The organism is Latilactobacillus sakei subsp. sakei DSM 20017 = JCM 1157 (genome assembly GCF_002370355.1).
GTDB classification, from domain to species: Bacteria; Bacillota; Bacilli; order Lactobacillales; family Lactobacillaceae; genus Latilactobacillus; species Latilactobacillus sakei.
This window is the reverse complement of the sequence record NZ_AP017929.1, coordinates 1,153,428-1,384,113: the sequence shown is the minus strand read 5'-3', so window position 1 is coordinate 1,384,113 and position 230,686 is coordinate 1,153,428. Positions and strand designations below refer to the sequence as shown.

Genomic DNA, 230,686 nt, shown 5'->3' with positions numbered 1-230,686 from the left:
AAGCGATGGTCGGTGCGGGCGCCTTAGAAACACTGCTCCAATTTCAATTTAACCAAGCGATTTTAGGAACTAACGGTGTTGACCAATATTCAGGTTTAACAACGCCCGATCCTGAAGAAGCAACGCTCAAGCGATTTGCGATTCAACAGGCTAACCAAACGATGGTCCTAGCTGATCATACAAAATTTGATGCCGTTTCATTTAGTAAATTTGCCGAACTTGCGCAAGTTCAACTGATTACCGATCAACTCTCCCCTGCACTACGTCAAACTTATCAAACACATACAGATTTACAGGAGGTTTTATAGTGATTTATACGATTACGGCGAATCCATCAATCGATTACGTCATTCAACTTGAAAAACTAAATACAGGTAACGTCAACCGCGTTCAATCTGACGTGAAGCTACCCGGTGGTAAAGGGATTAATGTTTCAAGAATCCTTGCCGAATTAGCACTCCCTAGTGTTGCGCTAGGTTTTGTCGGCGGCTTCACCGGTCAATTCATCCAAAACAAACTCAATAATGCGTCTATTGACTGTCGCTTCACAGAAGTTGAAGAAGATACACGGATTAACGTCAAGTTAAAAGATAGCGTTGAAGAAACTGAAATCAACGGCCAAGGCCCTCACGTTTCAGCTGGTGCTGTTGATAACTTGAAGCAACAATTGGCTAAATTAGAAGCAGGCGATATCGTCTTTATGTCAGGCAGTTTGCCACCTAACTTACCTGCTAGCTTCTATAAAGACTTGATTCCAATGATTCAAGCGCACAATGCTGAATTCGTAATTGATACAACTGGTCAAGCCTTATTAGATACTTTAGCTGAAAAGCCATTGGTGATTAAACCCAACCACCATGAACTAGCCGAATTATTCGACACGCAATTTGCTAACCAAGGTGAAATCATCGCTGCCGGACGCAAATTATTAGACAAAGGTGCACAACACGTATTGGTCTCAATGGCCGGTGATGGCGCCCTCTTAATTACACCAGACCACGCTTATCTCGGTGGCACCCCTAAAGGGACTGTGATTAATTCCGTTGGTGCTGGTGATTCAATGATTGCCGGCTTTGTCGGGACATTCGCGCAACATCACGATGCACTAGCTGCTTTCAAAACAAGTCTTGCTTGTGGCAGTGCCACAGCCTTTTCAGAAGATTTAGCGACTAGCGCTAAGATTAACGAACTCTTACCACAAATTGAAATCACACAAGTTGATTAATTTTAAACACAAAGGAGATTTATTATGAACATCCAAGATTTACTCTTAAAAGATGCGATGATCATGGATTTACAAGCAACGACTAAAGAAGCCGCTGTTGATGAAATGGTTGCCCGCTACAAAGATATCGGTGTTATCACAGATGATGCCCTCTATCGTAAAGATATTTTGGCTCGTGAAGCCCAATCATCAACTGGGATTGGCGAAGGCATTGCGATGCCCCATGCCAAAGATAGTGCTGTTCAACGCGCAACTGTTTTATTCGCTAAGAGTCAAAATGGTGTTGAATATGACGCATTAGACGGCCAACCCGTTTACTTGTTCTTCATGATTGCTGCTCCAGAAGGCGCTAACGATACGCATTTACAAGCCCTAGCTGGTCTTTCATCACTTTTAATCAACCCACAATTAGTGGCTGATTTGAAACTAGCCCAAACACCTGAAGATGTTCAAGAACTCTTTGCTAAGGCCCAAGCAGCCAAAGATGCTGAAGACGCTAAGGAAGAAGCAGAAGAAGCTGCTAAAGCACAAGCCGCTGCTGCAACACCTGCTGATGAACAAAAACCATTTATCGTTGCTGTTACAGCTTGCCCAACTGGGATTGCTCACACTTACATGGCCGAAGCTGCTTTGAAAGAAACAGCTGCTAAAATGGGCATCGATATCAAAGTTGAAACAAATGGTTCTGAAGGGGTTAAACACCAATTAACAGCCGATGATATCAGCCGTGCAACAGGTGTCATCATCGCTGCTGATAAGAAAGTCGATATGCCTCGTTTCAACGGCAAACATCTCTTGAACCGCCCTGTTATCGACGGTATCAAAAAACCTGCCGAATTGATCCAAAAAACATTGGATGAAGAAGGTTCAATCTTCCATGCAACAGAATCACAAGCAAGCGAAGAAGCTTCAGCTGATAAGAAAACACTTTGGAGCCGTATCTACCAAGATTTAATGAATGGTGTTTCAAATATGTTACCATTCGTTGTCGGTGGTGGGATTTTAATGGCCATCTCATTCCTATTGGAACAAACAGTTGGCGCTCATTCAACAACCTTTATTTTCTTAAACTCATTAGGTAATAATGCTTTTAACTTCTTAATTCCAGTTCTTGCTGCTTACATCGCGATTTCAATCGGTGACCGCCCCGCTTTAATGCCTGGGTTTGTCGGCGGGTATATGGCCAGTCAAGCAACAGCTAGTGTGATTTCTTCTGATAGTCCTGCCGGTTTCCTTGGTGGTTTAGCTGCTGGGTTCATCGCTGGTTGGGTCATCGTTGGTTTGAAGAAAGCCTTCAAGAACTTACCACAAACATTAGATGGTTTAAAACCAATCCTGATTTTCCCTGTTCTTGGTCTATTGATTGTTGGCTTTATCATGTTCTTTATGGTCAACCCAGTCTTCGCTCAAATTAATCTCTGGTTAAGCACATTCTTAACGCACTTAGGGGCTGGCAATGCCTTATTGCTTGGTGCGATTTTAGGCGGTATGATGTCCGTTGATATGGGTGGTCCTTTCAATAAGGCTGCTTATACCTTCGCAATCGGTGTTTTCACAACCACTAAAGATGGCTCATTAATGGCCGCTGTTATGGCTGGTGGGATGGTACCACCATTGGCAATCGCCGTTGCTGCAACAATCTTCAAAAATAAATTTACAGGTAGTGAACGGAAACAAGCCTTTGCTAACTACGTCTTAGGGATTTCATTCATTACTGAAGGTGCTATTCCATTTGCTGCAACAGATCCATTGCACGTTATCGTTTCAAGTGTCATCGGCTCAGCAATCGGTGGTGGTTTAACCCAATTATGGCAAATCACTGTTCCGGCACCACATGGTGGGATTTTCGTAGCCCCACTTGCTAACCACGGTTTACTCTTTGTCCTTGCTGTATTAATCGGGACATTCGTCAGTGCCTTAATCTTAGGCCTCTGGCGTCCAGTTGCTAAAGAAGCTTAATTTAAAAAAGTCGCAGTCAAATGACTGCGACTTTTTATTTGCCATTAAAACTAGCGCTTTTAATGGCTATTTAGTTGAAACTTTTTAAAATGCGCCCGAAGATAACTTAACGTTAAGCTTTCAGTCTGTGAAGCGACCAATTCAGATGGCGTCCCACTAGCCATCACTTGACCACCTTGGCTACCGCCTTTTGGGCCTAAATCAATTAAATAATCAGCATTCGTCATCAAATCAAGGTCGTGGGTAATCATAATCACCGTTGCGCCTTTGGCTTTTAATTGATTAATAACGCCCATCAAGGTTTCCACATCCCGTGGATGCAAGCCAACAGATGGTTCATCGAAGACGAATAACGTCCCGGCTCGTTTTTTATTCAAATGCGTCACTAGCTTTAGCCGTTGCGCTTCGCCACCTGAAAGACTCGGTGTACTTTCACCAAGGTGCAAATACCCTAAGCCGATCTCTTTGAGAATCTTAAGTTCTTTCAAGATATTGGGCACATCCGCAAAAACGGGTATTGCTTCTTCTACTGATAAGGCCAATAAATCCACGATACTGTAACTATGCCACTTAATTACCTCAATTGCCGGCTTATATCGTTTGCCCTGACATTCCGGACAAACTTCTTCCATATCTGGTAAGTATTGAATATCCAAAATAATACTGCCCAGACCGCCACAATTGGGGCAGGCGCCTTCTTTATTGTTATACGAAAAATGGGCAATCCCATAATTGTGGGCTTGTGATTCCGGTAGCCCAGCAAATAATTTCCGAAGATTCGTCATGATGTTAGTATAAGTGGCTAAAGTCGAACGCGTGTTTTTACCAACTGGTTTGGCATCAATGCTAACTACCGCTGTTAAATCCGTCGTTAACTGTGTCACCTGTTTGGGAAGTTGCTCACGCTTATGGTGGGCTTCAATCGCCGGTACCAAACTATCCAAGATTAAACTTGTCTTACCAGCCCCCGAGAAGCCAGAAACTGCCGTAATTTGATTATCTGGTATTTCAATCGTCACATCACGCAGATTAAAATACTGGCCAACCGCCATTGTCGTTCGAACACCTGAAGCTTGCGTTGCTACTTTGGGATACAAAATATTGGCCCGACCGGCGATGTATGGTCCAATTAATGATTGTGGGTCTTGCACTAAATCGGCCGGCTTGCCTTGTGCAATCACCTGACCGCCATTGCGACCCGCTGCCGGGCCAATTTCAATCACCCAGTCGGCTTGGCTAATGATGTTGACTTCATGATCAACGACCACTAATGAATTGCCTTGCGCCACTAACTGTCTGAAAATATGAATTAAACCTTCAACATTATCCGGATGCAACCCAATTGATGGTTCATCCAAGACATACAAAACACCGGTTGTTGCCGTTCTTAAGGTCCGCGCTAATTGTATTCGTTGGAGTTCGCCAGTCGATAATGTATTGCCATTCCGCGACAACGTTAAATAGTCGAGTCCTAATGACAATAATGGCTGCAACGTTTCTAATAAGTTCTTAAACAAAATGGTTGCCATTTGTTGCATCTCGTCTGGTAAATCGGCTTTAGTAGCCGTTACCCAAGTGTCTAATGCCCCTAGCGTCATATCAGAAACTGCCGCAATATTTTGCCCGCCAACGGTTTGCGTTAGTAGTTCGGGATTGAGCCGTGTCCCGTGACATGTTGGACAAGTTGAAAAATGAAAAAAAGAATTGACCTTGGCCATCGCACGATCACTTTTGACCGATTTCAAAGATTCATAAACGGCGTCGTAGGCATTTTCATAGAGTGTATTTTCCGTACTAAAGACGCGACCGGTTGATGTGTGAAAATCGACCGCGTATTTATTCCGCTTACCATGCAAGACGATTTCTTTTTCCTTGGCCGTCAAATCTTTATAAGGGACATCAATTCGAACCCCGATATGTGCCGCGACCGTTGGCATAAAGTTCCGACCTGGTAAACGCCAAGAAGCGATTGCTCCGTCTTCAATACTAAGATTTTCATCCGCAATGATTTTGCGATCATCTAGCGTTTGAACTTGTCCAGTCCCATGACATTCTGGACAGGCACCTGCTGAATTAAAAGCGAAATCCTCAGCCGATTTAGCCATAAATTGCACCTGGCATGTTGGACAGGTAATAACGCCCATTTTATCGCCAGCTAAATCCATCGCTTGCGCAATCTTTAAACTAGGTTGAATCTCATGCCCGTTTGGACAACGCGTCGTGCCTAAGCGTGAAAAAATTAACCGCACACCATTAAAAATTTCACTCATCGACCCCACTGTCGACCGTTCTGATGGGACACTGGGGCGTTGTCGTAATGCAATTGCCGATGGAATATGCCGGACTTCTTGCACTTGCGAGCGTTTATTCTGCGTGATACGCCGCCGTGTGTAAGTCGAGAGCGCTTCTAAGTAACGCCGTGAGCCTTCCGCGTATAAAATGCCCATCGCCAATGAACTTTTACCCGATCCTGAGGGCCCCGAAATCGCGACAAATTGGTTCAAAGGAATATCGACATTAATATTTTTTAAGTTATTGACGTTACCGCCCCGCACTTCAATCTGCGTTGGTTGTTTAACTGCCATGATTAACCTTCTTCTTTTTTAGATTGACGGTTAAAAGTCGCCGCTTCTGCTTCTAAATTTGCTAAAATCCGTTCCAAATAACCATCAACGGCTGTTACTTCCGCATCGGAAAAGCCTTTATAAAAAACGGCACTCAATCGTTGACTAACATCATCCCCGACACTTTGTTGCGCCGCACCAAGCGGTGTTAAATCAAAAACACGCTTACGCTTGTCAACTGGCGATTGTTCGCTAATCAATAATTGCTGTTTTTCAAGCCGATGAAGCATTAGCGACAAACTACTATTAGCCAAACCAGTAACTTGTGCCAATTCCGTCGCCGTTTGCGGATGGCGGTCCCACAACGCCGACAATATTTTACCTTGTTCCGCATTATAGCGCGCCCGCTGATCCGCCAATAGATAGCGATTAAATAGCCGCGTATTCAACAACCGAATCTTCAAGGTTAAATAACCGCCTCTTTTAGTTTTCATCCTAATAACCCCTTATTTGTTTTGATATCAACATTATTTATATATTACTATATAAAACTAATTTTAGCGACTAAAAAACATCATGGGTACCCACGATGCTTCTATAGTAACTGTTTTAATTGTTCCGCTTGCACACTACGGACTTCTTCTACAACCACCAACGCTTTGACATCGATTTGTGAGACAACCGGTACCAAAGTGGCGAGTTGTTTCGCCGTACAAATGGCATATAACATCGGCCGCTCATTTTGGCTGTAATAACCTTGAGCCTTGATAATTGTAATGCCTTGTTGAAACTGCGTCGACAACGTTTCAGCAATCGTTTCGTATTGATCTGAAATAATTGTTACCGCACGTTTAGCCCCAAATTTAGCCAATAGTTTATTCAAAACCACTGCTGATAAATAGAGTTCAATAATCGTTAAGAGCATATTTTGAAAACCGATAATCAAGCCCGACGGAATGGCGACAATTAAATCGAAAAAGAGCATCGCAGAGCCATTCGGGATTCCTAAATAGCGGTTAACGATCTTCGCCAGAATCGTGCTACCGGCAATTGTCCCTTGGCAATGAATAATAATTGCCATTGCAATCCCCATCAAGACGCCACCAATCACCGTTGGAATTAAGGTTTGCGTTGTATGATAGCCGATAAAATGCGGTAGCTTTAAAAAGAGCGAAATCCAGATTACCGCCCAAACAGAATACCAAATCGTTTGACGCTCAAGGTATCTAAAGCCAATCACCACTAATATGCCGTTTAAGATTAGATTCGTAAAGGCCGGCGGAATCGCAAGTGCATAATACCCAATCGCGGTGAGTCCGGTCACGCCGCCCTCACCGATTTGATGGGGAATCAAGAAATCGTTAATGGCGATGGCATAAATAAAGGCCCCAATGATAATGCCCAGTCCGTTTTTTAAAATTGTTTTTTTCTGCATTTGTGTCACTTCCCGTTCCAAATTAACATAAGCGTATCATACATCGGGGGCTGGATAAAAGGGGCATTTTAGATTAACTTGAAACCGCCAAAAAACGCCACAGGGATTGCCCAGTGACGTTCACCAATCTTTATTTAATAATACCTAAATCGATCATCGATTGACCGGTTGCAATAATCGAATCTGCTGCCGATCTTGGTTGCCAACCTAAAAGCTTTTTAGCTTTTTCATTACTTGTATCGGCGTATTTACCCACTAAAGTCGCTAACATTCGTAAATCCGGTTTGAAAGTCGCTGCTAGCTTAATAACACTATTGGGAATTGTCTTTTGCGGTAATCGACTTGCATATTGTGGGAAAGCACCGCGTAAGACATCGGCCACTTCTAACATAGATAATGTTTCACCAGTGGTTGCTAAGAAGCGTTCGCCATCTGCTTGTGGCGCAGTCATCGCTAATAGGTGTAAACTCGCAACATCACGGACATCGACGTACCCTGATTTTACTTGTGGCACAGCCTTAACTTGGCCATTTAACAGTTGTTCAACTTGCACGTTTGAATGCGAATAAACGGATGATAAAACAGGGCCCATCACACCAACTGGGTTGACAGCTGCTAGTGATAAGCCTTGCCCTTCAGTTTTAATGAAGTTCCAGGCCGCCTGTTCAGCTAACGTTTTCGATTTTTGATAAGGATGAATATTTTTAGCACTTAAATCTGACCAGTCGGCTTCAGTGTAAGGCGTTTGTTGATTAGGATGCCCCGCACAGATTGCCCCGTAAGCAGAGGTTAACACGACGCGCTTAACATTCGCATCGCGAGCGGCTTTTAAAACCATTAAGACACCATTCACTGCCGGATTAATCATTTCAGATTCATCCTTGAAATTTAATTTAGGCGTTGGTGAGGCCACATGCATGACGTAACTGACCCCAACCATCGCAGCCGGCCATTGCTCTGGATGTTGCAAGTCGGCTTCCACGAACGATAAATCTTCAATATTGGTAATCCCGTTTGCTTGCATGCTAGTGACAATCCGTTGACTCTTAGCCATTGAACGCACCGTTGTCCGAACGGCGTAGCCCTGTTCTAATAATTGTAAAATAATATGTGATGCAATAAAACCACTACCACCAGTTACTAATACTAATTCTTTCATCTTCAATTCCTCGCTTTCGTTACACTTGTAACATCTATGGCTTTATATTAAAATAAAAGACGTTCACAAACAAGCGATTCATCAGCATCTGTGACAGAAAGGCGGAATTGTTATGGCAGCAACTAACCATGCCCAAGCAATCAAACAAGATTCCCAAGAATACCTCACTACCGCATTATTACAACTCCTAGAGGCCCATCAATTTGAAGATATTACGGTCACCCAAGTCGTGAAACGTGCCGGTGTCAGTCGAATGGCTTTTTACCGCAACTTTGATTCACTCGAACAGGTCTTAATCGATTATTTTACACCCATTATCGAAACACACTTCAAGGCCGTCTTACAGCAACAATCCGCGGAACTTAAGTTAGCGGCCCTCTCGACATTTTTTATCGAATTAGAAGCGACTCTGAAACTGGCGGCCAAACGCGGTTTCGAACCGATCGTCCGCGACGTCTTCACGGACAATATTCAGCAATTTTATCAAACAATTGACCCCTGGCGGTCACTGGATGCGATTCGGCAAAAATATTACGTGCAATTCATGGCGGTTGGTGTCTACCAAATTTGGCGTGATTGGTTACTGGGCGGACAAAAAGAATCCTTATCATTTATTCATCAACTATTAGCAAATTTACAACATCATATGGACCTGGCTGTTAGCCAACCATTAGCGGATTAAAAAACGTTAGGCTAGACAATAATTTGTCTAGCCTAACGTTTTTTTATAGTGACAATTTAATGGTTTGCGCAACTGTCTTCGAGATTCCGAGTGCTTCAAGTTCTTCAACAGACGCATCTTTAATATGCTTCATCGAGCCAAAATTCTTCAAGAGTTTCGTCCGCGTTTTCGGACCAACCCCCTTGATATCATCTAACTTAGAACTCAACGAATTCTTACCACGCAACTGACGATGAAAACTAATCGCAAAGCGATGGACTTCATCTTGAATTCGCGTCAATAAGTAAAAGCCCTGACTCTTAGGATCAAGCTGAATCGTTTGATCGGCTTCACCAAATAATAACGAAGCTGTTTTATGGTGATTATCCTTAACCATCCCCGCAACTGGAATTGTGAGCCCTAATTCGTTTTCTAAGACGTCTTTGGCGGCATTGAGTTCAACTACCCCACCATCCATTAAAATTAAGTCAGGCAGCGCTTTGCCCTCTTTTAACAAGCGTGAATAACGGCGATAGATCACCTCGCGCGTATTGGCATCTTCGTTGGCGCCGGCGCGCTCTGCCGTCTGGGTTAATTTATACTTCCGATAAAGCTTCTTCTCAGCGCGGCCATCAACAAATGTGACCATCGCCGACACCGGATCGGTCCCTTGAATATGCGAATGATCGAATGCTTCGATAACATGACCATGGGGTAAGCCGAGTGCATCCATAATTTCATCTTGCGCACCAACCGTCTTGCGATTATCGAGTTCCAATAAGCGGAACTTTTCTTCTAATACCAGACGGCTATTTTTTTGCGCCATTTCCATCAAGGCTTTTTTCTCTCCCCGTTGTGGCGTTCGAATCGGTACTTGCAAAATATCGGATAAGACTTGTTTTTCGATGCCATCTGGCACGAGAATTTCTCGTGGTAACACATTATTCTTACGGTTATACCATTGGAGAATAAAGGTCGCCAATTCTTCTTCCGGCGTATTCACACATGGAAAGAGGCGTTTTTCCCGCCGAATTAAACGTGCTTGGCGAATAAAGAAGATTTGAATCGACAACCAGCCTTTATCCATGTAAAAGGCAAATAAATCACGCGGTGTATGATCGTTAGAAATAATCTTTTGTTTTTCAACGGTTGCTTCAATATAGCGTAATTGATCACGCAACTCAGCGGCCCGCTCAAATTGCATCTCCTGGGCGGCCGTCGCCATTTTCTCTGTTAAATCCTTCTTAACATTGTCAACTTGCCCGTTTAAAAAGCGTTTAATTTTCTTAATCTGTTCGGTATAGGCTGCTTCTGGTACTTCCTGGAAACAAGCACCCAAGCACTGCCCCATATGATAGTACAAACAAGGGCGGCCTTGATGGCCCTGACAGCGCCGTAAGGGGTAAACACGTTGCAAGAAGCGTAAAGTCTCCTGAGCCGCATAAACGTCCGGATACGGGCCAAAATAATAGCCACCATCTTTTTTGACATCGCCAGTAATCAATAAGCGCGGATCACGTTCATTGGTGATCTTGATGTACGGATAGCCCGTCCCCCGTTTTAACTTGATATTAAAGTAGGGTTGGTGCTTTTGGATTAACGTAATTTCCAACAAAAAGGCCTCTTTATTTGTCGATGTAATGATTGTTTCAAAATCGACAATTTCAGAGACCAATTTGGCCGTCTTACCTTCGTGGCTACTCTTAAAATATGAGCGGACCCGGTTCTTAAGATTCTTGGCCTTCCCCACGTAGATAATCTGTGCGTTAATATCTTTCATCAAATAACAGCCTGGTAAGGCTGGTAATAAGGCTAATTTATGTTCGATATGTTCACTTGCCAAAAACACCACTCCTTTAATCCAAAACAAGTGTTCGTTCCTATATTTTACGTGTTTTTGGCTAAAATGCAACTATCGACAATTATTGCGCTAAAATTTTGGCTAGGAATTGTTGGGTCCGTTCTTCTTGCGGATGTTCGAAAAGTTGCGTTGGTGTCCCTTTTTCAACGATTTGGCTATCTGCCATGAACCAAACTTCATCAGCTACTTCCCGTGCAAAGCCCATTTCATGGGTAACAACCACCATTGTCATGCCTTCTTGTGCCAAATCTTGCATCACCTTCAACACTTCACCCACCATTTCTGGATCGAGCGCTGAGGTTGGTTCATCAAATAATAAGACATCTGGTGACATCGCAAGTGCTCTAGCAATAGCAATCCGTTGCTTTTGACCACCTGACAGTTGGTCACTATAAGCATCGGCCTTATCGGCTAATCCAACCCGTTCTAACAACTGTTGTGCTTTTTTTGTTGCTTCTTCTTTTGATTGACGTTTGACCTTTTGTGGTGCGAGTCTTAGGTTATCTAAAACCGTTAAGTTGGGGAACAGATTGAAGTTTTGGAAAACCATCCCCATCTTAGTCCGCATTTGGTCCAATTGTTTTTCAGAGAGACTCATCAAGTCGGTCCCTTCAAAAAGAATTTGACCACTCGTTGGTTCTTCTAACCGGTTCAAACACCGTAATAAGGTACTCTTCCCACCACCTGAAGGGCCGATGACAACGATCACTTGACCCGCTTCAACATCACCACTAACCCCGTTCAAAACAAGGTTATCGTCATATTTTTTAACTAATTGATTAATTTTAAGCATGTTGCATCTTCCTTTCAATATGGTTGAGTAGTTTCGAAAGACTAAAGGTTAAGATAAAGTAGATGACCATTGCGACAAAGATTGGTGCAACCCCTTTGTAGGTTGCTGATTGAACCACTTTTAATTGGTAAATCAAATCCGTCACACCGATAATTGAAACGATTGAACTTTCCTTGATTAATGAGATAAATTCGTTGCCTAAGGCTGGCCAGATGTTCTTCAAAGCTTGTGGTAAGATGATATACCGCATTGTATCGTGTTGTGAGAGCCCCAAACTTCTTGAAGCTTCCGTTTGACCAGCGTCAATCGCGTTGATCCCTGAACGAATAATTTCTGCGACGTACGCAGCACTGTTAAGCGAAACGGCAATCACGCCAGCGAATAAAGCTGGAATATTAACCCATAACCCAATCCCGAAGTAGACAAACATGATTTGAATCATCAATGGTGTGCCCCGGACGAATTCGATATACATCACGGCTAGGCTGTGGAATAGTTTATTCTTAGAAAGTCTTGCAAAGGCGAGTACAACCCCAATGAAGATCCCGATAATGATTGAAATAATTGTAATGAATAAGGTATAACCAATCCCTTTAGCGAAATAAGACCAGTAGTGCCACATACTTGTATTGTGCGTGTTCGTTTTCATCAAACTACCCGCACTCTTTAAATATTGCGGAATTAATTTTTGTTGCTTAATTTGAGCGATACTCTTATTAGCGGCAGCGACTAAAGTTGGTGAGTTCTTTGGAAATGCAATCGCTGAACCTTGCATATCTGCCCCTAAGTTAAATTTACCGTCGATTTGAACTAATTCAGGATCATTGCTGGCATAAGCAGTTGCCACTGGTTCTTCGGCCACAATCCCGTCAATTTTATGACTCTTAAGTGCTAATACTAAATCGGGTACTTTTGTTAAACCTGTAATCTGTGCATTTTTAATTTGTTTTTTAGCTAATGTTTGTTGGAGACTCCCAGTTTGGACCCCAACCTTCTTACCGATAAAACTATTTTTTGATTTATAAATCTTGGCGTCGGCCTTATTGACGAGGATCGATTGACCACCTAAGTAATAGACATCCGAGAAATCGACACTCTTAGTCCGTTCATCAGTTGGTGACATCGCTGAAATTACCATATCGACCTTGCCAGTTTCTAGACCAACTAACAACGCGTCAAAATCCATTGACTTGATCACTAACTTAACGTGTAAATCGTCAGCAACCTTTTGTGCAACGTCAATATCCATCCCAACGGTTTTATTTTTGCCGTTTTTATTCACTAAAAATTCATACGGTGCATAATCTGGGCTTGTCCCCAACACTAATGTCTTCTTAGCTTGAACGCGACTAACCGTCTGCCCCGCGGCTGATACAGCTTGGTTATTCCCCACTAATAGCGCTACCAGCAAGGCTAATGGTAGTAAAATGAATGCTAAACTTTTTTTGATAGTCATTTGATCCCCTCCTATGATGTTTTTCATAATACACTACTATAAATATTTATGCAATATTTATTTATAAATTAAGAATAATTGGCGAACTGATTTTTATCTGGTATGATAGACTCACATCAGAAAAGAGGGATATTATGGGCTTAAAAGTAACACGTCAAACAGATTTAACTAGTTTATTCGACAAATTTGCATCAATTCCCGGCGATCGGGAAAAAATGGCAGCTGAAGTTGAAGAAACGGCTGAAAAATTAAAAGAAACGGAATCAAAGACAACTAAAAAAGAATAATCAAAAAGAGGTGCGGACAAAATTACTTTGTCCGCACCTCTTTTTTAATACCTGACTCATAGCCCACGCTTTAATTATTCTGCGTGTCGTTCTGGATAACGTTCTTTAAGCTTTTCAATATTTTCTTGTGCTACTTTTTCAAAGTCGACGTTATTCCATTCAGCAATCTGTGATAGATACCAGAGTACATCACCAATCTTCTTGGTAAGTACCTGTTCATCTAGTTGGTGGCCTTGGAATGTATATTTTTTGACAATATCCACGACTTCGCCACTTTCGCTAGCTAAACCTAATGCCAAGTTCGTTAAAACTTGTTCATTACCATATAGCGTTCTGTTCGCTAATTTTTGGTATTCATTAAATTCCATTAACGACGACCTCCAATATCACATTGTTGTTCGATCCATTCCCAGACAGTATCCTTACCAGCACCAGTCAACGCACTGAAGCAGACAAACTTATCAACTGGGTTAAAATCAAGTGCCTCTTTAATGATCTTTTCTTGGCGATTCCATTTCCCAGTTGAGATTTTATCCATCTTAGTAGCAACCACTAAAACTGGAATATCGTAATACTTAGCGAAGACATACATTGCGATATCGTCATCAGTTGGTTCATGACGACCATCGATCAATGAAATTAAGCCGCGTAAATTATCCCGATTAGTGAGATAAGCCTCGATAATTTGCCCGAATTTTTCCCGTTGTTTCTTAGAAACCTTCGCATAGCCATAACCAGGCACATCGACGAAATAAAGTTCATTTTCAACACGGTAGAAATTTAGGGTTTGCGTCTTCCCTGGCTTACTAGATGTCCGTGCGTAACTCTTACGATTAATTAACTTATTAATCAAAGAAGATTTACCGACATTTGAGCGGCCAGATAACGCGATTTCAGGTAATTGGTCAGTGGGGTACTGCGAAGCAGCTACCGCACTCATCACCATTTCAACTTCATGTACTTCCATAATAACCTCCGATTATTTCCTTCGAATGCTAGTTTAGCATAAATAAATAATTATTGCGCCGTTGACTTATTTTCAAATCCATGTTTACGGCACCCTTATGTAAAAAAAGTTGCCGGGTCGATTACGCCCCGACAACTTCATAGTCATTATGACGCTTCTTGACCATCAGCTAAGAAAAGTTGTGGTTTAGCAGTGCCATCAACGGCTTCTTTTGTCACTAAGACTTTGACAACGTCTTCGCGACTTGGTACATCAAACATCATATCCATCATGACTTCTTCGATGATTGAACGGAGGCCACGCGCACCGGTATTACGTTCAATTGCAAGGTGAGCAATCGCATGTAATGCTTCTGGCGTGAATTCTAGTTCAACATCGTCTAAAGCCATCAATTTACTATATTGTTTAACTAAGGCGTTCTTAGGTTCCGTTAAGATCCGAACTAAGTCGTCTTCAGTTAATTTTTCAAGTGCAGCCGTGATTGGAATCCGACCAATGAATTCAGGGATAATCCCAAATTGCATTAAATCTTCCGTCACGATTTGTTGCATCAAGCTTTGATTTTCATCAACCGCTTGGCCAGCTTTGCTACCAAAACCAATCGTCTTTTCACCTAATCGGTTTTTAACGATTGTTTCGATGCCATCGAAGGCCCCACCAATAATGAATAAAATATTAGTTGTGTCGATTTGAATCAATTCTTGTTGTGGGTGCTTACGTCCGCCCTGAGGTGGCACGCTAGCAATTGTCCCTTCAAGAATCTTCAAGAGTGCTTGTTGCACCCCTTCACCAGAAACATCACGGGTAATTGAGACGTTTTCGCTCTTCTTGGCAATCTTATCAATTTCATCGATATAAATAATACCCCGTTCAGCGCGATCAACATCAAAATCAGCGTTTTGCAAGAGCTTCAAGAGAATATTCTCAACATCTTCACCAACATAACCGGCTTCCGTCAACGTCGTGGCATCCGCAATCGCAAATGGGACGTTAAGGATCCGTGCTAAGGTTTGGGCTAAGAATGTCTTACCTGAGCCAGTAGGCCCGATTAAAGCGATATTACTCTTTTGAAGTTCAGTATCACCTTTTTCGGCAACTGTCATTTGGTTAACACGTTTGTAATGGTTATAAACGGCAACTGAGAGCGCCTTTTTAGCTTCTGTTTGACCAATGACATAATCATTTAAAATTGCAAGAATTTCGCGTGGTTTTGGTACTTCTAATAAGTCATTAACAGCTTCATCTTTAAATTCTTCATCGATAATTTCTTTACAGAGATCGATACATTCATTACAGATATAAACACCAGGGCCGGCCACAATCTTCTTTACTTGATCTTGTGATTTACCACAAAACGAACAAGTAACAGGGCCATTCGTTGTTTCTGTATCATCTAACATACTGGGATTCTCCCCTTCCTATACATCTATCATAGCAGATTTCTAATATTAGTCATCTCAGACCGCTTAGAAATGTAATTAAGACTATATCACATCACTGCGCTAGATGAAAGCAATCCGTTTTTGACGCCATATAACGCAAAAGCGGGTTCAAAGTAGTCACCTTGAACCCGCTTTTAGAACCGATTAAAGCTCATCTAACTATCTAATTATTTAGCGTCTTTAACTTCAACAGCTGAATCAGCAATCACTTCGATAGCTTTCTTAACACCGATATCATGTTTTAACATGTCATCTGATAAGACGCTGCGAACAGCTGATTCTTCCATGTTGTATTGTTCTGCTAAACTCTTAAGTTCTGCAGCAACTTCTTCGTCAGTTGCTTCGATCTTTTCAGCTTCAACAACAGCTTCTAAGACAAGGCTTGTCTTAACGCGTTTGTCAGCATCACCGGCGAATTGTTTCTTCAAATCATCTTCTGTTGTACCAGTGATTTGATAGTACATTTCTGGGTTGATACCTTGTTGTTGCATGTTACCTAAGTATTGTTGTAATTGACTGTTGATTTCTTCGTCAATCATTGCTTGAGGTAATTCAGGAATTGTTGCATTTTCTGTTGCTTTAGCAACGGCTGTATCTTGGATAGCAGCGTCAGCAGCATCATTCTTTTGTTGTTTTAATTCTTCACGAATTTTTTCTTTTAATTCGTCTAATGAATCAACGTCTTCGTCGATATCCTTAGCAAATTCGTCGTCAAGTTCTGGTAATTCCTTACCCTTAACTTCGTGAATCTTAACCTTAAAGATTGCTTCTTTACCAGCTAATTCTTCTGCTTGGTAATCTTTAGGGAATGTTACTGTAACGTCAACATCTTCTTCAGCTTTGTGACCAACTAATTGATCTTCAAAACCAGGAATGAATGAGTTTGAACCTAATTCTAATGAGTAGTTATCTGCTTGGCCACCATCAAAAGGTACACCATCAACAGAACCAGCATAATCAATAACGACTGTGTCGCCATTTTCTGCTGCTGCATCTTCTTTAAGTACTAATTCAGCTTGACGTTCGCGACGTGTTTCAAGTTCTTGTTCTACGTCTTTAATTGTAATACGACGGCTTTGTTTTGGTACTTCTAAGCCTTTGTAATCGCCTAATTTAACTTCTGGTTTAACAGTGACCTGAGCAGTAAGGACCCAAGCTTCACCTTTTTCCATTTTTTCAACATTAATTTGTGGTTGATCAACTGGATCAATCCCTGCTTCTGCAACAGCTGCTTCATATGCTTCTGGTAATACAGCATTTAAGGCATCTTCGTAAAGTGCTTCTTCACCGTACATCTTGTTAAAGATTTGGCGAGGCATCTTTCCTTTACGGAAACCAGGTGTGTTGATGTTTTTACGTACACGTTTGAACGCTACGTCTAAACCTTCACTAATTTTATCTAAATCAATTTCAAAGGTAAGTTCACCATCATTGGCGCCCTTTTTTTCCCATTTTGCTGACATAATTTCCCTCCGACAGTTATATTCACAATCTATCAATTGCATACTTAATCAGCATAAACTATTTGACCTAAATTGTAAATATTTATTGGCCTAAAAAACCGATAAAATCCGTTTTTTTAGCGATTAAAGCGCATTATTGATTGAATGCTATGTATAAAAAAACTCGCAGTTTTTACACTACGAGTTTTTTCAATTCAACTAAGTTGAATATTAGTCAATAATTTCACTTACGACACCGGCACCAACAGTACGGCCACCTTCACGAACAGTAAACTTAAGACCCTTTTCAATAGCAACTGGTGAGATTAATTCAACAGTAAATGTTACGTTATCACCAGGCATAACCATTTCTACACCTTCTGGTAATTCGATAACACCTGTAACATCAGTTGTATGGAAGAAGAATTGTGGACGATAGTTTGAGAAGAATGGTGTATGACGACCACCTTCATCCTTGCTCAAGATATAAACTTCACCCTTGAAGTTTTTGTGAGTTTGGATTGAACCAGGTTTAGCTAAAACTTGGCCACGTTCGATGCTTTCGCGATCGATACCACGTAATAAAGCACCAATGTTATCGCCAGCTTGACCTTGATCCAATGTCTTACGGAACATTTCCAAACCAGTAACAGTTGTCTTAGCAATTTCTTCCTTAAGACCAACGATTTCAACTTCGTCACCGACAGTAACTTGGCCACGATCGATACGACCTGAAGCAACAGTACCACGACCAGTGATCGTAAATACGTCTTCAACAGGCATCAAGAATGGTTTGTCTGTGTCACGTTCTGGAGTTGGAACATATTCGTCAACAGTAGCCATTAATTCTTCAACAGCTTTAACGTCGTCAGGGTTGCCGTTCAATGCACCAAGTGCTGAACCGCGGATAACTGGAATATCGTCACCAGGGAAATCGTATTCTGATAATAATTCACGAACTTCCATTTCAACCAAGTCCGTTAATTCATCATCATCAACTAAATCTGTTTTGTTCAAGAAGACGATGATGTAATCAACACCGACTTGGTGAGCAAGCAAGATATGTTCACGAGTTTGTGGCATAGGACCATCAGTTGCAGCAACAACTAAGATGGCACCGTCCATTTGAGCAGCACCAGTGATCATGTTTTTAACGTAATCAGCATGTCCTGGAGCGTCAATATGTGCATAATGACGGTTTTCTGTTTCGTATTCAACGTGGGCTGTATTGATAGTGATACCACGTTCTCTTTCTTCTGGAGCAGCATCGATGTTTGCATAGTCTTGAGCTTCAGCCAAGCCTTTGTCTGCCAACATCTTTGTGATTGCTGCTGTTAAAGTTGTTTTACCATGATCAACATGTCCGATAGTACCGATGTTAACATGGGGTTTTGTTCTTTCGTAATGTGCTTTTTCTGCCATTAAACGAACCTCCTGTATTTTCGCAAGAAAAAATCAGCGTATAGCATTTCACTAATACTGATAATCCTTTACGTAATATTATAATACTTCAAGCGTTAAAATCAAAGTGTTTTTTTACGCTTAAAGAATTCAAAAATGATTATATCTGCTATGAGCGCGTTTGTAAACACTTAAACCTTAAAAAAAGTATTATTTTGAGCATAAAATCATTGTTTTCTAGCCCTAAAAGACTAGTTCTTCTGTTAATTCTTGCAATTTTTTTAGCCACTGAATCGTCTTTTCTGAAATTGGAACTGTTGGTTCAAAAATAAAGACCCCTAACTGTTGAATCAGCGCCTGGCCCCATTCTTCAGGATTATCAATCACCGTTTCCTCAAATGGATAAAGATAGGCAAACGTCATTTGACACTCTGCTAAGGCCGCTTCTAAAATAATTGGATCTTGTTGCCCCAAGATATTTTGAATTGTTTTTTGAATTAATTTTAAAACAGGCCGATTAGTCATCAATTCTAACTCAGAAGGTGTCACTTGTTGGACCTGATCAAACCAATTAATCGTCACTGATTCTGAATATCGCAAACGAACGAGCGTTTCTAAAATCGTTGTTTTCACAAATGGATGGCAATACGGGTTCACCAAAATTGGTGACACCCCCTGTAAATAATCAGCTAGTGGTAATAATTCTGCTGCATCCAGTCGGCGTTGTTGGTCTTGAAAATCACCCGTTGTAATATTGTAGAGTTGTTCTTGGCGTTTCTTGATTGCCTGCTGCTCAGTCGCTTGGTAGGCTTTTTCAGCCGTTTTTAATAGCGCTTGTCCCTTTTGCTTAGTTCGCTGTTCAAAGGCGTCAGTCGCCTCCACAGCAGACCACAGCTCATTGGCCGCGATAAAGTGCTGATTTTTAATGAGTAGCCCATTATACAGCAACCTTAAATCGGTCTCATTGGTATAGAAGTCCTTTTTTTCAAAGGCCAATTGCAGCGCGCGCTGATTGTCACCAGCAGCCACTAATACACTGACCAATAAAAGGTTTAATGCCGTTGTTTGTTGCAAGTCATAAGCAGCCTCCAAATGGGCTATTGCTTCTGGCCATTGGCGCTGGTTGAGCGCTACTTTGCCCAGACGGACCAAATTTTCAAATTGATTCGGCAAGGCCGTCAATTCTCCCATCACTAACACTCCTCTTCAAAAACACTAAATTAAAAGGGCCCCGATAAATAATCCTTTATCCGGCCCTTTTTTAAGTGTCATCACTTAATTAATCTTGTTTTTTCTCAACTGCTGGTTTGGTGTCTTTCTTTTGACGACGGTGATTTTGGTTAATTTCCATAATCACAGGTAAAATAACTGGACGCCGTTTTGTTTGTTCGTATAAATAATGACTTAAGTTTTCGCGAACGTCTTGTTTCAAGTGACTCCAGTCAAACTCTTTGTTATCAAGGTTATTTTGAACAGCTTGCTTGATGATTTCTGAACTTTCTGCCATGAGGTCCTTACTTGTCTTAACGTAGACAAAACCTCTTGCCGTTACTTTCGGTTCAGCAATAATCTTCTTATTCTTCCGGTCAATTGTCACGACCGCGATAAAAATCCCGTCTTCAGACAATAATTTACGATCGCGCAAGACGATGTTGCCGATATCACCAATCCCACTGCCATCAATCATGACATCAGTCGCATCAACTTGACCACCAACATGCATCTTATCGTTGTCGTAAGCGACAATATCACCCTTACCCACGATGAAGATGTTCTTATAATCCATTCCTGTTTCATGCGCAATATCCGCATGAGCAGCCATTTGGCGGTATTCGCCTTGAACAGGCATTAAGAATTGTGGGTGTAATAAGTTCAACATTAACTGCAAGTCATTTTTATTAGCGTGACCTGAAGCATGTAGATCATCGCCGACAGCTTTGACTTCGCCGCCTGCGCGATAAATCATATCCTTAGTTTTCGCTAAAATAGTTTCCATTGCATGTGAAGGTGACGTTGTTAAATAAACAAGATCACCTTGTTCAATATGGATTAAACGGTGATGGCTTGTTGCCATCTTTTGGAGGGCTTTGATTGGTTCACCCATGCGACCTGTTTCAAGGATCACTGTTTCTTCAGGTGCCAATGTACTTAACGCTTTAGGTTGTACTAAGATATCTTCATCCGGCAAGGTTAACATTTCTAACCGCATTGCTGTCCGCACAATTTTTTCCAAATCACGGCCTGTTAAAACGACCTTCCGGTTTGTTTTATAAGCGGCATCGATAACTTGTTGAATACGGAGGATATTTGAGGCCACTGAAGCCACGATAATCCGCCCGTTTTGATATTTAAATGTTTCTAAAATTGATTCGGCAATATCGCGTTCATTAGCCGTTTCAAAAGGTGATTCCGCATTAGCAGAGTCACTCAATAGGGCTAAGACGCCTTGTTGACCGATTTCAGTTAAACGGGCATAATCCGTTTGATACATTGGTAATGCTGATTGATCAAACTTGAAGTCCCCGGTGTAAACAATTTGGCCTTCATCTGTTTTCACAACAATCCCTAACGAACCTGGAATGGTATGCGTTGTTTTGAAGAATGAAACTGTCGCTTGTTCAAAATCAATTGCTGTATTGGCATTAATCACGTGGAAATTATTGAAATGCCGTAATTTAGGTTCGCTGCTGACCGTAATCTTAGCGAGCGCAATTGTTAATTCAGAACCAAAGACAGGCACATCATGGCCTTTCAAGAAGTATGGCAAGGCGCCAATTGCATCAGCGTGACCGTGCGTTAGGAAAATCCCAGCGACACGTTCTGCATTTTCTTCCAAATAAGTCATATCTGGGATTACAATATCAATCCCTAATAATTCAGTTTCTGGGTATTTTAACCCACAATCTAAGATATAAATTTCGTCGTTAACTTCCACAACGTTTAAATTCTTACCGTTCTCGCGTACACCACCAAGTGGCATAATCTTAATATTACTCATTCTTTCACCTCTAAAATTGAAAGGGTTACTTTCAAACTATTATTTGTTTTTTTGAGTGTTACTTTCGTTTAAAACTCATCCGCTTTAAAGTCTAATACATATTTTATCACAATTTAAACAAACTAACAGCTTTTGATTACTAAAGGCCTTACATTTTCAAGTTCATATTAAAAAAGCGCACAAAAAAAGCAAACAGCCAAAAAGACTGTTTGCTTTTAAAGGTTGAATTAACGACGTAAGCCAAGGCTCTTGATTAATTCACGGTAACGTTGGATATCGTTGTCACGTAAGTAACGTAAAAGGTTACGACGGTGACCGATTTTCTTCATTTGACCAACATATGAATGGTGATCTTTCTTATGAACAGATAAATGTTCGTTTAATGAGTTGATTTCTGCAGTTAAGACAGCGATTTGTACTTCTGCTGAACCTGTATCGCCTTCGTGACGTGCATATTCATTGATGATTTCGTTTTTTCTTGCTTGTGAAATAGCCATTGCTAATTTCCACCCTTCAGTTATATTACCCGAAACAACGAATAGCGTCGGGTGAACGTCGCTAAACAGAGTAACGGGTTTGTGCTTTTAAAGCACTGTCTTAGTTTACTAAAAAATTATGCTGAAAGCAAGGCTAAGTTCAAATTCATTAAGCAGTCAAGTTTAAATACTTTACAAGTTTTTATTGCAATCCCCCACACTATTTTGGTATAATAACGTCTGTTGAAATTAAAAATCTTTTTTATAAAGATAGTGAAACCCATCGGAGGTGAACAACCATGCCACAAATTAAATCTGCTATGAAACGTGTGAAAACAATTGAAAAAGCAAACAACAGAAACGCTTCTCAATTAAGCACAATGCGTTCAGCAATCAAAAAGTTCAAAGCTGCTCAAGCTGCTGGTAACGAAGAAGCTGCAGACCTATTAAAAGCTGCTACACGCGCTATTGATATGGCCTCAACAAAAGGCTTAATCCATGCTAACAAAGCTGGCCGTGACAAGTCACGTTTAAACAAAATGATGGCTAAGTAATTCTAACCAATATTTTAATAGGCCCAACTAAGACGTTTTCGTTTTAGTCGGGCCTATTTTTTGTGTTCTATGCCACTTTTTTAGCGGCAAATTGGAGCATGAACAGTTCAAATAACAATTCAGGTTGTCCCTGTCCGGTTTTAATTTTAACTTCGATTTCTTCTAAACCTAAGTAAGCTTGCGCTAAAGTTTGCTTTGAAAAATGTTTAATCTGTTGCATCGCCAATTTAATTCGGTACGGATGAATTTTTAAAACACTGGCTAAATTGCCCTGACTATACCCTTTTTCAAATAGAATTTTAACTTGCAATAGTAAGCGAAATTGACCGATCAGAATCGCGTTAATCTTGAGTGGTTCTTCTTTTTGGAGTAGTAATTCGTGATACATCGTCAAAACGGGGCCCACTTTTTTCTGCAAAACAAGCGGTACTAATGAAAAGACGTTATCTTCAATACTGCTGCTGACTAATTCAGCGACCGCCCCTGTCGTAATTTGTTTAGTTTGTTGTGCGTACAGCATTAATTTCGGTAATTCTGCCATGATTTGGCTATAGTCACTATTGGTTTTACTAATCAATAAGGCTAACGCTTCACTATCAATCTGCATCCCCTGTTGTTTCAACTCAGCGGTTACCAATTGTTGCACTTGGCGCTCATTCACTTTTTCAACAGAAACTAATGAAGCAACCTTTTTTAATTGCTTCACGATTTTTTTACGTTCATCTAACTTAGGGTACGGCGCAAATAGCACCACACTAGTTGTTGGTTGTGGCTTTTCAAGATAGGCTTGGAAACGAACTAAATCCTGATCGAGCTTGTTTTTAACCTTTTCACCCGTTAAAAAATAGGGATTTTGCATAAAGACAATTCGCCGCTCACCAAAAAAAGGTGCCGATTCGGCATCATCCAAAGCATTCGCCACATCGGTCGTTGCTAAATCGTAGCTGGCAAAATTCATTGTTCGTTCTTCTTCTGGTAGATAGTGTTTAAAGAGTTGACGCGCTTTTTCAATCAACGCTGACTCTTGCCCTAAAACCAGGTAAATCGTTGCTAATTGATTTTGTTGAAGCTCTTTTTGTAATTGTTCAATTGTCATTTTTCACTATCCTTTATTGTTGTTTGCAGTTTTTCGCTTTGACCGGGGCCATACGACCAGGTCAACATCCCCTGCTGGGCCGTTAGCCAATAAGGCACTTTGGCCGCTTGCAAAGTCGTCAAAGTTTCCTGGTGCGGATGACCATAACGATTCTCTCTGCCGGCTGAGATTAATGCCCCTTTTAAGTGTAATTTTTTAATCACGGTGGGGTCACTAGCCGTTTCACTACCGTGATGGCCAACTTTTAAATAATCGACGGTTAACTGTGGATACCGCTCGATAATCGCTCGTTCGCCTTCTTGCTCTAAATCCCCTGTAAACAGCCAGCTAGCCCCACCAATTTGTGCCTGTAAGACTAACGAATCACTATTTTCGCCTTTTCCCGGCTTAGTCGGCGCTAAGACGTTAAACTTTTGCGGCCCCACTTTAAAAGCGGTCCCGGCTAAATAGGGTTCAATTTGAACCGTTGCTAAAAATGGTCGAATTTGTCTTTGAAATTGCCGATTTTGCGGTAACCCGGCAGCACAAATGATTCGATCAACACGAATTTGTTTCAAAATCTGATTCAAATCACCAATATGATCGGCATCCTGATGAGAAAGTGCCACCGCATCAATGTGATCTACTCCTTGGCTATAGAGATAATTAACCGTTACTTTTTCCGCTCGTGAAACCTGCGCCCGCCGTTGCCAAGCTGCTTGCGGTAGCGCTAGGCGGCCACCAGTATCGATTAAAAGCTGATGCCGGTTAAACGGCGTTTGAATCAACAAACTATCACCCTGACCAATATCAAACATGACTACCTGGCCAGTCGGATTAAAATGAATCGCCAAAAAACTAGCCAAATACAAACTTGCCAATGTGCGTTTCAGCCGTTTACGCCACTGATTGCTAATGGCCTGGCCATCGATTAACAAGAGGCTGACCGTCACAATCAATAGTAATGGTAACAAGGGGATTTTACCAAACGTAATCATCGCATGGGGGATTTGAGCGACTAATCCTAAGCCTTTGTAAATCAACTGTAACAGCCACTCACATCCGTTAACTACTAGATTGCTAACAGGTAACATCACACTCGCTACAATCACCAAACCTAGCACAACTGGTAGATAGATAGGCGTTACTAAGGCATTCATCATTATCGTCAGCACGTGCCAGCGATAATTAAAGCGTAAGCAAACCGGCAAACTCAATAAACTTAGCCAGTAAGCAACTTTAAACGTGCTACCCTCACCAATATAAATGAGCGCAAAGGCCATCAAATAACTTAAAATCCCGCCCATACTATGTAGCAAATAAGGCTGCCAGAATAAATTGACCAGTAATACTAAACTCCAACTATCTAATCTTGATTGCCGAATGCCCAACTGTTCGCAAAGTAACCGGCATAAAATAAGCGCAATCGCGCGACTAATGCTTGTCGTACCACCAACCAGTAAGGCATATACCGGCAATAGCCCAAATAACATACAGTTTAACCACTCACGCGGTATACGGCAATAAGTCGCACACCACCGAATGACTTGCACTAAATAAAACACGTGCAACCCTGATAGACTTAATAGATGAATAATCCCTAAGCGGCCCAAAACAACCTGGTAATGGTCAACTTGCGCTTCCCGCAAACCTAATAGTAACGTCTGCGCATGAAACCGTAGTGCTGTTGGTAACTTACGTAAATACAGCGCACACGTTTGGCGCCAATAATGTAGCCAATCCAAACCGCTACTAGGACGTCTCAGCGCAAAAGTTGTTTCTTTGGCTAACGTCAGTTGGTAAAAGCAGCGCTTCTGTTGCGCTAAAAAACGGGCATAATCAAACTCATTTTGATTGGTAGCTCCTTGTATACGTTCAAAATCTTTTGCGCCATAGAACAAAACGGGGTGTCGTACTTGTTGCCACTGCCTCTTCTCGGCGAACGTTTGGCAGCGATAATAAGCCTTAATAGTCTGACCATCTTGTTGGCCGATTGCCGTTAATTGAACACTGTCGCCCGCGACTTGAATCGCATCGGGTTGCACTTTAAAATACTGTGCTACCGGTTGTTGTGGTTGTGTCATACTATGATAGCTTATCCAAAAACGGCCCCCATAAACAAGGCATAAGCCGATCGTCATAATCGTTATCTGAGTTTGTCTGAGACTTATTAATTTGACAAAAGCCAATAATAATAAGCTCCAGGTTAACCAAGATTGGCCCCCAAGCATTAAGCTATTTAAACTGATTAAACAAATAACTGGATAAATCCAGTTGTTTTTCATTCAGTTGCTTGTTCGTTCTCCAAGAAATTAACGAGTGTGTGCGCATCATCAACTGATAAATTAACTTGATCAAGTTCAATCCCTGATTTTTCAATTAATTTTAGCGCGTAAGGATCATTATGATAATCTTTTTGGTAATGAATCTTACTGATACCCGCTTGAATAATTAGTTTTGTACATTGTAAACAAGGAAAATGCGTTACATAAATTTCGGCGCCTTCAGTTTGAACGCCAAATTTGGCACATTGCGTTAGAGCATTCATCTCAGCGTGAATGGTTCTGAGACAATGACCATCCCGCATTAAACAGCCAACGTCAATACAATGATCTTCGTGAGCCACCGAGCCGTTATAACCCCCGGCAATAATCCGCCGATTACGAATGACGAGCGCCCCCACAAATAGACGTGGACAGGTACTGCGCATCGATAATAAAACCGACTGTAACATAAAATACTGATTCCAAGGCATTCTCTTATTGGCCATCATCATGCTCCCTTTAATTGTTTCTTTCTAGTATAGCAAAAATACTACTTGATAAAACTAATTCACACAAATTTGTGATTGCAATTGTTCAAACGTCTTCGGACCAATCCCGCCGACTTTTTGTAGATCTTCAATCTGTTTAAATTTTCCTTGTTCATCACGATAAGCAATTATTTGTTCAGCTTTCTTGGGGCCAATGCCATTGAGGGTCTGAAGCTGCGTACTATCAGCCTGATTCAAATCGATTTTAGCAGTGTCACTCGCGCTCGATGCATTCGCACTTGTCCCAGTTGATGCTTGTTCTGGCGTACGCTCACTGGTCGTTGCAATTTGTTGTGGCGCTTGAATGAGTTCTTGATCAGTAACCACCTCTCCTTTTTTCGGAATATAAATAATCAGTTGATCGGTTAATTTTTGGGCTAAATTAAGCCGCTTGGTATCAGCCGCATCAGTCGGACCACCTGCATTTTTGAGCACCTCAAATAAGCGCGTTTCAGAGACTGTGATCGGATAAATTCCCGGATAAGCCACAGCACCTTTTATATCGACAAAACCGCCTTTTTTCTTGGTTGCCGCTTGGTGTGTTTTCTTAGTAGCAGGTTTTATTTTAGACGCACTGGTTGCTAGCAGTTGCTCATTATGCGTTACTTTTTGTTTTTGTTGCGTTTGATGCCAATAAAAGCCACCCGTGATGATCCCCAATAGCACTAAGCAAGGCACCCACCAAAAACGCCGATATCGCTGCCAATAATCTTGCCACATCATCGTCACCTCCTTACTCTTATATACCCCTAAACGCACAAAAAAGTTTGCCGTATTTTTATCTTCGGCAAACTTTTTTTAATGATTTTTCAAATAAGTTAACGCATCATCTAAGGTTTTGACCGGTACGATCTTCATCTTAGTATGAATTTTTTTAGCGGCATTTTTAGCGATTGTATAATTATTTTGATAATCAGGATCAACCTTTAAAATTGCCTTTGTTACAGGATCATTAGGTGCAAAAAAGACGGTTGCGCCTTCTTGACTAGCGACCAGTACCTTTTTATCAATCCCACCAATAGCACCTACAGTGCCATCAGCAGCCATTGTGCCGGTCCCCGCAATTTTACGACCCTTTTGGAGATTTTGCTTCGTTAATTGATTATAAACTTGCAACGTAAACATCAAGCCTGCAGATGGGCCCCCAATATCACCGGCATCAATTTTAACCGGAATATCAGTCTCAATCTTAGAGTGATCGGTTAACGTAATCCCAAGACCTGGATGATGCGTGCCTGGTAACTTAATCAAACGATGCGTTGCCGTTTGATGTTTTTGACCATGATCGTAACTAACCGTGACCTTTTGACCAACTTTCAAACCTTGGACATACTTTACAAAAGCATTGGCATTTTTAAATTGATGATGATCAATCGCGGTAATCGTATCACCGACTGCTAAATCATCTTTAAAAGTGGAGTTGTCTAACATCGACATCACATAAACGCCCAGATACTTCGTATGGTAGGCCTTATCAGCTTTTTTATAGGCGGCTTCAACGGCAGCGTTAATTGAACTATCCATATAGTACTTTTGAATCTGTTCGTAAGCTTCGGTATCTTCATTGCCCATCAATTCGTCACGACTTTCAATTTCCGTAAAAGGTTGCGTCTTGGACAATAATAATTGCAATGGTGTTACTGGGCCTCTGACACCAACTGTTGTCAGCATAAAATGGCCTTTTTGATGATCATGTTTACCGTCGACCTTAACATATTGGCTGGTATTTTCTGCGGTCCCGGCACCTTCAATATAATAGCCAGTGGGCATTAAACAAACAACTGCAACAATGATTAAAACCACAATTACAATTAATCGTTTTGTCAGTTTCTTATTTTTGGGCATACTAATCTCTTCCGTGTTTTAATTTTTCTTGAAGTGCAACTGCGACTGCTGGTGGCACTAATTGATCAACTTGACCACCAAAAGCAGCGATTTCCTTAACCATACTAGATGAAATAAACGAAAATTCTTGTTTTGCTAATAACAACACGGTTTCTAATTGTGCATCTTGCGTTTGATTGAGCGCTGCAATATCCCGTTCGTATTCGAAATCATTAGCATTCCGAATGCCCCGAATGAGGTAGCGGGCCCCAACTTCTTGCGCGAAATTAGCGGTCAACGTTTTAGGTTGCGCAACAACGCTCACATTGTCCAAATCAGCAATGACGGTTTCAATCAATGCGACTTTCGTGGGACCATCAAATAATGGCTTCTTCGCGGCATTAGTCATGACCGCAATAATCACCCGATCAAATAACCGACTTGCCCGTTCAACTGTATCTAGATGTCCTTTGGTAAAAGGATCAAAACTCCCTGGAAATAATGCGATTCTTTCAGTCATTCGACCACTTCCTTAACCGATAAATTCGAAAATTGCCACTTCAGTAATCCCGTAGTTCTGTTGGCGTTTCAATGTATAATGTGGGATTTCTTCTGGATACGTTAAACTCGTGTCCGTTTCACAAAGAATAATAGCCCCTGGTTTTAAGAGGTCCATCTTCACAAATTGTTGTAACTCTAATAACATTTGTTGTTGCTTATAGGGTGGATCTAACAAAATTAAGTCAAATTGTTCTTTGGCATCCGCTAATTTTAACAATGCTTTTTCAGCTGGCATCTTCCAAATTGTAAAACATTCTGGCATTTTCGTGACAGCTACGTTATCTTGAATCGTTTGAATCGCCGCGTATTGGCGATCAATTAAGTAGGCATGATCCATACCGCGCGAAACAGCCTCAATCGCGAGACCACCACTACCGGCATATAAATCAAGCGCCTGGCCACCATCAAAAAATTGGCCTAACATACTGAACATGGCTTCTTTCACTTTATCCGTTGTAGGTCTAGTCTTCATTCCGGGGACCGCTTTTAAGCGGCGGCCACCAAATTCTCCTGCAATAATCCGCATCTCTTTACTCCTTTAATGCCGCTTTAGTAGCGGTCTCTTGATTCGCTAATTCGGCTAATGCGCCAAATTCCATGTCGAGCATTGGCCGCTGTGAACGCGTCACCCGCTTAACATAATGTAATTTCTTTAATCGTTCGATAACAGCCGGTGCTTGGGCCGCATCAACGTATAAATAAACATATTTCATCCGTTTAGACGTGTAATACACAAGTCCGTAACGTCGCAATTGTTTGACTTGCCGTAATGAATACAGCCAGACAACAATGCCTTGTCGTTGCGTGATTTCTAATGCCATTTTATCAGTCCTTATCTTGTAGTTTATTCACCAATCACAACCAGTGTGTGACCCTCTGTACAGATAATTTGAATCCGTCGATGGACCTGGTTATGGATTGCTTGGTAAAATGCTGGATTGGTCTGCCGTTCAAAAATGAGCTGCTGCACACTGACTGGCTGCTCAAAATAAAAGAACTGTTGGTTAGTCAGTTGATAATCTTCTAAAGCCTTGGTGGTAAAATCCGCTTCAGTTAATTTTTGCGGTAAAGCCATTTGGCGTTGTTGCTTGGCACGCTTCAATCGCTGCTCCCCAGCATCAGTTAGCAACGTCTTAGGCGCACCTTTCAGCGTCGCCAAAAATAATTGATCCGCTTCAAGTAATACGTCGCTACGCAACTCAGGTAACTTGGCATTGAGTCGCAATGTCTGACAATACTGTAGCAATGCCAATTGCCGTTCATCATCGATTTGCTGGGACTGTCCCGTTACCACTTCTGGTACTGGGACTGGCGTCATTGAGGTCACCGGATATAAATTCGATTGTAACAAGCGATTAGCATTCAAATAAACCGCCGTTGCCAATTCACCTTTTTGCATTACCAAAATCGCATAGGTTTTATTCTTAAATGCGATCAGTGGTCGTTGCCGCTGTTGCGTTTCGTTCAACTCAATTTGAAACTTTTGCTCATGTAAACTTAATTCATAATTAGCCGGAATCGTTGTTTCCTGTGTGATTGCTTTTAGCGATTGGCCAAATTTAAACGGCTTGATCGCATTATCCTGACCAATCACCACTAATTGTTGTGTTGTCCCTGTCTGATCATCAATTGTCGCTTCAATATAATGCCGACTATTCAATTGAAATAACCAACGACTCTGCAGGCCATCTTCTGCCGATTGCTTAACAGGTTGCCCATATTGCGCTATCAATTTTGCGGCAGGTTGATTGATAAACTTCGCCGGCCCTTGCGTTTTTAATAATGGATTTTGCGGATGCGTTAATTTCATATGACGTTTAGTTTGGCCCTGCGTTGAATCCACAGTTGGTTGAACATGATGCATAATGGGCCACGCATACAACAATACTAACCACGCGCCTAACGCTACCACAAAGCGCATCAAATTTTTCATCTGTGAGCCCTCACGATTGCTTCATTTTGAGTGCCTTTTTTTCCTGAGCACTGACGTTCAAGACCAAACCAAGACCCGTTGCTAACACCAACATACTTGACCCACCATAACTAATGAAGGGTAAGGTCACCCCGGTAATTGGCAGCAAGCCTAATAGACCACCGATATTAAATAAGCTTTGAACAAAAATAATCGTGCCAATCCCATAACAAATCAAGGCATTATAGGTTTGGCGAGCTCTGATTCCGATTGTAAAAATTCTAAAAATTAGTAAAAAGAGTAATCCTAAAATGAAAAGGGCCCCCACGACACCGAGTTCTTCAGTCGTAATCGATAAAATGAAATCAGTGTAAGGTTCAGGTAAATAGCCTCGTTTTTGAATACTATTACCGAGGCCCATACCAAACCAACCACCATTATTGATCGCATAATACGAGTTAACCAGTTGGCTCCCACCCATATTTTCGAGTTTAAACGGTTCTAGAAAGGCTAAAATTCGGTTAAACCGATAATTGACACCGGTTGTTAAATTCAAACGACTCAATCCAGCAATGGCCGCAATGATCACCGCTAAGGTTGCGCTGATGATTGAAATTCCCCACCAGAAGGAAATCCCACTGGCAAATAATAATACCAATAGAATAATCCCTAGAATAGCCGCCCCACCAGTATCGGGTTGTACCAATACAAAGGCGATAATGACGGCCACCAAAATGACGGGTGCGGAAAATAGCCGCACATTATCACGCCAATGCTCTGACAAATTCTTTTCACGTTTGGATAACATATTAGCCAAGTATAAAACAATCAATAACTTAGCAAATTCCGCTGGTTGAATACTAAAAGGTCCCAAATTAATCCAAGCGGTCGCCCCATTAATAGCGGCGTCCGGTCTAATTCGGCTTAATACCAACAAGTAAAAGAGCGCTAATAAAATAACCGCCGTGACACCAATCAAAAACTTAGGTTTCCTTAATAGATTTAACTTCAAAAAGAAGGAGAATAATAATAAGACGAATCCCAGCCCGATATAAATTAATTGCTTAGTAAAATAAGCATCTGGCTTAGCACCGTGAATCGACATCAAATCCGAACTCGCCGAATAGACCATCAAGGCCCCTATCGCACATAAAATAACGTACGGGATTAATAACCAATAATCTAAATACTGCGCTTTATCTCGAAGCTTATGCCACACACTTACACCTAATTTCTATGAACTTCATTCTGAGCTTGCGTTTGATAAATCTCTAAATAAAGTTGATTAATACGCGTTTCAAGTTCGTTCACTAATTTCGATCCTTCTTGATCACTAATTAAACGAATTCTTTTAGCAAAATCAACCTCTTTTGTAAAACCAAACAGTTGTGTATCAATAATTTCTTCAATGATGGGACATTGACTTAAACAAAGCGCATCAAATTGCTTCGTCAATAACGCTTCAATTTTAGCTGCGTCTGATTTCAAAGTCACATACCCGATTGTTTCTTGTTTAATCATCATTTAACGCCCACTTAAACTGTTATAGTAATGCACACTCTGCAGGTTATTATACCATATCTGACACTAAAAAAAGGTAGCCTAAAGTGTCTTAGGCTACCTTTTAATATAGTTTTAAGCTTATTATCCGCGTTTACGCTTCTTGTCAGCTTTAGTACGCATACTTGTGTCAAGAATCTTCTTACGTAAACGAACAGAAGTAGGTGTTACTTCACAGTATTCGTCATCATTTAAGAATTCAATTGATTCTTCAAGTGACATTTCTTTAGGTGTCTTGATAGCAGCTGAGTGATCTTTACCAGAAGCACGAGTATTCGTTAAGTTTTTACCCTTAGTAACGTTTACGGCGATATCTGTATCACGGCTATTTTGACCAACGATCATACCTTCATAAACATCAACGCCAGCGCCGATGAATAATTGGCCACGATCTTCAACTGATTGTAAACTATAAGTTGTTGATGAACCGGCATTGATTGAAACTAATGCACCGTTACGACGGCCTGGTTCCCAGTTTTTGATAACTGGCATGTATTTTTCGAAGGTGTGGTTCATAATACCGTATCCACCAGTCATCGTTAAGAATTCTGTTGAATAACCGATTAAACCACGTGAAGGTGCTAAGAAAGTCATACGTGTTTGGTTATTAGCATCACTTTCCATGTTTTGCATTTCACCCTTACGTTGGGCCATTGAATCGATTACTGAACCTGTGTATTGATCAGGTGTATCGATTTGAACCATTTCAAAAGGTTCGCAAGTTACGCCATCAACGTCGCGGTAGATAACTTCTGGACGTGATAATTGTAATTCGAAGCCTTCCCGACGCATTTCTTCAACCAAGATTGAAAGATGCAATTCACCACGACCTGAAACAATCCAAGCGCCGGCTTTGTCTGTATCTTCAACACGAAGTGAAACGTCAGTGTGTAATTGGTGACGTAAACGTTCTTCAATCTTACGACCAGTAACGAAATCACCTTCACGGCCAACAAATGGTGAATCATTGGCAGCAAATGTCATTTGTAAAGTTGGTTCGTCGATACGAAGAATTGGTAATGCTTCTTGATGGTCAACTGGTGTGACAGTTTCCCCAACGTAGATATCTTCCATACCTGAAACAGCGATTAAATCGCCGGCTTTAGCTTCTTGGATTTCAACACGGTCTAAACCGATGAAACCAAAGATCTTAGTAACCCGGAAGTTCTTAGCAGAACCGTCAAGTTTAAGAACAGAAACTTGATCACCGATCTTGATTGTCCCACGAGAAACGCGGCCAATACCGATACGACCAACATAGTCGTTATAATCTAACATAGCCACTTGGAATTGAAGTGGTTCGTCACTATTATCAACTGGTGCTGGGATTGTATCTAAGATTGTGTCAAAGATAGGAACCATTGTGTGAGCTTGTGTGTCTAAGTCTGATTCAAGACTTGATGTCCCGTTGATAGCACTTGCGTACACAACTGGGAATTCAAGTTGATCTTCGTCAGCACCAAGTTCGATGAATAATTCAAGCACTTCATCAACCACTTCTTCAGGACGTGAGCCTGGGCGGTCAATTTTGTTGATAACAACGATTGGTGTTAAATGTTGGTCTAAAGCTTTTTTCAAAACAAAACGTGTTTGTGGCATTGTACCTTCAAAAGCATCAACGACTAATAATACACCGTCAACCATCTTCATGATACGTTCAACTTCACCACCGAAATCGGCATGTCCTGGTGTATCCAAGATGTTGATTTGTTTGCCATTATATTTAACAGCAGTATTCTTTGAAAGAATTGTGATCCCACGTTCTTTTTCGATATCATTTGTATCCATTGCACGGTCAGAAATTTCTGCATGGCCATCCAATGTATCTGATTGTTTTAACATTTCGTTAACTAAGGTTGTTTTACCATGATCAACGTGGGCGATAATTGCGATATTGCGAATGTCTTCTCTTTTTTTCAAGTGTTTCAGCTTCCTCTCGCTAGTGACTTAACTAGTGTTGTTTGTCTCATGTATACAAGCTATTATTTTACCATAATAAATAGGGCTATGCTTCTTATATTAGCGATTTTTTGAAAATACGCAAGACTTTTTCATGAAAATCTAATTATTCGGCCGTTTTTGAATGGGCCATAATGGCGATAATTTCTTGCATCGCTTGCTTTGGTGCAATAATCATCCCTTCTTTGGCAACCATTGAAATTGGTTGACCATCGAAATTTAAAATCTGAAAACCAAGTGTCTCGGCTAAAACGCGTCCCGCAGCAATATCCCATGGTGCTAACTTTGAAATATAAGCTTGCGCATTCCCTCTTAACAATTGCGCAAAGGTAATGCCGGCACTGCCATAGATACGCACACCTGAGCTTTGAACGAAGACCTGTTGTAATTGTCGTTCATTCGTCACCAACATGCGTGTATTAACGCAGATTAAGCCTTCCGATAGCGGTTGGTCCGCTGCCTGTTCTAAGGCTTGTTCATTGCGGAAAATTCCTAATTGCGGACCACCCCAGAAAAGTTGATCAGCCATCACATCGTAAATAATCCCGAATAAGGCTTGTCCATCTTCGTAGACCCCGATCATAATCGCAAAATTTTCCTGTTGCTTAACAAAATTCATTGTGCCATCAATTGGGTCGACGAAAAAAGTTAGACCATTATGCCAATCACCAGCACCGACATTGGCCCCTTCTTCTCCGACTAATTGCGCCATTGGGTATTCCACTTTGATTTGTTCTGCGAAAAAGGCTTGGTTAGCGCAGTCGACGTTGGTCACTAAATCATTACGACTTGATTTAGTCATAATTTCTAAAGGCTGTGTCATCTTTTTGCGTGTTTCAGCGGCTGCTTCAAGTACCCACTTTTGTAATGAACGACTTAATTGATATAGCGCCTCTTGTTCCATCTGTTTTCATCTACTTTCAATTATTAGTCGTCATCTTAATTTGTGCCCGGCCACTCTTTTGAGCAGTTTGCATACAACGATAGATTGAATAACCAGAAGCTTCCGTAAAAGCCTTATCAAGTTGTTTTTCAATCATCTTGCTTCGAACGACTTGTTTAAAATCACGGTAGGCCACGTTTAAATCTTCAACTTTAGCGCCAAATTCATAAGCTTGTTCAACAAGATTATATAAATGCATGACTTGAACCACTTCTTCTGGTGTCCAATCTGATTCTAAAGGATAGCTATAGTTAGTTTGCATAAGTACTCCTAAATTTAAGTCAATTTAAGCAAAATTGACGTTTTTAATATCAATCATTATAGCGCATTTTTTTAGGAACTGTCGAATCGTTTTAGCAAGTGTATACAAAAAGGGCCGTCACAATTCATGACGAACCCTCCAGTGTTAGATGTGAATTGGTAAGCCTAGTGCTAATTCAGCGTCATCCATAATTGCTTCACTCAATGTTGGATGTGGGTGAATTGTTAAGGCTAAATCTTCCGCATTCATCCCTGATTCAATTGCTAAGGTTAATTCTGAGATCAAGTCGCTAGCACCAACGCCTGCTACTTGTGCACCAAGCAACGTATTATCGTCAACATTCGTTACTAAGCGTACAAAACCTTCAGTATCCGCTAATGATAAAGCACGACCGTTAGCAGCAAATGGGAACTTAAAGCCTTTGGCGTTATAGCCTTTTTCTTTTGCTTCAGCAACCGTTAAACCAGTGGTTGCCAATTCTGGATCGGTATAACAAACTGCTGGCATTGCTTTGTAGTCCACAATCACTTTTTTACCAGCGATTGCTTCTGCAGCAATTTTAGCTTCATAGCTCGCTTTATGAGCCAACGCAGCACCGGCAACAATATCACCAATAGCGTAGATGCCTTTGATATTGGTTTGACCTTGTTGATCAACTTCGATTAAACCACGATCAGCCATCTTGATACCAGCTTGTTCCAAGCCCATATCATCAGTATTAGGACGACGACCAACAGTTACCATGACATAATCGGCAACCAATTGTTCTTCCTTGCCGCCAACTTCGTATTTAACAGTCACGTTTTGATCTGTTTCGATTGATTCTTTAGCCATAGCACCGGTAATCACATCGACACCCTTAGTCTTGAAGTTCTTCGTTACAAGTTGCACCATGTCTTTTTCGAAGTTTGGCAAAATTGAATCCGTTCCTTCAAGAATGGTGACGTGGGCGCCCAAGTTAGCGTAAGCACCTGCTAATTCAGAACCGATGTAACCCCCGCCAATCACAACTAATTCCTTAGGCACTTCTGTTAAGTTTAAACCACCGGTTGAATCAATCACGCGTTTGTTGAACTTGAAGCCCTTAATTTCAATTGGGCGACTACCAGTTGCGATGATTAAGTTCTTGAAACTATAAGTTTGTGCACTTTCTTCTTTAATGACCCGTAAGCTATGTTCATCAACTAAAAAGGCAGAACCGTCTAAGACATCAATTTTGTGTTTTTTGAACAACATTGAAATGCCGCCCGTTAATTTTTCGACAACTTGGTGTTGTTTCCAGTCTTGCGTCTTTGCAAAATTAAGCGTTGCACCCGTTGTTGAAACTCCGAAAACTTCGGAATTCTTAGCTTCTTGCAAACGATGACCTGCAGAGATTAACGCTTTAGAAGGGATACAGCCGACGTTCAAACAAATCCCACCGATATTTTCACGTTCAATAACCGTTACTTTTTGACCCATTTCAGCTGCTCGAATGGCAGCAACGTAGCCCCCAGGTCCAGAACCAATAACGACAGTTTCTAATTCAATTGCAAAATCACCTACAACCATTTTTAAATCATCCTTCCATCAATAGTAGCTCTGGATCAGCTAATAATTCTTTTAATTCGTTCATTGCACGTTGCGCAGTCCCACCATCAATTAAACGGTGATCAAATGATAATGATAATTTCAAGACTTTACCAACTGCAAGTTCGCCATCTTCGTTAACAATTGGTTCTGTGCCGATACGGCCAACCCCTAGGATAGCCACTTCAGGGTAGTTAACAACTGGTGTAAACCAACCACCACCGATTGACCCGATGTTACTAATCGTCATTGAACCGCCACTCATTTCAGCAGGTTTTAACTTATTATCTAAAGCTTTTTGAGTGTTTTCGCCAATTTCCTTAGCGATGGCAAAGATACTCTTGCTGTCGGCATCTTTAATGTTTGGTACATAAAGGCCGTGATCAGTATCGGTTGCGATGCCGACATTAATGTAGTGTTTATAAACAATTTCGCTTGTTGTGTCGTCAATTGAGGCGTTCAACGTTGGGAAATCACGTAAAACAGTTACTAAAGCCTTAACAATGTATGGTAAGAAGGTTAACTTAATATCTTTCTTAGCAGCAACATCCTTAAATTTCTTACGATGGGTCATTAATTTAGAAACTTCAACCTCATCAAATAATGTTACGTGTGGTGCAGTATGTTTGCTTGTCACCATTGCTTTAGCAATTGCTTTTCGTGTTGGTGACATCTTTTCACGTGTTTCAAGTTCTGGTGTTGCGGATTCATAAGGTTTAACGGCTACTGCTGGTTCAGGTGTCGCTGTTGTTGCAGGGGCACTCTTAGTATCAGTTGTTGTCGTTGAAGCAATTGGTGCAGCGCCATTTTGCATGAAGTTTTGGATATCCGCTTTTGTTGTGCGCCCGTGTTTACCAGTTGCTGGCACTTGGCTAATATCCACGTTATTTTCACGTGCAAATTGACGAACAGATGGCATTGCCAATACTTTCCGATTTGGATCACTAATGGCAACAACACTTGCGTCACTGCTATTATTAGTTGCTACTGGTGTTTCTGTTGCCTTAGGTGCTGGCGTTTCTGCTACGGGTGCTGAAGCTGTTGCAGTATTGTGGCCTGGCGCATCAATTTCAACGAGCACTTGACCGACTGTTGCGACTTCACCTTCGCCCACTAAGATTTTAACAATCTTACCGCTAACAGGTGATGGAATTTCTTCGACGGATTTATCATTTTGAACTTCTAATAAGGTATCGTCTTCTGCAATTGAATCGCCTTCTGCAACTGCCCATTTTTGGATTTCACCTTCCGCAATTCCTTCACCAATATCTGGTAATTTAAATTGATAAACGCCTTCACTAGCTGTTGGCGCTGAGGTTGCGGGTTCTTCTGTCGCTGGGGTAGTTGTTGTTGATGTTGGTGCATCGTTACCTTCAACCCCTGGCGCATCGATTTCAACGAGCACTTGACCGACTGTTGCGACTTCGCCTTCGCCCACTAAAATCTTAAGGATCTTACCACTCACTGGTGATGGGATTTCTTCAACTGATTTATCATTTTGGACTTCTAGTAATGTATCATCTTCAGCAATTGTATCGCCTTCTGCGACTGCCCATTTTTGGATTTCGCCTTCTGCGATACCTTCGCCGATATCTGGTAATTTAAATTGATATGCCATGCTTATGTCGTCCCTTCCTTCGTTATCGACTAAAAGTTAATAACTTCCTTAACTTTATTTTCAATATCAGTTGCGTTTGGTAACCATGTTGATTCGGCTTGGCCAAATGGGAATGGTGTATCTGGTGCTGAAACGCGCCCAATTGGTGCTTCTAGTGAAAGGACAGCGCGTTCTGAAATTTCAGAAGCCACTTGTGCCCCAACGCCCGCTTGTTTTTGCGCTTCTTGCACAATCACAACGTGACCTGTTTTTTCGACTGATGCAATAATTGTTTTAATATCTAATGGGGCAATTGTCCGTAAGTCGATAATTTCAACTGAGATATTGTCTTTAGCCAAGTTTTCAGCAGCTTTCTTAGCTTCGCGAACCATTGCGCCATAAGTGATGATTGAAACGTCCGAACCTTCCAATGTTACTGCGGCTTTATCGAGCGGCACTGTGTATGATTCATCTGGCACTTCCTCACGGAATGAGCGATAAAGTTTCATATGTTCCAAATATAAAACAGGATCATTTGAACGAATCGCAGAAATCAATAAACCTTTGGCATCGTATGGATTACTTGGGACAACTACTCGAATCCCAGGAATTTGGGTAATCATACCTTCAAAGTTATCTGAATGCATTTCAGGGGTATGCACACCACCACCAAATGGTGCCCGAATTGTAATCGGCATATTGCGTGTGCCACCCATCCGGTAACGTGTCCGTGACATTTGACCGGCGATTGAATCTAGCGTTTCAAAAATAAAACCGAAGAATTGAATTTCAGGAACAGGTCTAAATCCTTCTAGCGCTAACCCGATTGATAAACCACCAATCCCAGATTCAGCTAAAGGTGTATCGAAAACGCGGTCTTCACCATGTTTAACTTGTAAGCCTTCAGTCGCACGGAAAACACCACCGTTTTTACCGACATCTTCCCCGAAAATTAAGACATTTTCATCACTTGCTAATTCTAAATCCAGCGCATTTGTAATTGCTTGAATCATTGTTTTTTGTGCCATCTTAATTCGACTCCTTTGCACTGTATTCTGCGATTTGTTCTTGAATGTTTTGTGGTTGTTCTTCAAACGTTACTTTTAAGAAGTCAGTTACCTTTTGTTTAGGAATAGCATCTGCTTCGTTGATTGCTTCTTTAATAGATGCTTTAACTTGATCAATCAATTCATTTTCTTGTTCTTCTGACCAGAGACCCTTATCCGTTAAGAAACGACGCATTCTAACTAATGGATCACGTTTTAACCAAATATCATCTGTTTCTTTTGTCCGGTAACGTGTAGGGTCATCCCCGGAAAGTGTATGTGGCCCATAACGGTAAGTTAAGGTTTCAATTAAAACAGGCCCATTACCAGCGGTTGTGAAATCTCTAGCTTCTTTCATTACTTCATAAACAGCTAGTGGATCCATCCCATCAACTTGGATGGCAGGAATCCCAGCAGCAACACCCTTTTGGGCTAATGTTACTGCGGCTGTTTGTTTTTCACGAGGAACTGAAATGGCAAAACCGTTATTTTGAACAACGAAGATTGCAGGGGCTTTAAAAGCACCAGCAAAGTTAATGCCTTCATAGAAATCACCCTGTGAAGTACCGCCATCACCCGTATAAACATAAACGGCATTCTTGGATTGACGTTTCTTCATCCCGACAGCGACACCCATTGCTTGAATGTATTGTGCCCCGATAATAATTTGTGGTGGCATTGCTTTGAGTGATTCTGGATACTTGTTACCTTCAATATGACCACGTGACCATAAGAAAGCTTGTGATAGAGGTAAGCCATGTTGCACCAATTGTGGTACATCACGATAACCAGGGAATAAGAAATCATCCTTGTTCATCGCAAAATTGCTTGCTAATTGACTCGCTTCTTGTCCGGCAGTTGGTGCGTAAAAACCTAAACGGCCTTGACGATTTAAGGCAGTTGCACGTTGATCTAGCACACGTGACCAAACCATCTGTTTCATCAATTCAACAAGTTGTTCATCACTTAGATCTGGCATGATATCAGGATTTACAACTTGGCCAGTTTCATCTAGAATCTGAACTGTTTTAAAATCTTGGCTTTCATCGCCGAGTAGTTTATCAAAATTAACTGCAGCTTTATTATTGGCCATAATATTCATTCTCCTCTTCACTAAACTGTTTTAATGTTTGCTTATATCTGTATCAATTAAGCTTCTTCACAAATATAATTTAGCATTTTACAGCACTAAATGCAAGCGTTTTACATAACTAATCATCAAACACCTTGCGCTTATCGTTTTATGTATATGTGAATTTAGTCACCAACTGATTAGTATCTGCTAAAATCTTTCTCTGTTATATAATATATTTAAATTCTGTTATATAATAACAACCGGATCAATGCACAAAAAAAGCGCTAGTACAAACCATTGTCTGTACTAAACGCTTGTTAATTGTATTTTGTTGGGGTACCTCATGCCAAGACCGGTTGAGGGATCTCAGCGTTCCCAGCATGTACTAGGAAGCGTTGAACATCCGTCCAAACTGGCTCAACTCTTAGATGAGTCATGAGGCGATGAAGATTAACTAATAGGCGCATCCGTAATTGACCGATACTTACGAAAACAAGTAGGTTCTTGAATTGCCCTGATTTTGTAACGCGCATCATCATAACGGCAGTACAAACTGCTAAGCCGATTGTCACACCAGCAAAAGCAAATTCATTAACTGCAAGGACCGCAAGGAATGACACAAGTGCTGCCACTGCCATAAGGAAAGCATTCCCTAGGCGAACCTTAACGACATCATCCTTAGGTGATAGTGTTTCGTTCAACACGACACCTCTCGTACCTGTTTTAACAACTGTACCGGCTTTGATGACCGCCATTTCTTTATCGATTGTTGCTACGGCAACTGGTGTTTTTTCTGCAGCATCTAATACTAAAATATCGCCTGCTACAATTTGATCAACACCAATTTCGCGTAGGAAACCGTCGCGTACAACACTTGCCATCCGATTTGAATCGGCAACTAGTGATGCCCGCTTTGCAGCTTCAATCGTTGTTAACCCGCTTGGACGAGTTGCCAACAAACGCATTAACATCCCGCTGCTTGTGATTGCGTTTAACGTTGTTTCTTGCTTTAAATTCTTGTGCATCGCGTTCGACACTCCTTCCCTTTTGAGGAAGTCGTCGTAACACTGCTAGCCTAAAGCTGCTGGCAGTAAAAAGACAGACCACCTCGGATGATCACTATCGCTACTACTTAACGGACCTTCAGCTGTTTGCAACATTTTACTCACCAGACTTTCTAATTAGTTTTAGAGGTCGCACTTAGTTGTACAAAAAAAGGCGCACAACAATTGAGCGTCATCCACAACATCATGGCGTTCCCAATCGTTCAGTTTTAGCACTATATGACGTAGAAACCATGTTCAGCTACGTTAGAAAAAGCCTTCATTGGCAGTTTCTGTTGACTCAATTGGCATCTCTCGATGTTTCTGAGTAGCAGCGTATGTTCATATAGGAGCCTCACCTAACGGAAAAGCGATATCTCTATATACTCATTCTACTGGTTATCGATAAGTGGGTCAACCCATTTGTTCCGTTTTTTTAATTCTGTGCTAGAATAATCTATGATGAATTAATCGGAGGTCTTAACTGTGATATTAATGAAAGATATTATCCGCGAGGGTAATCCTACACTTAGAGAAATTGCACAACCTGTTTCATTCCCACTATCTGACGAAGATCGGCAACTTGCCGCTGACATGATGACATTCTTGGAAAATAGCCAAGATCCAGAAATTGCTGCGAAATATCAATTACGCGCTGGTGTTGGCTTAGCCGCACCTCAAGTAGATGTTTCAAAACAGATGTCAGCTGTTTTAGTCCCTGGCCCTGAAGGCGAAGCACCAATCTTAAAAGACGTGATTATTAATCCTAAGATTATTAGCCACTCTGTTCAAGACGCTGCTTTAGCTGAAGGCGAAGGTTGCCTATCAGTCGATCGCGAAGTCCCCGGTTATGTGCCCCGGCACGACAGAATTACATTACGTTATCAAGACGTTGAAGGTGTTAGTCATAAGATTCGTCTTAAAAACTACCCCGCAATTGTTTGCCAACACGAAATCGATCATTTAAACGGTATTCTTTTCTTTGACCACATCAACAAAGAAAATCCATTTGCCGCACCAGACGATATGATTATTCTTGAATAATGAACGAACGAAAAAGGGTTAAGCCAAATTTTGGCTTAACCCTTTTTATTATGCATTTAATTTTGTTTCTGCAAATTGACTGTTATAAAGCTTAGCGTAAACACCATTAGCAGCTAATAAGTCGTCATGTGTTCCCTTTTCAACAATTTGACCGTGATCCATTACTAAAATTAAGTTAGCATCCCGAATTGTTGATAAGCGATGGGCAATCACAAAACTGGTTCGACCCTGCATCACTTTTTCCATCGCCTTTTGCAATAAGCTTTCTAAGCGCGTATCGACCGAACTGGTTGCTTCATCTAAAATCAAAATTTTAGGGTTAGCAATGACCGCCCGGGCAATTGTTAGGAGTTGCTTTTGCCCTAACGACACGTTATCCGCTTCTTCATCAATTGCCATCTGATAACCATTTGGCAACGTATGGATGAAGTGATCAACATTGGCCGTTTTGGCAGCATCCACGACTTCATATTCGGTAGCATCTAGCTTCCCAAAGCGAATATTTTCCGTAATCGTTGTGTGATACAACCAAGCATCCTGAAGAACCATCCCAAAGAGTGAGCGAACTGTTTGTTTACTCAACTGGCGTGTATCGACGCCATCAATTAGGATTTGACCAGAACTAACATCGTAAAAACGCATCAATAAATTAATCATGGTCGTCTTCCCAGCACCGGTTGGCCCAACAATCGCAATTTTATCACCCGGATTGGCGGTGAAACTTAGATCCCGAATCAATGGTTTGGCTGGATCATAGCTAAAGCTGACATCTTTAAATTCAACTTTTCCCTGAACGTCAGCCGGTAATTCAGCTGTTTCTTGATCAGTGGGTTCAATAGGTTCATCCAAGATTTCAAAAACCCGTTGTGTCGCAGCGGCAGCCGCTTGCATGACACCAGATAACTGCGTAATTTGCGAAATTGGTTGATTAATCTGCCAAATATATTGAATAAAGGCCTGTAAATTACCAACCGTAATGACCCCGTGCAAGACATAGTAACCACCCAAGGTTGCCATCCCAGCATAGGTTAGATTAGTGGTTAGACCCACTAACGGCATCATGATTCCTGAAATAAAGGCCGCTTTGAAGCCAAATTCAGTCAATCGATCGGTAATCGCTGCAAATTCATCAACCGCTCTGTCTTCTTGACCATACAACTTCAAGACACTGAAGCCACCGTAGTTTTCCTGAACATAACCATTCATTTCACCCAAGGTATTTTGTTGCCCCTGGAAGTAAACCTGTGACTTTTTGATGATTGCTTTGGAAATCAAAAGTGAGGCCGGAATCATAATTAAAGATAGTAAAGCCATCCATAAATTAATCGTCAACATCATGATAACCGCCATAATGATTCCCAAAATTGAGGTCACAACTTGAATTAAACTCTGTTGCAAGGCATTCGTGATTGCATCGACATCATTGGTAACTCGCGACAAGATATTACCTTGTTGTTGTGAATCAAAGAAACGGACTGGCAAAGCGTTCATCTGTAGATTGATATCCCGCCGTAAATCACGCATTGCGTGTTGCACTGCACGCGTCATTAAAAACGATCCCAAAAACATCATTGTTTGATAAAGTAACGCAAAGCTGAGAATCATCGCGATGACTTTAGTAATGTAACTAAAGTTAACGGCGACGTGTTGCGCTAAGTTTTGACTAATTTCAGTCACTGCTAGTCCCATGATAAATGGCCACAACGCATTCGCTAAAACGGAAATCACCGTTGCGGTAATTGCTGACCAGAACGTTATTTTATAAGGCCCAATATAGCGCATCAGGCGTTTGAGCACCTTAATATTCTTCATTGAGCTCCTCCTTTGACAACTGTGAGGCGGCAATGGCCCGGTAAACCTCATTTGTTTTAAGTAATTCTTTGTGGGTACCGATGCCCACAACTTGTCCTTCATTTAAGACGACAATCCGATCTGCATTCATAATCGTCCCCACACGTTGGGCGACAATTAAGACGGTTGCCTCTTTCGTAATCGATTTTAAAGCGCCTCGTAATGCTGCGTCTGTTTGGTAATCCAAGGCTGAAAAGCTATCGTCAAAGACGTAGATGTCTGGGCGACGAACAATTGCTCTGGCAATCGCTAGTCGTTGCTTTTGACCACCTGATAAGTTGTTACCACCTTCAGCCAAATAAGTTTGGAGACCGTCTGGTTTTTCCGCCACGAATGTTTTGGATTGAGCAATCGTTAAAGCATCCCATAACTCAGCATCCGTCGCTTCCGGATTACCATAGCGCAAGTTATCCGCAATCGTGCCGGTAAAGAGGACCGCCTTTTGGGGAATAAAACCAATTTTTTGGCGTAATGCTTTCAATTGGTAATCACGAACATCGTAACCATCAATCATCACTTGCCCCCGCGTCACATCGAAAAAGCGTGGAATCAACTGAATTAAGGTTGATTTACCACTCCCTGTACTACCGATGAAGGCGACAGTTTCACCAGGATGGGCTTTAAAACTGACATCCCGAATGACCGGACTTTCTGTCGGACCAGGATAAGCAAACGACACATTTTCAAAAGCCAATTCGCCTTGGGTAGTCGTAGTTTGAATCCCCTGATCATCATCCGTAATATCTACGGGTGAATTAAGGACTTTTTCAATCCGTTCAGCTGAAACAGCCGCTCTAGGGTACATCATGAAGACACTCGCAAAGAGCATGAATGAAAATAGTACATGGAAAATGTATTCAATAAAGGCGATTAACGTCCCCACTGCTAAGTGACCGGTATTAATTTGAACCGCCCCTTGCCAAATGATTAACACGAACACAATATTGAAGATAAATGAAAAGCCAGGTTGTGCGAGGGCTACTAATGTAAAGAGTTTGATTGAACTCTGACTGTAGGCTTCATTAACTTTTCTAAAACGCATACTCTGGAATTTTTCACGCACAAATGCGCGAATAACCCGAATCCCAGTTAAATTTTCACGTAAGTTTAAATTGATTGCATCTAAGTTTTTTTGTTGTTCTGCAGACATTGGTTCGGATAACCAACCAATGATAACCACCCCAACTAATAAAATCGGAATGGCTGCAAAAACAATCCATGATAATGACAGACTCGTCCGCACAATCATGAACGCACTGGCAACGATCATCATCGGGGTCATAAAACCCGTTCGTAACACTTGCACCATGAATTGCGTCACTTGAAACGCATCGTTGGTCGTCCGAGTAATTAAGGAAGACACGCCAAACTCACCATATTCATGATGTGAAAATTGCATCGTTTTTTTAAAGATATCGTTCCGGATATCACGCGTTAAATTAGTGGTTAAGCGACTCCCCGTGTAGGCTAAGCCGATCAAACCCACTAGGCCAATCAGGGAAATGACGACCATTAAAGTCCCATATTGCCAAACCGGCCCGACCGTATGGCGGTTGATACCTTTATCGATAATTTGTCCTAATAATGTTGGTAATCCCAGTTCAATTAAAATAAACCCAAATACGCAGATAAAATTCCAAAATAACAGTTTTTTATAGCGAATGGTATAGCGCCACATTAATTTCATAGGTGCTAACTCCTTCTTGTTTCAAATTTAGTCCATTACTCGTGCCATATCCTTGACGTATTCAATCGTTTCTCGATTGACAATAAATGCCACGTCAAAATGGTAATCCTGATCCAATAACCAAGCGTCTGTAATGACTAACGCTGGGTATTTAGGATTAACGGAGGCAATTCGTCGTTCGTCGGCAACCTCATTTAAGGTCTGTTCTAACGTTTCCGTAATTGGCTTCAACGACATATCCGTTCGTAAAACGTTTACGCGATACTCAAACAACATCACATTCCCACCCCAAACTTCTGTCGGTGAATTAGCAATTAACGTTGCTTGTTGTGTATAAAATTGCGGTTGTGCAGTCAATAGCCTTTGATAAGCAATATTGACAATCTCGTCTACCGTTTCTTGACTACTACTTTGTAAAATCCGCATGGCTCTTTGCCGACGAATCCGGTGAATAAACCAAGCCAGACCGCCCGCCAATCCAATTAAGACTAGTAGTAATAACCAAATTAACATGGCAACCCCCTCTTTCTAATTGTAACGGTTGTCATAATTATAGCCGAATTAGACTAAACTCGCTATTACGAGGCCGTTGCCCAATGTATACTTTAATTAAAAGATATGCTAAAATATTCTTAAATGTTGAGTAATCAACCTCTGGACGGTTAAACTTTCGTTTAAAAATAAGATGAATATCAAAGGAGTTTTACAATTGATTTATAAAGTACTTTTCCAAGCAGACAAAACACAAAGTCCTCTACGCGAGGCAACTAAATCACTCTATCTTGAAGCTAACAGTGCCGTTGAAGCACGTCAACTTGTTGAAGACAATACACCCTACAATATTGAATTTGTACAAGAACTTACTGGTGAACATTTAGCTTACGAACAAGAATCAGAAGACTTCAAATTAACGGAGTTCTAAGTAAATGAAACTCAATATAAAAAACAATGAAACAGCCGTTTTTGCCGTAGGGGGTCTTGGCGAAATTGGTAAGAACATGTACGGTGTTCAATTCCAAGATGAAATTATCGTTATTGACGCCGGCATCAAGTTTCCAGAAGATGAATTATTAGGCATTGACTATGTCATTTCCGATTATCAATATCTTCAAAAGAATCAACAAAAAATCAAAGCCCTTGTCATCACCCATGGTCATGAAGATCATATTGGTGGGTTGCCTTTCTTCTTACAACAAGTGCCAAACGTCCCTGTTTATGCAGGTCCTTTAGCCCTTGCTTTAATTCGTGGCAAGTTGGAAGAACACGGTCTTTTGCGGTCTACTGAACTACATGAAATAAACGAAGATACCGTCCTTAAATTCCGCAAAACAAGTGTTGATTTCTTCCGAACAACCCATTCAATTCCTGATACATTAGGGGTTGCGATTCATACACCTCAAGGGGTTGTTGTTGAAACTGGTGATTTTAAGTTTGACTTAACACCTGTTGGTAATCAACCTTCTCCTAATCTTCAAAAGATGGCACGTCTCGGCGAAGAAGGCGTCCTCTGCCTAATGTCTGATAGTACCAACGCTGAAGTACCTAACTTCACGAAATCAGAACGTTTTGTTGGCAATTCAATCCGCCACATTGTAGAACGGATTGAAGGCCGGATTATCTTCGCAACTTTCGCTTCTAATATTTCACGGGTCTCACAAGCAACAGATGCAGCGATTGCTAATGGTCGTAAGATTGCGGTCTTCGGTCATAGTATGGAAGCTGCCGTTGTTAATGGTCGTGAATTAGGTTATTTAAATATTCCTGATGAAGCACTTGTTGATGCAAGTCAACTTAACTCATTACCTGCTGATAAAGTGATGATTATCTGTACCGGTTCTCAAGGTGAACCAATGGCTGCTTTAAGCCGGATTGCTAATGGTACTCACCGTCAGATTTCAATCCAACCTGGCGATACAGTTGTTTTCTCAAGTAATCCAATTCCTGGGAATACAACGAGTGTTAACCACGTTATCAATAAGCTTTCTGAAGCAGGCGCTGAAGTTATCCATGGTAAAGTCAACAACATTCATACTTCTGGTCATGGTGGCCAAGAAGAACAAAAATTGATGTTACGTTTGATGAAACCTAAGTTCTTCATGCCTTGTCATGGTGAATACCGGATGCAAAAGATTCATACCGAACTCGCCCAACAATGTGGCGTTGAACCGGACAATTGTTTCATCCTTGAAAATGGTGATGTCTTAGCCTTAACTGCTGACTCAGCACATGTTGCTGGCCATTTCAGTGCCGACGACGTTTATGTTGATGGTAACGGGATTGGTGATATCGGTAATGTTGTCCTTCGCGATCGTAAAATGCTTTCTGAAGAAGGCTTGGTCGTGGTTGTCGCAACCATTAACTTCGGTGAGAAAAATATTCTTGCCGGTCCTGATATTCTTTCACGGGGCTTTGTCTATATGCGTGAATCTGGTGAATTGATCAGCGAAGCCCAACGACGGGTTTTCAGAATGATCGTCAACACGTTCAATGCTAACGACAAGGTCACTGAAAGCCAAGTCCGAGAAGCAATTATTGATGGCCTTCAAGATTTCCTATTTGAAAAGACGGAACGCCATCCAATGATTTTACCAATGATCATTCAAAGTAACGAATAAAACCTTTAAGGGCGGGACAAACTAACGTTTGTCCCGCCCTTTTTTAGATTCTTATCAAAAATTTAGGTAGTAAAACTTGTCATTTCCCGCTATAATATACACCGAATATCTTTTCTGAAAGGGGGAATCCGAATGGCTGATACGCCTCATTTTTATATTATTTTAAACCAAGTTGCTGGTACTGGCCGAGCTCAGAAGATTTGGCCGCAGATTGAAACCGTCCTCAAGCAACGCGGCATTTCATACGAACTACAAATTTCTAGCTATCCCGGCCATACCACTCGGATTGCCTACCAATTTGCTCGCTTTAAACGAACCAATCAAGTTTTACTAATTATCGGTGGTGATGGTACTTTAAACCAAGCAATTAACGGTGTTCAGAACGCCGGCAAAACCGACATTCCCATCGCTTATTTACCTTGTGGTTCCGGCAATGACTTCGCCCGCGGAATTGGCTTAAATAGTGATCCACTACAAGCCCTTGAACAGATTCTTGCAACTAGCGCCCCCGTCAATATCGATTTGGGTGTTTATCATGATGCCCTTAAGGACGAGACCGGTTATTTCGTCAACAATGTCGGTATTGGTTTTGACGCTTCCGTCGTCAGCATCACCAATAACTCTAAAAGCAAACGTTTTTTAAATAAGTTTCATATTGGCTCCCTGTCTTACGTCTTCTCACTAATCCAAGCCTTTACGTCACAAGATGCTTTCCAAGTTACCGTCAAGGCTAATGGCACTGTTAAAAATTTCAGCCGAGGTTTTCTAGTCACAACGACGAATCATCCTTACTTTGGCGGTGGTGTTCCCATTATGCCTTCTGCACGCGTCGATGATCAAAAACTGGACCTTGTGGTGATAGAGAAGTTGAACGTTTTCTTTTTCTGCTACCTATTTATTATGATGTTAATGGGTAAGCACACTCGCTACAAAGCTGTTCATCATTTTAGAGCCGACGATCTTGTTGTTCGAACCCAAACGTTAGAATTCGGCCAGGTCGATGGCGAAGAAATGGGTAGTCGCGCATTTGACATGCACTTTAACGTCACTTCTCAACCCTTCTGGCTAACAACAGACCAAACTGAACAATTCAAATAAACCGCTACAATCTAAAAAAGAGCAACGCATTTAGCGTTGCTCTTTTTTATTATTTGTAAAAATCAGCTTGAACTCGTTTAAAAATCGTTGTTTCCTTTAATTTAAACAAGAATAACCAAGCGATTAGGCTGCCCGAAATGGCACCGCCAAAAAAGCGTGGTGTGTAAACGAACCAAAATAAACCGTTAGCACTACCCGTAAACCAAATCATGATTGGATAAGAAAGTAATGAGCCAATTAAACCCGTTCCTAGAATTTCACCCGCAATTGCCCAACCAATATGACCACCATACCGATAACCAAGACCAGCTAATAAAGCACCAAAAAGAGCCCCCGTTAAGGCTAAAGGCGGAATCCCCAGTAACATCATTCTTAAAATAGCAGTCACCAACGCCATTACGATTGCATAAACCGGGCCCATTAACACCGCCGCAGTAACGTTCAGAACACTCGACATCGGCGCCATCCCCTCAATACGAAATAATGGCGACAAGATGACATCTAGTGCAATCATCATCGCAAGGATGGTTAATCGCTTCGTTCGGCTATTGTTCATCGTATTCGTCCCCACGCAACCATTGTTCCTTGCGATAAGCCATCTCCCAGAAGTGGTATTCCAATTGGCTGCTACGAACAAACGCCTGCACCATTTTAACCTGATCATCAGCTGAACTCGATGCATACAAGCGATTTAAAACAATACCCGTCATTTGAATTTCATCCTGCAGTTCAGCCTTCGTATAGGTTTCAATCCAGCGTTGATAGTATGGATTGGGTGAAGCTGGCTGTTGACTTAAAGCCATTCCGATATCACTGTATAACCAAGCACAAGGGTATAGGCCAGCCGCCGCGATTGCGGGATTATCCGCAAATAATTGTCGATACATATGAGCAATATAGTGATCAGTTGTCGGCGCAACGGGTGTTTCTTGAACCTCATCAGCCGTTATTTTTAAGGCTTCAAAAAATTGTTCCCGAACGATCATTTCACCATCTTTCAAACCAGTTGCACTTAGTGTCATCAACGCTTTTAATTCTTGATCTTGACATCGATCGGAGACGATTTGATGTAATTTTCTGAAATAACGAAGATAATAATGATCTTGAATCAAATAATACCGGAATATTTCTTCTGGCAACGTCCCCGCTTGCAGTTGAACGATAAACGGATGACGTAAACTACCTTCCCAATATGGTGCGACTTTCTCTTGAACAATACTTGTAAATGACATGTTGCCCCTCCTATTAATTCACCTCTGGGGCCGCTTTACAAGCACTCAAAATACCCGCCAATTAAGAATTGACGGGTAGCACGTTTAATAAACAAACGACACGACATTTCCCTGCGCTAGTACTAACTATATCAGGTTCAATGGGTATAATCTCAGCTCTTAGGCACCCCAGATGCGTTATTCAATTGTGGCTTTATTATAGCATGGATGTAAGCGGTTGTTCATTAGAATTATCATAGAAAACTAAAAACTATTGATTACCTATTTTTCTCCATAACGAAGTTGGTCAATAAAACACCTTGCCGTGCTACTTGTTGTTCTCGAATCACTTGATAGCCCCGACTTTCAAAGAACGGTCTGGCCGTAATCGAAGCATGTGTGACAACTCGGCATGCAACAGCTTGCTCGAGCTGATGACAGATAGCAGTCGCAACGCCTCTTCTTTGATAATCGGCATGGACAAATAACCGATCGAGATAGCCAGCTTGATCAATATCTCCAAAACCAATCAGGTTATCATTTTCAAGTGCGACAACACTGAAATGTGATTGCAGCGATTGATCCCACTGCTTTAAATCAGGCTCACCAGTGGCCCATACAGCCAACTGCGCTTTCGTATAATCGCCAGCATTCACTGTATGCACTGTCTTATAAAACAGTTCTGCCACTGCTTGACAATCCGCCTGCTGATAGCGTCTAATCTCCAATTATTCAGCCCCTCTTTAATCTTTTTCTTCTTCATGTCTAATTGTAATCGCCATTTGTTTCTCCTAGTAATAATTCCTTTAATTTTTAAAAAATATCTGGCTTATCGGTAAAGATAAGCCCTCACCTTATTAAAGTTTAAAATAGGGTTGGAATTCCGCCGGTGCTTTATCTTGTGAAAACCAATGATTGGGTAGCTCGGCTGGTGCGCTTACCTGCTCTTTTGCAGTGATTAAGTAACGGCAATCAATGTGCATATGGGCTGCTTGCTTTTTCAATGGATTGTCCGGGATCTTGATCAAATTGGCATCCACCAATTGTGCTTGCTCCCCGACTAGCCCAGTTTCCTCCAATAACTCGCGTAGTGCCGTTTGAACTGGCATTTCAGACGGTTCAACATGGCCCGCCGGTAACAACCATTGATGCAGGTATGGATGCCGAACCATCAATAGCTGATTATTTTTAAATACGAGGGCACTAGCGGATAAATGATATTGATCGTTGACCGCCCGATAAAGGGGCCGTTTTTGTTGGGCCATCAATTCACTAATCATCTGATATTTTTGTCGGTCATTAAACGCTGCTGATTGCTCAGCTAGCCGCTGAATTTGCGTTAACAAATCGTTCATGAGCGGACCGCCATTAATAGATCTGCTTGCTGATAACCTTTGAATAAATTGATCATTTTATGCGTTGCCAAAACATCGTGCACGCGCAGAATACGGGCCCCCTGCTCAACCATCAATTGTTCCAATAACAGCGTTGAGGTTAAGCGTTCTGCCATCGGATAATCAAATTTGCTTTCCATAAAGCTTTTCCGAGAAATCCCCGCCATAATTGGCGCACGATACTTCATTGTTGGTTGAACGCTATTGAGTTTAAACAGATCCAGAGACGCTGTATTTTTAGCGTGTGAAAAACCAACCCCAGGATCCAAAGCGATTTGTTGGCGCGTTAAACCGGCCGCTTCCAAACTTGCTAACGTCTCTTGGTAAAATTGATCGAGCGTTTCAAAAACGTCATTTTGATAATGGCGGCCATTATACATCGTGACCACTGCGGGTCGATGGTTGGCGACGACCTCGAGCTTAGCCGCGTTATCGAAACCATCGATATCATTCAGAATTGGCACGCCGCTTGCGACTGCCCGTTGCATAACATCCGCATTATTGGTATCAACTGCCAACACCGCGCTGGGCCATTCCTGTTGCACTGCCGCAATCACGGGTGCAATCCGTTGCCATTCTTCATCAGGCGTAATTTCTTGATAACCTGGGCGCGTCGATTTGCCACCGACTTCAATCACCACTGCACCATTGGCCAAATCAGCTTCGATTTTCGTCATAATCTGACCCAGCGCTTGACTCGGTTGACCATCATAAAAAGAATCTGGTGTACAGTTAATAATCGCGTAGACAATCGGATCAACCGTTAAATCGAACTTGAAACCAGGGCCGGTCCATAAAATTTGCTTGGCGTGCCAAATTTGTGTTAACTGCGCATTTGGCTGACCAAAATATTGCGACCAATTTTGCTGTAACGCCGCTAGTTGAAAAAGACTAAACTGACCAAGCCATTGTTGGTCCAATTGTTGAATTAAACAATGATTGGCTAAACAAAGTCGCTGTAATTTTTCGATTTCAACTGCATCCCCACTAAATTTCAAAAGGATGGCGTTCAATTGACTGGGTTGTGCTTCGCTAATTTGCATATGATCCTCCCTAGCTCAAAAAGTGTTGCCGAACTGTCTTTAATAAATAAAATGACCCTACAACTAAGATGACTTGCGGTTTATTCCCCGTTGCAGGTTGACTAGCCGCCTTTAAAGCCGCTTCAATTGCTGGATATTCAGGTGCTGTTTGGCCTGTTATCTGCGTGTATAGCGCCCCTAATTCAGCAACTGGTAATTGTCGGTCATCTTGATTGATGGGGGTCGTTAAAATAAACCGCGCTGGTAGTTGCGTTAAAAGCTGCAAGCATTCAGCAACCGCCTTATCTTTTAAAAAGCCAGTTACAATCGTTAAATCGTAACCACCATAGCGTTCTTGGACACTCCGGACAAACTGCCGAATGCCATCCGGATTATGGGCACCATCAATCACGACTAGCGGTTCCGTTGCCAGGCGCTCAAAGCGGCCTGGTAAGCGGACCTGCCCCAAAGCACGTTGTAAGACGATTTCGTCTACCGCGTGCCCTTGATCACGACAAAACTGCCGATACCACGTCAATACCGTTAGCAGGTTCTCTAATTGATAGGTCCCCGCCAATGCCAAAGAAACCGTTAATGGTTCACGCTCTGGTAATTTAACCGTCACTTCTTGGCCAGCACTGGTTGGATGACTTGTCACGAACCAATCACGAGGGGCAATCTGAAGCAGTGCTGATTGCCGCTTAGCTTCAGCCTCTAAAACGTGCAAAGCCGTTTTCGTTTGTTCGGGAGCCACAATAACCGGTGTCTGTGGCCGGATAATTTTGGATTTAGTCGTAGCGATTGCTTCAATCGTATCGCCCAATAGCGCCATATGATCGAGACTGATCTTCGTAAATAGCGTGTAGGCCAATCGATCAACCGCATTGGTTGCATCTAACTCGCCACCCAAGCCACATTCCCACAGGACATAATCGACTTGTTGCTGCTTAAAATAGACCAACGCCACCAATACTAATGTTTCAAAGTACGATAAGTCCGTCGTCGGATCAAAGCCAAGTTTTTTTAAAACGGTTTGGACCGTCGCCAATAATCGCTCAAACTGCGCTTTTGAAATCAACTGCCGGTTAATCTGAATACTTTCCTCGACTGCCATGATGTGCGGACTCGTAAATAACCCCACGGAGTAGCCGGATGCTTGCAGAATTGCCGCAATCATCGCACTCGTTGAGCCCTTGCCATTCGTTCCGCACACATGAATAATCGAAAAAGCATGATCTGGCTGCCCCATCGCTTTTAAAATCTGGCGCAAGAGCGTCACCCGCTCGTCTTCACCATATAACATCCCTGGTAATTGTGTGACCATTTCCTCATCTTGCATACTAAAATCCCCTATTTCAATAGTTGTAGAAATTCGCTGCGTAATTGGCGGTCGGTTTTAAAATTGCCGCTGTAAAAAGTCGTATGGGTCTGACTATTGGCCTTCTTAATGCCGCGCATCTCAACACACATATGGCGCGCCGTCACTTGAACCGCAACCCCGTGTGGCTTTAATATTTGATTTAAAATTTGTCCGATATCACGCGTTAAATTCTCCTGAACACTCAATCTTTTTGAAACGAAATCCACTAACCGGGGAATTTTACTCAAGCCGATAATCTGCCCATTGGCTGGCAAATAGGCCACACTGACCTGACCAAAAAAGGGCAACATGTGGTGCTCACACATTGAATAAAACGGAATGTCCTGCATCATCACCATCTGATCATCGTCGGTCTCTTCAGTTTCGAACAACTTATAGTCTTTAAAGATGGTTTCTCCTTGATACGCCAAAACTTCTCCGTACATTTTAGCGACTCGTTGTGGGGTTTCTAACACGCCAGCACGCTCAGGATCATCGCCAACTTGCTTTAAAATATCACGCACATCTTTTTCAATTTGCTGATTTGCTTGTTCTATCATCGTTTACCTCTTCTAATCGTTTAATCGTCTGGGTTTGATCCTGCTTCAAGACATCAATCTGGATTTCAATCGCAGCTTTTTGATAAAAGTCGGCCCCACAGATTTCTAGGATTGGCACTAGCACAAATAGTCGCTTGAAAGCTTCTGGATGGGGAATCACTAACGTATCACTTTGTAAGACCAGCTCATTAAAGAAAATAATATCTAGGTCCAACGTCCGCGGTCCCCAGTGAATTGTTCGTTCACGCCGACACGCCCGCTCAATTTGATGTAAGACAACCAACAACTGATCCGGCGTATAATCGGTACTGATTTTTAAAGCGCCGTTGATAAAATCGGCCTGTTCAACTGGACCCACCGGCGCGGTTTGGTAAAAGGCTGACCGGCGTTCAATTTGAATTTTCGAATCGACTGTCAAAAGGGCTAGCGCCTGGTTAATATTCGCCTTTAAATCACCCATATTACTGCCGTAACTAATATAAACTTGATTGCTCAAACTCAACCCTCCATCTCGATTTCGACATGGTCAAAAATACCTTCAATTGGCACCGCAATCTTGCGCACCTTAACCGCAACTAAGCCAATCCGATCAGGATCAAGGGCGTGAATTGCCTGGATAATCTCATGAGCGATTGTTTCGACCAAATTAGCGCGTGATTTGGCGATTAATTGGGCAATCACTTCATAAAAATCAGCATAACTGACCGTATCCGTTAATTCGTCTCCTTGATAAGGCGTCATAATTGCCACCTTTAAATCAATTTCAATACGCTGACCTAGATCCTTCTCAGCTTGAAAAACACCAATATGCGAATGAAACTGCATATTATTAATTTTAATATGATACATCAGACCGCCTCCTAATAACCGTTCATTTGCTAATATTTTATCACAAATATACGTAATTCGTTCGGATATCGACGCTAAATATTTAAATTATCTAAATTCAGTTCACAATTTTCATCATTTTATCACAATTCGTAAAGTTGATATTATTAAATAAAACCGCATAAAATGATGTCGATCTCTCATCATTATATATCAGCGCATTTCCCCAATAAAAAAATACTGCCTAACCGAAAGGGTTAAACAGCATTCATATCTTTAAAAATGACTAAAAAGGACATTATTAATCACTTAATTGACTTCGAGAACCATTTAATTTAATCTATTAATAAACTGAAAGTAGGTCATAAAATGTTATCGAATCAATTAGCAACCACCTCAGACTATGCGCTAGTCCTCGATATTTGGGAACAGTCCGTTTTAGCGACGCATAATTTCTTACAACCTGAAGACGTAACCTTTTATAAAACACAAATCCCCCAATTCCTGGATCAAACGGTTCTCAGAATCTGGTCACTAGATAACCAACCTATTGGTTTTAGTGGTACCAACGGTCAAGAATTAGAGATGCTATTTCTCGACCCTCATTACATTGGTGGCGGGTATGGCCATCAAATCTTAGACTGGCTAATCAATAATCAACGGATTAATAAAATTGATGTAAACGAACAAAATCAACGTGCCAAAGCGTTCTACTTAAAGCACGGTTTTACAGTTGTATCACGGAGTCAGCGAGATGGCTTTGATAAACCATATCCGATTTTACATTTGACAAGATAAATAGCTTTCTACAAAAGAAGCCACACTATCCATTAGATAGCGTGGCTTCTTTTAATTAGACCGTTCTACATTGCAGTGCCACGTTCTGACCACCAACCATTAAACAGCCGCAACCGACCATTTCTGCCAGCTGGGCGTCCAATTGAACCATCACATCATGAATTGTTCTTAGATCCGCACGTGGTTCGTGACGACAAATAAACAACGGTAAATCGTTACGCGTGTAATAATAACTCATCTGTCCCACAATACCAACGCCTACTTTAGACAACATGACGTTCCCAGTCTCATTTAACGTTAAAGAATACTGATCATTAATCCGTGCTGGTTCAAATTGTTTCATTCAACTCGCTCCTGACATTTGCTCCTATGTCAATAAATGGCACATCTTTTTCTAAACACTCGTTCTAATTCTGTCGGAATTAAACCAACTGATGTAATTTGAGGTTCGGATTACCAAGTCCTCAAAATTGGAAAAAGTTGTTTGAAAGGCAAACTCTCTCTTCAACAATGAGTGAAAAGCTTCAATTGGCCCATTATCATAAGGATAACCTTGTTTTGAGTATGAGTGGCTAATCTGATGCCGTTCAAGTAAAGTTTCAACTTCGTTGCTGGTGTACTGTGAACCCATGTCAGAGTGAAAATATTGTGGCTTTTGATGATATTCAAGCGCCTGATTAATCGTTTCTACAACTAACGTCGCCTCCATCTGACGACCAATCTTGAAAGCAAGAACTTGATGAACCTTTGGTTCGTAAATAGAACTGAGATAAACCCAGGTTCCTGGACGTAATTCCAAATAAGTAATGTCAGCACGCCATATCCTTGCATTGGGCTGGTGCTTGATTAAATTGGGGCGTTGTGAATGATCCACATGAGTGCCAGGTTTTTTAAATCGCCGATTCATTAAAGAGTGAATCTCCATTTCCCTCATTAATCGTAAAATTCGTTTTGACCCAACACAGATGCCTGACTTGCGAAGCACCATCGTTATTCGTGGATAACCATAGGCACGATAATTATTTTCCCAAATCAATTTAATTTTTTCTTTGAGTTGATTATCAACACGTTCGTGTTGACTAGGTTGATATCTTTTCCAATGGTAATAGGTGCTGCGCGGTAATTTCAGTGCCGAAAGAATAATTGATAAGCGGTGTCGCAATAACTGATCTTCTATGAAGACAAGGCAATTAATTCGTCCTAATGCTTTCCCAGTAACACCGCCGCAGCTTTTAAAATTTCGAGTTCCTCCTTTAATCGCTGATTTTCCTTTTGAAGTTGTTTGAATTCTTTGGACGTTACTTCAGTACCGTCTTCTAGCTCAACTGATTTAGCGCCTTTAACCCAGTTATGAATTGCGGCTGGAGAAACACCGTATTCCTCGGAAAGCGAGCGAATAGATCTTTTCTCTTCACGATGCATCTTCACAATGCTGGCTTTAAAATCATCTTGATATCGTTTCATTGGAATGCTCCTATCTTGTTTTATTAATTATGGCACAACTGTTCAGAAATTTATGTACCAAATACTAGGGTAGGAGCAATTAGCTGTTAATAAGAAAAAGAATCAGATTAAGTTTATTTATCTAATTAAGGATGATGCATTTACTTCAAAAGATAGAACTAAGTTATTTGATTTTATAATTCCAATAATTCCAGTTATAGATTCGTCAAACTCTTTTGAACAATTCATACAGACTTTTAAAGATGCTGGAATATCTAACGATTTTGATATTAAGGTTTTAAGAAAACTGTCTCTTTATATCGATGATATGAGACTACTAAAAAATATCAGTAATGAATATTTAATTTATAAGGATAGGCTTTCAGAAATTACTTTGGATAATAATAAATTACTCGCTACAATTATTTATAAAAATTTATTTCCAAAAGACTTTTCTAAATTTCAATTAGGGATTGGGTTTATTAATGAAATATTTTCAAAAAAGAGTAGTTTAATTCAAGATATAATAGAAAAGATAGAAAAGCAAATTAGTAACCTAGAAAAGCAATTAGAAGATTCTGAGATTGAGACATTAAATTCGGTCAATGAGTTAGATGCTTTATTTTTAAAGAATCCTACAGACGGATTCTATACAGTTAATGAAAAAAAAGAATCAGACTTTGAAAATCGGTCAGATTTCATTGCAGCAATTAAGAATAATAGTTTTGACGTTAAACAAGCAACATATACATCCGGATACTACTCGTCAGAGCTCAAAACTACACTATCGGCTAAGAATATTTCAGGGATATTTGAAGAATTAAAAGATAAAAAGGAATATCTTGTTAAGTTAAATAATCTGAATAATAAGGAAAGCACCAAAAGAACAAATCTAATTAATAAAAAAGAAGAACTAAAATTAAGAATGGAGAAAGTATATAGTGAATCCATGTCTGATGTATTGCTTTCTTCAGAGATTGATCTTAACGACTTTATCAATAAACTTGAATGCGATGAAAATCTTATTAAAAGTCCATATTTTGATTTGATTATATTTATCGTTAGAGAAGGGTTAATTGATGAAAATTATACAGATTATTTAACGTATTTTTATGAAAATAACTTAAATATTGAGGACAAAGAATTTTTAAGAGGAATCTATGATAGAAGACCGAAGGAATGGACTTATAGTCTAACTAATTTTGACAGAATAACGACTGAATTATCAGTTGAAGAATTAATTAGATTTAAAGTATTGAATTTAGACTTATCTATATTTTATATTGAAAATATGGATAAATATGACTCCGAGGTTACAGCGATATTTAATGTTATTAGAAATAGTGAATCTAGTGTATATATACTAGATATCTATGAACGATTTAAAGAGGAAAAGAAACTTTTGAACTTCTTCGGAATATTGGAGTCTAAGTGGAATTTAGTTCTTAAAGATTTAATTTCATTAAATTTAGAAAAAAGATTAAAAATAGAGGAATTTATTTATATTGCTATATTCTATTTTTCTGATTCGAGTGTTAAGGATAATGATTCAACAATTAAGATTAAAGATTTTATTGAGCAATCTAGTGATTTTGAAGAATATTTAAAAGTAAGTGATATACCTTCAGAGGACTATTTAAAAAGGTTAAGTAAATTAAATATAAAATTCATGGAAATAAATGCAACAAAAATTCAAACGAAAAAAATAGTAGAACTAAATATGTTTCACCTTTCAGAAAATAATCTGAAAAATGCTTTTATGGTTTATGAACTGGATATTAACAAAAGATTTTATTCTGATAATATATCTCTATTATTATCAGAAGAAATTCTTAAGGTAAACATATATGAAAATCAATTAAATGAATACATTAATCTATATTTAAGTTTATCTAACGAATTATTACGTGAAACTCCAGAAATAATAGTGGAATTAATGAATAATCCTAGTTTATCTAGTGAAAATAGCAGTGGTGTTATTGATCGATTAGAATTACCTAAAAAAATAAATGAGATTAACTCTGTAAAAGATTTGTCACAGAGAAAAATGCTATTTGACTCAGGAAATATCTTAGTTAGCGAAGAGAATATTATTGAATATTTTCTTCTTAGTGAAAATCAAGTGAATGATAGTCTTGTTGATAAAATAAATACGAATAATATTGAATTAAATTTTCAAACGATTAAAGGTAGATATGCCGAAGAAATATTATCAAGTCTCTACGATAACCTGGTTATTAAGAATAGTATAGATACGCATAAATATATATCGATTTTGAAATCTTTTGAATTAGTATATAAGGATGGATTTAATAAAGAAGGTATCCAGATAGAGAAAATAAAAGAACTAATTCTAGCCGGAATAATAGAAGTTACTATGCCAAATATTGTAGCTATTATGAAAAAATATGAGGAGGTCGTATACGCGTTTGTAAAACGTGATATGAATACTTTTATAGATGTTTTTGGTCAAGAGGATTGTTACAATCAATCGGTATTAATTAAATTAATAGCAAATGAAAACCTAACTGAAAAAGAAAAGAAAGGGTTAATTGATACTTCAAAGGAAAATATATCAATTTTAAATAGTAGCTATCCTAAGGATATTAAGGCTTATATAGTTCAGCATAAGTTCAAAGAAAGTGATTTACCTGAGTTAATAAGTTCATACGCTAACGTAAATACGAAATTACAACAGGCTATATATGATAGAGCTTTAGAGAATATAAATATAATCATTGAAAATGAGTATGTAGTAGATAAGGCATTATTGGTACGACTATTATTAGATGAGCAAACTGAAAATAAGAAGTTGTTATTTGCTGTCAATGTTGAAATGATGACTTTTAATGAACTGTTAGTTTTCATTAAAAAGTTAGACTTTCCTATTGAGTTTATTAATGTACTCAAGGGGAAAAGACCTAAATTTGAAGTTAATAAAATAAACAAACTAATTTTAGATACGTATTTAGATAGAAATTATATTAATAGAATCCATGAAGAAGATGGAGAATATAGAGTTTATGGGAAGAGAATTTTATAGTTGCTTAGTAAAGTAAATTTATATAAATAATATGTGAAGATTCTTTTTAACTATTACAATAGTGAATGGATATTTCTATATAGTTTTATTTTTCTTCTGAATATAAAATTTTCTTAAAATATCCTTTTCATTTTATGATACAAGTGTAAAGCTAAAATTATAAGTTAAGTGAACACTTTGACGCATTTTTTTGTTCGTTTAGTCAATTTTGTTAATCTATCGTCTATTTATTCTTAGATTTAATTAAATGACTTTCAAAATAAGTTGAATGCAAAGAATAGAAATCGATTTTCTTGTATTACACCAGCACATCATTGGCTACCGAGAATGCAATATGTGTCGATGAGGTTTCAAATTGCATTGTTTCGTTAATGAGGTCTTCTAGAACAGTCATATTTTTGGCGACGACCTCAACGGGTAACTGTATTGGCCGTCAATGCGATAACATTTTAAGACCATCTTTTGTTCTGTGCAGAATTCGCAGAATGATTTACGGCTACTCATCTGCAAGTACGATCTTAATTTAAGTAATTTAAAAAGCCTAAATATAATAGAATGAACCTCACGCGTTAGTTTTTTTCTTATTTACTTTACCTAAGGCTAGTGACCTAAAACTTTTAAAATATAGCCATCAAAAAAAGCCCTCAAATGAGGGCTTTTTTCATGTTATTAACGTGCCATGTTATTGATATTAGCAAATAATTTAATACAGTAGAGCGCACTTAGTCCAACTAGGACATAAACAATTCGTGAAATAATAGCTGCTTGGCCGCCAAATAGCATAGCCACAAGGTCGAATTTAAATAAACCAACAAGTAGCCAGTTTAAACCGCCTACGATTAATAAGGCAAGAGCGATATTGTCTAAAGTCTTCATATTCAACACCTCCTTCTTTAACTTAAAAATAACATCTTCAAGAAGTCGGGACAATGTAATTGCTCACAATGTTTATTGGAGCGATTTTAGAAATCTAGTGTGATTAAGATGCATGTCAAGAATGTTATTTAATTTTTTTCTGTTGTAAGATATTAGCAGTAATAAAATTGCTCCTACCCTAGTATTTGGTACATAAATTTCTGAACAGTTGTGCCATAATTAATAAAACAAGATAGGAGCATTCCAATGAAACGATATCAAGATGATTTTAAAGCCAGCATTGTGAAGATGCATCGTGAAGAGAAAAGATCTATTCGCTCGCTTTCCGAGGAATACGGTGTTTCTCCAGCCGCAATTCATAACTGGGTTAAAGGCGCTAAATCAGTTGAGCTAGAAGACGGTACTGAAGTAACGTCCAAAGAATTCAAACAACTTCAAAAGGAAAATCAGCGATTAAAGGAGGAACTCGAAATTTTAAAAGCTGCGGCGGTGTTACTGGGAAAGCATTAGGACGAATTAATTGCCTTGTCTTCATAGAAGATCAGTTATTGCGACACCGCTTATCAATTATTCTTTCGGCACTGAAATTACCGCGCAGCACCTATTACCATTGGAAAAGATATCAACCTAGTCAACACGAACGTGTTGATAATCAACTCAAAGAAAAAATTAAATTGATTTGGGAAAATAATTATCGTGCCTATGGTTATCCACGAATAACGATGGTGCTTCGCAAGTCAGGCATCTGTGTTGGGTCAAAACGAATTTTACGATTAATGAGGGAAATGGAGATTCACTCTTTAATGAATCGGCGATTTAAAAAACCTGGCACTCATGTGGATCATTCACAACGCCCCAATTTAATCAAGCACCAGCCCAATGCAAGGATATGGCGTGCTGACATTACTTATTTGGAATTACGTCCAGGAACCTGGGTTTATCTCAGTTCTATTTACGAACCAAAGGTTCATCAAGTTCTTGCTTTCAAGATTGGTCGTCAGATGGAGGCGACGTTAGTTGTAGAAACGATTAATCAGGCGCTTGAATATCATCAAAAGCCACAATATTTTCACTCTGACATGGGTTCACAGTACACCAGCAACGAAGTTGAAACTTTACTTGAACGGCATCAGATTAGCCACTCATACTCAAAACAAGGTTATCCTTATGATAATGGGCCAATTGAAGCTTTTCACTCATTGTTGAAGAGAGAGTTTGCCTTTCAAACAACTTTTTCCAATTTTGAGGACTTGGTAATCCGAACCTCAAATTACATCAGTTGGTTTAATTCCGACAGAATTAGAACGAGTGTTTAGAAAAAGATGTGCCATTTATTGACATAGGAGCAAATCTCTTATTAACTAATAAATTAATTTCATAAAGGCGTTCATAAATCGTTGGATTATTAAATCTATCTAAATCTTCAAAAATGACTACGTTCTTTCCAGAACTCGTAAAAAGGTATATTACATCATTCATAAATTTATCAAAATATGATTCATTTTGATCTTGAAATATTTCAATTTCATTTCCTTTTATCGTTATTTTTTTAAAAATTGCTTGTTTATTTGGAATTTAATAATACTATACATAAAAAATACGATACTCCCAGTAAATATACACAATACTATTAAATTAAACTGCTCACTAGATAAAAATTTCACTAGGTTCATAACTAACTTACCAGAATTTTTATTAGTAAACGAACCATTTAGATATCTTGTCCAGTTTTTAAATTTGACAACCAACAGTGCACTGCATATAAATACTAATATTAGTATCGTATATTTCCATAATGTCGATTTTTTAGTATTATTCTTTATTTTAAATATGGTTTGAGGAATTTTGTTATAATCAATTTGATGTAACAACTGATTTATTATCTTACCTTCTAAAATATTTGTCCCAGTTACTTCATTCCCTTCAAAATGCGTTAAGGAAATATTCATAAAGCCCTTTTCCGGATGTTTCATTTTGTAAGATTCAATAACAGAGCTTTTACCTGCACCATATGGACCTGTCAACGCAATATTCGTAATTGTCTTTTCGGCTAGGGCAAAACTTAAAGCCTCCTCATATGTTGATATATCAATATCATTTTTCGGTGTTAACGATTCAAAATTCTTCTCCAAAAAATACTCCCCCCACAATTAATTTTAATATACATTTACCTTACTCGATAAAACCTAACATTCCCTACACTTAATTATTTTTAATAATGATTAACTTACCAATATACATTAGTTAATGCATAGTATATTATATGCATTAAATTTTCTTTAAATTATCACCTAGTCGATGTACCATACATCTTTAATCGATACTGACACAGTACCGATTAAGTAGTAACAAGTTTCTATTAGTTAGACAGCCTTTATAATATCTTTTTTGTATAGATTCCCAACTGCATCCATATAAACTAAACAAATCTCTCTATCTTTAGACCAATTATTATTAATATATTCTAAAGGTATAGAAATTTCACTAGAAACGCAATGCGGTTCTATTAACTCAAATTTTCTTTCTTCTAATCCTATAACCACTTCAAGAACGGGATCAATAATATAGTTATCTATATTTTTACTTTTTAAGTTATCATGTTCGGAATTGATTATTTCTAAATATTGTTTCTTAGTGCATATCCCGATAAATTTAAATGATCCTGCTGTATTTCCATCGTTTGTTCCCCAGAACAACAATTCTTCTTTACTAGTAGTTATCTCTATTCCATTTTCATCAGTGTTCTTTATTTTCCTTATACCTGAAGCAATAAGTAAATTCGATTGTTTATCCAAGCGATACTGCTTATCAGATTGTTTTATCTGTTGATATACAGCCACAATCGCAAAAATAGATCCTACACCGCTTACCCAATCAGCAACACTCCCAAAATCCCCTTTATTAAACGAAAGTCCCATTAAAGTTAAAGATATGCCGACAAAAAAAGCTATCATTGCCACTATTACCGTTCTAAAATTCATTTAATCACCCCAATAATTCATTATATGAAAATTGCCTTTATACATATCATATCAATTTTTTGAGTTTGGCGGCTACTCATTATAGATATTTCACTTCTATTTTCAAATACAAATAATTTTATACTATATCTCCATCTGGCAAAAATAAAAATAAATCTATAATAAAAAGACTGTACCCCTGATAGATAAGGAGTTACAGCCTTTTTTCTAGCCCACGGACCCTTCCATTTCATAGCTAATCAATCTATTCAATTCCACCGCGTATTCCATTGGGAGTTCCTTGGTGAATGGTTCGACGAAGCCCATGATGATCATTTCGGTTGCTTTGGCTTCCGAGATGCCACGGCTCATCAAGTAATAGAGTTGTTCTTCTGAAATTTTGGAGACTTTGGCTTCATGTTCCATTGAGACGTTCCCGTTTAAGATTGTATTATACGGAATCGTGTCGGAACTGGATTTATCATCCATAATAATCGTATCACATTCGACGTGGGCAAAAGAACCGTCACTGTCTCGTTCAAAACGAACAGTCCCTCGGTAATCAACTGCGCCCCCGTCTTTGGCAATCGATTTTGAAACGATTGATGAAGACGTATTTGGTGCGGCGTGAATCATCCGGGCACCACTGTCTTGGTCAACGCCTTCGCCGGCAACAGCGATTGACAGCATTGTCCCCCGTGCGCCTTCACCATCGAGGTAGACACTTGGGTATTTCATGGTCATTTTAGAACCGAGATTCCCATCAACCCATTCCATTGTCGCGTTTTCCATGGCTTGGGCCCGTTTGGTTTCCAAACTATAAACATTCTTCGACCAGTTTTGAATCGTTGTGTATCGACAGTAAGCATCCCGTTTAACGAAGACTTCAACGACCGCAGCGTGCAAGCTATCACTTGAATAACTTGGTGCGGTACAGCCTTCGACATAGTTAACACTGGCGCCTTCATCAACAACGATCAATGTCCGTTCGAATTGGCCTGAATTTTCAGCATTAATCCGGAAGTATGATTGGATTGGAATATCCGTCCGCACGCCTTTTGGTACGTAGATGAAAGTCCCACCAGACCAGACAGCCGAGTTGAGCGCTGAGAATTTATTGTCGGTTGGTTTAACCAAAGTACTGAAGTATTCCTTCACAATATCGGGATATTCGCGCAAGGCAGTATCCATATCGGTAAAGATAATCCCCAGCTTTTCAAATTCATCGCGCATATTGTGGTAAACCACTTCTGATTCATATTGCGCACTTGAACCAGCTAAGTATTTCCGTTCAGCCTCTGGAACCCCTAAGCGGTCAAAAGTATCCTTGATTTTATCAGGGACATCTTCCCAATCGCGGTATTGTTTATCAGTTGCCTTTTGGTAATACAACATATGCTCTAAATCAAGACCGGATAAATCTGGGCCAAAATCGGGCATTGGCATTTTTTCGTAAGCATGGAATGATTTTAAACGGAAGTCTAACATCCATTGGGGTTCTTTTTTCTCGTGCGAAATTGCGCGCACAACATCTTCAGTTAAGCCCCGGCCGGTTGAAAAGACGGGTTCAACATCATCGCTAAAGCCGTAATCATAGTTCTCAAATTGGGGCATCGTCGTCTCTTCTGTCATTAATCTGTTCCCTCCGTTTCTGCATGGTTCACAATTTGACCCGTTGTCGCTGTGTTGGTATCGCTATTGAGCGCTTTGTGGAGCGCCTTCCAAGCAAGCGTGGCACATTTAATCCGCGCTGGAAATTGTTGAACGCCCTGCAAGATGGCCGCATCTTCTAGAATTGTCCAATCTTCATCGCGATCACCAATCACCATGTCCGAAAAGCGTTCGATCATTACTTCAGCTTCAGTAGGTGTCTTATGCAAGACCGCATCGGTCATCATGCTGGCAGAGGCTTGGCTGATTGTGCAGCCTTCCCCTGAAAAAGCAATCTGGCTAATCCGGTTATCTTCAAGCGCAATCTCCAACTGCAACACATCGCCACAAGTTGGGTTACGTAATTCAATTTCATGATCGACAGTGTCTAAATGACCATGATGGTGCGGATGTTGCGAATGGTCTAAGATGACCTGTCGATATAAGTTATCTAATTTAGAGAGTGCCATTTTGGAAAAACTCCTTTGCTGCTTGAATCGCGGCCACTAAGGCTTGTACGTCTTCTGACGTATTGTAGAGGTAGAAACTCGCGCGAGCCGTTGCCGCAACGTTTAGCCACTGCATCAGTGGTTGTGCGCAATGATGCCCCGCGCGAACAGCGACCCCTTCCATATCGAGGGCTGTTGCTAAATCGTGCGGATGGAGATTGTCGAGGTTAAAAGCAATCACACCGGTTCGCTGACTAGCTTCTTGCGGGCCATAAATCGTCAACCCGTCAATCGCTTGTAAGGCCGGTAATGCCTCGGCGACTAAAGCCTGCTCATGTGCCTGGATGTTGGTCATCCCAATCTGATTCAGATAATCAATCGCAGCTCCTAATCCAATCGCGCCAGCAATATTGGGGGTTCCACCTTCTAAGCGCCAAGGCAGTTCTTTGAAGGTCGATTCTTGTAAGCCAACAAAATCGATCATCTCACCACCATATTCAACGGGTGATAACTGCTCAAGCAAAGCCTGCTTACCATACAAGACACCAATTCCTGTTGGCCCCAACATTTTATGCCCTGAAAAAGCATAAAAATCTGCATCGAGCGCCTGCACATTAACTGGCATATGCGGGACAGCTTGTGCGCCATCAACCACCATATAACCACCTTGTGCGTGGACTAGTGCCGCAATCGTCTTCACCGGATTGACAACACCTAAAACGTTAGAAGCATGCGCTAAACTGACGATTTTAGTCCGTGGACCAATAACCTGCTTGGCGACGTCTAAATCTAACTGACCATCTGGTAATAGATCGATGTAGCGTAGTTTGGCGCCCGTCTTTTTAGCAAGTTGTTGCCAAGGGACTAGGTTGCTGTGGTGTTCCATATAGCTGATGACGATTTCATCGCCAGCTTGGACAACTGTTGGTCCAAAACTGCCGGCGATCCAGTTTAAACTCTGCGTGGTCCCTTTTGTGAAGACAACTTCCGCTGAAGAAGCGGCATTGATAAATTGTTGGACTTTAACTCTAGCAGCTTCGTATTGAGCAGTCGCCCGTTCCGCCAACGTATGCACGCCCCGGTGAACATTGGCATTATCATGTTGATAGTAATTCACTATTTGGTCAATCACCGCTTGTGGCTTTTGCGTTGTCGCTGCGTTATCCAAATAAACCAAGGATTCGTCATTAACCAATTGTTCTAAAATAGGAAAATCTTGCCGACTAGTGTTCAGACTTTTGCCCATCGATTAACTTCCTCTCGATTGTGTCCGTTAATTGTTGACGAACATTTTTGTCCGGAATTTCAGTCAGGACGGCGCCTAAGAACCCACGAATAACTAAGCGTTGTGCGACTTCTTTAGACAAGCCCCGACTCATGAGATAGTACATTTGTTGTTCATTAACACGGCCAACACTGGCAGCATGACCGGCTTGAACGTCATTTTCATCGATTAATAATAGCGGATTGGCATCCCCACGGGCCGTCCGTGATAACATCAAGACCCGGTTTTCTTGTTGTGCATCGGCACCTTTAGCACCTTTGATGATGTGCCCAATCCCGTTAAAAGTTAGGGTCGCATCTTCTAAAATAACGCCATGTTGCAAGATATGGCCGATTGAACGAGGGCCAATATTCGTCACCCGCGTATCGATTCCTTGAATTTGTTTCCCAGTTGAAATGGCGACCACTTTCGTTTCAGCATGCGAACCATCGCCGACCAAATCAGAATCAAAGTCGCCAATGATATTGCCGTCATTCATGAAGCCCAATGCCCAATCAATCCGGGCATCACGCATTAAGTGCCCCCGACGATTCAGATAAGTCGTGACAGACTTACCAAACGCATCAACAGCTGAGAAATGCACGTGACTATTATCCTTGGCAATCACTTCAACCACCATATTAGCTAGGTTCTTGTGATCACCCATTGTTTGTAGGTTTTCTAGATAGCTAAACTCACTATTTTGTTCCGCCACAATTAAAACGTGATGGATAAAATCAGTGGCTTGCGTGCTATCTTGTACATAATAAGCCGTAATCGGTTGTTTAATCACCACATTTTTCGGTACGTACAAGAACATCCCACTGTTCATCAAGGCTGTGTGAAAGGCTGTCAAACGATCCTCGTCCGGTTTAACCGTCACTTGCATATAGTATTCATGAACTAATTCAGGATAGTCTTGTAAAGCAGTGAAGATATCGGTAAAGATGACCCCTTGTTCTGCCAATTCACTAGGCAGATTTAATTTAGCAATCGTTTGCCCAACTTGAATCACATAAGGTTGATCCGCCGTTAAATCAGCGACCATTTCTGGTAATGTATCAGTCACAGAAGTTGTCAAAGTTGGCGCATTCGCAGCCATAATTGGCCAATGTTTGTAATTAATCTTTTCGAAAATAGGTAAGTCGAGCTTTTCAATTTGGCCTAAGGCTGTTTGGCGTAAGGCTGCAAACCAATCTGGTTCTTGATGGACAATTGAAAAAGCCGCAACTTGTTCAGGTGTGATGGCTAATTTCTTTTTCATCAAAGCCGCCCCCTATTTACTTTCATCGTCAGTTAATTTAATGTCTAACCCTAATTCATCACGAATACCGGCGTAACCTTCGTCTTCTAGACGTTTGGCCAATGATGCATCACCAGTCGTCACGATTTTACCGCCCATCATGATGTGCACGAAATCAGGCACAATGTAGTTCAATAAACGTTGATAATGCGTGATAATCAATGAACCGAAGTTATCGCCGCGCATTTCATTGACCCCTTTAGAAACAACTTGAAGGGCATCGATATCTAAACCAGAATCAATTTCATCTAAAATAGCAAATTTAGGTTCAATCATCATTAATTGTAGAATTTCATTCCGTTTCTTTTCACCACCAGAAAAGCCTTCGTTTAAGTAACGTTCAGACATTTCTTCTGTCATATCTAAGACAGCCATGCGTTGATCTAATTTTTTCAAGAAGGCCATGATCGAGATTTGATCATCTTCAGCCCGGCGCGCATTGATAGCAGCTCGCATAAATTCAGCGTTCGTAACACCTTGAATTTCAGATGGATATTGCATCGCTAAGAATAAGCCAGCGCGTGCTCGTTCATCAACTGGCATTTCAAGAATATTTTGACCGTCTAATTTAATTTCACCTTGAAGCACTTCATATTTAGGATTACCCATGATGGTTTCTGAAAGGGTTGATTTCCCGGTCCCATTTGGTCCCATGATGGCGTGAATCTCACCCGTATTCATTTCTAAGTTAACACCTTTTAAAATTTCTTTACCGTCAATTCCGACGTGTAAATCGATAATTTCTAATTTAGACATTACTGACCCTCCAAAAATCGCATTATAGCACGTTGTTGCTGACTTAATTCTAAGCTAAATGAGAACGCTTTTCAATAGAAGAATGATTGTAAAAAAGAATCAATTCTTATCTATCTCCCAAAAATATGTTAATAAAAAAGCCCTATCCTTCGATAAGACTTTTCCTTCATTATTTAACGGGTAATACCGCCCCGTGCCATTGCTTTTTAATCCAGGCTTGGGTTGATTTTGATTTGAGTGCTTTGATTAACTTCTTGATTGCGGGTTTGTTTTCGTCGCCTTTATTAACAGCGACGACGTTCACGTATGGTGATGAGAGGCTTTCGATTGCCACTGCATCTTTTTCCGGTGTGAAGCCGGCTTGAACCGCATAGTTTGAATTGATGGCAACCAGTGTACCTTCATCATTTTTCAACAATTCAGGCATCAATTTCGGTTCAAATGTGTACTTAAATTTGAGCTTCTTCGGATTTTTGGCGATATCATTAAAGGTTGCATTTTCAACTTTGACCCCTGGTTTCAAGGTGATCAAGCCGCCTGCTTTTAGAATCGAGAGGACCCGGCCCCAGTCAGTTTGACTATTTGAAACTAGAACGGTAGCGCCGGTTTTGACGGCACTCAATTTTTTAACTCGCTTACTATAAAGACCTAGTGGTTCCAGATGAATCCCACCGGCACTCACTAAGTGATAACCATTATCGTGGTTAGCCTTTTTCATAAACGGAATGTGTTGGTAATAGTTGGCGGTCAATTCACCGCTTGCTAAAGCCTTATTAGGTAATACATAATCACTGAACGCTTTGACATCCAATGTGATGCCTTCTTTTTTTAATTCGGGTTTAATGTGTCTTAAAATGGCGGCATGCGGAATGGTTGATGCGCCAATCACAATCGTATTGGGATCTGCTTTTTTAGCGCGACAGCCAGTTAACAGTAAGCCAACAATTAAAAGCCCAGCGAGTACGCTTAAATATCTTTTTTGCATCTACTTTTCTCCCTCTGTTTTAACGATGATCAATTTTAGCGATGATAATGTCACCGGCTTTTTGACAAATGAACACGATGATTAAAATAATGATTGTCGCCACTAACGTAATTGTATTTTGGTTTGCTTGAAAGCCTTCAGTGTAGGCTAAGTTCCCCAAGCCACCGGCCCCAATCACACCAGCCATTGCCGTGTAACCAAGTAATGAAATCGCAGTGACGGTTAATCCGGAAACCAGTGCGGGCATGCTTTCTGGTAAAAGAACTTGCCAGATAATTTGCCATTTTGAAGCGCCTAGTGCGCGGGTCGCTTCAATCACCCCGCTATCAACTTCACGAAAGGCTAATTCTACTAACCGCGCATAAAATGGTGCTGCCGAAACGATTAATGCTGGAATTGCAGCTTTGGGACCAATCATGGTACCCATCAATTCCTTAGTCATGGGAATCAAAAGCACGATTAAGATGATGAACGGCACTGAACGGAAAACGTTGACGAATAAAGCGACAATCCCATTTAACAACCGACTCATAAAATCCGTTTTACCATTCGTTTGATATAAGACTAATCCCAATAAGAAACCGAGAATCGCCACTAGCAAGACACTAACCGCCGTTAGCCAAACCGTTTCGCCTGTCGCTTCCCACATCGTTGGCCAGTCGATTTGTTTAAATTGAAAATAAGATTGAAACCCGTTGATATTAGCCATGTCTTAACACCTCTACTTCGATAGTTTGTTGACTTAAGTCGGATAATGCTTGTTTTAAATCGTCTGGACTAGCTTGAATCTGAATGTATAAATACCCCAGGGCGCCATTAATCGTTTGTTGTAAACTCCCACTAATCACGCTGACTTCAACACTTGGGTAGCGGCGCATTAATTGGCCAATAACTGGCTGACTCGATTGTTCTTCGTTAAACCGGAGCTTGACGATCGTGCCCTCTGGTACCCGCGTCAACAACTGTTCGATTGAAGCGGCTGTTTCGCTAGGCGTAATCACCAATGATTCTGAAACAAAGGCTTTCGTCACTTCTGCCTGTGGCGTTTCGAAAATCGCTTGTGTCGTCCCTTCTTCAATCACCCGACCGGCTGCCATCACTGCGATTCGTTGGCAGATCCGGCGTACCGCATCCATTTCGTGGGTTACCAGCACAATCGTGATGCCCATTTCCTGATTAATCTTAGCTAAAAGACTTAAAATTGAATTCGTTGTTTTAGGATCCAAAGCACTGGTTGCTTCATCACATAACAAGATGGCCGGTTCGCTGATTAATGCACGGGCAATCGCGACCCGTTGCTTTTGGCCCCCTGAAAGTTCGCTAGGATAAGCGGCGCCCAAGTCTGTTAGCTCAACTAATGCCAACATCTCTTTGGCCTTAGCTAAGCGTTCCTTCTTGCCAACCCCCGCTAATTTAAGCGGTAAGGCGATATTTTCAAGAATTGTTTTTGACCAGAGTAGATTGAAGTGTTGAAAAATCATGCCAATCTTTTGCCGAATTGGTCGCATTGCTTGTTCGCTCAAACCAACGATTGATTGACCGTTGACCAAGACATCCCCGCTAGTTGGTTTTTCCAAACCGTTTAATAATCGAATTAACGTACTCTTACCAGCGCCTGAATAACCGATAATGCCATAAATTTCACCCGCTTCAATTTTCAATGAAATATCGCTGAGTGCTGTAAATGTCTGTTGTTCTCGTTGGTAAACCTTACCAACTTGCTTTAGTTCTAACATTGCATTCTCTCCCTTTGACTAAAAATGTACAAAAAAAGTCCTCCCTCTCAAATAAATAAATGAGAGAAAGGACGCCAATTTGCGTGTTACCACCTTAATTTCACGACTACTTCACAATAATCGCCTTACAAAGTACCAGGATCGATACTCGTTCGCTATATCGGGCAACCCCCGCATTCGGCTCAGTTAAACCTTACCAAATGAATTTGCTCAAAGACCATATTCGAAAATCGTTCGCATTATCCGCTTGCACCTGACCGGACTCTCTTAAAATGCTACTAAATCATCTACTCATCTTTTCATCGCTTGTATTAAGTAATTCTTATCTTAATTAATCAGACGCCAGATGTCAAGTCTAATTATCAGAAATTCGAATATCGGCAATCCACGCATCTTTTTCATTATCCGCATTTAATAATTCGGGATTATCGGCTAAATCAGTATTGACATTGACTAATTCACCCGCTAAAGGACTATCCAACTCTTGAACCATTTTTTCAGCTTCAATCGCAACAAGTGGCATATCAAGTGCCATCTTTTGCCCTTCAACTGGGACATCTACAAATTTAATTAACCCAAATTCATTTTGCGCACCCTTAGTCAAACCAATTCGTCTGATTGAAGCTGCGATTTCTTCTGTCCAAAAATAATCATTGTTACTCATTGTCAATTGTTTTCACTCCTAGAAAGTATCTTCAGATTCGCTGAACATATAACTCTTATAATGGTACCGCATCGACATGATAAAGCCAATCCCCATCATGTTCCCCAATAGCGATGAACCACCTTGTGAAATAAATGGTAATGGAATACCGGTCAATGGTAATAGACCAACACTCATCCCAATATTTTCAAAAACATGGAAAAGAATCATCATGATAACACCCGTTGAAACATAGGCATAAAACTCATTTTTGGTATCAAATGTGACCCGAATCATTTGGTAGATCAACAAGAAATACAACAAAATGACTAAACAAGAACCGATGAAGCCGAAGTTTTCACCAATTACGGAGAAAATCATATCAGATTCACGAACCGGTACATTAACCTGAATTTGATTGAAGCCTTTACCAAATAATTGACCAGACCCGATGGCCTTTAAACTTTGAGATAATTGCAAACTTGTGCTGGCCGTATTATCAAACGGATGTAACCAGGCATCAATTCGGTTAAATTGATAGGTTTTAAAGCCTAAGTGGGTTAAAATCGCCCGCCCTGGGGTTGTTGCAGCCAAGGTCAAAGCCGTCCCACCAATGGCCGCCATTATAGCCATTGCAGGTGCTAAAATCTTCCAAGTAATCCCAGATACTAAGATAATGCCACCCAAAATTGCGACGAACACCAATAATGTCCCAAAATCATTTTGTAATTTCAAAAGTACCATAACTGGTAATGTCCAAATTAATAATCGGCCTAACAATAACCAATCCGTATTAATCGTGTGTTCTGGATACTCGGTATTGTGCTTAGTGACAACCCGACTCATCATTAAGATATAAGCCGGCTTCATCACTTCGGAAGGCTGGAACGAAATCGGCCCTAGCGCGAACCAACTCTTAGCACCAGTTTGAATCGCAACCGATTTATTATAAAAGAATAAAACGGCAACTAAGAGGAAAATCCCAATGCCATAAGCAATCGGCGCAACTCGCCAGAGCTGTTCCGAATCAAACTGCATGATGGCCACAATTGCGATCCCACCAATGACGTACCAAGCCGCCTGCATCAGCACAGCTCGCGTTGAGCTGGCACTACTTGTATCATGCGTTACCGCGACATAAATCGACATTAAACCCACTAACGCTAACATGAAGACGGAAAAAACAATCCCGTAATCTACACGCGAAGTATCGTCGACTTTTTCTAATTCCTTTGGCATGTTAAGTCTCCTTCAACTAAAAACTGTCTTAATTATAAAATAACCCGGCCAAAAATCTGCCGGGTTACTCTAAAGCTAATTAATTCTTAAGAATTAACCTTGGTGTAAGTGATACTCCCGTAGTAATTCGTTAACAGCATCGTCGTGTGTTTTAGTAATGATGCTTTGGCCAGTACCTTCGACAGTTGCTTCGAACCGTTTTTTAGCACTATCTTCGATAATAACACCGACTTCGTTTTTGCCAACTTTGACACTCGTCATTGCCTGGCCGTTACGGTTAATATCATCAATTGTGACTTCTACGCGTTGTTCTTTTTTAGACATATTTTTTGAAACTCCTTATTTTGTAACATTAGTCATTAACAGACTTATTCCGAAACACTGTGAAGTGGTCCGGAACGGGATCATAACCACCCTTTACAAACGGATGACACCGCAAAATACGGCCGATTCCCATAATCAGTCCCTTAATAGCGCCATGTTTTTGAATGGCTTGAATCATATAACTAGAGCAAGTCGGATAATACCGACAGCTCGGTGGTAAGAATGGCGAAATACCAGTTTGGTAAAACCGCACAAGTGCAATTAATATCTTTTGCATGCAATCACCACTTATCCTGACCTACTGCAAGAAATTAATAATGTGACTCCAGGTACTTGGTAAAAAGACGGCAAATGGGTTTTGACCACCCATTGCAAAACCAATCATTTGACCAATTAACCCAGCGAAAATCATTAAAACAATGACTAGTAAGATCTTTTTAAGAACTGGTTTGACGTGCTCTTCAAAATTTGATCGATACACAATATTCACAATCCCTTACTTCTGATTTAGTGTGCTCGTTTTTGGGCAATATTTTCTAATAAAACACCCGTACCTAAGGCAACTGCGTCCAATGGCTTTTCAGCTAAGACAACTGGGACCTTAAGGTGTTCAGAAAAGAGGTTGGCAATATTGCGTAATAGCGCGCCACCACCGGTTAACATAATCCCGCGATCAATAATATCACCGGCTAATTCTGGTGGTGTCACTTCAAGCACTTCTTTAGCAGCGGCAACAATGGCCATCATTGTTTCGTGCAAGGCAAGCTCAACTTCATCCGCACCAATCGTGATTGACACTGGTAAACCACCGACAATATCACGGCCACGGACTTCTAGTTGTTCACTTGCATCAGCATGCCAAACACTACCAATCTTCAACTTGATTGTTTCGGCAGTATGTTCACCGATTAATAAGTTATGTTTACGTTTAACGTATGCTGCGATTTCAGCATTCATGCGATCACCAGCAAGCCGTAATGAACGACTTGTCACAACTTCACCCATTGATAGTACGGCGATATCACTCGTCCCACCACCAATATCGATCACCATGTTACCGCGTGGTTGGAAAATATCCATCCCAGCACCCACGGCCGCAACCTTAGGTTCAAATTCTAAGAAAACTTTACCGCCGCCAGATTTTTCTGCAGCTTCTACAATTGCTTTTTGTTCAATCGATGTAATATTTGTTGGACAACAAATTAAGATGTTTGGTTTTGATAGAAAACCTTTGACGTTTAATTTATTAATGAAATAAGCAAGCATTGCTTCGGTCATATCAAAATCAGCAATCACACCATCTTTAAGTGGGCGCACTGCCAAAATATTGCCGGGTGTCCGACCGACCATGCTGTATGCTTCAGAACCAACTGCTAATACTTTTTTTGTTTTAGTATCGATCGCAACGACTGAAGGTTCATTAAGAACAATGCCTTTGTCCATAACGTTAATTAAGACGTTGGCTGTCCCTAAATCAATTCCGATATCTTTAGCCATTTAGTGTTGCTCCTTCCAGAAACCATATTCAATAGTCAATTATACCACAAGCCTAATATCAATAAAATATAAGTTTCGTTTACGAAATTAACACTAAAAAAGAATGACGTCCGTCTAAAAACGAATATCATTCTTTAATAACTGCTAATTAAGCTAATTTTTGAGTTGTTTTACGATGACCGGCTTCATCAAAATCAGCACGACTGATATGTGCGCCTAAGGCACGTAATTTTTGATGGAAGTGATAATAACCACGATCCATGTATTGTAGGTTTGTGACAAGTGTCTCACCATTGGCCACTAAACCAGCAATCACTAATGCTGCTGCTGCTCGTAAATCAGAAGCGGCCACTTCAGCACCCGTTAATTCAGTAGGACCGTATAAGATGACAGATTGGCCTTCGATTTGGTAATCGGCATTCATACGTCGTAATTCTTCTAAGTGCATGAAACGATTCTCGAAGACTGTTTCAGTCATGACACTCGTCCCATGAGCCATCAATTGTAAAGCGGTCATTTGTGCTTGCATATCCGTTGGGAAACCAGGATATGGCAAGGTTTTGATATTACTTGGTTTCAATTCATCAGGGCCGATAATCCGGATGCCATTTTCTTTCCTCGATGACTTGTGCGCCCATTTCAGCTAGTTTAGACAATAAAGGTTTATTATGTTCAGAAATAGCTTCTTCAACTAAAACATTACCCTTAGTAGCTGCTGCGGCAATCATGAAGGTCCCTGCTTCAATTCGATCTTGCACAATACTGTGTTCGGTCCCCTTTAATTCAGTAACCCCTTCAATCCGAATTTCTTCAGTCCCAGCACCGAAAACTTTGGCGCCCATCTTATTCAAGACGTTAGCTAAATCAACGATTTCTGGTTCGCGGGCAACGTTTTCGATGACTGTTGTGCCCTTAGCTAAGGTTGCTGCCATCATGATATTTTGCGTTGCACCAACACTTGGAAAGTCTAAATAGATGTTTGCACCAACTAATTGGTCGGCCTTGGCTTCTATGTAACCATGACTTTGTGTAATCGTTGCGCCGAGTGCTTCAAAACCCTTGAGGTGTAAGTCAACTGGTCTTGAACCAATTGCACAGCCACCTGGCATGGCAACTCGGGCATGACCCAATCTTGCTAATAATGGTCCCATGACAACAATTGAGGCCCGCATCTTTGAAACATATTCGAATGCCGCTTCAAAGTTTAGTGGTTGATTGGCATCAATCATTAGATAGTTACGTTGTTCATCAAATTTAACACGTGCATCCAGACTCTTCAAAACATCTTGCATCATAAAAACATCTGATAAGATTGGCACGTTCGTTAATTCAACTGGTCCTTTAGAGGCTAAAAGTGCCGCTGCCATGATTGGTAAGACTGCATTTTTAGCACCTTCGATGTGGACATCACCAACTAATGGTTGTCCGCCTTGTATGATCAATTTTTCCAAGAGTTTCCCTCCGATATGACTGCTAATTTATTGGACTAAAAAAATGATATTGCGCGCTTGCGCGATAATTTCTAAAAAGAATTGACTCACTAAATAACCCATTACGATGGCTGTAAACATGAGAACAATCTGAATCTGTCGAATATGATTCGGTTTAAAAAGCTGTTCAAGTCGTAAAGACTGTAGACCGTAAAAACTAAGAACGATAAAGCCGATATGACTAATAATGGTAACAACTGCTTGTGATCCAATTGATTGCACTTCAATAACGCCCCTCTATGAATGGATATAGGGACATTGTAACACACAGAAAAGTCCCTTGTCTGTATTTAGCTGTTTTCTTAATAAAAGAAGATTGGATTGTATTATAACACAACAAAAAAAGCCCCCACGACTTTTGCCGTGAGGGCTTCTTGCAATAACTATTGTAAATGATTTTTGACGTCAATCCGGTTCATCGCGCGTTGAAGTGCGATTTGAGCCCGACGTAATTCGTCTGAATCATGTTTTTCTGAAGCCGTCTTAATAGCGTCTTCAGCACGTTGTTTAGCACGTTGGGCACGTGATAAGTTAATATCGCGCGCACGTTCGGCACCATCAGCAACGATTGAAGCGATGTTATGACTAACTTCCATAAAGCCGCCAGTAATTGCAATGGCGTCTTCATGCCCTGGGTTATCCGTCCGCTTAACACGAATTTCACCAATTTCTAGAGGGGTAATAATTGGCTCATGATTAGCCATAATACCGAGTTGTCCTGCCATTGCTGGTACAACCAACATTGAAGCATGGTGATCATAAACGACACCATCAGGAGTTACGATATTAACGGTTAATACCTTTTGCTCTTCTGCCATCATTAACGCCCCTTTCTAGTCTTGATCGACAGCCTTTTCAGACTGTGTATAGCCCATTTCTTTTGCCTTTGCTAATGCAGCGTCAATGTTCCCAACAAGACGGAATGCTTCTTCTGGGACATCATCGTAGTCACCCGCAAGGATGGCTTTGAAACCAGAAACAGTATCCTTAACTGGCACGTATGAACCGGCTTGGCCTGTGAAGGCTTCGGCAACGTGGAAGTTTTGTGATAGGAAGAATTGAATCCGACGAGCACGTGCAACGATAATCTTTTCATCATCAGATAATTCATCCATACCTAAGATAGAGATGATATCTTGTAATTCACGATAACGTTGTAAGACGTGTTGTACTTCAGAAGCAACTTCATAATGTTCTTGGCCAACAATTTCAGGATCAAGCGCACTAGAAGATGATTCTAGTGGGTTAACAGCAGGGTAAATACCTTGTTGTGTTAACTTACGATCCAAGTTAGTTGTGGCATCCAAATGCGCGAAAGTTGTCGCAGGCGCAGGATCAGTATAATCATCGGCAGGCACATAAATGGCTTGGATAGATGTAACTGAACCTTTTTTAGTTGATGTGATTCGTTCTTGTAATTGACCCATTTCTGTTGCCAATGTTGGTTGGTACCCAACGGCTGAAGGCATCCGTCCTAATAGGGCAGAAACTTCTGAACCAGCTTGCGTGAAACGGAAGATATTATCAATGAACAATAGCACATCTTGGCCTTCAACATCACGGAAGTATTCAGCAATTGTTAAACCAGTCAAGGCAACACGCATACGTGCACCAGGTGATTCATTCATTTGACCGAAAACCATGGCTGTCTTTTCCAAAACGCCTGATTCTTTCATTTCAAAGTATAAGTCATTACCTTCACGTGTTCGTTCACCAACACCAGTAAAGACAGAAATACCACCATGTTCTTCAGCGATATTATGGATTAATTCTTGGATTAAGACGGTTTTACCAACACCGGCACCACCGAACAAACCGATTTTACCACCACGCACATAAGGGGCAAGTAAATCGATAACCTTAATCCCTGTTTCTAGAATTTCTGAACTTGTATTTAATTCCTCAAATTTAGGCGCAGAACGGTGAATACTGTCGCGTCTAAAATCTGCAGGAAATTCTTCGCCGCCATCGATTGTTTCGCCTAAGACGTTGAAAACACGTCCTAGAGTTTCTTTACCGACTGGTACGTTAATTGCACGTCCAGCATCTTCAACAGGCATGCCACGACGTAAACCGTCAGTAGATTCCATTGAAATTGTACGCATTACCCCGTCGCCTAATTCTAGAGCAACCTCTAAAACGACAGTTTCATCATTACCTTTATCGACTGTTAAGGCATTATTGATATCTGGTAAATCCGTATCTAAAGAAAATTCGACATCGACAACGGGACCAATAACTTGGACAACTTTTCCCATACTCATAGTTGTTTCTTCCTCCCGCATTTTTATTCTAATGCTGCCGCACCACCGACGATTTCGGTGATTTCAGTTGTAATTTGAGCTTGACGTGCACGGTTATATTTAATTGATAATTCTGAAATTAAATTATTCGCGTTATCGGTCGCACTCTTCATTGCTGCCATTGAAGCAGCATGTTCTGCTGTTTTAGAATCTAACATTGCGCCATAAATTAAGCTTTCGGCGTATTGCGGTAGAATTGCGTCTAAGGCATCATCCACGGAAGGTTCCGTAATGTATTCTAGATTTTGATCAGCAACTTCTGAAACATCTAAGTCGGTAATTGGTAACATTTTTTCAGCTCTAAAGCCAGATGTTAATGAGTTAACATGGTGGTTGTAACAAACGTACAACTCATCGTAAACACCATTATCATACATCGCAACGGCCGTTTTAATAATTTGTTTAACTTCTTCAAAAGAAGGGACATCACTGACACCACGATATTCGTAAGTTAAGTTCATGCCACGTGCTTTAAAGAAATCAGCACCAGTCCCGCCGACCGCAAGAATTGCGTATTCGTCAGGTGATTGATGCGTTTCTGAAATCATTTGGACCATTGCTTTTAGGATTGAGCTGTTATATGCACCAACTAAGCCTCGATCACTTGTAATAACTAAGTAACCAGTTTTCTTAATTGGTCTTTCCACTAACAAATTACTCAACGTTACTTCGTGCTTGATCGCCTTTTTAATAGTTGAATCAGCAGGTTCTGCTTGTAAACTACTCTTTTGACGAGCAATGTCAATTAATTGACTTGCAGCTAGATGCGTCACGATTTCTCGAATCTTATCAGTATAAACTTGGTAAGCAACTGAGTTCTTTTCGATTTGAGAAAGCTTAGCACCAGAAACCATTTGCATAGCACTTGTAATTTGCCCAGTTTTTTTAGTAGAGGCGATTCTTCGTTTGATATCCATTAAAGATTCAGCCAATTAATTCACCCCTTACTTATCTGAGTCTTTGTCATCGACAGCTTGTTCTGGTACAAAACCTTCTGTGAAGGCTTTAATAGCAGCATCAAGTTTGTCTGTGTCTGGCAATTTAGTTGTTTGACGGATTTCATCCATCAAGTCTTTAGCGTTACTTTCTAGATAATCATTTAAACCACTTTCATAACGCATGATGTCATCAACAGGTACATCATCGATGAAACCGTGTGTTAAGGCATATAGGATTACCGTTTGTTGTTCAAATGGTAATGGTTTATGCAATGGTTGTTTCAAGACTTCAACAGTCCGTTTACCACGATTTAGTTTGGCTTGTGTTGCGGCATCTAAATCAGAACCGAATTGCGTAAAGGCTTCTAGTTCACGGTATGATGAAAGGTCAAGACGTAATGTCCCAGAAACTTTCTTCATAGCCTTGGTTTGAGCTGCCCCACCAACACGAGAAACAGATGAACCAGCATCGATAGCTGGACGTGTTCCTGAATAGAATAAATCACTTTCCAAGAAGATTTGACCATCTGTGATCGAGATAACGTTAGTTGGGATATAAGCTGAAATATCACCAGCTTGTGTTTCGATGATAGGTAAAGCAGTCATTGAACCGCCACCTAATTCATCACTTAACTTAGCAGCACGTTCTAGTAAACGTGAATGTAAGTAGAAGATATCACCAGGGTAAGCTTCACGGCCTGGAGGTCTTCTTAAAAGTAATGAGATTTCACGATAAGCAGCAGCTTGTTTACTTAAATCATCATAGACGATTAAAACGTGCTTGCCGTTATACATGAATTCTTCACCCATTGCTGCACCAGCATAAGGGGCAATGTACAAGAGTGGTGCGGGTTGGCTAGGGCCAGCTTCGACAACAATTGTATAATCCATTGCACCATAACGCCGTAAGGTTTCAACTTGTGTTCTAACAGTTGATTCCTTTTGACCAATGGCAACGTAGATACAAATCATATCTTGACCTTTTTGGTTAATAATCGTATCGATCGCAACAGATGTTTTACCAGTCTTACGATCCCCGATGATTAATTCACGTTGGCCACGACCAATTGGCACCAAGGCATCAATCGCTTTTAAACCTGTTTGTAAAGGTTCTGAAACAGATTGACGAGCCATAACGCCAGGTGCTTTCTTTTCGATAGGACGTGTTTTGTCTGTTTTAATTTCGCCGCGTCCATCCACTGGTTGACCCAAAGGATTAACAACACGACCGATTAAAGCATCGCCAACAGGTACTTCCATGATCCGACCTGTCCGTTTAACTTGGTCCCCTTCACGAATATTTTCGTATTCGCCGAGGATGATGATACCAACATCATTTGTTTCCAAGTTTTGTGCCACACCGTATGAACCGTTAGAGAATTCTAACAATTCACTTGAGAGGGCATTTTCTAAACCGTGAGCACGTGCGATCCCATCACCAACATAAGTGACAGTACCGACTTCTTCAACGGCTAATTCTTCATTATAATTTGCTAGTTGTTGTTTAATTAATGCACTGATTTCCTCAGTTTTAATGCTCATCAGGTTCACCTCTTTATCAACGATTGACTATTTCAATAATAACGACTTAATTTGGTCTAAGCCGTGTTTGACACTTCCATCGATTACCTTATGGTTCGATTCAAGCACGATACCACCAATAATATCTGGATCAACGACACTTTCGATTAACACTTCGTTTAAACCTTCGCGTTTAGCGAAAGATTGACTGATCTTAGCTAATTGATCATCGTCTAAAGCAACTGCTGAAGTCACCTTAGCGTGTGCAATCCCCTTATGTTGATCGTAAAGATCTTCATAAGCTGCGATAATATAAGGCATTTCAGCCATTCTTTGATAGTCAAAAACTAAGCTCAAAAAGTGTTGCATTAAAGTACTAAAATCATTACTCAACGATTCTAATAAGTTACGCTGTTTCAACCCAGATAAGGTTGTATCTGTTAAAACTGTGCCTAATTTTGGATTGTCATTGAAAATGGTCTCGAGTGCTTGTATCTCATCATGGATACTTTCAAATTGTTGCTCTTGTTCTGCAAGGGAAAATAAGGCCTTTGCATAGCGTTGTCCGACTGCATACTTATCTAGTTTCATTTTGCTTGTCCAACCCTTCAATATAGGAATTGATCAATGACTTTTGATCAGTGACTGACAATTCTTTCTTAATGAGTTTAGAAGCAATTTCAATAGATAATTGAGCAACATCATCTCTCGCACTGTTTAACGCATCTAAACGAGATTGTTCGATGTCTTTTTTAGCATTTTGTTTTAAAGTTTGGACTTCTTCTTGAGCGAGGGTAACCATACCTTCGCGTTGTTTTTCACCGTTTTGTTTAGCTGTGTTAACAATCTCAACGGCTTCTGATTTAGAGCTCTTCAACTCTGTTGCACGTTGTGCGGCCAATTTGGCAGCATCTTCGCGTGATTGAGCGGCGCTATCTAAATCATTTGTGATTTTATTTGAACGTTCCTGCATCATTTTTGAAACAGGTCCGAAAGCAAATTTACCCACTAAAGCGACTAAGATGATGAAGACAACAAGTACAAATAGTGAATCTCCAAGGTAAGATGCAGAAGCACCAACGATTAAATTACTAAACATCTATTGACACTCCTTCCTTGACTTACTGTCTAATTTTTAAAGTGAAACGTTGTTCACTCGGATTAACTAAATAAGATCAAGAAAGAAACGACGATTGATAAAATTGGAACAGCTTCAATTAAACCAACACCGATAAACATTGTTGATCTTAATTGTGCTGACAATTCTGGTTGGCGTGCCATACTTTCGATTGTCTTAGAAATTACCTTACCATTACCGTATGATGCTGCGAATGCTGCAAGTCCTGCTGCGATAGCTGCTGCTAAAAAGTTCATATTTTTTTCCTCCTGATTTTAGTCTTCCATTTCGACTTTCTCTGAAATGTAGACCATTGATAATGTTACAAATACAAAGGCTTGAATTGATCCGATAAAGACGGAGAAGCCTTGCCATACCATTTGAATTGGTGCTGTGACAAGCATTGTGGCTGGGCCATGCGAGAAAGCCATCTTAACTAAAAGATTCAATAAAACTTCCCCGGCAAAAATGTTCCCATACAAACGCAATGACAGCGTCAAGAAATTGGTAAATTGTTCGATGATATTAATCGGTAAGAAAAATCCTACTGGTTTAATATAACTCTTCAAATAATTACCAAATCCTAGTCGTTCAATACTGAAATAATGCGAAAGGACTAATACAATCATCGCTAAGGACATTGTAATAATCGGATCCGCAGTTGGACTCTTCAGCCAAACCACTTCGTCCACCTTCATCTGGAAAATCAAACCGAACTGATTACTAATGAATACGAAAAGAAACATAACAAAGGCAAATAGGTAGAATTGCTTCCCTTCTTCGCCCGGCATAGCACTCTTAACGATACCATTAGTAAAATCGATCATCCATTCCAGGACGTTCTGCCGCTTGGTTGGTTTCAACGCAATCTTTCTTGATAAGAAGAAGACGAGCGCGAAAACAATTGCTGCACTTAATAATACCGAAAGGCAGTTCGCTAAATTAAAACGAATTCCCAAAATGCTAATAATGGGATATTTATCACCCACAAGATTCCCTCCTTCCCTAGGCTTATTTAATAGTTAACGCGAGTTTTCCGATTAACAACTACGTACAACCAATTAACCTAAAAAACAGTAACATTTATGTAAAGAGACGCATAAATTATTACCGCAACACAATTAAGATAATACCACCATTAATTTGAAAGTACAAAGTAATTAGTGATTAATTTGTAATTATTTTTTGTTGAGTCGGTTAAGCGTTAAATAAAGCGTTAGCATGTTCAAAATGTAACGTTGGGTATCAAAAAAGCGTCCGCCAAATCGCCGAACGCCTCCTATTATATGTGCATTAATTATTTAGTCCCGAATAAGCGATCACCGGCATCGCCCAAACCAGGATAAATGTAGCCTTCTTCATTCAATCCATCATCTAAACCAGCTGCATAAATATCAACATCTGGATGTGCTTCTTGCACAGCTTTAACGCCTTCAGGTGCTGCTACTAAAACAACTAAACGCATTGATGTTGCGCCACGTTTTTTAAGGGCATCAATTGCCATAATAGCAGAACCACCAGTTGCCAACATTGGATCAACGATGAATAATTGACGTTGGTCAATATCTGTTGGTAATTTAACGAAATATTCGTGTGGTTGAAGCGTCTTTTCATCACGATACATTCCGATATGACCGACCTTAGCAGCTGGAATCAATTCTAAAACGCCGTCGACCATGCCTAAACCGGCACGTAAAATTGGGACAACTGCTAATTTTTTACCGCTCAGTTGCTTTTCAATAGCTGGGCCCATTGGTGTTTCAACTTCAACGTCTTCCATTGCTAGATCGCGCGTAATTTCGTAAACCATTAATTCGGCAATTTCATTCGCCACTTCACGGAACACTTTAGTCCCCGTATTCTTGTTACGAATAATTGTTAATTTGTGTTGAATTAACGGATGATTTAAAACTGTGAACTTTGCCATTACCTTTTGCCCCTATTCTATTCAATTTGATGGAAAGAATTTCAACAAAAAAGAGTGACTCCAAAGAAAACATCCTCTGAGCCACTCTCCTTTCCGCTTAAAATTCTGTTTACTATTGTAGCGTATATCACAGTAAAAAACTAGCGGTATTCCTAAATTAATCTAAAAACTTTGCTTGTGTGATTGGGAATTGGTCGGTTAATTTCAAGACCGCTTCACTAATTGCTGTCATCGCTTCTAGTTGATCATGTTTTTCGATCACTTCTAGAATTAAATTGGCAATTTGTTCACAATCCGTTTCTTTAAAGCCACGCGATGTAATGGCCGGTGTGCCAATTCGAATCCCGCTTGTCTTAAACGGACTTAATTTTTCAAACGGAATTGTATTTTTATTAACCGTAATATGCACGCTATCCAATAGATTTTGCAGTTCTTTTCCATTTAGGCCACTATTGGTCAAGTCCAATAGCATCAAATGGTTGTCCGTCCCCCCCGAAACGACCCGGACTAAATCTGATTGGTCAAAGACAGCTGCCATTGCTTGCGCATTTGCAACAATTTGTTTTGTATAAGCTGTAAATTCTGGTTGGAGCGCTTCACCAAATGCAACTGCTTTAGCAGCAATCACGTGTTCTAGTGGTCCACCTTGAATCCCTGGGAAAATGGCAGAGTCAATTGCCTTAGCATATTCTGCTTTGCAAAGAATCATCCCACCACGCGGGCCCCGCAATGTCTTATGAGTGGTCGTTGTGACAACATCGGCATATGGCACTGGACTCGGATGAACACCCGTTGCGACTAAACCGGCAATATGGGCCATGTCAATCATCAAATAGGCACCAACCTGATCGGCAATTTCACGTAACCGCGGAAAATCAATTGTGCGACTATAAGCTGAAGCACCAGCAACAATCATCTTAGGATGCACTTCTTGCGCCTTAGCAGCTAAGCTAGCATAATCCAATTGTTCGTTGGTATCAGCAACGCCATAGCTATAAAAGTCATAGAGTTGGCCACTAAAGTTGAACGGTGACCCATGCGTTAAATGGCCGCCATCAGTTAGATTCATCCCTAGAATCTTATCGCCAGATTCTAATAGCGCTTGATAAACCGCCATGTTAGCTTGTGAACCAGAGTGAGGTTGGACGTTGACGTGATCGGCACCAAATAATTCTTTAGCCCGTTCAATTGCAAGTGTTTCGATTTGATCGATATACTCGCAACCACCGTAAAACCGCTTGTTGGGATAACCTTCCGCATATTTATTCGTTAGCACACTGCCCTGTGCCTCTTGAACAGCACCCGAAACAATATTTTCAGACGCAATTAATTCAATATTATGACGTTGCCGATTTTCTTCTTGCTTAATTAAATCATTAATCACTGGATCTGTCTTAGCTAACATGCACAACACTCCTTAGGGGGATTATTGGGTCAAAAGTGCTCACTTGCAATTCACGATCACTGGTCATTAGGCAATTACTTAACCATTAATCGGCTTGTTGCTTGCTAAAATACTTTTGCCCTGCTGATTTTTCGAGACGGTTCATATACGCTAAACCAACACCTTCCTTGGCAAAGCCTTGGACAAGGATTAGTTTAACTTCCGGATTCAAATCAAAATACCGTAGTCCTTCAAATAAATGCTGGCTCGCTGTGACAACCGATTCACCTAATGAGAATTGGTCCTTGAAGCGGACTTTTGCTTGCTTTTCCAAAATCGTATCGACGGCCATCACACCAAATGGGACAGCTTGTTGGCTAGCCCAGTCAATCGCAGCATCAAAGTCATCCGGATTAGCGACAATATAAACCTGTGCGTTAGGCGCATAATGCTTATACTTCATCCCGGGTGCTTTCGGTGTTTCTGCTGCTCCGACTTTGTGCTTATTGGTCATAATTGGACCAATGACGCGTTCAATAGCTTCTTGTGTTACCACGCCTGGTCGTAAAATAACTGGGGTTGCGACACTTAAGTCAATAACCGTTGATTCCAAGCCAACACCGGTAGGCCCGTCATCAATGACGCCGGCAATCTTCCCTGTCAAATCATGTAATACATGATCAGCAAGCGTTGGACTTGGTTTCCCAGAAGTATTAGCTGATGGACCAACGATTGGTACCCCAGCGGCTTTAATCAATGACAATGTCACTTGATTGTCTGGCATTCTAAAAGCAGCGGTTTTCAAACCACCCGTCACAACGGCATCAAATGCCCCATGCTTCAAGGGCAAGATAATCGTTAATGAACCAGGCCAAAAAGCTTTGACTAATTGCCCAAAAGCCGGGTTTGACGTCACTGCGTAATGTTCAACCGTTTCAACCGAAGCAACATGGACAATCAATGGATTATCGCTAGGACGTCCTTTGGCAGCGTAGACCTTCTTAACGGCTGCTGGATTAGTCGCATCTGCCCCTAAGCCATAAACCGTTTCGGTTGGAAAAGAAACTAATTCGCCCGCATTTAAAGCAGCGGCTGCTTGTTCAATTTGGTTGACTGTGTATCGTTTTGTTTCCATTGTATGCCTTCCTTAATCAACATCTTATTCTATAATAACAAATTCCGATTAAAATCGTAACTCACACGCATCATTCTAGACCAATTTGCCATATCCTTTTGTACTTCTAAGCTAAACAGAGGATCTTTTTGTTCAAAAATCCGAACAATCGCTTCTTTTTGTTGATAACCGAACTCTAAAAAGAGTGCGCCATCTGGTTCTAAAAATGCGGGGACTTCCTGCGCAAAGCGTTCATAAAAGGCTAACCCATTATTAGGCGCGAATAACGCTAAATCCGGTTCGTGCTTAAGTACCGAAGCATCCATGACAGAGCGTTCGTCTTCTGCAATATATGGCGGGTTCGAAACAATCACGTCAAATTGTTGCCCCATAACAGGCGTCAAGAAATCACCTTCGATGAAGTCAACCTTTGCACCTAATGTTTGGGCATTTTGTTGAGCCACGGCAATTGCTGCCGGTGAAATATCAACCGCAGCCACTTGCCAATCAGGGCGTTCACAGGCCAAGGTAATCGCAATGGCACCAGAACCGGTCCCGACATCTAGCACTTTTAGTGGTCTATCCTTAACAGGGGCTACTGACAATACCCATTCTACCAATTCCTCGGTCTCAAGTCGCGGAATAAGCGTTGCGGGCGTCACCTTAAAATCACGTCCGTAAAAATTGGCATAACCTAAAATATATTGTGCCGGTTGGTCCTCCGCAAATGCCGCCAAATCGGCTTGATATTGTTCATACTCGTTTGCGGGCATTTCATCTCTGTAATGCAATACTAATTGAGTGGTCGTCCAATGATGACGTCCTAATAATAGGAAACGCGCTGCTTCACGTTCCTTATTGCGTTCTTCTAAAAATAAAAAAGCCCAATTCAGGGCTTTAAGATAAGTGAGCTGTGCCATCTTGTAATTGCTCCAATTTCTCTGTTTGATCGAAGAGGATTAAGGCATCGATTACGTCGCCTAATTCACCATTCATAATGCGATCTAACTTATTGAGCGTCAAACCAATTCGATGATCAGTCACACGGTTTTGTGGATAATTATACGTTCTGATTCGTTCTGAACGGTCCCCAGAACCAACGGCTGATTTACGACTTGAGTCATATTCACTCTGGTTTTGTGATTCATAATAATCATAAACACGTGCTTGTAAAATCTTCATTGCTTTAACACGGTTTTGTTGTTGTGAACGTTGATCTTGCATTGCAACGACAATCCCAGTTGGAATATGGGTCATCCGAACAGCTGAAGAGGTCTTATTAATATGTTGACCACCAGCACCAGAAGCACGGTAAACATCAACCCGAATATCTTTTGCTTCTAATTCGACATCAACACCATCGTATTCAGGCATAACAGCAACGGTTGCTGTTGACGTATGAACACGGCCTTGTGATTCCGTCTTTGGGATCCGTTGAACACGGTGTGCACCATTTTCATATTTTAGTTTAGAATAAACATTCTTACCGGTAATCATCATCGCAACTTCTTTGAAGCCGCCGACTTCAGTAGCCGTTTCATCGATGATTTCTGTTTGCCAGTTTTGTGATTCAGCGTAACGTTGGTACATGTTGAGGAGGTCACCCGCAAAGAGACTTGCTTCGTCCCCACCAGCAGCGCCCCGAATTTCCATGATGATATTTTTTTCATCGTTAGGGTCAGTTGGTAACATTAAAATCTTAATTTCTTGTTCTAATTGGGCTTTTTCAGTTTGGAGTTCTTCTAAATCAGCCTTAACTAATTCTGTCATTTCAGAATCGGTTGTTTCTCGCAAAAGTTCTTCATTTTCAGTCACTTCGCTTAAAACTTCCTTCAAACGCGTATACTTGCCCACAATTTCGCGCAAGCCCGCTTCTTCCTTAGAAAGTTCCATGTAGCGACTGGTTTCATTAATCACTTCTGGATCAGACATTAATTCCTGTAATTCTGCATAGCGGTCTAATAAACCATCGAGTTGTTCAAACATTTTATCCATGAATGATTAGCCTTCCTTTTCAATCTCTTCTTGTATTGGTGGGTTAAAATAGTGCTTCCGGCATACTGGATAGTAAGCTTCATTGCCACCGATTTGAATCTGTTCACCTGTATAAACAGGCAAGCCGTTATTCATTCGCAAGTTCATAATCGCCTTTTTGCGGCAGAACCAACAAATGGTCTTCATTTCTTCTATCTTATTGGCAAACAATAAGAGGTATTTCGAGCCTTCAAATAATTCATTCTTAAAATCATTTTTAAGACCAAACGCCATCACCGGGATATTCAAATCATCAACGACTTTGGCAGCTTCGATAACATGGTGCCGTTCTAAAAATTGTGATTCATCAATTAAAACACAAGCGGCATCTGGATTAGTTGCTTCAACCAATTCGTAAATATTCGTGTCCGAAAAAATTGGTGTTGCTTCGCGTTTCAAACCAATTCGACTTGAAACGATTCCCACGCCGTCACGATTATCAATCCCACTGGTTAAGATAATCACTGATTTATTCTGTTCTTCATAATTATGAGCAACTTTTAGAATTTCAATTGATTTACCACTGTTCATTGCACCATATCGAAAAAATAATTGCGCCATTTCCAAACACCCCTATATCAAAGCACATTTTAATCTAGTATACCTGAAAATAGGAATCGCAACAATATCGGCCCCGATAAAAACTAAAGTTTCTATAAATTTTGCCCCTTCATGACTTCCCTATCGTCGTTTTCCAGAAAATATGCTATTATTATGAACATTGAAAGGGTGGCTTGCATGACAATTAAAAGTTCATTTGCAACAACAACGGGACGTTTTTCATACTGGTTCTTACATACCTTTATGAAAGGCGGCAGCTCTTTACCTGGTCAGATTGCAACAAATCTAGACCCCGCTGTTTTGAAAAACTTAACTAAAAACTACGACGTGATTATCATCACTGGGACTAATGGTAAAACGTTGACGACGGCTTTGACGGTTCAAACGCTCAAGCAAAAATACGACAACATCATGACCAATTCAACAGGATCAAACATGATGCAAGGAATTACGACGGCCTTTTTGGCCCATCATCCTAAAAAAGGTCAAAAACAACTTGCAATTCTTGAAGTTGACGAAGCCAACGTCGAACCACTTTGCCGCTACGTTGAACCTAAGGCAATTGTGATGACTAACATCTTTAGAGATCAAATGGATCGTTTTGGTGAAATTTATACCACTTATAATAAGATTTTGGCTGGCGTTAAGCTCGTGCCTAATACAACCTTAATTATGAATGGTGATGTGCCACTTTTCTCATCGGTTGAATTACCTAATCCTAAAATTTACTACGGTTTTAATCATCAACCAGATGGCGAAATGCTCGCACCAAGCAATACAGACGGCGTTTTGTGTCCTGTTTGCCAACATATCATTCACTACAAGTTCATCAGTTATAGTAGCCAAGGCAAATTCTACTGCCCAAATTGCGGCTTCAAACGCCCTGAACTAACGGATCAAGTGACGGCCATCAACGAAATGCGCCCAACAAGTTCTCAATTTGAAATTAACCAAGCACCTTTTGAAATCTCAATCGGTGGTATGTACAACATCTATAATGCTCTCGCAGCTTACAGCGTTGGCCGCTTCTTGGATGTCCCTGTTTCGGATATTCAAAAAGCCTTCACGCAAAATAAAAAAGTTTTCGGTCGCCAAGAAGTGATTCAATTGAAGGACAAGGCGGTCACATTGGTGCTTGTTAAAAACCCAGTTGGCTTAAACCAAGTCCTCCAAATGATTAGCTCTGATCCAGAAGATTTCTCATTGGCAATGTTACTGAACGCTAACTACGCTGATGGTATTGATACAAGTTGGATTTGGGACGGTGAATTCGAAGACCTCTTGAAACACCACATTCCAACGGTTATCACTGGTGGCGAACGTCGCGATGATATCACTTTCCGCTTGAAAGTAGCTGGCGTTACTGACGAACAACTACACGAAACAGCCGACTTAGATGCGACATTAGCAGCGATTGAAGCAGCCCCTACGAAACATGTTTACGTACTTGCTACCTACACGGCAGTCTTACAATTACGTAAAAAAATGGCAGAGGCCAACTACATTAAGAAAGGACTATCAGTATGACCCAAACTTTAAAAATTTGTCATCTTTATGGCAACTTAATGAATACTTATGGGGATCTCGGCAATATTTTAGTCCTCGATTATTACGCTAAAAAGATTGGTTTAAAAACTGAAACAGAAGTCATTAGTATCGGCCAAGATTTCGATGCTAGCCGCTATGACATCGTCCTCTTCGGTGGTGGCCAAGATTTCGAACAAAAAATCATTTCAGAAGATCTTAACAGTAAAAAAGCTGCACTCACAGCATACATCGAAAATGGCGGCGTAATGCTTGCCATTTGTGGTGGTTACCAATTATTGGGCCACTACTACATCGGTGCGAACGGTGATAAAATTCCTGGGATTGGTGCCCTTGATCACTATACACTCAGCCAAGATAACAGCCGTTTTATTGGCGATATCGTGATTGAAAATCGTGAATTTAACGAAACTTACCTCGGCTTTGAAAATCATAACGGTCGGACTTTCTTAGGAAAAGATGAAAAACCACTTGGTTATGTTAACCGTGGTCATGGTAACAATGGCGAAGATGGTACTGAAGGTTGTGTTTATAAAAACACCTTTGGTTCTTACTTCCACGGCCCAATCTTAACCCATAACGGTGTCTTAGCTAAACGCCTCTTAACAACAGCGATTAGCCGCCGTTTCCCAGAGTTTGATCTTCAACCACTAGCGGACCTTCCAATCGAAGAATCCCGCTACCAAGTCGACGCAGCTGGTGTCAAAAAGGTGCAAAATTAAAAATTAAGTACTCCCAAAAGAACCCCGACAATATCTTTTTCGATATTGCAGGGGTTCTTTTTTTGCATTTTAATCTACCAATGTTAATTGACTTTGAGCTGCTGCCAAACGCGCACTTGGCACACGGTATGGTGAACACGAGACATAATCAATGCCCAAATCACGATAAAACGGCATCGCTGCTGGATCACCACCGACCTCGCCGCAAACGCCAATCGATAAATCAGGTTTGGTTTGACGGCCTTTTTGAACCGCCAATTGCATCAAAGCACCGACACCATCTTGGTCAAGCGTTTGAAAGGGTTCAGCCGGCATCAAGCCTTGTTGCTGATAATCCGGCATAAAATGGCCAATATCATCGCGGGAAAAACCATACGTCATTTGCGTTAAATCATTGGTGCCAAAACTGAAGAAATCTGCGGTCGCTGCGATTTGATCCGCAACTAAACACGCCCGCGGAATCTCAATCATTGTGCCAATTTGATAAGTTAGTTGTTGCTGATTTTCTACCAAATAGTCGTTGATGGTTTGCTGTAATAGTTGCTTTAGATATGCCATTTCAGTCGCTGTGCCAATTAGAGGCAACATTATTTTAGGAGCTACAGCATGGTGGTGCGTTGTTTGAACCGCCAAGGTACTCTCAGCAATCGCTAAGACTTGCATTTGGTAAATTTCAGGATAGGTCACCGCCAAACGACTGCCACGATGGCCTAACATAGGATTAATTTCCGCTTTGTCAGCAATCCGTCGCTTAATTTCAGCCAGACTAATGCCTAGCGCGGTTGCTAATTCAGCCTGTTCCGCTTCATTTTGCGGTAAGAATTCATGCAATGGTGGGTCTAACAAGCGAATTGTACATGGTCGCTCTTCAGCTAATGAAAAGATTTGCTTAAAGTCAGTTATTTGGAGGCTTTTTAGTGCCGCCAACGCCACTTGGCGATCCGCTAATTCAGTTGCTAAAATCATTTGGCGCATTTTAAAAATTCGTTCTGGGCCAAAGAACATGTGCTCCGTCCGTACAAGTCCTAACCCCTGTGCGCCAAATTCAAAAGCAGCCGCCACTTCTTGAGGTGTCTCAGCATTGGCCCAAACCGCAAAGGGTGCAATCTCATCACACCAACTGAGCACCGTTGTAAGCGTTGTTTCATGAACACCGGTTTGTTGGGGCAACGCCCCTAAATAAAGGTGACCGGTATGACCATCCACCGAAATAATCGCCCCTTCTTTTAAAACTCGGCCGGCAAAATGCGCCTCACGTTGTTCATAATCCACTTGAAGCTGCTGACAACCAACGACACAACAACAGCCCATTCCTCGGGCAACAACTGCCGCATGCGATGTCATCCCACCACGACTAGTAACAATTGCTTCACTGATTACCATCCCATCAATATCTTCTGGTGACGTTTCTTGGCGAACTAAAATGACTTTTTCACCAGCTTCGTGTGCCTGTTGTGCTTTTTGGGCGTCGAAATAGATCGCACCAGTAGCAGCCCCTGGACTCGCTGGTAACCCAGTCAATAACTGTGTTGCCTGTTGCACCGCACTAGTTTCAAAAAGTGGGTGTAACAACCCATCAATCATCGTCGGCTTCAAGCGACTAATCGCGGTTGGCCGATCAATCACCCCTTCATCAACTAAATCCACAGCAATTCTAAAAGCAGCCGGTGCGGTGCGTTTGCCAACCCGTGTTTGTAAGACATATAACTGCCCAGCTTCAATCGTAAATTCCATATCTTGCATATCCCGATAGTGGGCTTCTAATTGATTGGCAATCATTTTGAATTGTTCATAAATTACTGGCAATTGCGCCTTTAACGTCGCAATTGGTTCGGGGGTTCGAATCCCCGCCACCACATCTTCACCTTGTGCATTCAATAAATATTCGCCAAACAAACCAGGTTCACCAGTTGCTGGGTTCCGAGTGAACGCAACGCCGGTTCCACTTTGCCCCTGATAATTACCAAAGACCGTTTGTTGCACGTTGACTGCGGTTCCCATGGCACCGTCGATTTGATTTAAACGTCGATAAGTCTGCGCACGTGGATTCTGCCATGATTTAAAGACAGCTTCAATGGCCAGTCGCAGTTGTTGATCAACCGACTGTGGAAATTGATATTGTCCGGCCGCTACGTACAAGCCTTTATAGGTTTCAATCAATTGTTTTAAATCAACTAACGTTAAGTCTGTATCCTTTTGAACTTGCCGTTTATTTTTAAGCGCCGTTAATGCCGCTTCAAAAATTGGCTTATCAATACCGTAAACCACATCCCCAAACATTTGAATCAACCGACGATAACAATCGTAAGCAAACCATGGATCATTGGTCATTTCAGCTAAGCCGATTACCGTTTGATCGTTTAACCCTAAATTCAAGATAGTATCCATCATCCCCGGCATTGAGATTGGTGCACCACTGCGGACGGACACCAATAACGGCTGCTCAGCATTCCCTAATTGCCGCTGCGTCTTTTCTTCAAGAATATGAATCGCTTTCATTAATTCGTCTTCTAAAAAGCCCGCCTCTTGTTTAGCACTTGCTAAGTATTGTCGACAAGCAGCCGTTGTAATTGTAAAACCGGCTGGCACGGGTAATCCTAATCGCGTCATTTCCGCTAAGTTGGCTCCCTTACCACCTAATTCTTGATTGGTTAACGTTTGATCTTCAGCAAAAGCATAAATACAGTTCATGATAGCGCCTCCAAATTTTATCGATAACCGCATTATATAGTGTGTCACATTACAAGTCAATAGTGTATCTTATAAATTTTAATAGGTCACGCTATTATGTGAATATATTGCAATTAGCGTAACGCTATCCTATAATGAATTTATTGAACCCGATTTATTCAAAGGAGCGCTTATGGAATTATCTAACCGTCAACAGGAAATTATCAAAATCGTCAAAGCGAATCAACCCATTAGCGGCACTAAAATTGCTGATCAATTACACCTTTCTCGGGCAACACTGCGCAATGATTTCGCAATTTTAACGATGACCGGCATTTTGGACGCCCGCCCTAAAGTTGGCTACTTTTACGTTGGCCAAGAAGTGATGCCGCTCTTAACCGATGAACTCTACCAAGAAACAGTCGGTCAACTGATGGTCCCACCTCTTTTAATCCCTCAAACGACAACGATTGATGAAGCGGTCACGCAACTATTCATGCACGATGTTGGGTCGCTTTATGTAACGGATGAGCAGTCAGGTTTGCTAGGTGTTTTATCACGAAAAGACTTACTGCGGGCAACCATTAATACAACTAATACACAAACTACGCCTGTTGCCATGATTATGACGCGAATGCCAAACATTACAACGACCACCGAGGAAACATCTGTCTTACACGCCGGTCAACGGTTAATCGCCCATCAGGTTGATTCATTGCCAGTGGTTGCAATCGACGGTATCACCGTCATTGGCAAAATCACCAAATCAATTATTATGCGCTATTTCATCGAAGCCGGACTACACAATCAATCATAATTTTTTGGAGGATTATAAAATGTCAGCGATTCCAATTTTTATCATCTCAGATTCAATTGGCGAAACTGCTCGAACAGTTATCGCAGCGGTTAACGCGCAATTCCCCGCTTCAGTCACCCTTAAAATTCAACGCTTTCCGTTTATTACCGATCAAAAAACATTAACCCCCATTTTGCAAGATGCCCATCAAGAACAGGCAATTATTGTCACAACACTTGTTAACCACACGCTTCAAGAAACGGTGACGCAATTTTGCCAAGCCAAGCATTTAACCTTAATCGACCTTCTGTCTTCGCTGACCACCGCCATTAGCGAACGCAGTCAAACCGCATCGCTGGAAACCCCAGGCTCATTACGGAAACTTGATGAACACTATTTCCATCGCATTAGCGCCATGGAATTTGCCGTTCGTTACGATGACGGTCAAGATCCACGTGGTTTATTAGAAGCCGACATCGTTCTATTAGGTGTTTCGCGGACCTCAAAAACGCCACTCAGTATGTATTTGGCCAACCAAAACTATCGCGTGGCCAACTTACCACTCATTCCCAACGTGCCATTACCAAAAGAATTATTCAAAGTGCCCGCCCATAAGATTATCGGTCTAACCATGCCACTTTCAACACTGCTAAAAATCCGCCAAGAACGTTTGGCCACCTTGGGATTACCGCAAACAACGAACTATTCCAATATGACAACCGTCGGTGACGAGCTTGCCTATGCCAACCAGATTTTTGAACAATTAAACGCCACGACGATTAACGTTGCTGGTCGCTCGATTGAGGAAACGGCTAGTTTAATCCAAACCTTAATCTAAAGATTAAGGAAACGACTTAACCTTTTTTAAAGAAAAAAGCCGATTTTTATTCATAAAATATCAATTGTTTGATAACATTCCCCGGCTATACTGTTGTTATAGATTAAAAGGAGCGATCGATATGCTAATAAAAAGCCAAAACATTGAATCCGTTAAAATTAAAAGTATTGATAGTCAAGATAAGGTCCTCGCGACAACCGAGTCCGGCGAAATTATCGAACTACATATCACCGATCAACAAAAGAAGGATCGGCTTTTCTGGGAATCATTGGTGAACGTTTTACGCGCTGAACTCTGGCTCCCCCTCAAAAAGAAAACCCATGAACTCTTACAAAACGACTGGTTAGCAGAACCAGAATTAAATTAACTAAAAAGAACGTTGACCAGAAGTAATTCTAGCCAACGTTCTTTTTTAGTTATTTTGCACCTTGCCATTCCGCAATGTACTCGGCCACAAAATCTTGCATGACTTGTGTTCTAGCGGTTGCGATTTCTCGCGCCACTTGCGTATTCATCGTCGCCGCGAGTTTGAAGAGCTTTTCATAAAAATGATTAATCACCGTTGAAGGTTCCCGATAATTAGCCTTGGTTAACTCGGCCCGTGGTTGAATTTCAGGATCATAAGCCACCCCATCGTGAGCGCCGCCATACATAAAGGTCCGGCCAATACCAATCGCGCCAATCGCATCCAACCGATCCGCATCTTGAACGATTTGCCCTTCTAAACTTAATGTCTGGTGCTGATTAATATTTTTAGAAAATGACATATGATCGATGATGTCAAAAATCGTGGTTGATTGCATCTTATCAATGCCATTTTGGGTTAAAACAGCCGCTACGCTTTGGCGGGCTTGTGCCACATCGCTAACAATTTTTTCATCAATCACGTCGTGCAATAGTGCGGCTAATGTAATCGTTGTTAAGTCGCCATCACCAACTTGGCGTTGAATTAAGCGGGCATTATTGACAACCCGTTGAATGTGATCAAAACCATGGCCACTATGCTCCTGAGCTAACGCTGTTCGTACGAATTGTTCAATTGCTTCAATTTGTTTTTGCATAACTGCCACCCTACTCTTTTAATCATTAAAAAAATTGCAACCACGGCTGCGGTTGCAATTCGTTATGTTTATTTTACTTGTTACCCGGTTCTGAAGCAATAATTTGCATGTTACCTTTTAAGTCCCATGACTTAATGCCAAATGGTAAGACAAAGTGCATATTCTTATGAATTGGGTAGGTTTGACCATCCGCAACCAGTTCACCTTCACCGTCAACCACTGATAATAAAGTATAAGGGGCTGTTGTCCGATCAAAGTGTAAATCACCCTTGACCAACCATTGGTAAACACTGAAAAATGGTGACATTGGGGGTTGCACATAAGTTGTGATGGTTGAATCCCCAACGTGTTCTGTTTGAATATTCAAAACAGGATCTTGATGGGGAACAATCGTGGTATCAATTGATTGTTTTAGATGCAATTCACGTTTTTCACCCGTCTTCGCATCTACTCGATCATAATCGTATAACCGATAAGTCGTATCACTACTTTGTTGCGTTTCAAGGGCCATAATCCCCTTATTCAAGGCATGAATTGTGCCACTTGGGACGTAGAAAAAGTCGCCTGTTTTAACAGGTACTTTGCGCAATAAGTCATCCCACTTACCCGCTTCAATCATTTCCGTTAGTTCTGCTTTGTTTTTAGCATGATGACCATAGATTAAGTAAGCACCTGGTTCGGCATCTAAAATATACCAACATTCAGTCTTACCTAATTCTGTAGGACCTTCATGAGCAGCTGCATAGGCATCATCTGGATGGACTTGAACTGATAAGCTTGCTTCGGCATCCAAAATCTTCGTTAATAATGGGAAAACTTCCCCTTTGGCATCGCCAAAGTAATCGCGGTGTTGAGTCCAAGCTTGATCTAATGTGAGGCCTTTTAAGGGACCATTTTCGATTGTGCTGGGACCATGTGGATGTGCTGAAATCGCCCAGCATTCACCAATGTCACCATCTGGTAAATCATAGTCGAAGGCTTCTGCTAATTTGCGGCCACCCCAAATTTTTTCTTGGAAAACTGGTTTTAGAAATAATGGTTCTGTCAATTCAATCACTCCTAATGCACTTTATTTATCAATGTTTCTATTCTACCATAAATGAAAGCGGATAAGACATGGTAGTAACTGTTTTTAAAGCGATTTCGTGATTAGCCCTTATCTTCAGCCAAGAATTGATCCACAATCATTGTCCGACGATCAAGAAAAGTTTGATTATCTGCTGTCGGGTGAATCCGATTGCTCAACACTACCAAGCCTGTCTGGCGTTTTCGATCGAGTAACATAAATGTCCCTGTAAAACCGGTATGATAAATCAATGGTGTCTGATCTGCCGTAAAACGTAAATCCCAACCCAATGACCGGCCTAGATGGGCTGGTGTCCAGTCGCGGTATAAGCCCTTAACACTTGCTTGACTAACAGGTGCCTCAGCAACCTTTAATTGCCCTAGTTGGAACTGCGCAAACCGCACAACATCGTCTAGGGGTGCAAATAATCCTGCTGCACCACTATGATTTTGCAAAACATAACTCTTCGGGTCATGCACAACACCTTGAATAAGGCCTCTAGTCGTTGTTAGTTCGGTGGGTACTGCTCGGCTTGCTTCTGGGGCAAACGTACTCTCGGTCATCCCTAAGGGGGTTAAAACCAGACTTTGAATTAAGTCTTGAATTGGTTTGCCATAAATCACTTCTAGCATCCAGCCCAAATACAACATGCCGATATCCGTGTAGACGACCTTTTTCCCAAAATTAGGCCCAACCGTCAATTGCGTCAACAGCGCTTCTTTTAATGCTGGCGCAGCTAACTGATTACGATTAGGAATATAGCCCTCTAAGCCCGATGTGTGAGTCAAGAGGTGCAAAACCGTCACCCGTCGATCTTTAAACGCTGGTAAAATACTATGAACCTTGGTCGTAAGTGACAAGCGTCCTCGCTCTAACAAACGGAGAATCAACGTCGTCGTCCCAATCACCTTCGTCAAAGACGCTAAATCGTATAATTGTCCTGGTTCTAACGGGATTAGTTTAGGCGTCAGTTCTGAATAACCAAGGACCTTCGTCGTCACTTGCTGGCCTTCAATCACGGCATATGAAACACCTGGTACAACCTCATCAGCCACTAACGCCTCAATTTGGTGAATCGTTTGTTCAAATCGCATCTCAAAACCTCCTATTTGAATCAATACTATTAGTATACGCCATCTAAAAAAAGACACCACCAGTTTAACCTGATGGTGTCTCTTATTTAATAGCGATTTAAATCTCGACGTTCCCTGAGAATTGGCTGTTATATAGATCAGCGTAAAAGCCGTCTTGAACCATCGATTCATCATGTGTGCCGGTTTCCATAATTGAACCGTGATTCATCACAATGATATTATCCGCATCCCGAATCGTTGATAAACGATGGGCAACAACGAAACTCGTTCGATTTTGCAATAGACGTTCCATTGCGTGTTGGATATGAATTTCAGTCCGCGTATCAACAGAACTGGTTGCTTCATCCAAGATTAAGATATCTGGATCGGCCACAAAGGCCCGGGCAATCGTCAATAATTGCCGTTGACCTTGTGAAATATTTGAAGCTTCTTCATTCAAGACTGTGTTATAACCTTCAGGTAATTGACGAACAAAGCCATCAACATGGGCTGCTTTAGCAGCTGCCAAAATCGCTTCGTCTGAAGCTGATTCATTACCGTACTTCAAGTTATCCCAAATCGTCCCGGTGAATAGCCAAGTATCTTGAAGAACCATCGCAAAATGACTCCGCAATTCTTCCCGACTCATATCACGTGTATCGACACCTTTTAATTTAATCGAACCGCCACTAACATCGTAGAAACGTTCAAGTAAATTAATAATAGTTGTCTTACCAGCCCCGGTAGGACCAACAATCGCGATCATTTGGCCCGGTTTAACTTGTAAATTATAGTCCGTCAACAAGAGATCCTTGCCTTGGTAACCAAATTCAACATGTTCCATTTCTAATTGGTTGGCATCATCTTGCACAACTGGGACAGTTGAAGGTTCTTCAGACATATCTTCTTCATCTAAAACAGCAAAAACCCGTTCAGCTGAAGCAATCGTTGATTGAATTGTGTTTGCCAAGTTAGCCAATTGTGAGATTGGTTGTGAGAATTGTTGTGTATATTGCATGAAAGCCTGCATGTCCCCTAATGTGACTTGACCGTGTGAGACGCGAATCCCACCGATAATCGCAACGAAGACGTACCCTAAGTTATTGACGAAAGTCATCAATGGCATGATCACCCCAGAGATAAATTGGGCTTTCCAAGCAGCTTTATACAACTTTTCATTTTGTTCTTCAAACGTATCAATCGTCACTTGTTCCCGGTTAAAGGTCTTCAAGACCACTTGACCGGAAAAGTTTTCTTCGATTTGATTATTTAATAAGCCTAAACTCTTTTGTTGTGCAGCAAAGAATTTTTGCGACTTAGGTGCGACAATCCCAACGACAATTAAACTCAACGGAATTGTGACCAAAGCAATCAGCGTTAATTGCCAACTGATCGTCAGCATCATCCATAAAACACCGATAAACGTTACCGTGCTGGTCACCATTTGCGTTAAACTTTGTTGTAGCGTGCTGGCAATATTATCCATATCATTAATCGCACGACTCATGATATCCCCGTTTGAATGGGTATCGTAATAATTGATTGGCACTCGTTGCATCTTATCTTTCAATTCCTTACGCAATTCATAGACGGTTTGTTGTGAAATCCGCGTCATAATAAATTGTTGTAAGAAACTGAAGACGGCTGAAGCAAGATACATCAAGATCACCGTCATGATAATGTGTTGAATCTTATCGAAATCAATTGGTAAGCGATCCATTGCAATCCCAGCTTTTTGCATGGCATTGCCTTTCATCACCCCTTTAAAGATTTCAGTTGTTGCTTCCCCTAAAACTTTGGGCGTTCTAATCTGGAAAATAACGGAGACAATCGCCAAAACAATGACAAATACTAAGGCAATTAAACGGCTCGACATGTATTTCAATAAACGATTAGTTGTGCCCCAGAAATTCTTAGGCTTTTCAACGACGCCACCCATGCCGCGACCTGGACCGTGACCACCTTGTGGCCGGTTTGTTGCTGCTTTTTCTGCCATTAGGCTTCATCCCCCTCTCTGATTTGTGAATTGATAATTTCTTGGTAAGTTGCATTTGTTGCCTTTAATTGGGCATGCGTGCCTTTACCAACCATTTGGCCTTCATCTAAGACCAAGATTGTATCGGCATCAGCCACAGTTGAGACCCGTTGTCCAACAATGACGACGACACTCTTTTGAATTTCAGTATCTTCCTTCAAGGCTTTGCGTAAAAGGGCATCCGTCTTGAAATCTAAAGCTGAAAATGAATCATCAAAAACATAAACTGATGCGCGTTTAACTAATGCCCGGGCAATCGCTAATCGTTGACGTTGACCACCTGAGAAGTTACCGCCACCTTGTTCAACGTGACTGTCTAAGCCACCATCAAGTTCGCTAACGAAATCCTTCGATTGGGCAATTTCAAGTGCATGCCAAATCTGATCATCAGTTGCATCCGGATTCCCATATTGCATATTTTCGCGAATCGTCCCTGTAAAGAGATTGGCTTTTTGCGGTACAAATGCGACTTGTTCATGAATATCATGCAATGTCACATCTTTGACATTTAACCCATCAACTTGGACTTGGCCGGCTTCAACGTCGTAAAAACGCGGAATCAAGTTAACCAAGGTTGATTTACCTGAACCAGTCCCCCCGATAATCGCAACGGTTTGACCAGCAGATGCTTGGAAATCAATCTTCTCTAAGGCTAATTTTTCTGCATTTTGGTAGCGGAAGTTAACATTATCGAAGGCCAAGCTGACAGTTTGATCTGTAAAACTCTTGGGATTTTCTGGATTTTCAATTGGTGTTTGTAAATCCAAGACTTCATTAATCCGAACGGCTGATGCTTGTGCCCGTGGAATGAAGACGAAAACCATTGAAAGCATCATGAAACTCATTAAGATTTGCATCGCATAAGTCATGAAGGCTAATAAGTTCCCCACTTGCATGGCTTGATCAGCAATTAAGTGACCACCCATCCAAGTGATTGCAATGTTTGTCCCACTCATAATCAATGTCATCACAGGTAACATGACAGACATGATACTGTAGACCTTTTTAGCATTTTGTGTGTAATCTAAGTTCGCATCGTCAAAACGTTCCTGTTCGAACTTATCGCGACGGAATGCACGGATTACCCGCACCCCTGTTAAGCCTTCACGGAAAACTAAGTTAATCCGGTCAGTCTTCTTTTGCATCGCTTTGAAAAGTGGCACGGCAAAGTACATCACGACACCGATAAAGATTGCCATCAATGGTAAGACAACGACGAAGATTGATGTTAATTGCGCGTTCTTTTGGTAAGCCAAGAAGCTGGCACCAATCAACATAATAGGGGCCATGATCATCATTCGTAAGAACATCATTGCCACATTTTGAATTTGAACAACATCATTGGTCGTCCGTGTAATCAGTGAAGAGGTCCCCACTTGGTCCATTTCATCGTGTGAGAAATTGATGACCTTTCGATAAATATCTGATCGTAATTTTTGCCCCAGACCTTGTGATGTCTTAGCAGCTAAATAAACGTTACAGATTGCGGCTAGGATACTGATCAATGAAAAACCGAGCATTTTAAAGCCGGCTTGCCAGATATAATCAATATCTCCTTTGGCAATCCCGTTATTGACAATATCAGACGTCAAATTAGGGAGATACAAGTTACTGACAACTTGAATCACCATGAATAAGACAGCACCGAAAACGGCTAAGCCCGACATTCTCTTTTTTGCAAGTTTAATCATGCGTTTTGTTCCTTCTTTCTATTCTACTTATCTTGAACGCTCGCGCCGGTTTCTAACCAACCAGTGACTAATTCGAAGTGTTCGTAGATTTGTTCTATTGTTAAGGCTTGCTCAGTATCACGATTTAAATAATAGGAAGCAATACTTTGAAAAACGTTATTCATTAATTGATGGAGGAGCAATCTAACAGCATTCGGCTGCGTTTTATCAATTTTCAACAAACTAAAATCAACATGATCCATTAAAAACTGAAAGCCCTCCGTTTGATGTGCATGCATCAATTCGGGCGACATCTTGCGCCGATTTTTGAAATCCATGTGTAAAAATAAGTGCCGATAGAACTGTGCATTCTCACCATTAATGGCTTCATTCGCCATTGCCTTGAAGAAAATGCGAATCGTCTTGAAAAGATCACCCTTGGTATCTAATAAGAGCTGTTCTAAATCCTGTTTAGAACTATCACGCAGCAAACTGAGGTCGTAAAAGAAAATATCAGCCTTATCTTCAAAGTACTGATAGAAACTACCCCGTGGAATTTCAGCAGCTTTAATAATGTTGCTAACTGATGCTTCATTAAAAGGAACCCGTGAAAATTCGGCATGGGCGGCCTTTAATAACCGTTGCTGTTTTTCTGCCGGCAACCGAAAAAAAGTTTTTTTAGGCATGCGTTAAGACTCCTTCCAACTAAAAATGACATACCGTCGTAAAATATGACGTTCTGTCATTTTAGCACTGATTTTAATTGGATGCAATACTAAGTTATCGTCATAATTGATGCAATATCACTCGCTAGCCGTTATTGTCTAACGTCACAATTAATCCTATAATAGAAATACTATTGTTAAAAACTAATTTTGTGGGGCATATATATGAAGTTACTCAAACGTTTTTACACCGTTACCATCGCCGTACTCGCCATCATCTCAATTATCTTCGTCCTATTAGACTACAGCAGTGTCATCGATCTAACGACTGCACCCTACCTAACCATCGATAACACGATTTTAATTATTTTTACGGTCGATTATTTCGTGCGTCTTTGGTTTGCTACTGATAAACGCCGCTTTTTTAAGACAAATATCTTTGATCTGCTTGCAATCATCCCACTAAGCACTCTTTTTTCATTTTTTCGACTCGGGCGCCTATTTCGCATTGCTGGGTTAATGAAAGTTTTCCGTTTTACGCGCTTGGTGGGCTTAACGGGGAAATTACAACGCCATTCCAAGAAATTTCTTAAGCAAAATGGTCTGCTCTATCTGACTTATGTCAGTGCCGCCGTATTAATCATCGCTTCCGTTTTATACGCACTCGCCGAAAAGGCAACCCTTGCTGATTCATTCTGGTGGGCGATTGCGACCGCCACAACGGTTGGCTACGGTGATATCTCACCGCACACGCTAATCGGTCGTATCGCAGCAATTATGCTGATGTCAGTTGGCATTGGCTTTATCGGCACACTCACCAGTTCGATTACCAGTTACTTCACTCAAGATACCGACGATAAACTAGACGAAATCCTTAAGAAGCTCGATCATCTCGAACAAGAAAACAAAACGCTCAAGGCACTTTATCACGACAATGAATCTGAATCAAAATAATTAATATAAATTAAAAAAATACGATAATAATCACCAGATAGCGGCTTTAAGCCTTTTAATTAGTTATTTATAGCACTGGTAATTACAATAAATTGTAAACAACTAAAAAAGGTTGGCTAAACAAGAAATAATTGTTTAACCAACCTTTTTAATTTTGAGCATAAAAAAACCTCACATAAGCGAGGTTTAAAACATTATTAAAGTTTAACGATGTTTGTTGCTTGAGGACCGCGGTCGCTGTCTTCAACATCAAATGATACTGCTTGGCCTTCGTCTAATGACTTGTAACCGTCACCTTGGATAGCTGAGAAATGAGCAAATACGTCTTTGCCATCTTCACCAGTAATAAAACCAAAACCCTTGTCTGCGTTAAACCATTTTACTGTACCGTTGTTCATAATAATTTCCTCCTAATACATATACATGTACGTTTTGTTGCAATAAATAATGATAAATAAACGCTGATTAGAGTTATGAAATTCAAAACTTAAATTACGCTTCAATATTGATTACTTGTTTATAATACCATATAAATTATTAAATAGCAAAAAAAGAATTTTTTTTTATTGATAATCTTGCTAATATGCTATGATAGCCACATGGAGGTGGCGCGTATTAAACATTTCAAACACATTATCTGTTTTATCTTGCTTTTAATCATGCAACAAATCCCCCTTTTATTAGTAGGTAGCCTAGCTGCCCTACCAAAGGCACAGCGGACAGCGCATTTAATTTTAACCGTTGGGTGGCTCTTTTTAATTCTAACTATTGGGATCACCATTTTAATGTGGTATCTTTACCAAAAAGTAAAAGGGCCGCAATATCATAACCATTTTTCAAAAGCCCACTGGCGCCCAATTTTAATTGGATTTGTCGCCATGCTAGTGATTAATAATTTGACGGTGCCCTTTATGCAGAAAACAGGGAACGCCAATGTCGATGGCCTCGTTCAAATTTTTGCCGTCCTTGGCATTTTCATGTTGCCCTATACTTTAATTTTAGGACCAATGATGGAAGAATTACTTTTCCGTGGTTTCTTAATGAATTGGTTCTTCGTTAAATCACCCATTCTAAACATTATGACGAGCGCCCTATTATTCGGCCTCGTACACGTTTCAACTGATCCGATCTATTTCATTTCCAAAGCACTACTCGGATTAGTCCTAGCAATCGTTTATTATCGTACAAAAACCATTAAGAGTAGTATCATATTACATGTCTTAAACAATCTCTCAGCAGGGCTAACTATTTTTTAATCATTGAAAGGAATTCGCCTATGTCTACTTTAACGACTATTTTAACCTATATCCAAGAAAATCCTGAAACAGTGACTTTAGAACCATTCCAATATGCTAACGTTATCCGTTTTGGCATCGATGACCAGGTGCAACTACCAGAAATCGAAAAACTATTCCCAGATATGCGGCTCCACGTTAACCGCATCGATTCAGACTACGTTAATGCTCATCGTGACTTATTAGAAGCCTTTTATCAACAAACCATAGAGAAACAAAAAGACGGCTTTCAAGATGTCTGGATTACAACCACCCATCTTTCCGACCGTCATATTTTCCTAGTGGATCTTTCTTTTGAATAACCCACAATTTCAAGCCTTAAAGGTTGAATTCGTTAAATACGCGATTTTAACCCTCTTCTTATTCGTCATGCGCGCCTTTATTGCACATCCGATTGTCATTATCGCCAGTTGGCTCAGCACGCTGGTCTGTGCGGGTTATTTCATCGCACTAGTGATGACTTATCACTACCGTTAACGGCTCATTTTCTTCGTTTCAGCAATCACTTCTTCTGTGAAGTATAACTGTAACGCGAAGAAGATTGCCAGCAGTGCTGCGGCTAACCAAGCTGCGCGGACGTTAATCACTTTGACTAAGAAACCTGAACCAATTGTCCCGATAAAGAAGCTACCAACAATTAGCCCGAAATACTTGGCTTTTTGTTGGTATTTTTTTTCCTTCGTCGCAATAAATAAATAACAATTTTCAACCAACTTCCGGTAATTTCCGGTCGTAAAAGTATTGGCATATGGATAACCATTAACCGTTGAATAACTGGCTAGTTGGGTTGCCATCGACATCGATAACATCGTCGTAACAATCATATTAGGGACAGCGGTACTTAAAAACCCAACAATAATTAAAACGATGATTTGCAATGCAAGTAACCATAAACGCCAAATATTCAAGCGTGCCGTGTTAAAGTGGCGCCGAGCCAATTGCACAATAATCACGCCAATTCCAAAAGCGATGATTGGCATAATCTTTTCAGGTAATTGCGACCACTGATTAGTGGCGATATCAACACCGATAAACACAATATTACCCGTTTGCGCACTAGCAAACACACCACCTCGTAGAATCACACAGTAAGCATCTAAAAAACCACCAATAAAGGTTAAAAACATGGCTGTTCCTAACCGGTCATGAAAATTAATTTTCTTTTGCAAGACAAACCCTCCAACTCAATACTTCTATTATACGCAAAAAAAGAACCGTGACAAAATAAATTTAGTCCCAGTTCTTTTCTAGTTTATAGATTGATTGGATTAGAATCTTGATCATGAACAACTTCTCGGAAAGCCATCAGACCTTGATCAAGGCCCCGTAATAGCACTTCCGCAGTCCCAATATTAGTAGCAAGTGGCACTTCGTAAACGTCAGACAACCGAATGAGCGCATTAACATCCGGTTCGTGTGGTTGGGCCGTCAATGGATCTCGTAAGAAAATAACGAGGTCCATTTTATTTTCAGAAATTAAAGCGCCGATTTGTTGATCGCCACCCAATGGGCCAGACTTGAAGCGTTTAACGGATAAACCCGTTGCATCAATAATTTTCTGGCCGGTTGTCCCCGTCGCAAAAAGTTCATGTTGGGCCAAAATAGGCTGGTAAGCTGTTGCTAATTTGACGATTAATGGTTTTTGACGATCGTGTGCAATTAATGCAATTTTCATAAGAAAGCCTCCTAATGTCTTCTATGTTTAACCACTGTGAAAAAGCGGAGTACGCTTGCCAGTAAGATAAAGAAAATCAATACAAACGAGACGTAATTCGCCCAAAACTGGGTTACTGGTAACACAATATTAACGAGCTGTTGTAATAACATAGTAATCAACGTGGCACAGGCAACCATGCCAAATAACTGTCCATAACGTTTCACGGTATCATCCGTCCTTTTTGCTTTATGATGAAGGCCAGCGCCGATTCGCTGACACTCAGTGCGTTTTTTCATAGATAATGTCTTTAATCCAAATGAGCTAGTTTGAACAACTTCTCGAATCTTCAGCAGTCCGGCTGCACTAAGCACCTTATCAAAAGTTCTAAAAGTCCCATCAGTCATACCGGTCACAAACTCTTCTAGCCCGCTTGCATAGCAACTACTGATAGTCACGTAACTTTTTCCTTTAAAACGATCTGGCAAAGCGTCTCCTACGTGATTAAAGCGTACTAGGCGGCCTCGCATACAATCTAAGAAGTTTTTCATGACACCAGACATCGCGCCCCAATAAGTAGGCGCAACTAATACCCACACATCAGCTGCTAACGATTGTTGTTCAAGTTGATCTAACACCGGATTTGGTTGCCCCGTGTCCGGTAAAATTTGGAAATCGTTTAGAAAAATAGTTGAGACATCATCTTCGGGACCCACACCTGCTAAAACGGCTTGTAATAGCTGGCCATTAACGCCATCGCGTTGGTGACTACCTAATATACCTAATACTTTCATGCCCAAAACTCCAAACTTTTAAATTAATTCTAGTGTACACTTTTTAAGCAGGGGTTGCCAACATAAATAAAGCGCTTTATTAATAGTGTAAAAAAAAGCAACGGCGTCAGCCACTGCTTTTTAGTTTAAACTATTTTATCTTAATACCAACCGTTTGCTAACCAGAAGCTCTTTGCGCCTTCCCATGAACCATAACGGCTTGTTACATATTGATCTGCAACACGTTCTTGGTTACTTGCTGAGTAGTCACCATTTAAGTATGAGCTTGATAATTGGTAACGACCAACGAATTGACCGTTACTTGCTGAGTATGAACCACCTGATTCTTTGTTGGCAATCCATTCTTTAGCTGAGTTAGTTGTTGATGTTGTTGTGTTTGTAGTTGTCGTAGTAGTTGTTGTTTGTTGTTGTTTAACAACTGGCGTTGTTGTTGCTTGTTGTTGAACGGGTTGTGTTTGTGTTGCTGCTTTTTGAACAGGTTGTTGTGTAGCAACAGGTGTTGTTGTCGCTTGAGTTGTTTGTTGTGTTGCCACTGGTGTTGTTGTAGCTGCTTGTGTTGTAGCAGGTGCTACCGTAACAGTTTGTGTTTCTTCGTCGATTGTTAATGTTTCGCCAACATAGATTAAGTTCTTGTTAGCAATTTTATTAGCGTTAGCGATTTTTTCGATCAAGCTGCCGTTACCAGCAAATTTTTGTGAGATTGATGATAATGTATCACCGCTGACAACCGTGTAGTTCGTAGCTGCATCGGCATGGCCGTTACTTGCGAATAAAAGACCTGCAGTTGCGGCAGTTGATAATGTAGCGCTGAATAAAAGTGTTTTAAGTGATTTCATATTGTGTGTTTATCTCCTTGTTGTTTCAAAAGTTTATTTAATGTCGTATTAATAACGTGACATTAATATACCATCTAAAAATCATTTGTAAGTATCAAACAAGTAACAATTGATGACAATCTTGTAACAAAACAACCGATTAACGACCTAATCTGTAATATTGTCCCTTGCGATGACTGGTAATATAGGATTTACAATCCATTGAAAATGACGCAAAAAAAAGGCTGTTTTATCTATAAATTACCGAAAATATCTTTATTTTTCATTTTAAATCAAAAAAAATTGTTAATCTGACATCATTTACTGATACTTTTAAATATTATTTACCGATATTAAACACTAAATTAACCAATCACATTGATTAAAAGCTACTTATTTTTCCAAAAAAACAATGCCCCTAAAAACTGAATACTTAAGTGATTATCATAGGTTACACAAATCAGAACGTTAATACTAACGACCGCGTAACCCTTGATGGTTAACAAGAATAGGTCCAGTTTCTGTTACTAAAAAAGTAAAGCCTACAAAAAAAGAGCTATTAAACTAAGGTTTAATAGCTCTTTCCATTCTAGGATGTTATCAATATCACCCGTACGGGGATCGAACCCGTAACTCCGCCTTGAGAGGGCGACGTCTTAACCAATTTGACCAACGGGCAATAATTGGAACACCTAATATATTAGCGAATAACACCCGTAATGTCAATTATTAATTAAACTAGACAAAAATCTTATAGTTCCGGTGGTTAATAGTAATCGATTCCTTTGTGACTTTACGATTAGTTTTACGCTTGAGATTCTGCAGAATATTCAATGCATAGTCACGATGCTGTTCAATTAAGGCCAACACATCATTTTCAATCGATAACTCCAATAGTTTACGTGAATCTTGTAATTGAATATGAACTTGGTTCTGATCTTGGGAAATCACCTTTCCCTGAAACAACTTTTCAACATCTACTTTATTCATATCGATAGCCTCCCATATCAGTATAGTCCTTTTTACTGGTTTTGTTAAAAATCAGAATTGACAAGCGTTAGGGCATGCAGTATCATAGTATTCGTTGATAACATTGGGTATTCGCCAAATTGGTAAGGCACCGGACTCTGAATCCGGAATTTATAGGTTCGAGCCCTATATACCCAATTGTATTTTCGCTAAGTCTGAGAAATCAGGCTTTTTTTGTGCGTTTAAATCATTTTATTCTCTTAATTGCGTAAATTTCTTCTATATAAATAGCTTTTTTGTTAACCACTATCTGATTGGCCACCCAACCAGTAATTCGACCCGTTATCGGTGCCAAAATCTGACCGTCCCGGTTGCGCTGTGCTAGGTCCACCGTGACCATCGTCTTTTTAATAATCGCCTCGTTGATTACCTCACTAGTCTGTTTAGCAGACATCTTAGCAAGATGTGTTCGGTGCAACTGCACGTCAGCGATGCTCGCTTCCTTGGCACGTACCGATGTATGATCACTTAGATAAAACCCCTGCCACTTCATCATGCCCCGATCATGATAATCATGCTTCAGAAATTGCGTCACTAGTTTGTTATCAAAACGTTTAGTCATAAGCATTGCCGCCCGCATGACCACCAACAAGTCCGGCCCGTTCAATCGCGGTTGCACCCTTATCCTTACTTGATAATTTAACCAAAGACGAAAAACCAAACTTCTGTCGAATTTCGTCAACTGTTTGATCTAATTGATGTTGCTTTAAATGACGCAATTGCGGATCGAATAAATCCAACTGTTGTACATCATCGTCAATCAATTGGCCACAAGTCAGACTAATATGGCGAATGGTCTGATGTTGCCACTGCTCTCGAAATAATTGAATCGCTGTTGTGGTAATTTCATGATTACCATTAGTCGGTTCAATTTTCAATGATCGTCCAAATCCTGAATGGACACCACTTTCATTTTCAGAAAAAGAAAAGCCAATCCCCAAACTAATCATACACGCCTGTTTACGATGCGCACGTAACCGCGCAGCAACCTGTTCAGCGATTTCTCTGATAACCACTTCAATTTCCGTTTGTAAAAAATAATCACGTGGTAGTACCTGACTATTCCCATAGGAGCGCTCTTTGGGCGTGTGTTTTTGATGGACAATTGCGCGATCAATCCCCCAGCTAAACGCAAATAATTGGCTGCCAATAATCCCCATCTTTTGTTTTAAATCATATGGATTAGTATGCGCTAAGTCCCCCATCGAATGAATCTGTAATTGATTTAACTTCGTCGCCGTCCGCTGACCTATTGACCAGACACGCGCTAAATCCGTTACGGGCCACAGCTTATCAGGCACATCTTCATAGTGCCACTCCGCAATTAAACTGTGATTATGTTTAGCTTCCAAGTCCAAAGCGAGTTTGGCAAGTAGCGGATTATCGCCTATGCCGACTGTCAAATAAATCCCCGTTTCTTTTTTCACCGTCAGTTGAATCTGGCGTGCTACTTCATAAGGCGTTTGACCAAAAAGATGCCAACTCGTCGTTATATCTAACAATGATTCATCAATCGAATACGGTTGGATGTCTTCTTCTGCCGTGAATCTTTGAAAAATACGATTAATTTTTAAATTTTCTTCTATATAAAGGTTCATCCGTGGTTCCGCAACAATCAGCCGTTTATCATGGACCGGTACTTGAGTCGCTCGGGTCACATTACTGATACCAAAAAGTTGTTTAGCTCGTGGACTAGCTGCCAGCACTAAGCCACTGCCAGCGTTTTTGGCAGTTGACATCACCACCAAAATCGATTTTAACGGATTTAGCCCTCTCTTAACTGATTCTACAGAAGCGTAAAATGATTTGGAATCAATCATCAATATAATTCGTCGCGGTTCATCAGTATAATCATACATTACTCACTCACCGCATTTCTAACGTAGTACTTATCAATCACGAGTTGGCTTCTACGATTATAGTGTCCAAAAACGGCAATGTGCGCATTCTGCTCCGCGACATACATTAAATTAAAAGTATCCTTGGCGACCAAGCAATTATAATTTTGAGTGGTTGTTTGTAATGGAAACTGAACTAAGTACGGATCAAACGAAATAACTTTTATTGTACTGCCAATCGTTCCTTGAAGACTAACGTACTGCATAATTATCCCACCTTCTCACTTATACAATGCCCTTGGTTAAAGTTTGGATCTGTTGCACTTGCTGGTCTAATTGACTTTGCCAGCGATTTATTTCAATTAAAGTGACTTGTGGTAAATGTTGTCCAATAAATTGCGGAAATTTACTACGATTGTAGTAATAGTTCATGGCATCTCGTAAATCGCTTGATTGGCCTGCTTGTTGTCGCAACTCTAAGACGCCAAAACCATTTAAATATAAACTTAAATTCTGTTGTTGCAAATCAATTATGACTCGACTTGTTTGCATCAAGATCACCTCAATCATCTGTTCTCTCGTTACATTATACGAACGTACATTCGTATTAGTCAAGTTTAATTTAATTTTAACCATAAAAAAAGCAGTGGCATTAGCCACTGCTTTTTAGTTTAAACTATTTTATCTTAATACCAACCGTTTGCTAACCAGAAGCTCTTTGCGCCTTCCCATGAACCATAACGGCTTGTTACATATTGGTCTGCAACACGTTCTTGGTTACTTGCTGAGTAGTCACCATTTAAGTATGAGCTTGATAATTGGTAACGACCAACGAATTGACCGTTACTTGCTGAGTATGAACCACCTGATTCTTTGTTGGCAATCCATTCTTTAGCTGAGTTAGTTGTTGTGTTTGTAGTTGTCGTAGTAGTTGTTGTTTGTTGTTGTTTAACAACTGGCGTTGTTGTTGTTTGTTGTTGAACGGGTTGTGTTTGTGTTGCTGCTTTTTGAACAGGTTGTTGTGTAGCAACAGGTGTTGTTGTCGCTTGTGTTGTTTGTTGCGTTGCCACTGGTGTTGTTGTAGCTGCTTGTGTTGTAGCAGGTGCTACCGTAACAGTTTGTGTTTCTTCGTCGATTGTTAATGTTTCGCCAACATAGATTAAGTTCTTGTTAGCAATTTTATTAGCGTTAGCGATTTTTTCGATCAAGCTGCCGTTACCAGCAAATTTTTGTGAGATTGATGATAATGTATCACCGCTGACAACCGTGTAGTTCGTAGCTGCATCGGCATGGCCGTTACTTGCGAATAAAAGACCTGCAGTTGCGGCAGTTGATAATGTAGCGCTGAATAAAAGTGTTTTAAGTGATTTCATATTGTGTGTTTATCTCCTTGTTGTTTCAAAAGTTTATTTAATGTCGTATTAATAACGTGACATTAATATACCATCTAAAAATCATTTGTAAGTATCAAACAAGTAACAATTGATGACAATCTTGTAACAAAACAACCGATTAACGACCTAATCTGTAATATTGCCCCTTACGATGACTGGTAATATAGGATTCTTATCCAACAAAAAACGACTTAAAAAGTCGTTTTTTTGCTTGTTTTTTTAAGATTCTTCTTGTCGACGCTTCAAATGGTACTTATTAATTGCTTTTTGGCGTCCTAAAACTAACGGAATTCGTTCGACAAAGACATCACTATATTCTAATCCAAACCAAGATGCTGGTGTATCTGTAAACTTCTCTAACCATAAACGAATTTGAACAATGACTTTGTCCATTGCTCTAATTTGTGTTTCAGGTGATAAGTCCTCTTGAATGATCACAAACGAGAAGTCACCAACTTCTCGATTAGGAATTGTCGTGTAATGTTGTGGTTGTGCTGGTAATTCACCATTATGAATCATTTCATGGATGATTTGGCGAATAAAGATATTTACTTTTTGTTCCATCTTAAAGCCTAAATACAATTGGACACTGACAATGTAATCCGTACCTAATGTATCAACCGTGTACTCTGCAGTGTAAGGCTCATCCGTCACATTCACAGCAACAAACCAATAAACCTGAGCACGCTTAGGCCGTTTATCCAATATTGAATAGAGGATATTCTTTTTCACCATATTCTTGCCCCGGGGTTCTGCCTGAGGTTTTGAAAGATAAACTAAGTTTGTTGTATACAATGGTAATGACGTTTCATTCCGTAGGTCATGTAGTTGGCGTTTATACGCTAATAGTGACACTGTACTTGATTTAAAGGTATTACTTTCCTTAATCGAATTACTTCGATACCAAACAAACATGATGAATAAAATGACAAAGGCGATTAAAACTGTCACATAACCACCATGCATAAATTTAGCGGCACTTGCGATAAAGAAGATCGTTTCAATTGCGCCAAAGAATAGTAATACGACATAAGCCAAGAGCCACCGCTTCTCGCGCCGTCCCAAATAATGGAACAAGAGAATCGTCGTCATTAACATTGTAATCGTAATTGCTAAACCGTAGGCTGCTTCCATATGAGCTGAGTTCTTAAAATAGAAAACAACCGCTAAACAAACTGCCCATAAGATCCAGTTCACAATTGAAATATAGAGTTGCCCTTTTAATTTAGCGGGATAATCAACTTTAATCCGTGGCAATAACCGTAACTTAATCGCTTCAGAAACTAACGTATATGACCCTGAAATTAGAGCTTGTGACGCAATAATTGCGGCCACTGTCGCTAAAAGAATCGCTGGAATTTTCAATTGTGCCGGCATCGCTTCAAAGAATGGGTTGAAATCTGTCATATTCTGATAAGCGGCAACTTCTTTGTGCTGTAATAACCAAACACCCTGTCCAAAATAATTAAGGACCAAACAAGCGGCAATATAAGGCCAGCTACCATAGATATTATGCCGGCCAACGTGACCCATGTCAGAATAGAGCGCTTCGGCACCAGTGGTTGCCAAGAAGACACTACCTAATATTAGAATCCCAACCTTATTTTCAGGACTAAATAGGAGATGAATTGCGTAGTAAGGATTCAATGCTTTAAGCATTGTTAAATCCCCCATTAAATTCATAACGCCAATCGCACCAATAAATGTAAACCAAATCAACATAATTGGCCCGAATGATTTACCAATCAAATCGGTTCCGAACTTCTGAATAAAAAAGAGTACTGATAAAATTGTGACAGTTAAAATAATCACTTCACGTTGGTTGGAAACCAAAACATTGCCATTAATCGGCAATCCCTTCAGTCCTTCAATCGCAGTTGTGACCGTCACAGCTGGCGTCAACATCCCGTCAGCTAATAACGTCGCCCCGCCAATAATCGCTGGTATCACGAGCCACTTAGCTTGTTTACGGATTAACGTATACAATGCAAAAATACCACCTTCACCGTTGTTATCGGCGCGCAGCGCGATTAATACATATTTAACCGTTGTCATTAACATCAATGTCCAGAAAACAAGTGAGATGCTCCCCACCACAAAATCCTGACTAATATTACGAATACCGCCATTGCCCTCGACAATGGACTTCATCACGTACAATGGTGATGTCCCAATATCGCCATAGACAACGCCCATCGTAATTAACATGCCAGCGATTGACAATTTTTGCCGGGTTGTTTTCTTTTCTGTTGCCAATTTCATCTTCTTACTTCCTTTACTTAGATATTAGCATTATCGTAGCTTGTTCTAGGCGGAATGTCTAGTTATATCTATAATTTCTAGTTGTTAGTCTCCAACTTTATTAAAGATGGTGTTTCATGCTATAATAGATACACTGAAATAAAAGAGGTACATTAATATGAAAGATAAAGATCAAAAGAAACTCGAAATCGCTAAGAAACAGTATAAAAAGCTAGCTAATCGCCCCCTTGCTAAGGAACGTAAAAAAGCAGTTGGGACATCTTCTATTTATCTGTTTGTCGTTGTTGCGGTAATTTTAATTGCGCTAGCCATTTTTCTTAAACAGCGTTAAATCAAAAAAGGTTGCTGAAGCAACCTTTTTTTGATTGAATGTTTTTTATTTACCGTCTATAATGAAGTAGTTCACTCTTTTAAGCTTAACTGCTTATCTAAAACACGAACATTATCCAGAAAGGCGGCTCTTATGTCTACCAACAAAAAAATCTATCTCGCAGGTCCTTTTTTTAGTCCTGAACAAATCGAAAGACTCGACAAGGTTGCGGCCCTCCTAGCGCAAAATCCAACAGTTGAGACCGAAAGTATTTTCCGCCCCAATCAACATAGCTATTCAGAAGCTGAATTTGGTAGTTTTGAATGGCAAACCGCTACTTTCGGATTTGATATTCGCCAAATTGATCAAGCTGATCTCGTTGTAGCAGTATTAGACTATCAAACAGAATCAGGTCAATTTGAACCCGACTCAGGAACGATGTGGGAATGCGGTTATGCTTTTGCCCATAACAAACCCGTTGTTTTAGCACGTTATAAAGATGATTTACCGATTAACTTAATGTTATCCGGTAGTGCGACAGCTGTCTTCAACGGCGATGCAGATCTTACTAATCTAGCAACTTACGACTTTAACGCGCTTCAAACTAAATACGTTGCAACTAAAATTTATTAATTAAAAAATGTCTCGCTAAACTATTCTTGGTCTAGCGAGACATTTTTTTAATTAGAACCCATTATTTTCCGTTAATTGACGATACCAATGACCACTTTTCTTCATAGTCCGTTGTGCATTATGCTCCAGATCAACCCGGAAGAAACCATAGCGATTTCTAAACCCGTTTAACCAAGACCAACAATCATTAAACGTCCAAGTATGGTAGCCAAAGCAACTACTACCATCTGCAATCGCTTTGTGTAATTGGCGTAAATGTTCCTGCATAAATTCAATCCGATAGTCATCTTGAATCTCACCGTCTGCAGCCATAAACCGTTCTTCATCTGCGACACCCATGCCGTTTTCAGAAACATACCATGGAATATTCTGATAGTCGTTCTTCATCATCATCGCAACATCATACAAGGCTTCTGGATAGATTTCCCAGCCACGATATGGATTAATTCGCCGTTCTGGCCAGACGTAATTCTCATAGAGGTCATCGGTCGTCAACGCCGGGAAGTGTGGATTGGTTGGTGCCTGTACTCGCAATGGTTGGTAATAATTAACACCAATGAAATCAACACGGTTAGCCGCTAATAAATCTCGGTCACCGACTTCAGTAACAGGCGTCAATTGGTGTTCCGCCAACAACGTTATCAAAGCAGGTGGCACCTGGCCTAAAACTGTTGGTTCTAAGAAACTCTTAGCCAAAAGTAAATCCGCTTTTTCTTTAGCTGCCAAGTCTGCTGGCGCATCACTCTTCGCATAAGCTGGTGTAATATTGAGAATAATTCCAATTTGACCGTCTGGTTTTACTTTTCTAAATTCAGCAACCGCCGCAGCGTGCGCCAACAAAGTATGGTAGCCTACTTGAACTGCCTTCTTGAAATCAATGATGTCTGGATAATGGTAACCCGTTAAATAACCACATTCAATATGAACGATTGGTTCATTAAAAGTCGTCCAACGGTCCACCAAATCACCAAATAATTCAAATGCCGTTTTGGCATATCGCGCAAAGGCCGTTACTGATTCTCGGTTTTCCCATCCGCCCTTTTCCATTAACCACCAAGGCATGTCAAAATGGAATAAATTGATGATTGGTGTAATATTAGCAGCCTTCAAACGTTTAAAATAATCTCGGTAAAACGCGACCGCTTCCGGATTAACATGTTCCCCGTCTGGCATTAGGCGGGTCCAAGCAATTGAGGTCCTGAATGAATTCAAACCAATCTTTTGCATATTTTGAACGTCTTCCTTGTACAATCGGTAAGTGTCACTGGCTGAATCAGGGCCCTGGTCGCCATTAAACTTCTCAGGGTGCATTTCAAACCATTTGTCCCATGTTGAGGCCGACTTACCATAATTAAGCGCATAGCCTTCTGATTGGGGTGCTGACGTGGCTGCGCCCCACATAAAATATTCTGGAAATTTGATCATTGACTCTTCTCCTTTAAAATGTAATCGGCATCATTTGTTATAACTTTATTGTAGCATGCCTTGTTTTAAGTTTCACTAAATAACTAATCGCTAATCAGGCGGGTTTGCAATCGCTGTCATTGACTCATTTTACCATTTATCATTATTTTTTATACATTTTTTATGTTTTATGCGTAATTTACTTTAATTTTAGTGGTATTTATGATATATTTTAGCAGGAATGATTAATACTCCCCCAAGTAAGATCATTTCGATACTCATAAGATACCCGGCTCACTCTCTTCCCCAATTAGAGTTTAAGCCGGGTATTTTTGTGCAAAAAAAATAGCCCTCGCGGACTATTTTGATCATTATGCAAAAATAATTTGATAGATTCCTGCACCACAGATTGCGCCAATAATTGGTGCAACGACTGGTACCCAAGCATAACTCCATTGTGAGTCGCCTTTGTTCTTAAGTGGTGTCAACATGTGCACCAAACGTGGGCCTAAATCACGAGCTGGGTTCAAGGCAGGACCTGTTGGGCCACCTAATGAAGCCACTAATGTCATAACCAATAAACCAACAACGATATGTCCGGCAGCGCCAAACTTACCAGCACCGATTGCTAAAGCACCGAAAACTAAGATAAATGTACCAAGGAATTCGTTTACGAAACCATTCATACGGCTATGAGCAGCATCAATTGTAACGAATGATCCTAAGATACCTTCTTGGTTTGTTGTGCGATCGTAATATGGTTTGTAAGCTGCAACCAATAATAATTGGCCAACCATTGCGCCTAAGAATTGAACAATGATGTATGGTAATACGTTTTCCCATGGGAATAAGCCCATCACTGCAAAACTTAATGTAACAGCTGGATTAAGATGGTTACCAGAAATGCTACCAAACATAACGGCGGGAATCATAACCCCACAACCATATCCAAAAGCGATTAAAAACCAATCACTACTAAAACCTTTTGTTCCTTTTAATTCAACGTTGGCTACTGCCCCGTTACCAAAAATAATCATAATTGCAGTTCCAATAAATTCGGCAGCCAAACGGGTTGTCAAAGAAGCATCCACTACTATTTCCTCCTAATGTTAACATAAGTATATATATCATGATACGTGATAATTTTCAGAAAAACAATTACGATTTATAATTAAAGCCCTTTTATGAAAAAAATCGTCTCTTTTTCACATAATTCTATTAAAAATAACTTGCTTAAATTGTGTAAAATGGGATAATATTCATTGGTTAACCATGTTAACGCTGATTATCTAATTGGAGGTCACTTTATGAACTTAATGTTAGCCGTTATTCTCTATTTCGGCTTAGCCATCTTCGGATTGGGCTTATTACTACTCTTGTTCCTTCTTATCTTTAAAAAAAGCATTAAAGCCGCGTTGATCATTGCATTAATTGGCTTGCTCGTCGCAGCCGCACCAGTTGGTTATCAATACTATCTAACACAAAAGGCTGCTCATGAGGCACAAGTTAAACTTGAAAAACGCGAGAAAAACTTCAATAAACATGAACGTCAATTCTTAAAACACATCAAGCAAGCAACTGCTTCAACAGAATATGTTGCTCAAAAATACACTGCCACTTGGGAAACCTTAATTAAGGATGGTTCTGTCACAATCGGTGATTCAACTTATACCGATAATGAAAGTGCAATTGCTGGTGAAGGTCGGCTTCTAGTTGCCAAAGGTAAACTTGATGACGCTGATAATTACTACGCCATTGCGCAAACCGATTATGAGAGCATGAAAGATTACAAGACGAGTCATAATAAAGAACAACTGGTCTATGCTAAGAACGTTTTAGATAAAACAAATGCCTTTATCTTAGCAGCAACTCGTCCTAATAGTACGTATCAAGATTATGCAGATGATATTTACAAAACCAATAAACGTCACGTCCGCGCGATCGATCAGCTAAAGAATGCTCGTTCAACTGAGGATTAATACGTTTAATTGAGTATTTTTTAAATTTAAGTACCGACAGTTTTGTCCGATAAAATAAAATGCTGGGGAGCATTTTATTTTTTGAATTTGTGGTTAACCCCATTATATTTTGGAGGGTGAAGAAATGCGTCGAATAAAGTTACTGAGTTTATTAATGAGTCTTCTTTTACTACTAACTGCCTGCGGTAATCCCGTAGCGGTTAAGCTTCACGAAAATGGGAGCGGGTTCAATGCAACCGTCACTGGGAAAACTAAGAAAAAACGTGTCTACTGGCAAATTGGTGATCAAACTCATTCTGTGAAAGTAACTGATGGTACTTTTGAAGTTGATATTCCCTACAAGGCTAAAGAATATCGCGTCACATTTGCTGATAACGAACAACTTAATAATCCAACATACTTACAAGGTCCTGCTGCAACACCTATTACAAAATGGTCAACTTTCATCGCACGTTACAATCCTTTAGCTCATCAAAAGAATTTAGGTGTTTTCGATGCTAAATCAATTGAAGGTATCCGCTCTGATCAAGTTGATGACCATAACGTCATTTCTATCAATGCTAGCAGCGGTGAAATTTTAGGAATTTCTGTTAAGTCGCTAGATGCAAAGAATAACCTAATGTTTAAAAATTACCTAACTGCCTTTACGACAAGTATCGGCAGTCCGGAAGAACAGATCAAAAAACTAGTCAACCAGTCTTTCAATCAACCTAACAAGCTATTACAACTAACAACTAAAAATATTCGTTACTCAATCATCACAACAACCAATCAAAAACATAAGATGACGCAACTTGCGATTACGCACGCTGAATAACACAAAAAAAGGCCTGAAGTTGACAAGCTTCAGGCCTTTTTTATTTAATTAAATTATATAAGTAGTTTTTAATTTCGGGAGAAATTATTCACAAGTTCAGTATACCTTATATCCATAATCACGTAAACGATCGGTCAAGCACAACTTAATACCACCAAATCAAATTAGCAGAAAAAGCTAATCTATTGTGTTATATTTAAGTTATTGAAAAGGAGGTTTTTATCATGTTAGAATATCATAATATTTTAGTTGGATTAGACGGTTCAGAATTAGCTGATAAGGCGCTTAAACAGGCGATTGAAGTGGCTAAACGTAATCATGCCAAACTTTTTATTGCTCAGATTATTCCGGATGAAGTCTCTGTCAGCACAAGTATCACATACCCCGCTTCTTCTCTAGATGCTGAACGCAAATCAACGAAACTCTATTTGGAAGAAAAAGCACAAGAAGCCAAAGATCAAGGCGTTGAAGAGGTTCAAACAATCTTCAAGGTTGGCTCACCACGGCGTGAATTAGCCGTTACGATTCCTCAAGAAGCTAATATCGATCTAACCATTGTGGGTGTTAGTGGTAAGGGTGCTATTGAACGCCTTCTCATTGGATCAGTTGCGCAATTCATCAGTATCCATTCCACAACTAACGTCTTATTAGTTAAATAAAAGCGAACGCGGCTTTAAAATTCGGTAAAGATTGCTTTGATGGCTAAAGTATTTTATAAATACTATTTCATTCGTATTTAGCATTCACTAAGCATTATTATCAGACGGTTTTATTAACGACGTTCGCCTTCTGCGTATCATTAATAATCATTTTTTGGTTATTGATTGCCTATCACCCTCTTGCTAATGTTAATAATTGTTATATAATGAAGGCTAAATCCCCTCTTAACAACTATATTTCAAGTAAGGAGTGTTATGCGTGGCATTTGATATTACTAAACTTTCGGATCAGCATCTAAAGGCCGCATGGCACAAACACCGAAAACAAATCTTAACAACATTAAGCCATCCTACAACTTGGTTTAATCAAATTAACCGCCTTTTAATGGCCTTTTTTAAATAAATAATAAGTGTCTAGTGTTTAACAGAATCTTGTTTAACACTAGACGCTTTACTTTTGTCCGTTGATGGCTGTCCTACACACAAAATGGTATACTGCTATATAAGAAGTCTTTTACGACAATGAAAGCGAGGCTTTTTTATGCTGGCAATTCTATTAGTGATTTTGGAAATTCTTATTAGTACGGCCCTTATTCTCTGGACCAAACATACTTGGGATTTACCCGTTCTTTTAATGGGCGGCGGTCTCATCTTATTAGCACTTTTTACGCAAATGTGGTGGCAAATCATTTGCATTAGTCTACTGATAACTGGTTATGAACTACTCGCCAGCCACTATCATCTATAGCAAGGAGCTCTTATTTTGAAACTTAAAAAAAGCATCGCTTAAAACTACTAGGATTACTATTGGTCGTCGGCATTGGTTTGTTCATTGTCCAATCTCAATTAGGGAATCCACTATTAAAAACGCAAAACGCCCAGTCTGCACAAGATATCACTAAAAAACCGAAAAAAGTCCTATTAGATATCAAACCAATTTCACAGTTTCCAGAATTACCAACCGGCTGTGAAATTACCGCCGTCGCAATGCTGATGTCATACAAAGATGTTGATTTACCCAAAACAGCTATCCCGGAATTGATTCCCTACACAGACACCGGCGACATGGAATCCGGCTTTTGGGGTAATCCATTTGATGATTCTGGTTACACTATGTACCCACCCGCTTGGGCCGATTTATTCGATCAATATCTAGGTAGTTTTACCGACCTTTCCGACGCATCCGTTTCAACACTGAAGAAGACACTTGACCAACAAAAAACAATCGTCGCTTGGATTAATTACCACGGCCAACCTGCCCATTCAGTTTTAATTATCGGTTATGATCAAGATCATTTCTTTTTTAACGACCCTTACACGGGTAAACGTAAAACAATGACGTTTAAGACTTTCTGGAAAATTGCGAGTTATCAAGGGCACCGAGCAATGACCTATTAAGTTTAATTGGGAGGATTTATCATGTTTAAGCACCAAACACTCACACTATTATTAGGCACTAGTCTCTTATTATTAACAGCTTGCCAAGCAAAACAAGCTAGTACTAACTCAGCATCATCTTCATCTCAACAACCAGCTTCACAATCCGAAACGGCTTCCTCAAAAATAGTCTCCAAAACAACAACATCCTCATCAACAACTAGTCAGGCGGTTCAAGAAACCACCCATTCCTATACCGATAGTCAAAAAGCAGCGATTACTCATGATTTCTTAAATTGGGCCGGTCAACGCGCTGAAGTTGGTAATATGGCTGTTAGTGACTGGTACTTTGACCATGGTGCTGACGATCCTGGTGATTGGTACGCCGAAACACCGGATGGCCGAATTTTAGTTCAACACGGTGAAGGTGATGGTCGCCACTACCCCATTCAAGCAGTTGGTGGTTGCATCTTTTATACAGCGTTAGATGGCACAACTGGTATCGATTCACAATTATACGATTCCTACGCCAGAAACTATGCTAGCAATATGGACATGAGCCGCCCAATTAGTAAATATTTATTAGGCGATAACGGTGTAGTTTATGAACTTAAAACGGGTAACGGTCAAACTACCAACACGGAAGATGGCTTTGCATTAGCACCATTTAGCGGTAGTAGAAATACCACGCCCACCCCATTTACCGTTTCACAAGATACGGCCGCACAACAGGAATTAAAATCGTTGTTAGCCGCCTATTAAATACATTTCAAGGAGAATTCAATGAATAATGCAGCTTTATTAGAGTATCTCGAAGCAAACTCGCGTGCCCTCGATACCTTTCGCGATAAAAGTCTCGATTATCAAAATGAAAAAAATATGAAACGCCAACCCGCTAAACGTTGGAATGAAGCTAAGATTGATCGCGCCGTCGATAAGATGGTTGCCGAATTTATTGCTAGTATCCAACAAAAGATGGCCTTTAACATTCGGGGTGAACATGCCGATGAGTACCAAACGTGGGTCGATTTCATCGAACAAAATGAGGTCTTAGAAGGCCTCGAAGAGTCAGTCAATGAAATGACATTTGAATAATATAGGTAAACTAGCGGCGGGTCAAAATTAATTTGGGCCTGACGCTTTTTTTATGCAACAAAAAAGCGACTAAAAATAAATTTTAGTCGCTTTTTTAAAATGTCAGTCTTAAATTATAGACGTTCATTTAATTCTTTGCCAAGTTCTTCGAAGCCAGGTTTGCCAAGTAATGCAAACATGTTCTTCTTGTAAGCTTCAACACCAGGTTGGTTGAATGGGTTAATACCATTTAAGTAACCTGAGATTGAAACTGCTAATTCGAAGAATGTGATCATGTAACCTAATGTGTAGGCTGTTTGATCAGGAATATTAACGGTCATAACAGGAACGCCACCATCAGTATGTGCTAAAACAACACCTTGGTAAGCTTTCTTGTTAACGAAGTCCATTGTGTGGCCTTCTAAGTAACCTAAACCATCTAAGTTTTGTTCGTCGGCTGGGATGTCAATGTCGCTGTTAGGTTTTTCAACGTTAACAACAGTTTCCATCAAGTTACGACGACCTTCTTGAATGTATTGACCTAATGAATGTAAGTCAGTTGAGAAGTTAGCGCTTGAAGGGTAGATACCTTTTTGGTCTTTACCTTCAGATTCGCCCATCAATTGCTTCCACCATTCTGAGAAGTATTGCAATGTTGGTTCGTAATTTTCTAATAATTCAGTTGTGTAACCCTTACGGTATAAGATGTTACGTAATGCAGCATATTTGTATGCATCATTCTTAGTAACGTCTGTATCTGTATATTCTAAGCGTGCGTCAGCGGCACCCTTCATTAATTGATCAATATCGCCACCAGCAACGGCAATTGGTAATAAACCAACAGCTGTTAATACTGAGAAACGACCACCGATATCATCAGGCACAACAAATTCTGCATAGCCTTCTGCATCTGATTCAGTCTTCAAAGCACCTTTAGCGCGGTCAGTTGTTGCGTAGATCCGGCCTTTAGCTTCTTCTTTACCATATTTCTTGATTAACTTATCTTTTAAGACACGGAAAGCAATTGAAGGTTCCGTTGTTGTCCCTGATTTTGAGATAACGTTGATTGAGAAATCGCGGTCACCGATCAAGTTAACTAAGTCTGATAAGTAGCTTGAACTAATTGAGTTCCCAGCGAATAAAACTTGTGGGAAATCGCGTTGTTCTGCTGGTAACATGTTGTAGAACGTGTTGTTTAAGAAATCAATTGCAGCTTTAGCGCCGAGGTATGAACCACCGATACCAATTGCAACGAAGATTTCTGAATCGCTCTTAATCTTAGCAGCAGCTTCTTTAATACGTGCAAATTCGTCTTTGTCGTAATTAACTGGTAAATCTAAGAAGCCACGAAAATCGTTGCCTGCGCCAGTTCCTTCACGTAATTGTGAATCTGCAGCATTAACCATTGCTTGCATTTCTGCAAGTTCGTTTGATTGAACAAATTTGTCCAAACGTGATGCATCAAATGAAATATGTGCCATAGTAGTCTATTCCTCCTGTTTTTAAAACACAAGTATACTTAATAACTTTAGCTTTTTTAGGGCTAAAATGCAAGCCAGATTGCCCCCTTTTTCACGCAAGTTTCGGTTTCTTTTCAGAATTTATTTTCTTAAAGGCCTTGACTTCATTCTGGCAAGCCGCTATACTTTTCAACATCAAATAAAACGGAGGTTACTGAAAATGACAAACACTCACTTAGTACAATTGAATATTCGTTGGCAAAGCCGCTAAGTGAGATTGTATACCGTCGTGGGATACAGTCTTTTGATTGTATCCATGCGGCCATTCATCAGTAATCGATTGAATTTTAAGCCTACATGGATTTTACTCGAGGAAATCCATGTAGGCTTTTTCTGTCCCCTACATGACTATGTGGGGGACTTTTTTTATTTGAGAAATAAGTGCGTTCAGCCTGGTTATACTTTGAGGAGTAGCCTAGTCCAGTGAATGAACGATGTAATCGTTCGTTTGCGGGACGTAGCTAACCGCAGAAGTATGGGCTGAAAAGCACGTTAAAGGAGCTTTTGTCAATGTCTAAACTAAAACGTTTTTTACCACTCATTTTAATTTTCGGTAGTTTACTCACACTGCTAGGTATCAAAAAAATTAAAGAAGCCCACCAACCTGATTTGCCAACCGTTGGTATTTTACAGCCCTTATCCCATCCCGCACTTGACGAAATCCACCGCGGCATTGTCGCAGGTTTAGCGAGTGCCGGCTATCATAATCATCAAAATATTAAAATTGATTTTCAAAACGCACAAAACGATCAAAGTAACTTGCGTCTAATGAGCAACCGTTTTGTTACCGAAAAGGCAAAGATCACCATCGGCATTGCGACACCAGCCGCCCAAAGCCTTGCTAATGCCACTAAACAACTGCCAATTATCCTAGGCGCCATCACCGATCCGGCAAGTGCAAACCTCGTTAAAAATAACCAACATCCCGGCGCCAATATCACCGGCGTTTCCGACCAAGCGCCCATTCAAAAACAACTCGATTTAATGCAAGCCATCATGCCACAGCTTAAAACCGTTGGGATCTTATATTCTAGCAGTGATAATTCGGCAACCAGTCAAATGCATTTATTCAAACAACTCGCTGAACAAAAAGGTCTCCAAGTCGTTGAGGCCAGCCTTAGTTCCGTCAACGATCTTGAACAGGTCAGCCAAAATCTAGCGCCTAAAGTTGACGCAATTTACGTACCGACCGATAACACAATTGCCAGTGCGATGGGCACACTTGTCCACGTCACCGATAAAACTAAAACACCGGTCTTTCCTTCGGCTGAAACGATGGTTAAAGACGGCGGGCTTGCCACTGTTGGCTTGAGTCAATATGATTTGGGCGTTGAAACCGGCAAAATGGCCGCTGCCGTTTTAAGCGGTCGTTCAAAACCCGCTTCAACACCCATTCGCTATTTACGTAAAGGCCACCTTGTCTTAAATCTCAAAAAGGCCAAAGACTTACACATCACCATTCCTCAAAATCTTGTCAAAACCGCTAAAGAAAAAGGAGCGATTATCAAATGAGCCTCATTATTTCAACCATCGACCAAGGATTATTATGGAGTTTACTTAGTTTAGGGGTCTTCATTACCTTCCGAATTTTAAAATTTCCTGATATGACTGTCGAAGGTAGCTTCCCACTAGGCGCGGCATTAAGTGCCGTCATGCTACAACAACACAATATCGCCCTTTCGCTACTCGTTGCCTTTGTTGGCGGTTGTCTTGCCGGGTTAGTCACTGCCATCTTATACAATTATTTTCACGTTCAGAGCCTCTTAGCCGGTATCTTGACACTAACCGGTCTTTATTCAGTTAACTTGCGTATTTTAGGCCAAGCCAACCTCGCAATCGGTGATCAACATAATCTCTACCAATTGCCTTTTTTACAACAATTCACTGTCGATCAACGGCTACTAATTTTGAACCTCATCATTATTGTCGTGGCGATGTTGGCCCTTGCCTTATTACTCTACACTGAATTTGGACAAGCACTCATTGCCGCTGGTGATAATCCGACAATGGCACTTTCTCAAGGTATCGCCGTCAAACGGACTAAGACAATCGGAATCGTCCTTTCCAATGGTCTCATCGCTTTAGCAGGTGGTTTGGTTGCGCAATATAACGGCTTTGCAGACGTCAATATGGGGATTGGCGTAATGGTCATTGGCCTATCCGCCATTATCATCGGTGAGCGGCTATTAGTCGGTCACCACTTCATTTCTAAATTAATCAGCATCATCCTCGGGAGTATCGTCTACCGTTTAATCTTATTATTGGTCCTCCAACTTGGCTTTAATGCTAATGATTTCAAACTGTTCTCAGCAATTATCCTCGCCATCTTCATCATTGCACCACAACAAAAGAAAGGAATGACCACAAAATGACGCCTCGTATGACTTTAAACCAAATAAGTTATCAAATATCTGATGATAATGACCAAAAACAATTACTCGACCAGTTAAGCCTTGACATCAATCCCGGAGAATTCGTTGTGCTACTAGGAGCCAACGGTGCTGGTAAATCAACTTTTTTCAACACTGTTGCTGGTGATTTAACGCCGACGAGTGGCCAAATTATTTTTAATGGGCAAGAGATTACCAAGCAATCTGCCCAACAGCGGACACGTTTAATTAGTCGTGTTTATCAAGATCCTAAATTAGGGACAGCCGCTGATATGACCGTCGCCGAAAACATCCTATTAGCCATGCGGCGTGGTCAGCGGCGTCGTTTGTTGCCCCGTCGTCTAAAACAACAATTACCACAAATTAAGGCTCTCGCCAAAACCTTACCCAATCATCTAGAGCAACAGCTTAACCGACCGGTCAGCGCCTTATCTGGTGGACAACGTCAAACCCTTAACTTCTTGATGGCAACTATTCAAAAACCTGAATTGCTACTATTAGATGAACATACATCTGCCCTAGATGCCGTTTCAAGCCAGGCACTGATGGCTTTTACAGATCAAACCATTCAGGATAATCAACTCACCTGTTTGATGATTACTCATGATTTGGAAGATGCCTTGCGTTATGGCAACCGCCTTTTAGTGTTAAAAGCCGGTCAATTAATTGCTGATTTTAATGCGGTGGAAAAACAACAACTAACAACTGAAAAACTCCTTAATTATCTTAATGCCTAAAAAATAACAAGCGTTCCTAGTTCTGAATCATGTTCAGAATATGGGATACTTGTTATTTTATTTTGTCACAATACCAGTAATTAGTTCAGTCCGTTGATAAAAGAAGCGAAACGCTTGTAATCGATTTCAACGTGTGCTAAATTATATGTCATAAGGTTGTGCGCAACCTAAATCGTTAATTCACTTAAAGGAGTTCTTTTACTATGACTGGTACAAATACTGAAATGCAAAAAACTATTCCAGCAAGCGTTGCAATGCTTCGCGTTCTTGAATCTTGGGGAGTTGACCATGTTTTTGGTTATCCTGGTGGCTCATTTAATTCAACAATGCGTGCATTAACGGTTGAACAAGACCGACTTAAATATATCCAAGTACGTCATGAACAAGTTGGTGCACTTGCTGCCGCTGCTGATGCTAAATTAACGGGTAAAATTGGGGTTGCTTTTGGTTCTGCTGGTCCTGGTGCAACAAATCTTTTGACAGGCTTATACGATGCTAAAGAAGATCACGCCCCTGTTTTAGCATTAGTTGGTCAAGTTCCAAATACAAATATGAACTACAACTACTTCCAAGAATTTAATGAAAATCCAATGTTTGATGACGTTTCCGTTTATAACCGCCTCGTTATGACGCCAGAAAGTCTACCATATGTTGTTGATAAGGCTATTCGTGAAGCATACAAACACAAGGGTGTTGCAGTTGTTATTATTCCTAATAACTTTGGTTACGTTGAAATTCCAGACACACCATACAGCTCAAGCTCACCAACAGATCGTAAACAAGTTGCCGGTCCTGTTGCTACTGATGAAGAAGTTGACCAATTCTTAGCAATGGTCAAAGATGCCAAACGGCCTGTGATCCACGTCGGTCGTGGGATTAAAGATGGCGGCGACAAACTCGTTGAATTATCGAAGAAATTACAAATTCCAATCGTCATGACTGGTCTTGCAAAAGGCTTAGTACCTGATAGTTATGAAGGTAACTTAGGCATGGCTAACCGGGCTGCTTCAAAAGCTGCCGATGAAATCATGGCCGTTAGTGATCTTGTGATTGCCATCGGTGCCGACTTCCCATTTGCTAACTTAATTTACCGGACACACGACTTTAAATTCGTTCAAATCGATAATGACGAAGCACAATTTGGCCGTCACCATTTCTTAGATTTTGGTATCTGGTCAGATGCAACTACTTTTGTTGAAAAAGTGGTTGCCCGTAGTCAAGCTGCTGCACCAAGTCCATTCTTCAAGGCTGCCGTTGCTGATATGAAGAACTGGCAAGCTTATCTTGATGCCTTAACAAATCGGCCATCTGATCCACTTGAATTTGAACCAATCTATAAAGAAATCAATCGGATTGCTGACCCAGATGCTGTCTTTTCAATTGATGTTGGTGATAATATCATCAATAGTTTCCGCCACTTGCACTTAACACCGAAGAATAAATGGGTCATTTCAGCCCTCTTTGCTTCAATGGGGTCAGGCGTGCCTGGTGCCTTAGCTGGTCAACTCAGCTACCCAGATCGTCAAGTCTTCAATATTGCTGGTGATGGTGCCTTTTCAATGGTGATGCAAGATTTAATCACCGAAAAGAAATACCGATTACCAATCATCAATATCATCACTTCTAATGCTTCATTAAACTTCATTAAGAGTGAACAAGATGATTTACCAATGGATTATTCAGGAATCTTTATCGAAGATCAAGACTTCGCGATGATTGCCCAAGCAATGGGCGTTGAATCAATCACCGTTCGTTCTTCTAAAGAATTACCTGCCGCTTTTGACAAAGCTCTTGAAGTCACAAAAGCAGGTCGCCCATTCTTAATCGATGCCAAGATTACTGACAAACGTAGTATTCCTGTTGAAGAATTAGAATTAACCATCAAAGATGGCAAGCTTACAGAATCAATTAGCGCAAGCTATGATGCTTCTCGTCCTGCCGGCAAAGAATACAGCGTTACTGATTTCTTCGCTGAATATGATGGCCAATCACTTAAAACGTTGCCAGAATTATTCGCAGAAAATGGCGTTGAACTCTAATATTTTCAAATAAAAAAGCATCCTAACACATATTAGGATGCTTTTTTGATGCTTTAATTTTCAGCAATCGTTTCTTTTGGATGGAACCAAACAACATTCTTATCGAAGAATGATACTAAATCGTTTGATAAGTACAAGATGTAGGTGAAGAAGAGTACCCAGTTAGAACCGCCTTGCATCGCTGTGATGCCCCATAACGTAATCGAAACAATACTTTGAATAAACCAGAAGTAGTAACTTTCTTTAAAACGTAACGTTGTCAATAACGCACCAGTAAAGCCAACCGAAGCGGCAACACTATCAATCAACGGCCGTGGGCTATCTGTCATATTACTTTCCCAGAGATATAACAACCCTACTGAAGCAGCGAAGAATAATAACGTCAGTACCCAGTTACGAAGACCCTTACCGCGACTCGCAAGACCACGGACTTTTTTATCGACATTTTGTGCCCAATCTGGCATCAATAAGACCGGAATATCTAACATAATAATGTAGACTGTTTGTAATAACATATCATTATAGTTTTTAGCGTTGTAAGCCACAATAATGTAGATTAACGCAGAAATAATCCCAAAAACACCATTTAAGGGTTTGGTATTAGTGATACTAATCGTACATGTAAAACCTAACATGCCCGCAAACATCGTTAAGATTGAAACACTGTTAATTGGTCCACCTGAAACTGTGGCAGCTAAAATAAAACCCAAACCAAACATTAATAAGCCATAACTGGCTGTTGTCCAGCCCTTCATTTGTTGGATATACCACTTTGGATTAAATACACTGGCGATTGCACGACTATCTTGCATTGATCAAAAACCCTCTTTATATCAAATTAGTTATTTATTCAGATCGTCAACACCATTTTCTATATCTTGGTGCCTTCGAAGAATTAACAACACTATATATAGTACACGCAGACTTTTTAAATTTAAACTCTTGTATTTAATTCAAAATATGGTAGCTCTCAAATCGTAATTTTTAGAATGCTTGGTAGTACGCCAATGCAAGCGCTGAACTAGTCCAATTAAAAAAAGATAGTTGTCCACCTTATCAATTCGCTCAAAAAAAGTGTCGCTCAATTTAATTTGAACGACACTTTTTAAATACTTTTTAAGCCCGGTAAATTGTTTTAGCGGCGTTCATTGCCGACCAAGCTTTTGGCCAACCCACATAAAAGGCCAGATGCGTGATAACTTCGACAATTTCTGCCTCGGTAATGCCGTTTTCCTTGCCAATTTTTAGATGTGCTGGTAACTGTTCGAAATTACCACCAGAAATTAATGCACTAATTGTAATTAAACTCCGTTGATGCGCTGGTAGTTCTGCTTCTCGTGACCAGACTTGTCCAAATAAAACATCATCATTTAATTCAGCGAACTTAGGTGCAAAATCACCTAATAAATCGCGACCTGCCGTTTGTTTTTTTGCCATTTTAAAACCTCCTTTTAATTTGTTAATACGTCATAATCAGCATCAGAAACAGCCTCTAGCCATTCAGGTGTTCCAGCTGTGATTGCGATGTGGCTAAACCAACTGTCCTTAGTGGCACCATGCCAATGTTTAATCCCGTCTTTAGTGACAATCACATCACCCGGCACCAAATGTTGTGCTGCTTTCCCGGCTTCTTGGTACCAGCCTTCACCACCAGTGACTAACAAAATTTGATAACCATCATGATGAATGTGCCAGTTATTGCGACAACCTGGTTCAAACGTGACATTGCCAACATTAGCATTCACATCTGGTTCGTTAACCAACATTGATAAATAGCTTTGCCCAACAAAAAAATCTTGGTAAGCCACATTCGGTTCCCCTACTGTAAATAATTGTTCTGTTTTTAATCGTTCATTTTTAACCATTTCAATAACCTCACTTTATTATGATTCGAATCTCTGTAAATAGGTTTCAAAGCTTTCTAATTGATCTATCGACTGGTCTAATTTGCCATCATACCAGTCTATTTTACGGCCCATTATCACCAAGTTCGCTTGTAGCTCAGCGACTTCGGCTTCAGCGCGTGCTTTAACCTGCTGCAATAGCGCCTTGCGCGCCTCAATTGTAGAATCTCCTTGTGCCCGTAGTTCAACATAGTTCTGTAATTCGGTAATCCGCATCCCCGTCCCTTTTAGATGGAGGACAAAACCGACCCATTTAACATCCTCTAACGTGTAATAGCGTAAACCGGCTGCGTCCCGTTGTGGTTTGATTAAACCTTGTTCCTCGTAATAGCGCAACGTATACGTTGATAATCCTACTAGCGCTGCAAATTCACCAATCTTATAATGTTTTTCTGCCAAAATAGACGCCTCCTTTTAATAAACCGGTCGATCACCGTCCGTATTAGGCTGATTAATCCCCCAACTTGCGCGAATACCAAGGGTTGGTTGATCAATTAGGTCTACCACCACCTTGGCGATACTCTGTCGTGAAATGATCGTCCCTTTAAATGGTGTCCCTTTTTCCGTTAATTCATAATCAACAATCGGTTCATCGGTCATATAAGCACACCGTAAAATCGTGTAGTCTAATGGCGATTGTTCAACGATTGCTGCCGCTCTACGTGTATCTTCCATGACATCGTGACCCACAGCACGTTCATTCCACGCACCAAATTCTCCCGGCACTTCATGATAAAGACCTAGCCCACTGATATAAATCAACCGTTTAACACCGGTCGCTGTCATTGCTTTGACGGCAGTCTTCATTAAAGGTTCAAATTCGCCACCTAAATTAGCATAGACGATATCGATCCCCTTCAAAGCTGTCGTTAATCGCGCTTGATCCAAAACATCGCCTTCGATAATCGTCACATGCGGATTTGTTTTTAAAGCTGCCAATCGTTCAGCATTCCGCAGATATAAAACTAACTCGTGTTGCTTAGCTGCTAATAAATCTTGAATAACGAGCTGTGCGACTTGGCCTGCCGCACCCAATACTAATATTTTGCTCATGATCGTCACTCCTTCACTTCAGTAACTGTAGAATACACCTTCTAGTGGACTATAAGGCAAGCTTTAATTTAAAAAATATTTCAATTTTGCGCAATTTAAAAGTAATCGGTTGAAGTATTACAAATCGTAGTTTATAATGATTATAAAGTAATAAAGGTTATTGGAGGCTTTACTGTGACTAAAAAATTATCTCTTGCTCAAAAAATTAACGTCATGCGAGCCAGTGTGATGGGCGCCAACGACGGCATTCTTTCCGTTGCTGGTATTGTTATTGGGGTTGCCGGTGCCACTAGCGATCACTTCGCCATCTTTATCTCAGGGATTGCCGGCATGTTAGCCGGCACCATCTCGATGGCGATGGGCGAATACGTCTCTGTCAGCACACAAAAAGATGCTCAAGAAATGGCCATTTTCAACACACAACTCAATCTCAAAAGTAATTATGAATCTCAAAGCGCCTTTGTCCGTCAAAAATACATTAAAACGGGTATCGCTCCGGAATTAGCGACTAAAGCCACCCAAGAAATGATGACGGCTGACCCACTAACAACTGTTATCCGGGAAAAATACGGCTTTTTACCTAACGCCTTCACAAATCCTTATGCAGCTGCGATTGCTTCATTTATTTCATTTCCTATTGGTTCTATTTTGCCACTAGCAGCAATTACCCTATTTCCTAATCGCATTAGCGTTATCGCAACTATCATCGCGGTGATGATTGCCCTAGCTATTACTGGTTATAGCGCCGCTGCCCTTGGCAAAGCTAATCGTTCCAAAGCCATTATTCGAAACGTCGTCTCCGGTTTATTAACCATGATTGTCACTTACGCAATCGGGACATTGTTCAAACAATAAACGCTTACCTAACTGATTTTTAAAACGCACAATTATTTTTTCTCGAAAGGATCCTTTTCTATGTCGATTTCAAAAACAACTACCCCTTCAATTGAAAAGCCCCACCAAACAATGGAAGAAAAGATGAATACCTTACGGGCTGGTGTTTTAGGTTCCAATGACGGGATTTTAACCGTCGTTGGCGTACTTTTTAGTGTTGCCGCCGCCACAACTAATAATTTCACGATTTTTATCGCTGGCTTAGCAGACCTGCTAGCCTGTGCCTTTTCAATGGCCGCTGGCGAATATGCCTCCGTTAGTTCTCAAAGTGACACTGAAAAAGCCGCCGTTGCCATTGAACAACAACGCTTAATTCATGATAAGGAAGGCCAAATCAAAGAAGTGCAAGCCTTCTACGAATCAAAAGGCGTTACACCAGAAACCTCACTAGCGATTGCCAAAGATCTCATGTCGAAAAAACCTTTAGCGACCATCGTCAACGTTAAATACGATTTAGAACTCGGCCATTATATGAATCCTTGGGCAGCAGCCTTTGCTTCTCTTTTCTCCGCAGCCTTCGGTGGTGTTTTCCCATTATTTGCTATGATTATTCTCCCTGAAGCCTACAAAATGACGGGGACCATCATTGCCGTTACTGTGGCGGTTTCCATTACAGCTTATATCAGTGCTAAACTTGGTGACGGTAAGGTCAAAGTTTCGATTATTCGGAACATTCTAATCGGCCTAGTCACCATGGCTATTCACTACGGCATCGGCCAACTTTTCTAAATTTAAATAACTAAAAAAGTCTCGGGACAAAAGTGATTTTTGTGCCAAGGCTTTTTTTAATGATTAATTTTATTTATCAGAAACCAGGCAATCTTTTCATGACCGGCATCATTGGGATGCAAACTATCGAGACTAAGAGCTTCTGCTTGTTGCGCATCGGCAAAAGATAATGCCTTTTGATTAAAGAGACTGATATGCGTAATTCCTAGCAATTCAGTGACTTGAACAATTGCCTTTTCGTAATCGGCTTGTCGATAACCACTTTGATTGATGGCTGGGAAAAAATCCGTTCCAATTTTGACATGCGATATAAAATAAATCGTTGCTTGCGGATAATGTTTACTAATCTGGCCAAGCATTTGCTGCAACGCGCCGTAAAAAGTCACGGTCGTTTGGTCGCCAAATTGGCCTAACGGGACATCGCGACCAAAATCATTGATACCAGCATAGATTAATAATAAATCTGTTTCAGTTGGTATCTGTTGCCAGCGATTGACCATTGGATCGTACGGTTGGGCAATCGTTGAGCCGGAAATACCGAGATTGGTGATCTTAGGAATCGCTAACCAGTCCACCAACCATTGGTAATACCATTGATGCGCATAGTGGTTTCGTTGATCGGTGATACTATCTCCTAAAACCGTTAAATGTTGATAATGTCTCACCTGTCATTCACTCCTATTACCGAATAATCTATCAATTGCCAGTTATTTCTTTGCCAATAAGCCATCGCTTGTAACGTTTTTAGCGTCTCAAGCTCAACCAAGCGGTTAGTCGTTAGACTACTTTTTTGCCTCAAAGCACTAGATAAATACCCGACATGACATAGAATGACCGGTGGCACCGTTTGATCAACTAACAGTAATTGTTGTTGAATATCAGCGGGTGTTAAGTATGGCCCTTGTTGCGCCGTGATTAATGCACCAGTCGTTTTAACCGTGCTCTTTTGCCACAAATCTTGATAAGCTGCTTGCTGTTTAAGGGGTAACTTAGTCACTTCATGACGCAGTGGCACCTGGTAGGTCTGGGCCAACTCGAGCACTACCGCATAAATGGCAGGCGTTAAAGTGGCGACAAAATGATGTGAGGTCAGATGGGTCAGTTTTAAACCGCTCGCTAAAAAGCAATCAATCTGGGCCTGAAACTCACGTCTGACCTCATTGATATCAAGTTCTTGTTCACGTGCTTGTAAGTTCGCATAGCACATCAATCGGCCAGCTGTTGTCACCAAACTTGGGATGTTTTGCGGGTCACAGATGGGTACATCCTTATCAAGTACAAGATGGAGCCCCATTCCCTGAATCCCCATTTGCTGAGCCAAGACCGCACTCGCCGCAAAATCTGGTGACGTCACTTGTGCATTGGTTGCCGAGAGCAGTCCCCGCTTTAACCCTAATATAATCGCCCGTGAAATTGGGATGGTCATCCCAAAATCATCAGATTCAACAATAATTGATTGCATATGGCACCTTATTCTGCGCTCAAATCGAACTGTCCAATGACACTGTCCGTCGTCACTGCTGCTGGTAGTGGTTCGGCTGGTGTAAACGTCGCATTGCTGCTGACGACCATGATTGTATTAGCTTTATCAGCTGCTTTTAATTGTGCCCAGTCGATTGTCACAAGTGGTTCGCCAGCTTTTACTTTAAAATCAGCTTCCACTTGCATTTCAAAAGGTGCACCTTGTAATTCAACTGTATCAATCCCCATATGAATCAAGACTTCAACACCTTGTTTCGTTTTAATCAAGATAGCATGTTTTGTTGGAAAAATTGAACTAACCACACCATCAACTGGCGCATTAATCGTATTCGTCATTTCGTCCGGCACGATGGCAAAACCATCACCAACTGCCTTACTAGCAAATACTTCGTCTGTCACTTGTTCGATTGGTAAATAGTGACCTGTAACGGGCGCTGTTAGTTGGCCCGCAGGTGCTTTTTTCATAAATTTAAACATCATTCTTATCCTCTCTTTATTCAATTTCTAGCATAACGGCTTCATATGGTCGTAATGTAATTTGGTCGGTCGTTAATTGTTGGTCTGGATAATTACTCATCATCACCGCTTTTACGGCCGCGTTAGCGCGTTGTTGCGTTTGATCTGTAAAGTTTGCGATCACACGGACTTTTTTATCACCTAACTGTCGTTGATAAGTATAAACCGCTTCATCTTCTGGTGCCAATAATTGATATTGACCTTCAATAAGGACAGGTTCAGTCTTACGTAGCGCTACTAAATGTTGGTAAAAGGCAAAGACACTATCTGGTGCTTGTGCTTTAGTTGCCACCGAATAATCATCCGCAACAACTGGTTGCAACCAAGGCGTACCAGTTGTAAAGCCGTGATTGGTAGTCATATCCCATTGCATTGGAATCCGACAATTTTCACGCGATTTTTGTTGCAGGATTTGAAGCGCTAAATCTTCACTAATCCCATCAGCTAACATTTGGTGATATGCATTAATCGATTCAGCATCTTGATATTGATCAATCGAAGTGAAATTAGCATTCTTCATCGCAATTTCTTCCCCTTGATAAATATACGGTGTGCCTTGTAACCCAAATTCAACTAATGCCAATAACTTAGCGGATTGATCACGATACTGACCATCGTCTAAGAACCGTGAAATCGCCCGTGGTTGATCGTGGTTTGACCAGAATAATGCATTCCAGCCACCACCTGCTGCCATTTCAGTTTGCCATTGACTTAAAATCCGCTTCAAATCAGACAGACGGTATTGCCCTAGCGTCCACTTTTTACCACCCGTATAATCGACTTTAACGTGGTGGAAGGTAAATGCCATCGAGAGTTCTTCACGTTCTGGGTTCGTATAACGAATTGCTTCTGAAACCGGCGTTGATGATAATTCACCAACCGTCACAAAGTTGTTAGGGCCAAAGACGCGTTCATACATTTCATGAATATATTCGTGAACGTGCGGACCGTTGGTATAAAAGTTACGGCCATCGTCACTCGGTGTCTCGAAAGTATCATTTGGAAAATCTTTATCCTTCGAGATGTTATTGATCACATCTAACCGTAAACCATCAATCCCTAAATCAGCCCAAAACTGCATCATTTGATAGATTTCTTCACGCAATTGTGGATTTCGCCAGTTTAAATCAGGCATCCGCTTCTCGTATAAATGTAAGTAATACTGATTTAGCGCGGGGACATACTCCCAAGCACTACCACTAAACTTAGATAACCAGTTATTCGGTTCATGACCATCAACTGGATCACGCCATAAATAATAATCGTGATAAGGATTGTCCTTGCCCTTCAAACTTTCTTGGAACCAACGGTGTTGATCTGAAGTATGGTTGACCACCATATCCATCATAATTTTAATCCCCCGTTGATGAGCCTCTTTCAAAAGCCGTTCAAAATCAGCTAAGTCACCAAAAATTGGATCGATTTGATAATAATCCGCAATATCATACCCATTATCCCGACCTGGTGAGACATACATCGGTGTTAACCAGATTAATTCAATCCCCAAATCTTGTAAATAATCTAAACGTTGGATAATCCCGTTGATATCACCGATACCATCACCGTTTGAATCTTGAAAACTCCGCGGATAAATTTGATAAACTGTTGCTTTTTGCCACCATTTCATATGACGATCTCTCCTATGCCGTTACTTTTTTAGTCGTACCTGGTTTTTGTGGTTTAGCCATTCCTTGCCCTTCTTGCATTTGGTCGTTATAACCCCAAACGTAAGTGACGATGAATGGCACAATTGTCGCAACCGCTGAAGCGGCAATGAAGATCCAGAGATTTGATAAATCTGCTGGGTGTTTTGGATCTAAGAATGATGCAAATCCAATCCATGAACCGGCAAAACCAAACATATTGCCATGTAATAAGCCGCTGACAAAGCCACCCGCTGCTGAACCGATTAAGCCAGAGATGAAAACCCGTTTGTATTTCAAGTTAATCCCATAAATAGCGGGTTCTGTTACCCCACAGAAAGCTGAAATTGCACCAGCAAATGATAATTCTTTTAAAGCTGTTTTCCGAGTTTTAATCGCAACTGCTAATACCGCAGCCCCTTGTGCAACCATTGTCGTACTTAAAATAGCGTTTAAATAACTGTGTCCGGAAGTGGCCACGTCGTTAGCAATAATTGGTAAAATTCCCCAGTGAAGCCCGAAGATAACGAGCACTTGATAGAAGCCGCCGATTAATAGACCGGATAACCAACCACTCTTCAAGAGTAAGAATTGAATACCAAATGCTAAGCCGTTTGATAACCAAATAATAGCTGGACCTATAATATAAAGTGTAATGGCTGCAACAACGGCGATTACAATTAGTGGTGTAAAGATAATTTGTAAGTAGCCTGGTAACCAATTCTTAACCCATTTTGTTAATCTAGCAACCAACCAAGCTGCTAAAATCATTGGGAAGATTGAATACGTGTAGTTCACCATTGGGAAGTTTAACGAACCAATCTCAAGGAGTGATTTACCGTTTAAAGCGACTAATGATGGGTGGACTAAAACGCCCCCGATAACCGCTGTTAAGACCGGATCGCCTTTTAATTTCTTAGCAGCTGTAAATCCAACTAGCATTGGTAAGAAGTAAAAGACGGAATCGCCCATCGCACTTAAAATAATGTAGAATTCACTCTTTTGACTCACTAACGCGCCTAATTGCGGCATCGTTAACATTGCTAAAACACCTTTTAAAATCCCGCCGGCAGCCAAGATTCCGACGATGGGACTCATTGCACCAGTGATGACACCAATTAATTGACTAAAAGCGTCTTTCACGTGCCCCCATGGTGTTAGGTTCTGTTTTCTTTTAGTTGTTGCGACCACTTGGGCTGTTTCATCTTCATCGGCAAAGTCTGCGCCAATTTCAGCAATCACAGCGTCATAAACGGCCGTGACCTGATTCCCAATCACAACTTGATATTGACCAGATGCTTTTTGAACATTAATAACGCCATCCAAAGCTTTGATCGTTTCTGTTTGTGCCTTTGATTCATCTTTTAAATAAAACCGAAGTCGTGTAATACAGTGAATTAAACTATCGATATTTTCTTTGCCCCCGACACCGGCAACAATTGCTTTTGCGAGTTGTGAATAATCTTTTTGTGCCATATTAAATCCTCCCTTGATTTCTTTTTATAAAAGCGCTTTCTGTTTATGGACTCATCATGCAACATGTATAGACAAGTTGTCAACGAACTTCTTAAACCGTTTTCAAATTGCACTTGCAACTTCGCCATTTAATTTATATGATGGAATTAATCAAACAATTGAGGTTTAGTCTATGTCGAAAAAATATGAAATAATCTACCGCGAACTCGTCCATAAAATTACGAACCATGTTTATCCAGCCAACTCATTCTTACCCAGCGAAAACGAACTCGCAACAGCGTATGGTACCTCACGCGAAACAGTCCGTAAAGCACTCGCTAGCCTTTTAGAAAATGGCTTCATTCATAAGATCAAAGGCAAAGGCTCTTTAGTCCTTGATTTTGATAAATACGCCTTTCCCATTTCCGGCTTGACCAGTTACCGCGAATTGGATAGTCTCTTTGAAATGCACACGCAAACAACAGTCCTACAACTCCAAAAAGCAACAGTCCCACAAGCGCCTTTTCATTTAGATCCCACAGAGATTCTGCCCGCGACCTATATTCAACGGTTACGGACCGTTGATGGTGAACCAATTGTTATCGATAACGACTACGTTCTAACCAGTGTTGTCCCAGAAATCTCACGGGTAGTCGCTCAGGATTCACTTTATCACTACTTTGAACAAGAATTGGGTCTAACTATTGGTTATGGGAATAAAGAATTCACTGTTATCCCTGCAACCGAAGAACAGTGTGCCATCTTAAAACTCGCCCCTAATAGTGCGGTCGTTAGTGTTAAAGGTATCACTCATCTTCAGGATAATACCTTAATTCAATTTACCGAATCCATTCACCGGGCTGATAAATTTAAGTTTATTGAACATGCGCGCCGCCAATCAATTTAAAACAATCATAATATAAAAGGAGGGACCGATTTTATCATCGGTCCCTCCCTTTTGATAATGCACTAACTGTTTAGTGCACCAATGCTATTTAAGAGTTGATTTAATTTTAGTCGTTGCTGTTTTTGAATCGTTCGACATTGATTTAATTGTTGTTCCACTTCCGACTCTTCAGTCAATCGCATCGCATTAACAAAATCCTTTGCAGCAGTCACATAATGCTTAATAACCATCTGTAATTGCTCATGTAATGCGACAAATTCCGTTGGCGGTTGAATACGCGCAATTTGATCAACAAATTGATCGAGGACCGTTAAATTCTGTCTGGAATAGTGATTAAGTAATTGTAAATTTTCATCTACCAATCCTTTACCCCGCATAATATTTTTACTAGTTTGCGCATATTCACTAAAAACCGTTTCGAAGACAATAAACCGTTCTAAAAACCGATTCCATTGGATCACATAAGCTTGTGCCGATAGCTGAATTGTTGGTTGTAACATTCTAATCGCCTCCTTGACTATACTTTAAAACTTATTGTTATCATAATCGTATACCACAAGGAGGCACCTTGTCAAAGATAGTGCATTTGTTCACATTTATTCAATTAAACCCGCTTTCGCCATCGTGACCCGATCAGTATTATTAACCAGATCAAAAGTGTGCCCAAACTAATCAGTTGTCCAAGCAGCAACCCCGGTGCCCGATACCGTAACTGTACCTGATTGGTGCCAAGTTTTAATGGCACTGCTAGCATGTTGGCCATTACCTTTTTAGGTTTAATCATTTGCCCGTTAACCTTAGCTTGCCAACCAGCATCATACGGAATGCTGAGATACAGTAGTTGATTAGATGCCATTGTTTTAATATCGCCAGTGACATGTCCGTTATCTTGCCATAAAGCAGTCGTCGTTAATTTTTGCTGATCAAGTTGTTTGACAGCTTGATTAAACCGTTCTTGATTGAGTGTCGCAACTTGGAAATGATTAATATTCTGCCGTTTAGGGCTAATCACAGTTAATCGTAGCGGTTGCCCTTTATGCGAGTCCTCAAGCGGGATAATTGCAGCACTCGTCACTCTAATCGGCGTTTTCTTCTTACGACCGTTAACAAATAATTTAATTCGCGCTAAATTTTGATGTGGTAAATATAAATACGTAGGACCTTGCGTATCTCTTGGAATTTCTAGCGTATACCGGTAGCTATGGGCCTTAATTTCTTCATGGACCATATTAACCCGATGATTTGTATAAAATGCTTGGTCAGTATTTACCATTGCTTGTAACAACCGATCCTGGTTGTCGAATGGCCGATGCTTTTTCAAAGTAACATGCGCTAATTGCCGATTAACCGCAAAACCCAATCCAAGCGTTTGATGTCGTTGAATAACCGTCTGCTGATTTTTTGGTTGTAAATCATAGCGATTGGCAAATAACAGATCCGTAATCGCTGTATGTCCGACCCCATTAATTCGCCGGACGTTCTTACTGTAAAAACCAAGGTCCACCAGCATACTGCGCATTTGTTCGTCCAAAGTTGATGAGTAATTATTTAACGTATATTGGCCAAATAACAAGGCATCGTTGTAGCCATAATAAGGTTCGCGATACGCCGATTTTAATAAGATCGACTGGTTATTGACCCGATAAAAATCATTATCTTTTTCACTGAGTTGTTCATACAGTGCAGCTTGGCGTTGATATTGTTGCGCATATTGTTTTTGATAACCCAATGGTATTTTATGCGTCATTAATTGAAAATTAGTGACTAACTCGCCAAATGATACCAAAACAACGCCTGTTATCAGTATTTTTTGATAGTGACGGTTTGTTTGACCCCAATAATAAAATAATAACCCGAGAAATATTGTATAGCCACTTAATAATATCCATGATTGTGCTGTAACTTGCGGATAACTCTGATTACCGTGTAATCTCAATTGACCAATCACCAATAAACCACTCACTAAGGCAATGGCCCACCCTTTAGCCTTTTTATTTTGCCCTTGTACTAGACTTGCTTCGTATGCAATTTTAATTAAGACAAACGAGAATAAGTAAGCATTCCGGTAGGGAAACCCTTCTGGCTGTTGAAACATATGCCAAATAGTATTAAACGTTGTTACCCAAAAACTAAGGGTTAAACTAATCACTAAAAAGCCATTAGCGTACTTCGCCTGTTTTCGAATTTGTGGCAACATAAAATATAAAACCGCAAACAATAATGCCAATGTGCCCACAAAAAGTGTTGGTTCGTGCGTTAATCGTTGTGTATAGCGACTACCACCGACCTGAAATTGCGTAAACACTTCCCAGCCAAATTGTGGTGTCGGGTAAAAACTGGTCATGGCAATTGTCTTTTTTCCAGTCTTTAACATGCCTAACAACGCTGGGAGGAGGATAATGGCGCTTAAGCCACCAACAATCAGTGATGACCAAATAAACTGCCAGATAACTCGTGCTTGTTGCTGTAATAAATGCCCCCACTTTTGCTGTGGTTGCCGTTGCTTAATTACAAGGCTAATCATATATAAGACGGCAAATAAGCATGTCATGTAACCCAAATAATAATTGGTTAGAATCGAAATCGTCAACGTCACAATGTAAAATGTCGGCTTCTTAACTGAAAATAAGCGTTCAAGGCCGATGACAATCAGTGGCACTAAGATTAATGCATCTAACCACATCAAATTATAAAAATTCATGGCTACAAAGCCACATAAACTATAAGCCGTTGAAAAAATCAATGCGGCATAATGATAAGTCGTTGTCCGCGTTCTCAGAAAATAACTCATTGTCACGCCCATCGTACAAATTTTAAGCGCAATCACGTAACTCACCATAACTGGTAACTGACTATTCGATCCTAAAAGTAACAATAGATTAAACGGGCTAATCAGGTAATAGGCCGCTAGTGGCACTAAATTGCCACCTAGCGATAATGAAAACGAGTAGGCACTGAAGTTAAGATGAGCGACTTGCCGCTTGAATTCAGCCAAAAATGGCATGTACTGTGTCCCTAAATCACTAAACAATAAATTGTGATTACCAAAAGGCACTAGCCCCATGATGGCAAAGCCGATCAAGACCAATACTAACGGCAATCCGAAACTGAGTCCGTAATAACTGATCGCCTGTTTATGTTTTGTTTGCATCAAAATTCAACCCTCTCTTGTTTGAAGCACAAACTAAGCATAGCATGCTGCTGAGCTAAAACACCACCAAACAACTACGCTCACTTTGATAGCACAGTTATTAAACAAAAAAACAGACTACTACCTGTCATTAAGGTATCAGTCTGCTTTTTGATTAATATTAAGATTATTTCATCATTCCAAGTGTCACGCCACCGACAATGACTAGTAAACAGCCAAGTGTGACATACACCATTTCTTTTTTCGTTTTACGTTCACCCAAGAGGTAGATACTACCAATTGTTGAAATGATAATCCCACATTGTGAAAGTGAATAACTGATGGCAAGACCGATATCTGACATTGAAATCAACATGAACAAGTTTCCTAAGCCCCATAATAGACCTGTTACAATGTTCAAACCTGTTTTCTTATCAAAGACTGCTTTACCAATACCAACGCCAGCAAAGATAGCAGCGCCGATAAACATCCCAATCGCTTGTGGTAAGACGATTGTTGTTGCACTAATTCCTGACCAGTTAACAATGATTGTGTAACCACCATAACCGATTGTTGAAAGAATCAAAGCCCGGAAGCCACGTGCAAATTGTGTATCTTCTTTAGCAGCTAAGCTACTCTTAGGATCTTTCATTGATGTTAACGTTGCACCAGCGATTAAGATCACTAATGCTGTAATCCCGAAGATATAATCATGGGTTGTTTTCCATTCGTGGAATAACAAAGCGCCCGCTAAAGTGTTTACAATCAATTGCATCCCTGTTGATAATGGGACGGTTTTTGAAACACCCATTGCTTGCATTGATTGGAATTGTTGCCCTTGACCAATGCTCCAGAATAATCCGGAAATGACACCGATTACCATGATGAATAAATCGATTTTAGGTTGAATAACCAAAAAGGTACCGATTCCAAAAACCAACGCACCAATCGTCATCCCAAAAGTTTGTTGATAAGCGTTACCACCTAATTTACCACTTACCAATCCGATACTACCCCAGGCAAGTGCTGGGATTAATGCAATTAAAATAGCCATTTTTAAATTCCTCTTCTTCTCTAAAGTACAAGAATCCATTATACAGACAAACGCAATCGATTTCTAGAGGGAAAACGGCACCATTAAGCGCCTTCCAAAATGGTCTGTTTATGAAAAAACGATTGCACCAATCATGTTAACGGTTACCGTTTTTTTGCGTATAGGTTGAATTTTTTTACTTTTTTTAGTAAACCCGCTAATCTTTTTTAGTAAACCCATTAACCTATTGTTTTGACGTAATTAAAAAGGTATCAAAGACCAATCATTCGTCTTTGACACCCACAATTTAATGTTTTAAAATTCGGTAGCCCTTGTACAAAGTCACCCCGATAATCGCGCCAAGTGTATTGAAGATTAAATCATCAATATCGGCCATTCCTGTTCCTAAAATAAACTGGGCGGTTTCAATCCCAAATGAAAATAGTGCGCCTTCAATAATCGTTAATAGCCAGGTCCCTTTTCGATCTGTTAATGAACCACGCAACCACCCAAACGGCACGAACCACAGAATATTACCATAGAAGTTATACCAGTAATCTAATTGTGCCGGCGCATTCCGTAACTTAAACGTCTCGACAAACGGCGTTAAGTTAATTTGGGTTAGAGAGCGGTTGACATATAGGTGCATCTGCCAAGGATAATAAATATGGCGTAAAACCGTTAACGATAATAGTAGACATAAATAGAAGACAAATATAAAAAGTTTCAATTCATACTTAAATTGAATCCGACGTTTTTTAAGGCCTAAATACAATAAACGCAGTCCGATAAAAATAAAACAATACAAAATTGTCTTATCCAAACTCTCTACCGTTAATTTAATCAAGGGCAGATGATTATATTTTGTCCCCCAAGGAAGGATGATGTTGTTATAAAGACCACCTAGAAATAACAAATGATAACCCCACTTATCTGATTGATTTAAGCTATTACGTCATACGTCTATTATATACACTTTGACGACTAAATGACATATGCCACCCTCCTAACTAAAGTGAATCTTAAACTTCTAATCAAGATACATCTAGTGTTGGAGGAGAGATTTAACGAGCTATGCTATAATGGTGTGATTAGTTACCAATACAACGTGTCATAAGGAGCCATTTAATGAAAGTTTTATTGTATTTTGAAAGTCAAAAACTACTCGCTAAATCAGGAATCGGCCGCGCACTAGATCATCAAAAGCGTGCGCTAACTGCCATGGGCATCGACTACACACTCGATCCTAACGATACTGATTATGATATCTTACATATTAACACATACGGTTTAAATAGCCGGCAGATGATTAAAAAGGCGCGCAAGGCTGGTAAAAAGGTGATTTACCACGCACACTCAACCGAAGAGGATTTCCGTAATTCCTTTGTCGGTTCCAATCAACTTGCCCCTTTTGTTAAACATCGCTTGGTTAGTCTCTATTCAAAGGCTGACCATCTCATCACACCTACCCTCTATTCAAAGGCGCTTTTACAAGGGTATGGCATTCAAGTACCGATTGCACCGATTTCAAACGGGATCGATCTTGCTAAGTATCAAGCAACACCAGATAAAGAACAAGCCTTTAGAGCTTATTTCAACTTGAAGCCCGATCAAAAGGTAATTATTTGTGTCGGTTTATTCTTCCAACGTAAAGGCTTGCTAGATTTTGTTGAAATTGCTAAGCAATTACCCGAATATACCTTCATTTGGTTTGGTGATGTGCCGATGTACAGTATTCCACGCAACATTCGCCTGATTGTTAAAAAGGACCATCCTGCAAATGTGCGCTTCCCCGGTTATATCAAAGGTGACATTATCGAAGGCGCTTATGCTAACGCTGATTTATTCTTTTTCCCTTCTTATGAAGAAACAGAAGGGATCGTTGTGCTAGAAGCCCTTGCCAGTCATCAAAAAGTCTTGGTGCGCGATATTCCAGTCTACCACGGCTGGCTCAAAGATCAACAAAATTGCTACATGGGTACCGATAATACGCAATTTAAGCGATTGATTCAAGACATCGTCGAACAACGCGTCCCCGACTTAACTGAAGCGGGTTATCAAACTGCTGAATCGAAACAGATTACCGCAATTGGCCACGAATTAGCGGCCGTCTACCAACATGTCTTAACCCCTGATGAATCAAATCCAACCTACACGCAAATCATGCAGCACACTTTAAAACTTTAAGTTTCCGTTTAAATCATGTCATGCACTTTGCGCTGTCTTCATTTGGGCGGTAAAATGAGTCAATGACGCGCTTTAGATTGATTTTGAAAGGATGTCATATTTCTTGAAACTCACAAAAATAAAACAATTTATGGCCTCTAAGCTTGGCTTTTTAAGCCTATTAGTCTTTTTATTTTGGGTTAAAACCCTTTTTGGTTATTTCACCGATTTCAACCTCGCAGCTAGCGATTCGCTCCAAATGGCCATTTTAATCTTCAATCCGCTCGCAACTACCTTGCTTGTCTTGGGGATTTTATTGTACATTAAGCAACCGATTATCAGTTATTGGACCGGGCTGGTGATTTACACGGCCAACACGGCCCTTTTGTACTTTAATGTCATCTATTACCGGCAATTCACCGATTACATGACAATTAACACGATCCTCGGTTATTCAAAAGTTTCCGCGGGCCTCAGTAAAAGTTCGCTAGCCCTAATGAACTGGCACGATGCACTCTACTGGCTAGACATTATCATCTTGGCCGTTTTAATCCTATTAAAGGTCATTAAAATTGATCACCGCCAATTCCCTAAAAGGTGGGCATTTAGTATTACATCCCTAGCCGTTTTATTATTCGGTGTTAATCTTGGTCTGAGTGAAATCAGCCGGCCACAAATTCTCTCACGGACTTTCGATCGAAACTATATTGTTAAATACCTCGGTATTGATACTTTTACCGTCTACGATGCCGTTAAAACCACCCAGAATAATCAAGTCCGGGCCCAAGCCGAAAGTTACGACTTAGATCCTGTCTTAGACTTCACTAAACAACACTACGCCGCACCCAATGCCGATTATTTCGGCGCTGCTAAAGGTAAAAACGTGATCGTCATTCATCTTGAGAGTTTCCAACAATTCTTAATCGATTTCAAGTTTGAAGGTCAAGAAGTCACACCATTTTTAAACAGTCTCTATCACAACCAAAATACGCTAGCCTTTTCCAACTTCTTTAATCAAGTTGGCCAAGGTAAAACCAGTGATGCAGAAAACATGCTTGAAACTGGCGTGTATGGCTTACCACAGGGTTCCGTCTTTACAACACTTGGTTCCGACAACACCTTCCAAGCAGCCCCTTCAATTCTTAAACAAAATGGCGATTATACCAGCGCTGTTTTCCACGGGAATGTTGGGACGTTCTGGAACCGGAATAACGTTTATAAAAACTTTGGTTACAACTATTTCTTTGATTCTAGCTATTTTAATACAAGTCCTGATAACGTCTTACAATACGGTCTCAAAGATAAACTCCTCTTTGGCCAATCGATTAAATATTTAGAACAACTACAACAACCGTTCTATTCCAAATTTATTACCGTTACTAACCATTTCCCATTCCCACTTCCTAAGACAGATGGTGATTTCCCACGGGCAACAACCGAAAATTCCGCTGTTAATAACTACTTCGCAACCGCTCATTATCTCGATCAGTCACTCGCTGAATTTTTCAATTATTTGAAGAGTTCTGGTCTCTATGATAAATCGATGATTGTGCTATATGGGGATCATTACGGCCTCTCAAATTCCGATAATAAAGCTTTATCTGGCGTTTTAGGCCGTGATTATGACACTTGGACCGATAACGATAACGCCCAATTACAACGGGTTCCTTACATGATTCACATGCCTGGTTTAAAAGGTGGTATTCAAACCCAATATGGTGGCGAAATTGATGCCTTACCAACCATGTTGCATCTATTAGGGATCAATAGCCAAAATTACGTTCAATTTGGGACAGACTTACTTTCCAAGCAACACGATCAAGTTGTCGCCTTCCGAAATCATAACTTCGTGACGCCAGAATATACCGTCCTCGATGGTACCATCTATCAAAATCAAGATGGTACGGAAGTCACCCAACCAACAGCTAAATTGCAAAAGCAAGTCGCAAAATGGCAAAAGCAGGTCAATCATGAACTTAGCCTTTCTGACTCAGTTAACGAGAAAAACCTCTTACGCTTTTACACACCAACTGGTTTCAAACCGGTTGATCCTGCCGATTATAATTATCAAACCGGCTATCAACAACTCGTTGATATTGAAAATAAACTAGGCACTAAATCAACAAGTGTCCTTTCCCAAAACAAAGGCAAATCAACAGTCCCATTATTTAAAACAGATGCCCCCGAGTTAGCAGATGATCAATCTAGTTTAACTGAAGTCCCTAAAAGCAAAGCACTAAAAGATAGTGCAGCTACCTCGTCAAGTAGTAGCTCGGAATCCGGTCAATCAACATCAGAATAGTCCCAAATAAAAAGTGCCATTCCGAATTTGGAATGACACTTTTTTGTATTTAACGCGTTAATACTTGTTTCTTAAAGCTCTCAAAAACAGATTCTTGTACCGTTGTAAAGATGATAATTAGTTCGTTATCGGCCGCAATCTTGCGGACGTCGTTTAATAACTGACGCGCATCTCGAGGGGCTAGTTGATCTAAATAACGCGCTAAGACGAAGACCTGTTGCCGATTTGCTAAACCACGAATAAATTGAATCCAAAACTGATCGATTGGTTTCAACGCACTTCCTTGTGTCGTCCGCACTTTTTTGACATATTGATCAGTCAAGATGCTAATGACTGACTGATCAGCATCCTTAGGTAACAATAGATTATCCCACCCCGATAAGAACGGTAGGATCTTTGGTTGCGCATAATCAATCGTAAAGGGCTGATTAGGGAGTTGTAATGCTGTCTTCAACAACTCTGGTTGACTGAAATAAATCTGCCCGACTTCTAATGGTTGTTTGTTCAACATACCGACTCACCTCTTAAATATTTTTTCTTAAAACGACTGACTTGTAACCCACCAATCATTAAAATCGGTGCGGCTAAGCTAATGATTGCTTGCCATAATTGCCCCAAAATTTGATTGGTTAATGTTTGTTTGACACTATTGTGCAGTGTCGGATTCAAAAGAGAATGACTACTAAAATCTGTCAAATGATTTTTAAAGAGTGGGTTGAGCGTTTTAGGTGCTTTTTGCATTGCTTGCAGTGGTCGATGCCAATAATGGTTGATCGCTTCTAATCCTCGCCAGAACGGCTGATTAGCAACTAACAACAAAAGGCTGATCGTTACGACAGCAAAAAATAGTAAGCAAAGCGCCGTTAAGCCGTAATACAACGTCACTTTCGTTCGTGTCCAATTGGCACTAAAAAAGGTTTCGATATCACGCGCCAAAATTTTAAACGCCAACCAACTAATGATTACTGTGGCGATGATCCCGACAATCATTAGTAATAGATACGCAGTTTGATACCGCTCTAAGACTGTCTGGTTAGAATGGAGCAACGTCTTTAACGGATGATCCGCTGCAAACTTTTCTTCAGCTGTAAAATTAGCTAACTGACTCTTGAGTTGGGTTAAGTTATGTCGTTCTAACCGAATCAAGCCCAAAATAATTGTCGCCAGGCCTAAAAATAAACAGTCCAATAAATAAATCGCTAGCGACTGCCGCCAATAATAATGAATATTGGCCGGAATCGATTTTAAGAAAAACATTAACTCACCCCCTTATAGAAACAGTGTAAAGCTAAAGTGTGAAAAATATATGAACTATCTGGTAAAAAATAAAAAAGCCAGCATAAAATAATTTTATACTGACTTTCATAACGATTTAAATCACTTTTTTAGTTTGTAGTTGAACAGCTACCCTATAAAAAAGCGCTGTGATCAACATGGCGATAAAGGTTGCCCCTGTATAGGCGTGCACAATTGCGAATTGATTTAAGATTAAATAACTGATAACGCCAATCACCCAACTGAATAATGCCGTTAGATGATAGCCCTTCGTATACCAGTATGGCCCAGCAATCGTATTAAGCGCGTCTACTTGATAGTGTCGGCGTCTAATCCAGAAGTAATCCACTAGGAAAATGGCAATCTCTGGTCCTAAGAACATTCCAATACTGTCTAAGAAGGTTTCAAAGGTGGTCAAAAATGACGCGACATAAACTGGAATAAAGGTGACGACCGTTGCCAACAAGGTAACACACCAGAGTGCTGGCGTTAACTTAAGCTTTGGAAAAATATTAGTGAGCGCTGAACCAGCAGCCATTAAATTAACAGCATTCGCGGTTGTACTGGTAATTACAATCACCAACAAGGCTAAAACGCCGAGTCCTAATTTAGCGGCAATCGTACTTGGATCAGCGTTATTAGGATCAAAATGATTCAACGTAATCGCGGTCGCAATTGTCGCCGTCAAACCGATGAAGGCAAACCAGAATAAGCCGATATTAGCCCCTAGGAATGAATAAACAGTTGCGGCCTTCTTACGCTTGGCAAAACGACTAAAGTCAGCAGCTGCTGTGACCCACGCTAAATTAAAGGCGGCTAAAATATCGATTGCTCGACCGGCTTCAAGACGAAACTTGGCAGCTGGACGCCAAGCCACCAGATCCTTGAACGGTACCATTTTGAAAACAATGATTGATTCCCATGTCACTAAGATAATCACGAGTACAATCCCAATCCGTTCGATCCAACGAACTGATTTTTCACCTAACGAAATACTGATAAGATGCAAGATAGACATGATGATGATCCCAACAACCAAGCTCAAGCGATTCGTAGCGGCATCATTGCCCGACCAACCCATAATTTCTTTCAAAATAAAGCTCACAGAAGTCGCCGCAATATAGGTATTAACAGCTGCCCAACCGATGAATTGCACGACGTTAATGAGTGATGGTAAGACTGAACCTTTAACGCCAAACGAAGCACGCGTTAAACCCATTGCACCCACACCAGTTTGATAGCCCATATAAGAAGCAAGTGCTAATAAGACATAGGATAAACAGCCGATGGCAATCAACAGTGTAGAGCCTTGAATAAGACCAGTTGCGGCAATAATACCGCCGATGTACCACGTCCCATTATTAGCGTTGGCACCTATCCAGGTCGCAAATAAATCCCAATCACCCATCGTTCTTTCAGACTTAGCGACTGAGTGAATCGTATGTTGTTTTGCCATTTTCTCTCCTCCAACTTCGACCATCACAAACAAAAAAGGCCCACTCCAAAACAGAGCGAGGCCATTAAATCCCGATAGTCGCTCCTTTGTCAGCCTCTCTGGACTGCACTTAAAAGGAATTATATTTATAAGCATTGTATTAAACCTACTTGCCAAAGTCAACCCAGTATTGTTATACTCACTATTAAAAAATAGCGAGGATGGATTCAGATGCTTATTCAAAACGTTCATATCGAGAACCAGACAGCTTTAAAATCAATTAGAATTGAAAATGGTCTTATAACAGCAATTGAATCACATCTTGAGCCCCAACAAAACGAAAAAATAATTGACGGCCAACAACAATTAGCGCTCCCACCGTTTGTTGACCCCCACGTTCATCTCGATTCAACACTAACTGCCGGACAACCAGAATGGAATGAATCTGGCACACTTTTTGATGGTATTCGAATCTGGTCCGAGCGTAAGAAAACACTGACACACCAAGATGTTAAAGACCGAGCCCTCAAAGCCCTTAAAATGCAGGCTAGTCATGGGGTCCAGTTTGTTCGCTCACACGTTGACGTCACTGATCCTGAACTAGTCGCCCTTAAAGCACTGATTGAGGTCCGCGAAGAAGTGAAAGACTGGATGACATTGCAACTTGTTGCCTTCCCACAAGAAGGGATTCTCTCCTTTCCAAATGGTAAGGCGCTAATGACTAAGGCCGCTCAACTAGGGGTGGACGCCATTGGTGCAATTCCCCATTTCGAATTCAATCGAGAATATGCTGTTGAATCCTTGAAATTTGCCTTTGAACTAGCCCAAGAATATGATCTACTATTCGATGCCCATACTGATGAAATCGATGATCCTAATTCACGGAGCCTCGAAACAATCGCTACACTCGCCTTAGAAACTGGCATGAAAGATAAGGTAACAGCCTCGCATACAACAGCAATGGGCTGTTACAATGATGCTTACATGTATAAGCTAATGCGCTTATTAAAAATGGCCGATCTTAATTTTATCGCTAACCCCTTGGTCAACTTATTCTTGGGGGGGCGTTTTGATACCTATCCCAAACGCCGCGGTCTCACCCGGGTCAAGGAATTAACAGCTAACGGATTGAATGTTGCGTTTGGTGAAGATGACATTCAAGACCCTTGGTACCCTATGGGCGATGGTAACATGTTAGACGTCCTCCATGCTGGTTTACACGCAACTCAAATGATGGGTTATACAGAAATCATGAATGCTTACCGCTTCATTACCCACAATGGCGCTCGGGCAATGCACGTGACTGACCAATACGGCCTTGAAGTTGGGAAACCCGCCCACTTAATCTTAATGGCTAGTGATAATTTCTATAATGCACTTAATCAACGAGCCGCTGTTACGCTATCAATCCACGCTGGTCGTATCATTAGTGAAACACAACCGGCTACCACTCAGTTATTTATTTAAAAGCTAAAAAAACGCAACCTTATAGGTTGCGTTTTTTGTTTGCGTATTTATTAATTAGCATCAGTTGTAACTGTTTCGTCTGGGAAAGTTAATGTAAAGGTTGTCCCTTGATCCGGTTCACTTTGAACCTCGATAGTCCCATGATGTAATTGGACCAATTGATGAACAATTGCTAGGCCCAAGCCAGATTCCCCGTATTTTGTATTCTTCCGAGAAGGATCAGCCTTATAGTATCGTTCCCAAATATTCTTAACTTGCTCAAGGGTCATCCCAATCCCAGTATCACTAACCGTCAGAATGGTTTCGTGGAACCCAGCTTCTGCAGTAACCATAATCTGTCCGTTATTGGTAAATTGGATGGCATTTTGCATGATATTAAACATGACCTGAACAAAGCGGTCATAGTCGGCATAGATAGCCACTTCTTCTTGTGCTTCAAGCACAATGGTGTCACCGGCATCCGCCGCTTTTTTCTGAAGTTGTTCTTGAATGTTTTGCAACGCTTCTACCGCATTAAATGTTTGTTGATTCAATTTAATTTGGTTTGTTCGAATCTTTTCATAATCCAAGTTCTCATTAACCAAGCGAATTAAGCGATTCGTTTCGTTTTGCATTAATGAAATACTCTTTTCTCGCATTTCTTCTGGGATGGCATCGTAGGCTAAGCCTTCCAATAGCCCTTTCACCGTCGTTAATGGCGTTCGCATTTCGTGTGCAGCATCGGCCATAAATTGACGACGGCGATCTTCTTGCCGCTTAATTTCGGCCTCAGATTCATTAAGCGAGTGGACCATTTCGTTAAAGTCGGTCGCCAAATCATCCAATTCATCCTTACCAGGGTTATCGATATGAACATCAAAATCCCCTTCGGCAACCAGATGCGTTGCATTTCGTAAACGGCTAATCCGATAAATCTGGTAGCGCGCTAGGACGTAACTGAGTAAAATGCCACCAATCGTCGAAAGTAAGAAGGCAATCAATAAATTCTTGCGCATCGTCACTAAGCCCGACTTAACGTTTTTAATGGAGGAACCAACCCCAATAACATAAATCAGCTTATCATTATAGAAAACCGGTTTAAAAACAACCAGTTGATCTTGATCATTATTAAATTGCCGGGAGTCCTTGCTCATACTGAGTCGTTGGACCTGCCCCTTCTTCAGGTATTTCCAATACTTTTTCTTAACAGAAACGTTCGAATTAGGCGCTGGGTAAACCATTTCATTTTGCGCATTAAAGAAATTAAAACTAACCCGTTGTTGCGACAGGATGGCTTGGCTATCATCAATAAACTGCTTGGATAGTGTTGCCTGTGAGCCCTGTTTGAATGCTTCACGTTCAATAACTGATGCGTAACCTTCCAACTGATCCCACGTATTATTATAAGCCGTCTTCGTTGAATACTGCGTAAACGCAATTCCAACGATCACGATGGTCGTCATAATAACCCCAAAAAAGGCTAGCATCCACTGATAGATCAGTTTCATTAGTGTTTATTGACCGCTGAATCATCAAATTTGTAGCCGACACCCCAGACCGTCTGGATCACTTGGGGACCAACCTTTTCGATCTTTTGACGGAGTTTTTTAATATGGGCATCGACTGTTCGTTCATCACCAAAATATTGGTAATCCCAAACAAGTTCTAATAACTGTTCACGTGAGAAAACTTGGCGTGGATTCTTCGCTAAAGTCTTCAATAAATCAAATTCTTTGGGCGTAAGATCTAAAATCGGTTCGTCCATTAAATAGGCCTCGCGTGTCTTAGAGCTCATCTTGAAGTGATCTGTTTGTACATCGTAATCGGAGTTATCTACTTCTTCAACTTGTGCGTCTTCCGCGCCAACTTGTTCATCAACTAACTCAGCACGGCGATGAAGCGCCTTAATCCGGGCAATCAATGTAATTGGGCTAAAAGGTTTCGTCACATAATCATCCGCACCCAATTCGAGCCCCAAGACTTGATCACTCTCTGAATCGCGAGCCGTTAACATAATAATCGGCACCACTTTAGATTGCTCCCGAATTTTTTGGGCGACCTGCATCCCATCCATTCCTGGTAAATTCAAATCTAACGTAATAATATCCCAACTATCAGGATCAACACTAAATTGTTCCACCGCTTCATTACCATCATACGCAAAGTGGGCATCCCACGCTTCTTTTTGAAAGAACATACCCATCATTTCAGAGACAGACTTATTATCTTCAACCATTAATATTTTCATTAGAATTCCTTCTCTTTTGTGTGATTATATTCTTATTATACAGTATCTTAACCAATGGCGGATGAATTAAATATGAAGAAGCTATGAAATTTACCACGTTGAATTGACGAATCTTGACACGCTTGTTAAAATTAATTTATAATTTAAGTGATTTATACGCAAGTCAAAAATTAATTTCTAACGCTCAACTAGTCTTTTATAAAATTAAATCTCCTGTAAGCTAGGGCTTAACCAATTGGTTAGGCCCTTTTTTTATGGCCAATCGGATTAGAGGAGGTGGTCAACTTGATCGAACACGAAGCACTTTTTTTCAAAAACCTGAAGATTCTTCAAGATTTGAAGTTCATGATCTATGAACGAACGTCACCTGCAATCGATTTTCATTGCTTTGGTATTCTCTATCTCGAAGTTAATCAACAACAGATTGACCTCGCAGCGGAATATCAGGCTTTAAAAAGCGATCATTCATTGGGTGAAATTGCCCAAACAATCATCAATCACTATCAGTTATAGCAGTTTTACTCGGGGGAGTATTAATCAAACACATGAACAATTTAGCCATCTTGTAAACCGGAAGGACGTTTATTTGCATGCATGCTGAAACCATGCTAGCATGGAGTTTATTATGATATTAGGAGGCACTTATTTTGACCTATAAAGGACTTGTATTTTTTGATCTTGACGGGACACTTTACAACGAACACTCTCGCGTGGACCCAGCAGTCGCCATCGCTGTTAAACAACTACGCGCCAACCATTACCTCCCAATCATTTCTACCGGCCGTTCACCACTTGAAATTCAAGAGGCATTAGCAATTACCGGAATTGACTCATTCATCGCATTAAACGGTAGTTACATTCAATTTGAAGGCCAACCGGTTTACCAAGGCACTATTCCAACTAAGACGATTGAACAAGTGGTTACAATTGCTCAAGAAGCTGGCGAAGCAGTTGCCTTTTATGATGATCAAGCCATTCGGATTACCAGTGTTACACAAGCAGCTAAAGATGCTTATGCTGAAGTCAACGCACCAGTACCAAGTGTTGATCCAGAATATTACTTAAACCATCCAATTTATATGCTGTTAATTTTGACGAACGACAATGATGCGGCTTATGCAACAGACGATTTAACATTCTACCGGAACACACCTTATTCAATCGATACTGTTGAAAAGAACGGTTCTAAACAAACTGGTATTAAGCGACTACTTGCTTCTCAAGGATTAGAAGACATGCCAACTTATGCTTTTGGTGATGGTCGCAACGATATCCCGATGCTTAGTTACGTCGATTATCCAACAGCCATGGGCAACGGCATTCCAGAAGCTAAGGCCCAAGCTAAATACATCACATCAGCCAACGTAGAAGGTGGCATTATTGAAGGCTTAAGACACTGGAAATTAATCTAAGCTAGTGCTATTTAAACACCATTCCGCTCGCACGGCATGGTGTTTTTTTATTGCTTATCCCTATTGACTGTTTGCTCCTTCACAGCTTATAATAATAACTATTTACTACTAAATGATTAATCAAAGGAGTCCTATTATGTCCAAACATTCTTTATTTGCTAAAAAGAAAATCGATGCAAGTCAATTTAAAAATGGCTTACTTGAACGAAACTTAACAGCGGTCGGCTTAACCGCTATGGGGGTTGGCGCCGTTGTGGGGGCCGGTATTTTCATCACACCCGGAATTATTGCGGCTAAATATGCCGGTCCAGGGGCAATGTTATCTTACTTATTAGCGGCCGTTGTTTGTGCGCTAGCAGCCCTTTGTTATTCTGAATTTGCTTCTACCATTCCACTAGCTGGTAGTGCCTATACTTACGTCTACACCGTCTTTGGCGAATTAGTCGCTTGGATTTTAGGCTGGGCACTGGTTTCAGAATATCTATTTGCGGTTGCTTCAGTTGCGGTTAGTTGGTCAGCTTATTTTCAAAATTTAATGGCCGGCTTTGGGCTTCATTTACCAACTGCTCTTTCAGCAGCGTGGGAACCTGGTAAGCCAGCCGGTGTTAATTTAATTGCCGGAATTGTTGTTTTAATTGTCGGTTTCTTACTCTCAAATGGTATGCGCGAATCCACCCGGATTAATACCATTATGGTCGGCGTTAAAATTGCCGTCATCGTCATTTTCCTTGGCGTTGCCATTTTCTACGTTAAACCAGCAAACTTCCAACCATTCCTCCCTTATGGTGCCTCAGGTGTCTTATCTGGTGCTGCCCTAGCCTTTTACGCTTATATTGGGTTTGACGCTGTTTCAACGGCCTCTGAAGAAGTTATTAACCCCCAACGTGATATGCCAATCGGGATTATCGCCTCATTGTTAATTGCTTCATTACTATATGCCGCTGTCGCAACAGTATTAGTAGGGGTTGTTCACTATACAAAATTAAACGTTGGTGATCCTGTGGCTTTCGCATTACAATTGATGCACCAAAACTGGGTGGCCGGTATTATCTCATTAGGTGCCGTCGCGGGGATGACAACCGTTTTACTCGTGATGACTTACGGTGGAACGCGTTTAATCTTCGCAATGAGTCGTGATGGTTTATTACCGGCCGTCTTTGCCAAGATTAACCCTAAGACACACGTGCCAGTTGCCAATACTTGGATTTTTGCAGTCGTTACCAGTATCGTGGCTGCCCTCGTACCGCTTGATAAAATTGCCGAATTGGTTAACATCGGCACCCTCTTTGCCTTTGCAACTGTCTCATTAGGTGTGATTTTCTTAAGAAGAATTCCAAACTACAATGAGTTGCCTCAAGGCTTCAAAGTACCGCTCTATCCTATCGTGCCAATCCTCTCATGCATCCTCTGCGTCCTCTTAATGACGCAACTGCAAATGACAACTTGGATTGTCTTTGTCATTTGGCTCGTTATCGGATTGGTGATTTACTTTAGTTATAGCTATCACCATAGTCAACAAAGAATGTAAGGTATTAAAAAAAGCCGTCTACTAAGAAACTAATTAGTAGACGGCTTTTTTAATGTACTTTTATTTTTTATGTTTTTTATTCAAAATCTTGTCGAACAAGTTGTTGTCTTGTGGGTTAACTGAGTCACCACTAGCCACCGCAAATGCTTTTAAGGCATCACGTTGTTTGCTGTTTAAGGACTTTGGTGTTACCACGTTGACTGTCACTTTTTGATCACCATTGCCTGTTCCGTGAAGTTTAGGCGCACCCTTACCACGTAGACGGAAAACAGTGTTCGTTTGTGTACCAGCAGGAATCTTCAACTTAACTGGACCATGGACCGTGTTAACTTCGATTTCGTCCCCTAAAGCGGCTTGGACGAATGAAATTGGTACTTCAACAAAAATCTGAGCACCATCACGTTCGAACTCATCACTAGGTGCAACGCGGAAGACGATAAATAGGTCCCCATAAGGGCCACCATTTGAACCGGCTTCACCTTGACCTTGAAGACGCATTTGTTGGCCATCTTCAACACCGGCAGGGACTTTCACCTTAACGGTATGACGTTCTTCTTCGCGACCTGTCCCATGACAAGTATCACATTTTGACTTAATTTCCTTACCAGTCCCACCACAGACATCACATGTTTCGCGTGACATCATACGGCCAAGTGGTGTTTGACGTTCCACTTGGATTTGACCAGCACCGTGACATTTATGACACGTTTCAGCACTTGTGCCAGGCTTAGCACCTGAGCCGTGACAAGTATGACATTCGGCTTCACGGCTGTAAGAAATCTTCGTTTCCTTACCAAAGACAGCTTCTTCAAACTTCAAGTCCATTCGATATTGTAAATCAGAACCTTGACGTGGGCCATTAGGTTGTTGACGAGCCCCGCCACCGAAGAATGAACTGAAGATATCGTCAAATCCGCCGAAACCTTCTGCACCACCGCCAAAGCCACCAAAGCCTTGACCAGCACCAGCGCCGCCACCAAAACCGCCATTCATGCCCGCATGACCATATTGATCATAGGCTGCTCGCTTTTGAGGATCGCTTAATGCTTCGTATGCTTCAGTTACTTCTTTAAATTTTGCTTCTGCATCAGGTGCTTTATTGATATCTGGATGATATTTTTTAGAAAGTTTACGATAGGCTTTTTTAATCTCATCGTCAGAAGCGTCGCGTCCGACACCTAAGACGTCGTAATAATCTCTTTTTTCAGCCATTGTGGGCCTCCATTCATTTACTTACGGGTTAAATCTACCCTAACAAGAATAGCATAACTGATTGATTAAAAAAGCCAAAGCCCTAGACCATACTAGGTTTGGCTTTTTTTAACGTTCTTATTCTTTGTCGTCTTTAACTTCTTCGAAGTCGCCGTCAACAGTACCGTCATCAGTCTTAGCATCAGTTGCGTTACCTTCAGCACCACCAGCAGCTTGTTGTGCTTCTTGGGCTTGTTGATATAACTTAACTGTCAATTCTTGAACAATTTCACTTAACGCATCGCGTTTTGTCTTCATGTCTTCAAGGTTGTTTTCTTGTTGTGCTTTAACTAATTCTTCTTTAGCATCTTTTGCTTTTTGTAATTCTTCGTCAGAAACTTTACCTTCAAGTTCTTTCAAAGTCTTATCTGTTTGGAAGATTAATTGATCAACATCGTTCTTCAAATCAACTTCTTCTTTACGTTTTGTATCTGCTTCTTCGTTTTCTTGTGCTTCTTTCATCATACGATCGATTTCTTCGTCTGATAAACCAGAGTTACTCTTGATAGTGATTTTTTGTTCTTTGTTTGTGCCAAGATCCTTAGCAGAAACGTTAACAATACCGTTCTTATCAATATCAAATTTAACTTCGATTTGTGGCACACCACGAGGTGCAGCAGGAATATCTGTTAATTGGAAACGACCTAAAGTCTTGTTGTCAGCAGCCATTGGACGTTCACCTTGTAAGACATGGATGTCTACGACAGGTTGGTTGTCAGCAGCAGTTGAGAATGTTTGGGCCTTGCTTGTAGGAATGGTTGTATTCCGGTCGATTAACTTCGTGAAGACACCGCCCATTGTTTCAATCCCTAATGATAATGGTGTAACATCAAGTAAAACAACGTCTTTAACGTCACCTGAGATAACGCCACCTTGAACAGCAGCACCAAGTGCAACAGCTTCGTCAGGGTTAATTGAGTGATCAGGTTCTTTGCCTGTCCAGTTCTTAACAGCTTCTTGAACAGCAGGAATCCGTGTTGAACCACCGTTTAAGATGACTTTGTCGATTTCGTTTGCATCTAAGCCAGCATCTTTCAAAGCATTCATAACTGGTGCTTTTGTACGATCAACTAAGTCTGATGTTAAACGATCGAATTCAGTCCGTGATAATGTCATTTCTAAATGTAAAGGACCATTTTCGCCAGCTGAGATAAATGGCAAGCTGATTTGTGTGCTTGATACACCTGATAAATCTTTCTTAGCTTTTTCAGCAGCATCCTTTAGACGTTGCATAGCCATCTTGTCTTTTGATAAGTCGATACCATTGTCTGATTTGAAGTTTTCAACTAACCAGTTCATGATAGCTTCATCAAAATCGTCCCCACCTAAACGTGTATCACCATTTGTTGATAATACTTGGAAGACACCATCGCCTAATTCAAGAACAGAAACGTCAAAAGTACCACCACCAAGGTCATAAACTAAGACTTTTTCGTCTGTTTCTGTCTTGTCCAAACCGTAAGCTAAAGCTGAAGCTGTTGGTTCGTTGATAATCCGTTTAACATCTAAACCGGCAATCTTACCAGCATCTTTAGTAGCTTGACGTTGTGAATCGTTGAAGTAAGCAGGTACTGTGATAACAGCTTCTGTGACTTCTTCACCAAGATAATCTTCAGCGAATTTCTTGATGTATTGTAAAATCATTGCTGAAACTTCTTGTGGTGTGTATGATTTGTCGCCAACAGTTACTTTGTAACCTGCTTCGCCAATGTGACGTTTGATTGATGCGATTGTATCTGGGTTAGTGATTGCTTGACGTTTAGCAACTTCACCAACTTGGATTTCACCATTTTTGAATGATACAACAGATGGTGTTGTACGAGCGCCTTCTGGATTTGTAATAATTTTGGGTTGTCCGCCTTCTAATACGGCAACAGCTGAGTTTGTTGTTCCTAAATCAATACCGATTACTTTACTCATTGAAAATACCCTCTTTTTTTAATTTTTTAAATTTTATTATTGTGCAACTACAACCATTGCTGGTCGTAAAACGCGGTCCTTCAAATAATAGCCTTTTTGGAAGACTTGAACCACGGTGTCAGCTTTTTGATCACCATCAACCGCAACCGTTTGAACGGCTTGGTGAATGGTCGGATCAAAGGCTTGACCTTGCGCCTCAATTTCTTTAACACCATGGTCTTCTAAAGCATGTTTCATATGATCATATGTCATTTGAACACCCTTTTTAAGACTTTCATCAGTTGCTTCAGCTGCCAATGCGCGTTCTAGATTATCTAAAACGGGTAAGACATCCTTAGCTAATGATTGGCCATCATATTTTAACAAGTTAGCTTGTTCTTTTTGATTGCGCATTTGGATGTTCTTAATTTCAGCTTGTGACCGTAAGAAACTATCTTCCATAGCGTCATATTTCTTTTGAAGTTCAGCTAATTTATCATCTGCTTCTTCAACAGGTGCTTGTGCTTCAGTTGTTTCTTCAACTTCATCAGCTTCCATAACTGGTTCAAATGGTGTTTCTTTTTTAGGCGTTTCTTCTACAGTTTCTTCAGTTGGCTTTTCTTGTTTTTCAGCCTTTTCTTGCTTTGTCAAACAAACACGCTCCTTTTAAGATTGATTATCATCAAAATCTGCATAATAATCAATTAGTTTCTTCGCTAGTTCTTCGCGGAATAAATCGAGTAATCCGATCATGCGCGAATATGGCATGCTAGTGGGACCTAATAAAGCAATCAATCCTTGGCCGTGTTCACCAACATCATAATTAACAGTCATTAAACTGTAATTCTTCAATAAATCATTGGTCATTTCATCGCCCAAACGAACCTGAACTTGGCTATTGGCCTCACCCGGTGATAACTCTAGCAACTTGGCTAGATCGTCCGATTGATTAATGATGTTGTAGATTGACTTCAACTGTGACACATCCGTCAATTCTGAGAAGTTTAACAAGTTCGATTGGCCCCCCACATATAAACGTTCCTGTGAGGCTTGTTTTAAGACATCATCGAAGATGTTTAAAAAGCCGCCCGGTGAGCCCATGTATTGCATTAATAACGCAGGCACTTCTGTTTTCAACTTCTGACTGACAACGGTCAACGGTAATCCGATTAGATGATCATTCACGACTCGAATCGCTTTTTCAAGTTCATCACCTGAAATCGCATTTGGAATTGTGAAAACCTGATTATCAACCGTTCCGGCACTTGTCACGATAATCGCCATTACCTGGTGATTACCAAGTGGCACAAGTCGGAAACCTGTCAACCGAATCTCTGCCATCTCCGGTCCTAACGTAATCGCTGTATAGCTCGTTAGGTTTGAAAGAATATTGGCAGATTGTGAAACAATCTCGTCAATCTTATGATAATGGCGTCCAAATGATTGTTGCACAGTCGCAACATCCATTGGATTTAAGACAGCGGGCTGAATGAGATGATCTAAATAGTAACGATAGCCCTTCATAGAAGGAACCCGTCCAGAAGACGAATGCGTCTTCTCTATTAAACCGACATTCTCAAGATCAGCCATATCATTTCGGATTGTCGCGGAACTAACGTGCATTGGTAATTCAGACATTAGCTTCTTAGAACCCACCGGCTGACCACTCTCGGTAAAAAGACGAATAATTTCTTTCAAAATCATTAATTGTCTTTCGGTCAGCATGTTATCACCTCTTTTTAGCACTTGATTATTACGAGTGCTAATTACAAGTATTAATATAGCAAGAACGTCAAATAAAGTCAAGAATTGAACTGTAATTTTCACGGATTTAATGAAAATGGGACCAAAGACTGATAAAAGGCCACACCCAAATGATGAGTGTGACCTTTTCAAAGATTGCTATCAATAATTCTCGTGAAATTGTTGTAAATCAGCGACTGAATGACTCGCTAATATTGATTGGGCTGCTTGGACTTTTTCAATTGGCCAGTGGTACCAATCAATTGCTTGCAGGGTTTCAATGTCAGCTGGTGTAAACCGTGACTTTAAAACCCGTGCTGGATTACCACCGACGACAGCGTACGCTGGCACATCCTTAACCACCACCGCACCGGCAGCGATAATCGCACCCTGCCCAATATGAACGCCAGGCATAATTAACGCACGCATCCCAAGCCACGCACCGTCTTCAATGATTGTATCGCCCTTAGGCTCATAAGAGGCCGCAATTTGTTCTGGGAACGGATAGGCACTAATCCAATCACTATGATGATTATGATTACCGCCCATCAAAATAACAACGCCACTGGCAATGCAAACGTAACGGCCAATAATTAGGCGGTCCAATTGCCAACCAAATTCAGTCTGTGGATTAAATAAGGCGCGTGAGGCATCATCGCCCCAATGATATCGCACACAGCCGTCCTCAAAATTCTGGTGATCATAATACCCCGAAAAGTAAGAATAATCGCCGACTTCAATTAATGGGTTTGTCACCAAATCCTTTAAATATTTTGTTTCTGACCAATGTTGATAAGTATTCTTGTCCATTTCATAAAACCTCGCTTCTAAGTTTTTGTTATCTGCTTAACTTAGAAGCGACTGCTTGTGAAACGGCCCGTAATTGTAAAAGGTGTCTAACCAAAAATGATCACCATCCTATTTGCTCGAAATATAACCGGTTTGAACGCACTTCTTTTTAACGTGCTTTCATCAACAACTTTCTGCGCTTTACAACACTTGTCAAACTGACGATTACATCGTCAATTCGCCAAGTTATGTAAATGCTCAGAAGTAACCCGTTGATGACGCACTTCTTTCTTTAACGTGCTTTTCAAGCTAACTTTCTGCGCTTAGCTTCGTGCGTCAAATAATCGACTGCGTCGTTTATTCGCCCCACTGTGCTAATGCTCAAAAGTTGACCAAGCTTGAACGCACTTCTTTCTTTAACGTGCTTTCATCAACAACTTTCTGCGCTTTACAACACTTGTCAAACTGACGATTACATCGTCAATTCGCCAAGTTATGTAAATGCTCAGAAGTAACCCGTTGATGACGCATTTCTTTTCTTTAACGTACTTTTCAAACCATATTCCTGTGCCTAGCGTCACAAGTCAAACAATTACTTCCAGCAATCATTCGCCTTGTTATGCTAGTGCTCGGAATATAACCGGTTTGAACGCACTTAGTAGCTGTCTAACAAGAATTCCTGGAAGACTTCGTTGCCTAGGAACTTTCCTGATTCAGTTAGTCTTAGCCAGTCGCCTTCTTGTTTTAGGTACCCTTTTTCAATCTGATTGGCGACTGTTTCGCCGTAGATATTCTGTAGTGGGTATCTGAATTTTTCTTCAAAGTGCTTGATTGAGACACCTTGCATTGTCCGAAGCCCTAAGAAGAGTTCTTCTTCCATTTGTTCGGTCAAGGGAAGCACGTGGCGTTCAATCACTGGCACTTTATGCGCTTGTAGTGGTTCTAAATATTGTTGGATTGGCCCAAAATTGTGGTAGCGGTCCTTGCCTAAATAGCCATAAGCACCGGCCCCAAAGCCGAAATACTTTTCATTCCGCCAATAGGTTAAGTTATGTGCAGACTGGTAGCCTGGTTTGGCAAAATTACTAATTTCGTATTGTTCTAAACCAGCTTGTTGGAAACTATCAATCGCATTTTGGTACATGTGTGCTTCAACATCTTGCGATGGTAAGCGTAACTTACCCTGACGCATCAAATTATAGAAAATAGTCTTCTTCTCTAAAATTAATGAATAAGTTGAATAATGCGGCAAGTCAAGATCGATTGCCTGTTTCAAACTATCCATAAAATCTGCTTCACTTTGTTGCGGTAGTCGGAAAATCAAATCAATACTGATATTTTCAAAACCCACTTGACGCGCATTAGCAATGGCCCGATAAACGTCAGCACTACGATGAATCCGGCCAATCTTCTTCAGAATGTCATCATTAAAAGACTGCACACCAATACTCAAGCGATTGACGCCGTTATCCTTTAGTACCTGTAATTTAGCGGTATCTTGTAAATCATTGGGGTTGGCTTCAAACGTAAACTCGCCACCCTCATAAGGTAAGTACTGATGAATGCCATCCAACAAACGTTGTAGTTGGGCTGGTGAGAGTGTCGTTGGTGTCCCACCACCGACATAAATCGTTTCAATTTTCTCGTCTGGGTATTCCGCCATTACTAATTGAAACTCGCGAATTAACATGTCAACATACTCATCAACCGGTTGGCCTTCAATGAAGACCTTGTTGAAGTCGCAGTAATAACAAATATGTTCGCAAAACGGAATATGAATATATGCTCCTGCCATTAATGTTGGGCCTCTAATTTCTCAAAATAAGTCCGGGTATCAGCTTCATCTTGGTGGAGTTGGTCAATCAACGCTTCCGCCGAATCAAACTTCACTTCACCTCTTAAATACTGATACCACTCAACTTTAACTTGTTCACCATAAATGTCCGCACTAAAGTCGAGTAAGTTAATCTCAACTGTCACGGGATTATTGGCGTGGAACGTTACGTTCCGGCCAATTGACGCCATCCCCCAGTACCATTGGCCGCGAACCAATAAGCGGACCGCATAAATCCCAATGCCTGGTAAACGTTCCGGTTTTTGACTTTCAATATTAGCCGTTGGAAAGCCGAGTTCCCGGCCCCGAGCTTCACCATGAACAACTTCCCCAGTCGTTTGGTAAACATAACCTAACAACTCGTTAGCCGCCGCTACTTGACCTTGATCCAAATTTTCACGAATCAAAGTTGAACCAATCTTATGGCCTTGATAGTCATGTTCCGCCACCGTCACGATTTCAAAACGATCTTTGGCATACGTGCTAAGGGTCTGCATATTAGCGATGTCTTTTTTACCATAGGTGTAATCAAACCCAGCGACCACCGTTTTCGCGTGGAGCGCCACTAAGTATTGATCGACGAAATCTTGGGGTGCCAACTTGGCAAAGCCATCGTTAAAATGGACAACATATAAAATATCGACACCTAAATCAGCCATTAATTCTTGCTTCCGTTCAACTGTCGATAAATAACGAAAATCGGCTTGATTGACATTTCGGTAAACAATCGCAGGATGAATATCAAAGGTCATCACCGCTAATGGGCGGTTCTGTTGCACCGCCAAATCTTTGGCCGTCTTAATCACTGCTTGATGTGCCCGGTGGACACCATCAAAAAAGCCGAGTGCTAAGACAATTTCTTCGGCTGGTACTTGTTCTTTTGAATAGGGATGGATTAATTCAATCACACGCATTTTTTTCACCTAGTTTTTTTAATGAGTCCCTTGGTTTTGTAAATACATTTTATATGGTCGGTAGAGATGTTGTTTCGCGTTAGCCACTTGATACAAGGCCTTGATGTGCCCTTCGTAAGTTAAGGCTAAGATTTCTTCTGTTTGTTCTGGGAACGTTAAGAAGACACCATTTAAAATTTTGGCCCATTGATCATCATCAAGTGCAACCTTGACGTTTTCTTCAAAAACATGATCTAACGGAATCAAAATATCCGCTAATTGGCCGTTATCAGCAGCTTCAGCTAGTTGTGCCAAGGTAACACAACTGCCAATTTGAATGCCACCACTCTTAAGACGCGTTAAATCAGACATGACTGCCGGTAAGCCTAACTTACGGCCAAAATCGACAGCTAAAGTCCGAATATAAGTGCCTTTTGAACAACCCGCAATAAAGCGGAATGTTTGGCGACCCGTTTTTGCATCGAATTCTGGTTCGCCTTGCAAGTCAAATTGCGTAATTGTAATTTTGCGTTGTGGGCGTTCCACAGGATCGCCGGCCCGTGCATAATCGTATAGACGGCGCCCGTTAACTTTTACAGCTGAGAACATCGGTGGAATCTGGATTGAATCCCCTAGAAAACTTGCCAGTGTTTCTTTAATTTTTTCAGTTGAAATTGGTTCAGCTAATTGTTGTTCTTCAACGACTTCACCATCTAAATCTTCGGTGGTCGTTGATAAACCTAACGTAATTTCACCGGTATAAACTTTACCAGAGTGCACCAATTGGTCCACTACCTTGGTTGCTTGGCCAATACAGATTGGCAAAACACCATCTACATTGGGATCAAGCGTTCCAGAATGCCCCACTTTTTTCATATGAAGAATCCGTCGTACTTTAAAAACGCAATCGTTGCTAGTCATGCCGCGTTCTTTATATAAGGGTATAATGCCGTCCATAAGTAATCTCCTTTTAACTATTAACTAAACCATTATAGCATAGAGTGCTGAGTCGCATGGGATTTGCTTTCCTATGCGCCACAATTTATCATTAACGCACAAAACGCCGGGACAACCATTAAGTTGTCTCGGCGCTTATTTTATGAAGGTAATTTCTTTATTTTGAAGCCGACTATCGATCCGGGCACTTTCTAATTCAATAGCAAAAATAATTTCTCTTTCCTTTTCTGCCTTAGAGAGACTCTCCATATAGCCTGGTACCTGTGCTTGATAAGCAGCCGCTACATCACTAAAACTATACTGGGTGCGGTATACCTTGAGCCGATTGCTGGTAATCCTCAACCCCTCACTCGTGGGTAGCGTATAAATTGCAGCTCGGCCTAGATCCAGTTCACTCACTTTTGGTGCTTCTGGGTCCGTTCCAAAATACCAAATATTAGGGACATCATTGAGCGTAACAAAACTAATCTGTCGACTAGATGGCTGTCCCTGTTCGTCCGCCGTACTTAGCAGGATTGTATTAAATTGCTTAACGTAATTGCGAAACGCATTTAAGTTATTCTGATATGTCTCTGAACTAGCTGTTTGATTATCAATATAAGCAATCGCATCGTCAATTGTCTCTAACGCCGGATTAGCTTCTAAATAATAAAGAATTTGGGGAATAATTTGTGATATTTCTCGTTGATGATAATAAAACTGCAACCACCGATTAGAGGCGGATAACGCATCTGTATAACGCTTATCCAGCTGTCTATGATATCGTTGAACAATATTTTTTAATGGACGCTGTTTAATCAGTTTTTGAAAAATTGCTAAACTCAGTAGAAACATTACGATTGCAACTAAAATATTAATTTTAACAATCCCCATCATTGGCCAGCCTTCATATGCCATCAGGCAATCATATAAGATTACTAAAAAAATGGTCAACACAGCCGCACAAACAATCACTAAGCGGCGTTTAAAAACCCGCCGTTTATGGGTCATCGCTTCAATTATTTTTTGCCGCTCTTTCATAGTTCGTTCGCGGGCAATCATCTCATCTATGACAGCTTGATCTTCATTAGAAATCATCGTTTTCCCCCTCAAAGGCATCAAAGCGCTGACGTAACTCATAAGTCCCAACATCGGCAAAATCGGGAATAATGATATTTTGGCGCTGCTTACGCATGCTTGCTGCACCATATTTAGCAGTATACATCTCTTCGGCCCAGGCTAATCGCTTCTGTAACCGCTGTTCATCAAACGTTTTAGCGATACCCTTTCTAATCCGATACTGTTTTACTTTATTCATTAAATAGAGACTGATAAAGAAAACTGAAAAAACGATAATATAGCGCAAGAAGATATAATTCGTATTCTGTAATAATTGTTTAAAGGCGGCCCGATTAACCGGAATGATTGTTTCACGGGTTAGATAGATACCAACTGTTGCCGCGGTGGGAATCAGACACATGACCCAGCCAATACCAATCAATACTAATTGACGCAAACGATGACCAGTCTTTTTAGACGTAAAAAACCAATCGATTGTAATCTGATCTTCACTTAATTGATGACGAATATAATCTGGTTTACTCATCTGAATCCTCCCCTTCTCGTTTTCCGATTGCTTCTGTCGAACGTGTCGGTGATTTCCAAACGCCAGCATCTTTGCCCCGGATAATTTGGCGAATCGTTGGCACAATCTCGACCGCTACGGTATACGTATTAACCATCCAATAAATCAAGATATACCAAGGTGCAAAGGCGATATACTTCAACGAACGGCCCCCATCATTAAAATAGGAGGCTTGCACCAATTGAATTAATCCGACCAATATTTCAATCGTGATAAAAATTGCTGCAATAGACAAACTCGAAAGGAGCCGGTGCCAATCCTGATTAATTACGTAACCAATTTGAAGGACAATAAAAGTCGCCATGCTGATCCAATAAAATAACGACCAAATGATACTCAAACCATAATCAATGATAATCGGGACCATCGAAAAGTGCTTAATTGGATGCCGTAAAATACCAAACGATTTCGTCAAGAGCACGTAGATCCCGCCAGAAGTCCATCTTCGCCGCTGCTTAACGAGTTCCGGCAGTGTTTCTGGCACATCCATAAAAAACCGAATGTGCGGTGCAAAATAAGCTTGCCAGCCTGCGGTCTGCATATCCCATGAAATCGCAATATCTTCAGTTGGTTGTTCTGCTTGCCAACCACCAACATCAATCACTGCTGCCTTACGGTACATCGTATTAGCCCCAGAAAAGGCAAACAATCCACCATAAGAAAGCTGCGAGCGCTTAATTAAGCCAATGATTGAATTCAATTCATTTTGCTGGGCTTCTGCCACTAGAGTCGTCTTATTGATCGACAACATATTGCCAGTCACGGCACCTAATTGCGCCCCGCCTTCACGCTCAAAATAGTACATATACTTCCATAAGGCATCAACTTCTGGTTTGGAATCAGCATCATTGGACAAAATAAATTCGCCTTTGGCAAATCCTAAAGCACTATTAAAGCCGGCTGCCTTGCCCCGATTATTAATAATCGTGACCGTTCGTAACCGTTGCCCATACTTTGCTTGTAATGCTTCTAAAATAATGCCGGTTCTATCCGTTGACCCATCGTTGACGACAATGATTTCATATTGATCGGTTGGATAATTCATTTGGGTTGCTAAATGATCAATCGTGGCTTCAATCGAAGCTTCTTCATTATGCGCCGGCACTAAAATCGTGATGAATGGTGTTCCCTTTTTTTAGATAACGTGGTTGATCTTCCTTCTCCGTTAATAGCCAATAATACAAACTAGAAACAATAAACGATAACCCCCCGATAATCGGATAAGAAACCAGTGTGTAGATTAATATTTGGGTGAAATAGTCTATCAATAGCATATATCAGGCCTCATTTCAGAGCGAATTTTAATCAGCTAACAATGAAATCATATCAACAACTTTCCTCGATAAGTCATAAAATAATCCTAATTTTAGTTTAAAATAACTGTCAATAACAATAGTTGTCTATAGCTCAATAGTAATATGGTGCAATCTACCGTGTCAATTTAAGGGATTATGGTTTTCATAAGGTCATCAAAACAAAAAAAGAGCACCGACGAATTTCGTCGGTGCTCTTGGTCACAGCCTAACGCTGTGCTTCATCTTGATGTAACTTACGCAATAATTCGTCGATATGTTCACCATAACGAACTGAACCATCTTGTTCAAAGGTAATTTCTGGAATCTTGTATAACTTAATTCGTTGCCCAAGTTCGCTACGAATCAAGCCTTTAGCTTTATCCAAACCTTTTTGTGCTTTTTCAGCATCACTGGCTAGATTAGACAAGATACTGTAATAAACCTTCACGTGTTGTAAGTCACCACTCAGATTAATATCTGTAATCGTTACCCCTTCAACTCGGGGATCACGTACACGTTTTAATAAAATATCATTAACTTCACGTTGAATTTCTTGTTCAACACGACCGACACGATGTTTCATCTGTAGTCCTCCTGTAAATTAATTATTTAACAGGTACTTCTTCCATCACGTAGGCTTCAATTTGATCATCAATCTTGATATCATTGTAATCTTCGATTGTCACACCACATTCAAAGCCGGTTTTAACTTCTTTAACGTCATCTTTGAAACGTTTCAAGCTTGAAAGTTTACCTTCATAAATCACGATACTATCACGAATCAAGCGGACACCACTATCACGTTGGATAACACCAGTATCAACGATACAACCGGCAATTGTCCCGATCTTAGAAACATTATATGTTTCACGAACAGTTAATTGACCTGTTACTTTTTCTTCGTAAACTGGTTCTAACATACCCTTCATAGCAGCTTCGATTTCTTCGATTGCCTTGTAGATGATTCGGTGTAAACGAATATCAACTTGTTCAGCATCAGCTTGGATCTTAGCTTGTGGTGTAGGACGAACGTTGAAACCGATAATGATAGCGTTACTTGCAGCAGCTAATGTGACGTCACTTTCGTTAATCGCACCAACGGCTTCATGAATAATATTCACGCGTACGCCTTCGACTTCGATCTTCCGTAAACTACCAGCCAAGGCTTCTGTTGAACCTTGAACGTCGACTTTGATAATAACGCCAACTTCTTTTAATTCACCTTGTTTCATTGTTTCAAACAAGTTATCTAATGTGACAGGGTTTGAACGGCTACGTTCCTTCAAGAGGGCCCGTTTAGCACGTTCTTCACCAGCAGCACGAGCTGTTTTTTCGTCTTCAAAGACAACGAAACGATCAGCTGCTTGTGGCACATCATTTAACCCAGTAATTTCAACTGGTTCTGATGGGAAGACTTCTTTAACACGACGACCGCGATCATTTGTCATGACACGGACACGACCAAAGGTATTCCCAACAACGATTGGATCACCGATCCGTAATGTCCCTTGTTGTACTAATAATGAGGCAACAGGTCCCTTACCTTTATCAAGGCGGGCTTCAATAACTGTCCCAACCGCTTTTTGATCACGGTTAGCCTTCAATTCAAGCACGTCGGCTTCAAGAAGAACCATTTCAAGCAAGTCATCAATGTTTTCACCAGTTTTAGCTGAGATCTTAACAAAGATTGTATCGCCACCCCAGTCTTCAGGAACAAGGCCGTAACCCATTAATTGTTCCATCACGTGGTCGGGGTTAGCACCTGGTTTATCGATTTTATTAACCGCAACGATAATTGGGGCTTTAGCAGCCTTCGCATGGTTAATAGCTTCGATTGTTTGTGGCATCACACCATCATCAGCAGCGACAACTAAGATGATGATATCAGTAATATCAGCACCACGTGCACGCATGTTAGTGAAGGCCGCATGTCCTGGTGTATCCAAGAACGTGATTAAACGATCGTTTAACTTCGTTTGGTAAGCACCGATATGTTGTGTAATCCCGCCGGCTTCACCATCAGTAACGTGACTGTTACGAAGGTTATCCAATAATGTTGTCTTACCATGATCAACGTGACCCATGATTGTGACAACTGGTGGGCGGCTTACAAGGTTAGCATCACTCTTAGCTTCTGTTTCAAAGACTGAATCAATATCAGCGATATCCACTTCAACTTTTTGTTCTGCTTCGATACCGTAATCAGTTGCTAATAATTCGATCGTATCCTTATCAAGTGATTGGTTCATGTTAACCATAATGCCTAACATGAATAACTTCTTGATAATTTCAGCTGGTTCGCGATGAATCTTCTTAGCGATATCCGCAACGTTCATCCCTTCAGAGAAAACTAATACTTCTGGTAATGGACGTTCTTTACGTTGTGGCATTTCCTTCTTAGCTGCGTTTTGTTCAGCTAATTGTTGCTTACGTGTCTTCTTACGTTTCTTATTGAAACGTTGTTGGCTATTGCCATAGCTGTTATAGCCACCGCCACGTTTTTTATCTGGGCCAAAGTTCTTTGGCTTGCTTGCTGTATTGTTTGATGCTGGTTTAGAAGCACTAACAGTATTAGCTTGCATTTTTTGTTGCATTTCTTGTGCAGAAACTGGCCGTGATGGTGTCGTTGCTGGACGACTGTTTGTTGGTCGGTTATTCGTCGTATTAGGACGTGCACTATTGTTATTGTTTGGACGGCTGCTACCTAATGGGCGACCATCTTTTGTAACGGTTGGTCTTGGACTGTTAGTCGTTGGACGTGCACCGTTTGTTGGTTTGCCGTTTGATGGGCGGTTGTTTGAAGCATTGTTTCTTGTTGGACGTGGACGACTTGCTTGTTCACGACGCTTCTTTTCGTCTGCTTCACGTTGTTCACGTTGTTGTTGAATCCGTTCTTGGGTTCTTTGACGACGTGCATTAGCCTGTGAAATCTGTTCTTGTAAGCTCATTGGATGGTTAGCGCTTGTTGAACGATTTTGGCTATTGTTATTTGGCCGACTGTTTGTGTTAGGACGGCTGTTATTAGGACGAGCGCTATTGTTGTTAGGACGCGCATTGTTTGTCCGGTTTTGACCATTGCTTGCTTGACCGTTACGGTTAGCATTAGCTTGTGGTCGGTTGTTTGAATGTTGCACTGGTTTTTTGTCGGCTTCTGGGCGGCGACGGATAGCAGTTTTATTGATCTTGATCTTACCACTTTCTGATTTTTCGCTCGCTTTAGGTGCGGCAGGTGTTGCTGGTTTACTTGCAGCTGGTGTTGCTTTTGTTTGGAAAGCAGCTCGCAATGTTTTTTCTTGATTATCATCAATTGTTGCCATGTGATTCTTGAGATCATAGCCTTTTTTGTTGGCAGTCTCTAAAATGTCTTTGCTAGCAACATTAATTTCTTTAGCTAATTCATAGATACGTTTTTTACCCATATCTTCACGCTCCTTTATTATCCCAGTAGCGTTATCATCTTTTTGGCAAACCCAGCGTCGACAACCGCTATGGTGGCTCTATGTAATCCAATTGCTTGGGTTAGTTGGGCCGCGGTGTAGGCCTTTGTTTCTGGGATTTTGTAGAAATGACTCTTATCAGTCAATTTCTTCTGCGTCAGTGGGCTGATATCCTGGCCGATAAAAACCAATTTAGCTTTTGACTGCTGAATGGCTTTTAGGACCTGTTCTTCCCCACTGACCAGTTGCCTTGCTCTCATACAAATGCCTAAGAGTTGCAATAAACGGTCTGGTTGTTCACTCATTTTCGTTCTCCAAATAGTTCTTGACGGGCCTTTTGATGGTCAACATACTCGAACAATTCTGTGTAAAAGTCTGCTGAAACATCAATGCCAAAAGTCTTTTCTAAGATTTTCTTAGCTTGAGCTGTCTTAATCGCATCTGGTTCTAATGAAACATAGGCACCGCGACCAGATTTCTTACCAGTCGGATCGATACTAATTTCGCCTTCAGCGGTTTTAACAATTCGCACCATTTCTTTTTTAGGCTTCATTTCTTGTGAAATAACGTCTTTTCTCATTGGTACTTTTCTTTGTTTCATCATGAACACCTCACTTATTCTTGTGGTTGTTCTTCAGAATCAACAACAGTTTCTGCTGGTTGTTCGATGTCTTCAGCAACTTCTGCCGTTTCAGGGGCTACTGCAACTGTTTCTTCAGTAGTCTCTGGTGTGATTGTTTCTTCTTCGAAACCTTCAACCACGGCTGATTCATCTTCACTATCATCGCCATCGACAAATTCGACTTCTGATTCAGGTTTGATGTCGATCTTGTAACCTGTTAACTTAGCAGCTAAACGGGCATTTTGACCTTTTTTACCGATTGCCAATGACAATTGGTAATCAGGGACGATTACCGTACATGTATGTTCGTTGCCATCGTTAAATTGAACAGCGATGACTTCGGCTGGGTTCAAGGCATTGGCGATGTAGTCTGAAGGATCTTCTTCCCACTTCACAATATCCATGTTTTCGCCGTGTAATTCATTAACGACTAATTGAACCCGTTGCCCCTTAGGACCAACACATGTTCCGACTGGATCCACGTTAGGGTCTGTTGAACGAACTGCCATCTTAGTCCGGTCGCCAGCTTCTCTTGCGATTGACACAATTTCAACTGTTCCGTCATAAATTTCTGGCACTTCTTGTTCAAATAAACGTTTTACCAAATCAGGGTGTGTCCGACTAACAAAGACTTGAGGGCCTTTAGTTGTGTTTTCCACTTTAGAAACATAAACCTTGATCCGGTCATGTGCGTTATACACTTCGTTAGGGATTTGATCTTGCTTACTTAAAACAGCTTCGATCTTACCTAAGTTAACGTAGATAAACTTGTTATCGCGACGTTCAACAATCCCTTGCATAATTTCGTTTTCGTATTGGCTGTATTCGTTGTAAATAATACTTCTTTCAGCTTCGCGAACCCGTTGCATAATAACTTGCTTAGCAGTTTGGGCGGCAATCCGACCAAAATCCTTAGGTGTCACTTCAAAACGAATTGTATCGCCAACTTCATATGCTTTGTTAATTTCTAAAGCATCTTGATAGCTAACTTCCAAACGTGAATCGAAAACTTCATCAGTCACTTCTTTGACAGCATAAACGTGGATGTTACCCTTCTTTTGATCGAATTCAACTTCCACATTTTGAGCTTGACCGTAGTTTCGTTTATAAGCCGAAACAAGCGCTGCTTCAAGTGCTTCAATGACGATTTCTTTCTTAACACCTTTTTCTTGTTCTAGCGCATCTAGGGCGCCTAACATTTCCTTGCTCATGTAACTAGCCTACCTTTACTAAAATTCAATTGCTAAGCGAGCTTTGGCAATTTCCTTGCGATTAAATGTCACTTCTTTTTGACGCGTTTTAATTTTAATGGCTAATGTTAAGGTCTCTTGATCAAGCGCCTTTAATATTCCTTGATAAATCTTCTCGCCATCAACGGCTTGATATAACGAGATATGAATGTATTCGCCAAGTGCATTTTGAAAATCGGCTTCCTTCTTCAAAGGACGCTCTGCACCAGGTGATGAAACATCTAAGAAATAAGCCTGCGGAATTGGATCCGGGTCGATTGAATCCAGTTTCTCACTTAACGCATCGTTAACTAAGGCACAATCTTCAAGGTCAATGCCGTTTGGTTTATCAATGAAGACACGTAGATACCAGCTACTACCTTCTTTAACAAATTCAACGTCGACTAGCTCAAAATGGTGTTGATCTAGTATCGGCACGAGTAGATCATGAACTGTTTCCACAACGGTACTCAAATGATTCCCTCCAATTCATTTATATATTCAGATTAGATGTGCTCCAATAAAAAGAGTGAGCATTTCTGCTCACTCGCTCTGAAGTATCTAATTACTGATAACAATATAACATAATTTTCATGAAAATACAATGGACGGCGGTTAATGGTTACTATCGGTATTTTTAAAAATTAAAACTAAATAAAATTCAATTGACTTTCTAAATATATACAAAAAGCGCTCGCTTATCCGTACCAACTTACTTAGTTTTCTTACTGACCAGGCATAGTCTGTGGTTTCACATATTCACGAATAACCTTGTAATCTTCAATAGAATTTATATTCTTGGAATATTCGACAAAATCTTCTATATCCCATGGAAATATATCAATGTTATTCAAACTTTTAATTAATGCCACTTGGTCTCCAACATCTCGCGAGATATTGGAAGCTATGAATAAAGAAAACCAATTATTAAATTTCTTTTTTTCTTTAAAGTCTTTATTTGCTGTAGTCCTTACGTGATTTCTTATCGACGGTATTTCATGTTCTACTTGAAAACTTCTTGCTCTAGAAATCGTTGGTTCTACAATTGCATGAATCTCATCTTCGAAAATATCAATATCTGCACCGCTTTTACTACCATTTCCTCCACCTGCAGTATTAAATGGGATACCTTGGTCGTCTGCCTTATAATTTGCAATAACTTTTATTTTCGGAAGAGCTTTCTTGAGGACGATAGCAGACAGAAACTCCAATCGCACAGTTTCTTTTACATATTTTAGAATTAAATCAGTAGAAGGCTGCTTCTCAATACTGTTCATCATTTCAACCTTCAGAAAATCCCAATCTTTTTTTGAAGACCAACTTTCGATTGCTTTCTCTTTAGCATCTTTTGCCTCCTCGGTTTCGTCAATGTACTGGCTAAACCGTAATTCATTATCAATTTCCCCCATATATTCAAAGTATTCGGATTTATCCTCATCAAAATCTATATTTGTTGCATAGTTATTAAGCACATAATTAATTTTTTTTCGCTCATTTCTATTAATGTCAATAAAACGGCCTGCTCCTCTGAGTGAAATTAACATTGTTAATCTAAGTTTACGTATAACCTCATCAGGTGTTTCTCCAGTTATCTTCTCAAACTTATAATCTCTTTTTTTAGAAATAATAAATTCCGAGCTCGCTTCTGCGATAACATCACTCGGTGTAGAATCATCCATTATGTTCATTGCATAATCATAAACTCTTTCATCAGTAGTATTATATTTAAATTTCTCTCTGAAAGAATGTATGTACTCGGCTAAACTTGCAAAATCATTATTCCCCCAAGCAATAATAAAAGGTATATCTTGTCTTGAAACACCTGGCCGATTATACTTCTCATCCAAATATTTGATAACATTGAGTACTAAAGGAAAAAAATTTACTTTTATAGTGTTCTTTCGATAAGGATTATTGATTTGATATTTAGAAAAAGCATTTAGAAAAGCTGACTGTTCAAAACTTTCGTCGTGGTTTTCTTTTAGTGGATAGCCATTCTCATATTCAGTGATCATCAATTTTCCATTAGGAGAAATTTGGACTTTCCCGTCTTTTACTACCTGAACAAAACCTAGTTCATTTAAAAAATTAAACTGAGTACCCAGTCTAGATTCCCAGCCTCCATTCCATCCGGCATCTTTATGAGCTGTCATTGTATTTTGAAGTAGATATATAATCTCAGTTAGTTTTGCTTTACCTGGCTCACTCTCGTCCCATCTTCGATAATACTTATCTACTTTTTCGCTTGCACCTATTGATTGATCGGCAGCCTTAAAATTGAATTTTTTATTATATGATTTTACATACTTACCCAATGTTTTTTTGGTTGGTTCAAATATCTTCCAGCGAATTATTTCACCTTCTAATTCTAATGCGACTTGATCATTGATTACTTTTCCTTCAAATTTACTGAGAATTGAAATAAATTGCGGAATCCTGCTTGGATTCCGTAACGTTGTATCGAATGAAATTGGCTTCCTTCTTTCACTCATGTCTATTCCTCCAATAATTTAATAATTAGTAACGTAAATTTCTTTACTACTACTTTTTACAGTGTTGTCAAATCTAGAAATATAGTTACTCTCAATTCGATATACATTATACTTTTGAGCCCACTTTAGTAAAATGTTATTTTGCTTTTCTTTATGATAGAGCATATTTGATAGTCCCCAAAATATTCCTTTCTCAGAGAGACGATCCAACAGTCGATACAATCTTTTTTCTTCAGTCTCACCCCAGAGCTTATTATAATCACTGAATGTAATCAGGTAGGGGGGATCGAAATATAAAAAATCCCCAGCTTTAATTTTTTGTGACTCAACAAACGATTCAAAATCCATCCCAGGTGATAACCGAACATTATTGGTGTTAAACCATTTGGAATAATTCACTAGTGCGTTAGAGACATTTCTATTCCAATCTACATTTCCAACAGGCAAATTAAATTTTCCTTGCTTATTAAAACGAATCATGTGATTAAATCCGTAAATCAACAATAAATATAACAGATCGATATTATACTGATTGGCATTGTAATCTTCTCTCAAATTTAAGTAAGACTTTTTATTATACTTTGCAAAATAGGTTTTATTATAAACCTTCTTTAACGCTTCAATTTCAGAATTATTGCCATATTCAGAATGGCTTAGTTCGTACCCTTCAATCAAACCATACATTCTCTTTATGAACGCGTCAATATTAATCGAATTCTCTTGTAGATGTTGATGCAATGCAATTACCTTTGAATCAACATCGTTCATTACAAAGCTTTTAGCATCAACATTAATAGATGCACTTCCTCCACCACAAAAAACATCATAGTACGTTTCTATATTCTTAGGAAATAACTCCTTTAGTTGGGGCATTAATTTGTATTTATCCCCAACATAAAATAAAGGTGACCGCATAGCTTTCTTTTTTAAATTCTTATCAATTTCATATTTATCTGTAAAAAAAAGAGCTGTTTGCATTATTTTCCAACCTCCGTAATAAATACAAACTCTTTATGATTTTTTAAATTTGTTTTTCCTGCATTAAAAAAGGGAAAGGGCATCTCATAGTTAGTTGTCCGTCCGACTTTATTCAAGGAATTAAGTATCTGCTCATGCGTAATCTTATTTTTTGAACTGCTACTTTTAGAATTATAGGTATTATTGTACGTTACAACTATATAATTAACATCTAAGTTCGAAATAAGATCGTCAAATACACATGGTGCACTTACTTTAGAATACTCACTCATATTTTCCATAGGAGGTTTCATTGCAACTCCTTGTAAATTGGGTTTATCCCACTTGGCAATCCCTTCAAGCACGTGATAAAACCTAGAATATTGTCTTGAATTATAGGGTGGGTCTACAAAAGCTACATCCGCTTTAATTTTTCTAACTAATTGATTTGAATCTTCCTGATAAATCTCTACTTTTTTTTCTTCAATATCTAGAGGATTTATCAAATTAAACACGAATCTATCTTTTATATCAACTTTTTTACGATAAGCATCATAATGACCTACCGTATTTGCAATTTTATCAGCAGAATAAATTAGTGAAGCTATTAAAATTGCCTTTTCTCGTTCATTCAAACTAGAATCATCATGTATTCTAGTCCTAATCTCACCTATTACTCTTGCATCATGTTTACTAAAAAACTTCTCACCATAGTTATCAACGAAATAATCATCATCAATTGTGTTTGTATTAATACTCTGAAATTGATCTTTGCAAGTTAATATTTTATGAATATTATAATCTTGAGTCCCAAAAAAAGCTTTAAATATTATATTATTAGAAAAAAGAAAATCATTTAATATAATTCTATTATATTTCGGCAGAAGTTTTTTTGTAACAACCCCAGTTCCAGCAAATACATCAAAAAAAGAATCACCGACTGTATGCTCCTCAATTAACTCGGAAATCCAACTAAGTAATTTATTTTTATTTCCAATATAACGGCGGTTTTCTAAATTATACTGACCATTTAATGAAAAAGGTGTAACTCTCTTCAAATTTATTTGAGTCAATTCTTCAAGCTCTTCAATAACTTTAACTCGATTTTTCCCAACTGTCTTTGAAACTGCTTCAAAGTATTCAATATTCCATTTATCAATATTTCTTCTATTTATATTTCTGATAGTTGTTTCGGGAATTTTAGTTATTAAATGCATCTGATGTAAATTTTTATTGTTATTCTTTAAATAAGTTTCTAATATCACAACATTCACCTCATATAAATTATTCTACCATAGTTAATCCATCGAAATAACAATAATTGGTGAATTTGATGGTTGTATTTCTTAAACTTTTTATTATTCTTCGTATTTTGATATATTAAATTGCATCAACATTTAGCTTTCACTTCATATCTATCTACTTATTATTCGAAAAACAACAGCATCTTAGTTCAAGAGGTACCAAACCTTAACTAGCCATTAAAAAAACTTAATGTTATGCAGAAAAATTCTGCATAACATTAAGTTTTTTTCTTACATCATATCAAACAACGATAATTGATTTTCATCTGGTAAATCATTTAAGACGTTATTTTCTGTTAAATATTCAATCAATGTTTTCGATACTTTCCCACGGTTAGATAAGTCTTCTTTAGATAAGAAAGGTTTTTCTTCGCGGGCGGAGACGATTTGTTTAGCAACGTTATCGCCCAGACTTGGGACGGCGCGGAATGGTGCGAGTAAGGTATGGTCGTCTTGGATCAAGAAATCAGATGAATCTGATTTTTCGATGTCGACCATCTTAATCGTGATGCCCCGTTTCAAACATTCATTGGCGATTTCAAGCACGGTTAACAAGTTCTTTTCTTTCGTGCTGGCTTCCATCCCTTTATCCGTGATTTCCTTCATACGCGCCTTGACGCCTTCTTCACCTTGGGCCATCGCCACGAGGTCGAAGTCACTGGCCCGCACACTGAAGTAAGCACAGTAATAAATAATGGGGAAGTACACTTTGAAATAGGCAATCCGAAGCGCCATCAAAATATAGGCGGTCGCATGGGCTTTCGGGAACATATATTTAATCTTGAGACAAGAATCAATATACCAATCCGGCACGTTTTCATTATCGCGCATGGCTTGTTGCCAATCATCCGGAATCCCTTTGCCTTTACGAACACGTTCCATAATGTTGAAGGACATACTATCGTCCATTCCCCAGTGAATTAAATCCATCATGATATTATCACGACAACCGATAACGTCTTTCAGGGTGACAACGCCTTTATTAATCAATTCTTCGGCGTTACCCAACCACACGTCGGTCCCATGAGAAAGACCAGAAATTTGGAGTAGTTCTGAGAAGGTTGTGGGGTGCGTTTCTTCCAACATTCCGCGGACAAATCGCGTTCCGAATTCTGGCACACCCAAGGTCCCCATCTTCGAATTAATCTGTTCAGGCGTCACGCCGAGTGAATCAGTTCCGGAGAACAAGGCCATCACACCCGGATCATCGGTTGGGATTGATTTAGGATCAATCCCAGAGAGATCTTGGAGCATCCGAATCATCGTGGGATCATCATGACCCAGGATATCGAGCTTCAAGATATTATCATGGATCGAATGGAAATCAAAATGGGTGGTCTTCCAAGCGGCATCTTGATCATCGGCTGGGAATTGGATTGGTGTGAAATCATAGATATCCATGTAATCAGGCACAACGATAATCCCAGCTGGATGTTGGCCAGTTGTCCGTTTAACACCGGTCGAGCCTTTTGCCAACCGATCGACTTCAGCCCCGCGGAAAGTTTGTTCCGTATCACGTTCATAGGCTTTAACATAACCGTACGCCGTTTTATCAGCGACCGTCCCGATTGTCCCGGCCCGGAACACGTTATTTTCACCGAACAAGACCTTCGTATAGTTATGGGCGACTGGTTGATAATCACCGGAGAAGTTCAAATCAATATCCGGCACCTTATCCCCATGGAAGCCAAGGAAAGTTTCGAACGGAATATCATGGCCGTCCTTATCAAGTGGCGTGCCACATTCAGGGCAATCTTTGTCCGCTAAATCGTAACCCGAACCAACTTCCCCTTTGGTAAAGAATTCGGAGTAGTGACAGTTAGAACACCGATAATGCGGTGGTAACGGGTTAACTTCGGTGATCCCGGTCATGGTTGCGACTAAACTCGAACCGACAGAGCCCCGAGAACCAACCAAGTACCCATCCTTGCCACTCTTATAAACTAATTTTTGGGAAATCAGGTAAATAACGGAGAACCCATTCCCGATAATACTCTTCAATTCTTTTTTCAAGCGGGCTTCGACGATTTCAGGTAACTCAGCTCCGTACAATTCGTGCGCACGGTTCATCGTTAAGGTTTGAATTTCGTCTTCGGCGCCGGCCATCTTAGGCGTGTAAAGTTTATCTTTAACCGGTACAATTTCGTCGATTTGATCGGCAATCTTTTGTGGATTGGCTACGACTAATTCTTGCGCTAATTCTGGCCCTAGGAAGTCAAAGGCCGTCAGCATTTCATCAGTTGAGCGGAAATGAACATCTGGTAACTTCGAACGGTTCAAGGGGTTGGCCCCGCCCATTGAGTGAATCAGAATCTTCCGATAAATCGCGTCTTCTGGATTCAAATAATGTGCATCGCCAGTTGCGACAACTGGTTTGTTGAGTTTTTCGCCAACTTTAACTAAGTTGCGAATGATTTCTTCAAGTGCCTGATTGTCGCGCACCAATTCACGTTCCAATAATGGCGCGTAAACCGCTTTGGGCATCACTTCGATATAATCGTAGTATTTAGCACGATCGAGCGCTTCGTTATACCCTTTTTGCATCATTGCTTCAAAGACTTCGCCATTACTGCAGGCTGAACCGACTAAAATTCCTTCGCGCAAAGCATCGAGTTTACTCTTAGGCAAGCGCGGTGTCCGGTAATAGTATTCAGTCATTGAGGCTGAAACCAATTTGAATAAATTCTTCAAACCAGCTTGGGTTTGCGCCATTAAGACCGCATGCGCTGGACGGGCTTGTTTGTAAAACTCGCCGACCCCGACGCGATCATTTAGTTGATTGACGTTTACCATATCGTAATTTTCAGCGGCTTCTTTTTCCAACTTATACAATAAATAACCAGTTGATTCAGCATCGGCATTAGCCCGATGATGGTGTTCTAGGTTGATCTTGTAGCGCTTGGTCAATGAATCCAACTTATGATTCTTGTATTCAGGATGCAACATCCGCGATAATTCCAAGGTATCAATGACTGGGTTATCGATCAGGTCAATATCGTTCCGTTCATAACCCGCGTTCAAGAAGCCCATATCGAAACTAACGTTATGACCGGCTAAAACGGCATCGCCAGTAAATTCCTTGAACATTGCCAAGACTTCAGCTTCCTTCTTGGCACCGTGGACCATTTCGTTGGTGATACTGGTCAATTGCGTTGTGAAGGCTGATAGTGGTCGCTCTGGATCGATAAATTCATCGAACGAGGCGACGACTTCACCATCGCGCATTTTGACCGCAGCCAATTCGATAATTGAATCATAAACGGCTGACAAACCAGTCGTTTCCACATCAAAAATTACGTATTCAGCTGATTCTAGAACTTGGTCGCGCAAATTATAAACGACTGGCGTGCCATCGTTGACCAGGTTGACTTCGACGCCGTATAAAATCTTGACGCCATTTTTCTTCCCAGCGGCATAAGCATCCGGAAAGGCTTGGAGATTATAGTGATCGGTCACGGCAATCGCAGGTTGGCCCCACTTAGCGGCTTGTTTGACGTAATCGCCGATTGGGTTGGTCGCGTCCATTTGAGACATATTGGTATGCAAATGCATTTCGATTCGCTTACCTTCAGTCGCTGTATCTTCACGTTTAGGATGACTAACTTCAACTAAATCATTGGCGTTAACCGTTAAATCACGCATGAAGTTATCTTCTTGGACACTCCCGCGAACCTTAAACCACATGCCTTTATCAATTGCGGCGAATAAACTTTCATCGCTAGCATCTCTTGAGAACTTCTTGACCGTAAATGAGGATGAGTAATCAGTCATCTTCAAGATTAATAATTGGCGGCCAGAACGGAGTACCCGGACTTCTTTATCAAAGATAAAGCCTTCAATCACGATTGAACGTTCCTCTTCAGTGATACTAATCATCTGACGAACTGGTTCAGCTGGATTAATGCCACGACCCATCACGATTGGGCCATCAACTGGCTTGCCTTCTGTTTTGCGTTTTTCTTTGAGCGCTTCGTTTTTCTTAATCGCTTCGGCAGCTGCTTGCGCACGTTCAGCATCTTGCACCGCCCGTTTTGCTTGGAAATCTTCAATTGATTTTTGAGAAGCTGATTCGTCGATTAATGGTTGAATCGCAAAGTTGGGGAAGCCCAGGCGTTTATAGCCGGCTTGAATCGTCGTTTGCGCTTGATTGATGAAAAAGGTTTTAACAATGTCATTTTCAACAACCAACAAGACTTTGCGTCCTTCAATATAGGGCGTCTCCTTGGCACATAATTCATGCAAGAGTGACGATTGAATCCCACTGTGATTGACGACATATTCCCAATAAGCGGCTAAAACACCACCATCAAGTTCTTTAGCATCGGTACTGATTTCAATTGAAACGGCCGCAATCGCTTGAAAAGCCGCTTCTAAATGTTCTTCAAACGCTGTGTAAACCGCAAAGGGTAACACGTTATCGAAGTGTAATTTAAAGGTCCACCGTTTTGACGTTTCGTGGACAATCACTTGTTCGACCTGCCCCGTTTTAAAGCCGGGATAGTGCGCGACATCCGCAGGTAAAGCAATCTGTTCTAATAATTTTTGAAACAATGCGGTTTGATCTAATGCCACAAAAGGGCCTCCTTCTAGTGATACGCTGAATTAAAAAGAGGCCGAAAAGTAACAATTGCCCATAAACGTGCAATCTTGCTACTTTTGACCCTTTTTAAAGCTTACTCAGTGACAAAAAACGAGTCTGAGACAAAAGCAAGTTTCATCCCAGGCTCGACTAATGTCAGTTCATCTTTATTTTTCTGAGGCTAACAAAATGCTGAGGGAATTGATTAATTCATCCTTCTTCACTTCTAATGTTTCGCCTGTTTTACGTAATTTAACTTCGACGATTTCTTCGGCAGCTTTCTTACCCACTGTGATTCGGATTGGTAACCCAATCAAATCGCTATCGGCAAACTTAACGCCAGCACGTTCTTTACGATCGTCGACTAAGACTGAATAACCAGCTTCTTCTAACAAGCCTTCGATTTGTTCAGCCAATTCAACTTGTGCATCATCTTTAACGTTCACTGGGACAACGTGTAAGTCGTATGGGGCGATGGCACTTGGCCAAACCAAACCATTTTCGTCAGCTTGTTGTTCTGTGATTGCTGATAATAGACGACTAACACCAATTCCGTATGAACCCATGATGATTGGTTTAGCACGGCCATTTTCGTCTAAGAATGTTGCACCGAATTGTTCAGTGTAACGAGTCCCTAATTTGAAGATATGACCAATTTCGATCCCTTTAGTGAATTGTAATTTACCTTCACCGTCTGGGGCTGTTTCGCCTTCTTGAACAAAACGTAAGTCAGCATAGTCTGCGACGTTGAAATCGCGCTTGCTGTTGACGTTCAGGAAGTGATGATCAGCTTCGTTAGCACCTACTACGGCGTTAACAAGTGCTTCAACACTGTAATCAGCAACGATTTGAACATCTTCCGGTGCATTAACTGGTCCGATTGAACCCATTGGGGCGTTCATCGTTGCTTGAACTTGTTCAGCAGTTGCTAGGTCTAAGAAGTCAGCATCTAAGAAGTTCTTCAACTTAACATCGTTGACTTCATAGTCACCGCGTACAAGCACTAAGACTGGTTTTTCATCAGCAATGAAAAGCACACTCTTAATAATCTTTTGAGCGGGTACTTCTAAGCGTGCTGCTACTTTTTCGATAGAATGTGCATCGCCAGTTGCCACTTTTTCCATTTCTAATTGAACATCGGTTGAACTTTGACCAGGACGAACCCCCGTTGCCATTTCTAAGTTAGCAGCGTAGTCACTTTGATCAGAGTAAACAATCGTATCTTCCCCGATTTCAGCAATCGCAGAAAATTCCATTGAATCCTTACCACCCATAGCGCCGGCATCCCCAACGATTGCGCGGAAATCTAAACCGCAACGTTCGAAAATGTTCGTGTAAGCTTGGCGCATTTGTTGGAAAGTTGTATCCAAATCTGCTTCATTAGCAGAAAATGAATAAGCATCTTGCATGATGAATTCACGGCCACGGAGTAAACCATAACGAGGACGATCTTCGTCACGATACTTCGTTTGGATTTGATATAACGTTAATGGTAACTTCTTGTATGACTTAATGTTATTGCGCACTAAATCGGCAAATGTTTCTTCATGTGTTGGTCCGAGGATAAAATCTCGTGAATGACGATCTTTGAATTTGAATAAGTTAGGGCCATAAGTTGCATAACGACCTGATTCTTCCCATAATTCAGCTGGTAAAATACCAGGCATTTGCATTTGTACTGCGTCGATCTTGCTCATTTCATCCTTGATAATCGCTTGGATGTTTTCCAATACGCGATAAGCTAAAGGTAAGTAGCTATAAACACCAGCTGAGACTTGGTGAATGTAACCCGCACGAAGCATCATTCGGTGACTTTTAGCTTCAGCCGAATTAGGCACTTCCTTGAGGGTTGGGATAAATAATTTTGATTGTTTCATAAATTGTTACGCCTCCAAAAATATTCTAAAAGAAAAATCGTTGTATATCATTCCACGTGACTAAGACCATTAATAACACCATAATACCGACACCGATTAATGTCACGATGCCTTCTTTTTCAGGTGAAATTGGTTTGCGACGAATCGCTTCAATAATGTTCAAGACTAACTTACCACCATCTAACGCCGGAATCGGAATTAGATTCATAATCCCCAAATTAAGTGATAAGAACGCCAAGAAATAAACTAACGCATTAAAGCCTTGTTGGGTAAATTGGGTCGTCATTGAATACATACCGACCGGCCCCGATAATTTATCTAGTGAGAACCCACCGGTTAAAAATGACCCGAGGATCTTGAAAATCTGACTGGCAATTGACCAAGCTTGTGTAAAGCCGTAAGAAATCTTGGCCTTTAGGCTATGATCCATTTTGACTTTTTGTGTGACCCCTACTTGACCAACCTTTTCTTTTTGGTTAGCCACTTTGACAGCCTTGGGAGTCACCTTGATTGTCTTTTCAGTTGCGCCCCGTTGAACGCGCACCGCAACAGTTTCGTTAGGGTGTTCTGAAATTATCGCACTAAAGTCAGTGAAGCTCGCTACTTTTTTGTTATCAACCTTCAAAAGACGATCGTTGGCTTTTAAGCCTGCCCTTTGAGCAGCCGAATTCTTTTGTACCGTGCCAATTTGATTGGATTGCTGTGGCACACCCCCGCTTAGAAAAGCGAAGAGGATAAAGGCTAGAATTGCGAGGATGAAGTTATTAAATGGTCCGGCAAAGTTCGTTAACATCCGATTAATCAACGTTGCTGATTGGAATTGGACATCCACGGGTGCGATTTGCACTTCCGTTCCGTCCGCTTCGATAATCGTCGCATCATGTAAGACGGGATAACGTTTCATTTCTGACTCGTCGCCGCCTTCATAACCTTCGACCCACAATTCCTTTTGTAAATCTGTTTTAGCAATTTGGAAAGGTACCCCGTTTAACGTGGTGACCTTGTCACTTGTATTAATCTGTTGAACGCGTCCTTGTTCGTCTAAAATTAAAGTCGCTTGTGTGCCAGCTTCAATTTCAGATTCATCGTCGGCCATTCCCGCCATTCGAACGTAACCACCTAATGGTAACCACCGGATGGTGTAAGTTGTGCCGTTTTTGCGAGTTGCAAATAATTTAGGTCCCATGCCGACAGAAAACTCTCGCACCAAAATGCCTGAGCGCTTAGCCATGTAAAAATGCCCAAATTCATGAACGACTACTAAAATACCAAAGATGATGATAAACGCAATAATTGCAGCCAATGTATCCGACCTCCTTTTTCAATACCGTCATTCAGATTCTGATTTTATAGTGAACTGTCTTATTATATCACGAAATGAAAAGAAAAAAGAGTGCTTTTGCATGCGCCCCTTTTCACAGCTTGATCGCAGAGGATCGAGTTAGTGATAATGAACGGATGGAAAAACACTCTGATTTGAATGATAGCTTTAAAAACGGGTCATTCATGCTAAATGATGCCAAACAAATGTAGTAATGGTAGTACAAACAACATACTGTCAAAGCGATCTAAGATACCGCCGTGACCTGGTAGGATTTTACCTGAATCTTTAACGCCATAATAGCGTTTGTATGCTGATTCAACCAAGTCCCCTAATTGACCACAGATTGAGAAGATTAAGGTTAAGCCTAACATGATTGGCAATGAGTAAATTTGTGGGAAGAAGTATAAGTAAACTGCTGCAACGGCAACGGCTAATAAAGTCCCGCCAATTGAGCCTTCCCATGTTTTATTAGGGCTAATTGCTGGCCACAATTTATTCTTACCAAATGCACGACCAAACATATAAGCACCAATATCTGTCATCCAAATAACCAATAAGATGTACATCACTGTATCGAAACCGCCCAAATTACGAGCACCGGCTAAGTAGTGGAAGCCAAGTCCAATATACAGGCTGGCTAAAGTTGTGACACCCATATCATCGAAGTTTACACGGTTCTTCGTGAAGACCGTGATGGCTAATAAGATTGCGACGAATAGATAGAATAAATCAAATTGTGAAACACCATCTGGCAACCAGTCAAACGCTCCCGCTGGTAATGCCAAACTTAATACGGCTAAACCGGCCACCATGGCATCTGGTGAAACGATAATCCGTTTGCGCATAATAAAGACTTCTGATAATGCGACTAATGCTAATACGGCTGCGGCGATATCAATGAAAATGCCCCCACTAATTAAAATTGGGATAAAGATAATCAACGCAACGACTGCTGTAATCACTCGTTGTTTCATAAACTGAACTGCCTCCTAATAAATAAACGTCTATTTTAAGCCGCCAAAGCGCCGGTGACGTTGTTGATAAGTAAAAATTGATTTTTCAAAAACTTGCGGTGTAAAATCTGGCCAGAATTCATCAACGAAGACTAATTCACTATAAGCGATTTGCCAAAGTAAAAAGTTCGAGATGCGTTCTTCCCCACTGGTCCGAATCAATAATTCAGGATCCGCATACTCCCCTAAGAAGCCCGTCATCAAATATTGACTAATCAAGTCATCATCAATCGAATCAGCCTCAATTGTACCACTTACGGCATCTTTGGCAATCTGTTGGACAGCCTGTTGAATTTCATCGCGACCACCGTAGTTCAATGCGAAGTTTAAAATCATCCCTGTATTTTGCGCCGTATCAGCCATCGCATCTTGCGCTGCTTTTTGCGTTTTTTCAGGTAAGTCATGGATGTTACCCATGACTTTCACACGCACGTTTTCTTCAATTAATTCTGGCATGAACGTGCCGAAGAAATCGACGGGCAATTGCATCAAAAAATTAACTTCATCACTAGGACGCTTCCAATTTTCTGTTGAAAAAGCGTATAACGTGAGAACCTTAACACCCATCCGACTAGCGGCTTTAGTAATTGTCTTCACATTTTCCATCCCTGCTTTATGGCCAGCAACTCTCGGCATTAACCGTTTGTTAGCCCAGCGACCGTTACCATCCATAATAATGGCAATATGGTTGGGGATATTTTCCGGATCAAGTTGAATTTTTGCTGTTTCTTTTTATTTGTAAACAAAATGACTCCTCCAGTTTAGTTACTCAACACTGATTGTACCAAAAATTGCTGGGAGTGACTATTTAAAATAATATTAAATATTTTTTCAAATCATCATGATAAGCTCCAAGTATCCTATTAAATGTGCTAAACTAACTAAATAACTTTTATTTTCAAAGGAGTCCTCTATGAAAAAGACATTCGAACTCTTCCGCTTGGATTGGCGGCGGATTCTCAAAAGCCCAATCGCATTCTTACTAATTCTCGCCCTAATTATCATCCCATCCCTCTACGCATGGTTTAATATCTGGGCTTTGTGGGATCCTTACAGTAAGACACAAGATTTAAAAGTCGCTGTTTATTCAGCAGATCAAAGCGTGACTGTCGCTAAAAAGAAAGTCGCAATTGGTGATGAATTAATCGACCAATTGAAAAAGAACGATAAACTTGGTTGGCAGTTTACAAGCAGTAAAAAGCAATTGGACGAAGGCGTTAAAACTGGTAAATATTATGCCGGTATTTACGTTCCCAAGAACTTTTCTAAGGACTTAATTAGCTTTGTCGACGGTAAAATTCAAAAACCAACGATTATTTATTCATCCAATGACAAGATTAACGCCATTGCCCCTAAAATTACTAGTGCGGGCGCGACAACGCTTCAATCAACCATTTCAGAGGAATTTGTCCAGACGGTTGCTAAAACCCTCATGTCCTCTCTCAATAAGGCTGGCTTTAAACTCGATGAAAATCTGCCCGTCATTAACCGTTTCTCAAGTATGATTCTCAAAACAGACCAACAGATTCCGGAGATTAACCAATATACGGATCAGGTCGTCGCACTGCAAAAGAAAATTCCTGAGATGCAGGCTAAATTAACACAAGCCAATGACTTCGTAAACTTCTTACCCGAAGCGAATAAAATGGCTAAGAAAGTCGTCGGCGTCAATCAGTACCTCCCAGAAGTTGAATCCGCGGGTGCCTTAGCTGTTAAGGTTCAAGGGAAGATTCCAGAAATTCAAAGTGCCGGTAAACAGGTGGCAACCCTTGATAGTGATTTTGACGGGATTGCCAATACCTTAACCAATGGTATTTCCGAAGCCAAAACTGGTTTGACCGTTCTTAATAAGACTCAAACCGTCCTCCCAGAAATCATTACCTTTGGTAAATCCGCGCAGCAAGTTTCTAGTCAGGTTAAAAATGACCTGATTCCAAAACTCAAAACGACCTTACCTGTCATTCAAAGTTCTGTTGATCAAGGCTTAACGATTACTGATCAATTAGCGAAAAATATCGATAATGACTTAAATGCCGTTAATAAACTATTAGAACAAGCTAAAAACGATCCTGATAATCAAGAATTGAAGGCTGCCTTGAAGACCAACCTCGAGCAATTATCAGCCCATACCGCAACGTTACAAGCTAACAACACGCAATTGGCGAATACCTTGCAAAGTTTACAAGATGCTTATAATGAATCAGCAGTCGCAGCCGGCAAGCCTGAATCACATCTCTTAGATGATCCAATTCAAAAGCTCAACGCCGCTGCAACCCATCTTGGTCAATTAAAAACTAAGATTGATAACGTGCTCGCCCATTATGATGATCTCTCTTTAACGGATATTCAAAATCAACTAACACCAATCATCGCTTTTGCTAAACAAGTTCAAAATACCGTGAGCCAAGTTCAAAATGCCGGTATCGGTGCGAACGTTAAGAGCGTCCTTGCTAAATTCGAAACGATGATTACGCAAGGCGATGCTGTTTTAAATCAAATCAACACCGCTGTGCTACCAAAATTACCATCACTATTAACAAATACGCAAAAAACATTAAAAACAGCTATCGATTACCTCGAAAAATATCAAAAGCAAATTCCAGCGCTAAAACAAGAGATCCACGATGCCAATACCCTCTTAAATGGCAATATGGGAACCATCGTCAGCGGTTTGAACACTGCTTCTGATCTCTATCAAAACGATTACCCAACGTTGAAAAATAAATTGCAACTCGCAACCGGCTTCATCAATAACGATTTACCCGGTATCGAAAATGATTTAACAACCACGCTAGCAATGGCCAACGCTAAATTTCCACTCCTTGAAAAAGCATTAAATGATGCCACTGATTTAATTCATAATGACTGGCCATTCTTGAGAAGTGGGATTCAAAAAGGCGCAGAAGCAATTCGCAAGCAACAAAAGACAGTTGATTTGAAAGACTTGATCAAACTACTTCGCCGTGACGCTACTAAGGAAAGTAATTTCTTAGCCGAACCGGTTAAGTTACAAGAGAAACATATCTATCCAATTAAAACTTACGGCTCAGCGAGTGCACCGTTCTATACCGCCCTTTGTCTTTGGGTTGGTGCCCTCTTGCTCAGTAACATCGTCCTCACGAACTTCTCGTTAGACGATAAGGAAAAAGAACGTTACAGCAAGAAACAACAATTTATCGCCCGTTGGTTGACCTACATTGTCATCGGGGTCGCCCAAGCGGTCTTTGTCGCACTTGGGAATATCTTCCTGATTAAGGCTTATATCGTTAGTCCAGTAGCACTCTTACTACTAGCCGTCTTCCTCAGCACCGTCTTTATGACGATTGTTTACGTCTTAGCCGCGATGTTCGGTAATGTCGGTAAAGGATTGGCGATGATTATCCTCGTGCTCTCCATCTCTGGTGGGGGCGGGAACTTCCCGGTTGTCTTATCCGATAAGTTCTTCCAATTCATTAACCCGTTATTACCATTTACTTACGGCGTTAACTTATTGCGGGAACCAACCGGGGGCATCTACGCACCAAATCTCTGGCATAATTTCATTATTCTAGCGATTTACGCAGTTGTCTTCTTCTTCATCGGCCTCTTCTTAAAAGATCGGATTAATCCTTTCTTCGAAAAACTCCATAAAGAAGCAGCCAAAAGTAAAATTATTCATTAATCAAAAAAAGGCGTTGAGACAAAATTTGTCTCAACGCCTTTTTCAATGACCGTTAGATTAACCTTCAGTAATTTCTTTTTCTTTTTCTTTAGAAATAGCATCGATTTTCTTTGTTGCTTCGTTCGTTAAGTTTTGGACTTGTTCTTCCAAATCGTGCATTTCGTCTTCACTAATTTCGCTAGCCTTTTCAGCTTTTTTCAAGTTATCCATTGCGTCACGACGAGCGTTACGGACAACAACTTTAGCTAATTCAGCTTCCTTACCAACTTCTTTAGCGATTTCCTTACGACGTTCACCCGTTAATTGAGGGATTACTAAACGGATTACTGAGCCATCATTAGCTGGTGAGATACCGATATCAGCTGTGTAAAGAGCTTTTTCGATATCTTCAAGTGCACCTTTATCATAAGGTGTAATCAACAATACCCGTGCTTCAGGGATTGTGATTGCAGCAATTTGATTAAGAGGTGTCATTGCGCCATAATATTCGACGTTGACACGGTTAACTAAGCTTGCATTAGCGCGGCCGGCCCGGATTTGACCAAGTGTCCGGCGCAATGAAGCTTCTGCTTTTTCCATGTTTTCTTTAGCTTGTTCTAAAATTGGATTTGCCATTTTTATTCCTCTCCTTCAATCGTTGTACCAATATTGGCACCTTCAACAACCTTTTTAATGTTGTCTGCTTCGTTCAAGTTGAAGACTACCAATGGAATATCATTATCCATTGATAAAGTACTTGCAGTTGAATCCATCACTTGTAGACCTTTGTTGATAATATCTAAGTGTGTTAAAGTATCGAACTTAACAGCACTAGGGTCTGTGTTAGGATCTGCAGAGTAAACACCATCAACGTTGTTTTTAGCCATCAAGATAACGTCAGCATCGATTTCAGCAGCACGTAATGCAGCTGTTGTATCTGTTGAGAAGTAAGGGTTCCCTGTCCCACCAGCAAAAATAACCACACGGCCTTTTTCTAAATGACGGACAGCCTTCCGACGGATGTAAGGTTCAGCGATTTGACGCATTTCAATTGATGTTTGAACACGCGTTGGGACACCAATACTTTCCAAATTGTCTTGTAATGCCAAAGCATTCATGACAGTAGCCATCATACCCATGTAATCAGCTTGTGCACGTTCCATGCCCATTTGTTCGCCAGTCACGCCGCGCCAGATGTTACCACCACCACAGACGATTGCGATTTGAACACCTAAATCATGAACTGATTTAATTTCATTGGCGACTACCTTAACGATTTCAGGATTGATCCCGAAGCCTTGTTCGCCGGCTAATGCCTCGCCACTTACTTTTAAGACAATTCGCTTATATTTTGTATTTGTCATATTTAATATCCCTCCGTTGATTACTAGGCCCATTTTACCATATTTAACTAGGCATTTGGGTATGCGATTCTGAATTATCGCAAAACTGCAAAAAAAAGGAGCGCAAATTGCGTTCCCTTTTTGAAGCAAATATGCTTATTTGATTTGACCCATAACTTCATCAACGAAGTTATTTTCTTTTTTCTCGATACCTTCACCAACAGTGAAACGAACGAAGCCTTTAACACTACCATTTTTTGATGCAACGAATTGTGCAACAGTTTGGTCTGAGTCTTTGATGAATGCTTGGTCGTTTAAGCTGATTTCTGACAAGAACTTGTTAACACGGCCTTCAACGATCTTAGGAATGATGTTTTCTGGCTTGCCTTCGTTCTTTGTTTCTTCAGTTAATACTTCACGTTCGTGATCCAATGTTTCTGCAGGAACATCTTCGCGAGAAACGTATTGAGGGTTAACAGCTGAAACGTGCATAGCAACGTCATGAGCTGCTTCATCGTCAGCACCTTCTAAAGTAACTAATGAAGCGATTTGGCCACCATTGTGTAAGTATGAACCGAAGTGATCGCCATCATTTTTTTCAACTAATTCGAAACGACGGAAGCTGATCTTTTCGCCGATAACAGCTGTTAAGTTGATTACTGCGCTAGCAATTGTGCCTTCACCCATTGGTAATTCTTCAGCAGCAGCCATGTCAGCTGGTTTGTTTTTAGCAATTGTTTCAGCAATATCTTTCAATAAAGCTTTGAATTGATCGTTTGAAGCAACGAAGTCAGTTTCTGAGTTCACTTCAACGATTGCAGCAGTATTGCCATCAATAGCAACGCCAGCTAAACCTTCAGCAGCGATCCGATCGTTTTTCTTAGCAGCCTTTGCCATCCCTTTTTCACGTAAAGCATCGATTGCTTCTTCAACGTTACCATCACTAGCAACTAGGGCTTTTTTAGCGTCCATGATACCAACGCCAGTTTTCTTACGTAATTCCATTACTTGAGCAGCTTTAATTTCAGCCATAATTCGTACCTCCGACAATTTATATTAAATATGATTGGTTTAAAAAAAGCTGTCCCACAAGTCAGGCAGTATTTGCGAAACCTCTAAGACAGCTTATTTGAATCTACTATTTAGCGTCAGTGTTAGTATCGTTGTTGCCTTCAACTGCTTCAACGATTTCTTCCATTGAGTCTGCTGATTTGTTTTCTGCAGCAAATGTAGCTTCTTCAACATCATCTTCACCTTGACGGCCTTCGATGATAGCATCAGCCATTTTAGCTGTGATTAAACGAACAGCGCGGATAGCGTCATCGTTTGATGGGATAATAACATCAATATCATCTGGATCTGAGTTAGTATCAACCATAGCAACGACTGGGATATTTAATTTTTGTGCTTCCTTGATAGCAATCCGTTCTTTACGAGGATCAACGACAAACATTACATCTGGGATGCGTGGCATGTCTTCGATACCGCCTAAGAATTTTTCAAGTTTTTCTTGTTGTTTCTTCAACAAGGCAACTTCTTTCTTAGGTAAACGTTCGAAAGTACCATCTTCGTCCATTGCTTTGATTTCCTTAAGACGTTTGATACGTTTTTGGATTGTATCCCAGTTAGTTAATGTACCACCTAACCAACGGTGATTTACAAAGTATTGGCCTGCACGTACTGATTCTTCAGCAATTGCATCTTGTGCTTGTTTCTTAGTACCAACGAATAAGAATACACCTTCGTTAGCAGCTTCTTCTTTAACGAAGTCATAAGCATCGTCAACCATGCGAACTGTCTTTTGCAAGTCGATGATGTAGATACCATTTCTTTCAGTAAAGATAAATTTCTTCATTTTTGGGTTCCAACGACGTGTTTGGTGACCGAAGTGAACACCCGCTTCTAATAATTGTTTCATTGACAATACAGCCATGTCAACAGACCTCCATATGGTTTTATTCGACCACTGGTTTCACTTTTTTAGAGAACTTGTCGCCAAGCACCTCTCTAGAAATCAACCAGTGTGAATTATTTTTTGGTAATGAAATACCGTTTAAAAGTATACTAAAGATATTCGCTAGAGTCAACCTGTAATCCCGTTTAAAATTGGGTACTTTCAATCCCGTGTGCGATTAAGTACTGTTCCTTTTTTAAACGGCTTTGGTGTTTAAAGGCGTATTCGGCTTTTAAAGCGGATGACTTGTCCGCAAATGTTTCGTAATACAACAAACGCACTGGGCGCCGAAGCTTCGTGTACTTCGCACCTTTACCAGCATTATGTGTGGCAACGCGTTTCGTGACGTCCGTCGTAAAGCCACCATAAAAACTACGATCGGCACAGACTAGTACGTAAAAATAATAAGCTTTCTCAGTCATCTTCTGCCATGAATAACTTCGTGCGCATTTCTGGTGTATAATCGCTGTTTTCATCATAGATCGTAAGTTCCGGAAGCATTCGCAAGCCTCCTTTTCTACCATCTTTGACGGCTTCAATCAATACCATGCTGGCTTCTTTACCTGCCTTTGGGTAAACAAACCGGACACGCTTGGGTTCCATGCGTGCTGCCCGTAATTCATCACAGATTTCTAGGAAGCGTTCTGGACGGTGCACGAGATATCCTTTACCATTCATCTTCAACAAACCACTCATTGTTTGGACCACGGTTCTTAAATCCGTCGCAATTTCGTGGCGTGCTAAGGCTAGATGTTCATTAGGATTCTTTTGACTATTAGGCGCCACCTTAAAGTACGGCGGATTACAGGTCACAATATCGACGCTATCTTTTTTAATAACGGTCGTTACGTCTTTTAAATCCATATTTAAAACACGCAGCTGTTCCGTCAACGCGTTTAGTTCGATTGAACGTTGTGCCATATCTGCCAAGCGTGGTTGTAATTCAACCCCTACAATTTGACCGTTTGTTTTGGGGCTCATAAATAGGCCCACCGCCCCATTACCAGCGCATAAATCAACAATCAGGCCTCGCTTGGGCAATTGCGCAAAATCAGCTAATAAGACTGCATCCATTGAATAGGAAAAGACGGATGGGCTTTGAATAATTTGAATATCTAATCGGAATAACTGATCAATTCTTTCATCTGCTTTTAACATACTACTTTCAACCCCACTTGTATTTAGCCCATATTATAACAAAGACCAGCGTTATTTGGTATAATAGCTAGGTAGTTCGTTAAATCGCCTTAAAAAAGGTTTTTTGAAAGGAATTAAAATTATGTTTTTCTCATTTGCCCGCTTCATCGTGCGAATTCTTGCCTGGTTACTTAATGGCCGAATCAACGTTGAAAACAAATCAGCTTTACCAGAGGGCACCTACGTTTTAGTTGGCCCCCATCGGACTTGGTGGGATCCCATCTTCTTCGCACTTGCTGCAAGCCCTCGTAAGTTTACGTTTATGGCTAAAGAAGAATTATTCAAAAATCCAATCTTACGTTTTATCTTGAAACACGCCAACGCGTTTCCTGTTAATCGTCAAAATCCCGGCCCCTCAGCGATTAAAACACCGGTTAAAGCCCTACGTTCAAAGGACTTATCTTTAATCATGTTTCCCACTGGTAGCCGCTATTCAAGCGAATTAAAAGGTGGCGCAGTGGTCATTGCTAAAATGGCGCGGGTCCCATTAGTCCCCGCCGTTTATCAAGGCCCCTTGAAATTTTCAGACGTCTTAAAACGTAAAAAGATTACGATTCGTTTCGGCGAACCAATTCCAGTCGACCCTAAACTTAAATTAAACGACGAAAACCTGACAATGATTGGTGATCAAATGCAAGCCGCTTTTGATCAAATCGATCACGACATCAATCCTGATTTTAAATATGAGATTGACGATCACAAATAACACAAAAAAAGACGCGCGCCAACGATGAAGATTTATCGTTGACGTGCGTTTTTTTAATACTCTATTTTTCCCAATACTGATCCAAGAATTTTGCGACCTTATTGCGATAAGCTGTTGGTTGCTTGGCTAATGCTTCACCATGGCCTGCATCTGGCACAACCCATAATTGCTTAGGCGCATTAGCGGCTTTGTAATTTTCGTAAACCATCTTGGTTGGTACAAATTTATCTTTAGCGCCATGAATCAACATGATTGGTAATTTTGACTTAGCGAGACTCTTGGTTGCGTCTCCTTCGCTAAAGTTATACCCAGCACGGACCCGCGCCATCAAGTTAGTGGTATAAAATAGTGGGAACTTCGGCAAACCAAACAAATCGTTGAGTTGATAGGCCAACTCACCTGAGATACTGCTGTACCCACAGTCTTCAATCACTGCTTTAACCTGTTTAGGAAGCTTTTCGCCAGCAGTGTACATCACAGTGGCGCCGCCCATGCTAACCCCGAAGAGTGCAATTTGGCTATCTTGACCATTTTTGGCAATCACTTGTTTGATCCATTTAACGTAATCTAAGCGATCTGGCCAACCATAGCCAATATAATCCCCTTCCGATTCGCCGGAACCACGGTCATCAGGTGCCAATACGTTGTACCCCAAGTCATGATAGAGATGAATATAGCGCGCCATATCCTCTTTGTAGCCCATATAGCCGTGTGCCACAACGATTGTTTTAGTTGTTTTCTTAGCAGCTGGTACGTAAATCGCGTCTAGCTTAAGATCATCAGTCGCTGACTTTTGATACCACTTCACTTTATCGGCTTTTGCCAACCATTTCTGATTGTCGCGATAAAACTTGCTAGGCTTGCCATTATTCAAGAATGACTTTTGCCCTGGTACGAAAGCATATTGATACATATACAGCGTTGCGCCAAAGACACCAATCACAATTAAAATAACAACGCTTATTAAAGACCATTTAAGCCAGCGTTTCTTTTTCATCTTCTAAAAATCCTCCTGGTTATTCCAAAATGTACTAAACGTGCTTGTTGAAATTGCTTCTTCCGCTTAACCTAATCTAAACGTGTGCTATAAGTCATATCCTTGCGGTTAACGCCGAATGTCAAACGATGGCTTACAGTCATCATTCGCCACTCTCTGTTAATCCTCAGGATATAACCGACTTATAGCCCACTCTGTCCATTTTGTAATTGATACATTTCATAATAGCGGCCCTTTTGTGCAACCAAGCTATCGTGATTGCCCCGTTCGACAATTTGACCTTGATCCAAGACGAGAATTAATTCTGCGTCACGAATTGTTGATAACCGATGGGCAATCGCAATACTAGTCCGTCCCTGTCGCAAGCGAGCGAGACCGGTTTGAATTACTGATTCCGTTTCGGTATCAATGTTGGCAGTCGCTTCATCTAAGACCAGAATCTTCGGATTGGTCACTAATGTTCTGGCAAATGAGAGTAATTGTCGTTGGCCACTCGAAAATTGTGCGCCACCTTCAATCACTCGTGCATGGTATTGGCCTGGTAATTCCTTAATAAATTCATCCGCTTGAACAAATTCAGCAGCGGCTTGAATCTGTTCATCCGTAATTTCATCGTTAAACAAGCGAATATTAGAAGCAATATCCCCGTAAAACATGAACGCATCTTGTAAAACCAAGCCCATTTTACGCCGTAGTTCTGCTGTTTGAAAGCTGCGGATATCTTGACCGTCAATTAAAATTTCGCCTTCATAAAATTCATAAAAGCGCATCATGACGTTGATAATCGAACTTTTACCAGAACCGGTATGGCCCACTAGTGCAACCGTTTGGCCCGGTTCAACGACAAACGAAATATCATGGAGAATTTCATGCTTGCCATCATATGAAAACGACACGTGTTTGAACTCAACGCGGCCATCGGTAATTTGACTAGCAGCATCTGCATCTTGGGCTGGTGCAAATTCCGTTTGATCCAGAATTCTAAAAATACGACGCCCGGCAACCATCCCATCTTGTAATGAGGATAATGAATCCATCATATTGGTCATCGGATTGAAAAAGTTGCTAACGTACGTCGTAAAGGCATAAACCAATCCAGCCGCAACAAAACTATGCAACGCTGTAAGCCCGAATAAAGTTAAAACAACCACTAATGCCAGTGTATACAGCAAGTTAACGACCGGTGCTAACAATAAAGAATTAGTCCGAATCATTGCTTCTCTTGTTTTAAGATAATCTTCGTTAACCGATTCAAATTCGGCTGTGAGTCGTTTTTCTTGGCGGAACTGTTGAATAATTGTAATCCCTTCAATCGATTCGTTCAACTTAGTGTTCAATTGACTCAACTTTTCACGCATATGCCGATAAACCTTGGCACTATAACTGCTGTAATACCAAATAATGACTAATAAAATTGGTAAAAAACCAGCCGTTGCTAGTGCAATCTTCGGTGATAATAACCACATCGCAATGAACGCGGAGATAATTGAAAATGAACCCACTAATAATGATAGGAACACATTCCAATAATCAATTAACGTCATCGTATCATTGGTAACTCGCGAAACAATTGATCCAGCAGGTGTTTGATCAAAATAACGCATGCCCAAACGATGCAACTGACGAAAAAGATCACGGCGCACATCTTCCATCGCGCGTTCTGATCCCATTCCAAAGAGGAAAGATTGGGCAAACTGCGTGATAGCTTTCAAAATAACCCCTAAGGCATATAACCCAGCAACCCCTAGCAAAATTTGAGTTGTCGCTGTTTGTTTCGTTAAGTAACGATCCATAAAAACTTGTAATAAGCGCGGCAACAAAATGTTAATCGTTGCTAAGCCCGCTGCTGCGATGATTGCGCCGATAAATTGTTTCTTATAGCGCTTGGTATAACCAAAAAGTCGTTTCATAATTTGAAACTGTTCTTTAGTCGATATCTTTTGTGACCATTCAGATTGATACTTTTGTGCCATCCTATTGGCCCCCCATCGCTTGATTTAATTGTTGTTTAACCCACATTTCAGCATACCACCCTTGTTGGGCTAATAAGCTGTCGTGCGTGCCACGTTCGGCAATCGTTCCGTCATCCATAACAATAATCTCATCAGCGTGCATTACACTACTGAGTCGATTAGCGGTAATAATTGTCGTTTGATTTGCCCGTAGCGTCTTAAGATTCATTAAAATTGCTTCTTCAGTCTTCGCATCGACCGCGGACAATGAATCATCTAAAATTAAAATTTCAGGATCAGTCATTATTGCCCGGGAAATAGCAATTCGCTGTTTCTGTCCACCTGATAATGACACGCCACGTTCACCAACAACTGTGTCGTAACCTTGTGCAAACGTTAAAATATCTTCATGAACCGCACCAGAACTAGCCGCTGCTTCAACGGCCTCTTGTTCCTTTTCAAAATCCGCGAACCGAATATTATCGCGAACATCCGTTGAAAACAAAAAGTTGTCCTGTGGCACATAGCCAATACTATCGAGTAATGCATCTAATGTGTAATCCCGAATATCGTGCTGGTTAATCTTAATTTGGCCCTGATATTGATCATATTCTCGTAACAGCAACTTGATCAAAGTACTTTTACCAGAACCAACCTTCCCGACAATTCCCAGTGTCTTTCCTTGTGGCAGTTGGAAATGCACATTCGTTAAAGTTGGTGTTTGTTCTTCAGGATAGGAAAATTGTTGAATGGCATAGTCGATATCACCAGTTGCCAACGTTTGAATGGCATCTGGCTTTTCAATAATCGTGCTGGTTTCTTTTAATAATGATTCAACCCGATCATAACTGGCATTGCCACGTTCAAGCACATTGAATAAACGACCAATCGCAAACATTGGCCAAACTAAGGCTGCGATATAACTGATAAAAGCAATCAATTGGCCAATTGTAATACTGTGGTTCATGACCAACGTTCCACCATAAATAATTGTAACGAGGTACGTTAGCCCGATAATTAAACTAATCGCTGGATCAAATAAACCATCGATAAAGTTGACGCGCTTGTTAATCGCAATTGTCTTCGTCACAATTTGGTCGAAATCATCGATATCCGCTTCTTCTTGACCAAACGTTTTTAAAACTTTGATCCCAGAAACACTCTCTTGCGTCTTATCATTTAATTTCGAAAAGGCTGCTTGTGATTCTCTAAAAGCGGTATGCAAATGCGTCCCTAAGCGTCCTGAAGCCACTGCTAATAATGGCATTGGAATCAAGGCCATTAATGTTAGCCGCCAATCGACAAAAATAATCATCGCGATGATGGTCGTCCCACCCGTAATAATCGAATCCGCAAACGTTAAAATACCGGCGCCCGCCACTTGTTGAATCGCGGTTAAATCATTGGTCGCATGGGCCATCAAATCGCCAGTCCGGTGTTTCTGGAAGAAAGTTGTGTCCATCTTCATAAAATGCCAGAACAAACGACTCCGCAATGTCCGTTCTAACTTGGCTGCGCCACCCCAGATACGAGTCCGCCAACCATAGCGAAAGAGATATTGTAAAATCGCGGCTGCTAATAAGACCCCAATCCACATTAATAAGACCGATGCCTTCAACTTTCGGGCAGCCATTAAATCAATTAACGTCCCAATCACTTTTGGTGGCACGATTTGCACAATTGCAACTAGGACTAAAAAAATAACCCCTAATATATAGCGGCGATATTCTTGTTTAAAATACCAGCCTAACTTCTTAAATATACCCATAAAATATCTCCGTCTTCAAAATTAGATAATCCTCATTATAGCAATCTTAGTTCAGTGGGACAATTATTTCTCTTCCAATAAAAAGAGGGTTCCATACAAAAATAAGTTTTTGTACGAAACGCCTCTTTAATTAAGTCATGTTTATTTTTTGCTACGTTTTTGTTGTGCTTTCATTGAGCTCATCATCTGGTTTAATTTCTTTTCAGATGGTTTTTGCCCCATTTGCATCATCATAGCTTTCAACATATCTTCATTAACTGGTGGATTTTCTTCGAAATATTTCTTCATGTAAGCACGTGCGCCGAAAAAGCCAGCAACTGCACCTAATAATGCCCCAATGACAAAAATTAATACGCCTATTCCAATATTCATATCTTATGCACCCCTTCCTCATTCAGTTCACTTAAATATTCTACACATTATTGCACTAAAAAGAAAGCGGAATTCCTAGATTAATCGTCACGTAAACCCTTTTCACGTTGGATGTCCTTCACTTTTTCAGGTGTGACTTCCTTACCTTCTTTATCATAAACTTGTAGCATCTCAACTTGTGAACGGAAACTAGAACGGAAATCCTTCAAATAAGCGTCCCGTAGTTCTTGACGTTCCGCTGTTTCTTCGGGTGTTAACCCTTCTGCCTTTGCTTTATGTGCTAATTCATTGATACGATCGAGTCGTTTTTGATCCATTGCCATCATCGGCCTCCAAATTTAAACTTTTATCCTATTTTGGACTAAAATGCTCAAAATGTCAAAAAATACGAACACTTGTTTGAAATCCGCCTATAAATATGCTACTATATGCTTAATAGAACGAATGAGGTGCGCTTATGACTAAAACTGAATCCAAACAATTAGAGGTCTTACGTTTTATTCACGAACGTGTTCAAGACAAAGGTTACCCACCAACGGTCCGCGAGATTTGCGAAGCCGTTAATTTATCGTCCACTTCTACTGTCCATGGCCATTTAGCCCGACTTGAGAAGAAGGGCTTATTACAAAAGGATCCCACTAAGCCACGGGCGATCGAGTTAACGCCCGCTGGCCTAACGGCAATTGGGGCGACACCCCAGAAAATCCCAGTATTAGGGGTGGTTACTGCCGGTGTGCCTATCTTAGCAGTTGAAGAAGCAACTGATTACTTCCCGCTTCCACCTAGTTTGCAAACCGAACAAGATTTGTTCATGCTAACAATTCGTGGTGAAAGTATGATTAACGCCGGTATCTTAGATGGCGACGAAGTTATCATTCGCAAGCAATCAACCGCCGATAATGGCGATATTGTCATTGCGATGACTGCCGAAGATGAAGCAACCTGCAAACGGTTCTTCAAAGAAGCAGATCACTATCGTCTCCAACCAGAAAACGATACGTTTGAACCAATCATTTTAAATGAAGTCAGCATTCTAGGGAAGGTCGTTGGCCTTTACCGGGATCGCATGTAATAAAAAAAGAAGTTCGCTTAGGCGAACTTCTTTTTTTATCTGTTTCTCTTTAACGTGCTTTCATCAACTACTTTCTGCACTTTGCTATATCAGTCAAATGTTCAAAAGCAACCTGTTGATGGCGCACTTCTTTATTAGTATTCCATTAATTTGAAAATATCATAGTCCTTAATCTTTTCACGGCCGTTTAAGTCCTTCAATTCGATGAAGAAGGCTGTCCCAACAACGATACCACCTAGTTCTTCAACCATTTTGATTGTTGCGGCAATTGTGCCACCGGTTGCTAATAAGTCATCTGTTACTAAGACTTTTTGGCCTGGTTTAACCGCGTCTTTATGCATATATAATGTTGATTTACCATATTCTAAACCATAGCTAGCTGAAACTGTTTCGCGTGGCAACTTACCCTTCTTACGAGCAGGTGCAAAACCGACACCTAATTTGTAAGCAACCGGGCAGCCAACAATAAAGCCCCGGGCTTCAGGGCCAACGATCATTTCAACGCCTTTGTTCTTAGCGTATTCAACAATTTTATCCGTTGCTGCTGCGTATGCTTCACCATCGGACATCAAAGGTGAGATATCACGAAAAGTAACGCCAGCCTCCGGAAAATCCGGAACACTTGCGACATAATCTTTAAAGTTGATTGACATATATAATTCGCTCCTTAACTCTTTTAGCGATTTGCTACTGCTGGGAGAGTTGCTAGCCAGTCTTTCACCTCGGTAAAGGTTGAATAAACAAGCTGTTTTTCCATTTCAATTTTAGCTAATCGTTTTTGATAACTTGGTGCACTTTCCAGTGCATGCTTTTCAGGTTGTAACTCGGCCGTAATCAGACCACGTTCTATTCTAACAAATCCGAGGTCAAAAAACACCTGCAACATGAAAATCATTAACGGTAATTGTAATTTTAAATACGCTGCTAATTCTGCTAACCGCGCTTTTTCAATATTTGGATGTTTCCGCAAGTAAACTAAGAAAGTCGCAAACTGTTGTTTTGTCGGCATTCCTTCTAAATAAGCAGAGTGTTTAGCATAAAAAATCAAGCTTAATTTAGCGGCCTGTTGTTGTTGATAAAATTGTTCAAAAGCAGTTAAATCAGCTGGTTCATCAACTACAATTAGCTCTTGGCTAGTAGCAACTTGTTCATCGGTCGCTAACAGCGCCTGACTCCCTGCCGGTAAATAAGACTGCAGTTGCTCGCGCATTTTATCATTAAAAAAGACGTAGTCGCCTGTTGATTGGAATAATTGCTTCGTCAGACGATTGCTGCGTTGATCAAGTACGACTTGCCCACTTGTAGCAAGGTCTTTTACCATTAATTGCAACGTTGTCTGGCCACGCCAAGTATTCTCACTCAAACTCCCGACTAATTTCACATCTTCAGCGGCAGTTAAATCGGGCATCAAAGCCCCTTTATTGAAAGCTAAAACTGCTAATTGTTGTTGTTGATCGACCGCCATCATCTTCAAATGCTTCTGATCAGCACCGATTTGTTTGACATCGGCTAACTGGGGCGCGCTAAGTTCAATCAACGGTTCTGGATTATCACTGCCAAAAGGTGCCAGTTGTTGCAATGCTTGATATAAATCAGGCGTAATATCAGCTAGCGTCAGCGCCAAATCAACTGGTAATGGTTGGCGTCCTGTTAAATCTAACTGATTAACTTGCGCATACTCGTTCATTGCAGTTTGAATCAACGCTAATTGATCAACCTTAGCGGTCAAGCCAACTGCCATGTGATGGCCACCAAAATGAACCAATAATTCACGGTGTGCATCTAACGCTTTAAATAAATGGAAAGCTGTCACACTACGGCCAGAGCCTTTAGCTAAGCCAGTTTCCGGGTCAATCGTCAAGACTAAGGTTGGTTTACCGGTCTGTTCAACAACATGACTAGCCACAATCCCTAGAACCCCTTCATGCCAACCTTCGTGGGCAATAACTAAGGTGGCACTCGCTTGATTTTCCGGTGTTTCAGCAATTGTCATTGCCGTTGCCGTAATTTCTTGCACTAGCCCTTGGCGTTTTTTATTTTGTTGTTCAATAAATTGGGCCTGTTCAACCGCTTCTTCGTCATCAAGCGTCGTTAACAATTGCACACCAAGGGTCGCATCACCTAAACGACCAATTGCGTTTAAACGGGGACCAATCCCAAACCCAATGTTAGTGGCATCTAGTGTCGCTTGTTCTAAGCCAGCTGATTGACACAATGCGACCAAACCTGGTCGATCGGTATTTTGTAATTGTTGTAAGCCTAAACTAACCAACGTCCGGTTTTCATCGACTAAGGGGACGATATCACAAACCGTCCCGATTGCGGCTAAATCTAATTTATCGTAAGGAATCTCTTCTAATAAAGCAGTCGCCACTTTAAACGCCACACCGACCCCACAGAGTTCGCCAAAAGGATATTGCCCTTCTGGATGTCTGGGATGCACAATCGCCACTGCGTTGGGTAATTCTGATGGTAATTCATGGTGATCGGTCACGACCACGTCAACACCGTGTTCTTGCGCGTAAGCGATTGGTTCTAAGCCACTCACCCCGTTATCGACGGTCACAATTAATTGGGTGCCATTTTCAATCAAGCGTTTATAAGCTTCTAAATTAGGACCGTAGCCATCCTTAAAACGATTAGGCACATAGACTTCAACATCGGCACCTAAGTCGTCTAAAGTTTCCTTCATCAAAGTGGTACTTGTGATCCCGTCCGCGTCATAATCGCCATAAATCGTAATTTTTTCGCCGTTCACAATCGCTTCTTGAATTCGATCAATCGCCTTTTGCATATCATGCAAAGCGTATGGATCGTGAAGTTGACCGACATTGGGATTCATAAAATCATTGATCTGCTCTGCATCCCGCAAGCCACGTTGCCACAAAAGTTGGGCCGCAGCCTTAGGTAGCGGATTGTCTTTTGTAATTGTTTGTAATTCATCCTCAGTTGGTACTGGTTTTAATTGCCATTCATATTGTGCTTCCAAATTAATCCCTCACTACTTCCCAGTCATTAACTAAACCGTTATAGCAAAATTTAGCACTTTTCGCCCAACTTCGCCTTTTGTTTAATCCGATAGATGCTATACTATTAAGAGTACACCTGTATTCTCAACTTAGGGGGAAATTCCATGTCAATTCTAGTTTTAGGGGGCGCCGGTTACATCGGTTCCCACACCGTTGATCAATTAATCCAACGCGGCTATGACGTCGCTGTTGTCGATAGCTTGGTAACGGGTCATCAAGGCGCCATCAATCAAAAAGCCCGTTTTTATCAAGGTGATATCCGCGATAAAGACTTCATGCGGACCGTTTTCCAACAAGAAGACGTGACTGGTGTCATTCATTTTGCCGCCTTTTCAATCGTGCCTGAATCAATGCAAGCACCACTTAAATACTTCGATAACAATACTTACGGGATGACCGCCTTATTAGAAGTGATGAATGAATTCGATGTTAAACGCATCGTCTTTTCTTCAACTGCCGCTACTTATGGCGAACCTAAATCAATTCCCATCAAGGAATCAGATCCACAATTACCAACCAACCCTTATGGCGAAAGTAAATTAATGATGGAAACCATGATGAAATGGGCTGACAAAGCTTACGGCATCAAGTTTGTCGCATTACGTTACTTCAACGTAGTTGGCGCTAAGCCAGACGGTTCAATCGGTGAAGATCACCATCCTGAAACTCATCTCTTACCAATCGTCTTACAAGTTGCGGCTGGCAAACGTGATCAATTATCAATCTTCGGTGATGATTACGATACACCAGATGGGACGAACGTCCGTGATTACGTGCACGTTTTAGATTTAGCAGACGCCCACATCTTGGCCTTTGAATATCTTGCTGATGGTCATGACAGCAACGCCTTTAACTTGGGTTCATCAACTGGTTTTTCAAACATGGAAATCGTTGAAGCTGCTCGTAAAGTAACTGGCAAAGCGATTCCACTTGAAATGGCCCCTCGTCGTGCCGGCGATCCAAGTACCTTGATTGCTGCTAGTGACAAAGCTCGCGAAACACTCGGCTGGGCACCCAAATATGATAATATGGAAGCAATTATTGAAACCGCATGGAATTGGCATTTAAACCATCCTAACGGTTACGCTGATCGCTAAACTAAATTAAAGCAGTTCAAACCCTAATGACGGATTTGAACTGCTTTATTTGTTATAATAAAAATGGAACTTAAGGAGGTTCATCATGTCTTTATTCATCACAATTTTAACGAGTTTAATCGCCATCGAACATCTCGGCATTATGGGACTCGAAATGTTCGCTAACGATCAAACAAAAGCCAAGGCCTTCGATATGCCCCTGGATTTCGTTCGGTTGCCCAACACCAAAGTCGCCCTTGCTAATCAGGGAATTTATAATGGGATGCTTGGTGTCTTAATCATCGCCGTCAATTGTTTATTGACCGGTGCCGCTTTAAAAACCGTCTTAGCATTATTAATGTTATACATCTTCATCGTTGCCCTTTATGGCACTTTTACCGCAACGAAAAAGATTTTCTTCTTGCAAGGCTTACCAGCGCTGATCACATTGTTAATAATTTTAATCTTTTAAAAAAGGAGTTTTCATAATGACTAATCAAATTTTAATTACCACTACCGAAACAATTCCGGGCAAACAATACGAAGTGCTCGGTGAAGTTTTCGGCCTCACAACCCAATCTAAGAATGTTTTCAAAAATATCGGTGCCTCACTTAAAAACGTGGTTGGTGGCGAAATTAGAGCCTATACCGAAATGATGACCGAATCGCGCGATGTCGCAATCGACCGCTTGCGCCAAAATGCCATTGAGATGGGGGCTGATGCTGTTGTGATGATGCGCTTTGACTCTGGTTCAATTGGAACGGACATGCAATCAGTCGCTGCCTACGGGACAGCCGTTAAATATATCGACTAATTAAAAAGCCTCGTAATTGATTTAACAACCAATTACGAGACTTTTTTTAGTTATGCTGCTGGTACTTCAGGCTGCGTATTATTTAATGTCCAAGTGATATCACTAGAGAAATTTTCACCAGATTCAATTTGAAGATCTGGATTGGCAGCCATCAATAAGTTACCCGTTACTTGCCAAGCGTTTGATAACTTGGTAGATGCAATCGTTGTTTCACTATTATTATCAACCAATCCTAAATTAGCTCCTCCTGGTAGGCCACTCATATTAACCGTCGTTGTATTCAATCGATGACCAGCTTTAGATGCCATTTTAGTCATCTTTGCCGTTAGTTTCCAACCCGGATTAACTCTAGTATCGGTAATTTTTAACGTGTCACTAACTTCATATGGCTGATTCTGAGTGTTTGTTCCCTTATAAACATCTTTCGCTAAAACATTGCCAAATCTAAAGTTAGGCACTTGATCCAATGTTAACTTACCTAATGAGGGCTCAACTTGTAGTTCGGCCTTATTAGAGACAACGACGACCTTTTCTGCTTTCTTACTTGATTCTTCTTCAGAATCAACACTCGTCGTTAGTGTTAGCTGTGCTTGATACCGCTTACCGCTAGCAGTCGCAGCTGCGGCCTGTTTCATAAACTGGCTATCTTTAGCAAACGTTAACGGTTGTGCCGTATTTAAGTTAGCCAGATTATTAATATCACCGCTACTATTTGTCACGCCACTATTTGCTGGCAACTCAATCGTTTTACCAGTACTATCCATAAAACGCCATGCATAATGCCAAGCACTCGTTGCGCCGGTTGCTTTAACTAAATCACTCAAGCCGTCCACAGACCAACTACCACCGGCATCCATTGCCCGATTATAGGCTGGCAGACCACCAACATAAACATCCTTATTAGCCGCTACATTACCAGCTGCAATCTTAAAGTTAGCGGGAATTCCCGGTACATTAGGATCACGATTGACTTGATTGACGTAATAAGAATCTGGTACATATTGTTTGTCGCTACCCACTTCACCATTACCGGCCATTAAAGATGTTTTTCGACCATTACTTGGTGTAAATTTCAAGAGATCTTTAGCGTTGGCTGCTTGCCAAGTAATATCATCGGTCGAATCGACTGGATCAATAATCGCTCTAGCACCATAATCAACATCCGAATAGATGACTTTAGGTGTACCGTCAGCATTATCCGTATCGGCATTAATCGATTTAGCCGGTTTCGGTTCTGGCGTAATCCCCACTTTCGCTAAATCAGAATAGAAAGTCTTATTAAGGGGCCAGATACCATCTGAAAAACTAAATTGATAATAGTATGTCCCGACACCTAAGTTGCCCGACTTATTTAAAGCATAGTCATTAATATCTAAAAAGCCCAAAGAGCCCATGATCAAAGACAAACCGGTCTTTGCTTTAGGTTGCTTTTTATCTTCAACCCAGTTGTTCTGACTAGCATCCCAGTGCCAACGCCGAACAGTAATGTCTTTTCCTAACCCATTACCTAAGTTCGTTAGGATACTCATCCCTGAGAATTTAGCCTTATCAATATCTTGCAGCGCAAAATAATCTTCTTCTTGCGGCTGACGGCTAAACCCTCTTCTAAAAATTGTTAATAAAAAGCTCCATCCATCTTTTGAAGGTTTATCTGCATTACTAGGTGTGCCAACTGGTTCAGCACTGCGACTAGTTGGTGCTTGCTCACTCGTAGCTGGCTTTTTTGTATTGACATCGATTGATTCTGTTGATGTTTCTTCTTCAGTTTCACTCACACTGGTTGCTGACTCTGATTCAGCCGCCCAAGCGTAATCCGGCACATTAATCAAACTACCGCTGAGCATCATTGCCGCCAAACTCACGTAAATTAGGCGCTTAATTTGCATCGTAGTCCGCCTCCTTCGTATTAGATTGTTGGCGATGCCAGCCAAGTACCAATAGAATCATCGCACTACCGATTAAACTTAATAGTGTACTTTTTATAGCACCCGTTTGTGGTAAACGACCAGTGGCATTTTGGGAACCACTCGCTGTGTAATGAATTTCTTGACCATTTTCCGGTATTGTTGGCTGTGCAACACCACCATCCTGACCATGATTCCCGGGTGGCGTTGGTCTTTTTTGATCAATATGCACCGCAAAACTAGCGGTACTTTGTCCACTATCAATCCGATTAGCTCGTACTGGTTGCGCTACCGTTACCAATAAGAGTATCAGTAACAACAATCCCATCATTAAGCCTTCTTTACGTCCTGATAAACTACTCGTCATGTTCCCCTACACCCCTTTTTCGACCAATTAAATAGGCGACTAATGCTATCACTAATAATAATAAAATCCCTAGAGAACCCCATAACCACCGATTTATCCCTGGTTTTTCTGGATCAATTAGCGTTTTGTTAACTTGTTCCCGTGTCGCACCATCAACCGTAAAATGTTGTTTTAAATTAAAGGTTTTCTTACCCGATACCATTTTGACATGATAGGTATAGTGACCTTTGGGCAAAATTTTATTATTCGTCTCAATTGCATAGTTAAATGTTGAACGCGGTGCCATTGATAATTTTTCCGCGTTCTTCTGATATATTTTTTTAGTTTGATTCTTTTTGGTAATCCAAGCATGCATCTTAATTTGACCAAACATTGTCGGTTCATGATTAGCGATTTGACCAACAACTTGCGGCACCCCACTGGATGAATCCATCTTAGTCTTCGTTAAGGTTAATCGAGGTGTGATTTTCTGATCAAAATCCTGTGTCACAACGATTGGAACAGTCATCGCAAAACTATTTTTAATGCCGAACCCCTTCTTTTGTGGTTCGTTATTCGACGTTCGTTTCACATAAACACTACCAAGAATCGTTCCTTTAAAACCATTTTGGGGTATTTTAACGTTAAAAGTCACTTTTTTTGAAGCACCTGGCGCTAATGTTAAACTTTGTTTGCGGGCCTCTTTTGAGACCAAATCAGGTAACAATGGCGCTTTTGTTTTGACCATTTTTTGATGCGTCGGTGTATAGTCAATACTGCCGCTATTTGACGTTGAGGCGGCTACAAGCTGTGCATTGAAATCATTTGTTTTCTTCGTATTTAAATTTTGCACGTTGACGGTAATTGGATATGTTTGCCCCTTTTCGGCTTTAATTGCGAAATAACCCAAACTAGCATCCGTTTGTCCTAACCCATATTCAGGTGTTACGGTAAATTCAGCACCTTCAGCATGCACCGCTTGCGCAAAACTACCAATCCCCACCAATAAACACATTAAACCTAACATTGTGATTAATACTTTCTTTTTAAACAACTTCGTAGCCTCCTATAAAAATAAGGGGTGGACAAATCACTTTGCCTGCCCCTTATCCAACACATCATTCACTTGATTGACGATGACGATCACTAGCGCCAATGACTCATTATTTCTAGATTAAGCTTCTGGTGCAACTGGGGCTGTTGATGATAAGTTCCAGTTAATTGTTGTTGAGAAAGCTTCATCTTTTGCTAAATCAGCAGCTGGGTTAGCTGCCATTGTCAATTTACTATCGGCAGCTGCCATATTGAATGTATCAACACCATGGGCACCATTACCTTTAACAACTTCAACAGCACTTGCATCATCTTTAATAGCAGTTGCTAAATCTTCACCTAATGAACCAGTAGAAGCTAAGTTCAACGTTGAACCATTTAATTGGTTATCTTTATCGGCAAATTGACCCATATTAGCTGTTAATGTCCAGTCTGATGCACCTAAACGTGTATCAGATACTTCTAAAGTACCGTCTGCTTGTGCTTTTTTACCATTAAACCCAGCATAAATATCACTAGCTTCAATTGTACCGAAGTTAAAACTTGGTACTGATTTTAAAACCAAAGTACCGTTTTCAGGATCCGTTGGGTTAGTTGGATCTTTAGCAACAACCGTAAAGTCTGCTTTTGATGTTTGTGGTGTTACCGCATCAGCTGATGCTGAACCGATTGTCATTGCGGCTGGTGCCACCAATGCTGCTACTGCTACTACTGAGAATAATTTAGTCTTCATAAGATAATTCCTCCAAATATTAATAATTAATTACATTCAATATAGTAGCACGTAATCTATCTTCTAAATGACAAAAAAGGGATACCAAATGGTATCCCTTTTTTGTTGATTTATCTTTTTTTGAAACTCATCTATGATTTTGCAGTTTATTTGGCAATCACCAATCTTCTTGTGTACACCGCTTGACCTGAATGCATCACAGCATCATCAATAACCGAAACTAACCGCGCACCGCGTGTCACTGCCGGCGTCCAATTATCATCAATCACTTCCTCTAAGCTTTCTAGAGAAACATCTTGGAGATAAGCTTGTGTTAACTTAACAGCTTCTGACAAGTAATCGATTAGAAGTTGGCGATCAGAGACGACTACCTTGGCCGCCTCTTCGGGGCTATGCTGCCAATCTTGCGTATCATCTGGTAACGCTAACCCAAAACGGCCTGTCCAATTAGCACTGAGCCACAATGGTGTTTGCCCTTTTAAATCTGAAATCTGATAGTCTAATTCCCGTGCCGTATGCCAAATGAGCCATGTTACTGATTTGATAAGCGGATTAGGCATCGTATTAGCCTCCTCCAGTGTCATCTGTTCTAAAGCTTCTAACAGACGTTCTTGGGCGCGAGCCACCGTTTCAATCGATAATTGCATTGCTTCCATCATAGTTTCCTCCAAATTCACTAAGCTGTGGTCATTATAGCATGCCTGCTCCAGCAATACCGGCATCAACCATCGTCGCCTATTCTCGCAGCACCACTTTTTTGATATACTACTTTGTAATGTCAACACATCAAAGGAGTATCCACATGTCATCAGCACAACAAATTATCCTATTATTTATCGTCTTCTGTTCAGCAGTTGCCGTTCTTGGCTCATCCGTAATGAGTTTCATCGCCTTTTATAAACATAACGCGACCCTCAGAAAAAGCGCCAGCGTCACTTTCTGGATTAGTATCATTATCCTCGTTATCTTTCTAAAACTAATCGATATGTATCAATAACAAAAAGACCTCCGATCATTATCGGAGGTCTTTTGTTATTTATTTACCTTTGGTATCTTCATCATTCATCTTAAGAATCGACATGAAGGCTTCCTGCGGCACTTCCACAGAGCCCACGGATTTCATCCGTTTCTTCCCAGCCTTTTGCTTTTCTAACAATTTCCGCTTCCGGGTGATATCGCCACCGTAACACTTAGCAAGCACGTTTTTCCGGAAAGCTTTAACAGTTGAACGGGCAATAATCTTATTCCCAATAGCGGCTTGGATTGGCACTTCGAATTGTTGACGCGGAATCGTTTCTTTCAACTTACCAACAATCACACGGCTCCGTTCAAAGGCAAAGTCCCGATGCACGATGAAACTCAAGGCATCAACCGCTTCGCCATTCAAGAGGATATCAATCTTAACCAGGTCACTGGCCCGATAGCCTGTCACTTCGTAATCAAACGATGCGTAACCCTTCGTATTTGATTTCAAATCATCGAAGAAATCAAAAATGATTTCAGAAAGTGGCATGTTGTAGATCACATTAACACGGTATGTGTCTAAATAATCCATTGTTACGAATTCGCCCCGTTTACGTTGCGCTAATTCCATCACAGCCCCAACATAATCGTTAGGGACCATGATTGACGCTTTGACGTATGGTTCTTTAACTTCTGAAATATTCGATGTTTCTGGCATTTCTGATGGATTATCGATCACTTCTTCAGTCCCATCAGTCAAGGCAACATGGTAATCAACCGATGGTGCTGTCATGATCAAGTCTAAATTAAATTCACGTTCCAATCGTTCTTGAACAACATCCATGTGTAACAGACCTAAGAAACCACACCGGAACCCAAAGCCTAAAGCTTGCGATGATTCTGGTTCGAACTCTAAAGCCGCATCGTTTAATTGTAATTTTTCAAGCGCTTCACGTAAATCATTAAACTTCGCATTATCAACGGGATACATCCCTGAATAAACCATTGGTTGGATATGACGATAACCATCAAGTGGTGCATCAGCTGGATTATCAGCTAAAGTGACCGTATCCCCAACGCGTGTATCTTGAATTGTTTTGATGCTAGCTGTGATATAACCAACATCACCGACCATTAAGAAATCACGTTTAACCGCTTTGGGTGACATCACACCAACTTCTGTGACTTCAAATTCTTTACCGCTGTTCATTAAACGAATCTTGTCGCCGACTTTAACCGTTCCATCGACCACTCGAATATTTAAAACAACCCCGCGGTAACTATCATAATTTGAATCAAAAATTAAGGCTTTTAATGGCGCTTCTAAATCACCAGTTGGGGCTGGTACATCCGTCACTAGTTTTTCAAGAATTTCTTCAATCCCAATCCCACTTTTGGCACTGGCAAGAACGGCTTCTGACGCATCTAACCCAATCATTTCTTCAATTTCAGCCTTAACAACATCAGGTTGCGCTGATGGGAGGTCAATTTTATTAATAACCGGTACGATTTCAAGATCATCGTCGACCGCTAAATAAACGTTGGCCAATGTTTGGGCTTCAACGCCTTGCGCTGCATCAACAACTAATAAGGCCCCTTCGCAGGCCGCCAAACTTCGTGACACTTCATATGAAAAATCGACGTGCCCTGGCGTATCGATTAAATGGAAAATATAAGTTTCGCCATCTTTAGCATGGTAGTGCAATTCCACCGCGTTCAACTTGATGGTAATCCCGCGTTCCCGTTCTAATTCCATGTCATCTAAGACTTGCGCTTGCATATCGCGCTTGGCAATAGTATCCGTCATCTCAAGAATTCGATCAGCTAATGTTGATTTACCATGATCAATATGCGCGATGATCGAAAAGTTACGAATGTGTTTTTGCCGGTCTAACATTTCTGCGTAATCCATTTATTGTACCTACTTCCTCTGACTATCCCTTAAATTATACCAAGCATGACACTTAAAAGCGAACAGTATTCCTTAAAATGACGCCACTAAAAAAGACGACCACTTAAAATTAATTTAGTGAGCGTCTTTAGCAACTATTTTTCTGGATTCGTTTTAGCTTTTTGTTTATCTTTTTTTGCTTCTTCTTGCGATTTATCATGGGTCACTTCTTCGACGACCTTCTTAACTGTGCCTTCAATCTGATCTTTAAGACTATCTAAACGTTCTTCATTTGCCATCGTTTCTTTCCCCTTTCACTATTCTAACTTCATTTTACGAGTCTTCAGTAGATAATGTCAAAAAGAAGGCCTTTTTTCGTAATCATGGTATACTTAGGTTGGATTCATTTTGATTTTTAAATTAAGAATTGGAGTGTGGTACCATGACATTTTTAATGACTTTTTCAAATAACGAGACCGTTACTTTACCGGAAACAGCACGTTTCCACGCTTGGAAAAACGATACAAGTTATCTAAGCGTTGATGAAGACCAAGCCTTCTATTTAGAAGCAATTTTCTCAGGAAGCTATCAAGAAGCTTTGGAATCTGCTAAAGCCAATCAACAAACTGATAGCCAACCCGTTAATGTCCTCGCCGGATTATTAGCCAGCGCTGACTGGTTAACGCTCGACGAACATCCAGATAAATACTACCGTACTAGCACAATTGTTTCATTAGAAGTGCAATCAAATTAAAACACAAGCCTTAGTCTGATGACTGGGGCTTTTTTAGTGGTTGATTGCGTTCAAATCAAGCTCGTTATACAATTAACTAAATCATTTGCTTTGGAGGCTAATTAATGACAATTCTATTGACGATTCTTTTAATCATCAGTACCATCACCAGCATTTATTATTTCACGAAACACCCTTATCATCGTCGCTTCTGGTTGAGCCTGACGTTTTTGCTTGTGGCAATCATCGGCTTAGGCACCACCAATACACTGATTAATGCGGCCAGTGCCTCAAAAACGAAGGTTCAGCACGTTTCAAAAAAAGAAGGCCAACGTGCCAAACAAGAAGCACTCGCCAACTCAACCTCACTTAAAAAACAACTAGCAGCCAAAAAATCTGAAGCTAGCAGCTTATCAATCGCGGTTTCAGAACAAGAAGCACATATTAGTTCACAAGAAGCGGCTACTGAAAGTAGTGTGCAATCGACTGCCACGGTTGATACAACCCAAACAACCACTAATCAAGCTGAAGAAATGGTGACAGTGGCACCCACCGCCGGTAAAAAATACCATCTTGATGCGAACTGTCGCGGCCTAAAGCGTGCCACGAGTACAACAACCATGACTCTGGCCGAAGCACAAGCACAAGGCTATACACTTTGCGGCTGGGAGGATTAACATGTCAAAATTAAAAGCAACCACCACCCTCATTATCGGATTACTTCTTGCAAGTAGCCCCCTCATCACACCAGAACCAACCCAAGCCGCTTCAGGGACTGCGGATTATCAACAAGCACAAAAAATTAATCAGAAGAATAAAAAGACCGGCAAGAAAATCAGTAAATTACAACGTCAGATTAACAAGCTCAATAAGCAACTCGCTAAACTGGCAACTGAAACCAATACCCCCATCGCTAATACAACAAATCACGCTGCTTCTGAGCTGGCAACATTAGATTATCAAGGTGATAACGAAATTATCGTCAACAATAACCAGTCTACCTTTACGACGGCTGATCTTGCCACTACAAATGGACCCTGGCAGACTTTTAGTAACCTCGACCAATTAAATCGGGCCGGCACTGCCAATGCGCTCTTAAATAAAAGTATGATGCCCACTGCCAAACGGGAAGGTCTTACTTGGAACCCGACTGGCTGGCGTAATAAACGGGTGAAATCCGGTTGGCTCTATAATCGTAGTCATTTAATCGGTTATCAACTGACTGGTGAAAACAACAACCCTAAAAACCTCATCACCGGTACCCGCCAATTGAATGCCCCCGAAATGTTGGCGCACGAGTCGGATATTGCAGCCTATCTTAAAAAGCATCCCTCAAGTGACGTGCGTTATCGCGTAACACCCATTTTTAGAGGGAATGAACTACTGGCTCGTGGGGTTCAAATGGAAGGTCAGTCAATTGGCGATAATAGCATTCAATTTAACACTTATATCTTCAACGTTGCAGATGGTGTTACTTTAAATTACGCAGACGGTTCAAGTAAAACTGCCAAATAAGCACATTAAGCAAAGTCTTTTGGGACTTTGCTTTTTTATATTGTCACCCAGAATTTAATGCTTATCATCAAACTTAAAACGTGAGATAATATACCCATTAAATCTTTTATGGGAGTTACCTTATGCAAACCAAATCACAGCAGATACTGAATAATTTTGATATCAAGATTCTAGGAATCTTACTCATGTTTGTTGACCATATCCACCAGATGTTCGCCGGAGCAGGCGTCCCTGACTGGGTCGATTGGTTCGGTAGACCAGTTGCTACTATTTTCTTTTTCATGGCGGTTGAAGGTTTCACGCACACACGTAACCAAAAACGCTATCTGACTCAGCTGCTCATCGGCTTTTGGGTGATGAATTTTGGTGATCGACTCGTTCAGCAATTCTTCACAGTTGGTGATATCGCTTTATCCAATAACATCTTCACAGATTTATTTATTGCCGTCCTAGCAATGTATGGAATCCAAGAAATCACAGCTGGTCGTCGGGCCCATAATACCAAGCAAATGGTAATTGGTTTTTTAGCCATTATCGTGCCAATCATGATGTCGGTACTCGTTATCTTGTTACTAGTTAATCCCAAAACAGCAATGTTAGCAGCAAATATCGGCATGGTTATTCCAACCATCACACTTGCCGAAAATTCTATTTTTCTTTATATCGGTGTCTTCTTTTACCTTTTCCGCAATAATCGGTTACTGCAATGCCTGACAATTATTGTTTTTGCCGTTATTAACGCAGGCGCTAACTCAGGTTTTATCTTTACTGGTTTATTAACGACTAATACCCAATGGATGATGATTTTTGCAATCATTCCAATCCTGTTATACAACGGTCAAAAAGGTCGAAGTATGAAATCGTTTTTCTACTTCTTCTACCCAATCCATATTTGGTTATTATACATTCTCGCTTCATTCATCATTTAATACCGCTTAATAAGCTAAAAACTGTTAATTAGCAAACGCAATATGCCATAATATTATTAACAGCAAAGCGTTTTTCTTATCGTTTAAAAACGTTAAGCGCTGATTAATGGAAAGGGGCTTTTATCATGGTAAAATCATATCAAAGATATTGGGCACGTATTCTTGATTTCACGGGGACCTCAAATCGTCCCGATTTTTGGTGGCCAATTATTATTAATTACATTTTAGGTGGCATTATTATTGGGATTATTCAGGCAATGACCGGGCATCCAATCTCAGAAATTTATAACATTGGTGATTTAGGCATTTCGATGGGCCGTAATATCGTAGTTTTCATTGTATGGATCGCAACTTTATCCGTTAAAATCCGTCGTCTGCACGATACAGACCGCTCAGGTTGGTGGGTTCTCATTGAATTCGTACCACTGATCGGGACAATCTGGTTCTACATCTTAATGCTCCTACCAACAAAAACAAATCGTTGGGCATAAGCAATTGATTTAACAGTCACACTGGTGGCTGTTATTTTTTTGCAACAAAAAAGGCATCTAACACCGTTACGGTAGTGTTAAATGCCTTTTATTAAGCCAACTAATTGGCTTAACCCTTGTTTTATCCAATGGAGCCGGCGGGGGTTGAACCCGCGTCCATGCGCATTGCCACGTCAATCTCTACACTCATAGTCGAACTATTTAGAAATTCGCTAGCCCAAAACGCCGTTCAACAGAGGCTCGGATGGACTAACTAGTTTGAAAATCTCTTTTAAACACTTCAAACGGCGGCATTTAACGTAACCCAATTAATTTGAGACCCGGATCTAACCCTTGGGTGAAGTCAGGCGGATCACGCTATGCTGGTGTTTAGGCAGCTACAGCGTAAGAATTGTTATTGTTTGCAGTTATAATTAACTGTAACGTTGTTAACGCAGACGTAACCTACGAAGTGCAATTCACGCTCACCTACACATGTCGAATCCGTAACGGCCCCGATATGCATAGCATATTCTATCATAAATTCGCGTAATATAAAAGGATTACGCCGATTTAACCACTAATCGTTTCTCAGGGAAGCGTTCTTTGAGGAATTTAGCTAGTGTTTGGCTATCTAATTTAAATTTTAACGTCGTAATTTGAATTTGACCGCTAAAGACTTGAACAACCGTTTCGGCCTCTTTTGTGATTAGTTCAATCTTCGAAATTGCGGCAAATTGACGAACCGTATTTAAATTGGCAATTAGCATGGTCTTGGTAAACCCTTTTGGCCAAAAGGCGAAGACTAACAAGATAATGACTGATGCAACACCTGTCAGTTTATCATCTACCGATCCCGTGACAACAACACTGGCAATCAGTAACCCAATTGCAATTACCGTTAAAATGATGCGCATCACGCGACTACTCTTAGCACGATATACCATATGAAACTGCACGACTAGCCAAATGACTAATAAAGCCATTGCTAGGATGCTATAAAAAATTGTAAAACTCGACATTGCTTTGAACCTCCAATAAAAAAGGACCAGCAATACGCTGATCACTTTTTAAACTTATTTAATTTGACCGACTGACATAACGTCTCTGGCAATCATGACTTCTTCGTTTGTAGGTACTAGGAGCACCTTAACTTTTGAATCATCAGTACTAATAATCCGTTCTTGTGCCATAACATTGTTCCGTTCTGGATCAACTTCGACACCGAAATAGCTAAGGCGATCGCCAATTCGTTGACGCATTAAAATATCGCCTTCACCCATCCCAGCTGTAATCACTAAGACATCTAAGCCACCCATAATCGCAACGTATGAACCAACATACTTGATTAAACGGTTAACGAAAATATCGATTGCCAATTGTGATTCTGGGCGTTCTTCTCTTGTCTTTTCAAGATCACGCATATCAGGTGATAATCCTGAAATACCGTAAATTCCTGATTTCTTGTTCAAGATGTCAATCATCTCTTCTGGATCTTTGATATCTAATTTCTTCATTAAGAAAGCGACTAATGATGCATCGATATCACCAGAACGGGTACTCATCGTAACACCAGCAAGTGGTGTGAAGCCCATTGAAGTGTCTAATGATTTACCATCTTTGATAGCAGTCATTGAAACGCCACTACCAAGATGCATAGTAATCATCTTCAAATCTTCTAATGGTTTTCCTAACATTTCAGCAGCACGATGTGAAACATAACGGTGACTAGTCCCATGAGCACCGTATTTACGAGCCCCATATTTACGATAATAATCTAATGGTAGACTGTAAAGATAGTTTTCTTCGGGCATTGTCGTGTGGAAAGAGGTATCAAAGACTGCCACTTGTGGCACATTAGGCAAAATATTACGGAAGGCGCGGATCACACCGGCTTCAGCAGGATTATGCAATGGTGCGTATTCAGCTAATTCTTCGATGCGTTTTAATGATGCTTCAGTAATCAAGGCTGATGTTTTAAAATCTTCGCCCCCGGCAACAACCCGGTGGCCAATCCCACTAATTTTAGAATATTCAGCAATAATCTTAAATTCGATTAACTTCTTAAGTAATAAATCAACCGCAACATCTTGAGTTTCAATATCTTGCGTGATTTCATATTTTTGACCATCACCATATTTAACAGTGAAGACAGAATCGGATAAGCCGAGACGATCAACCATCCCTTTGGCAATCACCTTTTCTTCAGGCATTACAAATAATTTCCATTTTAAAGTTGAACTGCCGGCATTAATTGCTAAAATTTTTGACATCTAATCACCTTTTCTATTCGATTAATTAATATTTTCTTTATGCCAAGTCCGAATCTGTTGTAAATACGCAGCGAACGCTTTTTGATCGTTTGAATTTGGAAATTCACCTAATAGAATTTGCTTAGCTTGTTGGGCACCAGCACCTTGTTTTTGTAAGACTAAGATGGCTTTTTGACCCTCTTTAGTCTTAAACAAGTTAACTGGTAAGCTCAATAAACCTTGCAAGTAGACGTGTTTAGTAATCCATTTTACCAGTTGCTTCGCTTCATCTGTTTCCAAAATAACATTTGGTACAAGGAAGAAACCAAAACCGCCGTCTTTAACATAGTGCATCGTTTGTTCAATTAATAAATGATGCGCATATGAGTGTCCACTAGCAGCATGCGTTTCAAAATCTGCTGCTCGTTCATCAATTGGATAAAAACCAATTGGTAAATCGGCAACCGCGATATCAACTGGCTTAACCATTAATGGTTCAATCGCATCTTGATGGAATAAAGTGGTGTCTAACCCTTGTAACTCACTACTAATACCGGCTAATTCTAGCAGACTATCATCGTTATCAACCCCAAAACCTTGGAGCTTATTACCCGTTAGATTTTGAATATGATTCATAACAGTTGCTAATAAATTACCTGTACCAATCACTGGGTCCAACACTGTCTTAATTTGATCAGCGCCACCAAATACTTCCGCCAAATATGCGACTAAATAACCAATTGCATCAGGTGTCATTTGTTTATTAGGCTCCACTTTAACTTGACGAAGCCCTTTTAAGGTTGCCAGTTGTAAGGCTTGACGAATGGTCTCCGCATCAAACTGGTTAAGCTTAACCGTTGCGTAAATTGTTTCAAGTTGTGCGACAGTTTGCGCATCTGGTAAATTATCTTCAACCTTCACACGACCACCATCAGCGATATTGGCAATTGATTCAGTCAATGCATCTAAATAGGTTGTTTCTAAATTCTGTTCAATCAACGTTGTTGTTTGATCAATTAAGTCAAACAACGTTTCTACAGCACTCTTAGGCAAAATAGCCACCTCTATTCATTGGATTCTGTTATATTCTAGCGGTAATCCAACATCAACGCAAGTAATACAGATGGTTACATTACAAATTATAAGCTATAGTAAGCGCTTTATCAAATGGAATTTTTATTTTTACCTGTTATATTTTTTATTTCAAACTGTTTCTGATAGCCATTCTTAAGTGTCACCTTGATTTGATGCTGTTTCCTTAGAATTTTACTTTCACCTGTTGTGGCTTTAATCCCCTTTAAATCAGTCTTGGATTGACTAGCCAAGGTCAACTCATAAAGTGTTTTAGCTTGATAATGATTCAGCAAATATCGATAACTCTGTTGTTGCTGTTGATAACTATGTGTCACACCTACTAATACGACGCTGATTAATGTCAGCATTAATATCGCGTTAAGTAATGCAACCGCCGAATGTTTAATCGGTTTTGATCGTCTTTTTTTTAGCCTGTTCATCTTGTTCCTCCAAGAAAACTTCATGTTGGTAGCGACTCTGATCCGTAAAAGTCGCATCGATTTGAACAAACGGTCGCTGGTAGTCAAGTTGAAGTTGCTTGAGGTTGCCTAATAATGGCATATACCCATCTAATTGGCTGACAACAACCATTTCATTTTTCATCCTTTTTAAATAGTAAACAGTCTCCGCTTCCTCCCCTGACTGATTAGTGTCTGGTTTTCGAAAAGTGATTTTGGAGCCATCTTGATCCTGATGATGTGTAAAATACGCATCGGCTAAAAACTGATCTAACTGAATCGTACTGATATGCCAATTGATTGTATTTTGCTGTTGTTGTGTCACTTTAATTGCCTTTTGTAAAACACCCACCGTTGCCACCAGTAACTGACTCGTCAGGATTAGAATCGCCATTGAAATCACCATTTCAATTAGCGTGAACGCTGAGTGTTTAATCGGTCGTCCAATTAATCGCAACCGACTCACCTGCCTTTGTGGTTACCTTTAATTTCTGCTGATTAGCCGTCACCGTATAGATTGTTCGCCCCATTTGCCACCGTTTTTTCACTGTCTGATGCGCTCTCAACTGCTCAGCGGCCATTGCTAGAACCGCCTGTTGTGCAACTTGCTGTTGTTTAAGCGTTTGTTGTTGCTTAAAGTGTAGTAGACTTACCGTTAATAGCCAGCAAGCCCCTAGTACTAAGGTTAAGGCAATGATATTTTCAACAAGCAAAAAGGCCGGTCTACTTCTGAACATGTAATACCCCCCACATCATCTGGACTTTATACTGATATTCACGATTATTAAGCGTTGATTTTAACTTTAAGGTGCGCGGTTTGATCCCCTTATTATGAGTAATATTAATTAAATGCCATTCGGCTGGATTACTCACTGTTAAAGTTTCTGGTAATACAAGTTGGTGATTTCTAAACGACTCACCAGCACCTTTAAATGTGATCGCATGTGTTGGTGCATCCCACATCACCCGAATCGCCCGCGGTTCAATTGCCACATATTGGCGGGCTGCATCCCAACTCGTTTCAAATTGATGTAGAAACAACTGCTCAGCCTGTTGCGCACGGTATTGCTTAATTTGATAAATCGGTAACCAACTTAATAGACTCACAATTGCTAAGACCACGCACATTTCAATCAACGTAAATCCCTCATTTTTGCTTAACCGTGCCGCTATCAATTGTAATCCCCTTCTCCTTTGCGTGCTTTAATTGGTCTTTTGAAATATACTTATCCGTTAATTCATCTAGACTCTTAATTTGATGACCTTGTTCATCGGCAGCCAATTCAACTTGCGTTTGTAAAGTCGTCACTAAAGCTTGATCGGTTTTCTTCTCCGCGCGCTGTTTTTGAGCCACCAAATTTGGTGAGATTAATAAAATTAACAACGCCACAATTGCTAGAACAATTACCATTTCGATTAATGTAAAAGCATTTCTTTTTTTCTTCATGAAATTCCCTCCATTGTTTGATACAGCGGTAATAAAATACTGAGATACGTACAAATAATAATGAGCCCAATTAAGATAAATAAAATAGGTTGTAACCAGCTCACTTTCCGCTGTAATTGCTTCTGTAGTTCCGTATACTGCAGGTTAGCTAGCATGGTGATCTCATCGGTCGTCTGTTGCGTGAGATTATGCTTAGCTAATACCAATCGTAACGACTGTGGAAAAAATGCAGAGCGACTAAGATAAGCATCCAATGATTGCCCTGAAGCGAGTACGACTTCCAATTGTGCTACCAAGGTCACCAGCCATGTATTTTGTTGCAGTTGCTTCTGTAAAGCACAAATTTCTGTTAACTTGAGCCCGTTTTGCAGACAAGTGCTCAAATCAAATAATAAACAATAATGATAATACTGCTGAATATCACGCCCAATGATTGGCCACTTGAACGCTTTTTGTAATCGAACTAAAACCGGTAACCGGCGGTAAACCATAAAAAGACCGCTGCCCATTATCAAAAGGACTAGCACTAACAAAAAGCCCCACAATATGATGCGATTCAGCGGCGAGCCTGTCTGGTTTGACTCGGGCGTTATCTGGGCAATCTCAGGTAATAAATAATGGCGTAATAAACCGATTAAGCCCCCTAAAAAAGCCAAAAGAAATAACGGATAAGCTAGTACCCCCCGTATTTCTCGATGGCGCTTTTGGCGGATACTTTGAATCCGGCCTAAATGCCATAAACATTGCCCGAGATTACCTTGTAATTCGGTTAGTTCAATTTGACCAACATAATCAGCCGGAAAATGAACATGCGCTAAACTGACTGCCAGACTGTCACCTTTTTCAAGGGCTTGATTCACCTGATTTAACCACTGTCGTTGTTTTGGAAAGACAATCGGTAAGAAAGCAAAAGCTTGTTGTAATGAAAAGCCGTTCTCTAATAGCCGCCCCAATAACTGCAAGAAATCGGCATAAAATTGCGCTTGTTGTCGTGACTTATACATCGCATCCACCTTCTTTTGCCGAGAAATAATCTGAACCAGTTAATAACTCATAATGGGCTTGCACAATGTCGTCTTTTGTCACCAATGATTGATAGGCAATCCCCGTTAGACAGGCTCGTAATTGCAGATTAGAAATACCAAGATCCAATAAACGCGCGACCACGCCCCGTGTACTTCGAGCATGGATTGTGCTCAATACCAGGTGGCCACTTAAAGCCGCGGAAACGGCATATTGGGCCGTCTCTAAATCGCGAATCTCACCGATAATCAGCGTATCTGGACGCAATCGCAAACTAATTTTTAATAGCTCGGCGTAGCTCAATCCCGCATTATCGTTGACCTGCAGTTGCAAAAACTCAGGTGCAACAATTTCAATCGGATCTTCAATAGCAACCACCATCTTGGCACTCATTGATTGTTGGGCCAGATGATAGAGACTAGTCGTTTTACCAGAACCAGTCGGCCCAGCGAAAAGAATTAAGCCCGCCTGTCGACTCATCTGCGTTAATTGCGCCAAGATCTGTTGATCATCACAATGATAAATGGCACCAATTGGATAGATAAACCGAATGACCAAGCTTTCGCGGTTTAAAAAATCCCCAACCGTCGCTAGGCGTAAATAAATTGTTTGGTCAGCCAGTTGTAATTCCGAGCGGCCGGTTTGCGCACGCCGAGTCTCGCTGATATCCATCCCCGCCATATACTTCAGTCGATTTAAATAACGCGTTCCAGTCGGTTTATCCAATTCTTGATTGGTGACCAAATCGCTCTGACGACGTTCCGTCAAGCGCCAGCCACCTATTGTCGGTGTAAAATAAAGATCTTGCACATGGTGCTTAGCACAATGCTTTAATAAAGTTGTTAGCTTTTCTTCAGTTGACATGCCATCACCTTTCTTTTAAGTTGTTACTTAAAATTACGCTAGGGATGGTCATATTTTTTTGCAAAAAAAATAACCTTAAACCAATAATATTGGTTTAAGGTTATTTAGAATAATATTATTCTTCTTCTGGTAGTTCACCAGCAGTATAAACATCTTGAACATCATCGTTGTCTTCCAAAGCATCAACTAAACGTTGGAATTGTTCTACTTTTTCAGGATCAACTGGTGTTGTATTTTGTGGAATCATTGTTAATTCAGCATTTGCCAAAGTGTATTTCTTTTCAAGAATATCACGGACATTTGCCAATTCCTTAGGATCTGTGTAAATTTCAAACACATCTTCTTCGGTTTGTAAATCATCCGCACCAGCTTCTA

The 230,686-nt window shown here is 40.6% G+C and carries 233 protein-coding genes, 2 tRNA genes, 1 other RNA gene, 3 pseudogenes and 2 riboswitches (2 of these 241 only partly in view); of the genes and pseudogenes, 58 read left to right on the top strand and 181 right to left on the bottom strand.

The genetic code is table 11. The features are described from left to right. The 3 genes in view from LEUCM_RS06945 to LEUCM_RS06935 are tightly spaced (at most 24 nt apart) and all read left to right on the top strand, a layout consistent with a single transcriptional unit that may run on beyond the window. Positions 1-308 carry the end of a DeoR/GlpR family DNA-binding transcription regulator gene (locus LEUCM_RS06945; RefSeq protein WP_025015744.1) on the top strand. It extends 445 nt beyond the left edge of the window, so the window shows 308 of its 753 coding nt (coding positions 446-753); the start codon falls outside the window, past its left edge; the stop codon is at positions 306-308. Continuing rightward, positions 308-1,225 (top strand): 1-phosphofructokinase, encoded by a 918-nt coding sequence (gene pfkB, locus LEUCM_RS06940; RefSeq protein ID WP_025015743.1) that lies wholly within the window; start codon positions 308-310, stop codon positions 1,223-1,225. Before LEUCM_RS06945 ends, pfkB begins: the two co-directional genes overlap by 1 nt. Positions 1,226-1,249: 24 nt before the next feature. Beyond that, positions 1,250-3,184 (top strand): PTS fructose transporter subunit IIABC, encoded by a 1,935-nt coding sequence (locus tag LEUCM_RS06935; RefSeq protein ID WP_025015742.1) that lies wholly within the window; start codon positions 1,250-1,252, stop codon positions 3,182-3,184. 59 nt (positions 3,185-3,243) lie between these two features. On the opposite strand, the gene LEUCM_RS06930 is transcribed toward LEUCM_RS06935, so the two are convergent. The 4 genes from LEUCM_RS06930 to LEUCM_RS06915 all read right to left on the bottom strand — a co-directional run bounded on the left by LEUCM_RS06930 (position 3,244) and on the right by LEUCM_RS06915 (position 8,342). Next, on the bottom strand, positions 3,244-5,769 hold the full coding sequence (locus tag LEUCM_RS06930) for an AAA family ATPase (protein WP_056936417.1): 2,526 nt from the start codon (positions 5,767-5,769) through the stop codon (positions 3,244-3,246). Positions 5,770-5,771: 2 nt separating this feature from the next. Beyond that, a complete protein-coding gene (locus tag LEUCM_RS06925) occupies positions 5,772-6,242 on the bottom strand; it encodes a MarR family winged helix-turn-helix transcriptional regulator (RefSeq protein ID WP_025015740.1) in 471 nt (156 codons plus the stop codon). A gap of 101 nt (positions 6,243-6,343) precedes the next feature. Further along, entirely contained in the window at positions 6,344-7,183 is an 840-nt protein-coding gene (locus LEUCM_RS06920; protein WP_025015739.1) for a YitT family protein, read from the bottom strand. A gap of 130 nt (positions 7,184-7,313) precedes the next feature. Next, positions 7,314-8,342, bottom strand: coding sequence for an SDR family oxidoreductase (locus LEUCM_RS06915; protein ID WP_035145850.1), 1,029 nt, complete (start codon positions 8,340-8,342; stop codon positions 7,314-7,316). A gap of 112 nt (positions 8,343-8,454) precedes the next feature. Between LEUCM_RS06915 and LEUCM_RS06910 the strand changes: the two genes are divergently transcribed. After that, positions 8,455-9,024 carry a TetR/AcrR family transcriptional regulator gene (locus tag LEUCM_RS06910; protein WP_025015738.1) on the top strand — a complete coding sequence of 190 codons (570 nt, stop codon included), beginning with the start codon at positions 8,455-8,457 and terminating at the stop codon, positions 9,022-9,024. A 43-nt stretch (positions 9,025-9,067) separates the two neighbouring features. On the opposite strand, the gene uvrC is transcribed toward LEUCM_RS06910, so the two are convergent. From uvrC to LEUCM_RS06895, 3 genes are all read right to left on the bottom strand, one after another. Continuing rightward, entirely contained in the window at positions 9,068-10,846 is a 1,779-nt protein-coding gene (uvrC, locus tag LEUCM_RS06905) for an excinuclease ABC subunit UvrC (protein ID WP_016265206.1), read from the bottom strand. Positions 10,847-10,925: 79 nt separating this feature from the next. Beyond that, the gene (locus LEUCM_RS06900) at positions 10,926-11,657 is read right to left on the bottom strand and encodes an amino acid ABC transporter ATP-binding protein (RefSeq protein ID WP_016265207.1); all 732 of its coding nucleotides are present in this window, start codon (positions 11,655-11,657) and stop codon (positions 10,926-10,928) included. Beyond that, positions 11,650-13,113 carry an ABC transporter substrate-binding protein/permease gene (locus LEUCM_RS06895; RefSeq protein WP_035148462.1) on the bottom strand — a complete coding sequence of 488 codons (1,464 nt, stop codon included), beginning with the start codon at positions 13,111-13,113 and terminating at the stop codon, positions 11,650-11,652. Before LEUCM_RS06895 ends, LEUCM_RS06900 begins: the two co-directional genes overlap by 8 nt. A gap of 134 nt (positions 13,114-13,247) precedes the next feature. Here LEUCM_RS06895 and LEUCM_RS09915 point away from each other — a divergent pair, with 134 nt between their 5' ends. Beyond that, a complete protein-coding gene (locus LEUCM_RS09915; RefSeq protein WP_011374758.1) occupies positions 13,248-13,400 on the top strand; it encodes an SPJ_0845 family protein in 153 nt (50 codons plus the stop codon). A gap of 74 nt (positions 13,401-13,474) precedes the next feature. Here the strand turns inward: LEUCM_RS09915 and LEUCM_RS06890 are convergent, their stop codons facing one another. The 8 genes from LEUCM_RS06890 to rpsO all read right to left on the bottom strand — a co-directional run bounded on the left by LEUCM_RS06890 (position 13,475) and on the right by rpsO (position 22,147). Further along, on the bottom strand, positions 13,475-13,768 hold the full coding sequence (locus LEUCM_RS06890; RefSeq protein ID WP_011374759.1) for a nucleoside triphosphate pyrophosphohydrolase family protein: 294 nt from the start codon (positions 13,766-13,768) through the stop codon (positions 13,475-13,477). After that, positions 13,768-14,367: a ribosome biogenesis GTP-binding protein YihA/YsxC gene (yihA, locus tag LEUCM_RS06885; protein ID WP_011374760.1), complete on the bottom strand. Its 600-nt coding sequence runs from the start codon at positions 14,365-14,367 to the stop codon at positions 13,768-13,770. Before yihA ends, LEUCM_RS06890 begins: the two co-directional genes overlap by 1 nt. A gap of 146 nt (positions 14,368-14,513) precedes the next feature. Beyond that, positions 14,514-15,767: an ATP-dependent Clp protease ATP-binding subunit ClpX gene (clpX, locus tag LEUCM_RS06880; RefSeq protein ID WP_011374761.1), complete on the bottom strand. Its 1,254-nt coding sequence runs from the start codon at positions 15,765-15,767 to the stop codon at positions 14,514-14,516. A gap of 209 nt (positions 15,768-15,976) precedes the next feature. Then, on the bottom strand, positions 15,977-17,272 hold the full coding sequence (tig, locus tag LEUCM_RS06875) for a trigger factor (protein ID WP_011374762.1): 1,296 nt from the start codon (positions 17,270-17,272) through the stop codon (positions 15,977-15,979). Positions 17,273-17,482: 210 nt separating this feature from the next. Continuing rightward, on the bottom strand, positions 17,483-18,673 hold the full coding sequence (gene tuf / locus LEUCM_RS06870; protein ID WP_016265209.1) for an elongation factor Tu: 1,191 nt from the start codon (positions 18,671-18,673) through the stop codon (positions 17,483-17,485). A gap of 222 nt (positions 18,674-18,895) precedes the next feature. Then, the gene (locus LEUCM_RS06865) at positions 18,896-19,843 is read right to left on the bottom strand and encodes a hypothetical protein (RefSeq protein ID WP_025015736.1); all 948 of its coding nucleotides are present in this window, start codon (positions 19,841-19,843) and stop codon (positions 18,896-18,898) included. Positions 19,844-19,931: 88 nt separating this feature from the next. Next, a complete protein-coding gene (locus LEUCM_RS06860) occupies positions 19,932-21,650 on the bottom strand; it encodes a ribonuclease J (protein WP_011374765.1) in 1,719 nt (572 codons plus the stop codon). 227 nt (positions 21,651-21,877) lie between these two features. Then, entirely contained in the window at positions 21,878-22,147 is a 270-nt protein-coding gene (gene rpsO, locus LEUCM_RS06855) for a 30S ribosomal protein S15 (protein WP_011374766.1), read from the bottom strand. A 278-nt stretch (positions 22,148-22,425) separates the two neighbouring features. Here rpsO and rpsT point away from each other — a divergent pair, with 278 nt between their 5' ends. Then, positions 22,426-22,680, top strand: a complete 255-nt coding sequence (gene rpsT / locus LEUCM_RS06850) for a 30S ribosomal protein S20 (protein ID WP_011374767.1) — start codon at positions 22,426-22,428, stop codon at positions 22,678-22,680. Positions 22,681-22,747: 67 nt separating this feature from the next. On the opposite strand, the gene holA is transcribed toward rpsT, so the two are convergent. From holA to LEUCM_RS06755, 19 genes are all read right to left on the bottom strand, one after another. Then, positions 22,748-23,776 carry a DNA polymerase III subunit delta gene (holA, locus tag LEUCM_RS06845; RefSeq protein ID WP_025015735.1) on the bottom strand — a complete coding sequence of 343 codons (1,029 nt, stop codon included), beginning with the start codon at positions 23,774-23,776 and terminating at the stop codon, positions 22,748-22,750. After that, positions 23,773-25,839, bottom strand: coding sequence for a DNA internalization-related competence protein ComEC/Rec2 (locus LEUCM_RS06840; protein WP_231953244.1), 2,067 nt, complete (start codon positions 25,837-25,839; stop codon positions 23,773-23,775). Before LEUCM_RS06840 ends, holA begins: the two co-directional genes overlap by 4 nt. 197 nt (positions 25,840-26,036) lie before the next feature. Beyond that, positions 26,037-26,525, bottom strand: a complete 489-nt coding sequence (locus LEUCM_RS06835; protein WP_011374770.1) for a ComE operon protein 2 — start codon at positions 26,523-26,525, stop codon at positions 26,037-26,039. 57 nt (positions 26,526-26,582) lie between these two features. Next, positions 26,583-27,290 carry a helix-hairpin-helix domain-containing protein gene (locus tag LEUCM_RS06830; RefSeq protein WP_226474265.1) on the bottom strand — a complete coding sequence of 236 codons (708 nt, stop codon included), beginning with the start codon at positions 27,288-27,290 and terminating at the stop codon, positions 26,583-26,585. Positions 27,291-27,365: 75 nt separating this feature from the next. Then, positions 27,366-28,412 (bottom strand): SepM family pheromone-processing serine protease, encoded by a 1,047-nt coding sequence (locus LEUCM_RS06825; RefSeq protein WP_035145546.1) that lies wholly within the window; start codon positions 28,410-28,412, stop codon positions 27,366-27,368. 1 nt (position 28,413) lies between these two features. Beyond that, positions 28,414-28,911, bottom strand: a complete 498-nt coding sequence (gene coaD, locus LEUCM_RS06820; protein ID WP_025015732.1) for a pantetheine-phosphate adenylyltransferase — start codon at positions 28,909-28,911, stop codon at positions 28,414-28,416. 12 nt (positions 28,912-28,923) lie between these two features. Continuing rightward, on the bottom strand, positions 28,924-29,478 hold the full coding sequence (gene rsmD, locus LEUCM_RS06815) for a 16S rRNA (guanine(966)-N(2))-methyltransferase RsmD (RefSeq protein ID WP_016265217.1): 555 nt from the start codon (positions 29,476-29,478) through the stop codon (positions 28,924-28,926). A 4-nt stretch (positions 29,479-29,482) separates the two neighbouring features. Continuing rightward, entirely contained in the window at positions 29,483-29,773 is a 291-nt protein-coding gene (locus LEUCM_RS06810; RefSeq protein ID WP_016265218.1) for a YlbG family protein, read from the bottom strand. Positions 29,774-29,796: 23 nt separating this feature from the next. Then, positions 29,797-30,885 (bottom strand): CAP-associated domain-containing protein, encoded by a 1,089-nt coding sequence (locus LEUCM_RS06805; protein WP_025015731.1) that lies wholly within the window; start codon positions 30,883-30,885, stop codon positions 29,797-29,799. Positions 30,886-30,895: 10 nt separating this feature from the next. Continuing rightward, positions 30,896-32,083, bottom strand: a complete 1,188-nt coding sequence (locus tag LEUCM_RS06800) for an FtsW/RodA/SpoVE family cell cycle protein (protein WP_025015730.1) — start codon at positions 32,081-32,083, stop codon at positions 30,896-30,898. A gap of 8 nt (positions 32,084-32,091) precedes the next feature. Next, positions 32,092-32,388, bottom strand: coding sequence for a DUF1507 family protein (locus tag LEUCM_RS06795; protein WP_025015729.1), 297 nt, complete (start codon positions 32,386-32,388; stop codon positions 32,092-32,094). 120 nt (positions 32,389-32,508) lie between these two features. Further along, positions 32,509-34,344, bottom strand: coding sequence for a translational GTPase TypA (typA, locus tag LEUCM_RS06790; protein WP_025015728.1), 1,836 nt, complete (start codon positions 34,342-34,344; stop codon positions 32,509-32,511). 145 nt (positions 34,345-34,489) lie between these two features. Then, entirely contained in the window at positions 34,490-35,287 is a 798-nt protein-coding gene (locus LEUCM_RS06785; protein ID WP_025015727.1) for an inositol monophosphatase family protein, read from the bottom strand. A gap of 16 nt (positions 35,288-35,303) precedes the next feature. After that, positions 35,304-35,588: a UPF0223 family protein gene (locus LEUCM_RS06780; RefSeq protein WP_016265223.1), complete on the bottom strand. Its 285-nt coding sequence runs from the start codon at positions 35,586-35,588 to the stop codon at positions 35,304-35,306. A gap of 144 nt (positions 35,589-35,732) precedes the next feature. Continuing rightward, entirely contained in the window at positions 35,733-37,139 is a 1,407-nt protein-coding gene (gene lpdA / locus LEUCM_RS06775; protein WP_025015726.1) for a dihydrolipoyl dehydrogenase, read from the bottom strand. Between the two features lie 7 nt (positions 37,140-37,146). After that, complete coding sequence (locus LEUCM_RS06770) at positions 37,147-38,775, bottom strand: dihydrolipoyllysine-residue acetyltransferase (protein ID WP_025015725.1); 1,629 nt, start codon at positions 38,773-38,775, stop codon at positions 37,147-37,149. Positions 38,776-38,804: 29 nt separating this feature from the next. Further along, positions 38,805-39,782: an alpha-ketoacid dehydrogenase subunit beta gene (locus LEUCM_RS06765; RefSeq protein ID WP_016265226.1), complete on the bottom strand. Its 978-nt coding sequence runs from the start codon at positions 39,780-39,782 to the stop codon at positions 38,805-38,807. Position 39,783: 1 nt separating this feature from the next. Next, a complete protein-coding gene (pdhA, locus tag LEUCM_RS06760) occupies positions 39,784-40,893 on the bottom strand; it encodes a pyruvate dehydrogenase (acetyl-transferring) E1 component subunit alpha (protein ID WP_016265227.1) in 1,110 nt (369 codons plus the stop codon). Between the two features lie 323 nt (positions 40,894-41,216). Then, positions 41,217-41,900, bottom strand: coding sequence for a hypothetical protein (locus LEUCM_RS06755; protein ID WP_025015724.1), 684 nt, complete (start codon positions 41,898-41,900; stop codon positions 41,217-41,219). 226 nt (positions 41,901-42,126) lie between these two features. After that, positions 42,127-42,292: riboswitch (M-box (ykoK) riboswitch) on the bottom strand. A 112-nt stretch (positions 42,293-42,404) separates the two neighbouring features. Between LEUCM_RS06755 and def the strand changes: the two genes are divergently transcribed. Then, the gene (gene def, locus LEUCM_RS06750; protein WP_011374787.1) at positions 42,405-42,962 is read left to right on the top strand and encodes a peptide deformylase; all 558 of its coding nucleotides are present in this window, start codon (positions 42,405-42,407) and stop codon (positions 42,960-42,962) included. A 48-nt stretch (positions 42,963-43,010) separates the two neighbouring features. On the opposite strand, the gene LEUCM_RS06745 is transcribed toward def, so the two are convergent. Genes LEUCM_RS06745 through LEUCM_RS06735 form a run of 3 tightly spaced genes read right to left on the bottom strand, consistent with a single transcriptional unit; the run spans position 43,011 to position 47,013 of the window. After that, a complete protein-coding gene (locus LEUCM_RS06745; RefSeq protein ID WP_016265229.1) occupies positions 43,011-44,774 on the bottom strand; it encodes an ABC transporter ATP-binding protein in 1,764 nt (587 codons plus the stop codon). Next, on the bottom strand, positions 44,761-46,500 hold the full coding sequence (locus LEUCM_RS06740; RefSeq protein WP_016265230.1) for an ABC transporter ATP-binding protein: 1,740 nt from the start codon (positions 46,498-46,500) through the stop codon (positions 44,761-44,763). Before LEUCM_RS06740 ends, LEUCM_RS06745 begins: the two co-directional genes overlap by 14 nt. Positions 46,501-46,527: 27 nt before the next feature. Beyond that, complete coding sequence (locus LEUCM_RS06735) at positions 46,528-47,013, bottom strand: hypothetical protein (RefSeq protein ID WP_016265231.1); 486 nt, start codon at positions 47,011-47,013, stop codon at positions 46,528-46,530. A gap of 196 nt (positions 47,014-47,209) precedes the next feature. Between LEUCM_RS06735 and LEUCM_RS06730 the strand changes: the two genes are divergently transcribed. From LEUCM_RS06730 to LEUCM_RS06720, 3 genes are all read left to right on the top strand, one after another. Continuing rightward, positions 47,210-47,422 (top strand): DNA-directed RNA polymerase subunit epsilon, encoded by a 213-nt coding sequence (locus LEUCM_RS06730; RefSeq protein ID WP_011374791.1) that lies wholly within the window; start codon positions 47,210-47,212, stop codon positions 47,420-47,422. Between the two features lie 4 nt (positions 47,423-47,426). Next, the gene (gene rnjA, locus LEUCM_RS06725; RefSeq protein WP_025015723.1) at positions 47,427-49,115 is read left to right on the top strand and encodes a ribonuclease J1; all 1,689 of its coding nucleotides are present in this window, start codon (positions 47,427-47,429) and stop codon (positions 49,113-49,115) included. 132 nt (positions 49,116-49,247) lie between these two features. Next, positions 49,248-50,213, top strand: a complete 966-nt coding sequence (locus LEUCM_RS06720; protein ID WP_016265233.1) for a diacylglycerol/lipid kinase family protein — start codon at positions 49,248-49,250, stop codon at positions 50,211-50,213. A gap of 49 nt (positions 50,214-50,262) precedes the next feature. Here the strand turns inward: LEUCM_RS06720 and thiW are convergent, their stop codons facing one another. The 8 genes and pseudogenes from thiW to folB form a co-directional block, all read right to left on the bottom strand. Further along, complete coding sequence (gene thiW / locus LEUCM_RS06715) at positions 50,263-50,769, bottom strand: energy coupling factor transporter S component ThiW (RefSeq protein WP_025015722.1); 507 nt, start codon at positions 50,767-50,769, stop codon at positions 50,263-50,265. Continuing rightward, complete coding sequence (gene tenA / locus LEUCM_RS06710) at positions 50,759-51,445, bottom strand: thiaminase II (protein ID WP_016265235.1); 687 nt, start codon at positions 51,443-51,445, stop codon at positions 50,759-50,761. The genes thiW and tenA overlap by 11 nt, the downstream gene beginning before the upstream one ends. A gap of 91 nt (positions 51,446-51,536) precedes the next feature. Next, positions 51,537-51,626, bottom strand: a riboswitch (TPP riboswitch). Between the two features lie 76 nt (positions 51,627-51,702). Beyond that, positions 51,703-52,152, bottom strand: coding sequence for a GNAT family N-acetyltransferase (locus tag LEUCM_RS06705; protein ID WP_016265236.1), 450 nt, complete (start codon positions 52,150-52,152; stop codon positions 51,703-51,705). A 129-nt stretch (positions 52,153-52,281) separates the two neighbouring features. Beyond that, on the bottom strand, positions 52,282-52,779 hold the full coding sequence (locus tag LEUCM_RS06700) for an NUDIX hydrolase (RefSeq protein ID WP_016265237.1): 498 nt from the start codon (positions 52,777-52,779) through the stop codon (positions 52,282-52,284). Beyond that, positions 52,776-53,861: a dihydropteroate synthase gene (gene folP / locus LEUCM_RS06695; protein ID WP_025015720.1), complete on the bottom strand. Its 1,086-nt coding sequence runs from the start codon at positions 53,859-53,861 to the stop codon at positions 52,776-52,778. The genes LEUCM_RS06700 and folP overlap by 4 nt, the downstream gene beginning before the upstream one ends. Positions 53,862-53,871: 10 nt before the next feature. Then, on the bottom strand, positions 53,872-55,179 hold the full coding sequence (locus LEUCM_RS06690) for a bifunctional folylpolyglutamate synthase/dihydrofolate synthase (protein WP_056936418.1): 1,308 nt from the start codon (positions 55,177-55,179) through the stop codon (positions 53,872-53,874). An 11-nt stretch (positions 55,180-55,190) separates the two neighbouring features. Next, positions 55,191-56,220 (bottom strand): annotated as a pseudogene (folE, locus tag LEUCM_RS09935) (GTP cyclohydrolase I FolE). A gap of 38 nt (positions 56,221-56,258) precedes the next feature. Next, a complete protein-coding gene (gene folB, locus LEUCM_RS06675) occupies positions 56,259-56,609 on the bottom strand; it encodes a dihydroneopterin aldolase (protein WP_016265242.1) in 351 nt (116 codons plus the stop codon). A 348-nt stretch (positions 56,610-56,957) separates the two neighbouring features. On the opposite strand from folB, the gene LEUCM_RS06670 reads away from it, so the two are divergent. Then, the gene (locus tag LEUCM_RS06670; RefSeq protein ID WP_016265243.1) at positions 56,958-57,386 is read left to right on the top strand and encodes a GNAT family N-acetyltransferase; all 429 of its coding nucleotides are present in this window, start codon (positions 56,958-56,960) and stop codon (positions 57,384-57,386) included. A 55-nt stretch (positions 57,387-57,441) separates the two neighbouring features. On the opposite strand, the gene LEUCM_RS06665 is transcribed toward LEUCM_RS06670, so the two are convergent. Together LEUCM_RS06665 and LEUCM_RS06660 are read right to left on the bottom strand one after the other, a co-directional pair. After that, on the bottom strand, positions 57,442-57,729 hold the full coding sequence (locus LEUCM_RS06665) for a hypothetical protein (protein ID WP_016265244.1): 288 nt from the start codon (positions 57,727-57,729) through the stop codon (positions 57,442-57,444). A gap of 51 nt (positions 57,730-57,780) precedes the next feature. Continuing rightward, positions 57,781-58,850, bottom strand: a protein-coding gene (locus LEUCM_RS06660) for an IS3-like element IS1163 family transposase (RefSeq protein WP_112234043.1) whose coding sequence is annotated in 2 segments (ribosomal slippage) — positions 57,781-58,622 and positions 58,622-58,850 — 1,071 coding nt in all. Because the reading frame shifts where the segments join, the coding sequence is not laid out codon by codon here. 103 nt (positions 58,851-58,953) lie between these two features. Between LEUCM_RS06660 and LEUCM_RS06650 the strand changes: the two are divergent. Then, positions 58,954-61,872 (top strand): annotated as a pseudogene (locus LEUCM_RS06650) (YobI family P-loop NTPase); the annotation flags it as partial. A 669-nt stretch (positions 61,873-62,541) separates the two neighbouring features. Here the strand turns inward: LEUCM_RS06650 and LEUCM_RS06645 are convergent. Continuing rightward, positions 62,542-62,748 (bottom strand): DUF378 domain-containing protein, encoded by a 207-nt coding sequence (locus LEUCM_RS06645; protein WP_016265245.1) that lies wholly within the window; start codon positions 62,746-62,748, stop codon positions 62,542-62,544. A 246-nt stretch (positions 62,749-62,994) separates the two neighbouring features. Here LEUCM_RS06645 and LEUCM_RS06635 point away from each other — a divergent pair. Continuing rightward, positions 62,995-64,064 (top strand): IS3-like element IS1163 family transposase gene (locus tag LEUCM_RS06635; RefSeq protein ID WP_112234043.1). Its coding sequence is split into 2 segments (ribosomal slippage): positions 62,995-63,223 and positions 63,223-64,064, totalling 1,071 coding nucleotides; the frame shifts between segments, so codons are not numbered across the junction. On the opposite strand, the gene LEUCM_RS10065 is transcribed toward LEUCM_RS06635, so the two are convergent. The 33 genes and pseudogenes from LEUCM_RS10065 to LEUCM_RS06475 all read right to left on the bottom strand — a co-directional run bounded on the left by LEUCM_RS10065 (position 64,048) and on the right by LEUCM_RS06475 (position 91,943). Then, positions 64,048-64,266 carry a YobI family P-loop NTPase gene (locus LEUCM_RS10065; protein WP_373879108.1) on the bottom strand — a complete coding sequence of 73 codons (219 nt, stop codon included), beginning with the start codon at positions 64,264-64,266 and terminating at the stop codon, positions 64,048-64,050. The two genes, LEUCM_RS06635 and LEUCM_RS10065, sit on opposite strands and share 17 nt — an antisense overlap. A 23-nt stretch (positions 64,267-64,289) precedes the next feature. Continuing rightward, complete coding sequence (locus LEUCM_RS06630; protein WP_096695397.1) at positions 64,290-64,880, bottom strand: YobI family P-loop NTPase; 591 nt, start codon at positions 64,878-64,880, stop codon at positions 64,290-64,292. Between the two features lie 231 nt (positions 64,881-65,111). Further along, positions 65,112-65,729 (bottom strand): hypothetical protein, encoded by a 618-nt coding sequence (locus LEUCM_RS06625; protein ID WP_025016456.1) that lies wholly within the window; start codon positions 65,727-65,729, stop codon positions 65,112-65,114. Positions 65,730-65,936: 207 nt separating this feature from the next. Continuing rightward, positions 65,937-67,340 carry a Fe-S cluster assembly protein SufB gene (gene sufB, locus LEUCM_RS06620; protein ID WP_016265247.1) on the bottom strand — a complete coding sequence of 468 codons (1,404 nt, stop codon included), beginning with the start codon at positions 67,338-67,340 and terminating at the stop codon, positions 65,937-65,939. Next, the gene (gene sufU / locus LEUCM_RS06615; RefSeq protein ID WP_016265248.1) at positions 67,340-67,828 is read right to left on the bottom strand and encodes a Fe-S cluster assembly sulfur transfer protein SufU; all 489 of its coding nucleotides are present in this window, start codon (positions 67,826-67,828) and stop codon (positions 67,340-67,342) included. Before sufU ends, sufB begins: the two co-directional genes overlap by 1 nt. Then, positions 67,815-69,053, bottom strand: a complete 1,239-nt coding sequence (locus LEUCM_RS06610) for a cysteine desulfurase (RefSeq protein WP_025016455.1) — start codon at positions 69,051-69,053, stop codon at positions 67,815-67,817. Before LEUCM_RS06610 ends, sufU begins: the two co-directional genes overlap by 14 nt. Beyond that, complete coding sequence (gene sufD, locus LEUCM_RS06605; protein WP_016265250.1) at positions 69,031-70,335, bottom strand: Fe-S cluster assembly protein SufD; 1,305 nt, start codon at positions 70,333-70,335, stop codon at positions 69,031-69,033. Before sufD ends, LEUCM_RS06610 begins: the two co-directional genes overlap by 23 nt. A 12-nt stretch (positions 70,336-70,347) precedes the next feature. Further along, positions 70,348-71,130, bottom strand: a complete 783-nt coding sequence (gene sufC, locus LEUCM_RS06600; RefSeq protein WP_011374812.1) for a Fe-S cluster assembly ATPase SufC — start codon at positions 71,128-71,130, stop codon at positions 70,348-70,350. A 169-nt stretch (positions 71,131-71,299) separates the two neighbouring features. Beyond that, positions 71,300-72,115 carry a MetQ/NlpA family ABC transporter substrate-binding protein gene (locus LEUCM_RS06595; protein WP_016265251.1) on the bottom strand — a complete coding sequence of 272 codons (816 nt, stop codon included), beginning with the start codon at positions 72,113-72,115 and terminating at the stop codon, positions 71,300-71,302. 19 nt (positions 72,116-72,134) lie between these two features. Next, entirely contained in the window at positions 72,135-72,824 is a 690-nt protein-coding gene (locus LEUCM_RS06590; protein ID WP_016265252.1) for a methionine ABC transporter permease, read from the bottom strand. Further along, positions 72,817-73,851, bottom strand: a complete 1,035-nt coding sequence (locus tag LEUCM_RS06585; RefSeq protein WP_016265253.1) for a methionine ABC transporter ATP-binding protein — start codon at positions 73,849-73,851, stop codon at positions 72,817-72,819. The genes LEUCM_RS06590 and LEUCM_RS06585 overlap by 8 nt, the downstream gene beginning before the upstream one ends. Before the next feature lie 355 nt (positions 73,852-74,206). Then, entirely contained in the window at positions 74,207-74,515 is a 309-nt protein-coding gene (locus tag LEUCM_RS06580) for a glycine cleavage system H family protein (protein WP_025016454.1), read from the bottom strand. A gap of 18 nt (positions 74,516-74,533) precedes the next feature. Then, a complete protein-coding gene (locus LEUCM_RS06575; protein ID WP_016265255.1) occupies positions 74,534-75,733 on the bottom strand; it encodes an FtsW/RodA/SpoVE family cell cycle protein in 1,200 nt (399 codons plus the stop codon). A gap of 93 nt (positions 75,734-75,826) precedes the next feature. Further along, positions 75,827-76,057 (bottom strand): DUF2969 domain-containing protein, encoded by a 231-nt coding sequence (locus tag LEUCM_RS06570; RefSeq protein ID WP_016265256.1) that lies wholly within the window; start codon positions 76,055-76,057, stop codon positions 75,827-75,829. 28 nt (positions 76,058-76,085) lie between these two features. Continuing rightward, entirely contained in the window at positions 76,086-76,334 is a 249-nt protein-coding gene (gene yidD, locus LEUCM_RS06565; RefSeq protein ID WP_025016453.1) for a membrane protein insertion efficiency factor YidD, read from the bottom strand. A gap of 21 nt (positions 76,335-76,355) precedes the next feature. After that, on the bottom strand, positions 76,356-76,538 hold the full coding sequence (locus LEUCM_RS06560) for a DNA-directed RNA polymerase subunit beta (RefSeq protein WP_011374820.1): 183 nt from the start codon (positions 76,536-76,538) through the stop codon (positions 76,356-76,358). A gap of 26 nt (positions 76,539-76,564) precedes the next feature. Next, positions 76,565-77,554 carry a rod shape-determining protein gene (locus LEUCM_RS06555; protein ID WP_016265259.1) on the bottom strand — a complete coding sequence of 330 codons (990 nt, stop codon included), beginning with the start codon at positions 77,552-77,554 and terminating at the stop codon, positions 76,565-76,567. Between the two features lie 148 nt (positions 77,555-77,702). After that, positions 77,703-79,005: pseudogene (gene murA, locus LEUCM_RS06550) on the bottom strand (UDP-N-acetylglucosamine 1-carboxyvinyltransferase). 27 nt (positions 79,006-79,032) lie between these two features. Next, entirely contained in the window at positions 79,033-79,266 is a 234-nt protein-coding gene (locus LEUCM_RS06545; RefSeq protein ID WP_016265261.1) for a DUF1146 family protein, read from the bottom strand. 161 nt (positions 79,267-79,427) lie between these two features. Continuing rightward, positions 79,428-79,862 (bottom strand): F0F1 ATP synthase subunit epsilon, encoded by a 435-nt coding sequence (locus LEUCM_RS06540; protein WP_025016451.1) that lies wholly within the window; start codon positions 79,860-79,862, stop codon positions 79,428-79,430. 15 nt (positions 79,863-79,877) lie between these two features. Next, on the bottom strand, positions 79,878-81,308 hold the full coding sequence (gene atpD, locus LEUCM_RS06535; protein ID WP_016265262.1) for a F0F1 ATP synthase subunit beta: 1,431 nt from the start codon (positions 81,306-81,308) through the stop codon (positions 79,878-79,880). A 23-nt stretch (positions 81,309-81,331) separates the two neighbouring features. Next, positions 81,332-82,279 (bottom strand): F0F1 ATP synthase subunit gamma, encoded by a 948-nt coding sequence (locus tag LEUCM_RS06530; protein WP_011374826.1) that lies wholly within the window; start codon positions 82,277-82,279, stop codon positions 81,332-81,334. Between the two features lie 12 nt (positions 82,280-82,291). Continuing rightward, positions 82,292-83,827: a F0F1 ATP synthase subunit alpha gene (gene atpA / locus LEUCM_RS06525; protein ID WP_016265263.1), complete on the bottom strand. Its 1,536-nt coding sequence runs from the start codon at positions 83,825-83,827 to the stop codon at positions 82,292-82,294. A 27-nt stretch (positions 83,828-83,854) separates the two neighbouring features. Next, positions 83,855-84,397: an ATP synthase F1 subunit delta gene (gene atpH, locus LEUCM_RS06520; RefSeq protein WP_011374828.1), complete on the bottom strand. Its 543-nt coding sequence runs from the start codon at positions 84,395-84,397 to the stop codon at positions 83,855-83,857. Then, positions 84,384-84,905 carry a F0F1 ATP synthase subunit B gene (atpF, locus tag LEUCM_RS06515; protein WP_011374829.1) on the bottom strand — a complete coding sequence of 174 codons (522 nt, stop codon included), beginning with the start codon at positions 84,903-84,905 and terminating at the stop codon, positions 84,384-84,386. Before atpF ends, atpH begins: the two co-directional genes overlap by 14 nt. A 62-nt stretch (positions 84,906-84,967) precedes the next feature. Continuing rightward, entirely contained in the window at positions 84,968-85,180 is a 213-nt protein-coding gene (atpE, locus tag LEUCM_RS06510) for a F0F1 ATP synthase subunit C (protein ID WP_011374830.1), read from the bottom strand. An 18-nt stretch (positions 85,181-85,198) separates the two neighbouring features. After that, positions 85,199-85,912 (bottom strand): F0F1 ATP synthase subunit A, encoded by a 714-nt coding sequence (gene atpB / locus LEUCM_RS06505; protein WP_011374831.1) that lies wholly within the window; start codon positions 85,910-85,912, stop codon positions 85,199-85,201. 308 nt (positions 85,913-86,220) lie between these two features. After that, a complete protein-coding gene (gene upp, locus LEUCM_RS06500; RefSeq protein ID WP_011374832.1) occupies positions 86,221-86,850 on the bottom strand; it encodes a uracil phosphoribosyltransferase in 630 nt (209 codons plus the stop codon). 157 nt (positions 86,851-87,007) lie between these two features. Further along, the gene (gene glyA / locus LEUCM_RS06495) at positions 87,008-88,255 is read right to left on the bottom strand and encodes a serine hydroxymethyltransferase (protein WP_016265264.1); all 1,248 of its coding nucleotides are present in this window, start codon (positions 88,253-88,255) and stop codon (positions 87,008-87,010) included. A gap of 85 nt (positions 88,256-88,340) precedes the next feature. Further along, positions 88,341-89,369 (bottom strand): L-threonylcarbamoyladenylate synthase, encoded by a 1,029-nt coding sequence (locus tag LEUCM_RS06490; protein ID WP_011374834.1) that lies wholly within the window; start codon positions 89,367-89,369, stop codon positions 88,341-88,343. 29 nt (positions 89,370-89,398) lie between these two features. Then, on the bottom strand, positions 89,399-90,268 hold the full coding sequence (prmC, locus tag LEUCM_RS06485; protein ID WP_016265265.1) for a peptide chain release factor N(5)-glutamine methyltransferase: 870 nt from the start codon (positions 90,266-90,268) through the stop codon (positions 89,399-89,401). Then, positions 90,246-91,343 carry a peptide chain release factor 1 gene (prfA, locus tag LEUCM_RS06480; protein ID WP_011374836.1) on the bottom strand — a complete coding sequence of 366 codons (1,098 nt, stop codon included), beginning with the start codon at positions 91,341-91,343 and terminating at the stop codon, positions 90,246-90,248. Before prfA ends, prmC begins: the two co-directional genes overlap by 23 nt. A gap of 6 nt (positions 91,344-91,349) precedes the next feature. Next, on the bottom strand, positions 91,350-91,943 hold the full coding sequence (locus tag LEUCM_RS06475; RefSeq protein ID WP_011374837.1) for a thymidine kinase: 594 nt from the start codon (positions 91,941-91,943) through the stop codon (positions 91,350-91,352). Between the two features lie 177 nt (positions 91,944-92,120). Here LEUCM_RS06475 and LEUCM_RS06470 point away from each other — a divergent pair, with 177 nt between their 5' ends. Then, positions 92,121-93,470 (top strand): Mur ligase family protein, encoded by a 1,350-nt coding sequence (locus LEUCM_RS06470; RefSeq protein ID WP_016265266.1) that lies wholly within the window; start codon positions 92,121-92,123, stop codon positions 93,468-93,470. Further along, a complete protein-coding gene (locus LEUCM_RS06465) occupies positions 93,467-94,210 on the top strand; it encodes a type 1 glutamine amidotransferase (protein WP_016265267.1) in 744 nt (247 codons plus the stop codon). Before LEUCM_RS06470 ends, LEUCM_RS06465 begins: the two co-directional genes overlap by 4 nt. 69 nt (positions 94,211-94,279) lie before the next feature. On the opposite strand, the gene ppdK is transcribed toward LEUCM_RS06465, so the two are convergent. Next, positions 94,280-96,901, bottom strand: coding sequence for a pyruvate, phosphate dikinase (gene ppdK, locus LEUCM_RS06460; protein WP_035148785.1), 2,622 nt, complete (start codon positions 96,899-96,901; stop codon positions 94,280-94,282). A gap of 172 nt (positions 96,902-97,073) precedes the next feature. Between ppdK and LEUCM_RS06455 the strand changes: the two genes are divergently transcribed. The 3 genes from LEUCM_RS06455 (at position 97,074) to LEUCM_RS06445 (ending at position 98,881) form a co-directional block, all read left to right on the top strand. Further along, a complete protein-coding gene (locus tag LEUCM_RS06455; RefSeq protein ID WP_016265269.1) occupies positions 97,074-97,697 on the top strand; it encodes a helix-turn-helix transcriptional regulator in 624 nt (207 codons plus the stop codon). 19 nt (positions 97,698-97,716) lie between these two features. Then, positions 97,717-98,514, top strand: coding sequence for a pyruvate, water dikinase regulatory protein (locus LEUCM_RS06450; RefSeq protein WP_016265270.1), 798 nt, complete (start codon positions 97,717-97,719; stop codon positions 98,512-98,514). Positions 98,515-98,635: 121 nt separating this feature from the next. Next, positions 98,636-98,881: a hypothetical protein gene (locus tag LEUCM_RS06445; protein WP_016265271.1), complete on the top strand. Its 246-nt coding sequence runs from the start codon at positions 98,636-98,638 to the stop codon at positions 98,879-98,881. Positions 98,882-98,930: 49 nt separating this feature from the next. Here LEUCM_RS06445 and LEUCM_RS06440 read toward each other — a convergent pair whose 3' ends face one another. The 6 genes from LEUCM_RS06440 to LEUCM_RS06415 all read right to left on the bottom strand — a co-directional run bounded on the left by LEUCM_RS06440 (position 98,931) and on the right by LEUCM_RS06415 (position 106,105). Beyond that, positions 98,931-99,575: an HD domain-containing protein gene (locus LEUCM_RS06440; protein ID WP_016265272.1), complete on the bottom strand. Its 645-nt coding sequence runs from the start codon at positions 99,573-99,575 to the stop codon at positions 98,931-98,933. Between the two features lie 73 nt (positions 99,576-99,648). Continuing rightward, positions 99,649-100,623: a mannose-6-phosphate isomerase, class I gene (gene manA, locus LEUCM_RS06435; RefSeq protein WP_016265273.1), complete on the bottom strand. Its 975-nt coding sequence runs from the start codon at positions 100,621-100,623 to the stop codon at positions 99,649-99,651. Between the two features lie 101 nt (positions 100,624-100,724). Further along, positions 100,725-101,735: a serine hydrolase domain-containing protein gene (locus LEUCM_RS06430; RefSeq protein WP_016265274.1), complete on the bottom strand. Its 1,011-nt coding sequence runs from the start codon at positions 101,733-101,735 to the stop codon at positions 100,725-100,727. A gap of 97 nt (positions 101,736-101,832) precedes the next feature. Continuing rightward, positions 101,833-103,710: an ABC transporter ATP-binding protein gene (locus LEUCM_RS06425; protein ID WP_025016449.1), complete on the bottom strand. Its 1,878-nt coding sequence runs from the start codon at positions 103,708-103,710 to the stop codon at positions 101,833-101,835. Continuing rightward, positions 103,710-105,440 carry an ABC transporter ATP-binding protein gene (locus LEUCM_RS06420; RefSeq protein ID WP_011374848.1) on the bottom strand — a complete coding sequence of 577 codons (1,731 nt, stop codon included), beginning with the start codon at positions 105,438-105,440 and terminating at the stop codon, positions 103,710-103,712. The genes LEUCM_RS06425 and LEUCM_RS06420 overlap by 1 nt, the downstream gene beginning before the upstream one ends. Positions 105,441-105,463: 23 nt before the next feature. Then, positions 105,464-106,105, bottom strand: a complete 642-nt coding sequence (locus LEUCM_RS06415; RefSeq protein WP_016265275.1) for a TetR/AcrR family transcriptional regulator — start codon at positions 106,103-106,105, stop codon at positions 105,464-105,466. A gap of 204 nt (positions 106,106-106,309) precedes the next feature. Between LEUCM_RS06415 and LEUCM_RS06410 the strand changes: the two genes are divergently transcribed. Next, entirely contained in the window at positions 106,310-107,038 is a 729-nt protein-coding gene (locus tag LEUCM_RS06410; protein ID WP_016265276.1) for an ion transporter, read from the top strand. Positions 107,039-107,235: 197 nt separating this feature from the next. On the opposite strand, the gene LEUCM_RS06405 is transcribed toward LEUCM_RS06410, so the two are convergent. Further along, the gene (locus tag LEUCM_RS06405; RefSeq protein WP_004270328.1) at positions 107,236-107,436 is read right to left on the bottom strand and encodes a cold-shock protein; all 201 of its coding nucleotides are present in this window, start codon (positions 107,434-107,436) and stop codon (positions 107,236-107,238) included. Between the two features lie 201 nt (positions 107,437-107,637). On the opposite strand from LEUCM_RS06405, the gene LEUCM_RS06400 reads away from it, so the two are divergent. The 3 genes from LEUCM_RS06400 to LEUCM_RS06390 are packed head-to-tail and all read left to right on the top strand — an operon-like array spanning position 107,638 to position 108,810. Beyond that, entirely contained in the window at positions 107,638-108,294 is a 657-nt protein-coding gene (locus LEUCM_RS06400; protein WP_016265277.1) for a type II CAAX endopeptidase family protein, read from the top strand. A gap of 20 nt (positions 108,295-108,314) precedes the next feature. Beyond that, the gene (locus LEUCM_RS06395; RefSeq protein ID WP_016265278.1) at positions 108,315-108,635 is read left to right on the top strand and encodes a hypothetical protein; all 321 of its coding nucleotides are present in this window, start codon (positions 108,315-108,317) and stop codon (positions 108,633-108,635) included. Then, positions 108,628-108,810 (top strand): hypothetical protein, encoded by a 183-nt coding sequence (locus LEUCM_RS06390; RefSeq protein WP_016265279.1) that lies wholly within the window; start codon positions 108,628-108,630, stop codon positions 108,808-108,810. The genes LEUCM_RS06395 and LEUCM_RS06390 overlap by 8 nt, the downstream gene beginning before the upstream one ends. On the opposite strand, the gene LEUCM_RS06385 is transcribed toward LEUCM_RS06390, so the two are convergent. The 6 genes from LEUCM_RS06385 to LEUCM_RS06360 form a co-directional block, all read right to left on the bottom strand. After that, complete coding sequence (locus LEUCM_RS06385; protein WP_011374854.1) at positions 108,807-109,502, bottom strand: YoaK family protein; 696 nt, start codon at positions 109,500-109,502, stop codon at positions 108,807-108,809. The two genes, LEUCM_RS06390 and LEUCM_RS06385, sit on opposite strands and share 4 nt — an antisense overlap. An 83-nt stretch (positions 109,503-109,585) precedes the next feature. Next, positions 109,586-110,008, bottom strand: a complete 423-nt coding sequence (mgsA, locus tag LEUCM_RS06380) for a methylglyoxal synthase (protein WP_011374855.1) — start codon at positions 110,006-110,008, stop codon at positions 109,586-109,588. An 11-nt stretch (positions 110,009-110,019) separates the two neighbouring features. After that, positions 110,020-110,781, bottom strand: coding sequence for a flavodoxin family protein (locus LEUCM_RS06375; protein ID WP_025016448.1), 762 nt, complete (start codon positions 110,779-110,781; stop codon positions 110,020-110,022). Between the two features lie 140 nt (positions 110,782-110,921). Then, on the bottom strand, positions 110,922-111,617 hold the full coding sequence (apf, locus tag LEUCM_RS06370) for an aggregation-promoting factor (RefSeq protein ID WP_056948015.1): 696 nt from the start codon (positions 111,615-111,617) through the stop codon (positions 110,922-110,924). Positions 111,618-112,202: 585 nt separating this feature from the next. Continuing rightward, positions 112,203-112,275, bottom strand: a tRNA-Glu gene (locus tag LEUCM_RS06365). Between the two features lie 59 nt (positions 112,276-112,334). Continuing rightward, entirely contained in the window at positions 112,335-112,586 is a 252-nt protein-coding gene (locus LEUCM_RS06360) for a hypothetical protein (RefSeq protein WP_016265281.1), read from the bottom strand. A 104-nt stretch (positions 112,587-112,690) separates the two neighbouring features. Here LEUCM_RS06360 and LEUCM_RS06355 point away from each other — a divergent pair. Further along, positions 112,691-112,763: transfer RNA gene (locus LEUCM_RS06355), tRNA-Gln, on the top strand. 49 nt (positions 112,764-112,812) lie between these two features. On the opposite strand, the gene LEUCM_RS06350 is transcribed toward LEUCM_RS06355, so the two are convergent. The 6 genes from LEUCM_RS06350 to LEUCM_RS06325 all read right to left on the bottom strand — a co-directional run bounded on the left by LEUCM_RS06350 (position 112,813) and on the right by LEUCM_RS06325 (position 118,119). Beyond that, on the bottom strand, positions 112,813-113,187 hold the full coding sequence (locus tag LEUCM_RS06350; protein ID WP_016265282.1) for a hypothetical protein: 375 nt from the start codon (positions 113,185-113,187) through the stop codon (positions 112,813-112,815). Further along, positions 113,180-114,484 carry a Y-family DNA polymerase gene (locus tag LEUCM_RS06345; RefSeq protein WP_025016522.1) on the bottom strand — a complete coding sequence of 435 codons (1,305 nt, stop codon included), beginning with the start codon at positions 114,482-114,484 and terminating at the stop codon, positions 113,180-113,182. The genes LEUCM_RS06350 and LEUCM_RS06345 overlap by 8 nt, the downstream gene beginning before the upstream one ends. Next, positions 114,484-114,729, bottom strand: coding sequence for a hypothetical protein (locus tag LEUCM_RS06340; RefSeq protein WP_051524308.1), 246 nt, complete (start codon positions 114,727-114,729; stop codon positions 114,484-114,486). The genes LEUCM_RS06345 and LEUCM_RS06340 overlap by 1 nt, the downstream gene beginning before the upstream one ends. Positions 114,730-114,748: 19 nt before the next feature. Continuing rightward, the gene (locus LEUCM_RS06335) at positions 114,749-115,015 is read right to left on the bottom strand and encodes a hypothetical protein (protein WP_025016524.1); all 267 of its coding nucleotides are present in this window, start codon (positions 115,013-115,015) and stop codon (positions 114,749-114,751) included. A gap of 134 nt (positions 115,016-115,149) precedes the next feature. Continuing rightward, positions 115,150-115,836, bottom strand: a complete 687-nt coding sequence (gene apf, locus LEUCM_RS06330) for an aggregation-promoting factor (protein WP_096695396.1) — start codon at positions 115,834-115,836, stop codon at positions 115,150-115,152. A 240-nt stretch (positions 115,837-116,076) separates the two neighbouring features. Then, the gene (locus tag LEUCM_RS06325) at positions 116,077-118,119 is read right to left on the bottom strand and encodes a KUP/HAK/KT family potassium transporter (protein ID WP_016265285.1); all 2,043 of its coding nucleotides are present in this window, start codon (positions 118,117-118,119) and stop codon (positions 116,077-116,079) included. A 157-nt stretch (positions 118,120-118,276) separates the two neighbouring features. Here LEUCM_RS06325 and LEUCM_RS09910 point away from each other — a divergent pair, with 157 nt between their 5' ends. Beyond that, positions 118,277-118,450, top strand: coding sequence for a hypothetical protein (locus LEUCM_RS09910; protein ID WP_011374865.1), 174 nt, complete (start codon positions 118,277-118,279; stop codon positions 118,448-118,450). Between the two features lie 132 nt (positions 118,451-118,582). Further along, positions 118,583-119,062 (top strand): nucleoside 2-deoxyribosyltransferase, encoded by a 480-nt coding sequence (locus LEUCM_RS06320; protein WP_011374866.1) that lies wholly within the window; start codon positions 118,583-118,585, stop codon positions 119,060-119,062. Positions 119,063-119,113: 51 nt separating this feature from the next. On the opposite strand, the gene LEUCM_RS06315 is transcribed toward LEUCM_RS06320, so the two are convergent. Continuing rightward, positions 119,114-120,487, bottom strand: coding sequence for a glycoside hydrolase family 1 protein (locus LEUCM_RS06315; RefSeq protein ID WP_025016367.1), 1,374 nt, complete (start codon positions 120,485-120,487; stop codon positions 119,114-119,116). 350 nt (positions 120,488-120,837) lie between these two features. Beyond that, positions 120,838-121,557: an MIP/aquaporin family protein gene (locus LEUCM_RS06310; RefSeq protein ID WP_016265287.1), complete on the bottom strand. Its 720-nt coding sequence runs from the start codon at positions 121,555-121,557 to the stop codon at positions 120,838-120,840. Positions 121,558-121,773: 216 nt separating this feature from the next. On the opposite strand from LEUCM_RS06310, the gene LEUCM_RS06305 reads away from it, so the two are divergent. The 8 genes from LEUCM_RS06305 to LEUCM_RS06275 all read left to right on the top strand — a co-directional run bounded on the left by LEUCM_RS06305 (position 121,774) and on the right by LEUCM_RS06275 (position 126,393). Further along, positions 121,774-122,445: a hypothetical protein gene (locus LEUCM_RS06305; protein ID WP_016265288.1), complete on the top strand. Its 672-nt coding sequence runs from the start codon at positions 121,774-121,776 to the stop codon at positions 122,443-122,445. A 124-nt stretch (positions 122,446-122,569) separates the two neighbouring features. Continuing rightward, positions 122,570-123,262 carry a hypothetical protein gene (locus LEUCM_RS06300; RefSeq protein WP_016265289.1) on the top strand — a complete coding sequence of 231 codons (693 nt, stop codon included), beginning with the start codon at positions 122,570-122,572 and terminating at the stop codon, positions 123,260-123,262. A gap of 224 nt (positions 123,263-123,486) precedes the next feature. Beyond that, complete coding sequence (locus LEUCM_RS06295) at positions 123,487-123,921, top strand: universal stress protein (protein WP_016265290.1); 435 nt, start codon at positions 123,487-123,489, stop codon at positions 123,919-123,921. 259 nt (positions 123,922-124,180) lie between these two features. Then, on the top strand, positions 124,181-124,324 hold the full coding sequence (locus LEUCM_RS09905; protein WP_016265291.1) for a hypothetical protein: 144 nt from the start codon (positions 124,181-124,183) through the stop codon (positions 124,322-124,324). Positions 124,325-124,462: 138 nt separating this feature from the next. Next, complete coding sequence (locus tag LEUCM_RS06290) at positions 124,463-124,669, top strand: hypothetical protein (protein ID WP_016265292.1); 207 nt, start codon at positions 124,463-124,465, stop codon at positions 124,667-124,669. Between the two features lie 59 nt (positions 124,670-124,728). Continuing rightward, entirely contained in the window at positions 124,729-125,319 is a 591-nt protein-coding gene (locus LEUCM_RS06285) for a C39 family peptidase (RefSeq protein ID WP_035148743.1), read from the top strand. 21 nt (positions 125,320-125,340) lie between these two features. Continuing rightward, positions 125,341-126,060 (top strand): hypothetical protein, encoded by a 720-nt coding sequence (locus LEUCM_RS06280; protein ID WP_016265294.1) that lies wholly within the window; start codon positions 125,341-125,343, stop codon positions 126,058-126,060. A gap of 21 nt (positions 126,061-126,081) precedes the next feature. Beyond that, the gene (locus tag LEUCM_RS06275) at positions 126,082-126,393 is read left to right on the top strand and encodes a hypothetical protein (protein ID WP_016265295.1); all 312 of its coding nucleotides are present in this window, start codon (positions 126,082-126,084) and stop codon (positions 126,391-126,393) included. 113 nt (positions 126,394-126,506) lie between these two features. Here the strand turns inward: LEUCM_RS06275 and LEUCM_RS06270 are convergent, their stop codons facing one another. After that, positions 126,507-127,853 (bottom strand): glucose-6-phosphate isomerase, encoded by a 1,347-nt coding sequence (locus LEUCM_RS06270; RefSeq protein WP_016265296.1) that lies wholly within the window; start codon positions 127,851-127,853, stop codon positions 126,507-126,509. Positions 127,854-128,402: 549 nt separating this feature from the next. On the opposite strand from LEUCM_RS06270, the gene trpX reads away from it, so the two are divergent. The 4 genes from trpX to spxB all read left to right on the top strand — a co-directional run bounded on the left by trpX (position 128,403) and on the right by spxB (position 133,058). After that, positions 128,403-129,404 (top strand): tryptophan ABC transporter substrate-binding protein, encoded by a 1,002-nt coding sequence (trpX, locus tag LEUCM_RS06265; protein WP_016265297.1) that lies wholly within the window; start codon positions 128,403-128,405, stop codon positions 129,402-129,404. Next, on the top strand, positions 129,401-130,264 hold the full coding sequence (locus LEUCM_RS06260) for an ABC transporter permease (protein ID WP_011374884.1): 864 nt from the start codon (positions 129,401-129,403) through the stop codon (positions 130,262-130,264). The genes trpX and LEUCM_RS06260 overlap by 4 nt, the downstream gene beginning before the upstream one ends. Next, positions 130,261-131,019 (top strand): ABC transporter ATP-binding protein, encoded by a 759-nt coding sequence (locus LEUCM_RS06255; RefSeq protein WP_025016364.1) that lies wholly within the window; start codon positions 130,261-130,263, stop codon positions 131,017-131,019. Before LEUCM_RS06260 ends, LEUCM_RS06255 begins: the two co-directional genes overlap by 4 nt. 203 nt (positions 131,020-131,222) lie before the next feature. After that, complete coding sequence (gene spxB / locus LEUCM_RS06250; protein ID WP_025016363.1) at positions 131,223-133,058, top strand: pyruvate oxidase; 1,836 nt, start codon at positions 131,223-131,225, stop codon at positions 133,056-133,058. 53 nt (positions 133,059-133,111) lie between these two features. On the opposite strand, the gene pnuC is transcribed toward spxB, so the two are convergent. The 5 genes from pnuC to LEUCM_RS06225 form a co-directional block, all read right to left on the bottom strand. After that, positions 133,112-133,870, bottom strand: a complete 759-nt coding sequence (gene pnuC / locus LEUCM_RS06245) for a nicotinamide riboside transporter PnuC (protein WP_016265300.1) — start codon at positions 133,868-133,870, stop codon at positions 133,112-133,114. A 304-nt stretch (positions 133,871-134,174) separates the two neighbouring features. Next, the gene (locus tag LEUCM_RS06240; protein WP_016265301.1) at positions 134,175-134,495 is read right to left on the bottom strand and encodes a carboxymuconolactone decarboxylase family protein; all 321 of its coding nucleotides are present in this window, start codon (positions 134,493-134,495) and stop codon (positions 134,175-134,177) included. A 14-nt stretch (positions 134,496-134,509) separates the two neighbouring features. After that, positions 134,510-134,923, bottom strand: a complete 414-nt coding sequence (locus LEUCM_RS06235; RefSeq protein WP_011374889.1) for a cupin domain-containing protein — start codon at positions 134,921-134,923, stop codon at positions 134,510-134,512. A gap of 18 nt (positions 134,924-134,941) precedes the next feature. Continuing rightward, positions 134,942-135,361 (bottom strand): MerR family transcriptional regulator, encoded by a 420-nt coding sequence (locus tag LEUCM_RS06230; protein ID WP_016265302.1) that lies wholly within the window; start codon positions 135,359-135,361, stop codon positions 134,942-134,944. Between the two features lie 15 nt (positions 135,362-135,376). Beyond that, positions 135,377-136,015 (bottom strand): NAD(P)H-binding protein, encoded by a 639-nt coding sequence (locus tag LEUCM_RS06225; RefSeq protein WP_025016362.1) that lies wholly within the window; start codon positions 136,013-136,015, stop codon positions 135,377-135,379. Between the two features lie 174 nt (positions 136,016-136,189). Between LEUCM_RS06225 and LEUCM_RS06220 the strand changes: the two genes are divergently transcribed. Together LEUCM_RS06220 and LEUCM_RS06215 are read left to right on the top strand one after the other, a co-directional pair. Next, entirely contained in the window at positions 136,190-136,870 is a 681-nt protein-coding gene (locus LEUCM_RS06220) for a VIT1/CCC1 transporter family protein (RefSeq protein ID WP_011374892.1), read from the top strand. 60 nt (positions 136,871-136,930) lie between these two features. Next, complete coding sequence (locus LEUCM_RS06215; RefSeq protein ID WP_016265305.1) at positions 136,931-137,638, top strand: VIT1/CCC1 transporter family protein; 708 nt, start codon at positions 136,931-136,933, stop codon at positions 137,636-137,638. A gap of 56 nt (positions 137,639-137,694) precedes the next feature. Here LEUCM_RS06215 and LEUCM_RS06210 read toward each other — a convergent pair whose 3' ends face one another. From LEUCM_RS06210 to LEUCM_RS06190, 5 genes are read right to left on the bottom strand one after another with little or no spacing between them, the layout of a single operon-like run. Beyond that, positions 137,695-138,303 (bottom strand): SGNH/GDSL hydrolase family protein, encoded by a 609-nt coding sequence (locus LEUCM_RS06210; protein ID WP_025016361.1) that lies wholly within the window; start codon positions 138,301-138,303, stop codon positions 137,695-137,697. Then, positions 138,300-139,100, bottom strand: a complete 801-nt coding sequence (locus tag LEUCM_RS06205) for a ChbG/HpnK family deacetylase (protein WP_035146179.1) — start codon at positions 139,098-139,100, stop codon at positions 138,300-138,302. The genes LEUCM_RS06210 and LEUCM_RS06205 overlap by 4 nt, the downstream gene beginning before the upstream one ends. Before the next feature lie 8 nt (positions 139,101-139,108). Beyond that, positions 139,109-139,600 carry a PTS sugar transporter subunit IIA gene (locus tag LEUCM_RS06200; RefSeq protein WP_016265308.1) on the bottom strand — a complete coding sequence of 164 codons (492 nt, stop codon included), beginning with the start codon at positions 139,598-139,600 and terminating at the stop codon, positions 139,109-139,111. A 13-nt stretch (positions 139,601-139,613) separates the two neighbouring features. Further along, positions 139,614-141,263: an alpha,alpha-phosphotrehalase gene (locus LEUCM_RS06195; RefSeq protein WP_025016359.1), complete on the bottom strand. Its 1,650-nt coding sequence runs from the start codon at positions 141,261-141,263 to the stop codon at positions 139,614-139,616. A gap of 13 nt (positions 141,264-141,276) precedes the next feature. Then, complete coding sequence (locus LEUCM_RS06190; RefSeq protein ID WP_051524301.1) at positions 141,277-142,755, bottom strand: PTS transporter subunit EIIC; 1,479 nt, start codon at positions 142,753-142,755, stop codon at positions 141,277-141,279. A 172-nt stretch (positions 142,756-142,927) separates the two neighbouring features. Between LEUCM_RS06190 and treR the strand changes: the two genes are divergently transcribed. Continuing rightward, positions 142,928-143,641, top strand: a complete 714-nt coding sequence (treR, locus tag LEUCM_RS06185; protein ID WP_025016358.1) for a trehalose operon repressor — start codon at positions 142,928-142,930, stop codon at positions 143,639-143,641. Positions 143,642-143,703: 62 nt separating this feature from the next. Here treR and LEUCM_RS06180 read toward each other — a convergent pair whose 3' ends face one another. From LEUCM_RS06180 to LEUCM_RS06165, 4 genes are all read right to left on the bottom strand, one after another. Next, complete coding sequence (locus LEUCM_RS06180) at positions 143,704-144,141, bottom strand: hypothetical protein (RefSeq protein ID WP_016265312.1); 438 nt, start codon at positions 144,139-144,141, stop codon at positions 143,704-143,706. 104 nt (positions 144,142-144,245) lie between these two features. Next, positions 144,246-146,792: a YfhO family protein gene (locus tag LEUCM_RS06175; protein ID WP_016265313.1), complete on the bottom strand. Its 2,547-nt coding sequence runs from the start codon at positions 146,790-146,792 to the stop codon at positions 144,246-144,248. A gap of 166 nt (positions 146,793-146,958) precedes the next feature. Then, positions 146,959-147,825 carry a GRP family sugar transporter gene (locus LEUCM_RS06170; protein WP_011374902.1) on the bottom strand — a complete coding sequence of 289 codons (867 nt, stop codon included), beginning with the start codon at positions 147,823-147,825 and terminating at the stop codon, positions 146,959-146,961. Between the two features lie 286 nt (positions 147,826-148,111). Continuing rightward, positions 148,112-148,720: a VanZ family protein gene (locus LEUCM_RS06165; RefSeq protein WP_011374903.1), complete on the bottom strand. Its 609-nt coding sequence runs from the start codon at positions 148,718-148,720 to the stop codon at positions 148,112-148,114. Positions 148,721-148,932: 212 nt separating this feature from the next. Between LEUCM_RS06165 and LEUCM_RS06160 the strand changes: the two genes are divergently transcribed. Both LEUCM_RS06160 and LEUCM_RS06155 read left to right on the top strand, forming a co-directional pair. Continuing rightward, on the top strand, positions 148,933-149,991 hold the full coding sequence (locus LEUCM_RS06160; protein WP_011374904.1) for an LTA glycolipid anchor biosynthesis glycosyltransferase, IagA/BgsA family: 1,059 nt from the start codon (positions 148,933-148,935) through the stop codon (positions 149,989-149,991). A 91-nt stretch (positions 149,992-150,082) separates the two neighbouring features. Beyond that, a complete protein-coding gene (locus LEUCM_RS06155) occupies positions 150,083-152,272 on the top strand; it encodes an LTA synthase family protein (RefSeq protein ID WP_162926702.1) in 2,190 nt (729 codons plus the stop codon). Between the two features lie 49 nt (positions 152,273-152,321). Here the strand turns inward: LEUCM_RS06155 and LEUCM_RS06150 are convergent, their stop codons facing one another. The 3 genes from LEUCM_RS06150 to LEUCM_RS06140 form a co-directional block, all read right to left on the bottom strand. Continuing rightward, on the bottom strand, positions 152,322-152,783 hold the full coding sequence (locus LEUCM_RS06150; RefSeq protein ID WP_016265316.1) for a hypothetical protein: 462 nt from the start codon (positions 152,781-152,783) through the stop codon (positions 152,322-152,324). Next, positions 152,777-153,529, bottom strand: a complete 753-nt coding sequence (locus LEUCM_RS06145) for a hypothetical protein (RefSeq protein ID WP_016265317.1) — start codon at positions 153,527-153,529, stop codon at positions 152,777-152,779. The genes LEUCM_RS06150 and LEUCM_RS06145 overlap by 7 nt, the downstream gene beginning before the upstream one ends. Positions 153,530-153,644: 115 nt before the next feature. Further along, on the bottom strand, positions 153,645-155,003 hold the full coding sequence (locus LEUCM_RS06140) for a cytosine permease (protein WP_016265318.1): 1,359 nt from the start codon (positions 155,001-155,003) through the stop codon (positions 153,645-153,647). Between the two features lie 210 nt (positions 155,004-155,213). On the opposite strand from LEUCM_RS06140, the gene codA reads away from it, so the two are divergent. Beyond that, positions 155,214-156,449: a cytosine deaminase gene (gene codA, locus LEUCM_RS06135; RefSeq protein ID WP_025016356.1), complete on the top strand. Its 1,236-nt coding sequence runs from the start codon at positions 155,214-155,216 to the stop codon at positions 156,447-156,449. 50 nt (positions 156,450-156,499) lie between these two features. Here codA and LEUCM_RS06130 read toward each other — a convergent pair whose 3' ends face one another. Beyond that, positions 156,500-157,936 carry an ATP-binding protein gene (locus tag LEUCM_RS06130; RefSeq protein ID WP_025016355.1) on the bottom strand — a complete coding sequence of 479 codons (1,437 nt, stop codon included), beginning with the start codon at positions 157,934-157,936 and terminating at the stop codon, positions 156,500-156,502. Beyond that, positions 157,936-158,676 (bottom strand): winged helix-turn-helix domain-containing protein, encoded by a 741-nt coding sequence (locus tag LEUCM_RS06125; RefSeq protein WP_016265321.1) that lies wholly within the window; start codon positions 158,674-158,676, stop codon positions 157,936-157,938. Before LEUCM_RS06125 ends, LEUCM_RS06130 begins: the two co-directional genes overlap by 1 nt. 285 nt (positions 158,677-158,961) lie before the next feature. Between LEUCM_RS06125 and LEUCM_RS06120 the strand changes: the two genes are divergently transcribed. From LEUCM_RS06120 to LEUCM_RS06110, 3 genes are all read left to right on the top strand, one after another. Continuing rightward, on the top strand, positions 158,962-159,189 hold the full coding sequence (locus LEUCM_RS06120; protein WP_011374914.1) for a hypothetical protein: 228 nt from the start codon (positions 158,962-158,964) through the stop codon (positions 159,187-159,189). Positions 159,190-159,323: 134 nt separating this feature from the next. Further along, positions 159,324-160,088: a Cof-type HAD-IIB family hydrolase gene (locus tag LEUCM_RS06115; protein WP_025016354.1), complete on the top strand. Its 765-nt coding sequence runs from the start codon at positions 159,324-159,326 to the stop codon at positions 160,086-160,088. A 136-nt stretch (positions 160,089-160,224) separates the two neighbouring features. Next, positions 160,225-161,616, top strand: coding sequence for an amino acid permease (locus tag LEUCM_RS06110; protein WP_035146153.1), 1,392 nt, complete (start codon positions 160,225-160,227; stop codon positions 161,614-161,616). Between the two features lie 60 nt (positions 161,617-161,676). Here the strand turns inward: LEUCM_RS06110 and dnaJ are convergent, their stop codons facing one another. From dnaJ to uppS, 26 genes are all read right to left on the bottom strand, one after another. Further along, on the bottom strand, positions 161,677-162,828 hold the full coding sequence (dnaJ, locus tag LEUCM_RS06105; protein ID WP_016265324.1) for a molecular chaperone DnaJ: 1,152 nt from the start codon (positions 162,826-162,828) through the stop codon (positions 161,677-161,679). 117 nt (positions 162,829-162,945) lie between these two features. Then, positions 162,946-164,787, bottom strand: coding sequence for a molecular chaperone DnaK (dnaK, locus tag LEUCM_RS06100; protein WP_025016352.1), 1,842 nt, complete (start codon positions 164,785-164,787; stop codon positions 162,946-162,948). Between the two features lie 36 nt (positions 164,788-164,823). Then, entirely contained in the window at positions 164,824-165,417 is a 594-nt protein-coding gene (gene grpE, locus LEUCM_RS06095; protein WP_025016351.1) for a nucleotide exchange factor GrpE, read from the bottom strand. Positions 165,418-165,432: 15 nt separating this feature from the next. Beyond that, the gene (gene hrcA, locus LEUCM_RS06090; RefSeq protein WP_025016350.1) at positions 165,433-166,491 is read right to left on the bottom strand and encodes a heat-inducible transcriptional repressor HrcA; all 1,059 of its coding nucleotides are present in this window, start codon (positions 166,489-166,491) and stop codon (positions 165,433-165,435) included. A 180-nt stretch (positions 166,492-166,671) separates the two neighbouring features. Continuing rightward, the gene (locus LEUCM_RS06085) at positions 166,672-167,319 is read right to left on the bottom strand and encodes a CatB-related O-acetyltransferase (protein WP_025016349.1); all 648 of its coding nucleotides are present in this window, start codon (positions 167,317-167,319) and stop codon (positions 166,672-166,674) included. A gap of 634 nt (positions 167,320-167,953) precedes the next feature. Beyond that, a complete protein-coding gene (hemW, locus tag LEUCM_RS06080) occupies positions 167,954-169,093 on the bottom strand; it encodes a radical SAM family heme chaperone HemW (protein WP_016265329.1) in 1,140 nt (379 codons plus the stop codon). Further along, on the bottom strand, positions 169,093-170,046 hold the full coding sequence (ribF, locus tag LEUCM_RS06075) for a riboflavin biosynthesis protein RibF (protein WP_025016348.1): 954 nt from the start codon (positions 170,044-170,046) through the stop codon (positions 169,093-169,095). Before ribF ends, hemW begins: the two co-directional genes overlap by 1 nt. 18 nt (positions 170,047-170,064) lie before the next feature. Further along, on the bottom strand, positions 170,065-170,982 hold the full coding sequence (gene truB / locus LEUCM_RS06070) for a tRNA pseudouridine(55) synthase TruB (protein ID WP_025016347.1): 918 nt from the start codon (positions 170,980-170,982) through the stop codon (positions 170,065-170,067). Positions 170,983-171,117: 135 nt separating this feature from the next. Beyond that, a complete protein-coding gene (locus LEUCM_RS06065) occupies positions 171,118-172,059 on the bottom strand; it encodes a pyridoxamine 5'-phosphate oxidase family protein (protein WP_025016346.1) in 942 nt (313 codons plus the stop codon). Further along, positions 172,049-172,567, bottom strand: coding sequence for a hypothetical protein (locus LEUCM_RS06060; RefSeq protein WP_025016345.1), 519 nt, complete (start codon positions 172,565-172,567; stop codon positions 172,049-172,051). The genes LEUCM_RS06065 and LEUCM_RS06060 overlap by 11 nt, the downstream gene beginning before the upstream one ends. Continuing rightward, positions 172,560-173,711, bottom strand: a complete 1,152-nt coding sequence (locus LEUCM_RS06055; RefSeq protein ID WP_235803814.1) for a glycosyltransferase family 2 protein — start codon at positions 173,709-173,711, stop codon at positions 172,560-172,562. Before LEUCM_RS06055 ends, LEUCM_RS06060 begins: the two co-directional genes overlap by 8 nt. Next, complete coding sequence (locus LEUCM_RS10000; protein ID WP_232321173.1) at positions 173,698-173,880, bottom strand: hypothetical protein; 183 nt, start codon at positions 173,878-173,880, stop codon at positions 173,698-173,700. Before LEUCM_RS10000 ends, LEUCM_RS06055 begins: the two co-directional genes overlap by 14 nt. A gap of 247 nt (positions 173,881-174,127) precedes the next feature. Beyond that, a complete protein-coding gene (rbfA, locus tag LEUCM_RS06050; RefSeq protein ID WP_011374944.1) occupies positions 174,128-174,484 on the bottom strand; it encodes a 30S ribosome-binding factor RbfA in 357 nt (118 codons plus the stop codon). Between the two features lie 22 nt (positions 174,485-174,506). Further along, positions 174,507-177,320: a translation initiation factor IF-2 gene (gene infB / locus LEUCM_RS06045; RefSeq protein ID WP_025016344.1), complete on the bottom strand. Its 2,814-nt coding sequence runs from the start codon at positions 177,318-177,320 to the stop codon at positions 174,507-174,509. 17 nt (positions 177,321-177,337) lie between these two features. Beyond that, positions 177,338-177,643: a L7Ae/L30e/S12e/Gadd45 family ribosomal protein gene (locus LEUCM_RS06040; protein WP_011374946.1), complete on the bottom strand. Its 306-nt coding sequence runs from the start codon at positions 177,641-177,643 to the stop codon at positions 177,338-177,340. Then, positions 177,640-177,939 carry an RNase P modulator RnpM gene (rnpM, locus tag LEUCM_RS06035; protein WP_025016343.1) on the bottom strand — a complete coding sequence of 100 codons (300 nt, stop codon included), beginning with the start codon at positions 177,937-177,939 and terminating at the stop codon, positions 177,640-177,642. Before rnpM ends, LEUCM_RS06040 begins: the two co-directional genes overlap by 4 nt. Positions 177,940-177,953: 14 nt before the next feature. Beyond that, a complete protein-coding gene (gene nusA, locus LEUCM_RS06030; protein ID WP_011374948.1) occupies positions 177,954-179,171 on the bottom strand; it encodes a transcription termination factor NusA in 1,218 nt (405 codons plus the stop codon). An 18-nt stretch (positions 179,172-179,189) separates the two neighbouring features. After that, the gene (gene rimP / locus LEUCM_RS06025; RefSeq protein ID WP_016265337.1) at positions 179,190-179,663 is read right to left on the bottom strand and encodes a ribosome maturation factor RimP; all 474 of its coding nucleotides are present in this window, start codon (positions 179,661-179,663) and stop codon (positions 179,190-179,192) included. A 251-nt stretch (positions 179,664-179,914) separates the two neighbouring features. Continuing rightward, entirely contained in the window at positions 179,915-181,681 is a 1,767-nt protein-coding gene (locus LEUCM_RS06020) for an AlwI family type II restriction endonuclease (RefSeq protein WP_025016342.1), read from the bottom strand. Positions 181,682-181,699: 18 nt separating this feature from the next. Then, positions 181,700-182,659, bottom strand: coding sequence for a Dam family site-specific DNA-(adenine-N6)-methyltransferase (locus LEUCM_RS06015; protein WP_025016341.1), 960 nt, complete (start codon positions 182,657-182,659; stop codon positions 181,700-181,702). After that, the gene (locus tag LEUCM_RS06010) at positions 182,659-183,903 is read right to left on the bottom strand and encodes a DNA adenine methylase (protein WP_197703321.1); all 1,245 of its coding nucleotides are present in this window, start codon (positions 183,901-183,903) and stop codon (positions 182,659-182,661) included. Before LEUCM_RS06010 ends, LEUCM_RS06015 begins: the two co-directional genes overlap by 1 nt. A 270-nt stretch (positions 183,904-184,173) precedes the next feature. After that, on the bottom strand, positions 184,174-188,514 hold the full coding sequence (locus tag LEUCM_RS06005) for a PolC-type DNA polymerase III (protein ID WP_056936421.1): 4,341 nt from the start codon (positions 188,512-188,514) through the stop codon (positions 184,174-184,176). 174 nt (positions 188,515-188,688) lie between these two features. Then, positions 188,689-190,398 (bottom strand): proline--tRNA ligase, encoded by a 1,710-nt coding sequence (locus LEUCM_RS06000; RefSeq protein WP_025016414.1) that lies wholly within the window; start codon positions 190,396-190,398, stop codon positions 188,689-188,691. A 25-nt stretch (positions 190,399-190,423) separates the two neighbouring features. Beyond that, a complete protein-coding gene (gene rseP / locus LEUCM_RS05995) occupies positions 190,424-191,701 on the bottom strand; it encodes an RIP metalloprotease RseP (protein WP_025016413.1) in 1,278 nt (425 codons plus the stop codon). A gap of 206 nt (positions 191,702-191,907) precedes the next feature. Beyond that, the gene (locus tag LEUCM_RS05990; RefSeq protein ID WP_016265347.1) at positions 191,908-192,696 is read right to left on the bottom strand and encodes a phosphatidate cytidylyltransferase; all 789 of its coding nucleotides are present in this window, start codon (positions 192,694-192,696) and stop codon (positions 191,908-191,910) included. Between the two features lie 30 nt (positions 192,697-192,726). Further along, positions 192,727-193,452: an undecaprenyl pyrophosphate synthase gene (uppS, locus tag LEUCM_RS05985; RefSeq protein WP_096695395.1), complete on the bottom strand. Its 726-nt coding sequence runs from the start codon at positions 193,450-193,452 to the stop codon at positions 192,727-192,729. Between the two features lie 196 nt (positions 193,453-193,648). Here uppS and LEUCM_RS05980 point away from each other — a divergent pair, with 196 nt between their 5' ends. After that, positions 193,649-196,396, top strand: coding sequence for a YhgE/Pip domain-containing protein (locus tag LEUCM_RS05980; RefSeq protein WP_025016412.1), 2,748 nt, complete (start codon positions 193,649-193,651; stop codon positions 196,394-196,396). A gap of 57 nt (positions 196,397-196,453) precedes the next feature. Here the strand turns inward: LEUCM_RS05980 and frr are convergent, their stop codons facing one another. The 6 genes from frr to LEUCM_RS05950 form a co-directional block, all read right to left on the bottom strand. After that, positions 196,454-197,011, bottom strand: coding sequence for a ribosome recycling factor (frr, locus tag LEUCM_RS05975; protein WP_025016411.1), 558 nt, complete (start codon positions 197,009-197,011; stop codon positions 196,454-196,456). A 2-nt stretch (positions 197,012-197,013) separates the two neighbouring features. Beyond that, positions 197,014-197,739, bottom strand: coding sequence for a UMP kinase (gene pyrH, locus LEUCM_RS05970; protein ID WP_011374960.1), 726 nt, complete (start codon positions 197,737-197,739; stop codon positions 197,014-197,016). A 135-nt stretch (positions 197,740-197,874) separates the two neighbouring features. Beyond that, on the bottom strand, positions 197,875-198,750 hold the full coding sequence (gene tsf / locus LEUCM_RS05965; RefSeq protein WP_025016410.1) for a translation elongation factor Ts: 876 nt from the start codon (positions 198,748-198,750) through the stop codon (positions 197,875-197,877). Positions 198,751-198,856: 106 nt separating this feature from the next. After that, a complete protein-coding gene (gene rpsB, locus LEUCM_RS05960) occupies positions 198,857-199,651 on the bottom strand; it encodes a 30S ribosomal protein S2 (RefSeq protein ID WP_011374962.1) in 795 nt (264 codons plus the stop codon). A 167-nt stretch (positions 199,652-199,818) separates the two neighbouring features. After that, on the bottom strand, positions 199,819-200,094 hold the full coding sequence (locus LEUCM_RS05955; protein ID WP_016265351.1) for a GIY-YIG nuclease family protein: 276 nt from the start codon (positions 200,092-200,094) through the stop codon (positions 199,819-199,821). After that, the gene (locus LEUCM_RS05950) at positions 200,087-200,830 is read right to left on the bottom strand and encodes a tRNA1(Val) (adenine(37)-N6)-methyltransferase (protein ID WP_025016409.1); all 744 of its coding nucleotides are present in this window, start codon (positions 200,828-200,830) and stop codon (positions 200,087-200,089) included. Before LEUCM_RS05950 ends, LEUCM_RS05955 begins: the two co-directional genes overlap by 8 nt. 121 nt (positions 200,831-200,951) lie before the next feature. Between LEUCM_RS05950 and LEUCM_RS05945 the strand changes: the two genes are divergently transcribed. Then, entirely contained in the window at positions 200,952-201,575 is a 624-nt protein-coding gene (locus tag LEUCM_RS05945; protein ID WP_025016408.1) for a lysophospholipid acyltransferase family protein, read from the top strand. Positions 201,576-201,636: 61 nt separating this feature from the next. Here the strand turns inward: LEUCM_RS05945 and LEUCM_RS05940 are convergent, their stop codons facing one another. The 5 genes from LEUCM_RS05940 to LEUCM_RS05920 all read right to left on the bottom strand — a co-directional run bounded on the left by LEUCM_RS05940 (position 201,637) and on the right by LEUCM_RS05920 (position 206,987). Further along, positions 201,637-202,572 carry an alpha/beta hydrolase gene (locus LEUCM_RS05940; RefSeq protein WP_011374966.1) on the bottom strand — a complete coding sequence of 312 codons (936 nt, stop codon included), beginning with the start codon at positions 202,570-202,572 and terminating at the stop codon, positions 201,637-201,639. A gap of 182 nt (positions 202,573-202,754) precedes the next feature. Next, a complete protein-coding gene (locus LEUCM_RS05935; protein WP_025016407.1) occupies positions 202,755-204,545 on the bottom strand; it encodes an ABC transporter ATP-binding protein in 1,791 nt (596 codons plus the stop codon). 1 nt (position 204,546) lies between these two features. Then, positions 204,547-206,292 (bottom strand): ABC transporter ATP-binding protein, encoded by a 1,746-nt coding sequence (locus LEUCM_RS05930; protein WP_025016406.1) that lies wholly within the window; start codon positions 206,290-206,292, stop codon positions 204,547-204,549. A 141-nt stretch (positions 206,293-206,433) separates the two neighbouring features. Further along, a complete protein-coding gene (locus LEUCM_RS05925) occupies positions 206,434-206,664 on the bottom strand; it encodes a YneF family protein (RefSeq protein WP_011374970.1) in 231 nt (76 codons plus the stop codon). Positions 206,665-206,744: 80 nt separating this feature from the next. Next, a complete protein-coding gene (locus LEUCM_RS05920; protein ID WP_025016405.1) occupies positions 206,745-206,987 on the bottom strand; it encodes a DUF896 domain-containing protein in 243 nt (80 codons plus the stop codon). Positions 206,988-207,121: 134 nt separating this feature from the next. Between LEUCM_RS05920 and lexA the strand changes: the two genes are divergently transcribed. Then, entirely contained in the window at positions 207,122-207,736 is a 615-nt protein-coding gene (lexA, locus tag LEUCM_RS05915) for a transcriptional repressor LexA (protein ID WP_011374972.1), read from the top strand. Between the two features lie 134 nt (positions 207,737-207,870). Here the strand turns inward: lexA and LEUCM_RS05910 are convergent, their stop codons facing one another. Both LEUCM_RS05910 and recJ read right to left on the bottom strand, forming a co-directional pair. Beyond that, positions 207,871-208,389, bottom strand: a complete 519-nt coding sequence (locus tag LEUCM_RS05910) for an adenine phosphoribosyltransferase (RefSeq protein WP_011374973.1) — start codon at positions 208,387-208,389, stop codon at positions 207,871-207,873. 23 nt (positions 208,390-208,412) lie between these two features. Continuing rightward, entirely contained in the window at positions 208,413-210,725 is a 2,313-nt protein-coding gene (gene recJ, locus LEUCM_RS05905) for a single-stranded-DNA-specific exonuclease RecJ (protein ID WP_025016402.1), read from the bottom strand. Positions 210,726-210,869: 144 nt separating this feature from the next. Between recJ and galE the strand changes: the two genes are divergently transcribed. The 3 genes from galE (at position 210,870) to LEUCM_RS05890 (ending at position 212,656) form a co-directional block, all read left to right on the top strand. Beyond that, complete coding sequence (galE, locus tag LEUCM_RS05900) at positions 210,870-211,862, top strand: UDP-glucose 4-epimerase GalE (protein ID WP_011374975.1); 993 nt, start codon at positions 210,870-210,872, stop codon at positions 211,860-211,862. Between the two features lie 85 nt (positions 211,863-211,947). Beyond that, positions 211,948-212,313 carry a DUF1304 domain-containing protein gene (locus LEUCM_RS05895; RefSeq protein WP_025016401.1) on the top strand — a complete coding sequence of 122 codons (366 nt, stop codon included), beginning with the start codon at positions 211,948-211,950 and terminating at the stop codon, positions 212,311-212,313. Between the two features lie 16 nt (positions 212,314-212,329). After that, the gene (locus LEUCM_RS05890; protein WP_016265359.1) at positions 212,330-212,656 is read left to right on the top strand and encodes a heavy metal-binding domain-containing protein; all 327 of its coding nucleotides are present in this window, start codon (positions 212,330-212,332) and stop codon (positions 212,654-212,656) included. A gap of 50 nt (positions 212,657-212,706) precedes the next feature. Here the strand turns inward: LEUCM_RS05890 and LEUCM_RS05885 are convergent, their stop codons facing one another. The 5 genes from LEUCM_RS05885 to LEUCM_RS05865 form a co-directional block, all read right to left on the bottom strand. Continuing rightward, positions 212,707-214,542 (bottom strand): WxL domain-containing protein, encoded by a 1,836-nt coding sequence (locus LEUCM_RS05885; RefSeq protein WP_056936422.1) that lies wholly within the window; start codon positions 214,540-214,542, stop codon positions 212,707-212,709. Further along, on the bottom strand, positions 214,532-214,927 hold the full coding sequence (locus LEUCM_RS05880; RefSeq protein WP_025016398.1) for an LPXTG cell wall anchor domain-containing protein: 396 nt from the start codon (positions 214,925-214,927) through the stop codon (positions 214,532-214,534). The genes LEUCM_RS05885 and LEUCM_RS05880 overlap by 11 nt, the downstream gene beginning before the upstream one ends. Further along, positions 214,917-215,960: a WxLIP family cell surface protein gene (locus tag LEUCM_RS05875; RefSeq protein ID WP_051524302.1), complete on the bottom strand. Its 1,044-nt coding sequence runs from the start codon at positions 215,958-215,960 to the stop codon at positions 214,917-214,919. Before LEUCM_RS05875 ends, LEUCM_RS05880 begins: the two co-directional genes overlap by 11 nt. Positions 215,961-216,080: 120 nt before the next feature. Then, positions 216,081-216,692, bottom strand: coding sequence for a WxL domain-containing protein (locus LEUCM_RS05870; protein WP_025016396.1), 612 nt, complete (start codon positions 216,690-216,692; stop codon positions 216,081-216,083). A 146-nt stretch (positions 216,693-216,838) separates the two neighbouring features. Then, the gene (locus LEUCM_RS05865) at positions 216,839-217,348 is read right to left on the bottom strand and encodes a DinB family protein (protein WP_025016395.1); all 510 of its coding nucleotides are present in this window, start codon (positions 217,346-217,348) and stop codon (positions 216,839-216,841) included. A gap of 146 nt (positions 217,349-217,494) precedes the next feature. On the opposite strand from LEUCM_RS05865, the gene LEUCM_RS05860 reads away from it, so the two are divergent. Further along, a complete protein-coding gene (locus tag LEUCM_RS05860; RefSeq protein ID WP_016265364.1) occupies positions 217,495-217,689 on the top strand; it encodes a hypothetical protein in 195 nt (64 codons plus the stop codon). Positions 217,690-217,728: 39 nt separating this feature from the next. On the opposite strand, the gene lepA is transcribed toward LEUCM_RS05860, so the two are convergent. Further along, a complete protein-coding gene (gene lepA, locus LEUCM_RS05855; RefSeq protein WP_011374985.1) occupies positions 217,729-219,567 on the bottom strand; it encodes a translation elongation factor 4 in 1,839 nt (612 codons plus the stop codon). A 134-nt stretch (positions 219,568-219,701) separates the two neighbouring features. After that, complete coding sequence (locus tag LEUCM_RS09900) at positions 219,702-219,845, bottom strand: hypothetical protein (protein ID WP_011374986.1); 144 nt, start codon at positions 219,843-219,845, stop codon at positions 219,702-219,704. Between the two features lie 143 nt (positions 219,846-219,988). On the opposite strand from LEUCM_RS09900, the gene LEUCM_RS05850 reads away from it, so the two are divergent. From LEUCM_RS05850 to LEUCM_RS05830, 5 genes are all read left to right on the top strand, one after another. After that, entirely contained in the window at positions 219,989-220,300 is a 312-nt protein-coding gene (locus tag LEUCM_RS05850) for a hypothetical protein (RefSeq protein ID WP_025016394.1), read from the top strand. A gap of 104 nt (positions 220,301-220,404) precedes the next feature. Next, a complete protein-coding gene (locus LEUCM_RS05845) occupies positions 220,405-220,956 on the top strand; it encodes a hypothetical protein (protein WP_025016393.1) in 552 nt (183 codons plus the stop codon). Position 220,957: 1 nt separating this feature from the next. After that, entirely contained in the window at positions 220,958-221,794 is an 837-nt protein-coding gene (locus tag LEUCM_RS05840; RefSeq protein WP_025016392.1) for a DNA/RNA non-specific endonuclease, read from the top strand. A gap of 122 nt (positions 221,795-221,916) precedes the next feature. Next, the gene (locus tag LEUCM_RS05835) at positions 221,917-222,723 is read left to right on the top strand and encodes a TraX family protein (protein ID WP_025016391.1); all 807 of its coding nucleotides are present in this window, start codon (positions 221,917-221,919) and stop codon (positions 222,721-222,723) included. A 125-nt stretch (positions 222,724-222,848) separates the two neighbouring features. After that, the gene (locus tag LEUCM_RS05830; RefSeq protein ID WP_011374991.1) at positions 222,849-223,214 is read left to right on the top strand and encodes a DUF805 domain-containing protein; all 366 of its coding nucleotides are present in this window, start codon (positions 222,849-222,851) and stop codon (positions 223,212-223,214) included. Between the two features lie 126 nt (positions 223,215-223,340). Here the strand turns inward: LEUCM_RS05830 and ssrA are convergent. The 12 genes from ssrA to LEUCM_RS05770 all read right to left on the bottom strand — a co-directional run. Next, positions 223,341-223,710, bottom strand: a transfer-messenger RNA (tmRNA) gene (gene ssrA / locus LEUCM_RS05825). A 46-nt stretch (positions 223,711-223,756) separates the two neighbouring features. Then, positions 223,757-224,215 (bottom strand): hypothetical protein, encoded by a 459-nt coding sequence (locus tag LEUCM_RS05820; RefSeq protein WP_025016390.1) that lies wholly within the window; start codon positions 224,213-224,215, stop codon positions 223,757-223,759. A gap of 54 nt (positions 224,216-224,269) precedes the next feature. Then, complete coding sequence (locus LEUCM_RS05815) at positions 224,270-225,466, bottom strand: acetate/propionate family kinase (protein WP_025016389.1); 1,197 nt, start codon at positions 225,464-225,466, stop codon at positions 224,270-224,272. A gap of 21 nt (positions 225,467-225,487) precedes the next feature. Beyond that, complete coding sequence (locus tag LEUCM_RS05810) at positions 225,488-226,507, bottom strand: class I SAM-dependent methyltransferase (RefSeq protein WP_241652828.1); 1,020 nt, start codon at positions 226,505-226,507, stop codon at positions 225,488-225,490. 101 nt (positions 226,508-226,608) lie between these two features. Further along, the gene (locus LEUCM_RS05805; RefSeq protein ID WP_096695394.1) at positions 226,609-226,959 is read right to left on the bottom strand and encodes a hypothetical protein; all 351 of its coding nucleotides are present in this window, start codon (positions 226,957-226,959) and stop codon (positions 226,609-226,611) included. After that, a complete protein-coding gene (locus LEUCM_RS05800) occupies positions 226,922-227,434 on the bottom strand; it encodes a competence type IV pilus minor pilin ComGF (protein ID WP_025016386.1) in 513 nt (170 codons plus the stop codon). Before LEUCM_RS05800 ends, LEUCM_RS05805 begins: the two co-directional genes overlap by 38 nt. Further along, entirely contained in the window at positions 227,409-227,714 is a 306-nt protein-coding gene (locus tag LEUCM_RS05795; protein ID WP_025016385.1) for a hypothetical protein, read from the bottom strand. The genes LEUCM_RS05800 and LEUCM_RS05795 overlap by 26 nt, the downstream gene beginning before the upstream one ends. After that, positions 227,701-228,153 (bottom strand): competence type IV pilus minor pilin ComGD, encoded by a 453-nt coding sequence (comGD, locus tag LEUCM_RS05790; RefSeq protein WP_025016384.1) that lies wholly within the window; start codon positions 228,151-228,153, stop codon positions 227,701-227,703. The genes LEUCM_RS05795 and comGD overlap by 14 nt, the downstream gene beginning before the upstream one ends. Further along, the gene (locus LEUCM_RS05785; RefSeq protein ID WP_025016383.1) at positions 228,125-228,424 is read right to left on the bottom strand and encodes a prepilin-type N-terminal cleavage/methylation domain-containing protein; all 300 of its coding nucleotides are present in this window, start codon (positions 228,422-228,424) and stop codon (positions 228,125-228,127) included. The genes comGD and LEUCM_RS05785 overlap by 29 nt, the downstream gene beginning before the upstream one ends. After that, positions 228,421-229,428, bottom strand: a complete 1,008-nt coding sequence (locus LEUCM_RS05780; RefSeq protein ID WP_056936423.1) for a type II secretion system F family protein — start codon at positions 229,426-229,428, stop codon at positions 228,421-228,423. Before LEUCM_RS05780 ends, LEUCM_RS05785 begins: the two co-directional genes overlap by 4 nt. After that, positions 229,421-230,311: a competence type IV pilus ATPase ComGA gene (comGA, locus tag LEUCM_RS05775; protein WP_025016380.1), complete on the bottom strand. Its 891-nt coding sequence runs from the start codon at positions 230,309-230,311 to the stop codon at positions 229,421-229,423. Before comGA ends, LEUCM_RS05780 begins: the two co-directional genes overlap by 8 nt. Positions 230,312-230,426: 115 nt before the next feature. Beyond that, positions 230,427-230,686 carry the 3' portion of a YebC/PmpR family DNA-binding transcriptional regulator gene (locus tag LEUCM_RS05770; RefSeq protein WP_011375002.1) on the bottom strand. 472 nt of this gene lie beyond the right edge of the window, so the window shows 260 of its 732 coding nt (coding positions 473-732); its start codon lies off the right edge, out of view; the stop codon is at positions 230,427-230,429.

Bases quoted from the DNA above. Each gene is read 5' to 3' on its own strand.
- LEUCM_RS06935 (WP_025015742.1), top strand. From the start codon at position 1,250: ATGAACATCCAAGATTTACTCTTAAAAGATGCGATGATCATGGATTTA.
- LEUCM_RS06930 (WP_056936417.1), bottom strand. From the start codon at position 5,769: ATGGCAGTTAAACAACCAACGCAGATTGAAGTGCGGGGCGGTAACGTC.
- LEUCM_RS06925 (WP_025015740.1), bottom strand. From the start codon at position 6,242: ATGAAAACTAAAAGAGGCGGTTATTTAACCTTGAAGATTCGGTTGTTG.
- LEUCM_RS06920 (WP_025015739.1), bottom strand. From the start codon at position 7,183: ATGCAGAAAAAAACAATTTTAAAAAACGGACTGGGCATTATCATTGGG.
- LEUCM_RS06915 (WP_035145850.1), bottom strand. From the start codon at position 8,342: ATGAAAGAATTAGTATTAGTAACTGGTGGTAGTGGTTTTATTGCATCA.
- LEUCM_RS06910 (WP_025015738.1), top strand. From the start codon at position 8,455: ATGGCAGCAACTAACCATGCCCAAGCAATCAAACAAGATTCCCAAGAA.
- LEUCM_RS06900 (WP_016265207.1), bottom strand. From the start codon at position 11,657: ATGCTTAAAATTAATCAATTAGTTAAAAAATATGACGATAACCTTGTT.
- LEUCM_RS06895 (WP_035148462.1), bottom strand. From the start codon at position 13,113: ATGACTATCAAAAAAAGTTTAGCATTCATTTTACTACCATTAGCCTTG.
- LEUCM_RS09915 (WP_011374758.1), top strand. From the start codon at position 13,248: ATGGGCTTAAAAGTAACACGTCAAACAGATTTAACTAGTTTATTCGAC.
- LEUCM_RS06890 (WP_011374759.1), bottom strand. From the start codon at position 13,768: ATGGAATTTAATGAATACCAAAAATTAGCGAACAGAACGCTATATGGT.
- yihA (WP_011374760.1), bottom strand. From the start codon at position 14,367: ATGGAAGTACATGAAGTTGAAATGGTGATGAGTGCGGTAGCTGCTTCG.
- clpX (WP_011374761.1), bottom strand. From the start codon at position 15,767: ATGTTAGATGATACAGAAACAACGAATGGCCCTGTTACTTGTTCGTTT.
- tig (WP_011374762.1), bottom strand. From the start codon at position 17,272: ATGTCAGCAAAATGGGAAAAAAAGGGCGCCAATGATGGTGAACTTACC.
- tuf (WP_016265209.1), bottom strand. From the start codon at position 18,673: ATGGCAGAAAAAGCACATTACGAAAGAACAAAACCCCATGTTAACATC.
- LEUCM_RS06865 (WP_025015736.1), bottom strand. From the start codon at position 19,843: ATGGGAGAATTGACGGCCTTGCCGAATCAATTTGAAAATTTGGTCCGT.
- LEUCM_RS06860 (WP_011374765.1), bottom strand. From the start codon at position 21,650: ATGAGTAATATTAAGATTATGCCACTTGGTGGTGTACGCGAGAACGGT.
- rpsO (WP_011374766.1), bottom strand. From the start codon at position 22,147: ATGGCTATTTCACAAGCAAGAAAAAACGAAATCATCAATGAATATGCA.
- rpsT (WP_011374767.1), top strand. From the start codon at position 22,426: ATGCCACAAATTAAATCTGCTATGAAACGTGTGAAAACAATTGAAAAA.
- holA (WP_025015735.1), bottom strand. From the start codon at position 23,776: ATGACAATTGAACAATTACAAAAAGAGCTTCAACAAAATCAATTAGCA.
- LEUCM_RS06840 (WP_231953244.1), bottom strand. From the start codon at position 25,839: ATGACACAACCACAACAACCGGTAGCACAGTATTTTAAAGTGCAACCC.
- LEUCM_RS06835 (WP_011374770.1), bottom strand. From the start codon at position 26,525: ATGGCCAATAAGAGAATGCCTTGGAATCAGTATTTTATGTTACAGTCG.
- LEUCM_RS06830 (WP_226474265.1), bottom strand. From the start codon at position 27,290: ATGATGTGGCAAGATTATTGGCAGCGATATCGGCGTTTTTGGTGGGTG.
- LEUCM_RS06825 (WP_035145546.1), bottom strand. From the start codon at position 28,412: ATGCCCAAAAATAAGAAACTGACAAAACGATTAATTGTAATTGTGGTT.
- coaD (WP_025015732.1), bottom strand. From the start codon at position 28,911: ATGACTGAAAGAATCGCATTATTTCCAGGGAGTTTTGATCCTTTTACC.
- rsmD (WP_016265217.1), bottom strand. From the start codon at position 29,478: ATGCGGATTATTGCAGGAGAATTTGGTGGCCGCCGCTTAAAAGCGGTC.
- LEUCM_RS06810 (WP_016265218.1), bottom strand. From the start codon at position 29,773: ATGGCATTAGAAATCACGCAACGACAAGGCATTGTTGTCTGGCTGTAT.
- LEUCM_RS06805 (WP_025015731.1), bottom strand. From the start codon at position 30,885: ATGAAAAATTTGATGCGCTTTGTGGTAGCGTTAGGCGCGTGGTTAGTA.
- LEUCM_RS06795 (WP_025015729.1), bottom strand. From the start codon at position 32,388: ATGATGATTAAACAAGAAACAATCGGGTATGTGACTTTGAAATCAGAC.
- LEUCM_RS06785 (WP_025015727.1), bottom strand. From the start codon at position 35,287: ATGGAACAAGAGGCGCTATATCAATTAAGTCGTTCATTACAAAAGTGG.
- LEUCM_RS06780 (WP_016265223.1), bottom strand. From the start codon at position 35,588: ATGCAAACTAACTATAGCTATCCTTTAGAATCAGATTGGACACCAGAA.
- lpdA (WP_025015726.1), bottom strand. From the start codon at position 37,139: ATGGTTGTAGGTGATTTTGCAATTGAATTAGAAACTGTCGTTATTGGT.
- LEUCM_RS06770 (WP_025015725.1), bottom strand. From the start codon at position 38,775: ATGGCATATCAATTTAAATTACCAGATATCGGCGAAGGTATCGCAGAA.
- LEUCM_RS06765 (WP_016265226.1), bottom strand. From the start codon at position 39,782: ATGGCACAAAAAACAATGATTCAAGCAATTACAAATGCGCTGGATTTA.
- pdhA (WP_016265227.1), bottom strand. From the start codon at position 40,893: ATGGCCAATAATAAAGCTGCAGTTAATTTTGATAAACTACTCGGCGAT.
- LEUCM_RS06755 (WP_025015724.1), bottom strand. From the start codon at position 41,900: ATGCACAAGAATTTAAAGCAAGAAACAACGTTAAACGCAATCACAAGC.
- LEUCM_RS06745 (WP_016265229.1), bottom strand. From the start codon at position 44,774: ATGAAGAATATTAAGGTGCTCAAACGCCTGATGCGCTATATTGGGCCT.
- LEUCM_RS06740 (WP_016265230.1), bottom strand. From the start codon at position 46,500: ATGAAATTAATGTGGCGCTATACCATTCGCTATAAAAAACTGTTATTT.
- LEUCM_RS06735 (WP_016265231.1), bottom strand. From the start codon at position 47,013: ATGTTAATTTGGTTATTACTACTAGTCTTAATTGGATTGGCGGGCGGT.
- rnjA (WP_025015723.1), top strand. From the start codon at position 47,427: ATGAAACTCAATATAAAAAACAATGAAACAGCCGTTTTTGCCGTAGGG.
- LEUCM_RS06720 (WP_016265233.1), top strand. From the start codon at position 49,248: ATGGCTGATACGCCTCATTTTTATATTATTTTAAACCAAGTTGCTGGT.
- thiW (WP_025015722.1), bottom strand. From the start codon at position 50,769: ATGAACAATAGCCGAACGAAGCGATTAACCATCCTTGCGATGATGATT.
- tenA (WP_016265235.1), bottom strand. From the start codon at position 51,445: ATGTCATTTACAAGTATTGTTCAAGAGAAAGTCGCACCATATTGGGAA.
- LEUCM_RS06700 (WP_016265237.1), bottom strand. From the start codon at position 52,779: ATGAACGATTTGTTAACGCAAATTCAGCGGCTAGCTGAGCAATCAGCA.
- folP (WP_025015720.1), bottom strand. From the start codon at position 53,861: ATGCAAATTAGCGAAGCACAACCCAGTCAATTGAACGCCATCCTTTTG.
- LEUCM_RS06690 (WP_056936418.1), bottom strand. From the start codon at position 55,179: ATGCAAGATGAGGAAATGGTCACACAATTACCAGGGATGTTATATGGT.
- folB (WP_016265242.1), bottom strand. From the start codon at position 56,609: ATGTATCATATTAAAATTAATAATATGCAGTTTCATTCGCATATTGGT.
- LEUCM_RS06670 (WP_016265243.1), top strand. From the start codon at position 56,958: ATGTTATCGAATCAATTAGCAACCACCTCAGACTATGCGCTAGTCCTC.
- LEUCM_RS06665 (WP_016265244.1), bottom strand. From the start codon at position 57,729: ATGAAACAATTTGAACCAGCACGGATTAATGATCAGTATTCTTTAACG.
- LEUCM_RS06645 (WP_016265245.1), bottom strand. From the start codon at position 62,748: ATGAAGACTTTAGACAATATCGCTCTTGCCTTATTAATCGTAGGCGGT.
- LEUCM_RS06625 (WP_025016456.1), bottom strand. From the start codon at position 65,729: ATGAATTTTAGAACGGTAATAGTGGCAATGATAGCTTTTTTTGTCGGC.
- sufB (WP_016265247.1), bottom strand. From the start codon at position 67,340: ATGACAGAAGAGACGACGATGCCCCAATTTGAGAACTATGATTACGGC.
- sufU (WP_016265248.1), bottom strand. From the start codon at position 67,828: ATGGCACTCTCTAAATTAGATAACTTATATCGACAGGTCATCTTAGAC.
- LEUCM_RS06610 (WP_025016455.1), bottom strand. From the start codon at position 69,053: ATGGGCAAAAGTCTGAACACTAGTCGGCAAGATTTTCCTATTTTAGAA.
- sufD (WP_016265250.1), bottom strand. From the start codon at position 70,335: ATGAAAAAGAAATTAGCCATCACACCTGAACAAGTTGCGGCTTTTTCA.
- sufC (WP_011374812.1), bottom strand. From the start codon at position 71,130: ATGTCTAAATTAGAAATTATCGATTTACACGTCGGAATTGACGGTAAA.
- LEUCM_RS06595 (WP_016265251.1), bottom strand. From the start codon at position 72,115: ATGCAAAAAAGATATTTAAGCGTACTCGCTGGGCTTTTAATTGTTGGC.
- LEUCM_RS06590 (WP_016265252.1), bottom strand. From the start codon at position 72,824: ATGGCTAATATCAACGGGTTTCAATCTTATTTTCAATTTAAACAAATC.
- LEUCM_RS06585 (WP_016265253.1), bottom strand. From the start codon at position 73,851: ATGTTAGAACTAAAGCAAGTTGGTAAGGTTTACCAACGAGAACAACAG.
- LEUCM_RS06580 (WP_025016454.1), bottom strand. From the start codon at position 74,515: ATGAGTAACAATGATTATTTTTGGACAGAAGAAATCGCAGCTTCAATC.
- LEUCM_RS06575 (WP_016265255.1), bottom strand. From the start codon at position 75,733: ATGCCAAAGGAATTAGAAAAAGTCGACGATACTTCGCGTGTAGATTAC.
- LEUCM_RS06570 (WP_016265256.1), bottom strand. From the start codon at position 76,057: ATGTCTAAAAAAGAACAACGCGTAGAAGTCACAATTGATGATATTAAC.
- yidD (WP_025016453.1), bottom strand. From the start codon at position 76,334: ATGCAAAAGATATTAATTGCACTTGTGCGGTTTTACCAAACTGGTATT.
- LEUCM_RS06555 (WP_016265259.1), bottom strand. From the start codon at position 77,554: ATGGCTAAAGATATCGGAATTGATTTAGGGACAGCCAACGTCTTAATT.
- LEUCM_RS06540 (WP_025016451.1), bottom strand. From the start codon at position 79,862: ATGGCAGAAGAGCAAAAGGTATTAACCGTTAATATCGTAACTCCTGAT.
- atpD (WP_016265262.1), bottom strand. From the start codon at position 81,308: ATGAGTATGGGAAAAGTTGTCCAAGTTATTGGTCCCGTTGTCGATGTC.
- atpA (WP_016265263.1), bottom strand. From the start codon at position 83,827: ATGAGCATTAAAACTGAGGAAATCAGTGCATTAATTAAACAACAACTA.
- atpH (WP_011374828.1), bottom strand. From the start codon at position 84,397: ATGAAACTAGATAAGTATGCAGTCGGACAACGCTATGCAAAGGCCTTA.
- atpF (WP_011374829.1), bottom strand. From the start codon at position 84,905: ATGTTTAGTAATTTAATCGTTGGTGCTTCTGCATCTTACCTTGGAGAT.
- atpE (WP_011374830.1), bottom strand. From the start codon at position 85,180: ATGAACTTTTTAGCAGCAGCTATCGCAGCAGGACTTGCAGCATTCGCA.
- upp (WP_011374832.1), bottom strand. From the start codon at position 86,850: ATGGCAAAGTTCACAGTTTTAAATCATCCGTTAATTCAACACAAATTA.
- glyA (WP_016265264.1), bottom strand. From the start codon at position 88,255: ATGTTAGCTAAGACAGATCCAGTGATTAATGATTTAATTAAGCAAGAA.
- LEUCM_RS06490 (WP_011374834.1), bottom strand. From the start codon at position 89,369: ATGGAAACAAAACGATACACAGTCAACCAAATTGAACAAGCAGCCGCT.
- prmC (WP_016265265.1), bottom strand. From the start codon at position 90,268: ATGGCACAGCTCACTTATCTTAAAGCCCTGAATTGGGCTTTTTTATTT.
- prfA (WP_011374836.1), bottom strand. From the start codon at position 91,343: ATGGATAAAATGTTTGAACAACTCGATGGTTTATTAGACCGCTATGCA.
- LEUCM_RS06475 (WP_011374837.1), bottom strand. From the start codon at position 91,943: ATGGCGCAATTATTTTTTCGATATGGTGCAATGAACAGTGGTAAATCA.
- LEUCM_RS06470 (WP_016265266.1), top strand. From the start codon at position 92,121: ATGACAATTAAAAGTTCATTTGCAACAACAACGGGACGTTTTTCATAC.
- LEUCM_RS06465 (WP_016265267.1), top strand. From the start codon at position 93,467: ATGACCCAAACTTTAAAAATTTGTCATCTTTATGGCAACTTAATGAAT.
- ppdK (WP_035148785.1), bottom strand. From the start codon at position 96,901: ATGAACTGTATTTATGCTTTTGCTGAAGATCAAACGTTAACCAATCAA.
- LEUCM_RS06455 (WP_016265269.1), top strand. From the start codon at position 97,074: ATGGAATTATCTAACCGTCAACAGGAAATTATCAAAATCGTCAAAGCG.
- LEUCM_RS06450 (WP_016265270.1), top strand. From the start codon at position 97,717: ATGTCAGCGATTCCAATTTTTATCATCTCAGATTCAATTGGCGAAACT.
- LEUCM_RS06445 (WP_016265271.1), top strand. From the start codon at position 98,636: ATGCTAATAAAAAGCCAAAACATTGAATCCGTTAAAATTAAAAGTATT.
- LEUCM_RS06440 (WP_016265272.1), bottom strand. From the start codon at position 99,575: ATGCAAAAACAAATTGAAGCAATTGAACAATTCGTACGAACAGCGTTA.
- LEUCM_RS06430 (WP_016265274.1), bottom strand. From the start codon at position 101,735: ATGCGATTTGAACAAACGATTCACCAAATTGAGGCGTTAGTGGCTGAT.
- LEUCM_RS06425 (WP_025016449.1), bottom strand. From the start codon at position 103,710: ATGGCAGAAAAAGCAGCAACAAACCGGCCACAAGGTGGTCACGGTCCA.
- LEUCM_RS06420 (WP_011374848.1), bottom strand. From the start codon at position 105,440: ATGATTAAACTTGCAAAAAAGAGAATGTCGGGCTTAGCCGTTTTCGGT.
- LEUCM_RS06415 (WP_016265275.1), bottom strand. From the start codon at position 106,105: ATGCCTAAAAAAACTTTTTTTCGGTTGCCGGCAGAAAAACAGCAACGG.
- LEUCM_RS06410 (WP_016265276.1), top strand. From the start codon at position 106,310: ATGAAGTTACTCAAACGTTTTTACACCGTTACCATCGCCGTACTCGCC.
- LEUCM_RS06405 (WP_004270328.1), bottom strand. From the start codon at position 107,436: ATGAACAACGGTACAGTAAAATGGTTTAACGCAGACAAGGGTTTTGGT.
- LEUCM_RS06400 (WP_016265277.1), top strand. From the start codon at position 107,638: ATGGAGGTGGCGCGTATTAAACATTTCAAACACATTATCTGTTTTATC.
- LEUCM_RS06395 (WP_016265278.1), top strand. From the start codon at position 108,315: ATGTCTACTTTAACGACTATTTTAACCTATATCCAAGAAAATCCTGAA.
- mgsA (WP_011374855.1), bottom strand. From the start codon at position 110,008: ATGAAAATTGCATTAATTGCACACGATCGTCAAAAACCATTAATCGTC.
- LEUCM_RS06375 (WP_025016448.1), bottom strand. From the start codon at position 110,781: ATGAAAGTATTAGGTATATTAGGTAGTCACCAACGCGATGGCGTTAAT.
- apf (WP_056948015.1), bottom strand. From the start codon at position 111,617: ATGAAATCACTTAAAACACTTTTATTCAGCGCTACATTATCAACTGCC.
- LEUCM_RS06360 (WP_016265281.1), bottom strand. From the start codon at position 112,586: ATGAATAAAGTAGATGTTGAAAAGTTGTTTCAGGGAAAGGTGATTTCC.
- LEUCM_RS06350 (WP_016265282.1), bottom strand. From the start codon at position 113,187: ATGACTAAACGTTTTGATAACAAACTAGTGACGCAATTTCTGAAGCAT.
- LEUCM_RS06345 (WP_025016522.1), bottom strand. From the start codon at position 114,484: ATGTATGATTATACTGATGAACCGCGACGAATTATATTGATGATTGAT.
- LEUCM_RS06340 (WP_051524308.1), bottom strand. From the start codon at position 114,729: ATGCAGTACGTTAGTCTTCAAGGAACGATTGGCAGTACAATAAAAGTT.
- LEUCM_RS06335 (WP_025016524.1), bottom strand. From the start codon at position 115,015: ATGCAAACAAGTCGAGTCATAATTGATTTGCAACAACAGAATTTAAGT.
- apf (WP_096695396.1), bottom strand. From the start codon at position 115,836: ATGAAATCACTTAAAACACTTTTATTCAGCGCTACATTATCAACTGCC.
- LEUCM_RS06325 (WP_016265285.1), bottom strand. From the start codon at position 118,119: ATGAAATTGGCAACAGAAAAGAAAACAACCCGGCAAAAATTGTCAATC.
- LEUCM_RS09910 (WP_011374865.1), top strand. From the start codon at position 118,277: ATGAAAGATAAAGATCAAAAGAAACTCGAAATCGCTAAGAAACAGTAT.
- LEUCM_RS06320 (WP_011374866.1), top strand. From the start codon at position 118,583: ATGTCTACCAACAAAAAAATCTATCTCGCAGGTCCTTTTTTTAGTCCT.
- LEUCM_RS06315 (WP_025016367.1), bottom strand. From the start codon at position 120,487: ATGATCAAATTTCCAGAATATTTTATGTGGGGCGCAGCCACGTCAGCA.
- LEUCM_RS06305 (WP_016265288.1), top strand. From the start codon at position 121,774: ATGAACTTAATGTTAGCCGTTATTCTCTATTTCGGCTTAGCCATCTTC.
- LEUCM_RS06300 (WP_016265289.1), top strand. From the start codon at position 122,570: ATGCGTCGAATAAAGTTACTGAGTTTATTAATGAGTCTTCTTTTACTA.
- LEUCM_RS06295 (WP_016265290.1), top strand. From the start codon at position 123,487: ATGTTAGAATATCATAATATTTTAGTTGGATTAGACGGTTCAGAATTA.
- LEUCM_RS06290 (WP_016265292.1), top strand. From the start codon at position 124,463: ATGCTGGCAATTCTATTAGTGATTTTGGAAATTCTTATTAGTACGGCC.
- LEUCM_RS06280 (WP_016265294.1), top strand. From the start codon at position 125,341: ATGTTTAAGCACCAAACACTCACACTATTATTAGGCACTAGTCTCTTA.
- LEUCM_RS06275 (WP_016265295.1), top strand. From the start codon at position 126,082: ATGAATAATGCAGCTTTATTAGAGTATCTCGAAGCAAACTCGCGTGCC.
- LEUCM_RS06270 (WP_016265296.1), bottom strand. From the start codon at position 127,853: ATGGCACATATTTCATTTGATGCATCACGTTTGGACAAATTTGTTCAA.
- trpX (WP_016265297.1), top strand. From the start codon at position 128,403: ATGTCTAAACTAAAACGTTTTTTACCACTCATTTTAATTTTCGGTAGT.
- LEUCM_RS06260 (WP_011374884.1), top strand. From the start codon at position 129,401: ATGAGCCTCATTATTTCAACCATCGACCAAGGATTATTATGGAGTTTA.
- LEUCM_RS06255 (WP_025016364.1), top strand. From the start codon at position 130,261: ATGACGCCTCGTATGACTTTAAACCAAATAAGTTATCAAATATCTGAT.
- spxB (WP_025016363.1), top strand. From the start codon at position 131,223: ATGACTGGTACAAATACTGAAATGCAAAAAACTATTCCAGCAAGCGTT.
- pnuC (WP_016265300.1), bottom strand. From the start codon at position 133,870: ATGCAAGATAGTCGTGCAATCGCCAGTGTATTTAATCCAAAGTGGTAT.
- LEUCM_RS06240 (WP_016265301.1), bottom strand. From the start codon at position 134,495: ATGGCAAAAAAACAAACGGCAGGTCGCGATTTATTAGGTGATTTTGCA.
- LEUCM_RS06235 (WP_011374889.1), bottom strand. From the start codon at position 134,923: ATGGTTAAAAATGAACGATTAAAAACAGAACAATTATTTACAGTAGGG.
- LEUCM_RS06225 (WP_025016362.1), bottom strand. From the start codon at position 136,015: ATGAGCAAAATATTAGTATTGGGTGCGGCAGGCCAAGTCGCACAGCTC.
- LEUCM_RS06215 (WP_016265305.1), top strand. From the start codon at position 136,931: ATGTCGATTTCAAAAACAACTACCCCTTCAATTGAAAAGCCCCACCAA.
- LEUCM_RS06205 (WP_035146179.1), bottom strand. From the start codon at position 139,100: ATGCAATCAATTATTGTTGAATCTGATGATTTTGGGATGACCATCCCA.
- LEUCM_RS06200 (WP_016265308.1), bottom strand. From the start codon at position 139,600: ATGATGTTTAAATTTATGAAAAAAGCACCTGCGGGCCAACTAACAGCG.
- LEUCM_RS06195 (WP_025016359.1), bottom strand. From the start codon at position 141,263: ATGAAATGGTGGCAAAAAGCAACAGTTTATCAAATTTATCCGCGGAGT.
- LEUCM_RS06190 (WP_051524301.1), bottom strand. From the start codon at position 142,755: ATGGCACAAAAAGATTATTCACAACTCGCAAAAGCAATTGTTGCCGGT.
- treR (WP_025016358.1), top strand. From the start codon at position 142,928: ATGTCGAAAAAATATGAAATAATCTACCGCGAACTCGTCCATAAAATT.
- LEUCM_RS06180 (WP_016265312.1), bottom strand. From the start codon at position 144,141: ATGTTACAACCAACAATTCAGCTATCGGCACAAGCTTATGTGATCCAA.
- LEUCM_RS06175 (WP_016265313.1), bottom strand. From the start codon at position 146,792: ATGCAAACAAAACATAAACAGGCGATCAGTTATTACGGACTCAGTTTC.
- LEUCM_RS06170 (WP_011374902.1), bottom strand. From the start codon at position 147,825: ATGGCTATTTTAATTGCATTAATCCCAGCACTTGCCTGGGGTAGTATC.
- LEUCM_RS06160 (WP_011374904.1), top strand. From the start codon at position 148,933: ATGAAAGTTTTATTGTATTTTGAAAGTCAAAAACTACTCGCTAAATCA.
- LEUCM_RS06155 (WP_162926702.1), top strand. From the start codon at position 150,083: ATGTCATATTTCTTGAAACTCACAAAAATAAAACAATTTATGGCCTCT.
- LEUCM_RS06150 (WP_016265316.1), bottom strand. From the start codon at position 152,783: ATGTTGAACAAACAACCATTAGAAGTCGGGCAGATTTATTTCAGTCAA.
- LEUCM_RS06145 (WP_016265317.1), bottom strand. From the start codon at position 153,529: ATGTTTTTCTTAAAATCGATTCCGGCCAATATTCATTATTATTGGCGG.
- LEUCM_RS06140 (WP_016265318.1), bottom strand. From the start codon at position 155,003: ATGGCAAAACAACATACGATTCACTCAGTCGCTAAGTCTGAAAGAACG.
- codA (WP_025016356.1), top strand. From the start codon at position 155,214: ATGCTTATTCAAAACGTTCATATCGAGAACCAGACAGCTTTAAAATCA.
- LEUCM_RS06130 (WP_025016355.1), bottom strand. From the start codon at position 157,936: ATGAAACTGATCTATCAGTGGATGCTAGCCTTTTTTGGGGTTATTATG.
- LEUCM_RS06125 (WP_016265321.1), bottom strand. From the start codon at position 158,676: ATGAAAATATTAATGGTTGAAGATAATAAGTCTGTCTCTGAAATGATG.
- LEUCM_RS06110 (WP_035146153.1), top strand. From the start codon at position 160,225: ATGTCCAAACATTCTTTATTTGCTAAAAAGAAAATCGATGCAAGTCAA.
- dnaJ (WP_016265324.1), bottom strand. From the start codon at position 162,828: ATGGCTGAAAAAAGAGATTATTACGACGTCTTAGGTGTCGGACGCGAC.
- dnaK (WP_025016352.1), bottom strand. From the start codon at position 164,787: ATGAGTAAAGTAATCGGTATTGATTTAGGAACAACAAACTCAGCTGTT.
- hrcA (WP_025016350.1), bottom strand. From the start codon at position 166,491: ATGCTGACCGAAAGACAATTAATGATTTTGAAAGAAATTATTCGTCTT.
- LEUCM_RS06085 (WP_025016349.1), bottom strand. From the start codon at position 167,319: ATGGACAAGAATACTTATCAACATTGGTCAGAAACAAAATATTTAAAG.
- hemW (WP_016265329.1), bottom strand. From the start codon at position 169,093: ATGGCAGGAGCATATATTCATATTCCGTTTTGCGAACATATTTGTTAT.
- ribF (WP_025016348.1), bottom strand. From the start codon at position 170,046: ATGCGTGTGATTGAATTAATCCATCCCTATTCAAAAGAACAAGTACCA.
- truB (WP_025016347.1), bottom strand. From the start codon at position 170,982: ATGGACGGCATTATACCCTTATATAAAGAACGCGGCATGACTAGCAAC.
- LEUCM_RS06065 (WP_025016346.1), bottom strand. From the start codon at position 172,059: ATGATTTCTAATGAAGATCAAGCTGTCATAGATGAGATGATTGCCCGC.
- LEUCM_RS06060 (WP_025016345.1), bottom strand. From the start codon at position 172,567: ATGAGTAAACCAGATTATATTCGTCATCAATTAAGTGAAGATCAGATT.
- LEUCM_RS10000 (WP_232321173.1), bottom strand. From the start codon at position 173,880: ATGCTATTGATAGACTATTTCACCCAAATATTAATCTACACACTGGTT.
- rbfA (WP_011374944.1), bottom strand. From the start codon at position 174,484: ATGAAACATCGTGTCGGTCGTGTTGAACAAGAAATTCAACGTGAAGTT.
- infB (WP_025016344.1), bottom strand. From the start codon at position 177,320: ATGGGTAAAAAACGTATCTATGAATTAGCTAAAGAAATTAATGTTGCT.
- LEUCM_RS06040 (WP_011374946.1), bottom strand. From the start codon at position 177,643: ATGAGTGAACAACCAGACCGTTTATTGCAACTCTTAGGCATTTGTATG.
- rnpM (WP_025016343.1), bottom strand. From the start codon at position 177,939: ATGAAACAAAGAAAAGTACCAATGAGAAAAGACGTTATTTCACAAGAA.
- nusA (WP_011374948.1), bottom strand. From the start codon at position 179,171: ATGAGCAAGGAAATGTTAGGCGCCCTAGATGCGCTAGAACAAGAAAAA.
- LEUCM_RS06020 (WP_025016342.1), bottom strand. From the start codon at position 181,681: ATGAGTGAAAGAAGGAAGCCAATTTCATTCGATACAACGTTACGGAAT.
- LEUCM_RS06015 (WP_025016341.1), bottom strand. From the start codon at position 182,659: ATGCAAACAGCTCTTTTTTTTACAGATAAATATGAAATTGATAAGAAT.
- LEUCM_RS06000 (WP_025016414.1), bottom strand. From the start codon at position 190,398: ATGAAACAATCAAAATTATTTATCCCAACCCTCAAGGAAGTGCCTAAT.
- LEUCM_RS05990 (WP_016265347.1), bottom strand. From the start codon at position 192,696: ATGAAACAACGAGTGATTACAGCAGTCGTTGCGTTGATTATCTTTATC.
- LEUCM_RS05980 (WP_025016412.1), top strand. From the start codon at position 193,649: ATGAAAAAGACATTCGAACTCTTCCGCTTGGATTGGCGGCGGATTCTC.
- frr (WP_025016411.1), bottom strand. From the start codon at position 197,011: ATGGCAAATCCAATTTTAGAACAAGCTAAAGAAAACATGGAAAAAGCA.
- pyrH (WP_011374960.1), bottom strand. From the start codon at position 197,739: ATGACAAATACAAAATATAAGCGAATTGTCTTAAAAGTAAGTGGCGAG.
- tsf (WP_025016410.1), bottom strand. From the start codon at position 198,750: ATGGCTGAAATTAAAGCTGCTCAAGTAATGGAATTACGTAAGAAAACT.
- rpsB (WP_011374962.1), bottom strand. From the start codon at position 199,651: ATGGCTGTATTGTCAATGAAACAATTATTAGAAGCGGGTGTTCACTTC.
- LEUCM_RS05955 (WP_016265351.1), bottom strand. From the start codon at position 200,094: ATGACTGAGAAAGCTTATTATTTTTACGTACTAGTCTGTGCCGATCGT.
- LEUCM_RS05950 (WP_025016409.1), bottom strand. From the start codon at position 200,830: ATGTTAAAAGCAGATGAAAGAATTGATCAGTTATTCCGATTAGATATT.
- LEUCM_RS05945 (WP_025016408.1), top strand. From the start codon at position 200,952: ATGTTTTTCTCATTTGCCCGCTTCATCGTGCGAATTCTTGCCTGGTTA.
- LEUCM_RS05940 (WP_011374966.1), bottom strand. From the start codon at position 202,572: ATGAAAAAGAAACGCTGGCTTAAATGGTCTTTAATAAGCGTTGTTATT.
- LEUCM_RS05935 (WP_025016407.1), bottom strand. From the start codon at position 204,545: ATGGCACAAAAGTATCAATCTGAATGGTCACAAAAGATATCGACTAAA.
- LEUCM_RS05930 (WP_025016406.1), bottom strand. From the start codon at position 206,292: ATGGGTATATTTAAGAAGTTAGGCTGGTATTTTAAACAAGAATATCGC.
- LEUCM_RS05925 (WP_011374970.1), bottom strand. From the start codon at position 206,664: ATGAATATTGGAATAGGCGTATTAATTTTTGTCATTGGGGCATTATTA.
- LEUCM_RS05920 (WP_025016405.1), bottom strand. From the start codon at position 206,987: ATGGCAATGGATCAAAAACGACTCGATCGTATCAATGAATTAGCACAT.
- lexA (WP_011374972.1), top strand. From the start codon at position 207,122: ATGACTAAAACTGAATCCAAACAATTAGAGGTCTTACGTTTTATTCAC.
- LEUCM_RS05910 (WP_011374973.1), bottom strand. From the start codon at position 208,389: ATGTCAATCAACTTTAAAGATTATGTCGCAAGTGTTCCGGATTTTCCG.
- galE (WP_011374975.1), top strand. From the start codon at position 210,870: ATGTCAATTCTAGTTTTAGGGGGCGCCGGTTACATCGGTTCCCACACC.
- LEUCM_RS05895 (WP_025016401.1), top strand. From the start codon at position 211,948: ATGTCTTTATTCATCACAATTTTAACGAGTTTAATCGCCATCGAACAT.
- LEUCM_RS05890 (WP_016265359.1), top strand. From the start codon at position 212,330: ATGACTAATCAAATTTTAATTACCACTACCGAAACAATTCCGGGCAAA.
- LEUCM_RS05885 (WP_056936422.1), bottom strand. From the start codon at position 214,542: ATGCAAATTAAGCGCCTAATTTACGTGAGTTTGGCGGCAATGATGCTC.
- LEUCM_RS05880 (WP_025016398.1), bottom strand. From the start codon at position 214,927: ATGACGAGTAGTTTATCAGGACGTAAAGAAGGCTTAATGATGGGATTG.
- LEUCM_RS05870 (WP_025016396.1), bottom strand. From the start codon at position 216,692: ATGAAGACTAAATTATTCTCAGTAGTAGCAGTAGCAGCATTGGTGGCA.
- LEUCM_RS05865 (WP_025016395.1), bottom strand. From the start codon at position 217,348: ATGGAAGCAATGCAATTATCGATTGAAACGGTGGCTCGCGCCCAAGAA.
- LEUCM_RS05860 (WP_016265364.1), top strand. From the start codon at position 217,495: ATGTCATCAGCACAACAAATTATCCTATTATTTATCGTCTTCTGTTCA.
- lepA (WP_011374985.1), bottom strand. From the start codon at position 219,567: ATGGATTACGCAGAAATGTTAGACCGGCAAAAACACATTCGTAACTTT.
- LEUCM_RS09900 (WP_011374986.1), bottom strand. From the start codon at position 219,845: ATGGCAAATGAAGAACGTTTAGATAGTCTTAAAGATCAGATTGAAGGC.
- LEUCM_RS05850 (WP_025016394.1), top strand. From the start codon at position 219,989: ATGACATTTTTAATGACTTTTTCAAATAACGAGACCGTTACTTTACCG.
- LEUCM_RS05845 (WP_025016393.1), top strand. From the start codon at position 220,405: ATGACAATTCTATTGACGATTCTTTTAATCATCAGTACCATCACCAGC.
- LEUCM_RS05840 (WP_025016392.1), top strand. From the start codon at position 220,958: ATGTCAAAATTAAAAGCAACCACCACCCTCATTATCGGATTACTTCTT.
- LEUCM_RS05835 (WP_025016391.1), top strand. From the start codon at position 221,917: ATGCAAACCAAATCACAGCAGATACTGAATAATTTTGATATCAAGATT.
- LEUCM_RS05830 (WP_011374991.1), top strand. From the start codon at position 222,849: ATGGTAAAATCATATCAAAGATATTGGGCACGTATTCTTGATTTCACG.
- LEUCM_RS05820 (WP_025016390.1), bottom strand. From the start codon at position 224,215: ATGTCGAGTTTTACAATTTTTTATAGCATCCTAGCAATGGCTTTATTA.
- LEUCM_RS05815 (WP_025016389.1), bottom strand. From the start codon at position 225,466: ATGTCAAAAATTTTAGCAATTAATGCCGGCAGTTCAACTTTAAAATGG.
- LEUCM_RS05805 (WP_096695394.1), bottom strand. From the start codon at position 226,959: ATGAACAGGCTAAAAAAAAGACGATCAAAACCGATTAAACATTCGGCG.
- LEUCM_RS05795 (WP_025016385.1), bottom strand. From the start codon at position 227,714: ATGTTCAGAAGTAGACCGGCCTTTTTGCTTGTTGAAAATATCATTGCC.
- LEUCM_RS05785 (WP_025016383.1), bottom strand. From the start codon at position 228,424: ATGAAGAAAAAAAGAAATGCTTTTACATTAATCGAAATGGTAATTGTT.
- LEUCM_RS05780 (WP_056936423.1), bottom strand. From the start codon at position 229,428: ATGTATAAGTCACGACAACAAGCGCAATTTTATGCCGATTTCTTGCAG.
- comGA (WP_025016380.1), bottom strand. From the start codon at position 230,311: ATGTCAACTGAAGAAAAGCTAACAACTTTATTAAAGCATTGTGCTAAG.